General features: G+C 31.0%; 165 protein-coding genes and 1 tRNA gene. 73 read left to right on the top strand and 93 right to left on the bottom strand.

Annotated elements, in window-relative coordinates:
• Positions 1-3 precede the first annotated feature (3 nt).
• Positions 4-777, top strand: a complete 774-nt coding sequence (locus CLV86_RS12935) for an XRE family transcriptional regulator (protein WP_121052921.1) — start codon at positions 4-6, stop codon at positions 775-777.
• Positions 778-879: 102 nt separating this feature from the next.
• Here the strand turns inward: CLV86_RS12935 and CLV86_RS12930 are convergent, their stop codons facing one another.
• From CLV86_RS12930 to CLV86_RS12870, 13 genes are all read right to left on the bottom strand, one after another.
• Positions 880-4,341 carry a DEAD/DEAH box helicase family protein gene (locus CLV86_RS12930; RefSeq protein ID WP_249037482.1) on the bottom strand — a complete coding sequence of 1,154 codons (3,462 nt, stop codon included), beginning with the start codon at positions 4,339-4,341 and terminating at the stop codon, positions 880-882.
• Positions 4,342-4,381: 40 nt separating this feature from the next.
• Positions 4,382-4,909 (bottom strand): hypothetical protein, encoded by a 528-nt coding sequence (locus CLV86_RS12925; protein ID WP_121052917.1) that lies wholly within the window; start codon positions 4,907-4,909, stop codon positions 4,382-4,384.
• A 46-nt stretch (positions 4,910-4,955) separates the two neighbouring features.
• Entirely contained in the window at positions 4,956-6,224 is a 1,269-nt protein-coding gene (locus CLV86_RS12920) for a PDDEXK-like family protein (protein ID WP_121052915.1), read from the bottom strand.
• A 10-nt stretch (positions 6,225-6,234) separates the two neighbouring features.
• Positions 6,235-6,660 (bottom strand): hypothetical protein, encoded by a 426-nt coding sequence (locus CLV86_RS12915; RefSeq protein WP_121052913.1) that lies wholly within the window; start codon positions 6,658-6,660, stop codon positions 6,235-6,237.
• Positions 6,661-6,742: 82 nt separating this feature from the next.
• Entirely contained in the window at positions 6,743-7,552 is an 810-nt protein-coding gene (locus tag CLV86_RS12910) for an EcsC family protein (RefSeq protein WP_121052911.1), read from the bottom strand.
• Positions 7,553-7,574: 22 nt separating this feature from the next.
• Complete coding sequence (locus tag CLV86_RS12905; protein ID WP_121052909.1) at positions 7,575-10,361, bottom strand: hypothetical protein; 2,787 nt, start codon at positions 10,359-10,361, stop codon at positions 7,575-7,577.
• 19 nt (positions 10,362-10,380) lie between these two features.
• Positions 10,381-10,713 (bottom strand): hypothetical protein, encoded by a 333-nt coding sequence (locus CLV86_RS12900; RefSeq protein ID WP_121052907.1) that lies wholly within the window; start codon positions 10,711-10,713, stop codon positions 10,381-10,383.
• A gap of 7 nt (positions 10,714-10,720) precedes the next feature.
• Entirely contained in the window at positions 10,721-11,884 is a 1,164-nt protein-coding gene (locus CLV86_RS12895; protein WP_121052905.1) for a restriction endonuclease subunit S, read from the bottom strand.
• Positions 11,884-13,470, bottom strand: coding sequence for a class I SAM-dependent DNA methyltransferase (locus tag CLV86_RS12890; RefSeq protein WP_121052903.1), 1,587 nt, complete (start codon positions 13,468-13,470; stop codon positions 11,884-11,886). The genes CLV86_RS12895 and CLV86_RS12890 overlap by 1 nt, the downstream gene beginning before the upstream one ends.
• 39 nt (positions 13,471-13,509) lie before the next feature.
• The gene (locus tag CLV86_RS12885; protein ID WP_121052900.1) at positions 13,510-14,787 is read right to left on the bottom strand and encodes a DUF2130 domain-containing protein; all 1,278 of its coding nucleotides are present in this window, start codon (positions 14,785-14,787) and stop codon (positions 13,510-13,512) included.
• 421 nt (positions 14,788-15,208) lie between these two features.
• Positions 15,209-16,366 carry a hypothetical protein gene (locus tag CLV86_RS12880; protein ID WP_121052898.1) on the bottom strand — a complete coding sequence of 386 codons (1,158 nt, stop codon included), beginning with the start codon at positions 16,364-16,366 and terminating at the stop codon, positions 15,209-15,211.
• A 12-nt stretch (positions 16,367-16,378) separates the two neighbouring features.
• Positions 16,379-18,853 (bottom strand): N-6 DNA methylase, encoded by a 2,475-nt coding sequence (locus CLV86_RS12875; protein WP_147427041.1) that lies wholly within the window; start codon positions 18,851-18,853, stop codon positions 16,379-16,381.
• A 72-nt stretch (positions 18,854-18,925) separates the two neighbouring features.
• Positions 18,926-19,936 (bottom strand): helix-turn-helix transcriptional regulator, encoded by a 1,011-nt coding sequence (locus CLV86_RS12870; protein WP_121052895.1) that lies wholly within the window; start codon positions 19,934-19,936, stop codon positions 18,926-18,928.
• A 96-nt stretch (positions 19,937-20,032) separates the two neighbouring features.
• On the opposite strand from CLV86_RS12870, the gene CLV86_RS12865 reads away from it, so the two are divergent.
• Positions 20,033-20,410: a hypothetical protein gene (locus CLV86_RS12865; protein ID WP_121052893.1), complete on the top strand. Its 378-nt coding sequence runs from the start codon at positions 20,033-20,035 to the stop codon at positions 20,408-20,410.
• Positions 20,411-20,548: 138 nt separating this feature from the next.
• Here the strand turns inward: CLV86_RS12865 and CLV86_RS12860 are convergent, their stop codons facing one another.
• The 7 genes from CLV86_RS12860 to CLV86_RS12830 form a co-directional block, all read right to left on the bottom strand.
• Complete coding sequence (locus CLV86_RS12860) at positions 20,549-20,974, bottom strand: hypothetical protein (RefSeq protein WP_121052891.1); 426 nt, start codon at positions 20,972-20,974, stop codon at positions 20,549-20,551.
• A gap of 57 nt (positions 20,975-21,031) precedes the next feature.
• Positions 21,032-21,760, bottom strand: a complete 729-nt coding sequence (locus CLV86_RS12855; protein ID WP_121052889.1) for a P-loop NTPase family protein — start codon at positions 21,758-21,760, stop codon at positions 21,032-21,034.
• 4 nt (positions 21,761-21,764) lie between these two features.
• Entirely contained in the window at positions 21,765-22,403 is a 639-nt protein-coding gene (locus tag CLV86_RS12850; protein ID WP_170148546.1) for a hypothetical protein, read from the bottom strand.
• Between the two features lie 21 nt (positions 22,404-22,424).
• Positions 22,425-22,703, bottom strand: coding sequence for a helix-turn-helix domain-containing protein (locus CLV86_RS12845; RefSeq protein ID WP_121052885.1), 279 nt, complete (start codon positions 22,701-22,703; stop codon positions 22,425-22,427).
• A gap of 100 nt (positions 22,704-22,803) precedes the next feature.
• On the bottom strand, positions 22,804-23,568 hold the full coding sequence (locus CLV86_RS12840) for a hypothetical protein (RefSeq protein ID WP_121052883.1): 765 nt from the start codon (positions 23,566-23,568) through the stop codon (positions 22,804-22,806).
• 20 nt (positions 23,569-23,588) lie between these two features.
• Positions 23,589-24,884 (bottom strand): tyrosine-type recombinase/integrase, encoded by a 1,296-nt coding sequence (locus CLV86_RS12835; RefSeq protein ID WP_121052881.1) that lies wholly within the window; start codon positions 24,882-24,884, stop codon positions 23,589-23,591.
• 220 nt (positions 24,885-25,104) lie between these two features.
• Positions 25,105-26,646, bottom strand: a complete 1,542-nt coding sequence (locus CLV86_RS12830) for a hypothetical protein (RefSeq protein ID WP_121052879.1) — start codon at positions 26,644-26,646, stop codon at positions 25,105-25,107.
• Positions 26,647-26,794: 148 nt separating this feature from the next.
• Between CLV86_RS12830 and CLV86_RS12825 the strand changes: the two genes are divergently transcribed.
• The 5 genes from CLV86_RS12825 (at position 26,795) to CLV86_RS12805 (ending at position 33,862) form a co-directional block, all read left to right on the top strand.
• A complete protein-coding gene (locus CLV86_RS12825) occupies positions 26,795-27,970 on the top strand; it encodes a 2-isopropylmalate synthase (RefSeq protein ID WP_121052877.1) in 1,176 nt (391 codons plus the stop codon).
• Positions 27,971-27,973: 3 nt separating this feature from the next.
• Entirely contained in the window at positions 27,974-29,374 is a 1,401-nt protein-coding gene (gene leuC / locus CLV86_RS12820) for a 3-isopropylmalate dehydratase large subunit (protein WP_121052875.1), read from the top strand.
• 1 nt (position 29,375) lies between these two features.
• Positions 29,376-29,963 carry a 3-isopropylmalate dehydratase small subunit gene (leuD, locus tag CLV86_RS12815; protein ID WP_076734190.1) on the top strand — a complete coding sequence of 196 codons (588 nt, stop codon included), beginning with the start codon at positions 29,376-29,378 and terminating at the stop codon, positions 29,961-29,963.
• Positions 29,964-30,164: 201 nt separating this feature from the next.
• Positions 30,165-31,283: a 3-isopropylmalate dehydrogenase gene (gene leuB / locus CLV86_RS12810; RefSeq protein ID WP_076734191.1), complete on the top strand. Its 1,119-nt coding sequence runs from the start codon at positions 30,165-30,167 to the stop codon at positions 31,281-31,283.
• Entirely contained in the window at positions 31,283-33,862 is a 2,580-nt protein-coding gene (locus CLV86_RS12805) for a phosphoenolpyruvate carboxylase (RefSeq protein ID WP_121052873.1), read from the top strand. The genes leuB and CLV86_RS12805 overlap by 1 nt, the downstream gene beginning before the upstream one ends.
• Positions 33,863-34,027: 165 nt before the next feature.
• On the opposite strand, the gene CLV86_RS12800 is transcribed toward CLV86_RS12805, so the two are convergent.
• Genes CLV86_RS12800 through CLV86_RS12790 form a run of 3 tightly spaced genes read right to left on the bottom strand, consistent with a single transcriptional unit; the run spans position 34,028 to position 36,603 of the window.
• The gene (locus tag CLV86_RS12800) at positions 34,028-35,260 is read right to left on the bottom strand and encodes an ammonium transporter (protein ID WP_121052871.1); all 1,233 of its coding nucleotides are present in this window, start codon (positions 35,258-35,260) and stop codon (positions 34,028-34,030) included.
• Positions 35,261-35,265: 5 nt separating this feature from the next.
• Positions 35,266-35,604 carry a P-II family nitrogen regulator gene (locus tag CLV86_RS12795; RefSeq protein WP_076734194.1) on the bottom strand — a complete coding sequence of 113 codons (339 nt, stop codon included), beginning with the start codon at positions 35,602-35,604 and terminating at the stop codon, positions 35,266-35,268.
• Positions 35,605-35,616: 12 nt separating this feature from the next.
• Entirely contained in the window at positions 35,617-36,603 is a 987-nt protein-coding gene (locus tag CLV86_RS12790; RefSeq protein ID WP_121052869.1) for an outer membrane beta-barrel protein, read from the bottom strand.
• A 442-nt stretch (positions 36,604-37,045) separates the two neighbouring features.
• On the opposite strand from CLV86_RS12790, the gene gltB reads away from it, so the two are divergent.
• Together gltB and CLV86_RS12780 are read left to right on the top strand one after the other, a co-directional pair.
• Entirely contained in the window at positions 37,046-41,542 is a 4,497-nt protein-coding gene (gltB, locus tag CLV86_RS12785) for a glutamate synthase large subunit (RefSeq protein WP_121052867.1), read from the top strand.
• A gap of 3 nt (positions 41,543-41,545) precedes the next feature.
• Positions 41,546-43,012, top strand: coding sequence for a glutamate synthase subunit beta (locus tag CLV86_RS12780; RefSeq protein ID WP_121052865.1), 1,467 nt, complete (start codon positions 41,546-41,548; stop codon positions 43,010-43,012).
• Positions 43,013-43,093: 81 nt separating this feature from the next.
• On the opposite strand, the gene argH is transcribed toward CLV86_RS12780, so the two are convergent.
• The 15 genes from argH to CLV86_RS12705 form a co-directional block, all read right to left on the bottom strand.
• The gene (gene argH / locus CLV86_RS12775) at positions 43,094-44,368 is read right to left on the bottom strand and encodes an argininosuccinate lyase (RefSeq protein ID WP_121052863.1); all 1,275 of its coding nucleotides are present in this window, start codon (positions 44,366-44,368) and stop codon (positions 43,094-43,096) included.
• 86 nt (positions 44,369-44,454) lie between these two features.
• Positions 44,455-45,516, bottom strand: a complete 1,062-nt coding sequence (locus CLV86_RS12770) for a M20 family metallo-hydrolase (protein ID WP_121052861.1) — start codon at positions 45,514-45,516, stop codon at positions 44,455-44,457.
• Complete coding sequence (argB, locus tag CLV86_RS12765; protein WP_121052859.1) at positions 45,513-46,289, bottom strand: acetylglutamate kinase; 777 nt, start codon at positions 46,287-46,289, stop codon at positions 45,513-45,515. Before argB ends, CLV86_RS12770 begins: the two co-directional genes overlap by 4 nt.
• A gap of 91 nt (positions 46,290-46,380) precedes the next feature.
• Positions 46,381-47,316 (bottom strand): N-acetylornithine carbamoyltransferase, encoded by a 936-nt coding sequence (locus CLV86_RS12760; RefSeq protein WP_121052857.1) that lies wholly within the window; start codon positions 47,314-47,316, stop codon positions 46,381-46,383.
• Positions 47,317-47,350: 34 nt separating this feature from the next.
• On the bottom strand, positions 47,351-48,478 hold the full coding sequence (locus CLV86_RS12755) for an aspartate aminotransferase family protein (protein WP_121052855.1): 1,128 nt from the start codon (positions 48,476-48,478) through the stop codon (positions 47,351-47,353).
• A complete protein-coding gene (gene proC / locus CLV86_RS12750) occupies positions 48,475-49,275 on the bottom strand; it encodes a pyrroline-5-carboxylate reductase (protein ID WP_121052853.1) in 801 nt (266 codons plus the stop codon). The genes CLV86_RS12755 and proC overlap by 4 nt, the downstream gene beginning before the upstream one ends.
• Positions 49,276-49,489: 214 nt before the next feature.
• The gene (gene argC, locus CLV86_RS12745) at positions 49,490-50,467 is read right to left on the bottom strand and encodes an N-acetyl-gamma-glutamyl-phosphate reductase (RefSeq protein WP_121052851.1); all 978 of its coding nucleotides are present in this window, start codon (positions 50,465-50,467) and stop codon (positions 49,490-49,492) included.
• On the bottom strand, positions 50,464-51,651 hold the full coding sequence (locus CLV86_RS12740; RefSeq protein ID WP_121052849.1) for an argininosuccinate synthase: 1,188 nt from the start codon (positions 51,649-51,651) through the stop codon (positions 50,464-50,466). The genes argC and CLV86_RS12740 overlap by 4 nt, the downstream gene beginning before the upstream one ends.
• Positions 51,644-52,267 (bottom strand): GNAT family N-acetyltransferase, encoded by a 624-nt coding sequence (locus CLV86_RS12735; protein WP_121052847.1) that lies wholly within the window; start codon positions 52,265-52,267, stop codon positions 51,644-51,646. The genes CLV86_RS12740 and CLV86_RS12735 overlap by 8 nt, the downstream gene beginning before the upstream one ends.
• 420 nt (positions 52,268-52,687) lie before the next feature.
• Entirely contained in the window at positions 52,688-53,953 is a 1,266-nt protein-coding gene (gene ilvA, locus CLV86_RS12730; protein ID WP_121052846.1) for a threonine ammonia-lyase IlvA, read from the bottom strand.
• A 42-nt stretch (positions 53,954-53,995) separates the two neighbouring features.
• Positions 53,996-55,498, bottom strand: coding sequence for a ketol-acid reductoisomerase (gene ilvC, locus CLV86_RS12725; protein WP_121052844.1), 1,503 nt, complete (start codon positions 55,496-55,498; stop codon positions 53,996-53,998).
• Positions 55,499-55,521: 23 nt separating this feature from the next.
• Positions 55,522-56,052 carry an acetolactate synthase small subunit gene (gene ilvN / locus CLV86_RS12720; RefSeq protein WP_121052842.1) on the bottom strand — a complete coding sequence of 177 codons (531 nt, stop codon included), beginning with the start codon at positions 56,050-56,052 and terminating at the stop codon, positions 55,522-55,524.
• A gap of 1 nt (position 56,053) precedes the next feature.
• Positions 56,054-57,787 carry a biosynthetic-type acetolactate synthase large subunit gene (gene ilvB, locus CLV86_RS12715; RefSeq protein ID WP_121052840.1) on the bottom strand — a complete coding sequence of 578 codons (1,734 nt, stop codon included), beginning with the start codon at positions 57,785-57,787 and terminating at the stop codon, positions 56,054-56,056.
• A 146-nt stretch (positions 57,788-57,933) separates the two neighbouring features.
• Positions 57,934-59,610: a dihydroxy-acid dehydratase gene (ilvD, locus tag CLV86_RS12710; protein WP_121052935.1), complete on the bottom strand. Its 1,677-nt coding sequence runs from the start codon at positions 59,608-59,610 to the stop codon at positions 57,934-57,936.
• A 166-nt stretch (positions 59,611-59,776) separates the two neighbouring features.
• Positions 59,777-60,934, bottom strand: a complete 1,158-nt coding sequence (locus tag CLV86_RS12705; protein ID WP_121052933.1) for a DUF3095 family protein — start codon at positions 60,932-60,934, stop codon at positions 59,777-59,779.
• Between the two features lie 141 nt (positions 60,935-61,075).
• Here CLV86_RS12705 and CLV86_RS12700 point away from each other — a divergent pair, with 141 nt between their 5' ends.
• The 16 genes from CLV86_RS12700 to CLV86_RS12625 all read left to right on the top strand — a co-directional run bounded on the left by CLV86_RS12700 (position 61,076) and on the right by CLV86_RS12625 (position 82,427).
• The gene (locus CLV86_RS12700; RefSeq protein ID WP_121052839.1) at positions 61,076-66,169 is read left to right on the top strand and encodes a translocation/assembly module TamB domain-containing protein; all 5,094 of its coding nucleotides are present in this window, start codon (positions 61,076-61,078) and stop codon (positions 66,167-66,169) included.
• 35 nt (positions 66,170-66,204) lie between these two features.
• Complete coding sequence (gene tamL / locus CLV86_RS12695; protein ID WP_249037481.1) at positions 66,205-68,478, top strand: translocation and assembly module lipoprotein TamL; 2,274 nt, start codon at positions 66,205-66,207, stop codon at positions 68,476-68,478.
• Positions 68,479-68,607: 129 nt separating this feature from the next.
• Positions 68,608-68,832 (top strand): hypothetical protein, encoded by a 225-nt coding sequence (locus tag CLV86_RS12690; RefSeq protein ID WP_076734449.1) that lies wholly within the window; start codon positions 68,608-68,610, stop codon positions 68,830-68,832.
• A gap of 108 nt (positions 68,833-68,940) precedes the next feature.
• On the top strand, positions 68,941-69,276 hold the full coding sequence (locus CLV86_RS12685; RefSeq protein WP_076734211.1) for an arsenosugar biosynthesis-associated peroxidase-like protein: 336 nt from the start codon (positions 68,941-68,943) through the stop codon (positions 69,274-69,276).
• A 52-nt stretch (positions 69,277-69,328) separates the two neighbouring features.
• Positions 69,329-70,384 carry an arsenosugar biosynthesis radical SAM (seleno)protein ArsS gene (gene arsS / locus CLV86_RS12680; protein ID WP_121052837.1) on the top strand — a complete coding sequence of 352 codons (1,056 nt, stop codon included), beginning with the start codon at positions 69,329-69,331 and terminating at the stop codon, positions 70,382-70,384.
• Positions 70,385-70,386: 2 nt separating this feature from the next.
• The gene (locus tag CLV86_RS12675) at positions 70,387-71,070 is read left to right on the top strand and encodes a TIGR04282 family arsenosugar biosynthesis glycosyltransferase (RefSeq protein ID WP_121052835.1); all 684 of its coding nucleotides are present in this window, start codon (positions 70,387-70,389) and stop codon (positions 71,068-71,070) included.
• A gap of 66 nt (positions 71,071-71,136) precedes the next feature.
• On the top strand, positions 71,137-74,325 hold the full coding sequence (locus CLV86_RS12670) for a SusC/RagA family TonB-linked outer membrane protein (protein WP_121052833.1): 3,189 nt from the start codon (positions 71,137-71,139) through the stop codon (positions 74,323-74,325).
• 40 nt (positions 74,326-74,365) lie between these two features.
• Complete coding sequence (locus CLV86_RS12665) at positions 74,366-75,811, top strand: SusD/RagB family nutrient-binding outer membrane lipoprotein (RefSeq protein ID WP_121052831.1); 1,446 nt, start codon at positions 74,366-74,368, stop codon at positions 75,809-75,811.
• A gap of 3 nt (positions 75,812-75,814) precedes the next feature.
• The gene (locus tag CLV86_RS12660) at positions 75,815-77,152 is read left to right on the top strand and encodes a sodium:solute symporter family transporter (RefSeq protein ID WP_121052829.1); all 1,338 of its coding nucleotides are present in this window, start codon (positions 75,815-75,817) and stop codon (positions 77,150-77,152) included.
• Between the two features lie 27 nt (positions 77,153-77,179).
• The gene (locus tag CLV86_RS12655; RefSeq protein WP_121052827.1) at positions 77,180-78,007 is read left to right on the top strand and encodes a metallophosphoesterase family protein; all 828 of its coding nucleotides are present in this window, start codon (positions 77,180-77,182) and stop codon (positions 78,005-78,007) included.
• A gap of 15 nt (positions 78,008-78,022) precedes the next feature.
• Positions 78,023-78,553, top strand: coding sequence for a rhodanese-like domain-containing protein (locus CLV86_RS12650; RefSeq protein ID WP_121052825.1), 531 nt, complete (start codon positions 78,023-78,025; stop codon positions 78,551-78,553).
• Between the two features lie 2 nt (positions 78,554-78,555).
• Positions 78,556-79,167 carry a TIGR04282 family arsenosugar biosynthesis glycosyltransferase gene (locus CLV86_RS12645; protein ID WP_121052823.1) on the top strand — a complete coding sequence of 204 codons (612 nt, stop codon included), beginning with the start codon at positions 78,556-78,558 and terminating at the stop codon, positions 79,165-79,167.
• Positions 79,160-79,972, top strand: coding sequence for a purine-nucleoside phosphorylase (locus CLV86_RS12640; RefSeq protein WP_121052821.1), 813 nt, complete (start codon positions 79,160-79,162; stop codon positions 79,970-79,972). Before CLV86_RS12645 ends, CLV86_RS12640 begins: the two co-directional genes overlap by 8 nt.
• Positions 79,973-80,034: 62 nt before the next feature.
• On the top strand, positions 80,035-80,922 hold the full coding sequence (locus tag CLV86_RS12635; protein WP_121052819.1) for a sterol desaturase family protein: 888 nt from the start codon (positions 80,035-80,037) through the stop codon (positions 80,920-80,922).
• A gap of 8 nt (positions 80,923-80,930) precedes the next feature.
• Positions 80,931-81,710, top strand: a complete 780-nt coding sequence (locus CLV86_RS12630; protein ID WP_121052817.1) for a DUF547 domain-containing protein — start codon at positions 80,931-80,933, stop codon at positions 81,708-81,710.
• 27 nt (positions 81,711-81,737) lie between these two features.
• Positions 81,738-82,427 (top strand): TIGR04283 family arsenosugar biosynthesis glycosyltransferase, encoded by a 690-nt coding sequence (locus CLV86_RS12625; RefSeq protein WP_121052815.1) that lies wholly within the window; start codon positions 81,738-81,740, stop codon positions 82,425-82,427.
• Positions 82,428-82,441: 14 nt separating this feature from the next.
• Here CLV86_RS12625 and CLV86_RS12620 read toward each other — a convergent pair whose 3' ends face one another.
• The 5 genes from CLV86_RS12620 to CLV86_RS12600 form a co-directional block, all read right to left on the bottom strand.
• Positions 82,442-83,200: a metallophosphoesterase family protein gene (locus tag CLV86_RS12620; protein WP_121052813.1), complete on the bottom strand. Its 759-nt coding sequence runs from the start codon at positions 83,198-83,200 to the stop codon at positions 82,442-82,444.
• An 89-nt stretch (positions 83,201-83,289) separates the two neighbouring features.
• Positions 83,290-84,549, bottom strand: a complete 1,260-nt coding sequence (locus CLV86_RS12615; protein WP_121052811.1) for a BamA/TamA family outer membrane protein — start codon at positions 84,547-84,549, stop codon at positions 83,290-83,292.
• A complete protein-coding gene (locus CLV86_RS12610) occupies positions 84,546-85,550 on the bottom strand; it encodes a glycoside hydrolase family 113 (RefSeq protein ID WP_121052809.1) in 1,005 nt (334 codons plus the stop codon). Before CLV86_RS12610 ends, CLV86_RS12615 begins: the two co-directional genes overlap by 4 nt.
• A gap of 44 nt (positions 85,551-85,594) precedes the next feature.
• The gene (locus CLV86_RS12605; RefSeq protein ID WP_121052807.1) at positions 85,595-86,506 is read right to left on the bottom strand and encodes a hypothetical protein; all 912 of its coding nucleotides are present in this window, start codon (positions 86,504-86,506) and stop codon (positions 85,595-85,597) included.
• A gap of 53 nt (positions 86,507-86,559) precedes the next feature.
• The gene (locus CLV86_RS12600; RefSeq protein ID WP_170148545.1) at positions 86,560-87,276 is read right to left on the bottom strand and encodes a DUF547 domain-containing protein; all 717 of its coding nucleotides are present in this window, start codon (positions 87,274-87,276) and stop codon (positions 86,560-86,562) included.
• A 181-nt stretch (positions 87,277-87,457) separates the two neighbouring features.
• Here CLV86_RS12600 and CLV86_RS12595 point away from each other — a divergent pair, with 181 nt between their 5' ends.
• From CLV86_RS12595 to CLV86_RS12570, 6 genes are all read left to right on the top strand, one after another.
• Complete coding sequence (locus CLV86_RS12595; RefSeq protein WP_121052805.1) at positions 87,458-88,762, top strand: NAD(P)/FAD-dependent oxidoreductase; 1,305 nt, start codon at positions 87,458-87,460, stop codon at positions 88,760-88,762.
• 9 nt (positions 88,763-88,771) lie between these two features.
• A complete protein-coding gene (locus CLV86_RS12590; RefSeq protein ID WP_121052803.1) occupies positions 88,772-90,364 on the top strand; it encodes a 4Fe-4S binding protein in 1,593 nt (530 codons plus the stop codon).
• Positions 90,365-90,388: 24 nt separating this feature from the next.
• A complete protein-coding gene (locus CLV86_RS12585; protein WP_013869273.1) occupies positions 90,389-90,865 on the top strand; it encodes a toxin-antitoxin system YwqK family antitoxin in 477 nt (158 codons plus the stop codon).
• Positions 90,862-91,554 (top strand): glycosyltransferase family 2 protein, encoded by a 693-nt coding sequence (locus CLV86_RS12580; protein WP_121052801.1) that lies wholly within the window; start codon positions 90,862-90,864, stop codon positions 91,552-91,554. The genes CLV86_RS12585 and CLV86_RS12580 overlap by 4 nt, the downstream gene beginning before the upstream one ends.
• Positions 91,555-91,610: 56 nt before the next feature.
• A complete protein-coding gene (locus tag CLV86_RS12575) occupies positions 91,611-93,044 on the top strand; it encodes a cellulose synthase family protein (RefSeq protein WP_121052799.1) in 1,434 nt (477 codons plus the stop codon).
• A gap of 110 nt (positions 93,045-93,154) precedes the next feature.
• Entirely contained in the window at positions 93,155-94,516 is a 1,362-nt protein-coding gene (locus CLV86_RS12570) for an MptA/MptB family glycosyltransferase (RefSeq protein ID WP_121052797.1), read from the top strand.
• A 36-nt stretch (positions 94,517-94,552) separates the two neighbouring features.
• On the opposite strand, the gene CLV86_RS12565 is transcribed toward CLV86_RS12570, so the two are convergent.
• From CLV86_RS12565 to CLV86_RS12520, 10 genes are all read right to left on the bottom strand, one after another.
• Positions 94,553-94,900, bottom strand: coding sequence for a hypothetical protein (locus tag CLV86_RS12565; RefSeq protein WP_076734235.1), 348 nt, complete (start codon positions 94,898-94,900; stop codon positions 94,553-94,555).
• Positions 94,901-95,044: 144 nt separating this feature from the next.
• The gene (locus CLV86_RS12560; RefSeq protein ID WP_076734236.1) at positions 95,045-95,362 is read right to left on the bottom strand and encodes a hypothetical protein; all 318 of its coding nucleotides are present in this window, start codon (positions 95,360-95,362) and stop codon (positions 95,045-95,047) included.
• A gap of 56 nt (positions 95,363-95,418) precedes the next feature.
• A complete protein-coding gene (locus CLV86_RS12555) occupies positions 95,419-96,957 on the bottom strand; it encodes a bifunctional GNAT family N-acetyltransferase/carbon-nitrogen hydrolase family protein (protein ID WP_076734237.1) in 1,539 nt (512 codons plus the stop codon).
• Complete coding sequence (locus tag CLV86_RS12550; protein WP_121052795.1) at positions 96,957-97,931, bottom strand: deoxyhypusine synthase family protein; 975 nt, start codon at positions 97,929-97,931, stop codon at positions 96,957-96,959. The genes CLV86_RS12555 and CLV86_RS12550 overlap by 1 nt, the downstream gene beginning before the upstream one ends.
• Positions 97,921-98,859, bottom strand: a complete 939-nt coding sequence (speB, locus tag CLV86_RS12545) for an agmatinase (RefSeq protein ID WP_076734239.1) — start codon at positions 98,857-98,859, stop codon at positions 97,921-97,923. Before speB ends, CLV86_RS12550 begins: the two co-directional genes overlap by 11 nt.
• Complete coding sequence (locus CLV86_RS12540; RefSeq protein WP_076734240.1) at positions 98,849-100,246, bottom strand: arginine decarboxylase; 1,398 nt, start codon at positions 100,244-100,246, stop codon at positions 98,849-98,851. The genes speB and CLV86_RS12540 overlap by 11 nt, the downstream gene beginning before the upstream one ends.
• A 432-nt stretch (positions 100,247-100,678) precedes the next feature.
• On the bottom strand, positions 100,679-101,530 hold the full coding sequence (locus CLV86_RS12535; protein ID WP_076734241.1) for a pseudouridine synthase: 852 nt from the start codon (positions 101,528-101,530) through the stop codon (positions 100,679-100,681).
• An 80-nt stretch (positions 101,531-101,610) separates the two neighbouring features.
• Positions 101,611-102,516: a geranylgeranylglycerol-phosphate geranylgeranyltransferase gene (locus CLV86_RS12530; RefSeq protein ID WP_121052793.1), complete on the bottom strand. Its 906-nt coding sequence runs from the start codon at positions 102,514-102,516 to the stop codon at positions 101,611-101,613.
• Positions 102,517-102,572: 56 nt separating this feature from the next.
• Positions 102,573-103,502, bottom strand: coding sequence for a mevalonate kinase family protein (locus CLV86_RS12525; protein ID WP_076734243.1), 930 nt, complete (start codon positions 103,500-103,502; stop codon positions 102,573-102,575).
• Between the two features lie 48 nt (positions 103,503-103,550).
• Positions 103,551-104,633 carry a diphosphomevalonate decarboxylase gene (locus CLV86_RS12520; protein WP_121052791.1) on the bottom strand — a complete coding sequence of 361 codons (1,083 nt, stop codon included), beginning with the start codon at positions 104,631-104,633 and terminating at the stop codon, positions 103,551-103,553.
• A gap of 243 nt (positions 104,634-104,876) precedes the next feature.
• Between CLV86_RS12520 and CLV86_RS12515 the strand changes: the two genes are divergently transcribed.
• Positions 104,877-105,443, top strand: a complete 567-nt coding sequence (locus CLV86_RS12515) for a TetR/AcrR family transcriptional regulator (protein ID WP_076734245.1) — start codon at positions 104,877-104,879, stop codon at positions 105,441-105,443.
• Here the strand turns inward: CLV86_RS12515 and CLV86_RS12510 are convergent.
• From CLV86_RS12510 to CLV86_RS12495, 4 genes are all read right to left on the bottom strand, one after another.
• Complete coding sequence (locus CLV86_RS12510; protein WP_121052790.1) at positions 105,440-105,967, bottom strand: DUF1697 domain-containing protein; 528 nt, start codon at positions 105,965-105,967, stop codon at positions 105,440-105,442. The genes CLV86_RS12515 and CLV86_RS12510 overlap by 4 nt on opposite strands.
• Positions 105,967-107,178: a BaiN/RdsA family NAD(P)/FAD-dependent oxidoreductase gene (locus tag CLV86_RS12505; RefSeq protein ID WP_076734247.1), complete on the bottom strand. Its 1,212-nt coding sequence runs from the start codon at positions 107,176-107,178 to the stop codon at positions 105,967-105,969. The genes CLV86_RS12510 and CLV86_RS12505 overlap by 1 nt, the downstream gene beginning before the upstream one ends.
• The gene (locus tag CLV86_RS12500; RefSeq protein WP_121052788.1) at positions 107,175-107,867 is read right to left on the bottom strand and encodes a glycerophosphodiester phosphodiesterase; all 693 of its coding nucleotides are present in this window, start codon (positions 107,865-107,867) and stop codon (positions 107,175-107,177) included. Before CLV86_RS12500 ends, CLV86_RS12505 begins: the two co-directional genes overlap by 4 nt.
• A 72-nt stretch (positions 107,868-107,939) precedes the next feature.
• On the bottom strand, positions 107,940-111,647 hold the full coding sequence (locus tag CLV86_RS12495) for a metallophosphoesterase (RefSeq protein ID WP_121052927.1): 3,708 nt from the start codon (positions 111,645-111,647) through the stop codon (positions 107,940-107,942).
• 59 nt (positions 111,648-111,706) lie between these two features.
• Here CLV86_RS12495 and CLV86_RS12490 point away from each other — a divergent pair, with 59 nt between their 5' ends.
• Entirely contained in the window at positions 111,707-112,960 is a 1,254-nt protein-coding gene (locus tag CLV86_RS12490; protein WP_076734249.1) for a Pycsar system effector family protein, read from the top strand.
• Here the strand turns inward: CLV86_RS12490 and CLV86_RS12485 are convergent.
• The 10 genes from CLV86_RS12485 to CLV86_RS12440 all read right to left on the bottom strand — a co-directional run bounded on the left by CLV86_RS12485 (position 112,957) and on the right by CLV86_RS12440 (position 132,121).
• Positions 112,957-115,341 carry a GAF domain-containing protein gene (locus CLV86_RS12485; protein WP_121052786.1) on the bottom strand — a complete coding sequence of 795 codons (2,385 nt, stop codon included), beginning with the start codon at positions 115,339-115,341 and terminating at the stop codon, positions 112,957-112,959. The two genes, CLV86_RS12490 and CLV86_RS12485, sit on opposite strands and share 4 nt — an antisense overlap.
• Positions 115,342-115,417: 76 nt before the next feature.
• Positions 115,418-117,739 (bottom strand): beta-glucosidase BglX, encoded by a 2,322-nt coding sequence (gene bglX, locus CLV86_RS12480; protein ID WP_249037480.1) that lies wholly within the window; start codon positions 117,737-117,739, stop codon positions 115,418-115,420.
• A gap of 13 nt (positions 117,740-117,752) precedes the next feature.
• Positions 117,753-118,640: an endonuclease/exonuclease/phosphatase family protein gene (locus CLV86_RS12475; RefSeq protein ID WP_121052784.1), complete on the bottom strand. Its 888-nt coding sequence runs from the start codon at positions 118,638-118,640 to the stop codon at positions 117,753-117,755.
• Complete coding sequence (locus CLV86_RS12470; protein WP_121052782.1) at positions 118,641-120,221, bottom strand: glycerophosphodiester phosphodiesterase family protein; 1,581 nt, start codon at positions 120,219-120,221, stop codon at positions 118,641-118,643. It abuts the gene before it with no gap.
• 148 nt (positions 120,222-120,369) lie between these two features.
• Positions 120,370-121,971: a RagB/SusD family nutrient uptake outer membrane protein gene (locus CLV86_RS12465; protein ID WP_121052780.1), complete on the bottom strand. Its 1,602-nt coding sequence runs from the start codon at positions 121,969-121,971 to the stop codon at positions 120,370-120,372.
• Positions 121,972-121,990: 19 nt separating this feature from the next.
• Positions 121,991-125,029 (bottom strand): SusC/RagA family TonB-linked outer membrane protein, encoded by a 3,039-nt coding sequence (locus CLV86_RS12460; RefSeq protein WP_147427040.1) that lies wholly within the window; start codon positions 125,027-125,029, stop codon positions 121,991-121,993.
• A 302-nt stretch (positions 125,030-125,331) separates the two neighbouring features.
• Complete coding sequence (locus CLV86_RS12455; RefSeq protein ID WP_121052776.1) at positions 125,332-128,109, bottom strand: helix-turn-helix and ligand-binding sensor domain-containing protein; 2,778 nt, start codon at positions 128,107-128,109, stop codon at positions 125,332-125,334.
• Between the two features lie 92 nt (positions 128,110-128,201).
• Positions 128,202-128,930, bottom strand: a complete 729-nt coding sequence (locus tag CLV86_RS12450; RefSeq protein ID WP_121052774.1) for an MIP/aquaporin family protein — start codon at positions 128,928-128,930, stop codon at positions 128,202-128,204.
• 6 nt (positions 128,931-128,936) lie between these two features.
• Positions 128,937-130,439: a glycerol kinase GlpK gene (gene glpK, locus CLV86_RS12445; RefSeq protein WP_121052772.1), complete on the bottom strand. Its 1,503-nt coding sequence runs from the start codon at positions 130,437-130,439 to the stop codon at positions 128,937-128,939.
• A 116-nt stretch (positions 130,440-130,555) separates the two neighbouring features.
• Complete coding sequence (locus tag CLV86_RS12440) at positions 130,556-132,121, bottom strand: glycerol-3-phosphate dehydrogenase/oxidase (protein WP_121052769.1); 1,566 nt, start codon at positions 132,119-132,121, stop codon at positions 130,556-130,558.
• A 143-nt stretch (positions 132,122-132,264) separates the two neighbouring features.
• Between CLV86_RS12440 and CLV86_RS12435 the strand changes: the two genes are divergently transcribed.
• Together CLV86_RS12435 and CLV86_RS12430 are read left to right on the top strand one after the other, a co-directional pair.
• Positions 132,265-133,020, top strand: a complete 756-nt coding sequence (locus tag CLV86_RS12435) for a DeoR/GlpR family DNA-binding transcription regulator (protein WP_121052767.1) — start codon at positions 132,265-132,267, stop codon at positions 133,018-133,020.
• A 21-nt stretch (positions 133,021-133,041) separates the two neighbouring features.
• The gene (locus CLV86_RS12430; RefSeq protein ID WP_121052765.1) at positions 133,042-134,523 is read left to right on the top strand and encodes a sulfatase family protein; all 1,482 of its coding nucleotides are present in this window, start codon (positions 133,042-133,044) and stop codon (positions 134,521-134,523) included.
• A gap of 80 nt (positions 134,524-134,603) precedes the next feature.
• Here CLV86_RS12430 and CLV86_RS12425 read toward each other — a convergent pair whose 3' ends face one another.
• The 8 genes from CLV86_RS12425 to CLV86_RS12390 form a co-directional block, all read right to left on the bottom strand.
• Entirely contained in the window at positions 134,604-136,025 is a 1,422-nt protein-coding gene (locus tag CLV86_RS12425) for an alpha-amylase family glycosyl hydrolase (protein ID WP_121052763.1), read from the bottom strand.
• A gap of 8 nt (positions 136,026-136,033) precedes the next feature.
• Positions 136,034-137,707, bottom strand: a complete 1,674-nt coding sequence (locus tag CLV86_RS12420; RefSeq protein WP_121052923.1) for an alpha-amylase family glycosyl hydrolase — start codon at positions 137,705-137,707, stop codon at positions 136,034-136,036.
• A 7-nt stretch (positions 137,708-137,714) separates the two neighbouring features.
• Positions 137,715-141,191, bottom strand: coding sequence for a TIM-barrel domain-containing protein (locus CLV86_RS14370; protein ID WP_170148544.1), 3,477 nt, complete (start codon positions 141,189-141,191; stop codon positions 137,715-137,717).
• A gap of 48 nt (positions 141,192-141,239) precedes the next feature.
• Complete coding sequence (locus tag CLV86_RS12410) at positions 141,240-143,159, bottom strand: glycoside hydrolase family 13 protein (RefSeq protein ID WP_121052759.1); 1,920 nt, start codon at positions 143,157-143,159, stop codon at positions 141,240-141,242.
• A 20-nt stretch (positions 143,160-143,179) separates the two neighbouring features.
• The gene (locus CLV86_RS12405; protein ID WP_121052757.1) at positions 143,180-145,486 is read right to left on the bottom strand and encodes a glycoside hydrolase family 65 protein; all 2,307 of its coding nucleotides are present in this window, start codon (positions 145,484-145,486) and stop codon (positions 143,180-143,182) included.
• A gap of 60 nt (positions 145,487-145,546) precedes the next feature.
• A complete protein-coding gene (pgmB, locus tag CLV86_RS12400) occupies positions 145,547-146,203 on the bottom strand; it encodes a beta-phosphoglucomutase (RefSeq protein WP_121052755.1) in 657 nt (218 codons plus the stop codon).
• A 3-nt stretch (positions 146,204-146,206) separates the two neighbouring features.
• The gene (locus CLV86_RS12395) at positions 146,207-147,580 is read right to left on the bottom strand and encodes an MFS transporter (RefSeq protein ID WP_076734265.1); all 1,374 of its coding nucleotides are present in this window, start codon (positions 147,578-147,580) and stop codon (positions 146,207-146,209) included.
• 131 nt (positions 147,581-147,711) lie between these two features.
• A complete protein-coding gene (locus CLV86_RS12390; RefSeq protein ID WP_076734266.1) occupies positions 147,712-148,752 on the bottom strand; it encodes a LacI family DNA-binding transcriptional regulator in 1,041 nt (346 codons plus the stop codon).
• A gap of 270 nt (positions 148,753-149,022) precedes the next feature.
• Here CLV86_RS12390 and CLV86_RS12385 point away from each other — a divergent pair, with 270 nt between their 5' ends.
• The 5 genes from CLV86_RS12385 (at position 149,023) to CLV86_RS12365 (ending at position 158,789) form a co-directional block, all read left to right on the top strand.
• Entirely contained in the window at positions 149,023-151,932 is a 2,910-nt protein-coding gene (locus CLV86_RS12385) for a SusC/RagA family TonB-linked outer membrane protein (RefSeq protein WP_121052753.1), read from the top strand.
• A gap of 11 nt (positions 151,933-151,943) precedes the next feature.
• Positions 151,944-153,842, top strand: coding sequence for a RagB/SusD family nutrient uptake outer membrane protein (locus CLV86_RS12380; RefSeq protein WP_147427039.1), 1,899 nt, complete (start codon positions 151,944-151,946; stop codon positions 153,840-153,842).
• Between the two features lie 11 nt (positions 153,843-153,853).
• Entirely contained in the window at positions 153,854-154,885 is a 1,032-nt protein-coding gene (locus tag CLV86_RS12375) for a SusE domain-containing protein (protein ID WP_076734268.1), read from the top strand.
• Positions 154,886-155,001: 116 nt separating this feature from the next.
• Positions 155,002-157,857, top strand: a complete 2,856-nt coding sequence (locus CLV86_RS12370) for an alpha-amylase family glycosyl hydrolase (protein WP_121052749.1) — start codon at positions 155,002-155,004, stop codon at positions 157,855-157,857.
• A gap of 11 nt (positions 157,858-157,868) precedes the next feature.
• A complete protein-coding gene (locus tag CLV86_RS12365) occupies positions 157,869-158,789 on the top strand; it encodes a T9SS type A sorting domain-containing protein (protein WP_121052747.1) in 921 nt (306 codons plus the stop codon).
• A 72-nt stretch (positions 158,790-158,861) separates the two neighbouring features.
• On the opposite strand, the gene CLV86_RS12360 is transcribed toward CLV86_RS12365, so the two are convergent.
• Complete coding sequence (locus CLV86_RS12360; protein WP_076734271.1) at positions 158,862-159,068, bottom strand: hypothetical protein; 207 nt, start codon at positions 159,066-159,068, stop codon at positions 158,862-158,864.
• Between the two features lie 249 nt (positions 159,069-159,317).
• Positions 159,318-159,399: transfer RNA gene (locus CLV86_RS12355), tRNA-Leu, on the bottom strand.
• A 102-nt stretch (positions 159,400-159,501) separates the two neighbouring features.
• On the opposite strand from CLV86_RS12355, the gene CLV86_RS12350 reads away from it, so the two are divergent.
• The 4 genes from CLV86_RS12350 to CLV86_RS12335 all read left to right on the top strand — a co-directional run bounded on the left by CLV86_RS12350 (position 159,502) and on the right by CLV86_RS12335 (position 165,165).
• Complete coding sequence (locus CLV86_RS12350; protein ID WP_121052746.1) at positions 159,502-160,890, top strand: dipeptidase; 1,389 nt, start codon at positions 159,502-159,504, stop codon at positions 160,888-160,890.
• Between the two features lie 237 nt (positions 160,891-161,127).
• Positions 161,128-161,493 (top strand): BlaI/MecI/CopY family transcriptional regulator, encoded by a 366-nt coding sequence (locus CLV86_RS12345; RefSeq protein WP_076734273.1) that lies wholly within the window; start codon positions 161,128-161,130, stop codon positions 161,491-161,493.
• A gap of 2 nt (positions 161,494-161,495) precedes the next feature.
• Positions 161,496-163,925, top strand: coding sequence for a M56 family metallopeptidase (locus CLV86_RS12340; protein WP_121052744.1), 2,430 nt, complete (start codon positions 161,496-161,498; stop codon positions 163,923-163,925).
• Between the two features lie 139 nt (positions 163,926-164,064).
• Positions 164,065-165,165 (top strand): DUF4407 domain-containing protein, encoded by a 1,101-nt coding sequence (locus tag CLV86_RS12335; protein WP_121052742.1) that lies wholly within the window; start codon positions 164,065-164,067, stop codon positions 165,163-165,165.
• A gap of 52 nt (positions 165,166-165,217) precedes the next feature.
• Here CLV86_RS12335 and CLV86_RS12330 read toward each other — a convergent pair whose 3' ends face one another.
• Positions 165,218-165,796, bottom strand: coding sequence for a PhnA domain-containing protein (locus tag CLV86_RS12330; RefSeq protein ID WP_121052740.1), 579 nt, complete (start codon positions 165,794-165,796; stop codon positions 165,218-165,220).
• A gap of 248 nt (positions 165,797-166,044) precedes the next feature.
• Here CLV86_RS12330 and polA point away from each other — a divergent pair, with 248 nt between their 5' ends.
• The 4 genes from polA (at position 166,045) to CLV86_RS14295 (ending at position 172,645) form a co-directional block, all read left to right on the top strand.
• Entirely contained in the window at positions 166,045-168,891 is a 2,847-nt protein-coding gene (gene polA, locus CLV86_RS12325) for a DNA polymerase I (protein ID WP_121052738.1), read from the top strand.
• Position 168,892: 1 nt separating this feature from the next.
• Positions 168,893-169,279, top strand: a complete 387-nt coding sequence (locus CLV86_RS12320) for a (deoxy)nucleoside triphosphate pyrophosphohydrolase (RefSeq protein ID WP_121052736.1) — start codon at positions 168,893-168,895, stop codon at positions 169,277-169,279.
• Entirely contained in the window at positions 169,276-172,410 is a 3,135-nt protein-coding gene (locus CLV86_RS12315; RefSeq protein ID WP_121052734.1) for a DUF3427 domain-containing protein, read from the top strand. The genes CLV86_RS12320 and CLV86_RS12315 overlap by 4 nt, the downstream gene beginning before the upstream one ends.
• A gap of 82 nt (positions 172,411-172,492) precedes the next feature.
• Entirely contained in the window at positions 172,493-172,645 is a 153-nt protein-coding gene (locus CLV86_RS14295; protein ID WP_013869319.1) for a hypothetical protein, read from the top strand.
• 2 nt (positions 172,646-172,647) lie between these two features.
• On the opposite strand, the gene CLV86_RS12310 is transcribed toward CLV86_RS14295, so the two are convergent.
• Together CLV86_RS12310 and CLV86_RS12305 are read right to left on the bottom strand one after the other, a co-directional pair.
• Positions 172,648-173,454: a tryptophan-rich sensory protein gene (locus CLV86_RS12310; RefSeq protein WP_121052732.1), complete on the bottom strand. Its 807-nt coding sequence runs from the start codon at positions 173,452-173,454 to the stop codon at positions 172,648-172,650.
• Between the two features lie 63 nt (positions 173,455-173,517).
• Positions 173,518-175,473 carry a YgiQ family radical SAM protein gene (locus CLV86_RS12305; RefSeq protein ID WP_121052730.1) on the bottom strand — a complete coding sequence of 652 codons (1,956 nt, stop codon included), beginning with the start codon at positions 175,471-175,473 and terminating at the stop codon, positions 173,518-173,520.
• Positions 175,474-175,562: 89 nt separating this feature from the next.
• Between CLV86_RS12305 and CLV86_RS12300 the strand changes: the two genes are divergently transcribed.
• The 19 genes from CLV86_RS12300 to rpoN all read left to right on the top strand — a co-directional run bounded on the left by CLV86_RS12300 (position 175,563) and on the right by rpoN (position 195,884).
• Positions 175,563-176,978, top strand: coding sequence for an MBOAT family O-acyltransferase (locus CLV86_RS12300; RefSeq protein WP_121052728.1), 1,416 nt, complete (start codon positions 175,563-175,565; stop codon positions 176,976-176,978).
• Between the two features lie 3 nt (positions 176,979-176,981).
• Positions 176,982-178,055, top strand: coding sequence for an alginate O-acetyltransferase AlgX-related protein (locus CLV86_RS12295; RefSeq protein ID WP_121052726.1), 1,074 nt, complete (start codon positions 176,982-176,984; stop codon positions 178,053-178,055).
• Between the two features lie 7 nt (positions 178,056-178,062).
• Positions 178,063-179,091 (top strand): glycosyltransferase family 2 protein, encoded by a 1,029-nt coding sequence (locus tag CLV86_RS12290; RefSeq protein ID WP_076734284.1) that lies wholly within the window; start codon positions 178,063-178,065, stop codon positions 179,089-179,091.
• Positions 179,092-179,985 (top strand): glycosyltransferase family 2 protein, encoded by an 894-nt coding sequence (locus CLV86_RS12285; RefSeq protein WP_121052724.1) that lies wholly within the window; start codon positions 179,092-179,094, stop codon positions 179,983-179,985.
• Between the two features lie 2 nt (positions 179,986-179,987).
• Positions 179,988-180,950, top strand: a complete 963-nt coding sequence (locus CLV86_RS12280; RefSeq protein WP_076734286.1) for a WaaS/CpsH family glycosyltransferase — start codon at positions 179,988-179,990, stop codon at positions 180,948-180,950.
• Entirely contained in the window at positions 180,947-181,744 is a 798-nt protein-coding gene (locus CLV86_RS12275) for a glycosyltransferase family 2 protein (RefSeq protein ID WP_076734287.1), read from the top strand. Before CLV86_RS12280 ends, CLV86_RS12275 begins: the two co-directional genes overlap by 4 nt.
• A 1-nt stretch (position 181,745) precedes the next feature.
• Positions 181,746-182,684 carry an acyltransferase gene (locus CLV86_RS12270; protein ID WP_121052722.1) on the top strand — a complete coding sequence of 313 codons (939 nt, stop codon included), beginning with the start codon at positions 181,746-181,748 and terminating at the stop codon, positions 182,682-182,684.
• A gap of 4 nt (positions 182,685-182,688) precedes the next feature.
• Positions 182,689-183,657 (top strand): glycosyltransferase, encoded by a 969-nt coding sequence (locus CLV86_RS12265; protein WP_121052720.1) that lies wholly within the window; start codon positions 182,689-182,691, stop codon positions 183,655-183,657.
• A 256-nt stretch (positions 183,658-183,913) separates the two neighbouring features.
• Positions 183,914-184,369, top strand: a complete 456-nt coding sequence (gene rplM, locus CLV86_RS12260) for a 50S ribosomal protein L13 (protein WP_076734290.1) — start codon at positions 183,914-183,916, stop codon at positions 184,367-184,369.
• Complete coding sequence (gene rpsI, locus CLV86_RS12255; protein ID WP_076734291.1) at positions 184,369-184,755, top strand: 30S ribosomal protein S9; 387 nt, start codon at positions 184,369-184,371, stop codon at positions 184,753-184,755. Before rplM ends, rpsI begins: the two co-directional genes overlap by 1 nt.
• 175 nt (positions 184,756-184,930) lie before the next feature.
• On the top strand, positions 184,931-185,698 hold the full coding sequence (rpsB, locus tag CLV86_RS12250; protein ID WP_076734292.1) for a 30S ribosomal protein S2: 768 nt from the start codon (positions 184,931-184,933) through the stop codon (positions 185,696-185,698).
• An 84-nt stretch (positions 185,699-185,782) separates the two neighbouring features.
• Positions 185,783-186,742, top strand: a complete 960-nt coding sequence (gene tsf, locus CLV86_RS12245; protein WP_121052718.1) for a translation elongation factor Ts — start codon at positions 185,783-185,785, stop codon at positions 186,740-186,742.
• 221 nt (positions 186,743-186,963) lie between these two features.
• On the top strand, positions 186,964-187,671 hold the full coding sequence (pyrH, locus tag CLV86_RS12240) for a UMP kinase (RefSeq protein WP_076734300.1): 708 nt from the start codon (positions 186,964-186,966) through the stop codon (positions 187,669-187,671).
• A gap of 58 nt (positions 187,672-187,729) precedes the next feature.
• Entirely contained in the window at positions 187,730-188,287 is a 558-nt protein-coding gene (gene frr, locus CLV86_RS12235; protein WP_076734301.1) for a ribosome recycling factor, read from the top strand.
• 80 nt (positions 188,288-188,367) lie between these two features.
• Entirely contained in the window at positions 188,368-189,111 is a 744-nt protein-coding gene (locus CLV86_RS12230; RefSeq protein WP_121052716.1) for a peroxiredoxin family protein, read from the top strand.
• Positions 189,112-189,114: 3 nt separating this feature from the next.
• Positions 189,115-190,383 (top strand): DUF5686 family protein, encoded by a 1,269-nt coding sequence (locus tag CLV86_RS12225; protein WP_121052713.1) that lies wholly within the window; start codon positions 189,115-189,117, stop codon positions 190,381-190,383.
• A 52-nt stretch (positions 190,384-190,435) separates the two neighbouring features.
• Positions 190,436-192,856, top strand: a complete 2,421-nt coding sequence (locus CLV86_RS12220; RefSeq protein ID WP_121052711.1) for an efflux RND transporter permease subunit — start codon at positions 190,436-190,438, stop codon at positions 192,854-192,856.
• Between the two features lie 46 nt (positions 192,857-192,902).
• Complete coding sequence (gene asnS, locus CLV86_RS12215; RefSeq protein ID WP_121052708.1) at positions 192,903-194,333, top strand: asparagine--tRNA ligase; 1,431 nt, start codon at positions 192,903-192,905, stop codon at positions 194,331-194,333.
• A gap of 96 nt (positions 194,334-194,429) precedes the next feature.
• Entirely contained in the window at positions 194,430-195,884 is a 1,455-nt protein-coding gene (rpoN, locus tag CLV86_RS12210) for an RNA polymerase factor sigma-54 (RefSeq protein WP_121052706.1), read from the top strand.
• Between the two features lies 1 nt (position 195,885).
• On the opposite strand, the gene CLV86_RS12205 is transcribed toward rpoN, so the two are convergent.
• The 7 genes from CLV86_RS12205 to CLV86_RS12180 all read right to left on the bottom strand — a co-directional run bounded on the left by CLV86_RS12205 (position 195,886) and on the right by CLV86_RS12180 (position 200,062).
• Entirely contained in the window at positions 195,886-196,521 is a 636-nt protein-coding gene (locus CLV86_RS12205; protein WP_121052704.1) for a hypothetical protein, read from the bottom strand.
• A 170-nt stretch (positions 196,522-196,691) separates the two neighbouring features.
• Positions 196,692-197,390, bottom strand: a complete 699-nt coding sequence (gene truB / locus CLV86_RS12200; protein WP_121052702.1) for a tRNA pseudouridine(55) synthase TruB — start codon at positions 197,388-197,390, stop codon at positions 196,692-196,694.
• A gap of 4 nt (positions 197,391-197,394) precedes the next feature.
• A complete protein-coding gene (locus tag CLV86_RS12195) occupies positions 197,395-198,189 on the bottom strand; it encodes an undecaprenyl-diphosphate phosphatase (RefSeq protein WP_076734309.1) in 795 nt (264 codons plus the stop codon).
• A gap of 47 nt (positions 198,190-198,236) precedes the next feature.
• Positions 198,237-198,509, bottom strand: coding sequence for a DUF3098 domain-containing protein (locus CLV86_RS12190; RefSeq protein WP_076734310.1), 273 nt, complete (start codon positions 198,507-198,509; stop codon positions 198,237-198,239).
• A gap of 11 nt (positions 198,510-198,520) precedes the next feature.
• A complete protein-coding gene (locus CLV86_RS12185; protein ID WP_121052700.1) occupies positions 198,521-198,874 on the bottom strand; it encodes a hypothetical protein in 354 nt (117 codons plus the stop codon).
• Positions 198,875-198,878: 4 nt separating this feature from the next.
• On the bottom strand, positions 198,879-199,022 hold the full coding sequence (locus CLV86_RS14290; protein WP_170148543.1) for a hypothetical protein: 144 nt from the start codon (positions 199,020-199,022) through the stop codon (positions 198,879-198,881).
• A gap of 161 nt (positions 199,023-199,183) precedes the next feature.
• Positions 199,184-200,062 carry a cell division protein FtsX gene (locus CLV86_RS12180; RefSeq protein ID WP_076734312.1) on the bottom strand — a complete coding sequence of 293 codons (879 nt, stop codon included), beginning with the start codon at positions 200,060-200,062 and terminating at the stop codon, positions 199,184-199,186.
• Positions 200,063-200,189: 127 nt separating this feature from the next.
• On the opposite strand from CLV86_RS12180, the gene leuS reads away from it, so the two are divergent.
• The 4 genes from leuS to CLV86_RS12160 all read left to right on the top strand — a co-directional run bounded on the left by leuS (position 200,190) and on the right by CLV86_RS12160 (position 204,733).
• Positions 200,190-203,018, top strand: coding sequence for a leucine--tRNA ligase (gene leuS, locus CLV86_RS12175; RefSeq protein WP_121052698.1), 2,829 nt, complete (start codon positions 200,190-200,192; stop codon positions 203,016-203,018).
• Positions 203,011-203,382 carry a hypothetical protein gene (locus CLV86_RS12170; protein WP_121052696.1) on the top strand — a complete coding sequence of 124 codons (372 nt, stop codon included), beginning with the start codon at positions 203,011-203,013 and terminating at the stop codon, positions 203,380-203,382. The genes leuS and CLV86_RS12170 overlap by 8 nt, the downstream gene beginning before the upstream one ends.
• A gap of 44 nt (positions 203,383-203,426) precedes the next feature.
• The gene (locus CLV86_RS12165) at positions 203,427-203,942 is read left to right on the top strand and encodes a hypothetical protein (RefSeq protein ID WP_121052694.1); all 516 of its coding nucleotides are present in this window, start codon (positions 203,427-203,429) and stop codon (positions 203,940-203,942) included.
• A 74-nt stretch (positions 203,943-204,016) separates the two neighbouring features.
• Positions 204,017-204,733 carry a zinc metallopeptidase gene (locus tag CLV86_RS12160; RefSeq protein ID WP_121052692.1) on the top strand — a complete coding sequence of 239 codons (717 nt, stop codon included), beginning with the start codon at positions 204,017-204,019 and terminating at the stop codon, positions 204,731-204,733.
• A 966-nt stretch (positions 204,734-205,699) separates the two neighbouring features.
• Here the strand turns inward: CLV86_RS12160 and CLV86_RS12155 are convergent.
• The 6 genes from CLV86_RS12155 to CLV86_RS12130 form a co-directional block, all read right to left on the bottom strand.
• On the bottom strand, positions 205,700-206,332 hold the full coding sequence (locus CLV86_RS12155; RefSeq protein ID WP_121052690.1) for a response regulator transcription factor: 633 nt from the start codon (positions 206,330-206,332) through the stop codon (positions 205,700-205,702).
• Positions 206,333-206,385: 53 nt separating this feature from the next.
• Positions 206,386-206,832, bottom strand: a complete 447-nt coding sequence (locus tag CLV86_RS12150; RefSeq protein WP_121052688.1) for a retropepsin-like aspartic protease — start codon at positions 206,830-206,832, stop codon at positions 206,386-206,388.
• Complete coding sequence (locus tag CLV86_RS12145; RefSeq protein ID WP_121052686.1) at positions 206,801-209,392, bottom strand: CHAT domain-containing protein; 2,592 nt, start codon at positions 209,390-209,392, stop codon at positions 206,801-206,803. Before CLV86_RS12145 ends, CLV86_RS12150 begins: the two co-directional genes overlap by 32 nt.
• 47 nt (positions 209,393-209,439) lie before the next feature.
• The gene (locus tag CLV86_RS12140) at positions 209,440-211,398 is read right to left on the bottom strand and encodes a DUF7849 domain-containing protein (protein WP_121052684.1); all 1,959 of its coding nucleotides are present in this window, start codon (positions 211,396-211,398) and stop codon (positions 209,440-209,442) included.
• A gap of 326 nt (positions 211,399-211,724) precedes the next feature.
• Positions 211,725-212,708, bottom strand: coding sequence for a hypothetical protein (locus CLV86_RS12135; protein WP_121052682.1), 984 nt, complete (start codon positions 212,706-212,708; stop codon positions 211,725-211,727).
• A gap of 78 nt (positions 212,709-212,786) precedes the next feature.
• Complete coding sequence (locus tag CLV86_RS12130) at positions 212,787-213,278, bottom strand: hypothetical protein (protein ID WP_147427037.1); 492 nt, start codon at positions 213,276-213,278, stop codon at positions 212,787-212,789.
• A 138-nt stretch (positions 213,279-213,416) separates the two neighbouring features.
• Here CLV86_RS12130 and CLV86_RS12125 point away from each other — a divergent pair, with 138 nt between their 5' ends.
• On the top strand, positions 213,417-213,998 hold the full coding sequence (locus CLV86_RS12125) for an RNA polymerase sigma factor (protein ID WP_121052678.1): 582 nt from the start codon (positions 213,417-213,419) through the stop codon (positions 213,996-213,998).
• Positions 213,999-214,003: 5 nt separating this feature from the next.
• On the top strand, positions 214,004-214,753 hold the full coding sequence (locus CLV86_RS12120) for a tetratricopeptide repeat protein (protein ID WP_121052676.1): 750 nt from the start codon (positions 214,004-214,006) through the stop codon (positions 214,751-214,753).
• The last annotated feature ends 197 nt before the right edge of the window (positions 214,754-214,950 follow it).

Genomic DNA, 214,950 nt, shown 5'->3' with positions numbered 1-214,950 from the left:
ATTATGAAATTTATATCAAAAAATATACGTCATTTAAGGAGTTTAAAAGGTGTAACTCAAGAGGTTTTAGCAGAAGATTTGAAGGTAACAAGATCGCGCATAAGTTCTTATGAAGAAGGACGTTCTGCACCATCTATTGAAATACTTATTCTATTGTCTGATTATTTCAAACTTCCTATAGATATTTTGCTTAGAAATGATTTGACTAAGGCTAAGGATTCTTCATTTATAGAATTAGGGAATCAACGAGTTTTATTTCCTATTACTGTAGATGTAGAAAATGATAATTTAATTGAAGTTGTACCTGTAAAAGCATCTGCTGGCTATTTAAATGGATATGATGATCCTGAATATATTGAACAACTTCAAAAAATAAAATTACCTTTTTTACCTACTGGAAAACATCGCGCATTCCCAATTAAAGGCGATTCTATGTTGCCCATGAAAGATGGTTCTTTTGTTATTGGAAAGTTTATAGAGGATAGAAATGACATAAAAACAGGAAAAACCTATGTTTTAATTACTTTAAATGATGGCATGGTTTATAAACGTGTGCATAATAATATTGATTTAAATAACTCTTTATTACTTATGTCTGACAATAAAACTTACAATGATTATATTGTACCTATTGATGAAGTTTTAGAGATTTGGGAATTTACTTGTAGTATAAACACCCAAGAATACTCTGAAGAGGAATTAAAAATCAGTAGTATTCTTGGTATGTTTAATGAGTTGGGTGTGGAGTTGAAGGCACTAGAAAAAACTTTAAAATAGTTTTTATAGCTTTACTTAACCTGTTTACCACTTTTCAATACTAAGAAGTTTAAGCATGTTAAAAAGGCTTAGTGAACTTTTGGCACAAAATAAAGATCAAAATTAACCTGCATTATTATTTACAGTATCAATTAAAGATATAATCTGCCTTACATCACCTTCATCCTTAAACAAACCAAAAATACCTTCGTCATGATTTTCTGTAAACGGAGGTTTAATTAAAAGTGATTTATCTAAAGTGCCATTAACATTTAAAAAATTAATTAAGGTTTGTATAAAGGTAATTTGTTGTGGATTTAAATTTTCTTTTTGAATATAATCTGTAAATAAATCATTTACCACTTTAAGATCTAATCCTACTATACTTCTAACAAATTTACCCAAAGGTAACTCTCCATATTCATTAGTATATGCTTCTCTAGTTCCTAATGACTCGTTAATTAAAAATTGCTCAAGAAGCTCAAGTTCTTTATTCGTTATTGGTATATTTTTATGTAATTTATCAATTACTAAATGTGATTTATTTTTGCGTATAAAACTTTCCACTCGGTCTTTATAACTCTGTAGTTTAGTATATCCCTCTAAAATATCTTTTTCTTCTACACTATCATGATCAAGAATATCTGTAAAATCTGTATAGACAGGTTCTAAGCTTTCTTTTTCTAGAAATTTCACTAAATCTCTTACCTCCGCTCTAACCTCTTCTACAGTTTGAATATTAACGTTAGACCAAAAAGATAAATCTCTAATTTTATTTATAACTCCTAATTTATTTGAAACTGCTGGAATATTTCTTTTTTTATGAAGCTGCACTCCTACATTGTAAATAATAGAAATAAAATTTTCTTGCGATTTGGCATCATTTAATAAAGCTAACTGTAATTTATAAGCTAATAAATCAAACCGCTTTGCAACCTCATCATCTGTTTCACTATAACTAGATAATCCAAATAATTTATCGCATAAAATAGTTTCATCTGTTAATGAGATGCTTTCCCAATTTGATTTTATTTTAAAATGCTTTACATGACGTAATTCTTTTTTTACTTCAAAACGGTTTTCATCTAAAGCATCAATACTTTTATGTAATTTATTAACTAGGCTTTCTGCAAATTCATCTTGCTCTTTTGTAGCTTCTGTTTTATTCCTTATAACTTGTACAATATGCAACATGGTTTCATATATAAGTTGAGATAAACCTTTAGAAACACTCGTTTTAGCTCCTTGTGGGTATTCTTCAAAATATTCAAAATTACCACAAAAGTCAAAAATTATAAATTCAGTTTTATCCTTTCCTGGACCAAAAAGATTTGGTCTTAAACGTGTACCTCTTCCAATCATTTGCCAATACTTAGCAAAAGATTTTACAGGTTTAAAAAATACAAGGTTTACAACTCTTGGCGCATCAACTCCTGTATCCATCATATCTACAGAAACAGCAATTTGAGGGTCTTGTTCCTGTTTATCATCGCAAAAACGCTCTAATAAATCTTGTGCTTTTGATGCATAATTATCTATAACTTCTAAAAAACTTCCTTTAAATTGTGGATAGTTTTTATTGAAACGTTCTTGAATAAATACTGCATGCTTATGGTTTTTAGCAAAAATGATGGTTTTACCTAACTTATCTCCACCATTTACTTTTAGTCCATTAGTAAAAAGATAATCCAATACCATATCTACTGTTTTGGTATTAAATAAATAGGAATTCATTTGACTTGATGAAATACCTAAACTTTCTAAAACCTCATCTTCATCTTCTAAAGCTGGTAAGCCAAATTTCTCTTCGTATTTTGCTTTGTCCTCTTCTGATAAGTCCTTGTATTTAACTCCTTCTCGCATAAACTTTAATGGTACACTAATGCCTTTAGGAGGATTTAAATGCCCATCTTTTACAGCTTGGTCTAACTCATAAACAAAGGTTGGGTTATCATCTTCAATACCAAATAATCCATAGGTATTATGATGAATATCTTTTTTTGGAGTAGCTGTTAACCCAATTAAAATAGCATCAAAATAATCGAATATAGCTCCGTATTTTTGATACACAGATCTATGTGCTTCATCAATAATAATCACATCAAAATGACCTATACCATAAAAACGTTCTTCATTAGATCTAACTTTATCTATTTTATTAAGAATAGTTGGGTAGGTAGAGAATACTACACGAGTTCCTGTGTCTTCTTTTTCTTTAGTTAAATCTATGGTTGATAAATTAGGCAAATGCTCTTTAAACGCATTTTTAGCCTGAGTCACTAAAGCATTTCTATCTGCTAAAAACAAGATACGTTTAGCCCAATGACATTTGGTTAACATATCTACAATAGCTGCAGAAGTTCTTGTTTTACCACTTCCTGTAGCCATTACTAATAAAGCTTCTCTGTTTTTACCAACTAAACCTTTATCTGTTTTTACCATTAAAGCCTCACCAACACGCTTAATAGCTTCTAATTGGTACGGTCTTTTATATCCAGCTATATCTAAATTGACTTTAAATTCAGATAAATCCTTACGTGTTTTACGTTGTTCTATTAAATAGGCTAATTCTTCCTTTGTATAAAAACCATAAATTAAACGCTCGGTATAAAAAGTATCATCCCATATATAAGTATCAAAACCATTAGAGTAAAATATTACAGGTCTTTGTCCTGTCATTTGCTCCAAACAATCTGCATATAGTTTAGCTTGATGCTTACCTTTTGTTGCACTATGTAAAGATTGTTTTGCTTCTATAACCGCTAACGGTAAACCATCACTTCCCCATAAAACATAATCCACAAAACCATTTCCTGATGGATTAGTACTTAAAGGCATACCAACAACTGGAAATTCTATGTCTGTACCTTGTTTTAAATTATTCCAACCTGCTTCTTTTAATAACTCATCAATATATAATTGACGCGTTTCCTGCTCTGGTGTTAACTGCGGAATGTCTTTTTCTGGAATAACTACTTTTTGACGTTCTTCTTTACGCTCTAATAATTGGGTTTGTTGTAATTGAAATTGCTGTTTAAGCAATTCGTTTTCCTTTTGTAATGCGAGTGATTTTTCTTGTGCTTCTCTTAAAGCTTTTAATTGTTTTTCTGAAGCTTTAACTTTTTCATCAATTTCTGCTTTTACATTTTTAGAACTCAAACCAATACCTTGTGGCAGATTCTCTTCACTAAAAACTGGTGTATCTATTAAATCTTCTCCATAATATTTAACTAAATATACGCCAAAACTAAAAATAGATTTTAGAGCAATTAACGCCTTTTTTTGAGACACTAAATTACCATGAGCACCATCGTTACCAAAACGTCTTACAAGGTCTAGGTTATGAAATAAAGAGGGTTTTACACTGCTTTTAAAATCGTAATGAAATAATAATGCTGCTAATTTTGTGTCGTAAGGTTTAGTAAATGTTTCATCATTATCATATAACCAGTTTAAGCCTAATTCTAAAAAAGAACGACAAGATACTGCTGCTAATTTAGGCACAGCAAAAGTAATTTGTTCTGCTATTTTAGCTTCTGCATAAAGTTGCGGAAAGTCTTGTTTTAGAAATTCAAAATTGCTCATAATAATTGGTTAGGTTATAAGCCTTTAAAAGTATTAAAAATTAATCATTACGTCTACTAAATAGATTTAATTCTATTACAGATAATGAATTAGAAAACTCATCTTTAAGATTGATTTTAGTTCTTGCAAAATTTACAATAGACATATATTCTTCTGAAGTTTCAATTTTAGTCCAAGCTATAATTGGTTTAAACTTTAGTTTTTGCTGAATAATTCTATCTACAGGAAAATGTGGTGGTTCTGATATGACACCTAAACACCATAAGTATTTTAGATATAAATTTAGTAGCTTCTGGCTTACCCCAAAATTAAACTGACCATTGGTTAATAGTTTATCAAAATTAGAAGTGTATTGCTGTACACTCTTAATGTTTTCAATATGTATATCATCTGACATGTTAACTTTATTATAGCTGGGCACAATAGTATTATCTATATAGCCTTTAAGCATAAACTTAAAATCTTTTTTATCCTTTTCTAATACGTCTGGGTTATAAACATTGGCTCGTTGAAAAGCACCACCAATTGTTAATGACCAAATTTCTGAATTTATAAATGTGCTTTTCATATCTTTTATTTTTTTCTCAAATGTTTCAGTTTTAATCTAACTACACCTATTTAGTAACAACATGTGTGTTTAAGGTTTCTTCTATAAATTGAAGTATTTGGTCTACTACTTTAGTACTTTGAATATTAGTTGACTCAGTCTGATCTTTATAAATTAATTTCAAAATATCTAATTCTGATAAATTAAATTTTTCATTTTCATTGATATAAACGTATCTGACCACAGACCATACTTCGTTAAACTCAAATGAATTATCAATGGTTGGCAATCCTTTTTTACCTTGATCAAAAACACCTACAAATAATTCTCCTCCAAAATGCCCATTTTTAGAAAATGTTTCTATTCCGTAAAACTGTTTTGAATTATGATTTACTATTGGTCTAATCCATAATTGTGTAATATGATTATAATTAGTATTCCCTTCTTTAATTGTTAATCCTAACTCTAATAATTGAGGTTTGAGCAATATTAAAACCTCTTTTCTAAATTTATCTCTTATTTTATCTAGTATGGTCTCATAATTATCTGCTATAACTTTAGCAGCTCTTAAATTATCATTTTTAAATAATACCTCTTGTAAATCTTGTTCCTCTTGGTTAGTCACAGTATTGGTTATTTTTTTTATTAATATAATATATTGCTTAATTGTTTCTCTAAGTATAGGTTGGTTAACTGTTTCTTTTAAACAATTTTCTAACCAATTTACCATATGTGTTTTATAACTGATATTAAAAAAATGCTCACCTTCAACCAAATCTCGTTTACTAGCTTTACTTGGATTAACACCTGCTTTGGTTAGATATATTACTGTGTTTTTACTTGTGTTATGGTTATAATATCTCTTCACTTGACTATTTTGGTCGTATGCATCAATTTTATTTTCAATAGAGATTGTATTACCTAAGGAATCTTTTAAGTAAATGTCTATTCTACCACCAGAACAAGTACATGGTATTGAACACTTATTTGAAATAATATCATTATGTTTACAGAAAGTGGTATTACCTATTCCTACTTCAATATTTAACTTAGCAGTTTTACTATTGAAAGCTAAAAGTTTATTACTAGCTTCTTGATTAGAAATAAGTTCTAAAATCATACTTATAAATAACTGCAAGAACTTATCTCCCAAATAATGAGTGCCTTCAGGATTTAATAAAGCTCCTAAAAATGCAGAATGCGTATCATTTTCTTTACGCTCCATTTTTAAAATAGAAAACACATTGAAATCTTCACCTCTTGCTTTAGTTAGTTGATTATGATGTTTAACTATAGTAAAAACACTTTCACATATGTAATTAAGTTGATTTTTCATGCTATTTTAATTACTTTTTTAAAAGATTAATGTGTTGTAATGCTACTTGTAATACAGTAATAAAATAACCTGACCTTTGCTCCATACCTAATGGTGTATCTCGAAACTCATCTCTATCAAAAGGATATAATGTGAGTAATTGTAAATTTACATTGTAATTAAATAATGTATTAATTTCTGGTATATTAAAACTTAGATCTTCTTGAAAAACTTTATTTGCTTTTATATAGGCATAACTAAATTTTAAATGTAAACCATGTGTATGAAATTGTACTATTACACCATCTAATTCTCTAGTGCTAAAATGTAACTCATTATTTTCTTCATCAAAAAATTGATTTGGATATTTAGCATATACAAGCTTAATAATTGAGTGAGTAAATTCGGTAATATATTTAAATTCTTTCTTGTTATTCAATTGTGAGTTTTTACCCATATTTAAATTTTCTATTATTATTAACTCCTTATACAATTACATTTTTCACTTAATGTTCCTTACAACACTTTTAAATAAATATTTATTTATCAATTGTATTTATATTTATTGTTTTAAAAACCTTTTCAATTAGTTCCTTTCCATATTTTCTCTCTAATCTTTTTATAGTAAAATGGGCAGTTGCCATATTTTGAAAATGATTAATAAAAATATAGTTAATGGAACCTCCACCAACTGCTCCAAGAACAGGTACTGCTTGAGCAACAAATTTTTCAGTAACTTGAATACTCCATCTAGTTACAATTTTTGAAACAAAACTATTTATTCCTTGAGCAGTCACGTTTTGTATTGCTGAGCTTAATGCTACTCTTGTTGTATAATAACTTGTTTCTAAACCATCATCTTCTTTAGATTCTCCTCCTAAAGCAAAGACTTCCAAACAAGCCATCTGACCTTCTATTGAATAAATATCCTCTCCTTCACTACGTGCAATATCCATTATGGTTCGCATTAAAAATTTGGTAGTTAGTGTTAATTCTGAAGCAAAAATAGCAGTTCCAACGCCTGTAGTGGAACCCAGAAACCCACTTAAAGCGCCTGAACCTGTTACAATAGCTCTATATGTTTTATTTGATGGTTTACTAAACGTTTTGTTTTTCTTTATAGTTTTAAGGTTTACTTTGATGATACCTAACAAAACAGAATGCATAATCTTTTGTAATTTATTAAATACTTTTTCTGGAATAAATGTTGCTCCAGTTTCTACAGTGCTTCCTATTTTATTGGCATTACGCATTGCCCAACTTATATTATTCATAGTCGATTTAGCATTTTTTAATGCTTCTAAATCTTCATGTGAAATATTATTAGATTTTTCTAGCTCTTCACTCATTATTACTTCATTTATAAAACTATTATCTGTTAGCTGGATATATTGTTGTGTGAAAATGTTCTATTGCTTTTTTTCTGGTATAATCAAATATTTCTTTATCAGACAAATCAATTAGGTGTTCACAATTCGGACACTCAAAAACATAATTATCAGCTAAAGGTTCTGCTACAAATTGGATATCATCACCAGAGTCTATATTAGGTACTTGAAATCTATTTTCTTTAAGGGACACTAAAGAATTATAAAATTTTTCAAAAGTTAAATTTCCTCTATACCATCTAAACCACCATTTACCATCCTGACGTTGATTACTATCCACTATACTTTCTGTGCCAACCATACTTTTAAACCATTCTAGTTGTCGAATGTATAATTCTGAATTAAAAGCTTTTCTATTTGTTTCTGTACCACATTCTGTACAACATATAATTCCTAAATTTCTATGTCCTTCTGTATGGCATAAATAATTTTGCCCTACGCTTTCTATTCTATTTTTTCTTGCATTTAATTTTTCAGAATCACAACAAGCATAACAATTATTACAAATGTACCAACCACAATTATCTGGATTTTCCAAAGCTGATGGTGTACATTTCACCGTTTCTCTGCTATCTATTAAATCTACACATTGTCCATTTAAACAATGAGATAAATACACATCTTTATCAGGGTTTTCACAGTCTTTGTTGGTACAAGAAAACATGCTAACACCATAAAACCCATAATTTGCTCTTCCGTTTGGTCTAAGAATATTAGAGCAACTTTTACATTTTAAATGTTCCAAAAAACGATTTACACGATTAACAACACTTAATACTATTTCGTACTGTCTCTCACTAAATTTGATATTTAATATTCTTAAAACATCTTGCAATGTGTAGTTTTCCCAATCACTAGGAGTTATAGGCTTTCTACATGTTTCAAAACAAGGAATGTTTTCACACCACCAAAATTCCATTTGTTCTCTTCTTGATAAAGCAGGTTGTTTTGTAGTTACATCTAATGCCTTTCTGCCATCACAAAATGTGGCAAATCTTGGTGTTTTATCCGTTTTGTCTTTGTAATAACTTAGTTCTGTTTCTCCTTCTTTCCTTACAGTATATTTTTTTGCAATAGTCCTACCTGTACACTTACTAAAAAAACCATTTATTACTAATAAGTCTTGTGGAGTTTTAATTTGATTTGCAATAATGTCAAAAATTGTGTTTCTAGAAGTTATTTCATTAATGCTTAAATCTGATGTAATTTTAAGGATGATGCTTAATGTAAAATCTAAACCTACGCCATCAATTTCTTTTGCATATTCATTATCTACATAATTAAAAGTGGTTATTTTATTTAAATCTTGAAGTGTTAAGTGTAATACATTGGTTTCAATTAACATTAATACTTTTTTGAAAAAGCGTTTTTGATTATAAGATGATAAAATTCCGGTGTATAATACAGCGCTATTATAATCTATAGTATTTGTGTAATTAGATAGAAACAAATGCAGCTTAATAAAATCTGAAGCTTTGTTATATATTGTGTCTAAAAAGGTTTGTTTTAAAGTTTCCTCTTCTGTATAATCTAAATAGAATTTAACCAAATCAAATACTTCAACATCTTTTATCTTATCTTGTTGATAATGTGTTTTTGAAAATAGATTTACCTGTTCTTCTTTAGATGTTTTATTGAAGATTTTATAAACTTCCTCTTCAATTTTACTTATACTATCTTGATTATACGTATTTTCTATTAGGCCTTTTAATTCTATTACATAATTATAAACTGCATCTACTGGAAAAGTATCAAAACTATTTTTAAACCATAATTCTGTGATTTGTTTGGGTTTTAACTTATTATAATCAATATTATAATTATAGCTATTAAGTAATGTAAAAATTGCTTGAAGGTTATCCGATTCTGGGTTTACTATTACTTTATTAAATACTTGCTCTAAAACAATGTTTATATCTGAAGTGTCTAGTTTATTTAAAACACTATTACTTTTTAGAGGATTATTATAAATATATTCTACTAAAGTTGCTTCTATTTCTTGAAACGAAAGTAAATAATTTGTGTCTAGAAACAGTTGAAACTTCTGGTTAGCATCAAAATTTTTATTAATAATTTCAAACTGTCTTTTACTTATATTAATTTTAAGTTTAGGTGCAATTTTTAGAATTGAAATAACTTGATTTACATTTAGTTTTAAAGCATTAAAGTAGGTATTAAATATGTTTAATATTTTAAATTTACTAGACTTACCTAGTTTAAAATCTTCTTTATTTATTATGGATAGTACTTGATCTAAAAGCTTTGCTTGTTGATTAATAATACCAAAATAAATTAAAAAAGCTATATCTGTTTCAAAATCTATTGGATATAAACTAGTTGCACGTATTCTATCCCTATTTATAAAACTCTGCCTAGTAATATTAAATATAACTAGTTCATTATTAATTAATTTGTGAGGGTCTTTACCTTTTACTGCATTACCACGAAAATAAATATCTCCAAGTTTATTATGTTCTACAAAACCATATTCATCATCATTAGTTTTGTTGTAGTACCATTTAATTTCACCAATAAACTTACAAGAGTCTTTACCTAAATACCCATTGTATGCTACAACTTGCTCATTTATTGCTATGTCATCTAATTGGTCTTGAATTTCTTTGTTATTGTATAATGCAATAATTTGTAAGTGTGTATTCTCGTCTAACTCTTGATTTGGGCTTGTAATAGGTGTCTCTAAAAAATTATTATACCTAGTTAATCTCTTATAAGAGATTTTTAATTCTGTAAGTAATTTAGATACACGCATTATTTAGTTTTTTTACATTTTATTCTCTAAGATGATATTGAAAGTTAAAGTAGGTTTCTATGGTGAACGCCCTACCATCTTGTTTCATTCTATCTTCAATATTTAGTAAATTATCTATAACTCTTTTTCTTATTTGCTTATTAACAATATTTAAGTACTCATTATGATATTTTATATAACTTGGACTAGTTGTTTCTAATTTAAACACTTTTCTAACTGCTTCAAACACTTTACTCTTCCTTTTTTCTTTTTTTAAACCAGATCTTCCTTTTTTTATAGATTGTCTAAAACTAGAAGCACTCCAACTTTTACCACCAATAAATTTACTACTTCTAGAACCTCTTTTACTCATAATTCTTTTACTTTACCAACTCCCCTTTAAAAGCCTTTTGCAACAAACTATTAAACAAGTCTTCACTTTTTTGTAAGCTTTGTTGGGCTTGTGCTTTTTGTTGTTGAATAATATTAGCACGTTCAGCAAACTGATTTTGAAGATTAATTGGAGGTAAAGGAACTTTTATTTTTCTCATAATACCAACATTAACAATATCCATTGTTCCTCCTCTAGACTTACTCTTCATTTGTATTAATGCACCAGAACCTTGGAGTAGCATTTTGAAAAAATCTGGTTTAATAATTTTTTGATTTGGACTGATTTTCATTAGACGAGGATTAATAATACCTTCTTCAAATTTTTGAGGTACAATTGCTATTTTCCCATAAGTTCCAACTAGTGAAATTAAAATATCACCGGCTTGAACTTTACAGCTTTTTAAACTCTCATATTTTTCAGTATCTATATAATAATCGCCAAATGATAAATCATCTTTTATAACCTGCTCTTGTCCATATATTTTATATCCTTTTTCAACATAATAATCTTTCTTCAAAGATGAACCGAAAGGTCCAGCTTTTATACTATGCTTTTTATCTAAAGCTAACTCTTCAACTAATTTCATTTCCCATCCTTTAGGATTCAACCAAGTATCCCCAAACATCTCTAAAAACAAGCTTTGTGTTAAGGCATCGTATTTTGTAATGAGTTGTTTGTTTAGTTGGCGTAGTGTATCTGCTTCGTCTAAAATGGAAGCTATTTTCTTTTGGGTTGGTAATGGTGGTAGTGGGATTTTGATTGACTTTAAAGTTTTAATTGTAATAGCTTTGAAAGTACTACCTGTTCCCATATTTGCTATTCTCTCTTCATTTGCTCTCAAATAATGAAGTAGAAATTGTAAATCAATTTCTTTATTACATCTAATAGCTGCGAGTCCTCTACCTATAGAGGCTTCTATATTATTAACATTAGTTGAACCAACAGGTGCTCGAACTGAAAAAAGAATATCATTTATTACTGACATTTTTTTAGGTTCTGTACACCAATATCGTACTGTTGGATTTATTCTCCCAAAATCAGCTTTACCTTGAAAAAAAGGAACTCCAACTTCATCCTGATTGTATGAAGATGATGGTGGTGATTGTCCTGCAATTATTTCACAAACGCTATCTAATTCAACTAACTCCATTACTTCATCATCTTTTCAAGATTCAACATGGCATTTGTTCTTTGTTTATCTAACGCTTTAATATCTGCTAAAATGGTTTCTGGTGCATCATATTCTATTTCTTCGTACACAATTTCTTTGTAACGGTTTATAGACAAGTCGTAATCGTTAGCTGCAATGTCTGCTTTTGGTATTATAAAGCTTGGTTTGGTTTTGTCTGAGAAGTTTTTTTCTATTTGAGACTTCTCGTCTGCGCTCGAAGTGACCGTTGAGTTCATTATAACCTTAGCGTCTAGAAGTATTTGTGCAATATCACATTTGCCTGCTACCTCTTTTACTATGTTTTCTGGTTCTGTAAAACATTGCTCTAAGGCGTCTTCGGTTACTAAAAGGTTACGTTTATCGTCTAGACTTAAACCATCTGCTTTCATATCGTAAAACCACACCTTATCTGTACCACCAGAATTGGTTTTTGTAAAAAACAAAATAGCTGTACTAACTCCTGCATAAGGTTTAAAAACACCACTAGGCATACTAATTACTGCTTGTAATTGTTGGTTTTCTACCAACGCTTTACGTATGCTTTTGTGTGCTGTACTACTACCAAATAATACACCATCTGGTACAATTACTGCTGCACGACCACCAACTTTTAACATACGTAGCATCAAGCTTAAAAATAGTAGCTCGGTTTTTTTGGTTTTTGTAGTTTTAAGTAGGCTGCTTTCTACCTCATCATAATCTAAACTGCCTTTAAATGGTGGATTGGCTAGTATTAGTGAGTAGGCATTTTCAATATCTGCATTAGCTTCACTAAGTGCATCTTTACCAATTAAGGTTGGGTTGTCTAAACCGTGTAATTGCATATTCATGGCACCAATACGTAGCATGGTAGGATCAAACTCGATACCATTAAACATATTGTTATGAAAATGCTCTCTAAACGTGGCGTTATTAAACCAATCTAGGTGTCTACTTTGTATATACTCGCCAGCACTTACTAAAAAACCTGCTGTACCACAAGATGGGTCGCAAATAACATCGTCTTGTTTCGGTTGTGTTAGCTCTACCATCATGCGTATAATGTGGCGTGGTGTTCTAAACTGTCCGTTTGTACCAGCTTCTGCTATTTTAGAAAGCATATACTCGTACAAATCGCCTTTTGCATCTTTATTATCCAGCTCTAAAGTGTCTATTTGTTGTACAACTTTATCTAGTAATTTAGGCGATTGTATCATGAAAATAGCACCTTTCATGTACTGTGCAAAAACTCCACCTTGCTTACCAATACCTTTCATGAAATCGAAAACGGTAAGATCTCCTAATGCTGCTTGTGGTCTTGTAAACAGATCGAACATGGTTTCTGGGTCTTTTTCCTTAAAACTAGACCAACGTAATGGTCGTTGTGCTTCAGTATAAATTGGGTTTTCTGTTGGCACACCTAACAGGTTGGCTTTTTTCTCGATTACAATTTGCTTATCGTCTAATTGCTTGATAAAAATGAGGTAGGTAAACTGCTCTATTACGGTTAATGGGTTAGAGATTCCGCCTGTCCAGAAATCGTTCCAGATTTTATCTATTTTACTTTTAAGTTCTCCTGTGATCATGGTTAGGAATGGGTTGTTTTATTATTAAGTTTTGGTAATTTAATTTTTTAAATCATCAAATTTCTGTTTCATTGTAGGATTACCGTGTGTTAGTTTTTTAATGGTTAAATCCTCTGCTTTATTATTTGCTAAACGCAAATTATTGACCGAAGATAATAAAGCATCTTTAGTTTTTTGAAGATGTGTCATGGTTTTATCTATTTCCTTTATAGCATCCCCAAACTGACGACTTGCTAAATCATAATTACGTGCAAAACCGTTTTTAAAATCTTCTATTTTAGTTTCAAAGTTAGTAATATCTAAATTTTGGTTTCTTACTAGATTAAGCTCTGCTTTATACTCAATAGATTTCATACCAGCATTACGTAACAGTGTGATAATAGGTATGAAAAACTGAGGACGAATTACAAACATTTTTTCGTGTCTGTATGACACATCTACAATACCAGTATTATAAAATTCATTATCGGTTTCTAATAAAGATACTAACACTGCATACTCACAATTTTTAGCAACTCTATCTTTATCTAGTTTTGCAAAAAAGTCTTCATTTTTCTTTTTGGTTGCAGTCTGGTCGTTTTCATTTTTCATTTCAAACATAATAGAAATGATTTCGTCTCCATTGGAATCTACTTCTCTATAAATAAAATCGCCTTTTGTACCACCAGAAGCATCGTTATCTTTTTCAAAATAAGCATTTTGAAACGCTGTAGCCCTAAGCTTATTAAATTCTGCTTCGCAATGTTGCTCTAAGGTCTCACCTATCATTTTTGTAGATAGTTTTTGCTTATAGTCTTTTAAACGCTCTATTTCTTCATCTTTTAACTTTAAAGCTTCATCCTTATGCTCTAACTTATTTTTGAATTGTGCATTTAACGATTTTTCTAAAATTTCTTTTTCAGAATCTTTTAATTTTAAATCGTTTTTAAGTTGATCTCTTTCTTTTTCAACTGAATTTATAGCGCTAGATACTTCTAATTGCTTTTGAATATTAGCATTTTCAATTTTACTTTGTAATGCTTGTATTTGTGCTTCTTTTTTAGAAACCTCTTCTGCTAATTCCGATTTACTTTTAAATTGTAAATCGCTAATCGTTTTATCTTTTTCTGCTAATTGCCTCTGGTATTTATTTTCTAATTCGGAAGCTGTTAGCTTAATTGCAGAGGCTTTATCTTTCTCAGCAACTTCTAGTCTGTTTTTTAAATCGTTTGCAAATTCTTGATCTCTAACCTGTTTTACAATATCAGTGTAAACGGAATCGTCTACTTTAAAAACTTCTTTGCAATTTGGGCATTTTACACTAGTATTCTCACTCATTTTTATTGAATTATAATTAATAACATTACAAATGTAAAATTAATGTGTGCAGTGTATTTGCACAGTTATTTTTTATACTATACTTAAAAAAGAAATCAGCAATGCAAAAGCCTTACTGATTTCTAGTGGAAAATTTTATAACATTTAAAACAATGAAATAAAACAGTTTAAAGATACAATAGTCTTATTGACTTTTGCAAATTTAATCTTCTTGCTCACCCTGATATTCATCATTATTTGGGTTAAGCTGATCTGCACGATTATCTAAATCGTCTTGTGTTGGTGTATAACCATCTTTCCATACAGACATAAAGCTATAATTTAAGTGATACCTACTATTACTAGGATTTCGGCATTTCCTGTTTGTATTTTAATTGTTGTATAAATATCTGGATGATGTGTGCAGTGTATGCGCTTTGGTTTAAGCGATTTTAAAAGTAACAGCAAATTTTGAGTATCTATTTTTAGTTCTACTCGTATTTTCTTTTTCCGTTGTTATTAATATATCTTGACCTATTTGAAGGTTTTGCTGTTGAATATATTTGTATGATAAAATATAATCTCCACAGAAATAGTTATTATCTTCATCTTGATCGATTTTACCTTGGTACAAATTTGTCGCTATTAACTCTTTCCATTTTTGATCTGGAAGTTCTAAATTATCAAACTTTTCAAAGAGAACATTAAACACTGATAATAAGTCCAACACACAATAAAGACATGATCTAAACAAATAATTATTAGCTTGATTGCTTATATAATCTTCAACTTTTAATTCTAAACTTACTTTTTTATGAGAAGCATCTTGAATTATTTTTAAATACAATGAAAACAAATCTGTTACAGCTGAATGAAAATATGGTTCTATCAATTCGTAATTAGTGTTTTTATTACAAAGAAATGCAAACGAAGCATTTAAGTTATTTTTATTAATATTAAACGGTATTAATCCTTTTGAATGTGCAACATCCACAGTTCCTTCTATTAATTTTCTGAGACTTAAAAAATCATTATTTATCTTATTTTCTAATTCTACATCAATTAAAATATTTGATAATGTATCAGCATCTATTTGAGATAAATGCCCATTATTGAATAGAGCAAAAGCATCTGAATATTTTATTTTAAGCTGAGTTTTGGGTATCCTATTTATTTCAGATTTAATATCATTAAAAAGTAGAGCTTCATCAGTTGGCACATTTTTATCATATACTTTTTTAGAACCATAAGAATCCTTTGAAAACAGTTTTAGAAAGGAATTATCATCATTTATAAATCCTGGCTCTCCAGAATATATAAACCAAGGGATAATTTTATTTTGAGCCTTTAAATTACCTAAAAATTTAGCGACTTGACCAAAAGCATCATCATTTACATTATCACCTTCTTTACCATCATCAGTATAAAATAAACCATCTATAATAATAGCATCAAAATCAACATTTGGTTTTTTTAATAATTTTAAACCATCCATAGCATTGGTTACTGCAGTAATATTTATGCTTTGCTGCTTTGCTCTATTTTTAAAAATTTCAAAACGATGATGTACATCATCAAACCAAAGTACTTTAAATTCCATCTTATTATTACATTAAATTACAACTGGTAATTCTATTTGAAAAGTAGTAACATATCTTTCTGAAATGTTAGAATCTTCTATAAGTTTTAGGTTACCGTTATGTGCTTTTACAATTTCGTTAATTAAATAACCTCCATAACCTTTTCCCTCAACCTTTGTTCCTCGACTACCTTTTCTAATAAACTGTTCTATAGAATAACCCTCAGGCATAGGAAAGCCAGAGTTGGAAAAATTAATTATCACTGTATTTCTATCTACTGGTAATTCCAAACTTACTTCAAAAAACCTCTGCTCTAAAGGCAGATTTTTAAATCCGTGTTTAATAGCATTTTCAACAATATTATTAAATGCGTTTTTTATTAATTCTTTATCACAACTAATTAATAAGTTTTGCTTTACATCATTTTCAAATACTGTTTTATCAAATTCAAAATCTACAATAAAATCATTACTCTTCAAAGATTTTAATTCCTTTGTAAAAGATTGAATAAACTTAAATAGTGACACATCTTCTTTCGACATATTAGCCAGTCCTACCTCTAAGCTTGACACATTTACAATCTCTCTAGCTGCATCCAATTCCCTTGATAATATTTCTAGATAAGTTTTTAAAGGCAACGTAGTGTTATTATTTGCTCGTCGCTCTAAAATATTCTTATAATCACTACCTTGAATTTCATTAATTATTTTAGTGATATCTTCTAAAGCATCATAGGCAATTTTCATTGGTGTTGCTAAACTATGACGTATAAAACTATGCTCATCTTCTTTATTAATACCATATTCTTTTTTTAAAGCAACTAATGCATCTTGTTGCTGTTTTAAATGCTCTAATTTAACATCTTGAATTGCACGATTTTGTGTTTTTATATCTGGCAACTTAATTTTTAGCCTTAGTAAATCTCCAAGACGCAAATTTCTTAACCCTAAAATACTTCCTGTAGACAAAGCGTTAAGCTGCTTAGTCACATAATCCTTGTTTAACTCATGAGCAACATACTCTAAGTTAAAATTAGTATTGATAGGTTTTAAAAATTTTACATTCCTATCTAAATAAACACTGTAATCTCTAGTATTTAAGATAGTAGGTTTCAACTTTTCTCCAACTGTGGCCACCAGTAAGCCTTCACCCTCAACTCTAAAAATAGGATAACTAGTTTCCTTAGTATCTAATTGAGAAACGTCCAGTTTTTCAGAAGAATTATTAAGGTTACTAATCTGAACTATTTTAGCAAAGGAGTTTTTGGATAATTTTAATCCTTTCTCTATTTCAAACAACTCCTCTATAGTAACACCATCGATGTCCTCTAAAAAGTATCTAGATAAGCTTAAATTATATCCATTTTTAATAATCTCAGATTTTTCAACTTTTCTATAATCACTAGAGCTTAAATGTTTGGATTTAATACTAAAATGAATATCATCTCTAAATTCAACTTTGTTAGAATTTGCTGTTGTGAATTTGGTTAAGTATTCACCATTATAAAACTGAATTGGGCTTCCTTTTTCTTTTGCTTTATCTATAACAATTATATTCGTATTTACACTTGTATTACTTAAAACACCTGACGGTAAAGAAATTACCATTTCAAGAAGCGAATTATCAATAAGTCGTTTTTTTAAATTCTTAGCTATAATAGTTTCCGCAAATAAAAACGTATTATTAATTAATAACACCATTTTCCCATTATCTTTTAAAGACTCAAGTCCTTTTGAAATAGTCCACTCGATATAGGTTTCAGACTTTTTTAAATCTATATTACTTACAAAACCAGAAAATGGAGGATGCGATATTATTAAATCGTAATCTGTTTTGGATTTATTCCATCGACTAATTGAACTTTCATTTTTTACTATATAATTCTCTGAGAGATTATGAGCGCTAAAGCGTAAAACAGCAATTTCTGAAGTTGTTTTATCCTTCTCTTGCCCATAATATATCCCTTCTGTATTATACTCTAATCCAAAAGAGCATAAGCCAGAAAAAGGGTTATAGATATTTGCATTCCAAGAAGTTTCCACCAAACCACACATAAAAGCAGTTAGGTTTTTTGGTTGAATAAACTCACCAGTGTATTTACTTTCTCGCTTTAAATACTGGTCTAATAAAGCTTCAAATAATTGACTATAATTATCACTTCCTCTATTTTTCCATACCTCCTTAAAAACATTAGTGATTTTTTTAAAATCTCTATAATCAACTTTTTTTACAAAATAACTATACATTAAATTTGAAACTGCATAATGTACTTTTTGCGTATATACTAACTTATTTGTTTCAAAAAAGGAATCAAGAATATCATCTTCATTGATTTCTTTATCTAAATTTCTACTATCTACTTTAGTTATAGGATCTAGTAAATTGTTCTCTTGTAAAAAAAGTAATACAAATAAGTGTTCAAATTCATAACTTACTAATTCTCTATCTATTAATGATAATTCGTTTAAGAGTAACTGAATAAAATTTTCTGCTGATTTACTTACCAAAGTCTTCAATATCTATAACAATTTAATTAATCTTTTTGCAAATATAAAACTAACCTGTGCGCTTAACCCGCACTAGTTATATTTTTCAAAAGTTTTTGCTAACTCTTCTTTAATTGCCTCTCTTATTTTTGTTGGTTCTAAAACCTGAATCCCATTACCAAAAGATAAAATCTTTTTATTTAATTCGTAGTTTGGTATCACTTCAATAGAAAAAGTATAAAAGCTCTCTGTTTCTTCAATATTCTTTTGAGAACCATGTAATGGTTTTGTTATAATATAAGGCGCCAATTGAGGAGTAGCTTTTAAAATAATTTTAGTTAAAACAACATCATCTGGTTTAGTAACACCTATAATATCTTCAAAAAATTCTTCAAAATCTATCATCTGACTTGTGTCAAATTTAATTGAAGAATGATCTATACTCTTGATCCGATCCAGCGCTAGATTAGTGAGATTATCAAACCCATCATTCTTACCAAAAACAAACCATCTATTATTATATTGTTTTAGATGATAAGGATGAAAATTAATCTTCTGTTCATCAATACTTTTAAAGGATTTATAAGTCACAATTAAACTTTGCTTATTTTGAATTGCCTTAAATAAGGTTGAAATATATTCTGCTCCAATAAGAAATTCATTCGTGTCAAAGCTAATAATTTCTTGATTCTGACTAGACAAATTAAAAGTTTGATCAAGCTTAGGAATTAACTCATTTACCCACTCAAACTGAGGCAAACCTTTAAAACGACCTAAAACTAGCATTGCTGATTTTATTTGCTCAGCTTCGTTATCATTTAATGGCTGGTTGTTAATTGAAAAAGAATCATCTTCATAGTGATAATATGCTCTTCTACCATCCTTAACTTTTTCTAAAGGGATAGACCAACCTTGCGAAGACTCCATAAATCTTACATCATCATAGAGTTGTCTCTTTTTTATACCTAATGAATTAGGATCAAAGTCAAATAACGCATTATTACAAGCTTCTAACAAATCTTCAATATAATATCTTTTACCTGTGTTTCTAAAACATTTATCTAATGTTTGGTATCTTATTATAGCGTGTTTGTTGGTTGACATATTTTACGAAATTATTTCTACTCTATAAATGTAAATAAATTATGTGCAGTACAGATGCACTAGTTGTAATTAATATTGTAGAAATTTAAAAAAACTATGCAAACTATTAATGATTTAGGAAAAAACAGAACTAAAGACTATGTTACTGATGTATGGCTAGCTATAATGAAAATGAATACTTATGAGTTAAATTTACTATTAGATAACGATATAGACTATGAAGATTTAGGAAAAGAAAAGTTTATTGATAAGTTAAATGAAACCTTCAACAAACACAAAACATTTGGTGACTCTGAGTTTTATTTAGATTTAGATAATTGCGAAGGTTGTAATTGCAATAAACCTGTTTGTAAATTTATAGGGAATAATTCGAATTTACACTTTGCATTATTCTTTGAAATAAAGAAAAACAAAATTATTGATATATACCATTGTACTTACTATGGTAAAATTGATTTCTCAAATCCAATTTAGAAGTTTATATTTATCAACGCAAATAGAGTGCACTAATAACTCAAATATTTGTAAAGTTCTTGTAAACTCTTTTTATATGCCTTCTTTAAGGTCTCAATACACAACTATAACAAGAGCGAAACAAGATGTTAGTTTTTATTAAAAACCAAAGGGTTTGTTTTGGTGCAACAATAGTTTAATTTCATCTAATTCATTTTTTAAATCAATAATATCTTTTTTTGTTGCTGGAAGCGTATTTGATGCAAACACTTTTTTTAGTCCATAGCTAATTCCATCTGCAGCAACACTGCCCAACATTACATTTTGAACTGAGTCTAAATTTAAACCACTCATTTTCTTTTCGAGTGAGTTTAGTTTTTCCTCAATTAATGATATGCTATTTGTTGAAGTTTTTGCAGGTTTATTTAATGCTACTTTATCTTTTTGGTAATGTCCAGACACGTATTTATAGTTATTCCTTTTATAACTAGCTTTGGTTTTACAGCTATTTGTGCAATAAACATGGTTAGATCTTCTTGCTTCAAATTGAAAATCGCAATGCTTGCAGTTTTTAGTTTTTCTCATCTTTTTATGTGTAATTAGCTCTTTAATCTGTTAAATAAAGTTTTATTTAACGTTTTACTACCTTCTATAACTTACTCCTTCAAATTCAATAATATTAAACATTTCAAATAATCGATCATGCAGTCGACCTCCATATCTTTTTCCTATATCTATCAAAGTTTGCTTTGCACAAAATTCACTATTGGTATAATTACATGACGCATAGGTAACTAATTTTTTATCATAACGATGACTAAGCACCTCGTCTAACACCTCAATTTTACCATAATTACTACCTATTCTTTCCGAACCAATGTCATCTATAAACATCAAGTTCCTTTCAACACTTTTAAAAAAACTCTTTTTATCCATTGGCGTTTGACAAATTTCGTATTTATGGACAAGCTCCTTAGATGTAAAAAATTTGTATTTCAAACTTGGATAATGTTTAAATAATTCTTCAAAAACCTTAAAAAAGTCAGTTTTACCTAGACCATAACCACCTATAATTAATATACCTTTATCGAAAGAGGCAACACTTATGTCTTGTCTAAGATTTTTGCATTTAAAAAACTCCTTGTCTCTTAAAAAAAACAAGAACAAAACTTTTAAATTCGCAATAGTGCACTCGTCCTTCTTTAATTCTTTACCACACATATCTCTAAAAATTTTGCAAAAAAAACTCCATAATTGCTGCTTTTCTAAAGATTTACTTTTTTGGATTATATCACTAGGAGCATGAATTATTTTGCAGTTATTAGAAGATGGAATTAAACTACTCAGTTTTTGAATTTTATTTATTCTCATAATATCACCTATTTGTCAATAATTTATTTTCCTCTGAAGCTTTGTAAGGGCTTTTTCTTTCATTAGAAGCCCACTTTTTTAACCGCTTATCAACTTCAAAAAAACGATCAGCTTCAAAACGCATTTCTAATTTACTATTATCTAACTCACTCCAGTAATTAAAAAAAGATTGTAAAATTTTAGAATTATAATTAGAGTGAGAAAACACCCTCTCTTTAAATATTCTTTTTTTACTTTTTATATTATTAGTATTAGTTGTTGCTAATTGATTGTTATTTAATTGCGAACCGTTTGCTAAATGCTTGCTATTTGGTATGCTAACTCGAGCGTCAATTTGCTCACTAGAATGTTCTGCAACAAAATTTTTAAGATTTAGAATACCAATTTTAGTATAGCTAGTAGTAGTTTTAATTGAAATATCATTGGTTGACTGCAACTTAGACAAAGCTGTTCTTACTTTGCTAATTGTTAGACCAGTTTCAACAGCAAGTCTCTCATAAGACGTTACAAACTCTCCTTTTTGCACTAAAATTCCTTGCCAACGCTTTGCACTATAATTTACTTTCAATAGGCAATGAAAAAAAACCTTACTAGTATTTACATCTGAGTACCATTCCCAATCAATTATATTGCGATAAAGCATTATAAAACCCGACCTTTTCATCTAATCTTGTTTTATTAGTTTAGCAAAAATATCGCTCCTTTTATAATACACACGATTACCCATGCGATAGCTAGGGAGAATCCCATTTTTACGCCAATTCCATAACGCCTGCTTAGAGCATTTAAGAATTGCTAGAGTTTCCTCTACAGTAAGAAGTTCTTCTAACTCTTTCTTTTGGTTGAAGTTTATTAATTTAAGTCTATTGTTAATTGCTTCGATGATTTGAGATTTTAACTCATCGAAAGAAATGTGATCTATTGTTGTTTGATTGTGTTTCATTTGAACTATGCTTATATATTGAAAGCTCAAAAATAACTGAAGGAATTATGAGAATTAAATTTATAAGGTTACTTAAGGTTATAACCTTGTAGCAAACTAATTAGGTAAATTTTGAAGGTGGCAAAAAAAACCCTCTATCTTCAAAAGTTTTTTTTGCAGTTTTATGTTTCTTGTTAGAGGGACTTAAATACATTTTCAATGTAGACCCGCCATCTATAGAAAAAGCTTTGAAGAGTTCTTTTGACAAAGCTTCGTAATTCACTTCTCCTTTTCTTCTTTCAGCTTCCATGTATCCCTTATCGATTAGTTCGCTAACTATAAAACCTAGTTGAGAAGGTCCAGCGATCCATTTTAATGGTTTTGGAATTGAATTATCGACATGTTGCTTTAGAAAAGTATTAATTACCTCAATACGCTTATTACAATCTTGTTGTAGTTTTGACCAAGAAATATGACCACTTATAGAGGAGTAATCATATTTTGAATTATGGACCACTCCTCGACTTTCAATAAATCCATTTTCTAATATTATTTCATTATAGTAACCACCACCTCCTTGTAGATCCAATCGAGCGTTCTCAATTAACTCTCCAATCTTGGGAACAATTTTAAGATCCAATACATTAAATAATAACTCGGGATCATCGCAATAATCATAGTGGTATTCTAAAAATTTATTTAATTCCAAAATATCAACCTCTAAAAGTAATTTTTGGATAAAATACTTCAAATAGAAATCTTTAACCAATTTCGGTTCGTAATGGTCGAAATTATTTAACATAAAATCAGATTCCTTTTCTGTAATGTTTTTTAAACTTTCCCTATAGTGCTTATCGTCTATTGCGAATGCGGCTTTGTAATTCATATACCCTTATTTGATTTGGATTAATTTTTAAAGAATGCTGAATCGGCAATTTTTACTGCCCGCTCTTGTGGTGTTACCTTGATATATTTATAAAATTCTCGTTCTGTAGAATGACCACTAATAGCCATAATATCAATAACAGGCATTTTAGATAAGTAGGCATTAGTACAAAAAGATCTGCGAGCTGAATGACTAACTATAAGTTTATTCTTCTCTACTTCTATAGTTTTTGTTTTACCACCTTTAGTTCTAGTAACAGTTATTGGAGTCAATATTTTTGCTTTACTTCCTGCCTCTTTAATGTATTCATTTATATCTGAATCTGGTAATCTAGGAGGAAATGCACCATTATACCGATTATTCATTATTTGTCGAACACGTTTATGCAATGGCACATAGACCTTTGCTCCTGTCTTTTTTTGAATAATCTCTAAAACTTCTCTACTATTAAAAACTTTTATTTGGCTCATTTTTATTCCGTTATAATCCGAAACTCTTTGACCAATATAATAACCAATAATAAAAATATCTCGTGCCAATTCCCAGTCGGGCGTTTTTGATAAATCTACATTATAGAGCGCATCAATTTCATTTTCCGTTAAATATATAGAAACAGTTTCTTCGTTTACTGTTTTAAACTCTTTCTTTTTAAAAGATAGGTTTTTATTTACTCCATCTTCTGTTGCTCTATTTAATATTGTTCTCAGGTTTTTTATGTGCTTCCCAATAGTATTAGTAGAATAATTGTATTTTTCTAGATAACCAATAAAAGCATAATAGAAGTTTAAATCAATATTTTCAAAATCTAAATCATATTTAACCTGTTTGTTAAAATCTTTTAATCTGCTAACAGTTTGTTTGTATGAACGAACCGTGATGGCACTTAGTTTTACACTTGAAAGATGCTTAGATTGATATTCGCGTTTTTCTATATAATCATCTGCATATTCAAAAAAAGTGGTCAATAATTTTTGCTCCTTTTTTTCTACTTTCCTAATTATTTTAGACAATAAGGATTTTAAGATGTTTTTATTTTGCCTTTCAAGTTCATCTAACTTTGAAATAGCTGAAATAAATTCAGCTTCGTAATTAAGTAAACTTTTGTTTATTTCTTCTCGATTACTAATTGTCGAGACGGCTTTTACTTTTTGCTTAGCATTGTTCCAATATCTAGGCTCAACTTTAAAACCTGTTGCAAATTTAATTCTATTTCCTCTACCAAAATTATAGTCTAAAAGAATAGACGTTTCCTTTTTAGAATTAACTTCTTTCAATCGAAATTTAACTGTTCCTGTAGTTTGATTTATACTATTCATTAATCTACGAAATTTAAAAGGGACAACAATAGGGACAACATTATGTTTAATTATTGTTATTTCAAAAGTAGTGAAATTATTCTAAATTTCTCCTAATCACTATAAATAAAGAAGAAATAAGAATTTGAGTTAAAATAGAATAACATGAGTTAAAGTAAAAAGTGGTACTGGAGGCACCACCACTAAAAACCCGATTCAATTGAATCGGGTTTTTTGGTTTTTATTGTTTAGCTAAGTATTTATTTCTAATAATTTCTCCAACTGGTTTATCCTCTATTTTACTTTCTAACCAAGAAATAATATCTAAATATAAAAAAGCTCTACGCTCAAAAGGATGATTTTCAAATACTTTTAATTTTTTATGCAATTCTTGAAATGCATTTTTTAAATCTTGAGGATAAATATCTTGTAAACCACGTATAAATTTTATCATTTCTTTTTGCACCTCATGCAAATCATTCATCTTAATTAAAAACTTATAAGTACTACGTAATAAAACCTCTAAATGATAGTCTAATCCTGCTTCATAATGAGCTACCAAATTTAAAACTCTTGAAAAACAAAGTAAATCTTCTCGCATAGAAAGCGATTTGTTCGAAATAATAAAATTTAAGTATTTTATACACTCTTTATTATTTCCTGCACCAAAATGCAAGCTCGCAAACTTATAATAAAATACCATTTTATGATGAGCATCTATTCTTGTATCAAACTCAACAAGCTCGTTTTCGATTTCAGGTATTAATTGTAAGCCCTCATTAAAACTTCCATCTATAAAATGAGTATTTATATTATGAAAATTTGTGTACAAAAATACTAACGAAGCAACATTTTCATCTTTGGGAAAACTTGGATTGCCCGTTATTTTAATAAAATTATTTAATTTTTTATCAAATTTCTTTTTATTACTTATAAAGAATAGCGACTCTAATAAATAATTATTTCCTTTTAAATAAAAAACAGGATTTAAATGTACCATATTTGGATACTGATTAAATAAATCGACCCATTTTGAAGCAAATTTGTAACAGTTTAAAAAGTCCTGTAACAAAAAACTATACCACAAATGTGCTTTATAATACCAGAGTTTTTCTCTAAAACCAGATTCTTTTAAGTTAAATTCTGGAAGTCTACTGTTAAAATATTTTGTTACCTTATTACTCTCTGTTTTATTTTTTACATAACCCGTTTTTAGAATCACACTATATAGCTGAAGCGATAAATTAGACAATTTACTTGCAATTACATTTTGCGAACTCAATTCTTTTGCCTGTATGGTCAACTCATCTGCTCGACTACTAATACTTCTGGTAATATATTGAGATTCTATAACCTTCTCTAACTCTACAATTTCGAAAGCCATATTTTTTTCTTCATTAGTAATGGCTAGTTCTTTTGCTTTATCAAGTATTTTTAAACTTTGCTTATAAAGCCCTTTATGATATAGAATAGAAGCAAAATCTAATTGCTCTCTAATTTGAGAGCGAATATTTTGATGCGAAGGATTAAGCTTTAAACTAATAAGCAATTGTTTATACAAATGAGCTTTTACATTAGCTAATTGTTGCTTTTTAATTTTTGTAGACTTTAAAATAAATGTCTCATCATAATTCTTAAGCCTATCTAAAACTGTAAATAAGTTTAAAAATTTTGAATCAGAATTCACTCCCAACCTTCCAACATACAACTTAAATTGTCGTTTTTCCGACTTATTTAAAGATTTTACTAAGGCAAATAAATTATCTTTTTGGTCTTTAGTCATCAACTAATAATTATCTTAAACAACTGTTTATCAGGTTTTTATATTCAACTACAAAGATTGAACATCGTAACACTTTAAATAGTGATAGCTTGTAACAAGTAACCAAAGTATAAATTAGTATTTCAATACAAAAATAAAATACACTTAAATGTCAAACAATAATATACAAATTTTCGACACTACACTACGTGATGGAGAACAAGTACCAGGCTGCAAGTTAAATACCGAACAAAAAGTAATCATTGCTAAACAATTAGATTTATTAGGAGTAGACGTTATAGAAGCTGGATTTCCAGTGTCAAGCCCTGGAGATTTTAACTCTGTTGAAGCTATTTCAAAAATAGTAAAAAATGCAAAAGTTTGCGGTTTAACTAGAGCAGTAGAAAACGACATTAAAGTAGCTGCTGAAGCATTAAAACATGCAGCAAAACCAAGAATACATACTGGCATTGGCACCTCAGACTCACACATTTTACACAAGTTCAAATCTGACAGACAAACAATTATTGAGCGTGCTTACGACGCTGTAAAATACGCAAAATCTTTCGTTGAAGATGTGGAGTTTTATGCAGAAGACGCCGGACGTACAGATAACGAATATCTTGCTAAAGTTTGCGAAGCAGCAATTAAAGCAGGAGCTACTGTTTTAAATATTCCAGACACAACTGGCTATTGCTTACCAAGTGAATATGGCGCAAAAATCAAGTACTTAAAAGAAAACGTAAAAGGCATAGAAAAAGCCATTTTATCTTGCCATTGCCATAACGATTTAGGGTTAGCAACAGCAAACTCTATTGAAGGCGTTATTAATGGAGCAAGACAAATTGAATGTACTATAAATGGCATTGGAGAACGTGCAGGTAATACTGCTTTAGAAGAAGTTGTTATGGTTTTAAAACAACATCCTCACCTTAATTTAGATACTAATATAAAAACTGAAATGCTTTACGGATTAAGCCAACTTGTTTCAGATAGTATGGGAATATACACGCAACCTAACAAAGCAATTGTTGGAGCCAATGCATTTGCTCATAGCTCAGGAATTCATCAAGATGGCGTAATTAAAAACCGTGAAACTTACGAAATTATAGACCCTAAAGATGTTGGTGTTACAGAATCTGCCATTGTTTTAACCGCAAGAAGTGGCCGTGCTGCATTAGCTTATAGAGCAAAAAATGTTGGTTACGAATTAACTAAACTTCAATTAGACGATGTCTATTCAAACTTTTTAAGTTTCGCAGATAAAAAGAAAGAGATAAATGATAACGACATCCACCAAATAATCGAAACAAGTAATGTTTACAGACAAATAATTAGCGCATAAATTATGAGTAAGAAAACCTTATTTGACAAAGTATGGGATGCACATGTGGTAGACAGTATAGAAAACGGTCCACAAATATTATATATAGATAAACATCTAATACATGAGGTAACAAGCCCACAAGCTTTTAATGAATTAAAAGAACGCAACATACCTGTTTTTAGACCAAACCAAATTGTTGCTACCGCAGACCATAATACACCTACGGAAAATCAACATTTACCAGTTAAAGACGAACTATCTAGAAACCAACTCGCACAACTCTCTATTAACTGTAAAAAAAATAACATTACGCTATACGAGTTAGGCCATAAATACAATGGCATTGTACACGTTATGGCACCAGAATTAGGCTTCACACAACCAGGCATGACTATGGTTTGTGGAGACAGCCACACCTCAACGCATGGCGCCTTTGGCACTATTGCTTTTGGTATTGGCACAAGTCAAGTTGCTCAAGTTTTTGCAAGCCAATGTTTATTACTTACAAAACCTAAAAGCTTAAGAGTAACGGTTAATGGCAAGTTAAAAAATGGCGTATTACCCAAAGACGTCATTCTTTACATTATTTCAAAATTAGGCACCAACTCCGGTACTGGTTATTTTTGTGAATATGCCGGAGATGTTTTTGAGAACATGTCTATGGAAGGAAGAATGACAGTTTGTAATATGAGTATAGAAATGGGTGCTCGCGGTGGCATGATTGCTCCAGACCAAACTACTTTTAACTATGTTAAAGGACGTGAATACGCACCAAAAGGAGAGGCTTTTGATAAAAAAGTAGCTTACTGGAAAACATTACCAACTGATGAAGGCGCTACTTTTGATAAAGAGTATTATTTTGATGCCGAAGATATTGAACCAATGATCACCTATGGAACAAATCCTGGAATGGGAATAAAAATATCTGAAAACATTCCAAAACAAAATGATCCTTCATTTAAAAAAGCTTTAGAGTACATGAATTTTGAAGCTGGTAAAACCCTAATAAACAAACAAATAAACTATGTTTTTATTGGTAGCTGTACCAATTCTAGAATCGAAGATTTTAGAGTAGCAGCAAAATATATAAAAGGGAAACAAAAAGCAGACAATGTTACCGCTTGGCTAGTTCCCGGAAGCAAACAAGTAGAAACACAAATTATAGAAGAAGGTTTAAAAGATATTTTTGACGCTGCTGGTTTTAAATTAAGACAGCCAGGTTGTAGCGCCTGTTTAGCAATGAACGACGATAAAATTCCTCAAGGCGAATATTGCGTATCTACATCGAATAGAAATTTTGAAGGAAGACAAGGTCAAGGTTCAAGAACTATTTTAGCAAGCCCTTTAGTTGCTGCTGCAACTGCCGTTGCAGGAAAAATAGTAGACGTTACAAAAAATATTGAAACTTTAGAATTCGCATAATATGGAAAAATTTACAACATTAACATCGAGAGCAATACCTTTAGATATTGCAAATGTAGATACAGACCAAATTATTCCTGCTCGTTTTTTAAAAGCAACAGATAAAAAAGGATTTGGAGACAATGTTTTTAGAGACTGGCGTTTTAATAAAGATGGTTCTACAAATCAAGAATTTGTATTAAACAATAATGTTTTTTCTGGAGAAATATTGGTAGCTGGAGATAATTTTGGCTGCGGTTCTAGTCGTGAGCATGCTGCTTGGGCTTTAACTGGTTATGGCTTTAAGGTTATTGTTTCTAGTTTTTTTGCAGATATTTTTAAAGGAAATGCCCTAAATAACGGTTTACTACCCGTACAAGTATCTGAAGAATTTTTAGCACATTTAATTTCTGAAATTAAAGCAGACCCAAATACAAAATTAAGAGTAGATTTACGTGAACAACAAATTAGCATAAAAAGCAGTAAGCGTTTCGAGAATTTTAAAATAGATCCATACAAAAAAACCTGTATGATTAATGGTTATGACGATATAGATTACTTACTTAGTAAAAAAACAGAAATTGAAGCGTTTGAAAAAACACTTAATTAATAAACGCGTTAGTGATTACTCGTTCATTTTTATTTGATAAATTAGAACTCGTGATTGCTTCGCAGTTGAGGCTTTATTGGAGCTCCTCGCAGAGAGCGACTGCCGAAAGCGCGACCTTTAGGTAACGCAAAAAAATAAAAAATAACAGAAAGCAAATAATCTCGAATGCTTTTCGAGACTGCTTTAGAAGCAAAAATAAATATGAAGTTAAACATTGCAGTTTTACCAGGCGATGGCATTGGACCAGAAGTTACAGAACAAGCCATTAAAGTTTTAAAAGCGATTGCTTTAGAATTTGATCATACATTTTTATTTAAAGAAGCTGCTGTTGGAGCAGTTGCCATAGACAAATACAACAATCCGCTTCCCGACAACACTTTAGACTTATGCAAGTCTAGCGACGCTATATTATTTGGAGCAATTGGCCATCCAAAATACGATAACGATCCTAGTGCTAAAATAAGACCAGAACAAGGTCTATTAAAACTTAGAAAAGAATTAGGCTTATTTGCTAATGTAAGACCAGTTAAAGCTTATGATACATTATTAAACAAATCTCCTTTAAAAAAGAATATTATTGAAGGCACAGATATAAGTATTTATAGAGAATTAACCGGAGGAATATATTTTGGTAAAAAACACTTAAGTGAAGATGGAAATGCAGCTTCAGATTTATGTGAATATTCTCGTGAAGAAATTGAGCGCATTGCACATTTAGCCTTTAAAGCTGCACAAGACAGAAATAAAAAAGTAACTTTAGTAGATAAAGCTAATGTTTTAGAAACCTCTAGATTATGGAGAAAAGTAGTTACCGAGTTAGCATCGCAATATCCAGATGTTTTACTAGACTTCTTATTTGTTGATAATGCAGCCATGCAAATGATTTTAAATCCAAAACAATTTGATGTTATTTTAACAGAAAATTTATTTGGCGACGTTATTAGTGACGAAGCTAGTGTTATTGGCGGCTCTATAGGTTTATTAGCCTCTGCTTCCATTGGCGAAAAACACGCTATGTTTGAGCCTATTCATGGTTCTTATCCGCAAGCCACTGGAAAAGGCATTGCTAATCCAGTAGCCTCTATATTAAGTGCCGCAATGTTATTAGAGCATTTTCACTTACATGAAGAAGCAGATTTAGTAAAGGAAGCCGTAGATAAATCTTTAAAATTAAATGTTACTACTCCAGATTTAAATACTAAATATGATAATATTTCAACTAGTAAGGTAGGAGACTTTATTGCCGATTTTATTAGCAATCCAAAAGATTCAAATTTAAATTTCACAAATATTCACTTAGGACAATCCACCATAATTTAATGCCGACACAACCAAAACTTACGCGATTTAATCAAACAGTATTATCGAAGTACCAAATATACAATAGTATATTTATGACACTTCCTTTTGATACTATAACAAAAACTGGAGCGTTACTTCCGCTCTTTCATGAAACTTGCCAAAAAGGTTTTAGCAAAAAAGACAACCCAACAACTATTGTTGAAACGTTTTTTAAAAAATACCAAGCAAGTCGCTCTAAAGAAAGCCAAACAAATTTACTATTTCAATTTATTCAATATATAGAACGTCAAGTTGTTTTATTTGATGCTATAGAGGATGCCGCATTTCCTGTAGTTAACAACATGGATGGCTTTGGTACTTTGCGTAGTTTAAAAGAAAGTGTTACTGCAGAAAACAAATTAGAAACACTAAAAAAGTATCTTGAAGAATTTAAAGTAAGAATTGTGTTAACCGCGCACCCAACACAATTTTATCCTGGCTCTGTTTTAGGTATCATTACAGATTTAACAGAAGCCATTAGAGAAAACGATTTACTTAAAATAAACGACCTTTTAGCTCAATTAGGTAAAACACCTTTTTTTAAACACGAAAAACCTTCGCCTTACGACGAGGCTGTTAGTTTAATATGGTATCTTGAAAACGTATTTTACAAATCTTTTGGAACTATATACGACTATATACAGCAAAATATTTTTGATGGAGAGCACATAGAAAACGACATAATAAATATTGGTTTTTGGCCTGGAGGAGATAGAGACGGAAATCCATTTGTTACGCCAGAGATAACCTTAAAAGTAGCCAATAGATTGCGAGAAACCGTTATTAAAAATTATTATCGAGACATAAGACGCTTAAAAAGAAAATTAACTTTTAAAGGCGTAGAAGACAGGATTACTATAATAGAACGCGAATTATACAAAATAATCTCGTACCAAGAATCTACATTAACTTTATCTTCTTTTACTAAGGAGTTAAAAGAAATTAAAAATGTTATAATAGAAAAGCACCAATCGCTTTATGTTACCGAAATAAACAGCCTATTAAATAAAATTCACCTATTTGGATTTCATTTTGCAAATTTAGACATACGTCAAGACAGCAGAAAACATGAGCAATATTTTAACGATATGGTGAATACGTTAATTGAAAATGAAAGTAATATTTTTCCAAAAAATTACTTTGATTTATCTGAATCTGAACAAGTAAAACTACTCTCCAATGTTAAAGGCGAAGTAGATTTATCTCTAATTAAAAATGAAGAAACTTTAAAAGCACTCAAAACAATGAAAGTGCTTAAAAGCATACAAAAAACAAATGGAGAAGTTGCTGCTAACAGATACATAATTAGTAACAACCAAACAACATTGCATGTTATGCAATTATTTGCCATGCTTAAATTAGTAGCCTTTCAAGACAAATTAACTGTAGATGTTGGACCTTTATTTGAAACTATTACCGATTTAGAAAATGCTCCAAAAGTTATGGAGGAGCTATACACTAACCCAGAATATGCTGCTCATTTAAAAGCTAGAGGAAACAAACAAACTATAATGCTTGGCTTTAGTGACGGCACAAAAGACGGTGGTTATTTAATGGCTAACTGGGCTATATATAAAGCTAAAGAAAATTTAACCAAAATATCTAGACAGTATGGTATTACTGTTATTTTCTTTGATGGGCGTGGTGGACCTCCAGCTCGAGGTGGTGGAAAAACACACAATTTCTACGCATCTCTAGGTCCAACTATTGAAGACAAAGAAGTACAATTAACCATACAAGGTCAAACCATATCGTCTAATTTTGGAACTTTAGAATCATCACAATACAACTTAGAACAACTAATTAGCTCTGGAATTTACAACAGTTTAAGCGATAAAGATTTAAGTATGGTTCCAGAAAATCGTGAGGTTATGACCGATTTATCTGAACGCAGTTATAAAGCATATTCTGATTTTAAAGCACACCCAAAATTCATCTCGTATTTAGAACATATGAGTACTTTAAAGTATTATGCAAAAACAAACATTGGTAGCCGTCCATCAAAACGAGGAAAAGCAGAAGGTTTAGTTTTTGAAGATTTAAGAGCCATCCCATTTGTAGGATCATGGAGCCAGTTAAAACAAAATGTACCTGGATTTTTTGGTGTTGGTACTGCTTTAAAACATTATGAAGACAATAATGAATTTGAAAAAGTACAACGCTTATTTAAAACATCAGATTTCTTTAAAACATTAATAGAAAACAGCATGATGTCACTATCTAAATCGTTCTTCGATTTAACAAAATACATGAGTGAAGATCCTGAATATGGAGAGTTTTGGAATATAATTTATAATGAATATGAAACTTCAAAACGACTGTTATTAAAACTTACTGGCTACAAAGAATTAATGCAAGAAGAACCTGCCGGAAAAGCTTCTATTGCTGTAAGAGAATCTATTGTTCTTCCTCTATTAACAATACAACAATATGCGCTTAAAAAAATTCAAGAGCTTGAAAAAGCTAATATTAAAGACGAAGCGCAAATAAGAATTTACGAAAAATTAGTTACCAGATCTTTATTTGGAAATATAAACGCAAGTCGTAATTCTGCTTAATACAACACTTTATTATAATTTAATATTACAAAATCTCGAAGCAAAGTTTGTTTCGAGATTTTTTCTTTTATAAATATTTTTTAATTAAAAAAAGCTATAAAATTAGGTATAAAAAAAGCCTCGAAATTTAAATTTCGAGGCTTTACAATATAAACTAACTAAACATTAATGCTCATTCAATCTAAAATCTGGATAGGCATCCATACCATGTTCGTGAGCATCAAGACCTTCTAATTCTTCTTTCTCCGAAACGCGTATTCCAACTGTTTTCTTTAAAACAAATATTATTATAAAAGAAGACACAATACAAATTGCAGCATAAGATAAAACTCCAATAAGCTGACTTATAAATTGCGCTCCACTAGCTAATTCTCCAAAAATACCAACCGCTAGTGTTCCCCAAATACCACAAGCTAAATGCACAGCAATAGCACCAACCGGATCGTCTAACTTTAATTTATCTATTAATGATACAGCAAAAACAATAATTGCTCCTGCTATTGCGCCAATTAATATAGCATCTGTAGGACTCATTTGATCTGCACCAGCAGTTATACCAACTAAACCTCCCAATATTCCATTTAAAAACATTGTTAAATCTAAATTTTTATACATTAAAGTAGATACCAATGCAGAAACTACACCTCCAGCTGCAGCTGCCAAACAAGTAGTTACTAATGTTAACGATGTCAATGAAGGATCTGCAGATAAAACAGAACCACCATTAAAACCAAACCATCCTAACCAAAGTATTAAAACTCCAGCAGTAGCTAACGGCATATTATGTCCTGGGATAGCTTGTGGCTTTCCATCGCTAAATTTCCCAATACGAGAACCTAACAAGAATACAGCAACTAATGCTGCCCAACCACCAACAGAATGCACTAAAGTAGATCCTGCAAAATCATAGAAAGGTGTTTCTAAGGCATCTAAAAAGCCACCTCCCCATTTCCAAGATCCAGCTATTGGATAAACTAACCCAACATAAATAAGTGTAAATACAATAAACGGCCCAATTTTCATACGCTCTGCAACTGCACCTGAAACAATTGTTGCTGCCGTAGCTGCAAACATACCTTGAAATAAGAAGTCTGTCCAATAAGTGTAACCTTCGTTATATGCTAAATCTAGAGCTCCTTCTGCATTTAGTGGCGCATCTAAACCAAATCCTGCGAAGCCAATAAAACCATTAAAATCTCCAGGATACATTAAATTAAAACCAACTAGACAGTATAATAATAGCCCAACTGTAATTATAAAAATATTTTTAAAAAGTATATTAATTGTATTTTTTTGTCTCGTTAATCCTATTTCTAAAAATGCAAAACCTAAGTGCATAAAGAAAACGAGTGCTGTACAGATCATCATCCATACATTATTTGTAGTAAGTAATTCCATGTTTTTTATTTTAAAGTGTTTCCTCCTTTTTCTCCTGTTCTAATTCTATATACCTCATCTATTTTTGAGACGAAAATTTTACCATCTCCAACTTCACCTGTAGATCCTGCTTCTAAAATGGCTTTAATAGTAACCTCTTCAAAATCATCGTTTACAACTATAGACAGATATCGTCTTTGTATATCGCTTGTACTATAAGACACACCTCTATAAACATGCCCTTCTTTTTCGTTACCTAACCCTGTAACATCCCAATAGGAGAAAAAATTTACACCGACTTCGTGTAAAGCTTTTTTTACTGAAGAAAATTTCGATTTTCTGATTATTGCTTCAACTTTTTTCATAATTAGTTTTAGTTAAAATTTATATATTGCTGCTACGATAAATGACGCCAAACTTTCTGTTGGTAAACCATCATTATCTAAAAATGGTTCTGAATCAGACCAAGAATCAAAACGTATTTCTGGTTTTATTGTTAAATCATCCACTGTATAACTTCCTGTTAATGTTACATCGAAAACACTAGGCAAATCGTCTCCATTACCGTGCATAGCAAAATACTCTCCTCTTAATCCAAGAGTAAAAACATCACTTAAACTATACTGTGGATAAAGCGCTGCGCCATAAAATCCTGAGCCATCATTATCTTGATAAGCAGCATTAATTCCGATATAGATATCTTCAGTGGCATCAAAACCACCTGTATAATCAACTTCAAAACCCAAAACCACTCCTGAATCATAATAGAAATTCAAGTATTGTCCCGAATAACCTAATTGAACTCCTAAAGCATAATCTCCCGTTACATTATTGTTAGTATCTGTTGCATTCATTGCAGCTACCATTAACGAAAAATCCTCAGACAAAGAAAAATCAGCTTTTAATCCAACGTGAGAAAATGGACCACTTGCAAATAGATAAGAAGTACTATAATTAAAATTACCAGTAGGCGATATAACTTCATACCCTAGAAATGTATTAAAGCGACCAAGAGTTAATGTTGTTTTCTCTGACACATTCCAATAAGCATATAACTGATTCACATAAAGAACATCTGAACCAACAGCTTGATCTCCTCTTGGCCCAAAAACTAAATCCGCCACAGCTCCAACCTTACCAGACTCATAAGAAGCAATTACATTTGCCATTCCTAAAGCAAATCCTGTTTGATCCGCAAAAGACGCTGGAGATTGCGCTATAGTATCTGACGCTGTTAAATTTGTTCTGTAATACGCATCTACACTGCCCTCAAAAGAAATTTTTTTTTCAGTAATCTCCTCATCAGTTTGAGCAAAAATAAATGTTGATGCAAATAACATAATTAATAGTAAAATAGATCTCATAATTTTAGTTGTTTTAATATTAACTATAAACCAAATCTATATAATTTTAATTTTAACCCTATAAAAAATAGGGACAAAAATTAAACTTTTATCATATTCAATATTTATACCCTATAATTTTTAGGGTTAAAAAAAAATATACTCATTTTTTAATAATTTCACAAATTACAAAATGAGCAATTGTCAATTTTTTAACTATTTAAATACATTATTTTTATTAAAACATGTTTTTCTAAAACGTTTTCGTATATTTTAACATTTTATTAATAAATTATTCTTATTGTATTTTTTTCATTTTTTTTTATAATAATTACTTATTTTTCAATTTCAAGCATTATAACTATTAATATCGAAAAAGTGTTTCCAACTTTTTTTTTATAAAAATATAGCGCATATCTTAGGTAAATAACAAGGTGTAAAATGCCTTTAAATTCTACTTATTATGCTTAAAAAACAAGGACTCTATTTACCAGAATTTGAACACGATAATTGTGGTGCAGGATTTATATGTAGCTTAACCGGAAAACGATCTAACGATATCATCCATAAAGCGCTTGAAATATTAGTAAAATTAGAACATCGCGGTGCAGTAAGTTCTGATGGTGTTACTGGTGATGGAGCAGGAATTCTTATAGACATCCCACATAAATTTTTCAAAATTTTCTGTGAATTTGAACTCCCTGAATCTGGAGACTATGCAGTGAGTAATGTTTTTCTTCCAAGAAAGGAAAATCAACGTCAATTTTGTATTGATGTTTTTGAGAAAGAAATACAAAATCAAGGTCTTAAATTAATAGGCTGGAGAGACGTACCTGTTAATAGTGAAGTTTTAGGTAAAGTAGCTAGAGAAACCGAACCTTTTGTTAAGCAAATATTTATAGGTAAAGCTAATAAAGAACAAACCGAAAGAGAATTTAATATAAAATTATATGCTGCGCGTAAAATTGCAGAACATACTATATACGACTCTAAACTATCAGAATCTAAGTATTTTTATCTTCCTAGTTTATCTACAAAAATCATCATTTTTAAAGGCTTATTAATGCCAGAACATATTAATGAGTACTATTTAGACTTGTTTAATTCGGCATTAGATACGCGTTTAGCATTAGTACATCAGCGCTTTTCTACCAACACATTCCCTACTTGGGACTTAGCACAACCGTTTAGATACATTTGTCATAATGGTGAAATAAATACAGTAAGAGGTAATGTGTCTAGAATGTTTTCTCGCGAGGAAATCATGGAAAGCCCATTGTTTGGTGACGATATTAAAAAGATTATTCCAACCGTTTTAAAAGGAAAGTCAGATTCTGCAACCTTAGATATGGTTGTCGAGTTGTTATTAATGACTGGTCGTTCACTTCCTGAAGCTATGATGATGTTAGTTCCTGAAGCTTGGGAGAAAAACCCAAACATGTCTGACGCTAAAAAAGCATTTTACGAATACAATTCCTGCCTAATGGAACCTTGGGATGGACCAGCTTCCATACCTTTTACAGATGGTAATTTTATTGGTGCAGTTTTAGACCGAAACGGATTGCGTCCTTCACGTTACACAGTAACTAAATTAGGTAATGTTATTATGTCTTCGGAAACTGGAGTAGTAGACATTAAACCTGAAAATGTAGAATATCATGGTCGTTTAGAACCAGGAAAAATGTTTCTGGTAAACATGAATGAAGGCAGAATTGTTAATGACGAAGAAATAAAAGAAGAAATAGCCTCTAAACACCCTTACAGAAAATGGTTAAACGAAAACCTGATTCATTTAAGAGACATTGAAGCCAAACAAGGACCTATTCAGTACGACGAAATAGACCTTAAAAAACGTGAGGTTATTTTTGGATATACACAAGAAGATTTCAACACTATTATTCGTCCTATGGCGCAATTAGCTAAAGAGCCAATTGGTTCTATGGGAAGCGATACGCCTATTGCAATCTTATCAGAAAAACCACAGTTAATCTACAACTATTTTAAGCAAATTTTTGCCCAAGTTACCAATCCACCTTTAGATGGAATTCGTGAAGAGTTAATTACAGACATCAGTTTAACCTTAGGAAGCGATGTTAATATTTTCGATATTAATGCAGACCATTGTAAAAAGCTAAAAATTCAGAATCCAGTAATCTCAAAACATGATTTAGATAAAATTAGAGATTACGATACCAATCCAGATTTCAAAGTCGAATCTATTTCCATGTTATACGAAGTAAATCGTGGACTAAACGAATTAGAAGTCGCTCTTGAAAACTTAGTAAACAAAGCGTCAAAAGCAATTGATAATGGAGCAAATATCATTATTCTTTCAGATAGATTTGTAGACGAAAATCATGCACCAATTCCAGCGCTTTTAGCTTGTTCTTATGTGAATCATGCGCTTCATAAATTAAAAAAACGTTCAAAAATCAGCTTAATTATTGAATCTGCAGAACCTCGTGAAGTTCATCATTTTGCCTTACTATTTGGATATGGAGCAAGTGCTGTAAATCCTTATATAGTTAATGAAATTGTTCAGAAACAAATCGAAAACCAAGACGTCACAGATTTAGAATATTTAACTGCAATTAAAAATTACAACAAAGCAGTTGGAAAAGGCATTTTGAAGGTTATGAACAAAATCGGAATTTCAACCTTAAACTCCTACAGAGGATCTCAACTTTTTGAATGTATCGGAATTAAATCGTCTACAGTCGAAAAATATTTCCCAAACACAACCACTCGTATTCAAGGTATTGGCTTAAGAGAAATTGAACAAGAAATTGTAAAACGTCACAAAAAAGCATTCCATAAAAATATAGAGCCAACTATTGAAGTTGGAGGTGATTATAGATGGCGACGCGGACAAGAAAAACACATGTTTAACCCATTAACAGTTGCTAAACTTCAGGAATCTGTTAGAACCAATAAAGCCTCTACTTTTAAAGAGTATTCAGAATTGGTAAATAACCAATCTAAAAGTTTAATGACCATTAGAGGTTTGTTTGAGTTTGATCAATTTGACCCTATTCCGTTAGAGGAAGTAGAACCTTGGACAGAAATTGTAAAGCGTTTTAAAACAGGAGCCATGTCTTATGGTTCTATTAGTAAAGAAGCGCATGAAAATTTAGCAGTAGCCATGAATAGAATTGGAGGAAAATCTAATTCTGGTGAAGGTGGAGAAGATCAAGAACGTTTTTACAAAAGCTCTCAAGGAGATTGGAGAAACTCTGCTATAAAACAAGTAGCTTCTGGTCGTTTTGGTGTAACTTCAAATTATTTAACTAGCGCCAACGAAATTCAAATTAAAATAGCACAAGGTGCAAAACCTGGTGAAGGCGGACAATTACCTGGACTAAAAGTAAATCGTGAAATTGCAAAAACCAGAAACTCTACGCCTTATGTAGGTTTAATTTCACCTCCACCACATCACGATATTTATTCTATTGAAGATTTATCGCAACTCATTTATGATGTAAAATGTGCCAATCGTGAAGCTAGAATTAACGTAAAACTAGTATCTGAGGTTGGTGTAGGAACCGTAGCTGCTGGTGTTGCTAAAGCTAAAGCAGATGTAATTTTAGTGTCTGGTTTTGATGGTGGTACTGGAGCTTCTCCTTTAACATCCTTACGTCATGCAGGATTACCTTGGGAACTTGGTATTGCAGAAGCACAACAAACTTTAGTAATGAACGACCTTAGAAATCGTGTAGTTTTAGAATGTGATGGACAACTAAAAACAGGTCGTGATGTCGCTATTGCTTGTTTATTAGGAGCAGAAGAATTTGGTTTTGCTACTGCACCTTTAGTCGCTTCTGGCTGTATCATGATGCGTGTTTGTCACTTAAACACCTGTCCTGTTGGAATTGCAACTCAAAATCCAGAACTACGTAAAAAGTTTAAAGGAAAACCAGAACACGTAGTAAACTACATGTATTTTGTAGCGCAAGAATTACGTGAAATTATGGCTAAATTAGGATTTAGAACCATCAATGAAATGGTTGGCCAATCTCAAAAACTAAATAGAAATAAAGCTATAGATCATTATAAATCTTCAGGAATTGACTTAACACCAATTCTTCACAAAGTAAAAGTTGATGAAGATGTACAATTATTTAATACCTACTGTCAAGACCACAATTTAAATGTGCATTTAGACTTCAAAATTGTTAAACAAGCACACCAAGCTTTGTTCAGAAGACAAAAAATACACTTCGAATTACCTATCACCAATATAGACCGTGCAGTTGGAGCCATTGTTAGTAATGAAATCTCAAAAATCTATGGTGCAGATGGTTTACCAGAAGACACTATTGATATTGATTTCCATGGTTCTGCAGGACAAAGTTTTGGAGCATTTGCTACCAAAGGATTAAAATTCACAGTACATGGAAATACAAATGATTACTTAGGAAAAGGTTTATCTGGAGGGAAATTAATTATTAAAGTGCCTGAAAAATGTACGATAACTCCAGAAGATAATATCATTACTGGAAACGTAACGCTTTATGGAGCAACATCTGGTGAAGTATATATAAACGGAAAAGCTGGAGAACGTTTTTGCGTTAGAAACTCTGGTGCAAAAGCAGTTGTAGAAGGTATTGGAGATCATGGTTGTGAATACATGACAGGTGGTGTTGCTGTAATTCTTGGCGCTGTAGGCAGAAACTTCGGAGCAGGAATGAGTGGTGGAGTTGCTTATGTTTTTGATGAAAAAGAAACCTTTAAGCAACACTGTAATTCAGACGATTTAAATATTGATCCAGTTGAAAACGTTGAAGATCAATTACAACTAGAGCAGCTTATTGAAAATCATTTCCTTGCAACTGGAAGTCCTTTAGCAAGACGCATTTTAGATGATTGGAAAAACTACCTTCCAAAATTCAAAAAAGTATTACCAGAAGAATACAGACAGGCCTTATTAATATTAGAACAAGAACAATTAGAATTAGCGTAGATTATGGGAAAGACAACAGGATTTTTAGAGTTTAAGCGCCAAAACGAAAGTTATATTGAGCCAAAAAAACGAATTGAAAACTATAAAGAATTTACGGTTCCACTTAAAGAGGATAAGTTAAAAGACCAAGGTGCACGTTGTATGGATTGCGGAATTCCGTTTTGCCATAGTGGTTGTCCATTAGGTAATTTAATTCCAGATTTTAATGACAAAGTCTACAAAGGAAAATGGAAAGAAGCTGCCGAAATTTTACACAAAACAAATAACTTTCCAGAGTTCACTGGTCGTTTATGTCCTGCACCTTGCGAAGAAGCATGTGTTTTAGGTATAAACGAAGATCCTGTAACTATTGAGAATATTGAAAAAAATATAGTTGAAACTGCCTTTAACGAAGGATGGATTACAGCTCAACCACCAAAATTAAGAACCGATAAAACGGTTGCTGTTATAGGTTCTGGACCTGCTGGTCTAGCAGCTGCACAACAATTAAATCGAGCAGGACATAGCGTTACTGTTTTTGAACGCGATGCAAAAGTTGGTGGTTTATTACGCTACGGTATTCCAGATTTTAAGATGGAGAAAAACGTAATAGATAGACGTGTTGCCGTTTTAGAAGAAGAAGGTATTACTTTTAAAACCAATGCACATGTTGGTGTAAATGTAGATGCAAATCAACTTAAAGACGATTTTGACGCTGTAGTTTTATGTGGTGGCGCAACAGTTAGACGAAACATTCCAATTCCTGGAGCAGACCTAAAAGGCGTTACTCAAGCAATGGATTTCTTAAAACTAAACAATCAATTTGTAGATGGCTTAGTAGAATTTAAAGACATTATTTCTGCAAAAGGAAAAGACGTCATTGTAATTGGTGGTGGAGATACAGGAAGTGATTGTATTGGAACCTCTAATCGTCATGGAGCTACTTCGGTTACCAATTTCGAAATTTTAAGTAAACCTACTGAAGGTCGTCCAGCACACCAACCTTGGCCATATTGGCCAATGAAGCTAAAAACAACCTCATCACACCAAGAAGGTGTAGAACGTTTTTTTAGTATTTCTACAAAAGAGTTTTTAGGAGACAAGGACGGAAATTTAATTGGCCTAAAAACGGTTGAAGTTGAATGGATTTTTAAACCAGGTGAAAGACCTCAATTAAATGAATTACCAAATACAGAAAAAACTTGGGAGTGTAACTTAGCATTATTAGCACTTGGTTTTACAGGAGCTGAAAAAACGCTAGCAGAACAATTTGGATTAAACATGGATTTTAGAACCAATATTGAAGCATCTACCAAAGATTACAAAACGAACATTCCTGGTGTTTTTGCAGCTGGAGATATGCGTCGCGGACAATCTTTAATTGTTTGGGCAATTTCGGAAGGAAGACAAGCAGCGCATCACGTTGACACCTATTTAATGGGAGAATCTAGCTTACCACTAAAAGATGATAGCGATTTACCTAGAGTATAAATAATTCCTGTACAGGCAGGAATCTTATAAAGTAAAAAAGCAGCTTGAGGAAGGTGCTTTTTTTATTTCTTAACTAAATACTTATTCAGGAAACTTTCTTCGTATTTCCTCTAAACACAAATTACCAATACTACCAACATGTGTATGTTTCTTAGAAGTATCTGGCGTATACGTTCCGTTTTCTACTTCTCCTCCAATTTTCTTATAAGCTTCTCTAAAAGGCATGCCTTCTACTACCAACGTATTAATATTATCTACAGTAAACAAGTATTGGTATTTAGCATCGTTTAAGTCTATTTCTTTTACAATAACTTGCTGAATCGCATAATTAAAAATATCTAACAAATCTTTGACATCTTCAATTGCTGCTATGATATTTTCTTTTAACAACTGAAAATCTCTGTGGTAACCACTTGGTAAGTTGTTGGTAATTAATACCATTTCAGTATGCAACGCTTGAATTTTATTTGCTTTACCTCTAATTAATTCAAACACATCCGGATTTTTTTTATGTGGCATAATGCTACTTCCTGTAGTTAACTCGTCTGGAAAGGCAACAAAGCCAAAATTCTGACTATTATACACACAAATATCCATTGCAAAACGCGCTAAGGTATTACACACACTTCCTAAAGCTAAAGCAATGGTACGTTCGCTTTTACCTCTACTCATTTGCGCAGCAACGACGTTATATTTTAAAGTAGAAAACGTTAATTCTTTAGTAGTTAAATCTCTATCAATAGGAAAAGAACTTCCGTAACCTGCTGCAGAACCTAAGGGATTTTGATCTACTGTTTTTAAAGCTGCGTTTAGTAAATAAACATCGTCAATCAACACCTCAGCATAAGCAGAAAACCACAAACCGAAAGAAGAAGGCATTGCGACTTGTAAATGCGTATAACCTGGAAGTAAAGCCTCCTTATGTGTTTCCGCTAAACCTAACAACGTATTGAAAAAGACTTCAGTCTTATCTTTAATCAGCCTTAGGCTGTCTTTATAATATAACTGAAGTGCAACTAAAACCTGATCGTTTCTAGAACGTGCTGTGTGAATTTTTTTTCCAACATCACCTAAAGTTTTTGTTAGTTCGTATTCAATTTTAGAATGTACATCTTCAAAGGAATCCTCAATAACAAACGTTCCGTTTTCAATGGTTTCAGCAATAGCTTGTAATCCGCTTTTTAATTGTTCTAATTCATCGGAAGAAATAATTCCAATAGACGCTAACATAATGGCATGCGCCAAAGATGCTTCTACATCGTATTTTGCAATATGCAAATCAATTTCTCTGTCGTTTCCAACAGTAAATTGTTCTATTTTTTTATCGATACTAATTCCTTTATCCCAGAGTTTCATAATTTTATTTTTTATAGTCATTGCGAATGAAATGAAGCAATCTTATGATGAGATAACTTCGTCATTCTTCCTCGTTATGACGTTTACTAAAGTACTTTTTCTAATAATTCAATATATATTTTAATCCCTTCTTCAATCTCATTCACGTAAATAAACTCGTCAGCGGAATGCGATCGTGTGCTATCTCCTGGACCCAATTTTAACGAAGGGCAACTTAATACTGCTTGATCGGATAATGTTGGCGAACCATAGGTACTTCTGCCAATTTCTATTCCTGCAATAACCAATGGATGATCTATTGGAATGGAAGACGAATTTAATTTTATACTTCTTGGAATAATACTATCACAAGGTGCTTCCTTTTGTAAAATATCCACAATATCTTGATTTGAATATTTATCATTCACACGAACATCTACAACTAACTTTACATCTGCTGGCACTGCATTGTGTTGTTTTCCTGCATTAATTTGTGTCACTGTCATTTTTACTTCCCCTAAAGCATCCGATGTATTAGAAAAGGTATAATTTTTAAACCATTCTAAAACGGAAATACTATTATAAATCGCATTATCATTATTTGGATGTGCAGCATGACTTGGCGTTCCTTTTACCACTGCGTCAAATACTACTAAACCTTTTTCGGCAACTGCTAAATGCATCAACGTTGGCTCTCCTACAATCGCGACATCTACTTTTGGAATAACATTTAGCATGCTATTCAATCCGTTTGGACCACTACTCTCTTCTTCCGCGGAAGCGACAATAACTAAATTAAAATTTAAATCTTCTCTATTGTAAAAATACGCGTAGGTCGCTAATAAACTCACCAAACAACCTCCAGCATCATTACTACCTAAACCATATAATTTTCCGTTTTCAACAATGGCTTTAAAAGGATCTTTGGTATAACCATTATTTGGTTTTACAGTATCATGATGTGAATTTAATAATAAGGTTGGTTTACTTTCATCAAAATGCTTGTTAGTAGACCAAACATTATGTTGTGTACGATGAAACGGAATATCTTGTTGCTTAAACCATTGCTCAATATGCGCAGCAGTAGGCCCTTCTTCTGAAGAAAACGACTGCGTTTCTATTAATTGCTTTAACAATGCAATTGCCCTGGTTGTTAGTTTTTCTATCATTTTGTAATTGTTGTGTGTTTATTGTCTTTTTGAAAAAGCATTTGCGCTTTACCTATACAAACTTTTTGAACTTGATTATTTACAGCATGGAAACAGTTGTTTAATTTTGGCAACATGCCTTCATAAATAATACCATTTTCAATTAACGGTTGGTAGGTTTTAGTGTTTATATTTTGGATAACAGAATCGTCATTATTTACATCTTCTAAAACGCCCTTTTTTTCGAAGCAATAATATAATTCAGTTTTATATTTTGTTGCAAAACCTATTGCTAATTCGGAAGCAATCGTATCTGCATTGGTATTTAATAATTGTCCGTTTCTATCATGAGTAATCGCGCAAAACACAGGTGTAATTGTATTGTTTAAAAGAATTTCTAAGGTTTCTGTATTTACCTTTTTGACGTCTCCAGCAAATCCATAATCGATAGGTTTAGATGGTCTTAAATCCGAAACTACCGTGTTGCCATCTGCTCCTGAAAAACCAATAGCATTACAACTGTTAGCTTGTAATTGTGCGACTATAGTTTTATTGATTTTTCCAGCATAGACCATAGTAATAATATTTAAAGTATCTGCATCTGTAATACGTCTTCCATCAATCATTTTAACCTCAACTTTCATTTGTTGCGCTAATTTAGTTGCTAGTTTTCCGCCTCCATGCACTAGGATTTTAGGTGCTTCTATAGTCGCGAATGCTTTTAGGAATTGCTGTAAAGCGCTATCATCATCGATGATGTTTCCTCCAATTTTTATGATTTTTAGTGTTTTCATAATTTTTAGTTGTCATTACGAGGAATTTATGACGAAGTAATCTTCTTCAATTTAAAAGATTGCTTCAATCGTACCTCTTTCGCAATGACGATTATAATTTTTCCAATATCTGCTTCAACACAATTTGCGCTGAAAATGTCCTGTTATTGGCTTGTTGCATTACAACAGATTGTTCACTATCTAAAACCGCATCTTCAACAATTACATTTCTTCTCACTGGCAAACAATGCATAAATTTAGCGTCTCCAAGTTTTGATTTTGTTATCATCCAATTTTTATCTTGACTTAATACTTTTCCGTAGTCATTATAACTACTCCAGTTTTTTACATAGACAAAATCTGCATCTTTTAATGCGTCTTCTTGGTTATGATTTATGGTTGTGTTTTTCGTGATAACTTCATTTAATTCATAACCTTCTGGATGTGTAATGGTTAAATCTACATCCATATTTTGCATTATTTCTACAAACGAATTTGCAACTGCTTGTGGCAACGCTTTTGGATGTGGAGCCCAAGACAAAACGACTTTAGGTTTTGATTTTTCTGTTAATTCGGTAATGGTAATTGCATCTGCCAATGCTTGTAAAGGATGTGCTGTAGCACTTTCCATATTCACAATTGGAACTGTTGCATATTTTATGAAACTATTCATTACAAATTCAGATTCGTCTTTTTGTTTATCGGTTAAACTAGGAAACGCTCTAACCGCAATCACATCTGCATACTGCGAAATAACTGCTGCAGCTTCTTTTATATGTTCTGAAGTATTTGCATTCATGATGGTACCATCTTCAAACTCTAGATTCCAAGCGTCATTTACGTTTAAAACCATAACGTTCATACCCAGGTTTTTTGCTGCTTTTTCTGTGCTTAGCCTTGTTCTTAAACTGGCATTAAAGAAAAGCATGACTAAGGTTTTATTTTTTCCTAATTCCTGAAACTCAAAAGGATTCATTTTCAATAAAATGGCCTCCTTAATGGTTTCCTGAAGATTAGATATATCTTTTATGTTGGTGTATTTTTTCATGTTTACTTCCTGCGAAAGCAGGAATCTTTTTTAATTAATTTAATTCGCTTTTTAAAGCCTCAAAAAACAAATTCACGTGTTCTTTTTTGATGGTTAAAGGCGGAAGAATCCGTAATAAATTCGGATTTTTAGCACTTCCTGTAAATATCTTATGTTCAAAAATTAACTTTTTACGAAGGTCTGCTATTGGAAAATCAAACTCCAACCCTAACATTAATCCACGACCTTTTATGTTTTTAATTGCCGAAATTTCTTTTGCTTTCTCTAGAAAATAAGCTGAGATGTCTTTAGTATTTTGCATCAAATCCTCTTCTTCAATAACTTCTAATACAGTCGAAGATGCAACACACGCTAAGTGATTCCCACCAAAAGTGGTTCCTAACAAACCAAAAGAGGCTTTAATATTTGGGTGAATTAAAATACCTCCAATTGGAAAACCATTCCCCATGCCTTTGGCAATCGATATAATATCTGGAGTTACATTATATTTCTGAAACGCAAAGAAATCGCCAGTTCTACCAAAACCAGATTGTACCTCATCCGCAATAAAGCACGTGTTATATTTTTTACATAACGCATCTACACCCTCGTAGAAAGTTGCAGTACTTTCATCTAAACCTCCAACGCCTTGAATACATTCTATAATTACTGTACAAACATCGTTATTAGCTAGTGCTTTCTCCACACCTTCTAAGTCACCTAATTCCAGAATCTCAACCTCTTGTTGCGCATTAATTGGTGCAATAATCTTTGCATTATCAGTTGCTGCAACAGCTGCAGATGTACGACCATGAAATCCGTTTTTAAAAGCAATTACCTTTTTCTTTTTAGTATGAAAGGAGGCTAATTTTAAAGCATTCTCATTCGCTTCTGCTCCAGAATTACATAAAAACAATTGGTACTCTTTACAACTAGATAACTCACAAAGTTTTGTTGCTAACTCAACTTGTAGTGGATTTTGAATTGAGTTACTATAAAATCCTATTTTAGAAACTTGCTCTGAGATAGCAGACACATATTTTGGATGCGAATGTCCAATAGAAATCACAGCATGTCCACCATACAAATCTAAATACTTGGAGTTGTTTTCATCAAAAACAAAGACATCTTCTGCCTTTACAGGAGTGATATCAAACAAAGGATAGACGTTAAACAAACTCATATCTGTTCTTTTTTAATATTATTAATTTTATTAAACGATGCAATCATTCCTTGAATTAAAGACGAGCTCAACCCTTTATGTTCCATTTCATTTAAACCTTCAATCGTACAGCCTTTTGGTGTGGTAACTCTGTCAATTTCTTCTTCAGGATGGTTTCCATTGGTAATCAACAAACTTGCAGCTCCTTCACTGGTATACATGGCTAATTCTTGTGCTTCTTTGGCATCAAAACCTAACTGAATTGCTGCTTGTGTTGTTGCTCTAATTAATCGCATCCAAAAGGCAACACCACTTGCGCAAACTACTGTTGCTGCTTGCATTTGACTTTCTGGAATACTTAATGAATGCCCTAATCGATTAAAAATAGCTTCAGCAATTTTAATGCGTTTTTCACCTTGCACATTACTACATAAGCATGTCATAGATTTTCCAACTGCAATAGCAGTATTTGGCATGGCACGAATAATAAATTTATCTGCTCCAACCTGTGCCTCAATCTTAGGAATTAGAAAACCTGTAATAGTCGAAATCAACACGTGTTTCTCTGTTAATTCCGGCTTAATGTCATTCAATATTTGCTCAAAATGCGCTGGTTGCACTGCAAAAATGATAATATCCGACTGCTTAACCGCTTCTGTATTATCTGTTGTAACATACACGTTTTTATATCCATCAAATTCTTGAATCTCATCCAAATTCCGTTTGGTTAAATACAAACTAGTAATCGCATTGTTGGTAATCAAACCTTTTGCGATGGACTTTCCTAAGTTTCCTGTTCCTATAATTGCTATTTTCATCGTAGTGACCGCGAAAGCGGTTATCTTTTTTAATTAAACTATATTTTCACTTAGACCTTTCGACTGCGTTCAAGGTGACATCTTTTTATTATTTGGGCGTTACCACAAGGGTCGCGTTTTCCGTTATATCTTTTTATTTGACAACTTCTCGACTGCGCTCGAAGAGACAAATAAAAAGGATGCCACTTCAACCGCTAACGCAGCTGCAGTACTTTTAAAAATAAGTTGCTTTCAGTTTTAAACCTTCCGTTTCTTCAAAACCATACATTAAATTCATGTTTTGCACCGCTGCTCCAGAAGCTCCTTTTAATAAATTATCAATGGTACTTGTAATTAGTAATTTGTCTCCATGTTTTTCAAGACTTATAATACATTTATTGGTGTTTACCACTTGTTTTAAAAAGATACTTTCATCTGAAACTACTGTAAATACAGCATCTTTATAATACGCTTTGTACATTGCTTTTGCCTCCTCAAGAGAACCTTTATACCTTGTATACGTTGTTGCAAAAATTCCTCTAGAAAAATCACCTCTATTTGGCATAAAGTTGATTTCGGAATTAAAGTCGCTCTGCAACTGTTTTACTGTCTGATTAATTTCACCTAAATGCTGATGATTAAATGCTTTGTAATGCGAAAAATTATTATCTCTCCATGTAAAATGCGTTGTTGTAGATAAAGAAGTTCCTGCTCCAGTTGCACCTGTTACTGCATTTATATGTACATCATTAGTAAGCAAGCCATTTGCAGCTAAAGGCAAAATTGCTAATTGTAATGCTGTTGCAAAACAACCAGGATTTGCAATGTAATTGGCTGTTTTAATCGCTTCTTTATCTAATTCTGCTAAACCATATACAAATTCTTTTCCTTGAAAATTCTTATTTGCAAGCAATCTAAAATCGTTACTTAAATCTATAATTTTAGTAGTATCTGAAAAAGTGTTTTTTTCTAAAAAAGCAGTGGAATTTCCATGACCTAAACACAAGAAAAGCAGATCAACTTCTGAATTAATCCTATTCGAAAATTCTAACTCAGTTGTACCAATTAAATCTTGATGTACTTGGTATACTTTATTTCCTGCATTAGATGTACTATAAATAAAATTAATATTCGCTTTTGGATGATTTAACAACAACCTAATTAATTCTCCTGCTGTGTAACCAGCACCTCCAATGATTCCTACTTGTATCATAATTCTGAATTTATTTGTTGATAAATTTTATTCTGATTTCCAATAATCTTAATAAATCCTTTGGCGTCATCTGCTGTCCAAGCTTTATTTTCTTCACCATAGGTACTAAATGCACTAAACATTAAATCGTGATTGGAAACAATACCATCTAAAGAAAAATGATACGGTTTTAAAGTGACCACCACATTACCAGACACCATTTTTTGTGAGCTTTGTAAAAAAGCTTCCGTATCACGCATTACAGGATCTAAGTACTGTCCTTCATGCAAATGCATTCCGTAAAAACTAGACAGATACTCTTTATGTTGTAATTGCCATTTTGTAAGCGTATGTTTTTCTAATAAATGATGTGCCTTTATGGTGATTAAAGCTGCAGCAGCTTCAAAACCAACTCTTCCTTTGGTACCAACAATAGTATCTCCAACATGAATATCTCTTCCAATAGCATATGCAGAAGCAATAGTGTTTAGGTTTTCAATATTGACTTCTGGCGCATTTTCTTGTCCGTTTAAAGCAACAAACTCCCCGTTTTTAAAGGTTAATGTCACTTTTTCTTCGCCTTCTTTTTCTAATGGTGAAGGATAGGCTTCGCTTGGCAAAGGTTTTTCAGACTTTAAAGTTTCTACACCTCCAACACTTGTTCCCCAAAGTCCTTTGTTTACAGAATATTTTGATTTTTCCCAAGACATATCTACACCTTCCGACTTTAAATATTCTATTTCTTCTTCTCTAGTCAGTTTTTGATCTCTAATTGGTGTTATAATTTTAATACCAGGAGCCAAAGTTTGAAAAATCATATCAAAACGTACTTGATCGTTTCCTGCTCCTGTACTTCCATGCGCGATATATTCTGCATCAATACTTTTAGCATATTCTATAATCTCTATAGCTTGGATAATACGTTCTGCACTTACTGATAAAGGATACGTACTATTTTTCAATACATTCCCGAAGATTAAATACTTGACTACTTTAGTATAAAAAGTAGCAACTGCATCAATGTTTTTACACGTAGAAACTCCCATTTTATAGGCATTACTTTCTATTTTCTTAATCTCTTCCGTAGTGAAACCTCCTGTATTTACACTTACTGCATGTACATCATAATCTTTAGATAAACTTACTGCGCAATACGATGTATCTAAACCTCCACTATATGCTATAACTAATTTTTTATTACTCATTTTTATCTTTTTTTAGAAATCTTGTTTGCTTAATGCTTTTTAATCTGGTCCACACTTTTTTATCGTATTTGTGTTCTTCAACAGGCTTAGCCTCTTTTGATGGGTCATACAACATGCCTGTACATAAGCACATGGTTTGCTCTGTTCTGGTTAAAACGTCAAAATTCTTACAGGTTTGGCAACCGTTCCAAAAGGTTTGATCTTTAGTTAATTCTGAAAATGTAACGGGTTTATAACCTAAGTCGCTATTCATTTTCATAACAGCTAAACCTGTAGTAATACTAAATACTTTGGCATTTGGATACTTGGTTCTAGAATGGTCGAAGATTACTTTCTTTATTTTTTTTGCAAGTCCTAAATTTCTAAAATCAGGATGTACAATTAAGCCCGAGTTAGCAACAAACTTACCATGACTCCATTGTTCGATATAGCAAAAGCCAGCAAACTTATTATCTTCTAGAGCAATGACTGCATTACCATTTTCCATTTTGGTAATGATGTATTCTGGTTTACGTTTTGCAATACCTGTTCCTCTAACTTGAGCAGCGTCTGCAATAGTTTGGCAAATAATATCTGCGTAAACACTATGTGACTTATCAGCAATAACAATTTTCATTGTAATTGATTTATATAATTAAAAAATATTGATTTTGTTTTTTTGAGATTCCTGACTTTGCAGGAATAGAGAACCGGACTCACCTAAGTTCTAAAATAGAAGTACACCCTTAAGGGCGTCGACGTAAAATGGGACGCACAACAATCCTGTTATTATTTCTAATAACTGTATTTGGAAAAGTAAATATTTGTGATGTGTGGTTCACTGTCTGAAAAAAAATAAAAACTATTAACTAAAAGCTTGAAGTATGCATATTAGCGACGTCGTCTGCGTAATAGCAAACTTGTGGGTCTTTCGTTTTTATTTATAATTGTAAACATGATGCAAACGTATAATTTAATTTAATACAAACATTTAATTTTTGTGCTTTTTAATGAATTTTTGCGAATTTGAAAGTTTTTAAGCTCATAATTATCAAAATCATACTAAAAACTGAAACAAATCGGGTTTATCATTTAAATAGTCTCCAAAAAAATTATTCAACTTCATTTTAGTTATTAAAGGTTCTAAATCGCTTGGAGATTTTAATTCTAAACCAACCACAGCAACATCATTTTCGCGGTTTACTTTTTTAGTATATTCAAAGTGTGTAATATCATCTGTTGGACCTAAAATATCTACCACAAATTCGCGTAAAGCACCGGCGCGTTGCGGAAACTTGACAATAAAATAATGTTTTAAATTAGCATGCAACAATGCACGCTCTTTAATCTCTGGAGTACGTGTGATGTCGTTATTGCTTCCGCTAACAACACACACAACATTTTTACCTTTTATTTCTTCTTTATATTGCTCCAAAGCTGCTATGCTTAATGCTCCAGCTGGTTCTACAACTACAGCATCTTTATTGTATAATTCTAATATGGTTTGACAAACTTTACCTTCGTCTACCGTAATCATATCGTTTAAATTTTGCTGACAAATTGCAAAGTTTAAATCACCAACACGTTTTACTGCTGCACCATCAACAAAGTTTTCGATATTTTTTAATTCGGTGTTTTGTTTTCGTCTTAAAGACGTAGACATTGAAGGTGCTCCTGTAGGCTCAACTCCAATTATTTTTGAGTTTGGAGACAATAGTTTAAACACTGAAGACAATCCTGCAGACAAACCTCCACCACCAACAGGAACAAATACATAATGGATTGGATGTTGCACTTGATCTATAATTTCTAGTCCAACGGTTGCTTGGCCTTCAATAACTTTTTCATCATTAAAAGGATGAATAAATGTTTTATTTAATGCTTCACTTTGTTGCATTGCTGCATGATATGAATCATCAAAAGTATCACCAATTAATACGACTTCAATATACTCTTCGCCAAACATTTTTACTTGTTCCACCTTTTGATTAGGTGTTGGAGAAGGCATAAAAATTGTTCCTTTTATTTTTAACAACTTACATGATAACGCCACACCTTGTGCATGATTTCCTGCACTTGCACATACAATTCCGTTTTCGATTTCTGTTTGGCTTAAAGATGACATTTTGTTGTAAGCACCTCTAATTTTATAGGAACGTACTTGTTGTAAATCTTCACGCTTAAACATGATATTAGCGTCGAATTGCTTAGAATAATTTCTGTTAGACATTAAAGGCGTTACAGATGCAACTCCTTTTAATTTTTCTGCAGCAGCTTCAACAGATGCTAATGTAGGCTTGTATGTTGTTGTGGTGTTTTCCATGTTTTATGAGATCGCGAAAATTAAATCGGAATGACAATAGATTTAAGCTAAAACTGATTCTTCTGATTTTACATCAGATTTTATAATTTTCATTGCAGTCATTGCTGCTCTTAATCGTTTACCAACTGTTTCGATTGGATGATTTCTAATGGCATCGTTTACAGCTATTAATTCTACATTATCAACTCCATTTGTAGTTGCAAATGCTTTACCAATAATATCTGTTTCCACTGTTTTCATGAAATCTTTTAATAACGGTTTACATGCGTGATCAAATAAATAACAACCATATTCAGCAGTATCAGAAATCACTCTATTCATTTCAAATAATTTTTTTCTAGCAATTGTATTAGCAATTAATGGTAATTCGTGAAGTGATTCATAATACGCAGAATCTTCAATAATTCCTGCACTTACCATGGTTTCGTAAGCTAACTCAACACCAGATTTCACAAATGCAACTAGTAAAGTTCCATGATCAAAATATTCTTGCTCAGAAATATGATCTGTTGTTAACGTTGTTTTTTCAAAAGCAGTTTCACCTGTTTCTGCTCTCCATTTTAAAAGATTTACATCATCATTTGCCCAATCTTCCATCATGGTTTTTGAGAAGTGACCTGAGATAATATCGTCCATATGTTTCTCGAATAAAGGACGCATGATATCTTTTAATTCTTCTGACAATTGGTATGCTTTTATTTTTGCAGGATTAGACAAACGGTCCATCATGTTTGTAATTCCACCATGTTTTAAAGCTTCAGTAATGGTTTCCCAACCAAACTGAATTAATTTTGCTGCATAACCAGGCTCAATACCTTCGGCTACCATTTTATCGAAAGATAAAATTGCTCCAGTTTGAAGTAAACCACAAAGAATAGTTTGCTCACCCATTAAGTCACTTTTTACCTCAGCAACAAAAGACGATTCTAACACACCTGCACGATGACCACCAGTTGCAGCAGCATAAGCTTTTGCCTGAGCCCAACCTTTGTTTTCTGGATCGTTTTCTGGATGTACAGCAATTAATGTTGGCACACCAAAACCACGTTTATATTCTTCTCTAACCTCTGTTCCTGGACATTTTGGAGCAACCATAATTACAGTAATATCTTCTCTTATTTTAGTGCCTTCTTCTACAATATTAAATCCGTGAGAATAACTTAGCGTAGCGCCCTTTTTCATTAAAGGCATTACTGCTTCTACAACATTTGTGTGTTGTTTGTCTGGTGTTAAGTTTAATACTAAATCTGCAGTAGGAATTAGCTCCTCATAAGTCCCAACATTAAATTCGTTGTCGGTAGCATTTTTGTAAGAAGCACGCTTCTCATCAATAGCTTGTTGCCTTAATGCATACGAAATATCTAAACCTGAATCACGCATATTTAATCCTTGGTTTAAACCTTGTGCGCCACAACCAATAATTACAATTTTTTTTCCTTTTAATGCGTTAACACCATCTTCAAACTCTGAAGTATCCATGAATCTACATTTACCTAATTGATCTAATTGGTTTCTTAATGATAATGTGTTGAAATAATTTGACATTGTCTTTTTATTTTAATTATTGGTTATGCTTGAAAAGCTTCCAGTATTGTTGATATTTTCATTTCGTCTTTTGTAACAGCAATACGTCCTGAACGTGTAAATTGCATGATTCCAAAAGCACTTAATTCTCTATATAATAATTCTATTTCTTCTTTACGTCCTGATTTTTCAATAACAAAAAAGTCACGATTTACAGTTACAATTCTAGCGTTGCTTTCTTTAATTATATTCTGAATTTGTCGCTCTTCAAACAATAAATCAGATTTCATTTTAAAAATGCAAGACTCTTGATAAATGGTGTCTTCATCTGTATGAAAGTAAGCCTTAATAACTTCGACTTGTTTTTCAATTTGACCAATTATTTTTTTCATTTGCTCTTCGGATATATTTACAACAATTGTAAATTTTGAAACACCTTCAATTTCTGAAACTGAAGAATTTATACTTTCAATATTTATATGTCTACGCTGAAATATTGCCGAAATACGATTTAATAATCCTATATTATTTTCGGTGTAAACCGAAACAGTGTATATGTTGTTTTCTGCTTCCATATTATTCTAATCTTACGTCTGAAACTGATGCTCCTGTTGGTATCATTGGAAAAACATTGTCTTCCTTTTCTACACAAACTTCTAAAAAGTATGGTCCATCTGTGTTTATCATTTTAGCAACTGCATCCTTTAAATCTTCACGCTTTGTAACTTTTTCGGCTTCAATAAAATACCCTTTAGCAATAGCTACAAAATCTGGATTTGTCATTTCTGTAGACGCATAACGTTTATCGAAAAACAACTGTTGCCATTGGCGAACCATACCTAAAAACTCATTGTTTAAAACCACAATTTTTACTGGTACTTTTTGCTGAAAAATGGTACCCAATTCTTGAATAGTCATTTGGTAACCACCATCACCAGAAATCGAAATTACTTCACGTTCTGGAGCTGCCATTTTTGCTCCTATTGCAGCAGGTAAACCAAAGCCCATAGTACCTAATCCACCAGAAGTAATATTGCTTCTTGTTTTGTTGAAATTGGCATAACGACAAGCTATCATTTGATGCTGGCCAACATCTGTTACAATTGCTGCATCACCTTTAGTTTGTGAGTTAATTTCTTGTAAAACTTCACCCATTGTTAAACCTTCTTTTGTAGGATGGATGTCGTTTTTTATTACTTTTTCATATTCAATAGCATATAAATCTTTAAACTTTTGATGCCATTCCGGATGTGTTTTTTCTTCTAAAAGCGGAAGTAAGGCAGCTAAACTTTGTTTTGCATCACCTAAAACTGCCACATCTGTTTTAACGTTTTTATCTATTTCGGCTGGATCAATTTCAAAATGAATCACTTTTGCTTGCTTAGCATACGTTGCTAAATTACCAGTAACACGATCGTCGAAACGCATACCAATTGCAATTAAAAGGTCGCACTCATTAGTTAAAACATTTGGCGCATAATTACCATGCATACCAACCATACCAATATTTAAAGGATGAGAGGTTGGAATTGCTCCTGCACCTAAAATAGTCCAAGCAGATGGAATTCCAGCTTTTTCAACAACCGCTTTAAATTCGGCTTCTGCCTGACCTAACGCCACACCTTGTCCCCAAACAATCATTGGTTTTTTTACTGAATTAATAAGTTTTGCAGCAGCTTCAACCTGATTATGATTTAATTTTGGAATCGGAATATAACTTCTTACACCTTTACATTTTTCGTAATTAAAATCGAATTCTTCAAACTGAGCATCTTTTGTAATATCGATTAAAACAGGTCCTGGACGACCACTTTTAGCAATATAAAAGGCTTTAGCTATAACTTCAGGAATATCTGAAGCTTTGGTAATTTGGCAATTCCATTTTGTAACTGGTGTAGAAATACCTACAATATCTGTTTCCTGAAAAGCATCACTACCCAGTAAATGCGAGGCTACTTGACCAGTAATACAAACCATTGGTGTACTATCTATTTGCGCATCTGCAATACCTGTAATCAAGTTAGTTGCTCCTGGTCCAGAAGTTGCAATTGCAACACCAACTTTACCTGAAATACGTGCATATCCTTGAGCAGAATGGGTTGCACCTTGCTCATGACGTGTTAACACGTGATGAATTTTATCTTGGTATTTATAAAGCTCATCATACACTGGCATGATTGCTCCGCCAGGATAACCATAAAGTGTATCTACACCTTCTGCTAACAAACATTTTATTATAGCTTCGCTGCCAGAAATACGCTCTGTAGTTTGCGTTGTGTTTGTTTCTTTTTTTATAGTTTTTGTATCCATAAATTCCTGCGCAGGCAGGAATCTCATCCTACCTTTATATATTTTACATATTGTTCTCGCGCTTTGCTTGAGACTCTTTTTCTTTTATTTAAAATTCATAGCTATTACTGCTACGATTATGAGATTCCTTTTTTACAAAGGAATTTTTAAAACTCGTCCGTTACACATCCTTTTGAGGCAGACGATACGGTTTTAGCATATTTGTATAACACACCTCGTTTAAATTTTAAATCTGGTGCTTTCCAGTACTGTCTTCTTTTTTGCAATTCTTCTTCTGAAACCTCCAAAACAATGGAGTTTGTTTCGGCATCAATGGTTATTATATCTCCATCTTTTACTAAGGCTATATTACCACCTTCTTGAGCTTCTGGAGTAATGTGCCCAACTACAAAACCATGCGTTCCTCCAGAGAAACGTCCATCTGTAATTAATGCCACATCTTTACCTAAACCTGCTCCCATTATTGCAGCAGTTGGCTTTAGCATTTCTGGCATTCCTGGTCCACCTTTTGGTCCTTCGTAACGAATTACGACAACATCTCCTTTTTCTACTAATCCATCACGAATACCATCATTGGCAGCATATTCGCCTTCAAAGACTTTTGCTTTACCAATAAACTTTAAACCTTCTTTTCCTGTGATTTTAGCAACAGAACCTTCGGTAGCGAGATTACCATAAAGCATTCTTAAATGACCTGATATTTTTATTGGCTCTTCAATTGACTTTATTACATCTTGACCTTCAGTTAAATCTGCAACATCCAATAAATTCTCTGCAATTGTTTTTCCTGTAACGGTTAAACAATCACCATGAATTAATCCTTTTTTCAATAGATATTTTAGAACCGCAGGAATTCCGCCAACAGCATGAACATCTTCCATTAGGTATTTTCCGCTAGGTTTTAAGTCGGCTAAAAATGGTGTGTTATCGCTTATATCTTGAAAATCTTTTAATGTAAAATCGATATCTGCTGCTCTTGCAATTGCTAAAAAGTGAAGTACTGCATTTGTAGAACCACCTAAAATAGTGACTAATCTTACAGCATTTTCTAGAGATTTACGCGTAATAATATCTGAAGGTTTAATATCTTTTTCTAATAACACACGTATGGCTTCACCAGCTTTAACAGACTCTTCTTTTTTAGCATCACTTAATGCTGGATTTGACGAGTTAAACGGTAAAGTCATCCCTAGAGCTTCAATAGCTGAAGCCATAGTATTTGCGGTATACATACCACCACAAGCTCCTGCTCCTGGACATGCTTTTTCTACAATGTTTTGATATTCGGTTTCTTCCATGGTTCCAGCAACTTTGCTTCCCCAAGCTTCAAAAGCAGAAACCACGTCTAGTTTTTTTCCGTTATGGCAACCAGAATCAATGGTTCCTCCATACACTAAAATACTTGGACGATTTAACCTAATCATTGCAATTAAAGCTCCTGGCATATTTTTATCGCAACCTACCACTGTTATTAAACCATCATAACTCATGGCTTGTACTACGGTTTCCATAGAATCTGCAATAATATCTCGAGATGGTAATGAGTAACGCATTCCTGGCGTTCCCATAGAAATACCATCACTAACACCTATTGTATTGAAAATAAGACCTACAACATCTTCGTTTTTAGTACCCTTTTTAGCCAATTTAGCTAAATCATTAAGATGCATATTACATGGGTTACCTTCGTATCCTGTACTTGCAATACCAATAATGGGCTTAAAAAAATCTTCTTTAGTTAAACCAATAGCATGCAACATGGCTTGTGCTGCTGGTTGTGTTGGGTCTTGCGTAACTGTTTTACTGTATTTATTTAATTGAATCATATTTATTTTTGCTGAAACTAAATTAATTGTTTCGTTTATTTTGAGTATTACTATAATTAAAATTAAGCTAAACTCAATGCAATTAACAAATATGTATATTGCTGCAAATCAACACTTTAAGCATCAAACGATATGATGTTCAAAAGCTTTTATTTTTTTAAAATTATTTATTATTTAATTTTTTCTTAAATGAAATTGCTGCTGTAGTATAACCTCCTTCGGTTGCATCAACAAAATGAATATGTTTTTCTTTTCGATCTTGAACATAACAAGACATTACCGAAGCATAAGTTGTATGTATGCCAAAAGTTAATTCTCCTTTATTTTCTCGATGCGTTAAATAAGTTTTTAATTTATCAATATCTTTTTCCTTTCCAACCATAACTGTATTTATAGTTCCATCCATCATAATTGTATCTGAGAGTTGACTAAGTTCTTCAAGATATTTTTTGCCTTCTTTAAAAAATTTAAAATATACTTTCCCTAAAACTGTAAGAAACCAATTTTTTGCTAAATAACCGATACTATACTTACCAATTTTGGCGTACATTTCTTTTCTTATTTTTGCTATACTAGAGTTTAATTTTAAGCTAATTGTAGAAATTGGTTGCCTTTTATCTAAGTTCCCAAATATAGAATTGATTTTGGTAATTACTTCTGCATAAACCTTAGCTTGTTGTATTTCGTTTTCACAAAATACCAAAAGGCAAACCACTTTTTTACCTTCATTCTCTGGAACAATTTCGTCCCATCGACATTCCATGCCTTCTAAATTTACTTCTTTTTTAGAGAAACTTTTTTTACTTGGTAACCATGAGGCTTTTATTTCGTCTTCAGCATATTTTAATCCGTTACCAAGAATTACAGGTATTGTTAATAAAGGATTTAATTTAAGTTTAGCTATTTTTAATTTAAAACCTGTATTTAAAATATCTTTTACAGACATTGTCCCTATCCTTAAATTAAGAGATAAATTATTTTGTACATGGACACGATGGACTTCTAAAATATCCATAACATTTTTGCGCACAGTAGCAGGAACAATAAATGTTGCTCCATCACCTCCAAAAAAATAAGGGATTTTAAAATGTCTTTCCTTAAGTTTAAACTCGTTTAACACAGCTACAATACTTCCTGTTGCTGCTAAATTAACTTCGTTATGAAGACCATTTTCTACCGCAATCGTAGAATTTTCTACATCTGCAACTACAACATACCAATTTTCTGGTACTTGAGTAAACAATCTTTCGTCTTCTAATAAACGTTGAAGTGTTATATTGTGCTTAATTAACTTATGGTAAAAAGCATTATTAACTTTCATATTATGCATTATTAATCAACATGATTTAGTTAATTAAACACTAAAGTATCACTAATTTATATAACTTTATCTTAAATATTCTTTTAAAGCACACATCTATAATTATAATATTATAATATTGTATATTAATTCAATCTCAAATTGAAAGAAGAAACAAATAATAAAGAATTTAAAGCTAAAAAGAAGAAATACCGATTCTTAAAAATTATCGGTAAAACAATTCTGTTCTTTTTAATATTATTTCTGTTAATTATATTATTTATAAGAAGTCCTTTTGGCCAAGATATTATTGTAAACAAAGCCACTTCTTATGTTTCTAATAAAACAAATACCAAAGTTGCTATTGAAAAGCTATTTATAACTTTTGATGGCGATATTCAGCTTGATGGCCTTTACCTTGAAGACAAAACAGGCGATACGTTAGTATATTCTAAATCTTTAGAAGCAAATGTACCTTTATGGTCTATGATTCGTGGAGAAAGTGTAGGTGTCGAAGCATTAGACTGGGAAGGATTACGTGCTAATATTATAAGAAAAGATTCTATAAACGGTTTTAATTTTCAGTTTCTAATTGATGCTTTCGCTACACAAACCACAACTCCTGTTGATACTACAACAACAGCGCAACCTCTAAATATTATATTAGGAAATCTTAATTTTAGAGATATTGATGTTGTTTACAACGATGCTATCTCTGGAATAGAAAGCCGATTCGATATAAGCAAACTAAATCTAAATATGGATGAAGTAAATGTTGATTCTATGGAGTTTAAAGCGTCAAGCATTGAACTAGATCAAGCTAATATAAAATTCTTTCAAACTTACGTTCCTGTTAATCCAAACGCAGAACCAACACCATTACCTAAGCTTTCTACAGACGAAATAGCACTAAAAAACGTTACAGCAAATTATAAATCGCAAGCCGATAGAATAGCTGCCAATGTAAATATTACAGATTTTTATGCAGAAATACCAAATGCCGATTTAGCAAATAACGCTATCAATATTAATACTCTCGATTTAAAGAATTCTACAATTGCTATTTACACCGAAACGGAAGACAATGCAATTATTCAAAAAGTTGAAGAAGTTAGTGAGGATATAAAACAAGATATTAAGAATTTTCAGTGGCCAGATTTAAGAGTTTCGGTCGATAATTTAAATTTTGAAAACGACAATATTAGTTATTTCATTGGCAATGCTAAAGCCAGCAAAACTAAATTTAATCCAAACGCATTAGTTTTTAACAACTTAAATTTAAAAGGACACACCATCTTTTTAGAAAATAAAAAAGGAGGCTTAACCATTGACACGTTTAATTTTAAAGAAACCTCTGGATTAAACTTAAAAGATTTTGCACTTGAGTTTAATGTTTCTGATGAAAAATTAACAATTGATAATTTAAAATTCAAGCTAAATAATAATTCAATTAACGGAAACCTAGTATTAAATTACAACACATTAGCATCATTAATCGAAAAACCAGAAAATTCTAAAATCAATTTAAACTTACCTAACTTTAATGTAGATTTAAATGAAATTTTCAAATTTCAACCTAATTTAAAATCTAATAATTATTTAAACACACTTAGCAAGAAACCTTTAAAAGGCACAATTAAAGCTAATGGCTATTTAGCAAATATTAACTTACAAAATGCTTTTATTAATTGGGGAAATACTACAAGAGTTTCTGCTAATGGAAACATTTTAAATGCTACAAATCCAAATGAGTTAAATTTAAATATTCCTAATTTTTCTGCAGAAACTACTAAAACAGATTTAGCCAAGTTTGTTAACGAAACGGAACTTGGTGTTGCGTTACCAGAAAACATTAAAATTACCGGAAATTTAAAAGGTGGACTAAAAAACATTTCTACAAATTCTAAAATTACAACATCACAAGGCATAGCAACTATAGACGGTTCGTTTAAAAACGCGGAGACTATTGCTTTTGATGCTAATGTGAAAATTAATGATTATAAATTAAGCGAGCTACTTCAAAACGAAACTTTAGGCAATTTAAGTTTAACACTAAAGGCTAACGGTAGCGGAAAAACTATAAACACTTTAGATGCTAAAGTAAATGCGGTAATTTCAAATTTTGGTTATAATCAATATGCAATTAAAGACCTTAATTTAAACGGAAATATTAAAGACGGAAAAGGAAAAATACTATCTAATTATAAAGATGATAATCTTAATTTAGATTTAGACGCATTAGTAACCTTAGACTCTATCGCTCCAGAAGCTAAAATTAATTTAAATATTATTGGTGCAAACCTACAAGGATTAGGTTTAATGAACCGAGACATAAGAACAGGCCTTAAATTAAAAGGTGATTTTAAAGGAAATGCTGAAACTTATAATTTTGAAGCAAATATTAAAGACGGTGTAATAGTTTACGATAATAAAACTTATCTATTGGGCAATATAGACGCTACTGGTTTTGTAAAAAGTGATACAACCTCCGTTACATTTAAAAATAAATTAATCGATTTAAACTTACAATCTAATACAGATCCACGATCTTTTGCTACGGCTTTACAAAAACATGTAAACAGTTATTTCTATCGCGATGTAAAAATTTCCGATTCTATAGTAAAACCTGTTCGTTTAAAATTAAATGGATACATTACACAATCTCCATTATTAAACGATGTGCTTTTAGTTAATGTTAAAGACTTAGACACCGTTTCTATAGCTGTAGATTTTGAACAAGAAGAGCGAAAGTTAATAGCAGATATTACTGCACCACATATAAATTATGCCGGTTACGAATTAGATAGCTTAGCGTTTAAAATGAATACCAACAAAACCGATTTAAATTTTGATTTTGGTTTTAAAGCACTCAAAGCAGGAGCAATAGATATTCAAAAAACTAAAATTTCAGCCGATCAAAAAAACAACGAAATGCTGTTAACAATCACAGCATTTAATGAGGAAGAAAAATTAATAAATGTAATTTCTCAAATTACAGGACATCAAGAAAAATTAACACTAAAAGTACTTCAAGACAATTTAACGTTTAATCAAGAACCTTGGAATATTCCATTAAATAATGAAATGATTTATACTGAAAATCATTTAGAATTCAACAACTTTAAAATTAGTAACGGTAACCAAGCTGTAGAGATTACAGATAACTTACAAAATATAACAAAAGAACACGTTGCGATAGATTTTAAAAATTTTAATCTAGCAGATTTTTTAAGTTATTTTAATACCGAAAAAACCTTAGCTTCCGGTATAATAAATGGAGATTTCATTTTAGAAGAACCTTTTAAAGACACAGGTATTCTTGCCGATTTAGAGGTTAATAAACTTGAAGTTTTAAAAGCTAATCTAGGCAAACTAGCCATAACAGGAAGATCGCTTGGCGGAAACAGCTACGCTTTTAACTCAACACTAAAAGGAGGTGATGTAGACTTAGATTTAGTGGGTGATTATACTGCAAATGAAACTGGAGCAAACTTAGATTTGGATTTAGATATTAATGAGTTTAAAATGATAGCTCTAGAAAAATTCTCTCAAGGCTACTTAAAAGAAACAGATGGAAACCTTTCTGGGACATTTAAATTAAGTGGCACAACAACAGAACCTAAATATCAAGGACAATTAAATTTTAATAATGCCGATTTTAATATCGCCATGTTTAATGCAGCATTTACATTAGAAAACGAAGCAATAAGTGTTAATAACGAAGGTTTAAACTTATCTAATTTTACTATAAAAGATAAAGACAGTAATAGCCTTGTCGTTTCTGGAGACATTGGTACAAAATCCTTTATCAATCCTACTTTTAATTTAAATTTAAAAGCAAAAGATTTTCAGTTTTTAAATGCCACAAAAGAGGATAACGATTTCCTCTACGGAAAAGCAAGTTTTGATGCCAATGGAAAATTAACTGGAGATTTACAAATTCCAAAACTTAATGCTAATGCAACTATTGGTTCTAGCACAGACGTAACTTATGTCATGCCTTCTGCAACCGTAAATATAGAGCAACGCGATGGTGTTGTAGTATTTGTTAATCGAGAAAATCCAGATGCTATTTTAACGCAAAGCGAAGAACAAACCGCAACTATAAAAGGATTCGATATTAAAACCTTTTTAAAAGTTGGAGATAAAGCAACGGTTACTATAATTATAGATGAAGATACAGGAGATTATTTTAAAGTATCTGGTCATGGTGATTTTGATTTTACAATGAAACCAAACGGGCGTATGAATTTGGTAGGAACATACAATGTAGATACCGGTTTATACGAAATGAATTTATACAACATTGTTAATCGAAAATTCGAATTAGCTTCTGGCAGTAAAGTCTCTTGGTCTGGAGACCCTTTTGATGCTAAGTTAGACGTTCGTGCTATTTACGATTTAAAAGCATCGGCATCACCATTAATGGCATCACAACTTTCTGGAGCAGATCCTGCAGTAAAAAGTAAGTATAGACAAGTTCTTCCTTTTTATGTTTATTTAAATATTGATGGCGAATTGCTTCAACCTAAAATATCTTTTAAATTAGATATGCCAGAAGACGAGCAAGGCGCTATTAGCGGCCAAGTTTATGGCCGAGTACAACAAGTTAATCAGCAGGAAGGTGAGTTAAACAGGCAAGTATTTTCATTACTAGTTTTAAACCGTTTTTATCCAGAATCTGGCAGCGATGGTAGTACAGGTGGTTTTGCAACTGTTGCTAGAGACAACCTTAACGATGCTGTTTCAGATCAATTAAATGTATTTTCAAATAAACTATTAGGCAATTCTGGTTTCGAACTCGATTTTGGTTTAGACAGTTATACAGATTATCAAGGTACGGCACCACAAGACAGAACACAATTAAATGTGGCAGCACAAAAAAGATTGTTTGATGACCGTTTAGTAGTAAGAGTTGGTAGCGAAGTGGATTTACAAGGAAGTAGTTCTACAGGCGAATCCTCACCATTAATTGGTAATGTAAGTCTAGAATACTTATTAACTAAAAATGGGCGTTATAAACTTAAAGGATTTAGAAGAAATGAATTCGAAAATATTATAGATGGACAAACCATAGTTAGCGGTATAGGACTTATTTTCACTCAAGAATTTAATAAATTTAGTGAACTTTGGGACGCTATACTCTACAACGAAACTAAAGCAGAAAAGCAGGAAAGAGATCGTTTAGAAAAAGAACAAGAGCTTAAAGACGAAGAAAAAATTGATCCTGAAAAAGAAAGCTTAAAAGAGAATTAGTAGTAAAAAAAATAGCACATACAACTATCTTAAATTTGAAAACAAAAACACAAATAATTCTAAGCATTATTATTGTAATAACACAATCATGTGCTGTAAAAAAATACATTCCAGAAGGAGAGTTATTATATACTGGTGCAGAAATAGAAATAAAAGCAGACAGTCTTGTAGAAAACCCTAAAAGCTTAGAACCTATTTTAGAAGCTGTAATAACTCCAGAGCCAAACTCTAAGTTTTTAGGTATGCGACCAGGTTTACATTTTTACTACAAAGTTCAAAAAGAAAAACCTGGATTTATAAACAGATGGTTATTTAAACAATTTGGAGAAGAACCTGTTTACCAAAGCGATGTTGAAGCCTTCGAAGTAGAAGATGTTTTAGTTAATAAATTAGAAAACAATGGGTTCTTTTACAGTCACGCCACTTCAGATTTTATTGAAAACAAAAACACAAAAGAAGCCTCTGTAGTATATTCAATTACAGTTCCTACACCGTATAAAATTGAGACCTATCAAGTAGACTCTTTACCTTCTCCTATTTATGAAGATATTAAATATGCAGTAGAAAAATTAAATTTTAAAAAAGGAACTCGATTTGATTTAGAAGGAATGAAAACCGAGCGCCAGCGTATTGATGCACATTTAAAAAACAAAGGCTATTATAATTTTAATTCAGACTTTTTAATTTTTGAAGCAGACAGTAACCAATACGATAACAAAAGCGTAGACTTATACTTAAAATTAAAAAGTGAAGTTCCCGAAAAAGCAATTGTCCCATATCGTTTAGGAAAAGTAATTATCTATCCTGATTACGAGCTACCTAAAGATTCTAAAGTTTTTGATAGCGAGCGCTACAACGAAAAAACATATGTTCAAGACCCTAAATTTTTCCGTCCAGATCGCTTAGATCCTTTTATTACTTTAAATGAAGGAGAATTATACAACCCTTTAAACTCAAAAAACACTGCTAGACGTTTATCTACAATTGGAGCCTATAAATTTGTTAATATTCAATATAAAGAGACAGATTCTATTGCAAATGATGGCTTAGGACTTTTAGATGCTAATATTTATTTATCTCCATTAAACAAACGCGCTGTTAGAGCAGAAATACAAGCAGTTACAAAGTCTAATAATTTTGCAGGTCCTGCATTAGTATTAACCTACAGTAACCGTAATTTATTTAAAGGCGGAGAAACATTAAACATAAGTACAAAAGCGGCATACGAAACTCAAATTGCAGGAAAAAACCAAGCAGGTTTAAGTAGTTTAGAGTTAGGAGCAGAAGCAGAATTTATTTTTCCACGTGTATTATTTCCAATTAAAATAAGTGATAATTATTTTAAATATGCCATTCCAAAAACAAAAACATCTATAGGTTTCGATTATTTAAACAGAAGCGAACTTTACACATTACTATCTGCAAATGCAAGGTTTGGCTATGTTTGGGATGCAAGTCGTTATGTAACACATACTATAAATCCTATTTCTACAAATTACACAAGATTATCCAATACAACAGAAGAGTTTCAAGCCATTTTAGACGACAATCCATTTTTAAAAAGCAGCTTCGATCAAGAGTTTATTTCTGGGCTAACCTATTCTTTTACTTACAACGAATTAGTGAACTCTAGTAAAACGCATCAATTTTATGCCAATTTTAATTTTGATGTAGCAGGAAATACAATTAGCCTATTAGGTAAAGAAAAGGAGGCTGGAGAACCCAAACAAATTTTTGGACTTGAATACGCACAATATGCAAAAGCAGATATAGATTTACATTATCATTTTAATTTTGGTAAAGATCAAAAAATAGCAACTCGTCTTTTTGCCGGTTATGGTCTAGCCTATGGGAATTCAGAAATATTACCATACACAAAACAGTACTTTTCTGGAGGACCATATAGTGTTCGAGCCTTTAGAATTCGCTCACTTGGTCCAGGCACATATTCCAACTCTGAGACAGAAAACGAAACTTTTTTTGACCAAACTGGTAATATTAGATTAGAAGCAAATATAGAATATCGTTTTCCAATATTTGGTTTCTTTAAAGGAGCCGTTTTTGCCGATGCAGGAAACGTATGGAACTCAAAAGAAAACCCATCGTTACCAGGAGGAGAATTCTCAAGCGATTTTTTAAGCGAATTAGGAATGGGTGCAGGATTTGGTTTACGTGTAGATGTACAAGGTTTTGTAATTCGTTTAGATTTAGCTGCACCATTTCATGATCCTGGAGAAGAAAAAGGAGAACGTTTAGATTTTAAATTAGACGAACCTATTTTAAATTTTGCCATCGGTTATCCTTTTTAATTATTTCTAATTTTTAACCTCTAAATTTAAGAAGTTAATAGTACAATCAATATTTTTTATGATTTCTTTAGGAATTAATTAATAACATTTTTATATTTTAGACCGATTAATACAAAATGAATGAATAATATGGAAACCCTACTGATTGAAGCTCAGGAATTTGAAGATATGAAAATGAGCAATATGTCTACTAGTGATCGTGTTGAAGCTTCTAGAAAAGCAAAAGCTATAATCTTAGGTTTAAACGAATTTTATAAAGAAAGTAAAGACGTTAAAATCATGGATGTTATGAAAAGAATAACAGAAAAAAAACAAAAAATTGAAAAGCGTCTTAAAGGAAGACCATCTGCTTAATAAAACTTTTAAAATCATAATAATGGATTCTATTTTGAAACAAAGTAGAATCCATTTTTTTGTTAGGAACATTACTTAACTTCGACAATATAAATTAATATATCAAAAATGAATAAAACATACTACGACCCAGCAGATTTAAAAAAATTTGGAAAAATTAGCGAATGGAATCAAGAATTAGGCGATAAATTTTTTGATTACTATGGTAAAGTTTTTGAAGAAGGACATTTATCTGCCCGTGAAAAATCACTTATAGCTTTAGCTGTAGCGCATACAGAACAGTGTCCATATTGCATAGACGCCTATACTAAAGATGGTTTACAACGTGGTATTACCAAAGAAGAAATGATGGAAGCATTACATGTTGGAGCTGCCATAAAAAGTGGAGCAACATTAGTACATGGTGTTCAAATGATGAATAAAGTAAATAAATTAGATGGCTAATAAAACCACTTTATAATTTACTACGTAAGAATTTATAAACAGAAAAACATTAATGGCAACAAAGTCCCTTAAAAAACAAGGTAAAGAAATAGCTAATAGTAATAAACAACTAGAAATCTTATCTAACGGAATTTTTAAAAGTGGAGAATTACCAACTTTTAAAAATAAAATTTCTGAAACTAACCAATTTCCCTTAAAAGCAAAAAAACTAGAAATTTTACAAGTAAATGTAGGTTACATGTGTAATCAAGTTTGCGAACATTGCCATGTAGATGCCGGTCCAGATAGAAAAGAAATAATGACGCGTGAAACCATGCAGCAAATAATTGATGTTATTAAAACTACGGGCGCTCATACACTAGACTTAACTGGTGGTGCACCAGAAATGAACCCTAACTTTAGATGGTTTGTTGAAGAAGCTTCAAAAGTAGGTGTTAAAGATTTTATTGTACGCTCCAATTTAACTATAATTAGAGCCAATAAAAAATATTACGATTTACCAGACTTCTTTAAAAAACACAACATTCATGTTGTTTCTTCTATGCCACATTGGACTAGAGGAAAAACCGACAAACAACGTGGTGAAGGTGTTTTTGATATGTCTATAAAAGCCTTACAAGAGTTAAACGATCGTGGTTATGGCATGCCAGAAAGCAATTTAAAATTAGATTTAGTTTACAATCCAAGTGGAGCTTTTTTACCAGGAGATCAAGCTACAATGGAAAAAGATTTTAAAAAAGCTTTAATGGAAGATTTTGGTATTAGTTTTCACAATTTATTTGCTATTACCAACCTACCTATTGCTCGTTTTTTAGATTATCTAATTGCTAGTGAAAACTACGAAGATTATATGTATGCTTTAGTAGAAGCATATAATCCTGCAGCTGTAGAAAACGTTATGTGTACCAACACACTATCCGTTAGTTGGGATGGTTATTTATTTGATTGTGATTTTAACCAAATGTTAGAATTACCAGTAAACAGTAAGTCGAAACACATTAGCGAATACAAAGAAGAGTTATTAGAAGGTAGAAATATTGTTATATCTCAACATTGCTATGGCTGTACTGCAGGCGCAGGAAGTAGCTGTCAAGGTGTTGTAGCATAAATATGAAAAAAAACACAGCAATATTAATTTTTGCAAATTCTGCAGAAAGAGAAGGTTTAAACAAACCTTTCTCACAATCTGCTTATTTATTTAAAGCTCTAAATACCGGAATTCAAGAAAAAACAAAAAAAACAAATCTCCCTTATTATATAATTTCAGAAACCCAACAATTTGGTAATACTTTTGGTGAACGCTTTACAAATGCCATTGAATCAATTTTCAAAAAAGGTTTCGACAATATTATAACTGTTGGTAACGATACTCCACATTTAAACACTAGCCACATATTAGAAGCTCAAAAAAAACTTGAAACCAATTCTTTAGTTTTAGGTCCTTCACAAGATGGCGGTTTTTATCTTATGGGAATTAACAAATCTGTCTTTAACGCAAAGCTATTTGTTAATTTACCATGGCAATCTTCTATTTTAAATCAACATATTTTTAATCTTTTTTCACTTAAAAAAGTTGACATTGCTTGTTTAGAAACACTTATAGACATAGACAATGTTTTAGACATTAAAAAGGTTATAAATAGTTTTAAAAATCTTTCAATAAATATTAGAAAGATATTATTAAAAATTATCACTTCAGCGAAAGCGAAAAGTAAACATATATTACAGTTTTTAAAGCTGAATACAGTCTCCACAAGCCGCAATAAAGGTTCCCCAATTGTATTTTCAATATAAAGCCAAAGAGATGTGCAATTGCACATCAAAACCCTAACTAACTTTTTTTGAAAATATTTTTTTTAAATGAAACACATTTACTTATGTGTAATGCTACTTGTATCAAGTTTTAGCTTTGCACAAATTACAATTACAGGAACTGTTACTAATGCTACAGATGGCGAAACACTACCATTTGTAAATATTACATCAGGAAAGAATGGAACCACTACTAACCAAAATGGAGAATATCTTATTGAAATACCGTCTAAAGACAACCAATTACAATTCTCTTTTTTAGGTTACAAAACACAAACAATAACCGTTGGAAACAAAACAATTATTAATATTGAATTAACCGAAGACACCTCAACTTTAGACGAAGTTGTTATTACAGCATTAGGTCTAGAGCGCGAAAGAAAAGAATTAGGCTACGCAGTACAATCTTTAAAATCTGAAGGTTTAAATGAAGTCAAATCTGTTAATTTTTTAGATAATTTATCCGGCAAATTAGCTGGTGTAACAGTATCTCAAGGAGCAACAGGTGTTGGCTCATCATCTAAAATCACCATTCGTGGTGAAGCCTCATTTTCTAACAATAATCCTTTATTTGTTGTAGATGGAATACCAATAAACAACAATACAGTTTTTAATTTTACTAACGAAGCAGCTGCAGGCTTTCAAGAAATAGATTTTGGAAATGGCGCTATGGAAGTTAACACAGACGATATTAAGGAAGTTTCTGTTTTAAAAGGACCAAGTGCTGCTGCTCTTTATGGTACAAGAGCTTCAAATGGTGTAATTGTAATTACAACTAAAGACGGTAAAAAAACTAAAGGATTAGGTATAAGTATAAATTCATCATTATTTATTGATACAGCATTTAGACTTCCTGATTTTCAAAATTCATACGGTCAAGGAAATTCAGGAATGTTTGAGTTTGTAGACGGTCTTGGTGGTGGGACAAATGATAATATTAGTTATTCTTGGGGACCAAGATTAGATACAGGAATTTTTGCTCCTCAGTTTGATAGTCCTGTGCTTTTAGAAAACGGCAGCATTGTTCGCGGTGGTGATACTTCTCTTTACTCTGGAAATACAATTACACCAACAGAATTAAAATCTAATCCAGATAATCTTAAAGATTTTTACGAAACTGGTATAACTACCATAAATAATATTGCAATTTCAAATGGTTTTGATAATGGTAATTATAGATTATCGTTTACAGATTTAAGAAGCGAATCTATAATTCCAGGTGTTAATTTAGACAGACAAACTGTTGCTTTAAAATTAAATTTTGAACCTACAGAAAAAACAACATTTTCTTCATCTATTGCTTACACAAATTCAAGTAGTGATAACAGACCATCAAACGGTTATGGCAGTGAAAATGTTAACTACTCTCTTGTTGCTTGGGGACCAAGAAGTTTAAACATTAATAATTTAAAAAATTATTGGCAACCTGGACTAGAAAATGTTCAACAATACTCGTTTAATTATACTTTTTTCGATAACCCATATTTTATTTTATACGAAAACCGAAACGCTTTTGAGCGTGATCGCGTATTTGGAAACATTGCTTTAAAACACAACTTTACTAACAATTTAAGCTTGCAAGTTAGAACTGGCATGGACTACTCTAGTGAAAAAAGAGAACTGCGTCGTGCTTTTTCTAGTAACCGCTTTAAAAATGGAGCTTACGCAGAGCATGATGTTACTTATAGAGAAATAAACACCGATTTTTTACTAAACTACAATACGCTTTTTGGCGATTTTAAAGTTGATGTATCTTTAGGAGGAAATCGTTTAGACCAAACAGCATCTACCAAACAAGTGCAAACAGTTAATTTAGCACAACCTGGTATCTTTAGCTTAAACAATGCCGCATCACCAATAGAAGTGTTTCAATACAAATCTAAAAAACGCATTAACTCGTTATACGGTATTGCAAAATTTGGCTACAAAGATTATTTATTTTTAGATATTACTGGTCGTAACGACTGGTCTAGTGCATTGGCAACTCCTTTTTCGGTAGATCAAACTTCTTTTTTCTATCCATCTGCTTCAGCAAGTTTCATTTTATCTAATGTAACTATGTTACCAGAAAGTGTTTCATTTGCAAAAATAAGAGCTAGTGTTGCACAAGTTGGTAACGATACTGGGGCTTACCAAACCTCTGGTGCCTTTGTATCTCAAACACCATTTAATAGCGAACCTACATTTAGCGATCAAAATTTTATACCTAATAGCAATTTAAAACCAGAAAGCACAACGTCTTACGAGTTTGGTGCAGACTTACGCTTTTTAAATGATAGGTTTAGGCTAGACTTTACGTACTATAATGCCATTACTAAAGACCAAATTATTTCTTTACCAATTCCTATTTCTTCTGGTTATAACCAGCAAGTTGTAAACGGTGGTAAAGTAACCTCTAAAGGTGTAGAAATTATTGCTGGATTAACACCAATAAAAACCAATAACTTTACATGGAATACAACGTTTAACTTTGCAACAAATACTGCAACAATTACACAGTTACCTCAAGCAGATGGTCGTTTAACTTTAGCTTATAGCCGTATTTACGACTCTCAAAACCAAACCGTTTGGTTTCAAGTTGAAGAAGGCGGACGTATTGGTGATTTTTATGGTACAGGTTATTTAAAAAATGAAAATGGCGATTTTATAATAGATGATAACGGAAACTATATCGCAGATAACAACTTACAAAAACTAGGCAATTATAATCCAGATTTTACCTTAGGATGGAATAACGATTTTAAATATAAAAACTGGACTGCTAGCTTTTTATTTGATTGGAGACAAGGCGGCGAATTAGTATCTAGAACAAGTGCTTTAGGTAATGTTGGCGGACAATTAGCAGAAACCGAATACAGACCAGAAGAAGGTATTATTGCACAAGGTGTTACACAAACTGGAGCACCTAATACAGTAGCTATTTCTGCCGAAAGTTATTACAGACAATTTTACGATAGAAATCATGAAGAAAACAATGTATATGATGCTTCATACTTAAAATTACGTCAATTTTCAATTGGTTATGGTTTTAAACTAAGCGATGGCTTTTTAGGGTTAAAAGAAGGTGGCACCATAGATTTATCTTTAATAGGAAGAAACCTTTTTGTAATAACAGAAAATCCACATTTTGACCCAGAACAATTGGCTGTACAAGGCAATGGTTTTATTAGTGGTGTTGAAGATATGAGCTATGCAACTTCACGTAGTTTTGGATTAAAAGCTAGTTTAAATTTTTAAAATAATTTTCGGGTAAAACAAAAAAATAAAATTCATAATAATGAAAAATACATTATATATATTCAGTCTTTTTATACTTGCTTTTACAACAAGCTGTACAAAAGATTTCGAAGACATAAATACCAATCCCAACGCTCCAAACACTGTACAACCTAGTTTATTATTACGTCAAGTAATATATAATTTTGGAGATGAAATGAGTTATGAAGGCTTTGTAGCTGGAGACCTATTATCACAACACAGAACCGCTTTAGATTTTAATTTATTTGATCGTCATGCCTTAAAATCACCTCAATTAGGTGGTAATCCTTGGCCAATTTTTTACACTAATTTAAGAGATAATGAGATTATTATAAACCAATCTAGAAGCATTTCTACATTTCAAGTTTACGAAGGTCCTGCCTTAATTTTAAAGGCTTACATGACTGCTGGTTTAACAGATTTGTTTGGAGATGTGCCATATTTTGAAGCATTTAACGGTATTAATGGTACAGTAACACCGGTTTACGATAGTCAAGAATCTATTTACACAGGTGAAAATGGCATTTTAGAAAACTTAGATAATGGTATTGCTGCAATACAAAACTATTCTCAAAATATTCCTTTAGAAGGTGATATTTTATTTAATGGCGATTTAAGTGCTTGGGTAAAATTTGCAAACGCTTTAAAAATTAAAGCTTTGCTTAGAATATCAGATAAAATAGATGTTTCTGCAGATTTACAGGCTATTATTGATCAAGGAGATTACATTACAACTAATACCGAAAATGCTGTATTTAACTTTACAAATTCAGATCCTAACAGCTTCCGTTTAGCACAATTACGAGTTGGTGATTTTAATAATTTTGTATTGTCTCAAACCATGGAAAACATTCTTTTAGATTATAGCGACTCTAGAATTAATACTTTTTTCAGGCCATTTGCAAATTCAAATTCACAAGAATTTAATGGCTTAATTAACGGTATTGATGCCTCTTCAACATCTATTGCTTTAGCCGATTATTCTTTAGCAGGAACTGCTTTTAGAGAAGACACTTCGGTTTTAGACGCCAATTTTATTACAGCTTGGGAAGTACAATTTGCGCTTGCCGAAGCTGCCCAAAAAGGTTTAATTACTGCTAACGCAGAAGAATTATATAATAACGGAGTAACACTAGCTTTTGAGTATTGGCAAACTCCAATGCCAACAGATTACCTAACAGGAAATGCCGATTTTAACGCGCCAGGTACAACACCATTACAACAAATTATTACTCAAAAATGGATTGCTAATTTAATAAATGGTTACGAAGGTTGGATAGAATATCGCCGTACAGGATTTCCAGAACTTAATCCTATTTCGGCAAGTTTAAACAACAATTTAATACCTGTAAGAATGCCGTATCCTGCTGAAGAAGAAGCTTTAAATGCAGAAAACTATCAAGCAGCCGCAAGCGCAACCAACGACAACAGTATTAACTTCCCAGTTTGGTGGGACGAAAATTAAAATATGAGTATAGAAATATGGCAATGGGTTTTAGTAGTAGGATCAAGTTTAATCTTGTTCTTACTCTCGCCATTTGCAAAAACTAGTGACTCTTTTTTTAAAGCAAACCACAATAAAAAATCACCAAATGTATTAGTACTTACTGGAAGTTTAATTATCTCTTGGATTTTTGCAAAAAGTATTACTAATGCAGCAAATTTAGGGCTAGATTTTGGCTTAGTTGGTGGTGTTGCCTATGCTGGTTATTACTTAAGTTTTGCCGTTGCTGGCGTTTTAATTTATAAGCTAAGAACTAAAGGTGGCTTTAATAGTATTCATCAATTTTTAACTAGTAAATATGGTCGTCCTGCAGTAGCTTTATTTTCAATATTAATAATCATTCGTTTATTTAATGAGGTTTGGAGTAATACAATGGTTATTGGCTCTTACTTTGGCGAGCAAGGTTCTAAACCATATTTTACTGCTATTATTATATTTACAATACTAACATTAGCCTACGCTATTAAAGGTGGTTTAAGTAGTTCTATTTTTACAGATGTTATACAAATGGTGCTATTTTCAATTTTGCTAATAGTTATTTTATATAGCATATTTTCTATCGATGATTTTACGGTAAATAAAGTAATCTCATCAGGAACTTGGAGTTTTGAGTTAGGCTTAAATCTCTTTTTTGCAGCTATTTTACAATCGTTTAGCTATCCTTTTCATGATCCTGTTTTAACAGATCGTGCTTTTATAAGCACACCAAAAGTAACTTTAAAAAGTTTTCTTTGGGCAAGCGTTTTAGGTGGTTTATGTATTGTATTATTTAGCATTATTGGTATTTATGCACAAACACAAGGTTTTAAAGGTCAAGCTGCTGTAGAGGTTGGCAAAGCTTTTGGCGTTGTTATTTTATTAGTTATTAATTTTATAATGATAACTTCTGCTGCATCAACATTAGACTCTACCTTTTCTTCATTCTCAAAATTATTAGCAATAGATTTAAAAATGATAGACGATTTAACCTTTGGTAGAGCTGCCATGCTAGCCATTGCTATTTTAGGAACACTACCCGTTTTTTTAGATGCCGAAATACTTTCAGCAACAACAATCTCTGGAACAATGGTTATTGGTTTAACTCCAATATTTCTATTTTGGAATGTAGACGTCCCAAGGTTAAGTTTTTACTTAAGTGTAGTTTGCGGTCTCGTTTTTGGTTTTTTACTAGTTTTTAATGTATTTCCAGAAACTTTAGTATTTACTACAGGTAAATATGCACAGTTATTGTGGGTAAATATTTGGGGTGTTTTAAGTTGTATTGCATTGTACTTTTTACCAAAAGCACTTTTAAAAAATTAAGTTTTCTGCACTATAGCAGAATTAAATATGAATAAAAAAATAAATAATATAGGAACTCTAAAAGGTAAAGCATTACTTTTTGGTGGTGTTTACAGTAATCTTCAAGCACTTGAAGCATTAAAAGCAATTGCCGAAAAAGAAGAAATTCCTGCCGAAAATTGTATTTGCACAGGAGATATAGTTGGCTATTGCGCACAACCTGAAGAAACCGTACAGTTATTTAAGCTTTGGAAAGCTAAAAGTATTTTAGGTAATGTAGAAATACAATTAATTGAAAATGCCGAAGATTGTGGTTGCGATTTTACCGAAGGCTCGCGATGCGATGGTTTTTCAAAATTATGGTATCCTTACGCACAAAGTTTACTTTCTAAAAGTTCTATAAACCACCTTGAAACATTACCAGATCATATTGTTTTTGAGTATGCTGGCAAAAAAGTTACTGTTGTACATGGTGATTATTTTAATGTTTCAGAGTTTATTTTCAAATCTACCTCTTGGCAAAAAAAAGAAGAAACTTTTAATACCACACAAAGCGATGTTATAGTTGCAGGACATTGCGGTCTTCCTTTTCATCATCAAAAAAACAATAAATTATGGCTAAATCCTGGTGTTATTGGTATGCCTGCTAACGATGGTTCGCCTCAAGTTTGGTATGCTATTTTAGATGATACTAACGGAGACTTGAAATTTAAACACCATAACCTCGACTATAATTATAAGCTTACCAATAAACTCATGCAAAATGGTTTATTACCAGAAGAATATGCCCGAACTATCGTTACAGGAATTTGGGATAATACCGAAATTTTACCAGCAGTAGAAAGTGGTTTGCAAGGTTTTGGCATCACACTTTAATTAAATTACACTATTATGAAACATTTTACACTTATACTAATTGCCTTATTTTCTGTAGAATTATCTGCACAAAAAACTATAGACGATTTGTTAAAACAGTACAACGATAATGGTGTACCATATATAAGTGTAGAAGAATTAGCAATGCCTAAAACCAATGCTATTATTTTTGATACTCGCGAGCCAAAAGAATATGAAGTCAGCCATTTAAAAAATGCTGTTTGCGTTGGTTACGATAATTTTGATTTGGCTTCAATTGAAAAAAAACACCCTAATAAATCCGAAAAAATAGTAGTCTATTGTTCGCTTGGTATTCGCTCTGAAACTATAGGCGAAAAACTAAAAAAAGCAGGATACACAAATGTTTATAATTTATACGGTGGTATTTTTGAATGGAAAAATAAAGATTTTACTGTTATAGATTCTCAAAACAACGAAACAGAAAACGTACATACTTTTAGCAAAACGTGGAGTAAATGGCTTAAAAAAGGTAAAAAAGTGTTTAAAAAAGATGAAAAACAACCTAAAAACTCTAAAAAGCAATAAAAATGCACAACAATCTTATTATAACCTTTACTCGTAATCCAGAATTAGGAAAATGTAAAACACGTTTAGCAAAAACTATTGGAGACGAAGCGGCTTTACGAGTGTACAAATACCTTTTACAACATACAGCACAGGTTATAAAACAAGTTGATGCAGATAAAGCAGTATATTATTCTGTAAAAATTAGAGAAAATGACTTGTGGGATGCTTCCGTTTTTCAAAAACACCAACAAATTGGAGCCGATTTAGGTATAAGAATGCAAAATGCATTTAAAAATGGTTTTGACAACAATTATCAAAAAATAGTAATTGTTGGTAGCGATTTATTTCATTTACAACCTCAACATATTGAAGATGCTTTTAAGGCGTTAAATAATAACGATGTTGTTATTGGTCCTGCAGAAGATGGCGGTTATTATTTATTAGGCATGAAAACAATGCACAATTCTGTTTTTAAAAATAAAAATTGGGGAACCGAAACGGTTTTTACCGATACAATTTCTAACTTAACAGACCAAAAAACGCATTTATTAGAAACCTTAAATGACATCGATTTATACGAAGATTTAGAACACATTCAACCACTACAAAATATTATAAAAAACAATGATTAAATACATAAAAAAAACAGTAGAATACTTAAAAGAAAAAGGTTTTAATAAGCCTGAAGTTGGTATTATTTTAGGTACTGGTTTAGGTAAAATTACGCAAGAACTTGAAATTATAGAAGAAGTAAGCTACAACCACATACCACATTTTCCAACTGCGACTGTAGAGTTTCATAAAGGAAAACTTATTTATGGTAAACTAGAAGGTAAAACTGTAATTGTTATGCAAGGTAGGTTTCATATTTACGAAGGTTACACCTTACAAGATGTAACATATCCTGTGCGTGTAATGGAAAAACTTGGTATAAAAACGCTATTAGTTTCAAACGCATCTGGCGCCATAAATTTAGACTTCAAAAAAGGTGAATTAATGTTAATTGACGACCATATTAACTTACAAGGTAGTTCGCCATTAGCATTTAAAGGTGTTGAAAAACTTGGAGAACGTTTTACAGATATGAGTGCGCCTTATGATGCAGAAATAAATTCAAAATTTGAAGCCATTGCAAAAGCCAATAATATTAAACTTCATAAAGGTGTTTATGCTAGTGTTGTTGGACCTCAACTTGAAACCAGAGCAGAATATAGAATGCTAAAAATTATTGGTGCAGATGCTGTGGGCATGAGTACGGTTCCCGAAATTATTGTTGCCAACCATTTAAACTTAAAAGTTGCTGCCGTTTCTGTATTGACAGACGAGTGCGACCCTGAAAATTTAAAGCCAGTAGATATTGAAGAGATTATTGCTATGGCAACAAAGGCAGAACCTAATATGATTACATTATTTAAAGAATTAATTAAAAGCTTGTAAGTAGATAGACCTAAATACGTCGAAACTAACACAGCTTAATTTGCTATGACCTTTAGTGATATATGAAAAGATATATAGATATAATAAAAAATGCGTATTCTGGTTATTGGAATTATCTTAAAAACGAGATTATAACCATTAATCATTGGGATAACTTTTTTTATGGCCTAATTGTAATTTCAATTCTAGTTTGGATATTAGAAATTGCATTTCCATGGCGTAAAGACCAATCTATTTTTAGAAAAGATTTTTGGTTAGATACGTTTTATATGTTCTTTAACTTTTTTCTTTTAAATTTAATAGTACTCATTGCGTTAACAGATACAGCGGCTCATTTTTTTGATGATATTTTAGGCTTAGTAGGTCTCTCTATTGCTAACTTTCAATTGTTTGATGTAGACAATTTACCATTATGGTTAGGCTTACTCATCTTTTTTATTGTTAGCGATTTCACACAATGGAATACGCATAGACTATTGCATCGTGTTCCGTTTTTATGGAACTTTCATAAAGTACACCATAGTGTAAAAGAAATGGGCTTTGCTGCACACTTACGCTACCACTGGATGGAACCTATAGTTTACAAATCTTTACTCTACATACCAATTGCAATAATTGGTGGTTTTGACGCTAAACACGTGGCTATTGTTCACTTTTTTAGCATAACCATTGGACACTTAAACCACGCTAATCTAGGTTGGGATTATGGTGTTTTAAAATACGTATTTAATAACCCAAAAATGCACATTTGGCATCACGCAAGAGAATTGCCTAAAAAAGGAAGTTATGGTGTAAACTTTGGCTTAACTTTAAGTATTTGGGATTACTTATTTAAAACAGATTATGTACCTTATAATGGTAAGGACATCGAATTAGGATTTCATGGCGATGAAGACTTCCCAAAAGATTTTGTAGGCCAAGAAATCTATCCTATAAAACTTAAAAAATAAAATTATTTATGAAAAAGTTACTTTTTTTAGCTTGTACTGCTTTAATCTTAAACAGTTGTTTTTCGGCTAAAGGTTTACCTGTAAAAACAGTTGATAATACTGCCAAAACAACTCAAGCAAAAAACACAACAGCTACACAAACTATAGATCACAGTCAGTTTGATGCTTTGCTAAAAAAATATGTAGCTAAAAATGGAGATGTAGATTATAAAGGTTTTAAAAAAGATAGCGATAAACTAAATAGCTACGTTAGTTATTTAGAACACCAAATACCTTCTAAAAATTGGAGTGTAGAAACGCAATTGGCTTATTTTATTAACGTTTACAATGCCAATACTATTAAACTTATAATAGACAATTATCCTACAGAAAGCATTAAGGATATAAACAAACCTTGGCTTGAAAACAGATTTAAAATTGGTGAAAATGAATTTTCTTTAGCTGGTTTAGAAAATGGTATTTTACGCAAAATGAATGAACCTAGAATACATTTTGCTATTAATTGTGCCTCGGCTTCATGCCCAAAATTATTAGATGTTGCTTATACTGAAGCTAATGTTATGCAATTAATGGAGCGTGCCACAAAAGAATTTATAAACAACAATTCTAAAAACGAAATAGCTTCAGATAAAATTAAAATTTCTGAAATTTTTAAATGGTACAAAGGAGATTTTACCACAAATGGTTCTGTTATAGACTATATCAATAAATACAGTGATACCAAAATAAACGCCAATACTAACCTAGATTATTTAGATTACGATTGGAGTTTAAATGAACAAAACTAAACTGCTAATTATTTCGTAAATGCTTTTATGATTAGCATAGTAATTCCCATTTTAAACGAAGCCGAGAATATTGAAAAGTTACTTTTTCATTTAATTGATAACGCTTCATTACAAAACATTCAAGAAATAATTGTTGTTGATGGTGGCAGTACAGATGGTTCTCAAAATATTATACAAAACCTTGATTTAAAAGTAAAACTTATAAATTCTGAAAAAGGAAGAGCCAAACAAATGAATACTGGAGCAAAAATAGCTTCGGGTGAGATTTTATATTTTTTGCATGCCGATTCTTTTCCGCCAACACATTACGATAAATATATTATAGAAAAAGTAAAACAGAATAACCAAGCTGGATGTTTTCGTTTAACGTTTAACAATAACCATTGGTGGTTGCGTTTGGCAAGTTGGCTTACGCAATTTAAATGGCGTGCTTGTCGTGGTGGCGACCAAAGTCAATTTATTACCAAAGCTTTATTTGAAGATATTGGTGGTTTTGATGAAAGTTATATTATTTATGAAGATAACATCTTAATTAACGAACTCTATAAACGTAATGAGTTTGTTGTTATTAACAAGAAAATTACAACTTCGGATAGGCTATACAAACGTCATGGTATTTGGAAGCTACAATACCATTTTTGGACTATTTATGTGAAAAAATGGTTTGGTGCTAGTGCCGAAGAATTATGCACATATTATAAAAAACATATTGCTTAAATTTATAATTGGCTCTACTTTGTTTCGTTATACAATTTTGGGTTTCTTCCTTTTTCGTTAGCATACAATTGTTGCACCTCATCACTTTGCACCACTGCTTTTGTATCTAAATTTATTGCAGATATTTTTCCTGTAAAAGCAGCACCTGTATCTACATTCCATACATTTATAGCTTGCATTGGTAAAGTAGAACTAAATCGTGTTGTTGGTGTATGGCCAATATAAATTTCGTTGTAATGTTTTAAACGGTTTGGATATAACTCAGAATCTTCCTTTATACGTTTATCCATAGCTAATGCCATTTCCCAAAGTGTACGATCTGTGTAAAAACTTTTTTTAAACACTTCTTTTTCTACACCATGCATAGAAGTAAAACCAGCATGTAAAAATAAACGGTTGTTATGGTCTATAAAATAAATTTTCATGTCTTGAAAAAACTCAAGATGCTTCTGTTTTTCTTGTTCCGAAAAACCATTATAACTCTCCAAAGTATCTTTTCCTCCATGCATTAACCAAGCGTCATTAGTAGCTCCAGATTTTAACCATTTTTCGCACCAAACATCATGATTTCCTTTTATAAAAACACAATTATATTTTTCTGAAAAATTAATTAAATATTGAATAACTTGAGCCGATTCGCTCCAACCATCTACATAGTCACCAAGAAAAATAAAGTGATCGTTCTCTTGTATTTGAATACGCTCTAATACTTGTTCTAAAGCTTTTAAACCGCCATGAATATCTCCAATGGCAAATGTTCTATGTAATTTCATAATTATAATTTATAACAAGTTATAAATATTATCATTCTAATACTAAAAACAAAAAATGAAAGATTAAGAAAATTTATAGAAAAGGTTAATTAAAAATATTGCCCAATGCCAAAAACCAAGCCTTGTGTATCTCCTTTAGTTACGCCATAACCGTAATCTATTCTAAAAATAGCATTAAAAATACGTTTATGTATAAATCGTAATCCAACACCTGGATACACTCTAATATTATCCGCTTGCCCAAAATCACCTAAATCGCCTCCAGGATTTCGCCATGATCCAGCATCTAAAAAAGCATTGCCTTGCAAAGCAAACCAGTTTTTCTCGTATAGCGTGTAACGGTATTCGGTATTTAAAACTATTGCTCCTGTACCTCTATCTATAGTATTACCAACACCACGAATGTTAATATTATTATCTACAGAAAATGGCGCAAATGGTGTGTCGCTATTAGTTGCAAAACCTATACGTAAACGCGTTGCCCAATTGCCTTTATTTAGCACTTTTTTGTAGTAATTAAAATCGTTCCAGCCTATTACAAATTCTGGTAAATCTTCACTTCTTGAGGTTACATATTGAAGGTTTAGTATGCTTTTAAAACCTTCTACATATTGATAATCATAGTCTAAGTTATTAAACTCGTAAATAGCTTTGTAAAGTAACTTTTTTACATTTAAATTTAATGGCACATTAGGATTTGTAGCACCAAATTTATACTCATAATCTTCGGTAAAATAGTTTACACCTATTTCTATTCTGTTATTAAAATTAATCTCATACAATCCTAAAATTTCAAAAGCCTTATTTCTGTATTTATAATCGGCAGTAGTATTATCGAAAAAAACAGGTTCTTGAGTTGTTAAATCTTGATGGTTTATTGCCAGACCAAATTGCCTACTAAATAAGTATGGTGCTCTAAAATTTATACCATAAGAATTGTAAATATCTTTTTGGTAAAAACCACCAAATATCATGTTTCTACCTAATAAATTAAATTCGTACAAACCTATTCTATAGGCAAACTCATCATCATTAGTGGTGTAAAAATTTACAGATGGTATTATTGTAAAATTTTCTTCAATATTATAAAACACATTATACTTTTCATCATGACTTTTAAATACTTGATAATAGGCATGTGCTACTGCTGGAAGCCTTTTTAAGCGTTTAATATCTTCTTCAAGTATTGTAGAATCTAATACTGTTCCTGCTTTTGCTCTAGAAATTTTTACAACAAATGAGCTTTTTATTTTTTTATTGCCTTGCACTTTAAGGTCTAAAATGGTTTGACTTTGAGCTAAAAGTAAACCAGATAAAATAATACTTAATGTTAGTGCAAAGGTTTTCATTTGTGTGATTTAAAATGGTTTTTTATTATGGCTTCTACTGGTTTATTTTGAGGCGTAAATTGGCTGTCGTTTTCACCGCCAACCTCATCATGGGCGTGAAACCATTTCCAAATAAAACCACCAGCAAACCAATCTTCTTTCCAAAAGGTTTCAAACAAAGCTTTAGTAGTATTATTTTGTGCTTCTAAATTTACAGTGTTCATACTACGGTCTGAAATCCAAGGTTGTTTACCTGCATAATCAACACTTCTATAACCATATTCTGTAAACAAAATTGGTTTTTTGTAAGTATCATAAAACGATTTAATTACTGTTATATGTGTTTTCCAGCCTTCTAAACACTCTTCTACTGTTGGTGTTTTACTGTCGCTTATAGGAAAATAAGCATCAATACCAATATAGTCTAACTGTTTCCAAAATGGTGTACGTTTATACTCATCCCAATTTGCGGCATAGGTTAATTTGCCTTTATATATTTTTTTTATTTCGTTAATTAAATTAGTCCAATACTCTGGTCTATTAACCACAAATTGTTCTAATTCTGTACCAATACATAGTATTTCGGCGTTTATTTCTTGGGCAGCTTCAGCGTATTCTAAAATAAAATTAGAATAAGAGGTTTCAAGTGTTTTCCAATCGGCTTCAGTTTTCATTTTTAAATAGCCGGTAAACTCACCATTTCTAATCCAAATCTGCGGTTTTACCATAATTTTTATGCCTTTAGCCTGAAGACTTTCAGCATATTGCTTAACGCCAGCTCTAGTTTCTCCAAACCATTGCCTGCTAGAATTGTGCCTTAATTCTGGATTGTCTAAACTTTGTGTAAAACCAAATGGCATAATTGCCGCATAATTTGCATGTACGGCTACAACAGGATTGGTATGCTCGTCTGTTACCGGTATACCTGAGGCTACAAAACTTACACCATTAATTTTCTCTTGACCGTTACATGATTGTAACAGTACGATTAATGATAAAAAAAGAAGCTTAATATATTTCATTATTTCTACTTATAATTAAACTCCTAATTTACTATTAATTAATTTTAAAATAATGCTCTTAAACCTAAACTGTATGTACTACCTAAACCTTGAAAACTATGACCTCTTACTATTTTACCGTAAGACGCTTCAATGTTTAATGTTTGTGTAAGTTGGTATTTTCCACCAAAACCTAATTGCGTGTAGTTTTGAGAGAAATCGTTGCCTAAATCAATTAAAAAAGCCTGTTGCGCATTTACAAATACTGTAGATTTACCTGATGGAAAATAACTTAAAAAAGCACTTACAGGTAAAAACATACTGTTATTAGCAAAACGCTCTCCAATATTCACTTCGTCTGCATTGGCTTCACTTGCTTTTTCTCCAAAATTAAAACCAAAATCGGCTTCTGTAAATATTTGCCAGTCGCCACCACCAAAGGTTTTATCGTAAAAAAACTTTGTTTCCCAAAATACACTACGTTTATCTAAATATCTAGCACCAGGCTCGTCTTTAAAAACTGGTAAATACACAGAACTTGTAAACGAAAAATTAGGAATATTTGCAAAAGGCTGCACTCTAATTGATGGTGCAATTGTAGTTAATCCACTTCTAGAATCCACACCATTATTCTCGAAACTAAATACGCTAAACGCATCTTGACCGTAAAATGTATTGGCTCTTACTTGAAATATTAAACCTACATTTATTCTTGAATTTTTACTTACTCCTGTATAAATTTCTGTCGTATTAGTAAAAAAGTTTTCTCTTAATATATCTTGAGCATCACTGCCTGCATCTGTTTGCTTGGTTTGCGTGTATAAGCTATTAAAAAACTTAATATCCCATTGTCCTTTATTTAATAATTTAGATGGTGTATACGTTTGTATATTACTTTCTGTTTGTTCTTCTGTTTCTTGAGAAAAGCTCAAAAATCCTATAGCTAAAGCTATAAATAGTAAGGCAGTTTTTTTCATTTAAAATTGATTTTTATTAATTAGTTAGGAAATTTATAAACAAGCAAACCATATTATGGCTTATTAATATTCCAATTATATTCAAAATAAGACAGCTTAAAATCTGTTGGAATTTTAGTTGTTCTAAACCTGTTTAAGTATTCTATTTCTGTTTGGCCGTTTACAACAAAATCCTCTTTGTACCATTCTAATATTTTAGAACCTTTTACCTGTTTCTTTTTGTTATTTACTTTTATAAAATAGTCTCCATTTATGGCTAATGTGGCTTGCTTTTGTAGCTGTGCTTCTAATGTACTAGGCAAGTAAGCTTTATTAATTAATGGCGGACAACCAACTGCACCACATACTAATACAAAATGAAAGCGCGCATCTTTAAACTGGGCTCTTAACAAATCGTTCTCTATGCTATTTAAGGTTAGTTTTTTACCTGCTAGATTGTATTTTGTTTTATCAAAAAAACCTTTATCATTTAAAGGCGAACTTGTTGGGTAATTATCTACTAAACCTTTAATAACCGAAAGATTGTATGCATTAATCCAAAAGGCTTGATAGTTTTTAGCATCGGTTTTTGAAACCGAAATTCCTTCAGCAGTTTTTAAAACTTCATTTAATGTAGAAGGTTCTTTTTTAATTTCAGAATAAGCTACTCTTCCATTTTTTACGTAGGTTTTAAAAAAGGAATCTGCTTGTGTAAAAAAGGTTTCTAACGTTTGCGCTTCCGCAGAAAAACCTCCCAAACACACTAATATTATTACTATTATTTTTTTCATAAAACGAAATGTTAAAATGTTTACAGTTGAAAACTAAGTCTGAAACATTTTTAAAAACTTTCAAAAACTGAAAAAAAAATTCTTTTTAAACACTACTCACAATTTATATTTATTCTAAATACCACTTCGCGATTAAGTTTTTATCTTTAGTCACGACCTAACAAAAAACAAAACTTAAAACATGGAGCATATTGTTATAATTGGCAACGGAATTTCTGGCGTCACTACTGCAAGACATATTCGAAAAAACTCTGATAAAAAAATTACAATTGTTTCTGCGGAGTCTAATCATTTTTTCTCTCGTACTGCACTAATGTATATTTATATGGGTCACATGACTTACGAGAATACTAAGCCTTACGAAGATTGGTTTTGGAAAAAAAACAGAATCGAACTTAAAAATGGCTATGTTAAAAATGTAGATACTGCTGCTAAAACGCTTCATTTTAATAATGGTGACACGCTACAATATGACAAATTGGTTCTTGCTACCGGAAGTAAACCAAATAAGTTTGGTTGGCCAGGACAAGACTTAGATGGTGTACAAGGCTTATATAGTAAACAGGATTTAGAAACTTTAGAAGCAAACGCACCAAATAATGAAGTATGCAATAGAGCAGTAATTGTTGGTGGTGGATTAATTGGTATTGAGTTAGCCGAAATGCTAATGACAAGAAATATTCCTGTTACTTTTTTAGTACGCGAAAGTAGTTTTTGGAACGGTGTTTTACCAAAAGGTGAAAGCGCTATGATTAATAGACATATTGAAAGTCACCACATAGATTTACGCTTATCTACAAATTTAAAAGAAATTAAAGCCGATGAAAATGGCCGTGTAAAATCTATAATTATCGAAGAAACTGGAGAAGAAATCGCTTGTAATGTTGTAGGCTTAACTGCTGGTGTAACACCAAATATAGATTTTTTAAAAACCTCTAATATTGAAACTGATAAAGGTATTTTAGTTAACAAATATTTAGAAACTAATGTACCAGATGTTTATGCTATTGGCGATTGCGCACAACAGCACGAAGCTATTGGGCAACGCAGACCAATTGAAGCAGTTTGGTATACAGGACGTATGATGGGAGAAGTTTTAGCACAAACAATTTGTGGTAATAAAATGGCATATAATCCAGGGCACTGGTTTAATTCTGCAAAATTTTTAGATATCGAATACCAAACTTACGGTTGGGTTTTTAGCGAAAGAAATAAAAAAGATAACGAGTCTCATTTTCACTGGAAACATGAAGACGATACAAAATGTATAACTGTAGCTTATAACAATACTACAAATACATTTTTAGGTATAAATACTTTTGGTATTAGAATGCGACATGAAGTTTTTAACCGTTGGCTTACCGAAGAAAGAGACATTGACTATGTGATTAAAAATTTAGCAACAGCTAATTTCGATCCAGAGTTTTTTAGTCATTTTGAGAAAGACATCATTAAAGCATATAACCAACAATTACAAACAGCCTAACCTAACAAAATGAGTAATAAATTAAATCACAATATGTCTTTAGCAAATGCAAAAGACTTATCTACAAAACAAAAAATAGCTTCTGGAATAGGTGTTCTAGGGCTTTTTATATTGGTTTTAGCCTTTTTAAATGTTGGTTTCACCAACAAAGTTTTATGGCTTTCTTTGTCTCTTGGACTTATAACTGCTGGTACCATTTGGTTTACAAACCTTGCTTATTTAGGTAAAAGTAAAGGCATAAAAAACGATGGTGTTTGGTTTAAATCTATATCGTCTCGAGGCATTATAGGTTGGATAACCGGTGTAGTAATGACTGCTTTTTATATTGTACTATATTTTAAAGCTGGTTGGTTAGGTCTTGGTACAGATGGCGCTCCAAACACTGGTTTGGTTGCACTTTTCGATCCTTTAAGTAAAGTATTAAGTGGTAATCCTGCGAGCCAATGGTTTGTTTATGGTACACTTTATACCGTTGCTATTTTAGTTTTTGGTTATAAATTTTTAATGAAATACCGCCATAATCGTTACGAACAAATTAGAACAGGATCTGTCATGTTTTTTCAGCTTGCATTTGCCTTTTTAATTCCAGAGTTTATGGCGAGATTAAATTCCGATAGTTTTAAACTACCTTACTACGACCTTAAAAATATCTGGCCACTTAATTACTATAATTTTGAGCAATATAGAGTAGACGAGTTTATTAGCGCAGGAACTGTTGGTACCGCGTTACTAATATTTGGTATACTTTCTATATTTGTAATAACTCCTATTTTAACTTTTAAATACGGTAAACGTTGGTATTGTTCATGGGTTTGTGGTTGTGGTGGTTTAGCCGAAACTGCTGGAGATCCTTTTAGACACTTAAGTAACAAAAAACAGTATGCTTGGAAAGTAGAACGTTGGGTAATACATAGTGTTTTAGTATTTGTAGTGTTAATGACAACTGCTGTTGTGTACTCATACTTAGGTGATGATTCTAGCAAATATTGGCTTACAAAAAACGTGTTTTTATTTAGCGTTGCAGGAATACTAACATTAGTATTTGCATTAACCATGATTTTTAAACGCCAAGAACTTGGTAAAGACGCTAAGCTAGGAGCCATAGGTTACTTTGCAATAATTATGGCATTAATTGGTATGCACTTTTTTAGTGGTAACAGTAATGTGTTTTTATTTGAGGCCGAAACACTTCGAAGCACATATGGCTTTTTAATTGGCGCTATATTTTCTGGAGTTATTGGTACAGGCTTCTACCCTATTTTTGGAAACCGTGTGTGGTGTCGTTTTGGATGTCCAATGGCAGCAATACTAGGATTTCAGCAACGCCTTTTTTCAAAATTTAGAATTACAACTAATGGTGGACAATGCATCTCTTGCGGTAATTGTTCTACCTATTGCGAAATGGGAATAGACGTTCGTGCTTATGCACAAAAAGGCGAAAACATTGTACGTTCTAGCTGTGTTGGTTGTGGTGTTTGTAGTGCTGTTTGTCCACGTGGTGTTTTAAAATTAGAAAATGATAGTATGGATGGCAGAATTAACCCTAAAGAAATTCTATTAGGAAACGATGTTAATTTAATGGATTTGTTAAACAACAAATAAAATGAAACGCTAAGCTTTTTAAAAATGAAAGTCGCCATTTACATATTCGTTTTTTTATTCAGTTTTAATGCTTCCGCAGAAAAAATATATAATAAAACTTTTTATGATAACGGAAACATTAAAGCTGAAGGTTGGACAGAAAATAATTTAAAAACAGATTATTGGAAATTTTACCACAGTAATGGTAACCTAGAAAGCGAAGGCCATTTTAAAAACAATAAACCCGTTAAATATTGGTACTTTTACACTTTTAACGGAAAGAAAAAAAGCGAAGGCCATTATTTAAAAGGCATAAAAGTTAATTGGTGGTTGTTTTACGATAAAAACGAAAACATAAACCATAAATGCCAATTAAAAAACAATGTAAAAAATGGCTACTGCTTAATGTACAAAAACAACAAGCTTATTGCTGCTGCAAAGTTTTCCGAAGGAAAAAAAATAAAAGAATGGAGAGACTTTTCATCCTTTAAAAAAGAAAATAAATTGAGCGATCTTAAATGACCAATATAAAAGTCATCATTCCTGCTTATAACGAGCAAGATTCTATTACAAACGTAATAAACGACATCCCTAACATAGTAAACGAAGTTATTGTAGTAAACAATAATTCTACAGACCTAACCGCTGCAAATGCAGAAAAGGCAGGAGCAACAGTACTTACCGAGAATAATCGTGGGTATGGTTATGCCTGTTTAAAAGGTATGGACTATATAGCAAAACTTCAAGTTAAGCCAGATATTATAGTATTTCTAGATGGTGATTATAGTGATTACCCAGAAGAGTTAACCAAAGTTGTTGCACCAATATTAAATGATGATATCGATTTTGTAATAGGATCAAGAGTTAAACGACTTAGAGAAGGTAACTCCATGACACCACAACAAGTATTTGGTAATTGGTTAGCAACCTTTTTAATGGGTTTATTTTTTGGCGCTAAATTCACCGATTTAGGTCCGTTTAGAGCTATAAAGTATAACAAGCTTGTAGCGTTAAATATGGAAGATAAAACCTATGGCTGGACTGTAGAAATGCAATTAAAAGCTTTAAAGCAGAAACTAACTTATGTAGAAGTTCCTGTACGTTACAAACAAAGAATAGGAGTTTCTAAAGTGTCCGGAACCGTAAAAGGTACTATATTTGCAGGTTTTAAGATATTAGGTTGGATTTTTAAATACAGTTTAAAAAAGTGATTTATTTAAATACATTTATTATAATTATTTACTCTATAGCATTGGTGCTTATTTTTATGTACGCACTGGCTCAATTAAATTTATTGTTCAACTACATTTCTGCACAAAAGAAAAAAGTAAAAACACCTTATTTAGATTTTAATGATCCAGAGCAAGTACCGCACGTAACCATACAACTTCCTGTTTTTAACGAAGAATATGTAATGGAACGTTTATTAGAAAACATTGCTTTAATAGACTACCCAAAAAACAAATTAGAAATCCAGGTATTAGACGACTCTACAGACGAGACTGTAGCATCTACAGCAATAAGAGTACAAATGTTAAAAGACCAAGGTTTAGACATTGTACATATTTGCCGTACAAATCGCGAAGGCTTTAAAGCAGGCGCATTAAAGGAAGGTTTAAAAATTGCAAAAGGAGAATTTATTGCCATTTTTGATGCCGATTTTCTACCCAAAAAAGACTGGCTAAAAAAAACCATTCCGTATTTTATAGATCGTAATATAGGTGTTGTACAAACACGTTGGGGACATATAAACCGCAATTATTCTACCCTAACAAAAATACAAGCATTCGCTCTAGATGCGCATTTTACTTTAGAGCAAGTAGGCCGAAACTCTAAAGGACATTTTATTAATTTTAATGGTACCGCAGGCGTTTGGCGAAGACAATGTATTATAGACGCTGGAAATTGGGAAGGCGATACATTAACCGAAGATTTAGATTTAAGTTACCGTGCACAACTAAAAAACTGGAAATTCGAGTACCTTGAAGATGTGGTAACTCCAGCCGAATTACCAGTAGTAATTAGTGCAGCGCGCTCTCAACAATTCCGTTGGAATAAAGGTGGCGCAGAAAACTTTAGAAAAATGATGACTAGAGTTTTAAAAAGCAAAAACATCTCGCCAAAAACAAAACTACACGGTTTACTACACTTACTAAACAGTACCATGTTTTTAAACGTACTAGTAGTAGGTATATTAAGCATACCAATGCTTTATATTAAAAACGAATATGCACACCTAAAACCATACTTTTATGTTATGAGTTTCTTTGTGTTAAGCACCATTATTTTCTTTGTTTGTTATTGGTTTATGTATAAACGATCTTATGGTGGTGGCTTTAAAAACTTTATTCGCTACATAGGTATGTTTTTTACCTTTTTCTCAATAGCCATGGGCTTTAGTTTACACAATTCTATAGCCGTATTAGAAGGTCATTTTGGAAAACGAAGTGAATTTGTACGCACACCAAAATTTAATATAAGTAGTATAAAAGACAGCTGGCAAGGCAATAAATATTTAAGAAAAAACATCTCTAAAAACGTAATTTTCGAAGGGCTTTTAATGCTCTATTTCGCCTTTGGAATGTATAGCGCATTTGTAGTTGGCGATCAAGGTGGCGATTTTGGGTTATTTCCGTTTCACTTAATGTTATTTTTAGGTTTTGGTTTTGTGTTTTTTAAATCGTTAACCTCAAAAGCATAGTATAAAAATATTTTGGGCGTTACCTAAAGGTCGCGCTTTCACTACTCGCTCTTTTTGTAAAAACAACAAAAAGGAGCTTAAACAAACCGTTCAATCGCTAACGCATAGTCATGTTTAATTCTGCAGTATTTAAAGCTAATAAACTCCCAATTTTACTTACTATTATTAGTGCTGTTTTATATTTTACATTTGCGTATAACTTAGAGAGAACTGCACATTTTAAACTCGTTTCTATATATGTTTTATTATTTACAAGCTTTTACTTTTTAATAAAAAACAATAAAGAAAACACCAATTTTCTTACCGCAATAGCCTTTTTATTTCGAGCAATATTTATACTATCTATACCCAATTTATCGCAAGATTTTTATCGTTTTATTTGGGACGGACGCTTGATATTACAAGGTATAAATCCATATTTACACACACCAGAATCTTATATCTCGCAAGCACAATATCCAGTAGCACAAGCACAAGAATTGTATAATGGTATGAGGCAACTTAACGCTAGCCATTTTACAAACTATCCACCAATAAATCAATTATGCTTTATAATAGCAGGCATATTCGCAGGTAAAAGTATTGTTGGTTCTGCTATGGTTTTAAGACTATTAATTATTGCTGCAGATTTTGGAATTCTCTATTACGGAAAAAAGCTTTTAAAACAATTAAAACTACCAACACATAATATATTTTGGTACATACTCAATCCGTTTATAATAATAGAACTTACAGGAAACCTGCATTTTGAAGGTGTAATGATTTTCTTTTTAATATGGAGTTTATACCTTTTACATGTTGGAAAATGGAAATGGGCAGCAGTTGTTTTTGCCTTATCTATAGCCACTAAATTAGTACCATTAATGTTTTTACCACTGTTTTTCTGGTGGTTTTTAAAAGAACAAACAACCAAAAATTTTATAAAACTCATTACATTTTATACTATTGTTTTAGTTACAATACTATTACTATTTGCTCCATTTTTTTCTTCACAATTTATAGATAATTATGCCAAAACTGTTGGACTCTGGTTTAGCAATTTTGAGTTTAATGCAAGCATTTACTATATAGCAAGAGCTATTGGCTATTGGTTTAGAGGCTATAATGAAATTGCTGTAATTGGTAAAATTTTACCAGTTATTACAATACTATTTATTCTCTATTTATCTTTTTTAAAGAAAAACACTAGTTTACAAAAACTAATAACCGCTATGCTTTTTAGTTTTACAATCTATTTGTTTTTAAGTACAACGGTGCATCCTTGGTATATAGTAACCATACTTATGCTAAGTATTTTTACAAATTATAAATTTCCGTTAGTATGGAGTTTTATTGTAATAATAAGTTATCTCGCGTATGCAAATGCAGACAATACCGAAAACCTTTGGGTAATTGCTTTAGAGTATTTAGTTGTGTTTGGCGTGTTTATTTGGGAAACTATCCTTCAAAAAACAAAAAAATCACATGCTTAATACATGTGATTTTTTTTAAATATTGTAAAAAAAATCTTATTTAACCTTTTCTAACTTTGTAATAGTAGACGCTTCTGTTTCAATTTCAAAACCATCTTCGTCTTCTTCTACTAAAATTTCTGTTGTATAAGTTACTTTCATTTTTGTTCCAATTAATGCATCAGAATTTAAATCGAAAGATTTTAAAACGTCATTATTTATATTTTGAAACGTTATTGTTCTTTCATCTTCATCATCGTTTGTAAAAATAAAATTATACCCATAATCTTCTGCACCATCAAAAACGGCAGTGATTGTTTTAGCATTTTGGATATTTTTAAAACTTGATAGCGTTAACATAAAAAAAGCTACCATTACTATTTGTATTATATTTTTTGACTTCATTTTGAATAATTTATTAATGTGAATTTATTTTAAAAAATGTTCGAAGGCTATATTTTATTCTAAATAAAAACACAACAATCTCTTGCCGAAAATAATAGTTATAATATGCTTGCTTTATGTAAGTTTTAAGTTAGAAAAATTTAATTAAAAATCATCATCATTTTCATCCAGTTCTGGAGCTTGTATTGCATCTGGATCATCACTATCGAAATCTTCGTAATCGTCTTCGTCGTAATTTTCCATTGTAACCTCTAGCTTTGTACTTACTTTTACTAAATACTTAGTATCTTCAGTAATAAGCTCTACTGCTTCAATTAATTCGTTTTTTGCATTCTTAAAAGAAACGATATTACGATCATCGTATCCATCAGGAAATTTTTCGACTAACATTGCCAGTATTTCTGGTGTTAATTTTTTGAAGTCAACAATTACTCTTTTTAAGTTGTCTTGCCTATTTTTCATTGCATTATATTTTATTTCTGAAGATGCATTATGGACACCTTGTTAGTTCAAAAATACTATTTTGTATTATTAATTCTTATAACATCGTAAAAATCTTTTCGTCTGTCTTTTAAATTTTTGACAGCTCCAAAAGAATGTAGTTCTCTAAGTAAACTTAAATCTACATCTGCAACTAAAATCATCTCTGTATTAGTGGTTGCTTCAGCTTTAATACCATTACTAGGAAATGAAAAGTCGCATGGTGTAAATACGGCAGATTGTGCGTATTGGATGTCCATGTTATTAACATTTGGTAAATTTCCAACAGATCCAGCAATTGCAACATAACATTCATTTTCTATTGCTCTTGCTTGTGCACATAAGCGTACTCGAGAATATCCATTTTGAGTATCTGTTAAAAATGGTACAAATAATATATCCATTCCTTCATCAGACAATAATCTTGATAATTCTGGAAACTCTGAATCGTAACAAATTAGTATTCCTATTTTTCCTGCATCGGTTTCAAACGTTTGTAATTTATTACCACACTGCATACCCCAAACTTTAGCTTCATCTGGTGTAACGTGTATTTTTTCGTAACGCTCTATACTTCCATCTCTTCTACACAGGTAACCTACATTATACAACTTGTCTTCTATTAATTCTGGCATACTTCCAGTTATAATATTAATGTTGTAAGAAATAGATAATTGTTTCATTTTATCTACAATTACTTTAGTGTATTTTGCTAATTCCCTAATAGCATCTGGCTCATGCAAATGATTGTATTTAGCCATTAATGGTGCATTAAAAAACTCTGGAAACAAAGCAAAATCCGACCTATATGCTGCAACGCTATCTACAAAATATTCTACTTGCTGCATTAACTCTTCTAAAGAGTTATAAGTACGCATTTGCCATTGTATTAATCCTAACCTAACAACTGTTTTTACAGAACTTGCTTTTCGGCTTTTTTTGGTATAATAAATATTATCCCATTCCATTAATACTGCATACTCGTTTGATGCGGTATCACCTTCTAAATAGCCTTTTATTATTCTAAGTGGATGAAAATCGTTAGAGATTTGAAAATTTAAAACAGGATCATGAATCTCTTTTCGTTTTACTTTTTCAATATACTCTTTTGGTGTTAAATCGCTTTGATGCTTATGATAATTTGGCATTCTACCTCCAAAAACAATTCCTTTTAAATTAAGCTCTTCGCATAATTCTTTACGATAATCGTATAAACGTCTTCCTAAACGCAAGCCTCGATATTCTGGTTTTATAAAAACATCGATACCGTATAATACGTCTCCATTTGGATCGTGATTTTTAAACTTATCGCCTTTAATAATATCTGCATAGGTGTGATTATCTTCAATTTTATCGTAATCTACAACAAGAGATAATGCACAACCAGCAATATTGCCATCAATTTTAATAACCACTTGACCTTTAGGAAAAATGGTTGTTAATTGTTGTATGTGGCTTTTTTTCCAATACGAATCTAACACACCGCCGTAAGATTCTAATGTTGCAGATTTTAATTCTGCATAATCCTCTACGGTTAAGTACTTTAATTCGATATTTTCAATTTTCTTGTCGTCCATTATTGGTCTAACAGGTAAGCAAAAATTAATGGAGCTACAATTGTAGCATCACTTTCTATAATAAATTTTGGTGTATCTATATCTAGTTTTCCCCAAGTGATTTTCTCGTTTGGTACGGCACCAGAATACGATCCATAACTTGTTGTCGAGTCACTAATTTGACAGAAATAACTCCAAAACGGTGTTTCTGGTCTTTCCATATCTTGATATAACATCGGTACTACGCATATAGGAAAATCTCCTGCTATTCCACCTCCAATTTGAAAAAAGCCTATTCCATTTTCAGAATTATCTGTGTACCAATCTGCTAAAAAAGTCATGTACTCTATACCAGATTTCATTGTGCTTGCTTTAAGTTCTCCTTTAAGCACGTAGCTTGCAAAAATGTTTCCCATTGTACTGTCTTCCCAACCTGGGCAAACTATTGGCAGGTTTTTTTCGGCAGCTGCATACATCCAAGAGTCTTTTAAATCTATTTCGTAATATTGCTCTAAAACTCCAGATAATAACATTTTATACATGTATTCATGCGGTAAATAACGTTCTCCTTTAGCTTCGGCATCTTTCCAAATTTTTACAATATGTTGTTGCAATCTTCTAAATGCTTCTTCTTCTGGAATACAAGTATCTGTTACACGGTTTAAACCTTTTTCTAGTAAATCCCACTCGTCTTGCGGTGTTAAATCGCGATAGTTAGGCACACGTTTATAATGAGAATGTGCTACTAAATTCATGATATCTTCTTCAAGGTTTGCACCTGTACAAGAGATTATTTGTACTTTATCTTGTCTTATCATTTCGGCAAAACTTTTTCCAAGTTCTGCAGTACTCATTGCACCTGCTAATGCTACTAACATTTTAGCACCACTTTCTAATTGTGCTTCGTAACCTTTTGCTGCATCAACTAAGGCTGCTGCATTAAAATGCAGATAGTGTTTTTCTATAAATTGAGAAATTGGTCCTTTAGTATTCATCGTCTTCGTTGTATTTAGCACTGTTGTTTTTTTGTTTTACATTCTCGTAAGCATTGTCGTAATCTGCCTCAACATCATCATTTTCAAATTTATAGCTTAGCATTTTGTAATATAATTTTGCTGCTAAAAAATCTGAAGATTTATCAATTTTATTTGGGCATAATTCTACTATATCAAAACCTACTACGTTTTTCTCTGCAAATACTTGCTTTAAGAATTCTAGTGTTTCGTACCATAATAATCCGCCAGGTTCTGGTGTTCCTGTACTTGGCATTATTGAAGGATCGAAAGCGTCTAAATCTATTGTAATAAATACATTTTCTGTCATTTGATCTACAGCGCTATCCATCCAAGTATCATCTAAAGCCATTTCATGAGCAAAGTATGTTTTGTCTTTGTCCATTACTGTAGTTTCTATAACGTCCATAGAGCGAATACCAACTTGAATTAAATTTGTTGTTTGGCTAGCTTCGTACACTGCACAAGCATGGTTACAAGTTGAGCCTTCGTATTCTTTACGTAAGTCTGCATGCGCATCAAGTTGTAAAACTGTTAAGCTTGGATACATTTCGTTAAAGGCACGAATAGTACCTATAGAGATTGAGTGTTCGCCTCCAAATATTGTAACAAACTTATTTTTTTTAATATACTTTTTAGTTTCTTTATGTACAGCATCTACCATTGCTTCTGGCGAGCTATTTTCTGTTACAGGATCTGCTAAATAAACACCTTGTCTGTAAACTTCGGTTTCTGTTTCAATATCGTAAAGCTCCATATTTTCTGAAGCATTTAAAAATGCTTCTGGACCTTTATCTGCTCCTTTTTGCCAAGTACTTGTACCATCGTAAGGTACAGGAATTAATACAATTTTTGATGTTTCAAGTTTAGAGAATTCTTCTCCAATACCTGCATAAGTTTTAGTTTGCATAGCCTAAAATTTTAAGTAAGTCTTCACTTTTTTGTTGTTCACTAAATAGTTTTGTTGTTATGTTTCCGTCTTCATCTTTATTAATTAAAACGTGTTTTGGAGACGGTATTAAGCAGTGTTGCAGACCTCCAAAACCACCTATAGTTTCTTGGTATGCACCTGTGTTAAAAAACCCTATATATAAAGGTTTATCTTTATTATATTTTGGTAAATAAATAGCATTCATGTGCTGCTCACTGTTATAGTAATCGTCACTATCGCATGTTAAACCTCCTAGTAAAACACGCTCGTAAGTTGACTCCCAACGGTTAAGTGGCAACATTATAAAACGCTTGTTAATTGCCCAAGTATCTGGTAATGTTGTGATAAATGATGAATTAATCATATTCCATTTCTCACGATCGTTTTGTTGTTTTTGGTATAAGATCTCGTAAATAGCTCCACCGCTTTCTCCTACTGTAAAGCTTCCAAATTCTGTGAAAATGTTTGGCACATCTACACCTTCTTCTTCACAAGTAAGTTTAATTTGGTTTACAATCTCGTCTACCAAATATTCATAATCGAAATCGAATGCTAATGAGTTTTTAATAGGGAATCCACCACCAATATTCAAGCTGTCTAAGCTTGGACATATTTTTTTTAAACTAGTATATACTTTTAAACATTTTTGTAACTCATTCCAATAATATGCATTATCACGAATACCCGTATTTATAAAGAAGTGTAACATTTTAAGGTTGACTTTTTTATTGCCTTGTATTTGATTTTTATAAAAAGGAACAATATTCTTGTAACCAATACCTAGTCGAGAGGTATAAAACTCAAATTTTGGTTCTTCTTCTGAAGCGATACGAATACCAATATTAAATTTACCTTTTACTTCTTGAGATAATAAATCTATTTCCTCATAATTATCAATAATTGGAATGGCGTTTTTTTGGCCGTTATTAATTAATCGAGCAATGTTGGTAATGTATTGCGCACGTTTAAAACCGTTGCTAATTACATAAGTTTCGTTTGTTATTTTACCTTCGGCTTTTAAACTTTCTACAATATCAATATCGAAAGCAGAAGATGTTTCTATATGTATATCATTTTTTAAAGCTTCGTTTAAAACATGTTTAAAGTGTGAGCTTTTAGTACAATAACAATAGTTATATTTTCCTTTATAGTCGTGTTTTTCTATAGCGTTTGCAAACCATTGTTTTGCACGCTGTATGTTATTAGAAATTTGTGGCAAATAGGTAAACTTTAAAGGTGCACCATATTCTTCTTTTAGTTTCATTAAATCTATACCATGAAACTGTAATTGGTTTTTTTCCAGTTTGAATTCATCTTGTGGAAAATCAAAAGTTTGATTTATTAAATCAATATATTTTGTATTCATTTATTTGAAAATAGTGAATTTGAAAATTAAAACAATAACATAGGACTGAAATTTAATTCAGTTTAAGAAATTGTAAAGATATTCAGATTTGAATTTTCAACTCACATGTAGGCACAAAGCCATATTGATGCTGGCTTGCATAGATTGTAGTAAAAGCGGAAGTTAGCTCTAAAATTCGGTTGCTTAATCTAAAAGCTGCTTTTGAAAATGACTTCCTGATGTCCAAAAGCCCGAACGTATAAACACGGTTCAATTTGTTCAGCTATATTATGTACTTATAAAAGTAATAATATTATAATGCTGCAAATGAAATACTTTTTTTTGAATTGCAAATATATTTTGTGTTATTTTTTTTAAAATTTTAAACCTCAGTGTTTTAAACAAAAAAAATCGAGCGTTTGCTCGATTTTTTAATCTATATTTTGTTTTAAATTACATCATCATTAATGTTTGCACTTCTTGTTCTGTTAATATTTTCCAATTTCCTCTTGGAATGTCTTTTTTAGTTAAATGTGCTATTTGCACACAATCTATTTTTATTAACTCGTGCTTAAAATAATCGAAAATAGTGTGTAAAATAGTGTTACCTGTATTTTTGATTTTTATACCTACTTCGTTCTTTTTATCGTTTACGTAATCTATTTCTTCAACGTTAATTTGTTTACCTTCAATACGTAAACCTTCTCTAATTTTCCTTAAGTCTTCTATTTTTAGATTTCTATCTAATTCTAAATGAAATAAACGTTCTACTCCTTTATTAGAACTTGTAAAACGAGATACAATTTTTTCATCGTTGGTAAATAGTAATAAACCTGTAGAGTTACGACCTAAACGACCAATTGGTTTTATTCGTGACGATGTTGCATTAGCTACCAAATCCATTACAGTTTTACCTTTGTGCTCGCTAGTAGTTGTTGCAAAACCTTTAGGTTTGTTTAATAATACGTATGCTTTCTTTTCTGGATTTATTCGTGCACCGTCGTAACGTACTTCGTCTTCTAGTTTAACTTTATAGCCCATTTCTGTAACTATTTTTCCGTTTACACTTACTAAACCTGTTGCAATATGTACATCTGCATCTCTACGAGAACATACTCCAGAATTTGCTATATATTTATTTAAACGTATTTCGCTTGAATTGGTTGATTTCTTAGGTTTTGTTCCTTTTGCTTTAGAACCTGAGTTTTTTCCTCCACCATTACTCTTTACAACATTGTTTTTGTAAGCTTTTCTGCCTCCATCTGGAGCAGATTTTCCTTGTCTTTTTCCGCTTTGTTTACTCATGGTATATTTTTTTGCAAAGATATAGTATAATTTCGATTAGTAAATTTACTTTCATTTTTTTGTTTAAATGAATTACTATATTATAAAATTCTATTTAATACTAAGTCTATATCTATTAATAAGATACTAAAAATTCCTGCTACTATTATAACTTTTAATATGTTATGCAAAATTACATAATGTATTTTTGTTGAGGATTTCCATAGAAATAATAAAAACGTTATTAAAAGAAATATGGCTAGAAAAAAGTAATAAGTCATGTAACCAATTTCAAACTTATAAATTAAAAGATACAGAGGAATACTAGTTAAAAGGATTAATAATGTAATCATTTTTTTTGAAGTTTTGTCTCCATAAACTACAGGAATTGTTCTATAATTTAAAGCTAAATCTCCTTTCATGTTCTCTAAATCTTTAGTGAGTTCTCGAATTGCTATTATTAAAAATAAAAATAATGCATGTGCAAAAATTACACTATCAAAGTTTTTATAATAAATAAATATTGCGAAAAAAGGTGCTATTGTTAATAAAGCTGATACTATATTTCCTATTATTGGTAGCTTTTTTAATTTGTGAGAATAAAACCAAATAGCAAAAATATAAGCCGAAAAGAATAAAACAGGATTAAAAGACACATAACTTGCCATTATAATTGCCGAGAAATTTAACACAAAATAAAATGATAGTTTTGTGTTTTGGCTTACCAATTTATCTAGCATAGATTTATTTGGTCTATTAATTAAATCTTTCTCAGAATCGTAAAAGTTGTTTATTATATAACCTGCGGCAATAACAGCTGCCGATGCCATTACCAACATTAATAAGTTAACATCTAACAATACTTTTTTTGCTGGCATATCGTGCGCAAAAATATAAACCGAGGTTAAATATTGAGCCAATACAATTATAAGAATGTTGTAACCTCGAACAACAGAGAACAAACTAAAAAATTTAATTAGAATGTGTTTCTGTTTTCTGGTAAACATAAAGATTGTTACATTTTTATTGAGAGCTTGAAAATAATATTAAGAGAGTTGCCAATCTAGAAATTATAAACTATTTCTAATTTAAAGTCTTTAAGAGATTTTTCTGCTTTAGCGATGTCTTGTGTAAAGCCTAAAATATAACCACCACCTCCAGAACCACAAAGCTTTAGGTAATATTCGTTAGTTTCTATTCCTTTTTTCCAAAGTTCATGAAACTGCTTAGGTATCATTGGTTTAAAGTTATTAAGTACAACTTTAGATAATTGTTTTGTATTGCTAAATAATGATTTTATATCTCCTTTTAAAAAATCTTCTACACAAGCATCTGTGTGTTTTATAAATTGATTTTTTAACATTTTACGAAACCCTTCCTGTTTCATACTCTCCATAAAGATACTAACCATTGGTGCTGTTTCACCGGTAACGCCACTATCTAACAAAAATACTGCTCCTTTTCCAGAAGTGCTTTGAGTTGGTATTCCTGTTGCTTCAATATTATCTTTAGAATTAATAAGGATTGGTAAACTTAAATAACTATTAAGTGGGTCTAAACCTGAAGATTTACCATGAAAAAAAGATTCCATCTCAGCAAAAATAGCTTTAAGTTGAAGTAATTTTTCTCTTGTTAAGTTCTCTAAAACAGTAATTTTATTTAGTGCGTATTTATCATAAATAGCAGCAACTAATGCTCCACTACTTCCTACTCCATAGCCTTGTGGTATAGACGAATCAAAATACATCCCATTGGCTACATCTGCTTTTAGTTTATTAATTTCAAAAACTACTAAATCTTCGCTTATGTTACTTAAGTATGATGCATATTTTACTAAACTTGCATTAGATTTTTTAGCTTCTTCAGAAAGGTTTTTATCTGTTTTTAATGCTCCATTATAAAAATTATATGGAATAGATAATCCTTTAGAATCTTTAATAATTCCATATTCTCCGAAAAGTAGGATTTTTGAATAGAAGAGTGGACCTTTCATTTATTACAGTGTTGAGTATTTAGCGCTATTTATAATTACTTAATGAAATTAGAGTTTTTTTGCACCAAATCCAATTCTATCACAAATATAGTGACCATTTTGGCAATATGCAACTAACTCTGTCTTAATGAATTCTAGAATTGTTTTAGCTTCTTTCTCAGGATATAGAATATGAACATTAGCTCCTGCATCTAAAGTAAAGCAAATATGTAATCCTGTTTGTTTTCTAAAATTCCATATTTTATTTATAATTTCTAATGTATTAGGTTTCATTAAAATAAAGTATGGCATACTTGTCATCATCATAGCATGCAATGTTAATGCTTCGCTTTCCACAAGTGCTATAAATGCTTTTAAATCTCCAGATTCTAAAATACCTTTAATTTTAGTAATATTTTCTTCTGCTTCTTTAAAACGTTCTTGCGCAAATGGATGACCATGCATTAAATTATGTCCAACTGTGCTGCTTACTTGCTTTTCACCTTTATCTACTAGCAATATAGTATCTTGATAGTTTTTAAAATTATCATGTACTTGGTATGGATATTTAATACCAAACAAATCGCTGCTTCCATCAATATTATTGTGTTTTCCCCAAACCACTAAATCTCCTTCAATACTTCTGCATGCACTTCCTGACCCTAGTCTTGCTAAAAAGGAAGCTTTTTTATTAAAATATTCTTCACTAATTTCAGGATTTAATTCTTTTTCAACACTCATTAAACACAGTGCTAAAGCACTCATACCTGAAGCGGAAGAAGCAATACCAGAACTATGTGGGAATGTGTTTTTTGTTTCAATTTTAAAATGAAAATCTTTTAAAAAAGGCATGTAAACTTCAATGCGTTTAAAAAATGTTTCAATTTTAGGTTCGAAATCTGGCTTAGGAACATTATCTAAAAATACTTTAAACGAAAAATCTTTACTTGAAGATTCGTTTTTAGAATAATATAAATTAGTTATTGTTTTACATGCTTCTAGCGTAAAACTAATAGACTGATTCTCTGGGATTTGATTTTCTTTTTTTCCCCAATATTTTACTAAAGCAATATTACTTGGTGATGACCAAGTAATTTTACCGCTAATATTTTTCTCTAATATATTTGTAGGAATAAACTTATTTTCAAGCATCAAAAAATTAATTTCCACAAATATAGTTTTTAATTCTATTTAAATATTTCTATTTTCGTCAAATATTAAAACGTATATTTCGTTTAATGATGTTTACCACTAGAGTTTATTTACAATACTCTTAAAGGCTTTAATATTAACTATTAATAAAACAAAACTAACTTTAGCTTTTATACGAAGACCCCATAAATCCCTCTTCTTCAAAATATTAAAAGTCTATACCTATTTTAGACACAATATAAAATGGACAAAAAAAAGAGAATTATTCTTACCATGCTAGAGCTTGTGGTAGAACAAGGAGTGCACGCTACTCCAATGTCTCAAGTTGCCAAGGAAGCAGGTGTTGCTGTTGGTACAATATACCATTACTTTAAAAACAAAGAACAAATTATTGAAGAAATATATATAATGATTTGTCAAGATTTTGGAGTTGTAATGATGGCTAATGTACCTGAAAAAAATGTAAAGAAACAGTTTGAAATTATGTGGCTAAATTTGTACAATTATTTTATTGGCAACCCTTTAGCTTTTAAGTTTATAGAATTTGTAGGTGTTCCTCCAATTATTAATTCGGAAATAAGATCTAAAAGCATTCCTCACTTTATAAATATTAGAGATTTCTTTTTAAACGCAATTTTAAGTAAAGACCTTAGAGATGTACATTTAAGACTTATTATGCAAGTAAGTTTTGGTAATGTAATTTCTGCTGCAAGATTAAAATTTAAGAATGAATTAGAAATGAATAGTAAAGAATTAAGTGATGCTATAAACATGTCTTGGGATTGTATTAAAAACCCTAAAAAGCATTAAGCTAACTGTAGTAATTTATTTATTGTATTATAGTTTCTTGAAGTAGCATTTACTTTTAATTTTTTTTCGAACGTAGCCATATTAAATTTTGTACGCCCATATCCAGTTGATGAATAAAAATAAAGGCAGTTATTTATTATAGAAAATTCTTCGTTTTCAAAACTAATAGCCTCCACTTCTTTAACATATTTTGCATTAGGAATACTATCTAATAAAATGAAATAGCTTTTTATTTTTTTTTCGTTTGAAAAAACACAGTTATCAAAAATAGTTTGCAACTCTAGTTTTGTTTTAACTATTATTGAAACGCTAAAACCAAAATGAAAGTCTATAAGTTGCTGGATTTCTTTTTCTATTTTTTTTGTTTGATTTTCTAATGATTGAAAAACAATATTTCCACTTTGAATGTATGTTTTTACGTTAATAAACCCAGCTTTACTTAACAATTCCCTTAATATAGCCATTGGAACTTTTTTATGTCCACCAACATTTATTCCTCTTAATAACGTGATATATGTATTCATTATTTAAAAATACTTTGCGATAGTATATAAGCTCCTGTCCAAGCGTTTTGAAAATTAAATCCGCCTGTAATTGCATCTATATTTAAGACTTCTCCAACAAAATAGAGGTTTTTGTGTAGTTTACTTTCAAAATTTTTAAAATTTACTTCTTTTAAATCTACTCCTCCTGCCGTAACAAATTCTTCTTTAAAAGTACTTTTACCATCTACATTAAATACAGCTTTTGTTAATTGATTTGCTAAATTTTCTATTTGAACTTTTGTACAATCTGCCCAATTAGTTTCTTTATTAATTTTAGATGCTATTACTAATTGATACCATAGCCTTTTTGGTAAATTAAACTGTGAATAATTAATTACCTTTTTCTTATTAAACTCTTTTTTAATAGACTTTAATCGTGATATTGCAATATCAAAATTTAAGTTTATAAAATTAACTTCTATTTTAAACTTATAATCTCTTTTAGCTAATTCTAATGCTCCAAAAGCAGATAATTTTAATATTGAAGGCGCACTCATTCCCCAATGCGTAATTAATAATGGACCGTAGGATTCTAAATCTGAATCGATTACTTTTATTGTTACGTTTTTTGCAACTACGCCCGGAATATCTTCTATACGCTTATCTTTTATATTAAAGGTAAATAAAGATGGAACAGGTGAAGTTACTGAATGCCCTAAATTTTCTATCACTTTCCATATTTTAGGGTTACTTCCTGTAGCAATTATTAACTTTTTACAAGTTAATTTATTTGTTTTAGTATTAACAATCCAATTGTTATCTTGATTTTCTAAATTAATTACTGGTTGATTTTTTAAGACCTCTACATTATATTTTTTTGCTTCTTCTAAAAAACAATCTATAATAGTTTGAGAACTATTAGATATAGGAAACATGCGTCCATCTTCTTCAATTTTTAATTCTACTCCTCGTTCTTCGAACCAAGCAATAGTATCTCCTGTCATAAAAGTATGAAATGGACCTAAAAGTTCTTTTTCTCCTCGTGGATAATTAAGCACTAATTCTTGCGGAATAAATTCTGCATGTGTTACGTTACATCTACCTCCGCCAGAAACTTTTACTTTTGTTAAAACATCTTTACCACGTTCTAAAATTGTGACTTTTATATGTGGATTTTGTTGAGCTATATTTATTGCTGCAAAGAAACCAGAAGCACCTCCTCCAACTATTATTACATCTTTTTCTATCATAATCTATCTGGAAAATCGCTAATTATAGCGTTTACATTATAAGATTTTATTTTCTCTATGTCTTTAATAGTATTAACCGTCCAAGTATTTACTTTAAAACCATTGTTTTGTATTTTTTTTACATTAGATTTTGTTAGCATATTATAATCTGGATGTATTGCAACTGCATTTATAGATTTTGCAAAAGTTATGGCAGACTCTAAGTTAGATTCTATTAAGACACCTAAAGGTATTTTTTTATTAATTTTATAAACTGATAACAACTCTTCAAAATTAAAACTTGATATAATAATATTATTATAATTCCAATTTTTATTTTTTATGTAATCTTCTATTATAGCAACAGTTTTAAAAGCAGTGTTTTTTCCTTTTAGTTCTATATTTACAATGCAGCTATTATTAACTAAATCTAACACTTCGATTAAAGTAGGAATTTTATAAGTATTAGATATTTGTAATTGTTTTAACTCTGTTAAATTGAAGTTTGATATTTCTCCTTTTGCATTTGTTAATCTATCTAAAGTAAAATCATGAAAAACCACTACCTCTTCAGATTTACACTTATGCACATCTATCTCTACACCATCAACACCTAGCTCTAATGCTTTTAAGACAGATTCTAATGTGTTTTCGGCAACATATGCTTTAGCGCCTCTATGCCCGAATTTTAGTATTTTGTTTTGTTTCATTTTAAAAATTAGAAAACCATCAATAATATTAGCAATGTAATAAAATTGATGGTTTTAATATGGTGATTTTATTTAGAATGCGATTCCAAATCCAAAAGTAAACCTTAAACCTTCTTCGCTATTAAAGAAATTAAATGTTCCTTGAACAGAATCTGCTGCAGATACCCAAAAACCACCACCATAATCGTTATGCCATTTTTCTGAAAAATCGTTTTTTAGCCATACTCTACCCACATCTCCTCCTGCAAAAACACCTATTTGAAGTGGTAATATTGCTGTTTTAAAAGATTTAAAACTGTAACGTATGTCTGCACTACCAACTAAAGAGTTTTTTCCTGTAAATCTTTCGTTTCTATAACCTCTTAACCCATTTATTCCTCCAATACTTGCTGCTTGATAAAAAAGCAAATCGTCTCCTACTCTAACCTGTCCTCTTAAATCGGTTTTTAATACTAGTCTTCTATTTGTTATTAAAGCATTGTAGAATCCTAAACTGGAGTTAAGGTAACCATAAGTATTTTTTGTGTCTTCTGGTTCTGTTTTAATTCCTGTTTCAATATTAAAAGTCATCCCTCTTGTTGGTACAATTTTATTATCGAAACTGGCGTAGTTATAATTAGCTTCTAAGGCTGTAAAATACCTTCTAGAATAAAACTCGGTGTTTAATGTTGAAGGTGCAAAATTTTCTATATAACGGTTTGGTGTTTTACCTATTTCTATGCCTTCTGCAAGTAATTTAAAACCATAATCACTACCAAAGTTTCCTTTTTTAAGAATTCCAACACTAGCCATATAAATACTTGTTTTAACTCTATTGTAATTTAAGTCTAAAACGTCGTCATTATTTATTGTTTCGTTTCCATAACCAAAAAAGTTATTAGAGAAGTTTTCACTTGTTAATTTACCTGCAACATGTAAGTTCCAATCTCCAAATAAATTTGCAAATTCTCCATCGTATTCAATACTAAATCCATCGGTTGCAAAAAAATAACCTCCTTTAAAACGGTGTTGTTGAGAATATGGATTACGCTGAAATCCTTTAGTAGTTTTTATAAAAGAAAGACCCAAACTAAAACCATCGTCTGGATTATATGCTATTGCAGGCGTAATGGTAGATAATCGTTTTATATTTTTATTAAAATCGAAAAGATTGTTATTGTAGATATCTGTAAAATTAATTTTTGCTCCATTATTTTCTTTAATTGTATTGGGTTTTGATTTGTGATCGTAAACACGAACACGTCTACCGTTTTTTATAATGTAAGTGTCATTATTTTGACCACCAATAATTCTTGTAAAAATTAAATTGTTAGCTTTTCCTGTTACTTCAAAAACATCGTCATCATCTAAACCGTATATCCAAAGCTCTTTTGTAATATCTTTATTGAAAGTTCTATCTACTATAACCTCTCCTTTTTCACCATCTATAATTCTTGATATTTTAACATTAGTTTCATTATCTCCAATTCGGTTAATTTCGAAATAATCGTCTTTATCTGTTCCTGTTACAATTACCAATTCGTTTAAATAATTATAATAACGCTCTGCTATATCAAGCATATTAGCTCGTCTTCCTTTAAGTAACTCTTGTATTTCTATAAGAGATTCGTTTTTAGTTTCTTCTGGAACTTTTGAAAACGCTTTGGCAATTACCTCATCGGTAATATTATCCATTAAAAATTTGGCTTGTTTAAGCCATGCTTCTTTTCCTGAATTCTGAATTAAAACTTTATCTAGTTTTATTCCTGCACTATTCATCCACTTTATATCTTTTAATTCGGCATCATAAACTTGAAGTTGTTTTGTTGAACCAGATAATACTTTTAAGACATCTAATACAGCTCCATCAAAATTTGAAAATACTTGATCTCTATCTCTTGGGATTGGTTTAAATAATTTGTCTCCATTTTCTTGGTCAAATTGTGCCCAACGCCATTGGTCTTGGTGTCTATCCCAATCGCCAATTAACATATCGAAAAGTCTAGCTCTAATAAATGAGTTCTCATCGATTTTATATTTTTCGTCTTCACGAATTTTCTCAATAATATCGTGAGTGCTTTCTATATCGTCTGCATATCCAAAATTTCTCTCGTTAGAATAATTTTCTTCTGGTCGTTCTTCAATCATATATAATTCTCCACCATAATCTGTATTGTAATCACCAAGATATTTGTGTTTTGGAATAAAATATAATTCTGGATTGGTATGATAAACTTCTCCGGCATCTGCTAAATCTGGCACAACAAAAAAGGCATATGGATGTGCAGCTGTATAAAAATCTAGTACAAAACTTTCTACTTGAGTTTTATCAAATTCATCTTCGATATAAGTTTCTTTAAATAATACTGTTTGCAAGTATTGTGTAGCACTTTTTCTAAGCGCTCTCATATTTAATTCTCTCCCATCTTTTGTTTTTAATCTTAACGATTTTGTTTGGTGCCCACCACCAGCTCTTACTATTTCTAATCCGCCATGAAGCGTATCTAGAGTAGCAACTTTTGCAGTAATTTTAGTACTATATAAATCACGATATCTTTCGCCTAACAACAGTTCGTGAGTTCCAGATTTTTCAGTTTCCTCTTTAGTGTAAACTGACGCTTGTACGGTTTGCGGAAAAGTATCTGGTAATATTTCTACATCAAATACATCTCTTGTTTTTGGCAGTACTTCTTTTGTAAACATTAATTTTGGCTCTCCGTTTTCTGATACGTATATACTTACCCATGTACTTCCATCTTTAAACACTGTTAATTCTGCAAAACCTTGTTGCCCTATGGAAAATAAGCCGTCTTTACTTAAGGCTGCTGCAGATGTTTTAGCTCCAGCACCAGAAACTATTTGTTTAATCCCATTGTTTTCTATGTATTGTAAAGAGTGTTCGTGACCAGATGCAATAACTATATTATCATACTCTAAAGTTAAAGTTTCTATTCGTTTCATTAACTCATTGTATCTTTCGTTAAATCTATCTTGAATAGAAACACCTCCTTGTGTTCTTACCTGTGCTACTAGTGAAGCTAAAATTGGTAATGGTAATTTACTTTGTGTTGGATATAGATGCTTATTTGCGCTAAAAAAACCTCCATGTGTACCATTTGTATACATTGGATGATGCATTGCTAAGATTACACGTTTATTTTGTGCTTTTTTTAAATCTCCTTCTAATTCTTCTAAAAATCGATTACGTGTTTTTATTTCGCAATTATCGTTTATAGTAGGATTTTTATTCCAATCTTCAAGATACCACTGTGTATCTATAACAATTAACTCTATCTCATCGCTTACATTTATACTTTCTAATGGGCAACCATTTTCTGGTTGATATGTATTTTTCCCTAAAGCTTTTTCAATATACTTTTCTTCTCTTTTTACACCCGGAACTCCATCTGCATACCAATCGTGGTTTCCTGGAATCATTATAGAGCTACCTTTAAAAGTTTCAACAGACTTTATTTGAGCATCTAATGCGTTTATAGCATTTTCATGGCCTTCTTCGCCTTCTTTAATTAAACCATCTGGATAAATATTATCGCCCAGAAATATTGCGTAATCTTTATTTGTATCTTTATTAAGAATATGTTTATTAAAAGCTTGTAAGCCTAAAGACATGCCGCCAACAGGAGATTTTCCAGCATCACCAATTAAAAAAAAAGTTCTATCTATCTCTTTCTCTGGTAGTTTATTAACACTCTCTTCTTTATTTTTATACTGTACTTTATAAGTAGCGCAACTTGATAAGGTTAATAATAAAACTGTTAGAATAATGTTATTTTTATTCATAAAGTAACTTTCTGGTTTAATTTTTAGTAATTTAGATTTCTTAAAACCATTTATAAAATATGTCTTCAATTGTTGAAATTTCGGAAAATTATGTTCTAGAACTCTTTAAAGAACATCTTCCAAATACTTTTATATATCATGATTTTACGCACACCAAGCGTGTGTTTAAAAGTACAAAAGAATTAATTGAAAACTCCGAAATAAATGTTAATGAAGAAAAAATATTATTGTTAGCAGCCTTATTTCACGATACTGGCTATATTAAAACAAGAGAAGGACACGAGGAAGAAAGTGTAAAAATTGCAACAAAATTTTTAAATGATAATGATGTTGACAAAGAGACCATAGAAGCAGTTAACAAGTGTATTATGGCGACAAAATTTAAAGATTCGCCAAATGGTAAATTAGAAGAAATTATTCGTGATGCAGACTCTTCTCATTTTGCAAAAAAATATTTTAATGAAGCAAGCGAGTTCTTAAGAAAAGAATACGAACTACAAGGCATTAAAACCTACACAGCTAAAGAATGGCGAAAAGAAAACATTAAGGTTTTAAGTGAAAACCATAGATATTATTCGCCTTACGCTATAAAAAATTGGCAACCAGAAAAAGACAAGAATCTGGTTAAGTTGATGAAAAAAAAGAAAAAAAGTAAAGCTAAAATTGATAAAGAAAAAATAAAAGCTAAATACAAAGCACAATATAAAAACGAAAGCCCAGAAAGAGGTATTCAAACCTTTTATAGAGTTGCCTTAAGAAACCATATTAAGTTAAGTGATATTGCCGATACTAAAGCCAATATTTTATTATCTGTAAACGCAATTATTATATCTGTAGTTTTGGCTAATTTAATTTCTAAACTAGACAATAACGCATACCTTATTTACCCAACTGTAATATTTACTCTTTTTTGTGTTATTTCTATGGTTATGTCTATAATAGCAACTAGACCAAACGTAACAAGTGGAGAGTTTACTAAGGAAGATGTTATAAACAAAAATGTTAACTTAACATTCTTTGGGAATTTTCATAAAATGGAATTAAAGGAATTTGATTGGGCAATTAATGAACTTTTAAAAGATAAAAACTATGTGTATTCTTCTTTAACTAAAGATTTATATTATTTAGGAAAAGTATTAGAACGTAAATACCGAATTCTAAGAATTACTTATACCGTTTTTATGGTTGGAATTATAGTTTCTGTAATATCATTTGCCATAGCCATTAAAAACAATCCTAATGCAGACTTTAATGATGTTATTAATGTAGAAAACACAACAAAAAATTATACTAAAAACTCCTTATTGAGTTAAGATTTAATTGTTTTCATTAAATCATCGTAAGTGTAAAACTCTTTTTTATCTGCTTGTTTTTGATATAGAATATTTACTCTAATAGCTTTTAAGCCCGTTACACCTTGTAAATCTTCTAACTCTAAAATTTCTACATCTTTTCCTAATTTGTTTTTAGACTGTAAGAAATTTACATATTTTAAATATTCGAACTCATCCTCTTGCTGCGAGTAAACAATAGTTAGTTTCCCTTTTGATGTAATACGCTCGTCTGTTCCTTTTATATTTGCCTTATCGACACGTTTTTTTACTACTTCGTATCTTGCATTGTAAGTTCCATCTACATCAAAATGCTTTTCGTCTGTTCTAAATCTTATAGATAATGGCTGGTTAAAAACCAAAATCATAGATGCGACATCTAATGCAATTGGATATTTAAATTGCCTATTGTAAAAGGCTGTTTCCATCTCAATCATAACCTGCATTTGCCATAAGCGTAAGTTGTAAAGATAGAGTTCATTAAATGAATCTTCTTTAGTTATTGCTTCGCCTATGTACATATTATGCTCTACGCCATCTGTTTTAAAACGTTCGAAAAAATGTGGATACATTGCCTGTGCTTCCACCTGCTTTCTATCTAATAACGATGACATGTTTTTATTAATTAAACTAATGGTGTCATCATAATTTTTACGGTAGTAATAAATTACATTTAAGCTAGAATCTATTTTACTAAAATAATCTTCTATATCTTCTTTTAAATATGGCTTTGTTTTAAATTGATATTTAAATAGAGGAGCTATTTCATATAAAAAAAACTGAGTTATCTTTTGCTCGCTATCTACTTTAAAATTACTTTTTAAATCTTTCTCAAAGGTTTTAATTTGAAATATTAACTGTTCGAAAATTGGTAAACGCTCTTTCTCAAAAATGGTTTTAATTATTTTTTCTACCATTTTTAATTGAAGCGCTAAATCTTTTTTAGTAGCATTATTTCTTGCCTCCGACGAGCCTTTAACATCTATTTGCCCAAATAATGGATAAACATTATCAAAACTTATTTTTTTAAAAGCCGGATTTTCATTTCCGTTATACTCCTCTTTAATAAACTGTCTAGCTGCACTTTCAAATTTCCATTTTACACTTGGATGTATAGATGTGCATTCGCGTTGTATTATTGCTTGAATAAGGTTTTCCTCGTCTAATTTAGAACGCTTTATAGCAGATAATAAAAAGGGCATTACATCTGCAAGCTTGTTAGAGTTAATACTATTTAAAGCTCTTGGAATTTTAGATACTAATTCTAACACTGCTAAAAGCTCTCCATTCTCTGCAATTGGAGCAAAAATAGCACTTTTAAAACCTTGATCTTTTAAAACTTTTACTTGAGGCGATTTGTTTTTTGCATTTTCAAAACTTTTATCAACATTAGAAATCGTGAAATTAGTTTTGTTTTTTAAAATCTTGTCATAACTATAATGACAAAATAAATTTTCGCATTTAAACTCCTCTTTTGCTCTTAATAGAAAACTACTTACACTAGAGTCGTGCAACTTCATTAAGGTGTTTTCTTCTTTATTAAACACAGAAAAACCAACTTCTAAATCTTGAATTCCTAAAAGCGATCTAAAAATCTTTTGAAAGTCAACCATAAAACCTTCTGTTTTACGCTTGTTACTTCCTATTAAAGTAGTTTTTATGTTTGAAATAGATTGATCATCTGTAACATCAAAAATATTAGAGATTACAAATCCTTTAGTAATATAACTCTGCGGCGGAAACTTTTCTTTCCAAAGCTCTATATTTTCAAAATTATCTAACAGTTCATCAAAATCGTCTTGTGTTAATTTTGGAGCATTTTCTGTTGGTAAAACCTCCATAAAATCGGCATTGTAAAGTATTTTATAAATTCTAATTATACCGTTTTCATCTGGAATTTCGTAATACAGTGGACGCTTAAAATTAATTTCATATTTATAATAGAAAGCCATTATAATTGTGCAACTTAAAATATACCAGTCGTCTTCTGGCATATTTTTAATTACTAACTCAAAATCTGGACCAGCTGTTTTAATTATTTTTTTAAAACGTTTTGATGCATTAAAAATGAAATTATGATAAGGAACACTTGCTGTTTTAATTTCGTTTAAACTTAATACTTCGCTAAAAGAATCTTGTAATAAAATTTGAATTTCCTTCTCATGTTTTTTTAACACAGAAGTTTTACTAAAACCATCTCTTAGGATAGGATATGGTTCTTGAGTTTTAAGTATACGACGTGCTTTAGCAGCAATAAACTCATCATCGCTTTTTGCCAACTCCTCGTAACGCTCAATAAGCTTGTTGAAACTTATCTCTAACGTAAAAGGTAAATTAATATTGTCGTTTAGGTCTAAAATCATTGTGTTAAATAATGCAAAAATACGAAATTTAACGTTTAGTCGTACTTTATTTAACAAAATGACATTTTAACACGTACTATTCCACAACTTTAAATGACTTTTTTAATTTAGTTGTAGAATCTCCACCAACCCAAAGGTTAAAATCTCCTGGTTCTACTTCCCATTTTTTATTAACACTATAAAACTGAAGTGTTTTATTATTTATAGTAAAACTAATGGTTTTAGACTCTCCAGGCTCTAATACAACTTTTTTGAAACCTTTAAGCTCTTTTATTGGTCTAACTATACTAGCAACAAGGTCTCTAATATAAAGTTGCACAACCTCTTCCCCAACTACTTTTCCTGTGTTTGTGACTGTTACAGATGCTTGTATTTCTTGGTTTAAATTAATTTCTGAAGCGCTAAGTTTTAAATTTGAATAAGAAAAATTAGTATAACTTAACCCAAAACCAAATGGGTACAAAGCTGTTTTAGGTGCATCTTGATAACCTGAATATGTAACATGTTTGTCGTTCCAAGGTCTTCCTGTATTTTTTTGATTATAATATAATGGCTCTTGACCTACGCTGTGAGGAAAAGAAATTGGTAATTTACCAGATGGGTTATAATCTCCAAAAACAACATCTGCTATAGCGTTTCCAGATTGAGATCCTAAATGCCAACATTCTAATATCGAAGGTACCATTTTAGACACACGGCTTAAATCTATTGGTCGTCCATTAGACAATACAATAACAATGTTTTTATTTACTTTATAAATTGCATCTAACAGTTCATTTTGAAGTCCAAAGAAACCAATATTTGTTTGGCTTCTACCTTCTCCTGTTTGGTATGCATCTTCTCCAATTGCTAATAAAACAACCTCTGCCTTTTTTGCTGCTTCTACAGCTTTTTTAATTCCGGCATTATCTTCGGTATTAAATTTTAAAGGATGCAAAAACTGGTTTTTTCCAGCTTCAACTGTTGGTATTGTTAAATCAATACCTTTTTCGTAATATATTTTAGTGTTTTTATTTGCCGCAGCTTTTATACCTTCTAACAAAGAGACTGCACTATTATATTCTCCTTTTCCTCTCCAATTGCCTAAAGGTGAATTTTTATCGTCTGCCATTGGACCAATAACAGCAATACTTTTTATATTTTTAGATAAAGGCAGAACGTTATTATTGTTTTTAAGAAGTACAATAGATTTTTTAGCTACATCACGCGCTATCTCTAAATTTTCTTTTGAGTATACTTCTGTTTTCTCGCGTTCTTCATTACAGTATTTATAAGGATCATCAAACAATCCTAATTCAAATTTAATACGTAAAATGCGCTTTACAGCATCATCTAATTGAGACATTGTAACTTTACCTTCATTTAGCAAATCTTCTAAATAAGCTTCGTAAGCATAAGATTCCATATCCATATCGCTACCCGCATTTAATGCAATTTGAGCAGCATGTTTTTTATCTTTAGCATAACCATGAGCAATCATCTCTCCTATACTTCCCCAATCTGAAACTACAAAACCATTCCAGTTCCATTGCTCTTTTAAAAGATCTCTTTGCAAACCTCTATGTCCTGTTGCAGGAATTCCATCGACATCGTTAAAAGAATTCATAAATGTTGCAACGCCTGCGTCTGCTGCTGCTTTAAATGGTGGCAATATAGTATTATGTAATTCGTATTCTCCAATACTTACCGTATTATAATCTCTTCCAGCTTCACCAAAACCATAACCTGCAAAATGCTTAGCACAAGCGGCAATGGTATTAACACTAGACAAATCTTCTCCTTGAAAACCTTTAATTCTAGCCACTCCAATTTGAGCATTTAAATATGTGTCTTCTCCAGCACCTTCCATTACTCTTCCCCAACGTGCGTCTCTAGAAACATCTATCATTGGAGCAAACGTCCAATTTAATCCGGATGCAGCAGATTCTTTTGCTGCTACTGCTGCAGATTGTTTTATAATATCTAAATCCCAACTTGCGCTTTCACCTAATGGAATTGGAAAAATTGTTTTATAACCATGTATAACATCGAAAGCAAAAATTAAAGGAATTTTTAATCTAGAATGCTCCATAACCAAACGTTGCGTTTCTTTTATTGTGGCTACAGACGAAACGTTTAACATAGAACCAACTTCTCCTTTTTTTAATTTATCTAATTTGTGTTGATCTCCTTTTGATGATGATGGTCCTGTTGCATCCCAACCTCCGCTATATTGTACTAATTGTCCTATTTTTTCATTAACCCTCATTAAAGCTAAAACAGAATCTACTTTAGCTTCGATGTTTTTTTCTTTTTTAGGCGAATTGTTGACAACCGATTCTTTATTTTGATAATTAAATAGCGCTACAGCTATGCATAAAGGAATAATATATTTCATTGAGATGGTTAGAAATTTCATAATTATAGTTAGTTTAATTCAGTTTTAATTCTACTAAAACTGGAAAGTGATCTGAAGGAAATTTAAAATCGATTGCGCTTGACAATACTCCATATTTTTTAACATCAATAATGTTTTTAGAGAGCATAATATAATCTATCCTTCTACTTACAGGCTCATTGTATTTAAAGCCATTAAATGTACCATTAGGCCCAAATTTTATTGAAGCAATTGCCTTAGAATCGTTCATGGTTTTAGTAAGATTAGTAATTAACTGGCTATCTGGCTCTACATTAAAATCTCCCATAATAATTACAGGATAATTATTAGTATTAATTTCTGCTATTTTACTCTGTATTAAATCCATTCCATTTAATTGAGCTTCTTTACCAACATGGTCTAAATGTGTATTAACAACCCACACTTTTTTATTGGTATTTAAAACAGTAAATAATGCATACGAGCAGATTCTTGGATAAGCAGCATCCCAACCTTTAGAAATTTCTGTTGGATTTTCTGACAACCAAAACGTATTTTCCTGTTCTATTTTTAATTTACTCGTATTATAAAACAATGCAGAAAACTCTCCTTTATTCTCTCCATCTCTTCCTGTTCCAGAAGATTTATAACCTTTTAAAGCTGATTTTAAATCTGCCATTTGATTGGGTCTTGCTTCTTGAACACCTAAAATATCTGGTGCATGAAATAAGACTTGAGAGTTTAAAAAGTTTTTTCTATTTGACCATGCATTTTCGCCATCTACAGCAACATCCAAACGGATGTTATACGTCATTACTTTTAAATTCTCGTTTGTTTGTTTAGCTGCTAACTCTTTATTTTTTTCAACTTTAGTTTCTGTTTCGCTTTTACACGCTAAAACAACTATAGCTAATACAAATATTATTATTAAAAAACGTTTCATCTAATTATTTTTTTTCTGAAAAACTCTAACATAATCCACCTCCATTTTTTGAGGAAAAATAGAATTATCTATACCTTGTCTACCTCCCCACATACCGCCTACCGCGATATTTAATATAAGGTAAAAGTCTTTATCGAAAGGCCACTCGGCAGTTGTTTTATGTTCATTCTCTAAATGATTGTAAACAACGCCATCTAATATAAAATCCATTTTTTCTGGAGTCCATTCTAACGCAAAAACATGAAATGTATCGTTTGGATTTTCAATAAAAATTGTTTTTCCTTTTTGAGTTCCTTTTAAGTGGTTATATGCCTTAGTATGTATTGTTCCATGTATTGTATCATTATCGTACCCAACATGTTCCATAATATCTATCTCTCCACTTTCTGGCCAGCCAATAGCTTTTCTATCTTCACTTAACATCCATATTGCAGGCCACATACCTTTACCTTTTGGTAATTTTGCACTTATTTCAAAACGCCCATATTGCCAAGATGCAATACCTTCGGTTTTTATTCTTGCCGAACTATAATTTGCAGAATCTATTTCTGTTTTATATTTAGCCCATCCTTTAATTTCTGGGTTTTTAAAATCTTTATTATTTACCTTCTCTTTATGAGCCTCAATTATTAAACGACCACCTTCTACTCTAGCATTTTTTAAACTGTCTACGTAATATTGCTTTTCTTGATTTGCTAAAAAACCATAATCGTATGTCCATTTTGTAGGATCTGGCTTTCCAGAATAGTTAAATTCGTCACTCCATACTAATTCGTAATCATTATTTGCAGGACTTAATTTTGCTCTTTCTAAAGCCAATTCTGGTTCATCTGTAGTTATATAATTAAAATTATTTGCTAATAACCAATCTATATCTTCTACTTTGTTTGCTGTCCATGCATTTAGCACTAGTCCTTTTTCTTTAGCTTCTTTAATCCATTGAGGACGCTTTTTTAATTTATAAACTAAATAATCTAATCCATCTATGTTTGCTTCTTTTAATGCTTCTGGAGATTTAGAACCATCCAAATACATTGTTTTTGAAGTAGGATTTACTTTTTTAATATGCTTTAGAATTGTTGCACTAAAACTAATGTAATATGAAATATAAGATTCTGCTTTAAGCTCTTTTACTAATTCTAAAACCTGATTGGCTATTTTTATATTTCTCCCTTCTATTTTTGAAGGTTTAATTTCGCATATTAAACCTGTGCCATTATTGTTTTGCATACCAGCCAATAAGTAAGATCTTAATGTTGGTAACTCTTCACCATTAGACAATTTAAATTTTGCTAATTGTGCATATGTAGACTCTTCAATATTTAAATTATTATTTACAGCATCGTGATATACAACAAGTACATTATCTGCAGTCATTCTTACATCAAATTCTGAACCAACGCAGCCTAACTCTATTGCATGTTCAAGGGAAGCAATAGAGTTTTCTGGAAGTCCTTGAGTCTTCCATGCACCACGATGTGCTATAATTTGGTTTTTTGCAGGAACAAAATCTTTTTTAGCTGAGGCAGAGTCGCAAGAATGGAAACAAATGAAAACTAAAACAATAAAAACTAGACGCATAATTTTGACTTTTTAAGCTAATGATGATTTTGTAATGCAGAAATTATAGCTGCTATTAAATAATTATAAAAACTCACCACTAACTATTACTTAATAATAGTTGATGGTGAGCTTGTTATTTTTTTTAAAAAAAATTCAATTTTGAATATTAGTTATATCCATCGTTTTGAGGATAATCTGGCCCTAACAAATCTAAATCTCTTTGGGCAATAGGCCAATTTATATAATGAGACATCCAGTTTGTTCTTGGGTCTTTTACTCCTAAATTTGCAGGAAAATCTTCTCCATCTCCAGCAAAACTAGTGATTTGAGTATCTATTACATTTTGTCCCATACGTTTTAAAGTAAACCAACGCTGACCTTCGAAAGCTAATTCTCTTGCTCTTTCGTCTAATATAGCTTGCTCATCTACACTTGTTAATAATGAAGCATTTGCTCTTTCTCTAATTGCATTAATGTATGGAAGTGGATCTCCCGAAGATCTCATAATTGCTTCTGCTGCTATTAAGTAAGTTTCGGCTAATCTATATACCAAAACATTACCTCTTATAGTATAAGAATCCTCATTACCATCTTCTTGAGCAAACTTTATACAAGATGGATGCATTCTTTGGTAATATTGAGTATAGTTACTTGATGGAAAAGGTGCATAGTCATTTACTTCTTGCCCTATATTATCTCCAGAGGTGTAATACCATTTTAATCTAAAATAAGTATTATCGTCTCTTGTGTCGTTAGGATCTTCTGCTATAAGATCTAAAAGATAGTTGTTTGGTAAAATACGAGAAAAACCTCTACCACCTTGCTCGTTATTAGACTCTATTCCAGAAATTTGAAAATATTGTGTTACGTAGTTTGCATTCATCATTGTTTCATTTCCTCCTCCAAGTACTTCGTCTATTGGAGATTGGATAACAAATAAAGATTCTGAAGTATTTCTATCTCCTGTAAAAACATCGGCAGTAGAACTTACTAAACTATGTGGAGTATCTGGGCCCTCAATAACATCTAAAGCTTGAGTTTTTGCTTCTTCCCAGTCGCCTTGCCACATTGCCACTTTTGCTTTAACATGTTTAGCTGTACCTTTTGTAATACGACCAAAAGTACCTGTCCAGTCTAAATTTTCTATAGCGTAAGTTAAATCGTTATTTATTATTGCGAATATTTCTTCATCAGTAGATCTATCGTTAATTACATTAAAAGCATTATCTACTGTTATAGTTTCTGTTGTTACATATATATTATTATACATTCTATATAAATAGAAATAAGAATGTGCTCTAAAAAAACTAGCTTCAGCAATTACTTGTTTTCTAACATCTTCGTCGATATCCTCAATAACTTCTGCTGCATTAATAATTGCAGTTGCCTTATTAGCAATGTTATAATAATGTCTCCAAAATAATGTAGATGCAAAAGTTGCTCCTAAATCTACAGGAGAAATAGCACGTTGGTATCTTCCCATAAGTCCTGTATAACCACTTCTACTAAAAGCTAAATCGCTTCTAGAAGACATTAAAACAGAACCCATAAAATCTTCTGTACCATTATCGTAACGATCTCTTTCAAATTTATATAAACTTATTACTCCTGTTTTTAATCCTGCTTCTGTAGTGTAAACAAAATCTGCATCGATTACAGTAGTAGGCTGCTCTTCAAGATATTTTTCGCATGAAGAAAAAGTTAATAGTAGTGCTAATATTGACAAGAAACTATACTTTGTATTTTTATAAAAAAGTGTTGTTTTCATAATATTCTTTTTTTTTAAATTAAAATTTTAAACGTACTCCAAAAGTGAAACTTGTAGCATCTGGATAACCTGTGTCCGCATTAGAAAACGTACTTCTAATATTTACTTCTGGACTATACCCAATATAATCTGTATCTGTAAATAAGTTTGTTCCTGTAATATAGAAACGAACTTGATCTAAACCTATTTGAGATGTTGCAACCTCGTTTAGTGTATATCCTAAACTTACTGTTCTTAATCTTACATAAGACGCATCTTTAACAGCTAAAGCATTTAAGTATAATGGTGTTGCATCAAAATTAGGTCTTGGGTACGAATTTGAAGGATTTTCTGGCGTGTAATAATCTACTTTTACACCATTTACTTTTCCTTGTAATGTTCCTCCGTTATTAAAATCTGATAAAAATGGATTTACTTTTGTAGCTCCTTCTACTACATAAAAGTCTACAAATAAATCGAAACCTTTATACTCTAAATTTGTTGAGAAAGAACCAAACCAATCTGGGTTAGGATCTGTAAACACACGATCGTCTTCTGTTATTTTTCCATCTCCGTTTATATCGGCAACTTTTATATCTCCCGCTCTTAAATCTGGTTGTGGAAAAGAAGACTCCTCATTTGCTTGTGGCGAATTTGCAAAATCTTCACCTTCTTGCCAAATACCTTGAAATTGATACTGTCTAATTACGCCTACTGGATGACCTTCGTAATATCCATATGTAGTATCTTCTGTAAGTGGTGTACCATCTCCATCGTTATAAAGTTTTAATAATTTATTTTTATTATTAGACCAGTTTGTAGATACAGACCATTTTAAATCTTCTTTATTAATGATATTAGCTGTTAAAGCTAATTCTACACCTGTATTTTGTAATTCTCCTGCGTTAAAATATGTAAAAGAATAACCTGTTACTGGTGGCACACCTCTTCTTAATAATAAATCCTTAGTTCTCTGGTCGTAATAGTTAAAATTACCTGTTAATATATTATTGAATACAGCGAAATCAAGCCCTAAATTTAAAGTTGTTATCGTTTCAAATTTAAGGTTGTTATTTGGTAATACTTGTGATGGTGAATAACCTGCTCCTGTGTCGCCATCAAAAACATATGGCTGGGCATCTACAGTAAATAGAGACTTTCCTGCAAGACCTAAATCGTTAACTAAAGAACCATAACTTGCTCTAAGTTTTAATTCTCTTATAGACTCTACATTTTTTAAGAAGCTTTCATTATTTAACTTCCAAGCTAAAGAACCACCGAAGTTATTACTCCATTTATTATCTTCTGAATTTAAAGATGCACCATCTCTTCTTGCTGCAAATTCAAATAAATATTTATCCATTAAATTATATCTTGCTCTAGCTAAAAAACCAACATATCTAATAGTGTTGTTTTCTCTAAACACATTTACACTACTAATAGCATCACTAATACCGTTATACCCTAAATCGTCGAAAGCATAACCTTTTCCTTCTGTTAATGTTCTAGTTAACTCGTCTTCTTGAACAGATTGCACTAAAGTAACATCAAACTTATTATTTTGGTTTATTCTTTTATTATAAGTTAAAATATTTTCTACTAAATACGCTTCTCTTAAATTATTATCTATTCTAGCAATACCTCTATCATCATCTCCTGCTGAACTTAAAGATGACTGATATTGCCCTCTTTCTGAAGTTCTTCTAGTAAAGTTTGTTTTTAATTGGTATTTTAAATTATCTGTTATTTGCCATTGAGGTGTAACATTTATAACGAAGTCGTTTCCTTTTTCTTCATTATTTTGTTCTCTAAGATTCCATAATGGATTAACAGCAGAAAGCTCTTCTCCACTTGGGAATTGTGTTAAATTACCAAACTCATCATAAGCTCTACCTAAAGGAGAAAATGTAATTACATTTACATTTGCTGCTCTTTCTGTATCGTCGTTTAATAAGTTTAAATCGAAATTTACAGATACTTTATCGCTTATTTTTTGATCTACATTTAAACGTAATGTTTTTCGAGTATAATTAGAAGTTGGTATTATTCCTTCTTCTTTAAAATAGTTTATACTACCAAAAACTTTAGTATTCTCTGTACCACCACTAATACTAATGGCTTGACTATTAACAATACCACTTTTAACTAATTCTTCTTCCCAATCTACAAAATCGTTATTTGCAATAGATTCTAATTCAATTTCTGAGAATACAACCTCGTCATCTGAATACGAATCATCGGCATTAGTAGCTCTAACTGCCTCTCTTTTTAATTGTGCAAATTCTTGACCGCTATAAACATCGAAGTTTTTTTCAAGCGTTTTAGATGTTAAAAACCCATGGTAGCTTACTTGCATCTTCTTATTTTTACCACGTTTTGTTGTAATTAAAACTACACCGTTAGCTCCACGAGATCCATAAATTGCTTGTGCAGATGCATCTTTTAAGAACTCGATAGATTTAATATCGTCTTGGTCTATATCCTCGATACCACCATCTCTAATAATACCATCTACTACATAAATAGCGCTTAAATTACCTTCTATAGAACCTTGTCCTCTAAAAATAATATCTGATGTTCCACCTGGTCTTAGTGTACCACCACCAACGTTTACTTGTAAACCAGCTATTCTACCTCTAAGCATTTCGTTAACATCGGATGTTGGTGATAAAGTTGCTTTTTCTAAATCTGTAGTTGCTACTGCATTTACTAAGTCGCTTTTACGTTGTGTACCATAACCTACAACTACTACTTCGTCTAAAGAGTTTGCGTCTTCTTCTAAAAGAATAGTTATTTCTCCACCTGCAGTTGTTACTTCTTTAGTTTTAAATCCTAAATAAGAAACTTCTAATTGTGCTTCATTGTTTTGTAATTGTAAGGTAAAGTTTCCATCAAAATCAACAGAAACTCCATTATTTGTTCCTTTCTCTATAACTGAAGCTCCTACTAAAGGCATATTATCTTCTGCAGAGAATACTTTTCCTGTAACAATAGTTTGTGCCATTACAGCAAAAGAACTGAATAATAGCAAAAAACTAAACAGCGTTTTAATTTTTGATTGTCGTAATTTTAAATTCATTTGGTTGTTAGGTTTGTTAAAATTTATATCAAAATTATTTTTTAGCAATACCTGATTCTAATCATCAAATTATGCATTTGTAAATTTAAGAGCTAAGTTTTGTTAAAATGATAATTTACACCTCGATAAAAAACGAACATGACACTTTTTTGCGTAAAAATTGGATTTTTGGGCAGCTTAAACTAACTATAAACACTACGCATTCTTTGCCTATGTTAAATTAGCATTAATAATGAAAATGTAGTGCTTAATAATTGCTTTGTAGTGGTAAAGTAGTGGTAAAAAACAGGGCTGTCGTGGTATTAAAATTTTAAGATATAATTAACTAAGCTCTCATTATGGCTTAAATTTAATCTTTTACGCAATCTATAACGTTTTGTTTCGACACTTTTAGTAGAGATATTAAGTAGTGGAGCAATCTCTTTAGAAGATAAGTTAAGCCTTAAGTATGCACAAAATTTTAAATCGTTTGGTGTTAAGTCTGGATGTGATGCTTTAATTTTATCAAGGAAATCTTTATCTGCATTATTAAATGCTTGCTTAAAAAATTTCCAGTCTTTATTATTATTTAAATTATCGTCTATTAAATTTATAGCGTCACCTAAATCTTTTTTTGTTTTACTTTTCTTTAATTCCTTCTTTATTTTACTTAACAGCTCATTCTTTTTAATTATACTCATTGTAGAGATTACTAATTCTCTATTCTTACTTTCTATATCTTGGTTTAATTTTTCGTTTTGAATTTGTATAATTGTTTTTTCATTATTTATTTGCTCATGCTTTAATATTTTAGCATAATAAAATTTATAGGCTTTATGTACTAAAAAACCAATAAAGATTAATAATATTAAATAACTTAAAATTGCAAGATTAGAAATATACCAAGGCCTGTTTATTTTAAAAGCATAAGAAATTATATTTTGAGTTTCTTGATTACCTACTTTAGCCTTTACTTCAAAAACATAATCACCAAAAGATAAATTTTCAAACTGCATTGAGCTTTTATCGGTCCATTTACTCCACTTATCTACTTGCCCATTTAAACGATATTGATATTTTACATCTAAATATTTATCATATTGTGGTACAGCATAATTAAAAGATAATGTGCTTTTTTTATGTTCAAAAACACCATTTTTTGACGGAGATAAAAACTCAAAAGATTCATCTAAGTTTTTAATTGAAACAGTATTAAAATAAATATAATACTTCTTGTTTTTTTCTGTTTCAAACTCTGGCAAGTCTAGTGTTAAGTAGCCATTCGATGTACCTAAAACATAAATATCGTTTTGAATATGTTGAATATTTTCGAAACCTAAAACACCAGCTCTTAAATGAGAAGGAATAGGAATGTTGGTTATTTCTGGTGTATTTGTTAAATCGTTATTTTTAATAAAACTAATATTACTTTTTGAAAATAACCAAAGCTTACCTGTATTATCTATTTCCATTTTTCCAGATGAATAATCTGAAGGAATTAATAAATTACTAATTAAAGTATCCTTTGTAAAAAGGTTGCTATTTTTATCAAAGCTATAAATACCTTCATTAGCTTCATACAAAATTTTGCTTCTATAAGATATTAAGCTAGTACTCTTGCCTGCCGGAACTTCTTCATGCAATTTCACGTTAGTAACCTTATCATGCAAGTTATTAAGGTCCATACTATACAACCCTTTGTATTCATGATTTACAAAAATTTGATTACTTTGATTTATTTCAAAAAAACGAGCTGAGTTACTAAAACCTGAAATTTTATGACTTAGTTTCCAAGTATTGTTTTCTTTTTTCAAAAGATACAAACCACTGTAATTACCTTGCAATAAAACATTATCTTGATTAGGAATTTTTTTAAAATTCCAAGCTCCTAAAACAGAACTTATTTTAATTGCATTATTATCTTTTATTAAAAAAGTCCCTAAATGATGACCGCAAATTAAATTTTTATTATTGTGGTTATAAAGACTCCAAACTTGTCCTGCGGTGCCATTAATAAAAGAAAAAGTCTCATTTTTAGATGTTAATTTTTTATAAAAAAGACCTTGATTTGTACCAACATATAGATGATTATTAAAAATAACTGTACTATAAACAGTTCCTAAAACACCTTCATAATCAATAAATGTTTTTATAGGCGAAGTAATATTAATACAATTAATTCCATTATCTAAGCCAGCCCAAACATTATAATTATTATCTTCAAAAAGTGTTAAAACGGTATTATTACCAAGTCCCTTTTTTTGATTGATTGAATATTCAATTTCACCTTTAGTATCCATTTTAAAAACACCATTAGAAATGGTGCCAATTAAAAAACTTCCGTCTTTTAATTGAATACTACTAAACACGTTATAACTCTTTAATACATTTTGGTTTTTTATATCCCAAGACATTAATTTTTCATTCTCTAAAAAATAAAAACCAGAACTTCTTGTTAATAATAAAAGACGATTTTCATGCTCGAAAATATTAATAACGCGATCATTTAATACTACAGCATCATTACATATTAATTTTGGAACACCATCTACAATTCTATAAATACCTTTATTTGCAACATGATAGTATATATGATTGCCAACTAAAAACACTTTATAAATTATACTTTTTGAAGTAATAATTTTAAAGGTTTCATTCGTTTTATTATAGAAATAAAGTACATGCCCAGATTGAAATAACACCCACTCATTATAGTCTATAATATTCCAAATTTGATTATCTATAAAACTATTTTTTTCTAAATTTTTGCTTAAAGATTTATATATTAACTCTCCTAAAGTGTCTTTCTCCCAATAGCCAAACTCCTCGTAACAGCCTGTGTAAATTCTATCGCCAATAACTTTAACAGCTCGCATTACAGAGTTATTAGGAGAAGGATAACTAGTCCATATGGAGCCATTAAACTCTAAAAGTCCTTTGTTGTTAGCAACATAAATAAATTTATTTTTAGACTGAGATATCATCCAGTTTTGGTTGTCTCCACCATAATCTGAAGGCGTATAATTCTCTATTGGAGGTAACTCTTGCGCATATAATGGCAAGATAATTAACAATAAAAATGTAATAAAAATATGTTTCATCTGTGTTGTAAAGGTACTTTTAGATAGCGAACAAACAAAATGCCAAATCTAATTGAATTGGCATTTCTAATTTTTTTTATAAAAATAAAATTTTATGAAAGCGCAATCATTAATAAAGCCGCCAATGTACCGCCAATTAAAGGTGCTACTACAGGAATCCAAGCATAAGACCAATCGCTTTTTGCTTTATTTTTAATAGGCAAAATAGCATGCATTATTCTAGGTCCTAAATCTCTTGCAGGATTAATAGCATATCCTGTTGTACCTCCAAGAGACAAACCAATTGACCAAACCAAAAACGCAACAGGAACAGCTCCTAAAGAACCTAAACCTACAACTGTTTCTGTTTCGCTAATAGTTGCATCTGTAAAATAGAATATGGTGAAAAGTAAAACAAATGTACCTACTGCCTCACTAAAAAAATTTGTAAACGTATTTCTAATTGCTGGAGATGTACAAAAGACTGCTTTTTTTGCACCAGCATCTTCTGTTGCTTCAAAATGACTTCTATACATTAACCAAACAGTTAAAGATCCTAACATTGCACCTATAAATTGCGCAAAAACAAATAAAGGTACATTTGCCCAAGGAAATTTACCAGCAACTGCTAAGGCTACAGTAACTGCCGGATTAATATGCGCTCCACTATGTGGTCCCGCAACAACTACTGCAACGTAAACAGCTAAAGCCCATCCTGTTGTAATTACTATCCAACCACTACTATTACCAATTGTTTTATTGAGTGCAACATTAGCAACAACACCTCCACCTAATAAAATTAAAATTGCTGTACCTATTATTTCTGCTATAAATGGTGTCATCTTTTCTTATTTTAAGTTATTTTTTGTCCAATATTCTAATGCCTCAATAGCTTTATACCATCCTTTAATATTTTCTTCAGTTTCTGTTCTATCCTCTATTGGATTAAAAGTTTTATCTGTTTGCCATATATCTTGAATTTCTTCAGCATTTTCCCAATAACCAACAGCCAAACCTGCTAAAAACGCTGCTCCCATTGCTGTTGTTTCTACAATTTTTGGCCTTACAGTTATTGTATTTAAAACATCTGACTGAAATTGCATTAACATATTATTTATTGTAGCTCCACCATCCACTCGTAGTTCTTTTATAGAAATATCTGCATCGGCCTCCATAGCTTTTAAAATATCCATAGTTTGAAAAGCAATAGAATCTAAGGCAGCTCTAGCTATGTGCGCATCTGTTGTTCCTCTTGTTAAACCAAATATAGTCCCTTTTGCATGTTGATTCCAATGCGGTGCTCCAAGACCAGCAAAGGCTGGCACAAAATAAACTCCATCGGAACTTTCTACGGAGCCCGCTAGTTTTTCTATTTCTGAAGAGTTTCTAATAATTTTTAAACCATCTCTTAACCATTGCACTACAGCTCCTGCTATAAATATACTTCCTTCAAGCGCATAAGTAGTTTTTCCTCCTACTTTCCAAGCAACTGTAGTTAAAAGATTATTTTCAGACACAATAGGTTTTTCGCCAATATTCATTAACATAAAACAACCTGTTCCATAAGTGTTTTTTACCATTCCTGGCTTAGTACACATTTGTCCAAACAATGCTGCTTGTTGATCTCCTGCAATACCTGAAATTGGTATTTTAGTATCAAAAAAACTTGATGTTGTTTGCCCATAAACTTCACTCGATTGTTTTACTTTTGGAAGCATGGTTTTTGGAATGGTTAAAAGCTTTAACAACTCGTCATCCCATTCCATTGTGTTTATATTAAACATCATGGTTCTTGAAGCGTTTGTAACATCTGTAATGTGCTGCGCTCCTTTTGTAAAATTCCAAATTAACCATGTGTCTATGGTTCCTAAAATTAAATCGCCAGCCTCTGCTTTTGACCTCGCTCCTTCAACGTTATCTAAAATCCATTTTACTTTTGTTCCTGAAAAATAAGAATCTATAACCAATCCTGTTTTTTGTCGAATTAAATCATTTTTACCTGCTTTTTTTAATTCATCGCAATAATTAGAAGTTCTTTTATCTTGCCAAACAATAGCGTTATAAACAGGTTTACCTGTGTTTTTATCCCAGACAACAACAGTTTCTCTTTGGTTTGTAATACCAATAGCTGCAATGTTTTCTGCATTTAAATTTTTGTTTGCTATTGCTTCTGTAGCAACACCAGCTTGAGTAGACCAAATCTCTGTAGGATCATGTTCTACCCAACCTGGTTTGGGAAAATATTGAGTAAATTCTTTTTGTGCCAAAGACACTACATTTCCTTTTTTATCAAATACAATGGCTCTTGAGCTTGTTGTACCTTGGTCTAATGACAGAATATATTTTCCCATAATTGTTAGTTTATATTAGTTAAACTTCATCAGAAGATATTAACTTAAGAGTAGTGTATACCAGGTAGAATAAAATTATTTAGAGGTTAACTACACTTAATATTAGTTAGTTTATATTATTTTAAGACATATTGGTCTGCAACTTTTATAAAATTTGAAATTTGCTGACTTCTCCAATCTGTTGTTTGGTCTAATTCTTTTCTAATTAATTCTCCAACAATTGGAGCTATTTCTATTGCTGCTTTAGCATTTAAAAACAGAATTCGCACTCTTCTTGCTAAAACATCTTCAATAGTTCTAGCCATTTCGTGTCTTACTGCAAAAACAACTTCTGCTTTAGTAAATTGCAAATCTGGATGCAACCTTTCAGATAAAGTAGCATCCTCCTTTATTAGCTGCTCTACTTTTACTTTATCTGTTCCATAAATATACATGTGATTTGATCGATCTACAGCACCATTTGCTCCATGAATTAATAATTGTTTTGTTTTACATTTAGCATCTGGTAATTTATTTAATTCTATTATTTTATTAACTGTGTCTTGAGCCATGCGCCTGTAAGTAGTCCATTTACCTCCAGTAATGGTAACCAACTCGGACTCCGAAACTATAATTTTATGGCTTCTTGAAATCTCCTTTGTTTTTTCAGACTTATCCTTAGGCGCAGCTAAAGGTCTTAAACCCGCAAATATGCTTAATACATCATCTTTAGTGACATTCTTGTTTAAATATCTATTTGAAGTATTTAAAATAAAATCAATCTCTTTATCTAATGGTTTTGGCTCTAAACTATGGCTATCTAATAAAGTATCTGTTGTACCAACTACCACTTTATCATGCCATGGAACTAAAAACAGTACACGACCGTCATCTGTTTTAGGAATCATAATCGCATCATTTCCAGGTAGAAACGATTTATCGAAAACCAGATGAATACCTTGACTTGGACGAATTGTATTCTTTAATGCAGCATCATCCATTTTTAAAACCTCATCTGTAAATACTCCAGTTGCGTTAATTACAGTTTTAGCATTTAAAGCATATTCTTCATTTGTTTCTACATCAAATGCTACAACACCATTAACTATACCTTTCTCATTTTTTAAAAGGTTTTTAACTTTACAATGGTTAATTACTGTGGCACCATTCTCAATACAAGTTTGCGCAATGTTTACTGCCAATCTAGAATCGTCAAATTGCCCATCATGATAAACTACTCCTCCCTTTAAATTATCTATTTTTAAAGTTGATAATCTAGAAATAGTTTCAGATTTTTTTATTCTTAAAGATTTTCCAAAGCTTAATTTTCCGGAAAGAAAATCGTAAACTTTTAAACCAATAGTATAAAATAAATTATCCCAATAACTATAATTTGGTATAATAAACGATTGATCATTAACTAAATGTGAAGCATTTTTTAACATTAAACCTCTTTCGTACAAAGCCTCTCTAACCAAGCCTATATTGCCTTGAGCCAAATACCTAACACCTCCATGTACTAATTTAGTACTTCTACTAGAAGTTCCTTTTGCAAAATCCACTTGCTCCAAAAGCAATGTTTTATATCCTCTTGTTGTACAATCTAAGGCAACACCTAATCCTGTAGCTCCACCTCCAATGACAATAACATCCCAATTTTTAGTAGCTTTTAACTGATTTATTAAGGTTTCTCTTTTAAACACGCTTTTTTTATTTTGTTACATTTAGCTTCAAATATATTAAATTAAATTTAAAACGAAACAAAACGAAACTTTTTTTAACTAAAATGGAATAATTAATAGTAATAAAATTTTCGTTTTATTTCGTTTTATTATATTTGTTTTATATGAAAAGACATAAAGACATTTTAGAAAGACTTGCAAAAGAGAAGCACTTAGAGGTTTTAGAACTATGTAAAATCCTTGATGTCTCTGCTGTAACTATTAGAAAAGACTTAAAATTTCTAGAACAAAAAGGATTATTATATAGAACTCATGGAGGAGCATCTGTAGAAAATCCTTACATTAATGAACGTACCGTTCTTGATAAAGAAAAAATTTCGGTAGAAGAAAAAAATGGAATTGCGCAACTAGCAGCTTCAAAAATTGTAGAAAATGATACTATAATGATTGCTTCCGGAACCACAGTTCAAGCACTTTCAAAATTTATTAAACCCAAAAATAAACTCACTGTAATTACATCATCCTTAAATGTTGTATTAAACTTAATTAACGATAAAAATATTGAAATTTTACAATTAGGTGGCTATATAAGACACAGTTCGGCATCTGTTATTGGTAATTACGCAGAATATATTTTAAAAAACGTATCGTGCAGTAAGTTATTTCTAGGTGTAGATGGTATTGATTTAGATTACGGTTTATCAACAACAAATTTAGAAGAAGCAGAACTTAATAAAAAAATGTTAAGTGCTGCTCAAAAAGTAATTATTCTAGCTGATTCATCAAAATTTGGAAAGAAAAGCTTTGCAAGAATTTGCAACTTATCTCAAGTTAATGAAATTATTACAGACAAAGGTATTTCGAGCTCTATTAGAAAAAAACTTGAAGAAAAAGATATTAAAGTAACCATAGTAAACTAACACCATAAACAAAATTTTAAAATGAATAAAAATTTGCTATTAATTCTTTTAATTACAATACTAGCTTGCAATTCTAAGAAAAAAGAAATTACCCAAACCATAGAAAAACCTAATATCCTTTTAATTGTTGTTGACGATCAAGGTTATGCAGATTTTTCACCGTTTAAAACTCATGACACAACTGTTTCTACTCCAAATATTACACGACTAGGCCAAACAGGAACCGTATATACTCAAGCCTATGTAACTGCACCTGTTTGTAGTCCTTCTAGAGCTGGAATAATTACTGGTAAAAATCAATTTCGTTGGGACAAACCTGCTAGTTGGGGACCAGGATTACCAGACAGCGTAAAAACCATTGCCGAGTACCTTAAAGAAGCTGGCTATACAACAGCAAGAATAGGAAAGAATGATTTGGGTAGAAATTTTCATAAAAACAATGTTAGAGAATACCCATTAAATCACGGATATGATGAGTTTTTAGGTTTTTCAGCTCACGCTCATGATTATTGGTTAAACTCACAAAATATAAAAGACAGAACTCCCGACCCTTATGGAACTAGTGCTTTATTAGGACCATTAATGCATAATATGAGCGAAAAAAGTTATGATGAAGGTTACTTAACAGATATTTTTACAGACGAATCAATTGCATTTTTAAAGCGCAAACATAATAAACCTTTCTTTTTAACACTATCCTACAATGCTGTACACCATTTAATACATGAGGTTCCTAAAAAGTATTTAGATAAATATAACGTAAAAGAAATTCCAAATTATGACCCAGATAGCCTATTGGCTTATGGCAAACATAAAGCCGGAACCTATTCTGCTTATTACGATAAATACTCTAGAGTTGGTGCCATACAGCATGAAGACCTTAGAAAATATTATTTAGCAAACTTAAACTGTTTAGACGATAATATTGGACGTGTTTTAAATACCTTAAAAGATGAAAAATTAGACAAAAACACATTAATTGTATTTATATCAGACAATGGAGGCTCTCCATTAACTGGCTCTAACAACTCACCTTTAACAGGTGGTAAATATTCATTATGGGAAGGTGGTATTAGAGTTCCAATGGCAATTAGTTGGCCAAATAAAGTAGATGCTGGAAAAATAGAAACTCAATATGTATCGGCTACCGATATACTTCCAACCTTAGCTAAAGCTGGAGGAGTAACTATTACAGATAATGAAATTGATGGTTTAAACTTACTTGAAAACACAAAAAAAGATAGGCTTTTAGTATGGAAATGGCAGAAAACTTGGGCCGCACGAAAAGGAGACTGGAAAATAACCAATGCTAAAGAAAACCACTGGAAAAGCGAGCCATCTGCACAATACATTGCTCCCATTAGAAATGATTTAACTTTAAAATTATTTAATATTGAAAACGATCCAGGAGAAAGAATAGATTTAGCAAGTGAGTATCCTGAAAAAGTTAAAGAATTGGAAACTGATTATAAAAATTGGTGTGAAAAAAACATTAAAAAATAAATTTTGTTTTGAACAATTTTAATATAAAAAAAGCCCTTATTTTCTATTAAAATAAGGGCTTTTTATCAAAATAATAACAATTACTTTTTAACTAAAATCTTATATTCATTTTTAGCTAAAGGAATCGCATCTCCTTTTAATTCCATCGTTTCATTAGTCATAAAATCTAAATAATTTCCTTTTTGAGGTATATTAGCTTTTACGTTTTCTTCTGAAACATTTGCAATAAACACAACTTCATCATTTCCTTTTGATCTTGAAAAAGAAATCACATCTTTTCCATTATCTATTGCATTGTATTTAGCTGAAGCTTTTCCGCCATGTAAAGCAGCATTATTCTGTTTTAAAGTCGCTAATTTTTCTAATACTTTCCATGTTTTTCCTTTAGTATGTGGGAAACTATCTTTTTCAAAAAACAATAATCTATGGTCTAAATCATACTCTTGACCAGAATAAATTAATGGCATTCCTGGAGTTACATAGGCTAAAGCAGTCATCATTTCACTAGCTTCTCCCATGCGTTCTTTAATGGTACCATTCCATGAGTTTTCATCATGATTGGTTACAAAATTCATTAAAATATCATCTGCTTCGTAACGCTCAAAATCGGTTTGTAAAGCTGTTGTAAATTCCGTTGCATCTTTTTCACCTTTTGCAATATGATTCATAGCATGATGTCTATCCCAAGCATAAGCCATATCAAATAAACCGTCTTTTAATAATTCTGGTTCCCAAGCTTCAGCTAGCATAAAAATGTCTTTTTTAGATCGTAATTCAGGTATTGCTTGTTCCCAAAAGTTAGTTGGTACAGATCCTGCAACATCACATCTAAATCCGTCAACACCTTCTTCTGTTAACCAATAACTCATGTCTGCAATCATTGCTTTACGCATCTCTTGATTGTCGTAGTTTAAATCGGCAACATCTGTCCAATCGGTATCTACAGGATGTACAACTTCGCCTTTATCATTTTGCGTGTAATATTCTGGATTGGTTTTTAACCAAGTATGATCCCAACCTGTATGATTAGGAACCCAATCTAAAATTACATAAATTCCGTTTTCATGTGCTGTTTTTACTAAGTCTCTAAAATTTTCAATAGTTCCAAATTCTGGATTGATTTTAGTAAAATCGGAAACCGCATAATAACTTCCTAAGTACTTGTCTTGTTCTGCTTCTGGAAACTCAGATGCAAACTTACTATCTTCTCCTCCTGTAGCTTTACGTTTTGTTTCTGAAATAGGAAACACGGGCATTAACCAAATAACTTTTACGCCTAATTGTTTTAATTGCGGAATGTCTTTTGTGAATGCTTCAAAAGTGCCTTCTGGTGAATATTGTCTGATGTTTGCTTCATAGATAACAGCTGTTTCTAAATCGGAAGCCGAAATAGGTTGTATTGCTACTTCCTCCTTAGTAACAACTTTAGTTTCTTCTTGTTTTTTCTCTTCTTTACAAGCAAAAACACTAAGTATTGCAAGGGATAAAATTAGTTTTTTCATGTGAGTGTTTATTTAATATTTTCTAATAATAGGATGTTAGATTCTGTTTCAATTGTAATGTTTCCGTTTGTAACTTCTAGAATTTCTCCAGAATAGAAGTCTTTAATTTGCGAGGCTTCGTTAAATACTGAAGACACATCGATAGTATGTTTTCCTTTAGGAATATCGATACCAATAACTACTTCATCTTTAAAATCGTCTTTAGCATAACTCCTGCTAAAAAGGTAAGGTGTATTGCTTAGCATGGTATGTTTTCCTGCTCCAACCGAAGGATGATTACGTCTAAACTGACCTAATTTTTGCCAATGGATTAACAAGTCTTGTTGCTGTGCTATTTCATTCCAATTCATAAAACTTCTTAAAGTAGCATCTCCAACAGTGCCTTCTATAGTCAAATCTCTTGCAGATTCGTCTCCATAATATACTTGTGAAGCTCCTGGAGAGAGTAATAATCGTGTTGCTGTTTCGTAGGTTTTTTCTCTGTTTTTATCAAAAGGTTGTCCATCGTCATGAGAGGTCAAATAGTTTAGTACTCCATAATCTTTTAGGTTGGTATGTAATAGACTATCGTATTTTTTGAATTGCTCTTCGTAGGTTTGCTGTGCTGCATTCCATTTAAATTCAAAATTGATTAAGCTATTAAAAGCATCATCAAAATAGTTGACTTTTTTATCGCCAAAATCGAAAGCTTTTCCTGCTGAAATTCCGTAATTATACACTTCCCCAACCAAGTAAAAAGTATTATCATCTAAAACTTTGTTTGGGTTTTGCTGCTTAAATTCCGCGAAAGCGTTATCACAAACGTCTTTAAACTCTTGCCAAACAAAAACTTCTGTGTGTTTAACAGTATCTACTCTGTAACCATCAATACCAAAATCTGTAATGTAGTCGCTCAACCATTTCATGATATAAAAACGAGGAGCACGAGGATGACCTGTGGCTTTAAAAAACGCATCTAGCTCTGCAACTTCTTGGTCATAACGACCTTCGGCTTTCCATTTTTCTACTAATTGTGGTGGTAATTCTACAGCTTCATTACTTTCGGTTTTAATGTCTGGAAGGTTTTTCACCAAAGTACAAGAAACCGTGTTTTCGTAATTATCATAACTACATTGTGGTTCTGTTCTTACCCAATCACTTGGCCAAACAGGATCTTGCTCTGTAACAGGACCTGTGTGATTAATTACTGCATCTAACAATACACGAATACCTTTTTTATGTGCAGCATCAACTAGATTTTGTAGATCTGCTTTAGTTCCTAAATTAGCGTCGATGTTGGTCCAATCTTTAGTCCAATAGCCATGAAAACCATAAGTGTTTCCTGTACCTTCATCGGTTGCACCGTGAATTTGCTCAACAATTGGTGACATCCAAATAGCATTGATTCCTAAATTGGTGAAATAACCAGATTCTATTTTTTGGGTAATTCCTTGTAAATCGCCACCTTCAAAACCACGTAACACAGCAGTTTCTTTGGTTCGGTTATAATTAACATCGTTGGTTTTGTCACCATTATTAAAACGATCGGTTAATAAAAAATAGACATTTGCAGCTTCCCAAACAAAAGGCATTTTAATTTCTTCTTTTTTCTTGTTTTCTGCGATATCTTGATTTGCTTTTTTATCAGTTTTACAACTGAAAGCAAGAATAGCTATTGCAATTAAAAGTATGCTTTTCTTCATTTTAAATTTAATATTTAATTTGTGCTTCAACCTCTTTTGAAGTATTCCAATTCACCTTAAAAGTCAGTGTTTTTGAAACTTCATTATAGTTAAATTCTATTTTTTTTCTGTTGAATTTTATGCGTTTTGGTGCTTTTGGAAAATTGTGAATTATCACATCTATTGTCTTTGTTGATGCAGAGTAATTTGCACCTATTTCTGCTTGAAAATCGAATTCTAAAGATGTATTTGTTGTTTCTGATTTAAATTGAAGAATTTCATAGTTTCCTTTTTCAAAAGCATTATTAGTTACTCCATCATCATTGTATAAAGCTCTTTTACTATTAGTTACAGAAGCATCAAAATAATAATGTAAGTCGAAGGTGTTTCCATTATATTCTGCAGTACTTTGCATTGGTTTTGCTGAAGGAATAAATGCTCCACCACGAACATACGTTGGAATGCTATTTTCTTCTGTTTTAACAGTAAGTGTTTGTCCACCTTCCACTTTTTTATTGGTATAAAAATCAAACCAATTACTGTTTTTAGGAAAGTAAACTTCTACTTCTTTTTGTTCTGGATTTACAATTGGTGTCACTAAAAAGTCATTTCCCCAAAGGTATGTTGAAGCCATAGTTTGCAACTTCGCATTATCTTCTTCTTCAAAAAATAAGGCTCGCATTAAAGGTGCACCTGTTTGGTTATTTTCGAAAACTAAATTGTAGTTATAAGGTAGTAATTTATAACGTAATTCGATAGACGCTTTAGCTAAGGCTTTCGCTTTATCGCTTCTAAAAACAGGTTCTGCAGGTACTTCTTCTTGTGCATGTGGTCTGTAAATAGGTTGAAAAACGCCATATTGCAACCATCGTGCATACAACTCATCATCTAAATTATTACCAGCAAATCCACCTAAATCGCTATGCATATACGCCAGCCCTTGCAGTCCCATTTGCAGCGCAATTTCTGGTTGAGATTGTAATCCTCCCCAAGTTCTATTGACATCACCAGACCAAGGAATCATACCAAAACGTTGTGAACCAGAACTTCCTGCACGCATTAAAATAAACGGTCTTGTGTTTGGAAAGTTTTGTGTGTACATCTCTTGCACAGATTCTGCCCAATGATGCCCATAAATATTATGTACTTCGTCTGCTGTTCCTGTTGCGTGTTGTAATCCTTTAGGATGTACTTCTGGTTCTCCTAAATCTCCCCAAACACCAGAAACACCTAAATTGGCCAAGTCTTTGTAAATGTTTTGAAACCATTTTTTTCCTTTCGGATTATAGATATCAATCAAACCAGTATTACCAAAATAGAAATCGAAAGTAAACGGATTTCCTATAGAATCTTTAGCCAAAACATCTGCTTTTACCGCTTCGTCCCAACGATTAGATGTGGTTAACACAAACGGCTCTGTTACCAATACTGTTTTTACGTTATTGTCTTTTAATCCTTTTAGCATTTGCATCGGATTAGGAAAAGAATCGCGATCAAATGCTAGATTTCCCATAGTACCTTGAATGGTTTTTCCGAACCAAAAAATATCAATAATTATGGCATCTAACGGAATCTCTTCGTCTCTAAACTTTTGAGCTGTTGTTTCTACTTCTTCTTGCGAATGGTACCCAAATCGGCTAGAAAAATTACCCAAAGCCCAACGTGGTGGCATAGGTTGTGTGCCTGTTAGTTTGGTGTAGTTTTTAGTAAGATCTAACCAAGAGTCACCAACTACTACTTGATAGGTTTTCCTTCCAGAAATCGTTTCGTACGTTAGGGTATTATCTGCTTTGCTATCTAAATCTAAAAACCCAATTGGTGCATTATCAAAATGAATTAAATACTTGTTGGAAGACACTACCATTGGCATGGTGTAATTCATTAACTCACTTCTATCTTCGTAACCATAATGCGCTTTGTTGTACAATTCTAAACGAATACCACGTCGATTCATACCTAACGCTCTTGCGCCTCCACCATATAACACTTCATCAGATTTTAAATTAAAGTGAATGGTTTCAAAATCGTCTGTTTTTTGATAGCCATTTTTTACAGAAGTGACTTGTTTACCATCTCTCCAATAGGAAATATGAAAAGGTGATTTTGTGATTTTTACTGTTAATTTTTCAGATTGAAAAGTAATTTCATTTTTTGTTTCATTAAATTTCACATCAGAAAGCACTTGATCTAAAACAACAGCGTGTGACTTTTTATTAAATGTTTCACCTGTTGGTAAAAATGTAGTTTCTATAATTTCAGGATGGTAAAAATGCATTTTATAGCTTCCATCTGAAACCTGAATATGTAATTGATTGTTTTTGAATGCAACAGATTTATATTCTCTTTTTTGAATAGCATCTTCAAACAACCAAGTGATCGCTTCGGCAAAATTATTACTCCAAAGTGCTTCGTTATGCTTTCCTTCAGGAACGACTTTAGATTGTATATTTTTTTCAGGAAAACCGTTATTTTTTAGAATAGAAATAATACTATTCATATCTGTAACGGTTTGGCTAATTTCATCATAACCAGCATGCTCACCTTCTTTTCCACCTGCTAAAAAGTACATTTTAGTATTTTGAAGATTAGCATGAGATACAGTAAAAGGTTTTACTTCTGGAGCAAACCAAAAGGCTGGCGAGTACACACCAACTTTACCAAAAACTGTTGGATGTTTTAAAGCAGCATAATGCGAAATTAAACCTCCCATAGAACTACCAAAAATGGCTGTATTAGCTCTGTCTTTTTTGGTATTGTAGTTAGAATCAATGTACGGTTTTAGTGTATTGACAATAAAATTGACGTATGCGTCACCTTCGCCACCTCCATATTTAGCATTGGTCCATGGAGAATATTCATCTAAACGTTTAGATTCGCCATTATCGACACCAACAACAATAAGTTTTAAGTTATCTTTAAATAGCTTGTCTAAAGTTTCGTCTACATTCCATTCGCCATAACCCGAAGTACTAGCATCAAAAATATTTTGACCATCATGCATATAAACCACAGGATAATCTTGCTTTGAAGTATGATAATCTGGTGGTAAATACATCCAAACACGACGTTCTCTGTTAAGTTGTGGTATATGAAATTTTTCAGAAATAATGGATACGTTTTTTGAAGCGGTTGAAGGTTCTTCATTTTCAAACAAATGACTCCAACCTGCTATGTTAACCTTTAATGTGTCGTTTGGTTTGTCAAATTTATAAATACGGTTATCTATTGCTTCTCCTGTATTGGTACTTTCTGAAGTCTCCCAATTACCCAAAGTGAATTTAAATAAAATACGTTGTTCTGTTTTAGGAAGTGTTATTTGATGCTTACCATTTACAAATTGTAATTGGTAGTCTTTGTGTCCGCCAGACCAACCTTCAAAATCTCCAGAAATAAATAGGGATGCGTCTTTTGGTGTGTCTTCTGGAAGTGCTTCAACTATTATGGTTACCTGAGCAAAGGTGAATTGAACAAGTAAAAGCGATAGTATGTATATTAGTTTTTTCATTTTTGTTTTAGATTGTGGATTCCGCATCTAGTGCGGAATGACAAACAATTATATTTTTGTAGTTAGTAATAAAACACCTCTTTCTTTCAACGTTAATTCGTTATTCCAACCAACAACTTCACCAGTTATTATATTGTTTAATGGTTTTCCATCTAAACCTATTTCTGAATATCTATTTAAGTCAATTGTGATTGGTTTTTCATTTTTATTAATGATTAAAACAACGGTTTCGCCTTCAATAACTCTAAATAAGAAATACGTTCCCATAAATGGTGCAAAATGGATGGTTTTTCCATGGCGGATGGCATCACTAGACTTTCTGTAATTCAATACTTTTTTAAGGAATAGCTGCATGTCTTTTTGCGCATCTGTTAAACCTTCACCAGAAAATGCATTAACAGTATCATCTTGCCAACCTCCAGGAAAATCGGTACGAATTAAACCATGATCACCTGGTTTTTCAAAATCGTTCATTAAGATTTCTGTTCCGTAATATAGTTGCGGAATTCTAGGTAAGGTTAATAGATAACTTAAGGCTATTTTGGTATTAGGCACATCTCCTTTTAATTGTGTAAAAATGCGACTCATATCATGATTGTCTGGAAAAATCATGATGTCTTTTGGTGATGCATAGGCAAAATCGTTAGCTAAACCTTCATACATTTTTACCAATCCTGTGTCCCATTTTTCTGCTTCATTTAAAGCTTCAACTATGTTTCTTTGCATGGCAAAATCCATAGTGGATTTTAGATTAGATTGGTAACCATCCTTATTTTTATGTCCACCTTGCCAATACGCAATAAGTAACGGATTATAACTCCATTCTTCTCCAACTATTGAAAAATTTGGGTACTCGCTCATAATGGCTCCTGCCCAATTAGACATAAATGTTTTGTCTGGATAAGGATAGGTATCTTGACGAATTCCGCTTAGATTTAGTGTTTCAATCCACCAAATACTATTTTGAATAATATAGTTTGCCATAAACGGATTACGTTGATTTAAATCTGGCATTGTTGGTACAAACCAACCTTCTGCCATTTCTTTTTTATCGCGTTTAGAAGCATACAAATCTTGGTTACTTGTACGTCTGTGATTGGAGTTATTTAATGGTTTATTATTCTCAAAACTCTCTTGTTGGTTCACCCAATCTTTAAACGGTAAATCTTGCATCCACCAATGTGCACTTCCGCAATGATTAGCCACTTGGTCCATGATTAAACCGATACCTTTTTCTTTCGCTTTTGTAGCTAATTCTTGGTATTCTTCTAAGCTTCCATAACGTGGATCTACTTGGTAAAAATCGGTCATTGCGTAACCATGATACGAAGACCTTTCCATGTCATTAGTTAATAAAGGACAAGACCAAATTTGAGTAAAACCCATCTCCTCTATATAATCTAAATGCTGAATAATGCCTCGCAGATCACCACCATGACGTGCATAATCGTCTTTTCTATTGATTGTTTTCTCCTTTAAACCTTCCTTTATATCATTAGAAGTATCTCCATTTGCAAAACGATCTGGAGTGATTAAGTAAATAGCATCTGTACTATCAAAACCCTGATAACTAGAAGTATCTTTTAAACGATTTTTAATTTCATAAGTTTGAACGAGTTCTTTTTCTTCATTAAATTTAAAATGAATATTGAATAGTCCTGCTTTTGTACTTTCTAAAATATTAAGATCTAAAAACAAATAATTAGGACTATCTGCTTTATGCACTTTTTCAATAGAAACTCCTGCATAATTTATACTAGGTGTTGCTTCCGAAATATTAGCATGTTTCACCAATAATTGCACTTGAGTATTTTTAAAACCTGTCCACCAATGCGGCGGTTCAATACGTTCAATGTCGTTTTTAACTTTGGGTACAACTTCAGAAGTTTTTGTTTTTTCAGTTTCCTTCTGACAAGAAAAACTAACACTAATTAAAATTATTAATGCTAGATGTATTAATTTTTTCATTTTAATTAGTGTGTTTAGTTTTAAATTTTCACCAAGTTATTTGGTGAAATAGTTAAGGGATTACTATTTATTATTATGTTTAAATCTGTATTACCTTCTAGCTCGAAAGTTGTTTCAGCTTGTGACACATTCACTTTCAAAATTTGATCTCTAAAGTTTACTTTAAACGAATATGCTTTCCATTCTTTAGGAATACGAGGTTCAAAATGTAGCGTATCGTTTTTAACACGCATACCACCAAAACCTTCTACAATACTCATCCAAGTTCCAGCCATACTGGTAATGTGTAAGCCTTCTTCTACCTCTTTATTATAATCGTCTAAATCTAAACGAGAGGTACGTAAATAGAACGTATACGCTTGTTCCATTTGGTCTAATTTAGCAGCTTGAATACTGTGTACACAAGGTGACAATGAGCTTTCATGTACTGTAAATGGCTCGTAAAAATCGAAATGACGTTTTAATTCTTCGGTTGAAAATTGATCTTCAAAGAAGTAAAAACCTTGTAACGTATCTGCTTGTTTGATGTAAGGCGAACGTAAGATTCTGTCCCAACTCCACTTTTGGTTTATTGGTCTATCTTCGTTTGGTAAATCGGCAACCGTAATTAATTCTTTATCTAAAAAACCATCTTGTTGTAAGTATACTTGGTATTTTTCAGAATAAGGAAAAAACATATTATCTGCTACTTTTTTCCAAGCATGTAACTCTTCGTGAGTAATCTTTGTTTTTCCAACAATACGTAAATAATCTTCGTGATGACCTTCTTTTACTTTTTCGATTTGCTCTAATGCATAATCGATACACCATTTTGCTAAATAGTTGGTATACCAGTTATTATTGATGTTGTTTTCGTACTCATTAGGACCAGTAACACCTAAAATAACATACTTGTTTTTATCTGTAGAAAAAGTAGAACGTTGTTGCCAGAATCTAGCGATACCAATAAGCACTTCTAATCCCATTTCTGGAATATAGCTGTAATCTCCTGTGTAACGATAGTAGTTAAAAATAGCAAATGCGATAGCTCCATTTCTGTGGATTTCCTCAAAGGTAATTTCCCATTCGTTATGGCATTCTTCACCATTCATGGTTACCATTGGATATAATGCTGCTCCGTTTTTGAAGCCTAATTTCTCTGCATTTTCAATCGCTTTTTCTAAGTGATTATAACGATATTGCAGTAAGCTTCGAGCTACTTGTTGGTCTTTGGTAGCCATATAAAAAGGAATACAATATGCTTCAGTATCCCAATAGGTACTTCCTCCATACTTTTCACCTGTAAATCCTTTTGGTCCAATGTTTAAGGTAGAATCTTTCCCTAAATAGGTTTGATTTAATTGGAAAATATTAAAACGAATACCTTGTTGTGCTTTTACATCACCATTGATGGTAATGTCTGACATTTCCCAGATTTTTGACCAAGCCTCTTTTTGATTATTTAAAAGTGCATTGAATCCTAAATCTGAAGCAGTATCTAGTGCTTTTTTAGCTGCAGCAACTAACTGATTCTTATCGTGATTTCTATCTACTGTATAACCACCAAACTTTTGGATGCTTGCAGTTTCGCCTGAATTTACAGAAACTGTATACGTAAATGAAACAGTGTTTGCTTGTTTATCTACTTTTGGTGTTTGTTCTTGTTTTGTCTTATTTACAAAAACCGAAGACTGCATAAATGTACAAGTATGAAAAGCTGTTTTCATGGTTTTGGCTTCAATAAATGCTTGCTCGTTTTCTGTACTTACGTTTAAAGTATCCCAAAATTGGTCATCCCAATTGGTATCTTCATTTGTAATACCTGAATCTAAATACGGTTGAAACTTAATAGTCGCTTCTCCATTTAAAGGTTTTACTTGGTAATTTATAGCTCCAACTTCATCTAAATCTAAGCTTAAAAAACGAAGTGCTTTCACTTCAATTTCTAATTTATTTTGAAGCGTTGCAGTAAACGATCTAGACAACCAACCTTCTTGCATGTTAAGTTCTCTTCTAAAATTAGAAACCGAAACACAGCTATTTAAATCGAGTTGTTCTCCATTAATTTCAACATTAATACCTATCCAATTTGGAGCATTTAATACTTTAGCAAAATACTCTGGATAACCATTTTTCCACCAACCCACTCTGGTTTTGTCAGGATAATAAACGCCTGCAATGTAGCTTCCTTGAAATGTTGAACCTGTGTATTGTTCTTCAAAATTAGCACGTTGTCCCATAGCACCATTTCCGATGCTAAATAAACTTTCTGACGACTTTACTCTTTCTTTATCAAAGCCTTCTTCAATTATAGACCAATTGTCTGGTTGTATATAATCTTGATTCATTTTTTATATTTTTTTGATGAAAATCACTTCGGATAAAATAAGCGTGACTTTCAACATTTTTTATCTATTTATTAATTCTTCTATAAAGCTATTTTCAATTTCAGTAAAATCTGAAAAAATGTAATCTGCTTCATGTAATACGTCTTTTTCACCAATTCCAATTGAAATCATATTTGCAGTATTTGCAGCTTGAACACCAGCTACAGAATCTTCAAACACAATACAATCTTCTGGTTTCATGTTTAAATGTTGTGCTGCAATTAAAAATACTTCTGGATCTGGTTTTGCTTTACTAACATCGTTACCATCAACAATAGCGTCAAATTTGGAAAGTAAATTGACTTTCTCTAAAATTGGTCGTGCATTTTTACTTGCAGAACCCAAGGAAATTGGCTGTGCCTTTTCTATTAAATAATCTAATACTCTTGGTACATCTGGTAAAATTTCTTCATCAGTCATTTTTGCAATGAAGCTTAGATACTCTTCATTTTTTTTACCCATTAATGATGTAAACAGTTCTTCTGAAATGGTTTTATTTCCCCAATTCAGTATTTTTTCTAATGATTTTACTCGGCTAACACCTTTAAGTTGTTCGTTTTGCTCGTGTGTAAAATCTATATCTATACTTTTAGCAAGGTTTTGCCAAGCTAAAAAGTGATATTTTGCAGTGTCTACAATAACACCATCTAAATCGAATATGAATCCTTTTTTATTCATTATTTATATTTCTTCAGCTTGATACGTAATTGCGTTTTTGTTTGTGATTAATAAGTTGCAAAGTCCTGCAATTATTAAACTTATTCCTGCAACTGTCATTGCATTAATGGCTTCTTCTCCTAATAAACTAGAGACAAAGTTGATTCCGCCTAAGGCAGCAATAATTTGTGGAATTACTATAAACATGTTGAAAATTCCCATAATAACTCCCATTTTTTTAGGGTCTACAGAACTTGATAACATGGCGTAAGGCATAGATAAAATACTTCCCCAAGCAAAACCTATTAACACAAAGCAATATTTTAGTTGTTCTGGCGAAGCGTAATACATAGCAAGGAAACCAATACCTCCTAAAATTAGAGATCCCATATGCACTAGCTTACGGTTGATGCGCCTTTTTGAAGTGTATACTACTAATAGTAATGCAAAAGCCATAGATGATAAACCGTAAATTCCCATTGCAGAACCTACTAAATTTGATGATTTTTGGAACGCTGTGTTTTGCGTATCAAACGCTGCTTTTTGTACTGTATCTGCCATATCAAAAGCACTTTCTATTGGAGCTGGTGTATTAAATACATGCTCAGTTAGTGCTGGATTAGCCATACTCCACATAGTAAAAAATGCAAACCAAGAAAAGAATTGGATGACTCCTAATTTTTTCATGGTTAGTGGCATATTACCAATGTTGTTTAAAATGTCTGGAATGAAGTTATTCTTTTTAGCTTTTTCACGTTCGAACTCTTCCATGTCTTCTGGAGGATATTCTGTTGTAGTAAACACAGTGTAGAGAATACTTAGCAAAAACACGAATGCACCAATGGCAAATGCAATTTTTACAGAATCTGGAATAACACCTAAATCTGCAGCGTCACTAACTCCAAATTTTGATACCATCCAAGGTAAATTACTTGCTACCCAAGTACCAATACCAATAATTAACGTTTGAACTACAAAGCCATACGAGCGTTGAGATTCGGGAAGTTTATCTGCGACAAGTGCTCTAAACGGCTCCATTGACACATTAATGGAAGCATCTAATATCCATAAAAATCCTGCTGCAACCCAAAGTGCTGGAGAATAAGGCACAAAAAATAGTGCTAAGGAACTTAAGATAGCTCCTATTAAAAAATAAGGACGTCGTCTTCCCCATTTGTTACTCCAAGTACGATCACTCATGTAACCAATAATGGGTTGAACTAGCAAACCTGTTAAAGGTGCTGCAATCCATAGTAATGGGATTTCATCTTTACTTGCTCCTAATGTTTGAAATATTCGAGACATGAAGCCTCCTTGCAGTGCAAAACCAAATTGAATTCCTAAGAAACCAAAACTCATGTTCCAGATTTCCCAAAAACCAAGGGTACGCTTTTTCATAAATAGTAAGTTTAAATTATTACTATTTTGACAAGCATTTACTCATCAAAACTATATTACCTGAGAAGTAAAAATATATGTTTTGAATGCTGTAAAGATATAAAAGATTTTAATTGAGCAAAGATTTTTTTTTATTTTGTCGACTTACGTTCTATTAATTCTGTTTCAATCACAACAGTTTCTGCATAGTCTTCTTCATCTTCTCTTTCTAAATTATTTATTAATAATTCGGCTGCTTTTTCGCCTATTTTCTTACCATGTTGACTGACTGTAGTTAAGGCAGGAACAGCATGTTTAGACAATACTCCATCTGTAAAACCAACAATTTGTAAGTCTTCAGGAATTTTTAACCCAAGCTTTCTAGCAACCTTCATTGCAGTAATTGCATACAGCTCGTTTACAGCAAAAACGCCATCAATATTTTTATTATTTTTAAACAAATTATCAATTTCTATTTCTAAAGAATCGAGATGATCTTCAGATAATAATTGGTCATGCACCTTTAAAATTAAACTAGCTTTTGGATCAATTTTATGATCTTCTAACGCTTCTAAATAGCCTTGTGTTCTTAATTTACCAACACTTACATAATCCTTGGTTGTTACAATTGCTATGTTTTTACAGCCGTTTTCAATTAGCTTATTAACCGCAAGTTTTGCACCTTGAGAATCATCAACTATTACTTTATCACATTTTATATCATTAACAACACGATCAAACATAACAATAGGCATACCTTGATTTATAGTCTCTGTAAAATGATGATAATCTTGTTGCTGTAATGTTTCTTTAGCTATAGATAAAATAAATCCGTCGATACTTCCATTTGCAAGCATCTCCATATTTATAACCTCTTTTGCAAAAGACTCGTTTGATAATCCTACAATAACATTATAACCTCTTTTATTAGCTACAGATTCTATACCACTAATTACTTTAGAGAAAAAATGGTGTACAATTTCTGGAATAATAATTCCAATAGTTTTTGTCTTTCTATTTTTTAAACTCAGTGCAATATTATTAGGTCTATAATTATATAGCTTAGCAAAAGCCTGAACTTTTAAGCGTGTATCTTCACTAATTTCCACACTATTTCTAAGTGCTTTAGATACTGTAGAAATAGACACATCTAATTCCTTTGCTATTTGTTTTAAGGTTACTTTTCGTTTCATAATTATAGTTAAGTCATTTCAATAATCTCAAAAATACGAGGATTAATTGTTCATTTATTAAAATTGTTTGGATAAATACACAAAAAAAAGAAAAAAGGGCTGTTTTTTTGCCAATTTATCATCTTAAAAAAAAAGTTGTCAACACGAAAACGTTTGCGTAGCCCATAAAATATAAGGCTCTCGTAATATTAACATAATATTTACATAGATTTAACCTCGAGAAGTAAAAATATAAGTTAAAATTTAAAATAACTAACTTAATAATATTGTATGAAAACAATTTTTAAAAGTATACTGTTCATTTTATGTGTGTTACCTGCAATCGCATTAGCACAAACTACAATAACGGGAGCAGTTACAGAACAATCATCATCACTTCCTCTACCTGGAGTGAATGTAATTGTTAAAGGTACAAATAGTGGTACGTCAACAGATTTTGATGGTAAATATGAAATATCTGTTAAAAATGGAGATGTTTTAGAATTTTCTTACGTAGGCTATACCGCTCAAGAAATTACATATTCTGGCCAAACTAATTTAAACGTTGCTTTAGCTGAAGACGCTTCTCAGCTAGACGAAGTCGTTTTAATTGGATATGGAGGTGTAAAAAAAGAAGACTTAACTGGAACAACAGATTTGTTAACCAGTGAAGATTTTAACAAAGGACCTATAGTATCTGCTCAAGCTCTTATTAGTGGTAAAGTGGCAGGTGTAAATGTAACAACTGGTAGTGGAGCTCCTGGAGATGGGCAAAGCATTAATATTCGTGGAGCCGGTTCTTTATCTTTAACTACTCAACCACTATTTGTAGTCGATGGAATCCCATTAGATAATGGAGGTGTTGGCGGATCTAGAAACCCATTAAACTTTATTAATCCAAACGATATTGAAACCTTTGTAGTTTTAAAAGACGCATCTTCTACAGCTATTTATGGGTCTAGAGGAGCAAACGGTGTAATTTTAATTACAACCAAGAAAGGAAAAAATAACGATTTTAAATTTAATATTAGTTCTCAAACTACAGTTTATAGTCCTGTAGACGATATTGATGTATTATCTTCTAACCAATTTAGAACGTTAATAAATGACATAGGATCACCATCGGAAATTGCATTATTAGGAAATGCAGATACAAACTGGCAAGACGAAATATATAGAACAGCATTTGGTCAAGATCATAATTTTAGTGCATTAGGTAGCGCTTTTGGTATACCTATGAGAGCTTCAATTGGTTATTCTGAACATGAAGGAATATTAAAAACTGATAATTTACAACGTACTACTGCTTCTTTAAACTTAACTCCTAGCCTATTAGACGACCATTTAAATATTGAGTTAAATGCAAGAGCAATGTATACCGAAAATACTTTTGCAGATAGAGGAGCTATAGGAAGTGCAATAGGTTTTGATCCAACACAATCAATCTACGATCCAAGCTCTGAATATGCAGGTTATTTTGCTTGGTTAGATGCTGGAACAGGTAATCAAAACAGTTTAGCTCCAACTAATCCTATAGCCTTATTAGATTTAAAAGATGACACTGCAGAAGTAAGAAGACTTGTTGGAAACGCTAAGTTTGATTATAAAATACATGGTTTTGAGAATTTCACAGCAACAATAAATGTTGGTTATGATACTTCCAATAGTCATGGCAGAACTATTACTTCAGAATTTATACCCACAGCAGATGATACTTTTAACGGATCAAGATCAAGCTACATTCAAAATTCTGACAATAAGATTTTTGATGCTTACTTAACATATAAAAATACGTTTAAAGATGTTCATAATTTAACAGTTGCAGGTGGTTATGCCTACCAATCTTTTGAATACGACAACTTTAGTTATGATAGTGAAGCAGAAGAAGATGGTAATCAATTTGAATTTATTGACAAATCTAAAAATGTTTTATTATCTTATTTCAGTAGAGCAAATTACGATTACGACAGTAAATACTATATAACTGCTTCTGTAAGAGCAGATGCTTCATCTAAATTAAATCCAAATGATCGTTGGGGAATTTTTCCATCTGTAGCTGCTGCCTGGAGTATTCATAACGAAGATTTTATGCAAGATTCATTCTTTAATGAATTAAAATTACGTGTTGGTTATGGTGAAGTAGGAAATGTTAATGGATTAAGAGACTATCAATTTTTAACTAGATACCTAGGAAGTACAGATACAGCTAACTACCAATTTGGAAGTCAATTTTACCAAACTTATAGACCAGAAGTAATTAATGAAGACTTACGTTGGGAAATTGGTAAAACATTTAACTTAGGGTTAGACTATGCTTTTCTTGATAGACGCATATCAGGTTCTATCAACGCTTATATAAAGGAAACAAATGATCTTATAGCTGATGCTTTGGTGGATCCGTTTACTAATTTTGCAAACAGAGTTGATAAAAATATAGGTAACATGGAAAACAAAGGTTTAGAATTAAATCTAAATGTAGTACCTGTTAGAACTGATGATTTTGAATGGTCGATAAACTATAACATAGCCTTTAACGATAATGAAATTACTAAATTATCAGTTGACCAACCTAAAGGTGGAATATCTACAGGTGTTGGTAATACCGTTCAAATACACAGAGAAAGTGAATCTGCAAATAGTTTTTATGTTTTTGAGCAAGTTTATGATGCTTCAGGAACACCATTAGAAGGTGTATTTGTAGATAGAAACGGAGATAACATTATTAATGATGATGATAAATACATTAAAGAAGACCCATTTGGAGATATTTTAATGGGCTTTAATACTAATGTAAGCTATAAAAATTGGGATTTCTCTTTACAATCAAGAGCAAGTTTAGGAAACTATATGTATAACGATGTTCAAGCAAATAGAGGTGTTTTAGCAAATGCAACTAATAACAGCATTTTATCTAACATACATACAGATTACTACAATACAGGTTTTACTGTAATAGATGGTAACACAGCCGTAAGTGATCATTTTATACAAGAAGCATCTTTCTTTAAAATAGATAATATTACTATTGGTTATACTTTAGATAAATTAAAAAATACAACATTTAGATTCTATGGATCTTTACAAAATGTATTAACAGTAACAGATTACGATGGCTTAGATCCAGAAATCAATCTAGGAATCGATAATAACTTTTATCCAAGACCTAGATCATTTGTAATGGGTGTAAATATTGACTTTTAAAAAAAATGAAAATGAAAAAAGAACTTAAACATTTAATGGCACTCATGGTATTAGCCTTAGGTCTAATAGCATGCCACGACGATTTAGATCAGTCACCTATCGATCCAGATAGTTTTACGGAAGAAGACGTTTTTGCAAATGCAGTTGAAGCTAAAGGAGCATTAGCAAAGTTGTATGCTAGTTTAGCACTTACAGGTCAACAAGGTCCATCTGGGCAGGCAGATATTGCAGATATCGATGAAGGTTTTTCACAATACTCTAGAATGCTTTTTAATTTAAATGAATTAACTACAGATCACGCAGTTGTTGGTTGGGGAGACGCAGGTTTACCAGATTTACACGGGCAATATTGGTCTGGAGGAAACGATTTTACTGAAGCAATGTATTATAGACTTGCACAAGAAGTTTCATTTTGTAACTCGTTTATAGAAAATGCTAGTGCATTATCAGAAATTGAAGTACAAACTTTCATTGCCGAAGCAAGATTTTTAAGAGCCTTTGCTTATTACAATTTAATAGATTTATATGGTAATGTACCACTTGTTACAGAAGTATCAACAGATTTACCACAACAAGCATCAAGACTAGAACTATTTAACTTTGTAGAATCTGAATTATTAGAAATTCAAAACATCTTAAGTCAAAGTGGATCAAACGAATATGGAAGAGTAGACGAGGTTGCTGCCTGGGCATTATTATCTAAATTATACCTAAATGCAGAAGTGTGGACAGGAACATCTCGTTACACAGACTGTGTAACATATTCTAACAATGTTATAAATTCTACTTATAGTATTAATACAAATGACGCTAATGGTAACGGAACTGCTTATGATGAATTATTCTTAGCAGACAACGATACTAACGGTGCTCAAAACGAATTTATATTCACTTTAAATTTCGATGGTCTTAGATCTCAAACCTATGGTGGTTCTACTTTTTTAGTACACGCTGCAATTGGAGGAGCAATGGATGCAACAGAATTTGGTGTAAATGGTGGTTGGGCAGGCCTTAGAACAACTAAAAGCTTAGTAGAAAAATTCCCGCAATTAAGTATCGCAGATTTAAATAATGCATTAGGTACACAGTCAGATTGGGGAATTGTAGGAGACGGAACACCAAACGGATGGACAGGTCCCGATACAGAAATGTACCAAACTGGTACAAATCAATATGCGCTATATACAGAATTAACAGATGGTTTCTTAAAATTCAGATTTAACGAAGATTGGGGAAACAATTATGGTGATAATGGCGCAGATGGTTCACTAGAATCAGGAGGAGAGAATATTGCAGTTACTGCAGGAACATATTATATTACTTTAGATTTAGATGCGCTTACATATTCAATTACTTCATTTACTCCTACTAGCGATCAACGTGCAATGTTTTATGCAGATGGCCAAAATTTAGAAATCGAAGATATTTCAGAGTTTACAGATGGATATGCAGTTACTAAATTTAAAAACATTGACAGTAATGGTGACCAAGGTGTTGATTCTGGTGGAGATTTTGTAGACACAGATCTTCCTTTAATTAGATTAGCAGAAATCTATTTAAACTATGCCGAAGCAACTCTTCGAGGTGGCGGTGGCGGTGATTTAAATTTAGCTACAACAAAAATTAACGAATTAATTGAAAGAGCAAATGGAGGTCCAGGCGCTAACGTATCAAGCGGAGACATTACTTTAGACTTTATACTTGACGAAAGATCAAGAGAATTATATTGGGAAGGACAAAGACGTACAGATTTAATACGTTACAATTATTTTACAACAGACGCATACCTATGGCCATTTAAAGGTAATAGTCCTCAAGGAACTTCTGTTGCAAATTATAGAAACCTATTTCCTTTACCAAACAGTATTATAACAGTTAACCCAAACCTTTCTCAAAATGAAGGGTATTAATAACTATTAAAATGAAAAACATATTTTATAAATTAGTCCTTTCGTTATGCATTGCAACTCTTTTTGTGAGTTGCGATGATACGGAAATAACAGAATTAAACAACAACGGAATACCGTTAGTAACGCTATCTGAAAACGAAGTAGTTTTAACAGAAGCTAACGCAGACCAAGAAGCTTTAACAGTAACTTGGACAGCTCCAGATTTTGGTTTTAATGCTGCGCCAATTGCATATAAAGTTTTAGTAGATACTAATAACGGTGATTTTTCATCTGCGCAAAGTTCTACAGCTACTATGCCTTTAGAAAAAACATTCACTGCTCAAGAATTAAATTCCTTACTAATAGCATTAGAATTACCACCTAATGAAGAATCTCAAGTACAACTTAAACTTGAAGTTCAATTAAGTACAGTAACTAGTGTTTATTCTGAAGCTGTTAATTTAACTGTGACACCTTATCCTGCACTTTCAGACCTAAGTACTAATTGGGGTATTGTTGGTAGTGCAACACCAAACTCATGGGATGGACCAGATGTTCCTTTCTATAAAACAGATACGGAAGGTGTATTTGCAACATATATATATTTAATTGATGGAGAAATTAAATTTAGAGAAAATAATGATTGGACAGTAAATTATGGAGATACTGGTGCAGATGGTACTTTAGAAGGTGGCGGAGATAATATAGCTGTAACTGCTGGAACATATTATGTTACCTTTAATTTAAATGCCCTTACTTATACATTAGAAGATGCTTCTAGTGAAGATATCTGGGGATTAGTAGGAGACTCTACTCCTAATGGATGGGACGGCACAGACTGGCCAATGTATCCAGCTGGAAACGACATTTATATAACCTATGTAACTTTAGTAGATGGAGAGTTAAAGTTTAGATTAAATAATGATTGGGGAAATAACTTTGGAGACACTGGTGTAGATGGCACTTTAGACTCTGGCGGAGATAATATTATTGTCACTGCAGGAAATTACAAAGTTACTATGGACCTGTTTAATCAAACTTATACGCTAGAAGAAGTAGAGTAATCTTATCTATTAAATATTGTATTAAATAAAACCTTTAAAGCCTATTTACTTGTAAAAACTAAATAGGCTTTTTTTATCTCAACTAACATTTATTTTACGTTTTAAAACCTATAAAAATGAAGAAAATATTATCTTTACTGCTATTCCTTTGCGTATTTATTTCATACGCACAGCTATCTTGGCAAGGTAGCACATCTCCAGACGAAACAGATTCCGCAACACTATTGTTCGATAAAACTGGAACTGGTTTAGAAACTTATTCAGGAACAATTTATGCACATACAGGTGTAACTATAGACGATACTTCAAATTGGGAAAACGTAATTGGAGATTGGGGAAACAATACCACTCAACCTACGCTAACATTAGTATCTGGAAATATCTATAAATTAGATTTAACACCAACTATTAAAAATTATTATAACTATACTAACTCTGGGACTATTACAGCTATTAATATTGTTCTTAGAAGTGCAGATGCTTCACAACAAACCACAGACTTACAAATTGCAGTTGGTTCTTTTCAAGTAACAATGATAAATCCAACCGATAATAACGGTACAATTGTAGTTAATTCTGGAAGCGGAACACAAATATTAGCTCAAAACACAAATGGTACTGCCAATTACGAATTTAAGGCAAACGGCACAACTATAAATACGTCTACAACCTCGTTTTATAGTTTTTATTATTCTAATATAACAGAAAATCAAAATTGTGAATTAATTATAACTCAAGGAGGCACTACAATTACTAGAGAATTTGATATTTTAGTAAACAACACTCAAAACCAAGCCATCCCAAGTGGTTTAAAAAATGGTATAAATTATACAAGTAATACTACTGCAACACTAGTTTTAGAAGCTCCAAATAAAGATTTTGTTTATGTAGCAGGAAGTTTTAATAATTGGAATCCAGATGCTACATATGCAATGAAAAAAGATACAGCATCAGATAAGTTTTGGTTAGAACTTACTGGATTAACAGCTAATCAAATTGAAACTTATCAATATTGGGTTGTAGACCAATCGCCTATTACTAATTCTCCGTCCATGGTTAAAACGGCAGATCCTTACTCTACGTTGGTTCTGTCTCCATACGATGATCCATACATATCAAATAATACCTATCCTAATTTACCATCTTACCCAACTGAACAAGAAAGAGAAGTTACTGTTTTACAAACTGGGCAAACTCCGTATGCATGGCAAGTAACAGATTTTCAAAAACCAAAAAAAGAAGACTTAATAATTTACGAAGTATTAATAAGAGATTTTGATGCCGATAGAAACTTTCAAGATTTAATAGATAAGATTGATTATTTTAAAAATCTAAATATTAACGCCATTCAACTTATGCCTGTAATGGAATTTGAAGGCAATGAAAGTTGGGGATACAATACTTCTTTCCATATGGCATTAGATAAATTTTATGGAACAGAAGAAAAATTTAAGGAACTTGTAGACACTTTCCACCAAAATGGTATTGCAGTTATTTTAGATGTTGCCTTAAACCATGCTTTTGGTAGAAATCCAATGGTACGTATGTGGATGAACGATCCAGATAATGATGGTTGGGGAGAACCAAGTAGTGAAAACCCATATTTTAATGAAGAAGCAAAACACAGCTACAGCGTAGGTTCGGATTTTGATCACTCAAATATAAGAACCCAAGAATATGTAAAGCGCGTAATAGAACATTGGATTAACAATTTTAAAATTGATGGTTTTCGTTGGGATTTAACAAAAGGTTTTACACAACAATGTACCGCTAGTGACGAAACTTGCACAAATGGTTATAGATCAGATAGAGTAGCTATCTTAAAAGACTATGCAGACCATTCTTGGCTTCAAGATGAAACACACTATGTTATTTTTGAACATTTAGGAGGTAATCAAGAAGAAAAAGAATGGGCAGACTATAGAGTTAATGAAGATAAAGGCATTATGCTTTGGGGAAAAATGACTGAGAATTTTAATCAATTAACTATGGGTTATAATTCTAATAATGATATTAACGGTGTTGGCCATAACAGTAGAAACTTTAACGCACCAAGATTAGTAGGATATGCAGAAAGTCATGATGAAGAACGATTAATGTATAAAAATCTTCAATTTGGAAACCAAAGTAATAGCTCTCATGATGTAAGAGATTTAAACACTGCATTATCAAGAATGTCTGCTTTAGGAGCAGTAACCTTAACTATTCCAGGACCAAAAATGATTTGGCATTTTGGAGCATTAGGTATGGAAAATTCTATTTTTACTTGCAACAATGGCACGGTAAACGAGCCAGGTGACGCAGACGGTATTGGCGATTGTAAATTAGATACAAAACCTCAACCACAATGGACCAATAACTGGTTGGCCGATGTTAATAGAAATAAAATATACAACGACTGGGCTCTATTAAATATTTTAAAAACACAAGAAGACGTTTTTGAAGGAAACTATTCCATAAACCAAACAGATAACAGTCTAACACCAAAAATTTATATTTGGGACGATACTCTACCTTCTACTGGACTAAAAAACGTTGTTGTATTAGCTAATTTCGATGTCAATAATCAAAACATTGTTCCTAACTTTCCTTATACCGGTACTTGGTACGATTTAATGGATCCTACTGGTAATACTACAATTAATGTAACTAATGTTAACACACCTATACCTGTTGACGCTGGACAGTTTAAAATGTACGGAAATAAAAACTCTCAAACACTATCTACAATAGATAATGAATTAGACAATAAATTAACACTTTATCCAAATCCTACTAAAGATACATTCTCAATTAATAAAGAAATTTCTTCATTAAAGGTTTACGATATTTCTGGAAAACTTATTAAAACATTTAATGGCAATTTTAAAATTGGGCATTCTTTTAACGTTTCAAATATCTCTAAAGGATTATACATTCTAAAAATAGATAATAGTATAAATACAACCTCTAAAAGATTAATTATTAATTAAAATTTTAACCAATGAAAAAATATTATTCACTATTACTATTTATTTGTGCCTTTAGTTTAAATGCTCAAACTACAATTAACTATCCTCAAAGAGTAGCTAACTATAATGCATTTTTTGATGATGGAGGAGGAAAATATGATAATGCTACAGACCAATTAGGAATGTGGGCTAATTTTAATGCTAAGCAATCTGTAGCTTGGAGAAATTTTACTACCGATGGAACAACATCAGGAACTACTACAACTATGCAGGTTGGAGATTCGTTTACAATTACCGTCTCGGCAACACAAGCCTCGTATGGCGTTATTGGGTTAGCATTACTATCTAACCCAACTGCAACAACAAGTTGGGAAGACAGAATAAATAATTATGCTGTTCAAGTTAATTTAAACGGAAATAGTGGTGCTAACGATCCGTGGGAAGTTGTTTCTAATGGAGGTGTTGTAAACGCATCAAGCATAAATGGATCAACAACTTATAACGATTTTAAATTTAAATTCATTTTAAATTCACCTACAACAATGTCTGTAGATATTAACGATGGAGCCGAAATTTTTAATGTAACACTCAATAATCAAAATATTACTGGTTACTCTGTATATCTTGCAGACGATTGGAATGGTAGTAATAATGCAGATATTTTTTGGAAACCTACAACACAATATACTTATGCTCAAACATTAGGCACTAGTAATTTTACTTTTAACGAAGTAAAATTATTTCCTAATCCAATTTCAAATACTTTTACAGTAAACAAAAAAATTAAAAAATTAGATATTTATTCTATTACTGGTAAATTAATTAAAAGCTTTGATGGAGGTTTAGTACAAGGAACTATATTTAATATTGAAAATTTCTCTAAAGGAGTTTATATAGCTCAATTAGAAAACGAGTTTGGAGCTATTTCTTCTACCAAAATTATAAAACTTTAATTATTATAATTACTCATTAAGTCTAGTTTTAAATTTAAATATTTAAAACTAGACATTTAATGATCCATAACACTACACATAAAATGTATTTGCAAAAGTTGCAGTTTCAGTAAAGAAGTTTCTTATTCTTTTAAAAATAGCAGATAATTTATTTTTTTTCATTTTCATCCTTTTCTTTTTATTACATTTTTTATCATTTTTATCCACTTCATAATTAAAAAATGAAATAGGTTCCCAAACTGTAGGATGACCAGGAATATTTTCAATTGGCTTTTTCATAAAATTTATTTAAAATATCCTAAATAACTTTGCTACAAATTTCAATAGAAAAAAGGAACTGTACTACTACATACTTATCATATATATAATCTATTTTAACTCAACAAAAACAACTACATCTTCAAATTGATAAAATAGAATACTTTTGTGTTAAAAAAACAAATAATTATTCTAAAATTAAAAAAGCATAACTCTAAATTAAAGCACAAAAAAAAGCCTCTCTAATTAAGAGAAGCTTTCTATAATTTGTACGGGCGGAGAGACTCGAACTCTCACACCTCGCGGCACTAGATCCTAAGTCTAGCGTGTCTACCAATTCCACCACGCCCGCAAAAGTGAGTGCAAATATACAAATAGTTTCAATATTCAAACAAAACTTTTACATAAAAAGTTTGTCTCTTTTTGTACTTTTACTAAAATTCAATAAAATACTATGCAAAATATTCAATCTTACATTGAAAAAAACAAAGACAGATTCCTATCAGAATTAATAGAATTACTTAAAATTCCATCTATTAGCGCAGACTCTGCATATAAAAAAGATACTATAAAAACTGCAGACGCTGTAGCAAAAAGTTTAGAAGATGCTGGATGCGATGTTGTAGAAATTTGCGAGACAGATGGCTATCCTATTATTTATGCACATAAAATAATAGATAAAAACTTACCAACAGTATTAGTATACGGCCATTACGATGTACAACCACCAGACCCTATAAATTTATGGGATTCTCCACCTTTCGAGCCTGTAATAAAAGAAACTCAATTACATCCAGAAGGTGCCATTTTTGCACGTGGCGCGTGCGACGATAAAGGACAAATGTACATGCATGTAAAAGCTATGGAGTTTATGACTACGCAAAATCAACTCCCTTGTAATGTAAAGTTCATGATAGAAGGCGAAGAAGAAGTTGGTAGTGTAAACCTTGCAAAATTTGTAAAAGAAAACCAGCAAAAACTAAGTAACGACGTTATATTAATTAGCGATACAGGCATGATTGCTAAAGACACACCATCAATTACAACAGGACTTCGTGGTTTAAGCTATGTCGAAGTAGAAGTTACAGGACCAAATCGCGATTTACATTCTGGATTATACGGTGGTGCAGTTGCAAACCCAATTAATGTTTTAACCAAAATGATTGCTTCATTGCACGATGAAAACAACCATATCACTATTCCTGGTTTTTACGATAATGTAGAAGAACTATCTAAAGACGAGCGCGCACAAATGGCAAAAGCACCATTCTCGTTAGAAAATTATAAAAAAGCTTTAGATATCGACGCTGTTTATGGAGAAGAAGGTTACACAACAAACGAGCGTAACAGTATTAGACCAACGTTAGATGTTAATGGTATTTGGGGCGGCTACACTGGTGAAGGCGCAAAAACAGTAATAGCAAGTAAAGCATACGCCAAAATATCTATGCGTTTAGTACCAAATCAAGATTGGGAAAACATAACCAATTTATTTAAAAAACACTTTGAAAGTATTGCGCCAAAAGGAGTAAAAGTAAAAGTAAATCCACATCATGGCGGACAAGGCTACGTAACACCAATAGACAGTATTGGTTACCAAGCCGCTAGTAAAGCCTACCAAGATACCTTTGGAAAAACGCCAATACCACAACGCAGTGGCGGAAGCATTCCTATTGTTTCTCTTTTTGAGCAAGAACTAAAAAGTAAAACCATACTTATGGGCTTTGGCTTAGACAGTGACGCCATACACTCACCAAACGAACACTTTGGCGTATGGAACTACCTAAAAGGTATAGAAACAATACCAGGCTTTTACAAACATTTTGTAGAACTATCTAAATAAAAAACAACAAAATCCGCTTTAAACAATTTAGAGCGGATTTTTTTTATGGCGTTACCAAAACGAGTAAAAAAACTCGTCTTGGTCAGGCTCTCGGCAGTCGCTCTCTGCGAGGAGCTCCAACAATGCCTCCATCCTTAACGCACCAAATCAACACTTTACAAAATAAATATTACTCTACATTTGTAGAATTAAAATATTTGTTCTACGTTTGTAGAGAATAATCTAAAAATGTAGAACATGCAGCTTACAAAAACCGAAGAAGATTTAATGAATTACCTCTGGAAACTTGAAAAAGCTTTCATGAAAGACTTACTTGAAGCCTATCCAGAACCTAAGCCAGCAAACACAACAGTAGCTACACTTTTAAAACGCATGACAGATAAAGGTTTTATAGCCTATAATTTATATGGTAAATCAAGAGAATATTATCCATTAGTAAAGAAAAAAGATTATTTCTCTAAACATGTAAACGGACTTATTAAAAACTTTTTTAATGATAGCAGTTCTCAATTTGCTTCCTTTTTTACAAAAGAAACCAATTTATCTAAAGAAGAATTACAAGAATTACGCGCAATAATCGATACAGAAATTAAAAATAAGTAACCATGGAAATACTAATTTTAAAATCGGCAGCTTGTTTGGCAATTTTATTAGCATTCTATAAACTTTTTTTAGAACGGTTAACCATTCACACCTTTAAACGCTTCTATTTATTAGGCGCTGTAATTGTCTCTGCAGTAATACCTTTTATAACCTTTATAGAATATGTAGAACCACAATTTAATGTTCCTTATTTTCAAGTAGACCATTCTGCACCAATTAATTTAGTAGTAGAAGAAGAACATTTACCAATAGAATCTACTAACTATTTACCAATTATATTATGGAGTATTTACGGTTTGGGCACATTGTTATTTTTAGCAAAATTCTGTATAAATTTAATTGGTATTATTTCAAAAATAAATAAAAACGAAAAACAAAAATCTGGTAATTATATTTCAGTTTTATTACACGATTTTATAGTACCACACACCTTTTTTAGCTACATTTTTTTAAACAAAACAAAGTTTGAAGCAAAAGCAATTCCGCAGGAAGTATTATTACACGAACAAACACACGCTAAACAAAAACATACTTTAGACATTTTATTTATAGAGTTACTACAAGTTGTATTTTGGTTTAATCCACTACTCTATTTTTTAAAAAAAGACATAAAACTTAATCACGAATTTCTAGCAGACGAAGCTGTTTTAAAGCAAGGTATAGACTCATCAACTTACCAAGAAACATTGCTTCAATTCACATCTACTGCAAACGAAATTCCATTGGCACACGCCATCAATTATTCATTAATCAAAAAACGATTTACAATTATGAAAACACAAACCTCAAAAAAAGCTGTATGGCTTAGAAGTTTATTATTGTTTCCTGTTTTAGCTGGATTGCTGTTTAGCTTTAGCGGAAGAGAACAGGTAGAAAAAGAAGTTGTTCCTGCTATGGTTTTTGCTGAAGAAAATCTAGATCAACAAAGTAACCCACTTACAGATGTAAAACAAGAGCTTCAAAAACTAGGCGATTATAAAATTAATTATACTGCCAGAAGTATTACAGTAAAAGTATTAAGCCAAGGCAATTATGAAATTGACGGTATTAAAGCGACCAAAAATACTTTTAAAAATGTAATTAATCAATTACACCAAGACATTACAAAAGAAATAAGAAATAAGATTATAAACATTCACGTAAATAGTCCAAAAGATATTTCAGATAAAGAAGTTTGGTTTATTTTTAATGCCGTTCAAGATTATGGTTACCATCGTATTGTAGCTTACAATCAAGAGATTATACGCTCAAAAAATAACACGCCATTTGCATTAGATAATGTTTCTAATAATAATGCAAACTATTCTGCAAAAAAACCTCAAAAAGAAGCAACTCCAGAACAAGTTGCAGAATACAACAAGTTAGCTAAATATTATAACGCTAAATTAAAAGTAAATAACATAGTTAAATTAAAAGACTTTAATCGTATTAAAGAATTATATAATTTAATGAGTGATGCCCAAAAAAAGAATGCAGAACCTTTTCCTAACTTTCCTCCTCCACCTGCTCCACCAGCACCACCAAAAGTAAAAAAAGGTGAACCTTCAACATTACCTCCTCCACCTGCACCACCAGCAGCGCCAATAGGCAGAGCGCTTGAAAGAAACACTGCTTTTGTAAATGTTAATGGCACCACTTTATTTAAGGTAGACATTAATGGAGATGTTAAATATTATAACCGCAATGGCTATATAGTAGATAGTAATGGTAAAGTATTGTCTAAATCTCAAGTCGATGGTAGCAAAGTAATACCTGGACAAAAAATAACTAAGGTTTACCAAAAAGGGAAAATTGTTGCTGAGTTTAAAAAAACTTGGAAAGACGATGATAAATTCAATATTCCAGAACCTCCAAAACCAATTTCTCCAAAAGAACATATTAAAAATATGGATTCAAAAGAGGCTAGTTTTTTCTATAATGGAGACGCAGTTACAAAAGAACAAGCTTTAGTACTTGTTGAAAACAATAATAAAATTAATATATCAACCCAAACAAACAATGGTGAATCTACAGTGCATCTATCTACTAAACCAATAACAATAGTAAATGGCAAAAGAATAAGCGATAGCCAAAAAAACAGAGATAAAGCAATTGCAAAAAGAAGAGCATTAACCGAAGAAAGAAAAAATGTTATGCGTGAAAAAAGCGAGGCTTTAAGACAAAAAACTATTGCAAGAAGACAACAATTATTAGCTGCAAGAGAAGCCAGACAATCACGACCATTATCTCAACAATTTCAAGGCATGGAAGCTAATGGTGGCGAATTCTTTTATGAAGGCGAAAAAATAACCGAAGCTAAAGCTATAGAGCTTATAGAAGCCAACCCAAAGTTAAATGTCTCAATGCATAACAGTAATGGCAAATCTACTGTACACCTGTCTAAAAAAGGCATAAAAACAGTAAATGGAAAATTGGTTAAAACAGAAAATTAAAAAAATAGAAATAACCATTTTATAAAAAAAACCTCTTCTTTAAGAGGTTTTTTTTATTGTTAAATTTTGTAACAAAACACAACTTTTAACGTTCTAATAATCTAATCATCAATCAAATCAAAAAACAAATCACTCAATCATGTTAAAACAATTCTTCATTATTTGCTCTGGAGCAGACACAGATATTCTAAAAAATAGTGCTATAGGCGAACAAAATAAATATGCTGGTATTGGCGCCACTGTATTTTTTACAGCATTAATGGCATGTATTGCTTCTAGTTACGCACTCTATACTGTGTTCGATAATTTATACGCCGCTATTGGTTTTGGACTTGTTTGGGGTTTGTTAATTTTTAATCTCGACCGTTTTATTGTTTCAACAATAAAAAAAAGAGACAATGTTATGGACGAAATTATACAGGCTTCACCAAGATTGCTTTTAGCAGTAATTATTGCCATTGTAATCTCTAAGCCATTAGAATTAAAGATTTTTGAAAAAGAAATTAATCAAGTTTTACTAGAACAGAAAAATGATTTAACACTTGCTAATCAAGACCAAATAGCACTTCAATTTAATCCAAAAACCGAAGCTTTAAAACAAGATATTTTAGCATTACAAACTGAAATTGACACAAAAGAAGCTCAAGTAAATGCACTTTATGATATTTATATAAATGAAGCTGAAGGCACTGCCGGAACAAACCTTTTAGGCAAAGGTCCTGTTTACAAAGAAAAACGAGAAAAACATGATGTTGCGCTTACCGAATTACAACAATTAAAGGAAGTAAATAATAAAAAAATAACTGCAATAGAAACTGCAATAGCTAAACTTGAAACAGATTATAATACGCAAATAGAAACTACACAACCAATTATTGATGGTTTTGATGGTTTAATGGCTCGTGTTACTGCCTTAAATACATTACCATGGCTACCGTCATTTTTTATTTTCTTATTATTTTTAGCTATAGAAACGTCTCCAATATTCGCTAAATTATTAGCCCAAAAAGGTGAATACGATTTTAAGTTAGAAGACCAAGAAACTGCTATTAAATCTATAGTAGAACAAAAAGTTCAAGAACGTAAATTAGCAATAAAGGCAGATTTTAATATAAACAACAAAGTCTATAAAGACATTACAGAGGAAGAGGAATTGTATGAGTATAAGCGTAAAAAAGCAAGAGAACTTATGCAATTACAAGCAGATGCTTTTTACAATGGACAGAAAAAACTGTTGTAACAAAAAAGGCTTACCTTTAATTTGGTAAGCCTTTTTACTTATATATAATTTGTTATATTTTCTTTACGTATTCAGTAATTATCACAATTTGTGTTGCACCTACTTTACCTTCAATATAAGTTTCATTTTCTCTATCTAAACGTATGTTTCTTACTGCAGTTCCTTGTTTTGCAACCATACTAGAACCTTTCACTTTTAAATCTTTAATTAAAACAACAGAGTCTCCATTCTCTAAAACAACACCATTTACATCTCTATGTATTAATTTATCGTCCTCATCCTCTCCTTCTCCTGTAGATTTTGCAAACTCAAGTACATCTTCTTCTAGATACATCATATCTAGCAAGTCTTGTGGCCAACCTTCTTTTCTTAAACGCGATAACATTCTCCACGCAGCAACTTGTACCGCTTGGTGTTCACTCCACATACTTTCGTTAAGGCAACGCCAATGGTTAGCATCTGTAATTTCCGGGTTTTCTATTTGTTCAACACAAGTTTTACATGCCGTTAAAGTATCTTTAATACTTTGATCTTTTTTAGGCTCTAATGTATATAATTGTAAATGCTCTTCGTTTTTACACAATTCGCACTGTCCATCGGCACGTTTATTTAATTCTCTTTCTAAACTCATAATTGTTATTTGTATGGCAAAAGTAAGGAATATCTTCAAAAAATTATTGGTTAATAGAATTATGAAAATGCATCTGCTTTTATTTATAAATATTTTATGGTTTAAAATTATAAATCAAAACTCAGTTAGCTTAACTTTTTGTAATTTTATACTCTTCAAAAAAACTTATAATATTATTTTTTGTTTAGGTTTATACTTAAACAAAAACAATGCTTTTTTTCGAAGCTCATTAAAATAAAACAAGACAAATGTCAGACAATAAACGCGTTTTTTTAGTAGACGCATACGCCTTAATATTTCGTGGCTATTACGCCTTTATAAAAAACCCAAGAATTAACAGCAAAGGTCAAGACACCTCAGCTATTATGGGTTTTATGAACTCACTTTTAGACGTTATTAAACGTGAACGACCTAACCTTTTAGCAGTTTGTTTCGACAAAGGCGGTAGCACAGATCGCGTAGAAATGTTTGAAGAATATAAAGCCAATAGAGACGAAACGCCCGAAGGCATAAAAACAGCTATCCCGTACATTTGTCAAATTTTAGAAGCCATGCATATTCCTATCATGGTAAAAGAAGGTTTTGAAGCAGATGATGTTATTGGAACTTTAGCAAAACAAGCCGAAAAAGAAGGCTACCAAACTTTTATGGTAACACCAGATAAAGATTTTGCGCAATTAGTAAGCGACAATATTTTTATGTACAGACCTGTTTTTGGTGGTGGCTATGAAACTTGGGGAATACCAGAAGTACAGAAAAAATTCGAAGTAAAAGATCCATTGCAAGTCATCGACTATTTAGGAATGATGGGAGATGCAAGTGATAATATTCCTGGATTACCAGGTGTTGGCGATAAAACAGCAAAAAAGTTTTTAGCGCAATTTGGCAGTATGGAAAACCTACTGGCAAACACAGACCAGTTAAAAGGTAAAATGAAAGAAAAAGTAGAGGCCAATGCAGAGCTTGGTTTACTTTCTAAAAAATTAGCTACAATCATGCTAGATGTACCTGTAGAATTTCATGCTAAAGATTTTGAACTAGATGCACCAGATATAGAAAAGGTAAAAGAAATTTTTCAAGAATTAGAGTTTAGGCGTCTTACAGATAATTTTATAAAAACGTTTGCTGAAGATACGCCTGCAAGTGCAAGTACAAATTCAAATACAGCAGAAAAATCTGTTACAAGTACAACACCAACATATAATGCTGGCGCAGGTCAATTTAATTTATTTGGAGGCGATCCAAATACTACTGAAACAACTTCAGAAAACGCTTTTGAGCGAAAAACGCTTTCAAACACTTCACATTTTTACCAAAGTGTAGCACCAGGAATGGCAACTAAACTATTCATTAAAAATTTAATGAATCAAACCAGTGTGTGTTTTGATACAGAAACTACAGGTTTAAATCCGTTAACAGCAGAGTTAGTTGGTATTGCATTTTCTTGGGAAACAGGAAAAGGATTCTACTTACCATTTCCAGAAGAAAAACAAGAAACACAAGCTATTATCGAAGAATTACGATGTTTTTTTGAAGATAAAAGCATTCAGAAGATTGGTCAGAATTTAAAATACGACATCAAGGTTTTAGCAAAATATAATGTGCAAGTCAAAGGTCCATTGTTTGACACAATGTTAGCGCATTATTTAATAAATCCAGATATGCGCCACAATATGGATGTACTGGCAGAAACCTATTTAAATTATACGCCAATTTCTATTACAGAACTTATTGGTAAAAAAGGCAAGAATCAACTATCAATGCGCGATGTTCCGTTAGACAAACAAACTGAATATGCCGTTGAAGATGCCGATATTACGTTACAATTAAAGGAGCATTTTGAAAAAGAATTAGGCGAAGCCAATACACAAAAATTATTTGATGATATCGAATTGCCATTATTACGCGTTCTAGCAGCAATGGAATTAGAAGGTATCAACCTAGATAAAGACTTTTTAAATAGTTTATCTGGCGATTTAGATAACGAAATAAAAGCCTTAGAAAGTAAAATTTACGAGGTTGCCGGTGAGGAATTTAACATTGCTTCACCAAAACAATTGGGTATTATTTTATTCGAAAAACTAAAGCTAGTCGATAAGCCTAAAAAAACCAAAACAGGCCAATACAAAACAGGCGAAGATATCCTGTCTGTATTAGCAAAAGAGCACGAAATTATTCGTAATATTTTAGAATATCGTGGTCTGGCAAAATTAAAAAGTACCTATGTTGATGCTTTACCTCTACAAGTGGAAGAATCTACAGGTCGCGTACATACAGATTATATGCAAACCGTTGCTGCAACAGGACGTTTAAGTAGTAATAATCCTAACTTACAAAACATTCCAATTCGTACAGAACGTGGCCGCCAAGTACGTAAAGCGTTTATTCCTAGAAATGACGACTACACTTTACTTGCTGCCGATTATAGCCAAATAGAACTGCGTATTATTGCTGCTTTAAGTAAAGAGGAAACCATGATTGAAGCCTTTAAAAATGGTGAAGATATACACGCGTCTACAGCCTCTAAAGTTTTTGGCGTACCAATTGAAGAAGTGACTAGAGCACAACGTAGTAATGCCAAAACCGTAAACTTTGGTATTGTATATGGTGTATCTGCTTTTGGATTAAGTAACCAAACCGATTTATCTCGTGGTGAAGCCAAAGAACTTATTGATACGTATTACGAAACCTACCCAAAGCTTAAAAAATACATGAGCGAACAAGTAGATTTTGCTCGCGATAACGGTTATGTAAAAACCATTTTAGACAGACGTCGTTACCTAAAAGATATTAATAGCCGAAACGCAGTAGTTCGTGGTGCAGCAGAGCGTAATGCTGTAAACGCACCAATACAAGGTAGTGCTGCCGATATTATTAAAATTGCCATGATTAACATTTATAACAAACTAGAAGCTGGTAATTATAAAACTAAAATGCTACTGCAAGTACATGATGAATTGGTGTTTGATGTTTACAAACCAGAACTCGAAGAAATGACTACTTTAATTAAAACCGAAATGGAAAACGCCTTTAAAATGGAAGTCCCTTTAGATGTTGAGGTTGATACTGGTTTGAATTGGCTGGAGGCGCATTAGGATGAAAACTATTCTTGTTACATGTGCAATCATTCAATTTGACGATAAAGTTTTAGCAGTTCAAAGAAGTAAAAACATGAAACTACCTTTAAAATGGGAATTTGCAGGTGGTAAGATTGAAATAGACGAAACTGAAATTGAATGTGTTAAAAGAGAAGTTTTTGAGGAATTAAATATCAAAATTGAAATCAAAAAAAAGTTAACTCCTGTAACTCATGAATATCCTGATTTCAAGATTAAATTAATACCTTTTATAGCTAAATATCTTTCTGGTGAATTAAAATTAAAGGAGCATTGTAGCTTTTTACTTGCTAATAAAGATGAATTGATTACTTTAGATTGGGCAGAAGCTGATTTGCCTATTTTAAAAGAATATTTATCACTATGAATCAAGGAATTTACGAAGAATTAATAACCCAATTAGTATCTGAAAATTTAAACAAACTTGATAAAGATAAGTTCTACTTAAAGAAAACTATAATTGATAAAGAAGAAGCTTCAAATGTTTTGTCTAAACATCTAGCTAAAACTTTAAAACATGCATTTCAACTTATAAAAGGTAAAGCCGAATTACAAATTGAAATAGCTAATAAAATTATTAAATTAATAAAAGAGGAATTAAATAAACAAGAATTTAATGACGATTTGGTTAGTATTGAAGGAGAAGTTTTAAAAGCAGTATTTTCAAAAACTGATGCCCATTTTTCAAATTTAGATTTAAGATTAAAAGAAATCACACCTTACACAAGACTAACACAAAGTGAATTATTCACTGGTGGAAATGGTGGATTGTCACTAGAAAGTGAACTTAAAAAAGAAATCCTTTCTTCAAACGAAATATATCTTCTTGTTTCTTTTATAAAATTTAAAGGCATTATTATTCTTGAAAAAGAGTTACGAGAATTTACACAGCGTGGTGGAAAACTAAAAGTAATTACTACTACTTATATTGGAGCAACTGATTATAAAGCTATTCAACTACTTTCTAATCTTCCAAATACTGAAGTTAAAATATCATACAATACGAGTAACGAAAGGTTGCACGCAAAAGCATATCTATTTTATAGAAATACTGGATTTCATACAGCATATATTGGTTCTTCTAATTTTTCAAGGTCTGCATTAACAGATGGATTAGAGTGGAATTTAAAAATCACAACAAAAGAAGTTAGTCATATTATTGATAAGTTTCAAAAGACATTTGATACATATTGGGAAAGTGATGATTTCGAATTATTTGATGATGCCATACATAAAGAGAAACTTCAAAGCGCTTTAAAACAAAGTAAATTTAGCAAACCTTATGAAAATTCAACTGCAATATTTGATATAAAGCCTTTTCCATATCAAAAAGAAGTATTAGAAAAACTTGAAGTAGAAAGAACCATTCACAAAAGATTTAGAAATCTTGTTGTTGCAGCTACAGGAACAGGTAAAACCGTTATTTCCGCATTTGATTACAAACGTTTCAAACAAAATAACAAGTCTGCAAAGCTTCTATTTCTTGCACATAGAAAAGAAATCATCCAAAAATCATTATCAACTTTTCAGGGTGTTTTAAGGAATAATAATATTGGTGAATTATGGGTTGACGGAATAGTTCCAGATAACTTTGAATTTGTATTTGCTTCTGTACAATCTGTTAAAAACAAATTTAAAGAATACAACTTAACGCCTGAATATTACGATTTCATAATAATAGATGAATGTCATCATCAAACTGCAAATAGCTACAGAGAAATAATAAATTATTTCAAACCAAAAGTTTTACTGGGCTTAACTGCTACACCAGAACGGATGGATGGTGGAGATATTTTAGAAGATTTTGATAATAAAATTGCTGCTGAAATTAGACTACCTGAAGCAATGAATCGAAAATTACTTTGTCCATTTCAATATTTTGGAATAACTGATAGTATTGATTTAACTAATGTAAGCTGGGTAAGAGGAAAATATGCGCCAAGTGAATTAACAGATTTATATACGGAAAGTGACAGAAGAGTTAGGGAAATTATTAACGCGTTAGACAAATACACAAAAAATATTAACGACGTTAGGGCTTTAGGTTATTGTGTTTCTATGGAACATGCTAAATTTATGGCTGAAAAATTTACATTAGCAGGATTAAAAGCTGATTTTCTAACTAGTAAAAACAGTAAGGACAGAGTCCATATTCGTCAGAAATTAGAGAAAAAAGAAATCAACTACCTATTTGTAGTCGATATGTTTAATGAAGGAATTGATATTCCTGAAATTGATACTGTTCTATTTTTAAGGCCAACTGAAAGTTTAACAGTCTTTTTACAACAACTTGGAAGAGGTTTGAGGCTTCACGAAGATAAAGATTGCTTAACCGTTTTAGATTTTGTTGGAAATTCTAAACCAGAATATAATTTTGAAAGTAAGTTTAGGGCTTTAATAGGTAAAACGAATACAACTGTTAAAAAAGAAATTGAAGATGATTTCCCTCACCTTCCTTTGGGTTGCTCCATCATTTTAGAGAAAAAGACAAAAGAAACAATTCTTAAAAATATTTCGGCTGCAACATCATTAAATAAAAACAAATTAATTCTAAAAATACAGCAGTTTCAGAATGACACTAATTTACCATTAACTATAGGTAACTTTTGCTCGTTTTATAATATACCTCTACAATCAATATACAAAAGAGAAAGCTGGAAGCGTTTATGTCAATTAGCAGGAAGAATAGAAAACTTCAATTCTGAAAATGAGAAAGCTATTGTTTCAGCTATTTCAAACAAATGGTTATCTACAAATTCACTCAGTTATTTCTCTTTTATTTTAAAAATTGCAAAACAGAATTTTAAGGTGACAATTTCAGAATTGAATGAAAATGAAAAAACTATGCTTTTAATGCTACATTACGATGTTTGGCAAAAAGAAGCTGGTTTCAATTCTTTAGAAAAAAGTATAAATCAAATTGGAGTTAACCCTATTTTAGTAGAAGAAATAAAAGAGGTTTTAGAGTTATTAATTGACAAAATAGATTTTAAAGAATTACCTATTCGACTTCCTTTCGAACAACCTTTAAAATTACATAGTCGTTACACAAGAGACCAAATATTAACTGCTTTCCAATTTAGTAGTTTCACAAAAAAATCATCTAATAGAGAAGGAACAGCATTAAATAAAAATTTAAAAACAGAATTACTTTTTATAAATCTCATTAAATCAGAAGAAAACTTTTCACCAACTACAATGTATGATGATTATGCTGTAAATGAATTATTGTTTCATTGGCAAACACAAAACGCTGCAAGACCTGATAAAGGAAAAGGATTGTCTTATATAAAACATCAAGAGGAAAATAAACGAATCTTACTTTTTATTCGTGAAAAAGCAAAAGATGAATTTGGCAATACAAAAGGTTACGTTTTTATAGGAGAAGGAAATATAAAAGACCACTACGGTTCTAAACCAATGAGCATTAATTGGGAATTAAATGAACCAATGCCAAATTATTTGTGGAAAGAAGCGGCAAAACTTTCCGTTGGCTAACCTATCAAGTCAAAACATTTTCCATTCAAGTTAAACCATAATTAAGTAAAGTATTAATTTGTATGTACTAAAAATACATACTATGATAATTACAAAAATATTAGGACTTACCAGTACATTAACAAAAAGTAAAAAAGCCAAAATTGCTATTCTGCTTTTAGAAATTGGCATTTTAGCTTATGCTATTGCAACAAGTAACGAAGAGCAATCCAATAATAAAAGATTAGAGAAATAAGCCTAACTAGTTTTTCCTTCAAAAAACTCCATACATTTAATAGCAGGATTCGTTTTTCGGTTTTTAAAAGCATGAATAGAACTGCTAATTATTAGTATTACAGCTAAACCAATTGCAGTGTAAGCAACAACTGTGTTCTCATTTTTATTAGCAACATAAATAGCAATTAAAGCCCAAGCTCCAACAAGAGCAAACTCTCGCATGTTTCTTGACCAAGTGACTATTATATTTATTACTGCAGCTATAATTAACATTAAAACGGTCCATACAGTTGGTGATATACCAAAACCGTCCCAATTGTACTTTACTAAAACTGCTGAGACATTTGCAATACTTGCTACAGTAACCCAACCACTATAAAACACAAACGGCCACCATAAAAAGGCGATAACTGTTATTGGCGCATCAAACAATTCCATTTTATTATTTAATACTATTTTTAGTAATGAAAATAACAGCAAAAAAATAAACACACTAGACAATAATGTGTAATTGTATATCCAAGCCACAATCCATAAACAATTTGCTATACACGATATTACAAACCACCAACCTGTAGTAAGTATAAAACCGTCATCGCGAACATTTACAAACAAACTACGGCTTTGATAAAATATAAACCCAAATACTAATAGATATATAATTCCCCAAATAGAAAATGCATAACCTGCTGGTGTAAATAAAGTATTGTATTGTGCAGAAACTTCGCCAATAGTTGTATTATTTAACAAACCGGTATTGGCTAAAAAGTTCATTATTAATACAAAAACAAATGCAATAGCGTTAAGTATTTGTAGACTTTTTTTCATTGTAGTAATATAATTAAAATATTACGACAAAGAAATACTGTTTAAAAAAATGTAAGACTAAGTTTAACGACGTTTCTTTTTCTTTCCTTTATACTTCACCTTATTCTTTCGCTGATTAAAAGGTACAGCATCGTTAAAGGTATTTTTAGCTTCACCTTTTGGCTTGTTTTTACGCCATTTTTCGGTTTTTTCAGGAAGTAAAACTTTTAACAAATCTTGACGTCCAACTTTATTCAAGGTCTTTTTTATCCACGCTTTGTTTTCATCTTTATACCAAAAGAAAAAACGGTGTTGTTCGTCCTTTTCTTTTCTAGTTTTAGGCGTATTTACTTTTTTAAGCGTATACGGATGGTAACCAGAATAATAAATTACAGTAGCTACCGTCATTGGTGTTGGTGTAAAACCTTGTACTTGCTCTAGCTGAAAGCCCATATCTTTAGTTTCGGCAGCAAGATTCGCCATATCTTCAACTTCGCAAGCAGGATGATTAGATATAAAATAAGGAATTAATTGAAGCTTTAAATTCCTCTTAATATTAATTTTATCAAAACGCTCTTTAAATTTATGGAAGTACGTAAACGATGGTTTACGCATTAATTTTAAAACAGGATCACTGGTATGTTCTGGTGCAACTTTAAGACGTCCAGACACGTGCTTGGTCATTACCTCTTCTGTATAATCATCCAGCTCTTTTGGATCTGCATTTTTATTAAATTCTGGCACTAACATATCATGCCTAATTCCAGAACCAATAAACGATTTTTTAACCTTCGGGTGACTATCAACAGCCTTGTATAAATCGGTTAATGGTTTGTGAGACGTATCTAAATTACTACAAATTACAGGCGAAATACAACTTGGTGCTACACATTTGTCGCAAATAGATTGTACTTTACCTTTCATTTGGTACATATTAGCACTTGGTCCACCAATATCACTTAAATAGCCTTTAAAATCTGGCATATTAGCAACTTTATCAACTTCTTTCAAAATCGATTCTTGACTACGAGATGCGATAAATTTTCCTTGATGTGCCGAAATAGTACAGAAACTACAACCTCCAAAACATCCTCTGTGAATGTTTATAGAGGTCTTAATCATTTCATAAGCTGGAATTGGACCACGCTTATTATATTTTGGGTGTGGTAATCGTGTATAAGGTAAATCGAAAGAAGCATCAATTTCAGCTTCTGTCATGGTTGGATACGGCGGATTTATCATCAAGGTCTTATCGCCCACTTTTTGAAAAATACGTCTTGCTGCTAATTTGTTAGACTCCTGCTCAATAATTTTAAAGTTAGAGGCGTATTTCTTTTTATCCTTTAAACACACTTCATGCGAAGCAATTTCAACATCTATCCAATTGCTATTTTTAGGAATACTTTCATTTTTATCTAAAAGTACAGCTGTTTGTAAAACCGTATTTATACTGTTAAATGGTACGCCTTTTTCTAATAAACGTACTATTTCACGCAATGGTTGTTCTCCCATACCATAAACCAACATATCTGCTTTAGAGGTTTCTAAAATAGTTGGCATTAATTTATCGCTCCAATAATCGTAATGTGTAACACGACGCAAAGAACCTTCAATACCACCAATTAAAACTGGAGTATCCGGCCATTTTTCTTTTAAAATTTTAGAATATACAGACGATGCATAATCTGGTCTAAAACCAATATCACCATTTGGTGTGTAAGCATCTTTATCACGTTTCTTTTTATTAGCATTATAGTTGCTAATCATAGGATCCATACAACCACCAGTAACACCAAAAAACAATTTTGGCTTGCCTAGTTTTACAAAATCCTGCAAGTTATCATTAACATTAGGTTGTGGCACAATTGCAACACGTAAACCCATACTTTCTAACAAACGACCAATTACTGCAGGCCCAAATGTTGGATGATCTACATAAGCATCTCCACTAAAAAGAATCACGTCTAGCTCTTGCCATCCGCGAATTTTCACCTCTTTATTTGTGGTAGGTAACCAACTTGAAAGTTTTAATTCTTGCATATTGCTGCAAAAATAGATAAAAAAACATTGCTTTTACTCTTATTAATAAAGCTTTAGCATATATTTGTAGGCTAAATTTTAATTTTAAAATGCATTTTAGCACATCTACATTTTTATTTCTTTTTTTACCATTAGTATTTTTAATTTATTTTTATTCGAAAAACAAGTACAGAAATGCCGTACTTTTAGTTGCTAGTTTAATATTTTACACCGCTGGAGAAAAAGCACTTGTGCTAATAATGATTGCTTCTACAGTTATTGATTATAAATGTGGGCATTTAATAGAAAGTGGAAAGAAAAAATTAGGTTTATACTTATCTTTATTTAGTAATCTTGGTACATTATTCTTTTTTAAATACTTTAATTTTGGAATTGAAAATTTAACCGCAACATTAAACTCTTTTGGTTTTGACTCTAGTTTTATCAACTCTATTCCAAAAGTTATCCTTCCTATGGGTATTAGTTTTTATGTTTTTCAAACTATGTCTTATAGTATTGATGTATATTATGGCAAAGTTAAAGCAAGTAGAAAGTTTATAAACTTTGCAACCTATGTTACTTTTTTTCCGCAATTAGTTGCTGGACCTATAGTTAGATATCAAGATATTGAACAATATTTAGTTAAAAGAACCATTACAAAAAACGATATTACTATTGGTTTTGAACGCTTTATAATTGGATTGTCTAAAAAAATAATTATTGCAAATCAATGTGGTAAATTAGCAGATTCTATTTTCGACACTAGTAATGTATTAGACCTTTCTACACCTTATGCTTGGCTTGGAATAATAACTTACGGTTTTCAAATTTACTATGATTTTTCTGGCTATTCTGATATGGCTATTGGTTTAGGAAGAATTTTTGGTTTTAGAATATTAGAAAACTTTAATTACCCGTTTATATCTAAGTCTATTCAAGAATTTTGGAAAAGATGGCACATCTCTCTATCCTCATGGTTTAGAGATTATCTATACATTCCTTTAGGAGGTAATAGAAAAGGAGAAGGCAGAACTTATTTAAATTTAATTACTGTATTTTTTGTTACTGGTCTTTGGCATGGAGCCGCATGGAACTTTGTTATTTGGGGACTTTTTCATGGTGTGTTTTTATTACTAGAACGTCTATTTTTAAGCGATTTATTAAAAAAATCATGGGCTCCAATTCAGCATTTTTATACGTTAATGGTTGTTACCTTAGGATGGGTATTATTTAGAGGAAACAACATGAAAGATATTGGCATATATTTTAAAAAACTATTTGTTTATTCTTCTGGAGATTTTAGTAGAGTAGAATTTTTAAACTATTTTGTTTTAAATAGAGAAATAGGATTTTCGTTAATATTAGCTTTAATATTTTCGTTACCAGTTTACAACTATTTCAAAAAGCTACCTTTAAACAAAAACACCTTATTTATTAAGCATAGCTTTTTAGTTGCTATTTTTATTATAAGCTTAAGTTATATCTCTTCTGGGTCTTATAATCCATTTATTTATTTTAGATTTTAAATTATGTTTACTAAAAGAAAAATAAAAATTTCATTCGATTTTAGAACATTAATTTTTGTTCTAATTTTTAGTCCAATGGTATTATCTATAATAAATTTAGGTGTTCAAAAAATTATAAATCCAGGCAAAAAAGTTAAATTAAGTTTTAAAAACAACTACATACCAAAAGACCAATTATTAAGTTTAAATAGAAATATAAAAGAAACATTATTTGGCACACAACTCATTCCAGAGCGTGCAGTAGAACTTAAAAACGGATGGTTTGTAATTGGCGATTTTTTTAGTGATGCTTTATCAGAATCTAAAGGCTTAATTGTATTTTCTAAAGAAGAAATAAACCAGCTTAAAAATATTTTAATAGAGAGAAATTCTTGGTTAGAGAAAAACAATATTAAATTTTACCTAACTGTTCCTCCTAACAAGTTAACAGTTTACGATAGTTTAATACCTATTAGAAAAAGAGATAGAAATACTAAAATGGAACAAATAGACTCTTTATGTCAAGCTATAGGTGTTCCATTTATTAATTTAGGCGAAGATTTTAAAAACCATCCAGACAAAAGATTGTATCATAAAACCGATACGCATTGGAATGATTACGGAGGATTTTATGGTTATTCTACAGCTATAAAAAGGTTTGAAAAAGATTTTCCAAATCAAAAATTTAAACATTTCGATTTTAATAAACTTGAGAAATTTACAACCAATACGCTTCATGGAGATTTAGCAAAAATTACTCAAATTGACAATAAAGAAGAGTATTTACACTTAAAATTAGACACTACTTTTGCCGAAGTAGTTAAAGAAAAAAAATACCCAATACCAGAAGGCTATAATAAAGAACCTTCTAATTTTGAATTACGCTTTAAAAACAACAAAGGAAACCTTAAACTTTTAGCATATAGAGATTCGTTTTTTGGATATTGCAATCCCTTTTTCATTGAAAATTTTGAAGAAACAGTATTGTTTTGGGACCATAATTTCAATAAAGACGTAATTCTTAACGAAAAACCCGATATTGTAATTATAGAAGTTTTAGAAAGAGATTTAGATATATTATTATCGAATAAAAAATAGCAAAAGAATGATAAATACTAATAAAGAACTCCCATTAGTTTCCATTTGTATACCAACTTACAATGGAGCTAATTACATTGAAGAATCTTTAAATAGTGCCTTAAATCAAACTTATAAAAACATAGAGATTATAATTTGTGATGATAAGTCTAGCGATAATACTATTGCCATTTGCGAAGCTTACGCAAAAAAACATCCCAACATAAAAGTTTTTAAAAATCCAGAAAACTTAGGGTTAGTAAAAAATTGGATAAATGTTATAGAAAAAGCATCCTCTAACTGGATTAAATTTTTATTTCAAGATGATATTTTTGAAAATAATTGTGTTGAAATAATGATGAATGCTGCTTTAAAACACAACGTAAATTTTGTGTTTTGTAACAGAGAATATTTCTTTGATGAAAATATAAACCAAAAGCTACAAAGTTTTTATACTAAAATAGAAAAAACAGACTCTATATTTCCTCACAATACCCTAATAACTCCGGAACAAGCACCAAAAATTATTGGAAAAAAATTATTTAACAATTGTATAGGAGAACCACCATGCTATTTATTTAATAAATCTATAATAAATGAAAGCGATTTTCCTTTAAAATATAAACAGATAATAGATTACGTTTTTGTTTTAAATATTATATCGAAAAACAGCTTCGTTTTTATAAAAGATAGTCTAGTTAAATTTAGAGTACATTTATCTTCAGAGTCTATGACTACTACTGTTAATAAAGATGCTTTTGATAAACTTATTTATGTAAAATATTTTGAACGTTTATTATTGTGTTACGATTTAATACACAATCCTACGTTTAAACTTTTTAAAGAAAACACACCTTTAAAAGATATTGAACAAATAAGAGATTGGACCACATTAAAATCTTTTAAAAGATTAGATTACAAAAAAGCAAAAGACTTTTACACTAAACAATCTATAAAAGACTTTATAATAAATAAAAACACAAAAAACTATAATCGCCTTAAATACAAGCTATTTAAATTTAAAACCAAATCTTTACGTCACATATACAAAGTCTAAATGCCTTTAATTTCAATTATATTATGCACTTTTAATGGAGAAGCTTATTTAAAAGCTCAAATAGATTCTATATTAAATCAAACTTATAAATCTATAGAGTTAATAGTATGCGACGATAAATCTACAGACAATACTATTTCTATTTTAAATGCTTATGCTCAAAAAGACTCTAGAATAAAAGTAAACTCTAATTTAAATAATCTTGGTTACATTAAAAATTTTGAAAAAGGAATAGCGCTTGCAAGTGGAGAATACATTGCGCTATCAGACCAAGACGATGTTTGGGCTTTAGATAAAATTGAAAAACTATACAACAATATAAAAGATTACGATTTAATTTATTGCGATTCGTTATTTGTAGATAAAAACTTAAAGAGTTTAAATAAAAAAATGTCGAGCTCTAAAAACATGATTTCTTCCAATAACCCATTACATTTTGCTTTAGACAATTGTGTTTCTGGTCATGCTCTACTTTTTAAAAAACAATTGTGCAATACTATATTTCCATTCCCAAAACTTATTCCGCATGACTGGTGGATTGCTTTTAATGCAACATTAAATGGAGGCATTACTTATTTTAACGAAGCATTGGTAGACTATAGAATTCACGATAATAACACCTTAGTACTAAATAAAAATAGAAAGTCTAAAGAAAATAAAATATATAAGAGACAAGCCAGAGTTTTAGAATTTTATAAAAAATGTCCAGAACATCACTATGCTAAAAAAATACTCTTAAATTTGGAACTTCTTTATAAAAAACCAACCGCAAAAAATAATTTTAAAAAGATAGCTCTCTTTTTAAAACATAAAGAAGAACTATTTATAATTAAGAAGAAAAAATCTTTGGCATTAATATTCTATATATTAAAGCTATACAATAAAATTAAATAACCATGAAAATTACAATTATTAGTTTAGATAATTGGGGATTTAACAGCTATATAGAAAAAAATCTTATTGCTAAAGGTATTGAAACAACTTCAATAAACTTTAACGATTTCACCTATAAATATCCTACTGTTTTTCATAGAATATTTAATTTCTTTTTAAAGAATCTAACAAAAAAGAACTTAAAAGAGATTCATTTAAAAAAACAAATAAATGACCGCATAGAGTCGCTACCAAAACAAGATAAAATTCTAGTTATTAAGTCAGATTTTCTTAACCTAGAAACCTTACTTCAATTAAAAAGTAAAACTAACGAGCTTATAACCTTTATAAACGACAGTATCTCCAGATACCCTAAAATTAAAAAGAATATAAATCTTTTTGATAAAGTATTTTCTTTTGAAAATAAAGATTGTAAAAAACATGGTTTTACTAAAATTAATAATTTTATTTATACCTGTTTAGATACTAAAGAAAACCACCCAATAGAATATCAAGCATTTAATATAAGCTCTATAGACAAAAGAAAAAAAAGCACCTCTTTTTTTGCAGACTACTTTAATACACACAATATCTCTTTTAAAATTATTGTTTTTAGTTTAAAACCAGCCGAAGAACTTAAAAGCAAAGGTATTGTAATAATAAAAAAGCCATACTCAATATCACAAATGCTAGATTACTTAAAAAAATGTAAAGTAGTTTTAGATTTACAGCGTCCCAAACAACAAGGTTTATCGTTTAGAGTATTCGAGTCTTTAGCATTTCAAAAAAAACTAATTACCCTTAATAAAGATATTGTTAAGTACGATTTTTATGATCCTGAAAATATTTTAGTAGTAAAAAACATAAAACACATTTCTATTCCAGATTCTTTTTTAAAAACCGATTATAAACCGTTAGACAAAAAGATTTTAGAAAAATACCATATTTCTAACTGGACTAAACAAGTTTTTAATTTAGATAAATGAAAAACGAAATTAAAATAGCGTTACTTATTTCAACCTACAATTGGCCAAAAGCGCTAAATTTAGTTTTAGAAAGTGTTTTTAAACAAAGTAAATTACCTCACGAAATTGTTATTGCAGACGATGGCTCTTTAGAGAGTACAAAAGAAGTTATAGCCTCTTTTAAACAACAATCTAAAATTCCAATAAAACATATATGGCATGAAGATTTAGGTTTTAGAAAAAGTATTATTCTAAACAAAGCCATTTTAGCTGTTTCTGCAGATTATATTATTCAAATAGATGGAGATATTATATTACATAAACACTTTATAAAAGACCATATTAATAGCAGGCAGGCAAACACATTTTTATTTGGAAGTAGAATTTCCTTAAGTAAAAGCAAAACACAAAGCATACTAAATCAAGGCAATCAAACCATACACTATTTTACAAAAGGATTAAAAAAAAGAAATCGATTACTAAGGCTTCCTTTTTATAAGTACTTTACAAAAAGAGAAAATAAAAATTCGAAAAAAATAAGAGGCTGCAACATATCCTATTGGAAAAAAGATGCAATGGCAATTAATGGTTATAACGAAGCATTTGTTGGTTGGGGATACGAAGATTACGAATTTATACAAAGACTGGTTAATAATGGTGTTTACGGAAAAAGACTAAAACAAGTAGCATTACAATACCATTTATACCATAAAGAAGCAGCAAAAGGAGATACTACAATAGGCGATAAGATTTTAACAAATATTATACAAAACAAAATCTGTTTTATAGATAACGGCATAATAAAACAAGATTAAAATGATTGCAAAAAGAAACAACCTAATAGATATTTCAAAATTTATATTAGCTATAATGGTTGTAGGTGCGCACACCGATTTTTTTATAGATATAAATAAATTAATATGGTATTTATTAAAAAACGGCCTTTTTAGAATAACTGTACCTATTTTTTTAATGATTAATGGTTACTATTTTTTTAATATTAACACTAAGCAACACTACATTAAATGGTTAAAAAGAGTTCTTATACTTTATTTAATATGGATGGCAATCTATTTTAAATACTGGCATAAACAAGACACGATTACATTTTTTGAGCTTTTTACTTTTGGCTGGCATCACTTATGGTATTTAGCAGCTCTACTATGTTCCGGATTGGTGTTATACTTTTTAAAAAAAGCATCTAACAAGCGATTAACAGCAATAATATTAACACTCTTTCTTACGGGTGTTTTTATTCAATACATAAAAGTTTATATAAACGTAGATATAGAATTTTTAAACAATATTATTAAAAAACCATATGTAGTAAGAAATTTTATTTTTTTCGGCCTTCCTTTTATGGCTACAGGTCTTTTAATAAGAAGAAACCAAGAAAAACTAACAAAAAAAACCACTGTAATTACCATAATAGGTTTTATACTATTATTTATTGAAAGCTATATTAATTATAAACTAACTACAAATAAAGGTTTCGATATATTATTCACTCAAATAATAGTGTGTCCAAGTTTATTTATACTAATACTACAAACTAAAATAAATACAAAGTTTAATACTAAAACTATATCGCTTTACTCAAGCGCAATTTACTTTAGTCATACAATTCCGTGGATATATATTGTAATGCATTATCAATTTACTAATACAACAATTAGTATTATCACCGTATTAGCAACTATTGCATTATCTTACATTTTAATACAATTAAACAAGAAAATTAAATACTTGCTATAACATAATGAATAAAACATTAAACATACTTGTTACAAACAACCACTTGGTAAACGTTGGAGGCTCAGAAACATTTACATACGCTTTAATTGATGGTTTAAAAAAGAAAGGACATAATGTAGAATATTTTACTTTTGAAAAAGGATTAGTTTCTACTAAAATTGAAAATGAACTAAAAGTACCTTTTCTATCTAAAAAAGAATACGATATTGTTTTTGCCAACCATAATACAACCATTAGCTATTTAAAAAAGAGCATAAAAAGCAAATTTATTCAAACGTGTCATGGCATTTTTCCTCCTTTAGAGCAACCACATAAATATGCCGACGGTTATATAAGTATTTCTCAAGAAGTACAAATACACCTAAACAATAAAGGCTACAACTCTACACTTATTTTAAACGGTATAGACTGCAAAAGATTTAAAACAACAAAAGCACCACAACCCAAACTAAAATCTGTACTTAGCTTGTGCCAATCTAAAGAAGCTAATACCGCAATACAACAAGCTTGTAATGCATTAAATTTAGATTTCGAATATTTAGACAAAAACATAAATCCTATTTGGGATATAGAAAATACCATTAATAATCACGACTTGGTTATTGGTTTAGGCAGATCTATTTACGAAGCCATGGCATGCGGAAGACCAGTTTTAATTTACGATAATCGATCCTATGCAGATTCTTTTGCCGATGGTTATTTAAATAAAGAAATTTTAAACAACAGCATAAAAAACAATTGCTCGGGTAGATATTACAAATATAAATTCTCTGTAAACGATTTAGTAAACGAAATAAAAAAATACAACTACAAAGACGGACAATTTTTTAGGGAGTTTGCATTAAAAAACCTAAACATCGAACACCAATTAGATACTTATTTAGAAGTTGCTAATAACACCAAAGTAAATAAAATTAAGCAACTACGTTTTAAGTTTAAGCAATTTAGAGAAAGGAATAAACAAGCTAATTAATAATTTTTATATTAAAAACACATTTATTTTAGTTTTTAAGTGGCTTATTAACAAGAATTCGTGGTTATTAAATGGCTGATTTTTAAAAAATAGCAAGGAAATTAACAAATCGCGAAAACATATCAACAAAGTTATTAAATAAAATACCCTATACTATTTGGTAATCAAGAAGATTGTCGTAAATTTGCAAACTCTTTTTGAGAGAGGAATGTTTAATCGACTCGTATAAAATCGGGTCAAAAATTTAATTAATAACGTGGATACATTAAGCTACAAAACCGTTTCGGCAAACAAAGCAACTGCAGATAAGCAGTGGGTTTTAGTTGATGCTGATGGTCAAACCTTAGGGCGTATGTGCACTCAAATCGCAAGATTATTAAGAGGAAAGCACAAGCCAAGCTTCACACCACATGTTGATTGTGGAGATAACGTAATTGTTATCAATGCAGAAAAAATCAACTTAACAGGAAACAAGTGGACAGATAAATCTTATATCCGTCACACAGGTTACCCAGGTGGTCAAAGAAGTTTAACTGCTACTGAATTGTTTGGAAAAGATCCAGCAAGATTAGTAGAGAAATCTGTAAAAGGAATGTTACCTAAAAACAAATTAGGAGCAGCTCTTTTTAGAAACTTAACTGTTGTTACAGGAACAGAGCATGCTCACGAAGCTCAAAAACCTAAAACAATTAACTTAAACGAATTCAAGTAATGGAAGTATTACACAAAATTGGTCGTCGTAAAACGGCTGTTGCTCGTGTTTACCTTAAAGAAGGTAAAGGAAACATCACGATTAACAAAAAAGATTTAAAAGACTACTTCGATACAGCAACGTTACAGTACAAAGTAAACCAACCGTTAGCATTAACTAACAACGAAGGTAACTTTGATATTTCTGTAAATGTATTTGGAGGTGGTATTACTGGTCAAGCAGAAGCTATCCGTTTAGCAATTTCTCGCGCAATGTGTGAGTTAAACGACGAAAACAGAGGTATTCTTAAACCAGAAGGTTTATTAACTAGAGACCCAAGAATGGTAGAGCGTAAAAAATTCGGACAGAAGAAAGCGCGTAAAAAATTCCAATTCTCGAAACGTTAATATTATCCTTCAACAGTATTGTATATTATCAATACTGTTGAGACAAAACAAAAAAATAAAACAGTTATTGTTGTCCTAGCCTAAAAGCAGGATTTAGTTTAGCATCTAAATGAAGCCATAAGCTATAAAGCCCAATGGAACATTGCTAATTCAACAGAACGTAAACTATTACAAAATGGCAGTAGAAGTAAAAGAATTACTTGAAGCAGGTGTACACTTCGGTCACCTTACACGTAAGTGGGATCCAAACATGGCGCCTTACGTATATATGGAGCGTAACGGTATCCATATTATAAACTTATACAAAACAGCAGCTAAGATTGACGAAGCTGGAGAAGCTTTAGCAAAAATTGCAGCCTCTGGTCGTAAAATCTTATTTGTTGCTACAAAAAAACAAGCAAAAGACATCGTTGCTGAAAAAGCAGGTAGCATTAACATGCCTTACATCACAGAAAGATGGCCAGGTGGAATGTTAACTAACTTTGTTACTATTAGAAAAGCTATTAAAAAAATGGCTACTATTGATAGAATGAAGAAAGATGGAACCTTTTTAACTTTATCTAAAAAAGAACGTCTACAAGTAGACCGTTTAAGAGCTAAGTTAGAAAAAAACTTAGGTTCTATTGTAGACATGACGCGTCTTCCAGGAGCTTTGTTTGTTGTAGATATTAAACGTGAGCATATCGCGATTAAAGAAGCACAGAAATTAAACATTCCTATTTTTGCAATGGTAGATACTAACTCAGATCCACGTCAAGTAGATTACGTTATACCAGCAAATGATGATGCTTCTAAATCAATCGATAAAATATTAACGCACGTTACTGAAGCTATTACAGGTGGATTAAACGAGCGTAAAGCTGAAAAAGCTGAAAAAGCTGAAGGTAAAGCAAAGCCTGCACCAGCAAAAAAAGCTAAAGCAGCTAAAGAAGAGGAAGAATAAATAACAATTTCGAAACATTTATAAGTCGTTTAATTCTTTTCTTTACCGAAATAAATTGAACGACTTTTTTAAATTACACACATTATGAGTGAAGTAAAAATTTCAGCAGCAGAAGTAAACAAATTAAGAAAAGCAACTGGTGCAGGTATGATGGATTGTAAAAAAGCCTTAGTAGAAGCTAAAGGAGATTTTGATGCAGCCATTGATGTATTACGTAAAAAAGGACAAAAAGTAGCAGAAAAAAGAGCCGATAGAGAATCTTCTGAAGGTGCTGCCGCTATTAAAATAAACGATGACAATACTGTTGGTGTTGCTATTGTATTAGGATGCGAAACAGATTTTGTTGGTAAAAACGAAAACTTCTTAGCACTTGCTAACGAATTAGCAGAAAAAGCAATCAACTTTGATAGCAAAGAAGATTTCTTAGCATCAGATTTTGGTGGTATGACTGTGTCTGAAAAATTAGTTGAACAAACAGGTGTTATTGGTGAGAAATTAGAAATCAATGCATTCGAGAAATTAGAAGCTCCTTACGTTGGTTCTTACGTTCACATTAATAAAATTGGTGCTTTAGTTGGTTTATCTGAAGCTAACGAAGAAGTAGCTAAAGATGTAGCAATGCAAGTAGCTTCTATGGGAGCAACTTCATTATCTTACAAAGGTTTTGATGCAGAATATGTAGCAAACGAGACTGAAGCAAGAATTGCAGTAATAGAAAAAGATAACGAAGAGTTAGCACGTTTAGGTAAAACACTTAAAAACGTACCTCAATACATTTCTATGGCACAATTAACTCCAGAAGTTATGGCACAAGCCGAAGCTGATGCAAAAGAGCAGTTAAAAGCTGAAGGTAAGCCAGAACAAATCTGGGATAAAATTTTACCAGGTAAAATGGAGCGTTTCGTATCAGACAACACAACTTTAGATCAAGAACAATGTTTACTTGACCAAAAGTTTATTAAAGATGAAAAGCAAACAGTTGAAGCTTATGTAGCGTCTAAAAACGTTGAAGTAACTGCTTTTAAACGCGTTTCTTTAGGATAACAAATTCCTGCAAAAGCAGGAATCTCATCCAATTTATTTAAAAACATATAAAACCACTACTCTATTTTTAGAGCTAGTGGTTTTTTTGTGTTTAAAAACTAAAGCATAAAAAAAGTAGAATTTCTGTAATATTAGCAATTTCAGAAATAAAAAAATTATGTAGCTTTGCTAAACCTTTATTCTCACGAAAGTGGGAATCTTTTAAAGTTTAGAAACTACTCATGAAATACAAAAGAATCCTCCTAAAATTATCTGGTGAAGCCTTAATGGGAAATCGCCAATATGGTATTGATCCAGAACGTCTTGCTGAATATGCACAAGACATTAAAGCCGTAACAGAAAAAGGAATTGAAGTTGCCATAGTTATTGGCGGCGGAAACATTTTTAGAGGTGTTGCAGGTGCCATGAATGGTATGGATCGTGTACAAGGCGACCACATGGGAATGCTTGCAACCGTTATTAACGGTTTAGCATTACAACAAGCTTTAGAAGATGCAGAAGTTAAAACAAGGCTGCAAACAGCTATAAAAATTAATGAAGTAGCAGAACCTTTTATTAGACGTAAAGCAATGAGTCACTTACGTAAAGGGCGTGTTGTTATTTTTGGTGGAGGAACAGGAAACCCATATTTTACTACAGATTCTGCGGCCGTTTTAAGAGCCATAGAAATTGAAGCCGATGTTATTTTAAAAGGTACACGTGTAGATGGGATTTATAATGCAGATCCAGAAAAAGATAAAGAAGCTATTAAATTCGACCATATAACTTTTGATGATGTTTTACGCAAAGGTTTAAAAGTAATGGATACCACAGCTTTTACATTAAGTCAAGAAAACGATTTACCTATAATAGTTTTCGATATGAACACAAGAGGAAATTTAATGAAAGTAGTATCTGGAGAAAATATAGGAACTCAAGTAAGTTTATAAAAAATTAATTTTGGCTTAATTCTTGAATTACCTAAATTAGTAATAAAATTTTTCAATAATGAACGAAGACATTCAATTTATAATAGATGGCGCAAAAGAGTCTATGGACAACGCTATCGAGCATTTAAAAAAACAATTTACTAATATACGTGCTGGAAAAGCAAGTCCTGCTATGTTAGGCAGCGTTATGGTAGATTATTATGGTTCACAAACACCATTAGCACAAGTAGCAAACGTAAACACACCAGATGGTAGAACAATAACAGTACAGCCTTGGGAAAAAGCAATGGTTCAGCCTATAGAAAAAGCTATACAAATTGCAAACTTAGGTTTTAACCCAATGAATAATGGTGAGCAGTTAATTATTAACGTACCACCTTTAACCGAAGAGCGTAGACGCGATCTTGCAAAACAAGCAAAAGCTGAAGCAGAAGACGCTAAAGTAGGTGTACGTAATGCTAGAAAAGATGCTAATAACGATATTAAAAAAGTAGATGATATTTCGGAAGATTTAAAAGGAAATGCAGAAGCAGATATTCAAAATTTAACCGATAAATCTGTTAAACGTATAGACGAGCTTCTTAGTAACAAAGAGGCAGAAATAATGACCGTCTAAAAGTTTATAAAAAGTTAAAAGCGACTTAATTGTCGCTTTTTTTATAGAATAAAAACTACATTGATTTTTTTTATAAAACTATGCATTACGTAAAATTTATAGCGGTAGGCTTTATGCTTTTTTTTTCTGTGTTTATTTACGCGCAGAAAGACTATAAATTTATCCCAAAAAATCAAAAACTTTTAAGTGATAAGCAGGTAAAAACCATGCAAATCATGATTACTCCAGACATTCTTCTATTTAACGAACAAGGTAAAGTTTTACCTTCATCTCAATTAGAATTAATGACTAATCCTGGCTATAAACCATTGTTTTATGCCAATAGCGAAGGCAAAATTAAATCTGTTATTTTTCAGAAAAAAAATAATAATCCTGCATTTGTAGAAAAAAATCCAGAAGCCCAATTTACAAAAGGAGAAAAAGCTTTAGATTTTATTGTTACAGACCTAAATGGAAATAAAATTAAACTTTCAGAATTAAAAGGCAAGGTTGTTGTCTTAAATTTTTGGTTTACAAAATGTGGACCTTGTGTTCAAGAAATACCGAGGTTAAATGAGCTTGTTAATGAATATAAAAATAAAGATGTTGTGTTTTTAGCCATTACTTTTAATAAAAAAGAGATAATAGAAAATTTTTTATTTGATACTCCTTTTAATTACACAATAGCCGCAAATGCAAATCATGTAATTAATACATATGGTGTACAAAGTTACCCAACAAGTATAGTTATAAATAAAAAAGGAGAAATTGTATTAAAAGAAATTGGATATAGAACAAATATAAAAAGTGTGCTTTCTAAAGCTATTAAAAACCAATTAAAATAAATTATGCGCAAGCTTTTGCTATATACACTTTTCTTTTGCTTCACCTTTATAGCTGCAGCTCAAACACCAGAAAAAGAGACTAAAAAGTCTACCGATTCTATAAACTCCGATGCTTTGCTAAAGCAAATTGGAAACGGTTTTTTTCCAACAAAGGTTTGGAATTTTGATTTAAGATATCTTATAAAATTCAATCAATATGAAGGTTTTAGAACAGGTCTTGGAGGAGTAACAAACGAAGGTTTTTCAGAAGATTTTAGAATAGACTCTTATGTTGTTTACGGTTTTAGAGACCATCGGTTTAAATATAAAATTGGAGGTGGTGTGTTATTAAACAAAGACACAAAAAGCTGGTTAAACATATCGTACACAGACGATTTAATGGAAACAGGAAGCTCTAATTTTTTAACAGATGGGCGTACATTTTCATTTTTCGAGCCACGTTTATTAAATATTAGTTTATTTCACAAGCATATTACCTCAGCCATATCTTATGAGCATGAAGTTAACCCAAAACTAATTACAGAAACCGAAGTTGCTGTTAGTAATATAGACCCAACTTACAATTATACGTATGTTCTAGATAATACACCTTATCAATCTTTTGGTACCAGTACAGCAAAAGTTGCTTTACAGTGGAATCCATTTGTAGAATTCGAATCTATTGATGGTAAAAACAAGATTATAAAAGATGGCTATCCAAAATTCACATTGCAATACAGTAAGAGTTTTAAGAACGTTTTTGATGCCGATTTTAATTTTTCGAAGTTAGATTTTAGAGCCATCCATAAAATAAATCATAATAAAGATTCTCACACTATTGCAACATTGTCTGCAGGTTTGGCACATGGCGATACACCTTTAACACATATGTATCACGCATATCCAAACAATATTAATAAAGAAACAATACTAAATCGCTTTTCTGTAGCAGGAATAAATAGTTTTGAAACTATGTTTTTTGATGAGTTTTTTTCAGACAGGTTTGCAACATTAGTAGTAAAACATTACATAAAACCTTTTCGTATAACAAGTTATTTTAAACCACAACTAGTACTAATAACTCGTTATGCAGTAGGAAACATGAATAACATAAACAGACACCAAAATGTTAATTTTGGAACTCTAAAAAATGGTTATACAGAATCTGGTTTCGAAATTAATAAACTTTTATTAGGCTTTGGTTTAAGTTTCACTTACCGTTATGGCGCCTATCATCTACCAAAAGAAGAAGATAATTTAGCATTAAAGTTCACGTTTAATATTACATTATAATTTCGTAAAATCTTTAGCTTTTCCATACCTTTGCGCCTACTTTTAAAGCATCATGGCGAAACAAAAAAAATCTAAATTTTGGGATATTGTAGCTAGACTAATTTTACGTAATAAAATTGGTATTCTTTTAGGTATAATTACCATCACTATTTTACTAAGTACACAGTGGAAATATATGCGCTTTACCTATACTGAAGCAAATTTATTACCAGATGATCACGAAGTAAATATAGAATATAATAACTTTTTAAAAATTTTTGGTGAAGAAGGCAACCTTATTGTTTTAGGTGTTAAAGACTCTACTCTATTTACTGTTGAAAAATTGAACGCGTGGAACTCACTTTCCGATAGTTTTAGAGCATCAAAAGAAGTTGAAAGTGTTGTATCTATAAAAGATTTACAAAAACTTGTAAAAAATACTGAAGCTAAAAAATTTGATTTAGAGCCATTTATTAAAGATTCTGTTAAAACCTCTAAAGACATTGCAATACTCCAAAACGAGCTTTTTAATCAATATCCTTTTTACGATAATTTCTTATTTAACACAGAAACAAAAACAGTAAGAACTGCTATATATCTAAAAAAGGAACTAGTAAATACTGCTGCCAGAAAAGATTTTGTAATAGAAACTTTAATGGAAAAGGTTAAGGTGTTTGAAGACACTTATAATTTAGACGTTCGTGTTTCTGGTATGCCTTACATTAGAACGTTAAATGCCCAAAATATTGTAGACGAAATTGGTATGTTTGTTCTTGCAGCATTAGCAATAACATCTCTTATTTTCTTTTTATTTTTTAGATCGTTTAGAGCTACTTTTATTTCGTTAATTGTGGTTTGTATTGGTGTTATGTGGACTTTGGGAATTCTTGGTCTTTTAAAATACGAAATAACTGTATTAACTGCTTTAATACCACCGCTTATTATTGTAATTGGTATTCCTAATTGTATTTTTTTAATTAATAAATACCAACACGAGGTAAAATTACATGGTAATAAAGTAAAATCTTTACAACGTGTTATTACAAAAGTTGGTAATGCCACATTAATGACGAATGTTACAACAGCCTCTGGTTTTGCCACTTTTATAATTACAGAAAGTAAACTTTTAAAAGAGTTTGGTGTTGTTGCTTCACTTAGTATTTTGGCTATTTTTATATTATGCCTACTTATTATTCCTATTATTTACACCTTTTTACCATATCCTAAAGATCGCCATTTAGAGCATTTAAACAAACGTTGGATTGGCGGTTTTGTAGACTGGACAGTACGTATGGTTAAACAAAAACGCATTGCTATTTATAGTACAACCTTAGGATTAATTATTATTTGTATTATAGGTATCTATAAAATTAAAGTATCTGGAAGCCTTATTGAAGATATGCCTAAAAAGGCTGAATTTTTTAGCGATATTCGTTTCTTTGAAGAAGAGTTTAATGGGATTATGCCAATGGAAGTGATGATTGATACAAAACGCAAAAAAGGCGTTATGAAATCGACTACTTTAAAACGCATGAATGAGCTTGAAGATTTAATAATAGAAACACCAGAACTATCAAGACCAATCTCTGTAGTTAGCCTAGTTAAATACTCAAAACAAGCTTATTACAATGGCAATCCAAAATACTACCAACTGCCAACAAAACAAGAAGAAGCTTTTATTTTACCATATGCCAAAAACTCGACTTCTGGAGAAACCAATCTATTAAACAACTTTGTAGATTCTACTGGTCAATACGCTAGAATAACTACGTTTATGAAAGATATTGGAACAGATAAAATGGAGCGTATAGAGGATAATTTACTAAACAAAATAAACAACGTTTTTCCAGAAGAAAGATATAATGTTTCCATTACAGGTAAAGCATTAGTTTTTCAAAAAGGAACAAAATATTTGGTAAATAATTTAGCACTTTCGTTATCCTTAGCCATTTTCTTAATTTCATTATTTATGGCATACATGTTTCGTTCTTTTAGAATGATCATTGTATCATTAATTCCAAATCTATTACCATTAGTTGTAACTGCTGGATTAATGGGCTACATAGGTGTACCTATTAAACCATCTACAATATTAGTATTTAGTATTGCCTTTGGAATTTCCGTAGACGATACTATTCACTTTTTAGCAAAATATCGTCAAGAATTACAAGCCAATAACTGGAAAATTAAAAAGTCTGTTTACGCCGCATTACGCGAAACTGGAGTAAGTATGTTTTATACTTCTATTGTATTATTCTTTGGCTTTTCGGTATTTACCATTTCTAGTTTTGGTGGTACTGTAGCACTTGGTGCTTTGGTATCGGTAACATTACTATTCGCGATGTTATCAAATTTACTACTATTACCTTCACTTCTATTATCTTTAGAACGTAGTATTGCAAACAAACAAATACTAAAAAAACCTACAATAAATATTATTCCTATAGATAGTGATGATGAAGATGTTTTAGAGGAATCAGAAGAAAAAAAATAATTTAAAAAAAGTAAAATTTTATATTTGCTATTAAAATAAAATTAAAATGACAAAATTAACTATTGCACAATTATTAAAAGAAACAAAACTACAAGAAGTAGAAGTTAAAGGTTGGGTACGCACCTTTAGAGCCAAAAGGTTTATTGCTTTAAACGATGGTTCTACACTTAATAATATACAATGTGTAGTTGATTTCGAAAACACACCAGAAGATACTTTAAAACGTATTACTACAGGAGCTGCTGTTGCCATAAAAGGTGAATTAGTAGAGAGCCAAGGTAAAGGACAAAGTGTTGAAGTAGTAGTATCTTCTATAGAAATTCTTGGAGATAGCGATCCAGAAACATACCCAATTCAACCTAAAAAACACTCTTTTGAGTTTTTAAGAGAAAATGCACATTTACGTACAAGAACTAGTACATTTAGTGCTGTCATGCGTTTACGTTCGGCTTTATCTTTTGCTATACATAAATATTTTAACGATAATGGTTTCTATTACATGCACACTCCTATTATTACAGGAAGTGATGCAGAAGGTGCCGGAGAAATGTTTAAAGTAAGTACTTTAGACCAAAAAAATCCGCCACTTACAGAAGATGGTGAAATAGACCACACAAAAAACTTTTTTGGAAAAGACACAAACCTTACCGTTTCTGGCCAATTAGAAGCAGAAACTTATGCCATGTCACTAGGTAAAGTATATACTTTTGGTCCAACCTTTAGAGCAGAAAACTCTAATACATCTCGTCATTTATCTGAGTTTTGGATGATTGAGCCAGAAGTTGCATTCATGGACCTTGCCGGAAACATGGATTTAGCTGAAGATTTTATGAAATCTGTTATCACTTATATTTTAGAAAATAATGCAGAAGATTTAGAGTTTTTAGACAAGCGTCTAGCCGATGAAGAAAAAACAAAGCCTCAAGCAGAACGTAGCGAGCTTTCTTTAATTGAAAAATTAAAGTTCGTAACCGAAAACAACTTTAAACGTGTTAGCTATACCGAAGCAATAGATATACTTAAAAACTCTAAGCCTAACAAAAAGAAAAAATTCAATTATATAATTGAAGAATGGGGAGCCGACTTGCAGTCTGAACACGAACGTTTCTTAGTAGAAAAACACTTTAAATGTCCAGTAATTTTATTTGATTACCCAGCAAATATAAAAGCATTTTACATGCGTTTAAACGAAGACGGAAAAACTGTACGTGCTATGGATATACTATTTCCAGGCATTGGAGAAATGGTTGGAGGAAGCCAACGTGAAGAACGTTTAGACGTTTTAAAAGAAAAAATGGCTGTTTTAAACATTCCAGAAGAAGAGCTTTGGTGGTACCTAGACTTACGTAAGTATGGTACCGCAGTACACTCTGGTTTTGGTTTAGGTTTCGAGCGTTTAGTAATGTTTGCTACAGGAATGAGTAACATTCGCGATGTTATACCTTATCCAAGAACACCACAAAATGCAGAGTTTTAAACAAATGCAAAAACATAAATAATTATTAAAACAATCTGCTAAAACTAAATATGTAGATTGTTTTTTTTTATATTTATAAATAATCAAAATTAAATCATGCTTAAACAATATTTACAGTTCAAATTATCTCAAAAATTGTCTCCGCAACAAATTCAATTAATGAAATTGATACAGTTGCCTACGCAAGCTTTTGAGCAGCGTTTAAAGCAAGAATTAGAAGAAAATCCTGCATTAGATACTGGAAAAGAAGAAAAAGTAGATGAGTATGAAGACATGGATAATTCTGCAGATGAATATGATGATAATGAAGTAATTGAAACAGAAATAAATGTTGATGATTATTTAAGTGATGATGAAATTCCAGACTATAGAACTAGCGCTAACAATTATAGCGCAGATGATGATGAAAAAAGCATCCCATACGCATCTGGAACCTCATTTACTCAACATTTAAAAACACAGTTAAACACCTATCGTTTAAGTGACGAAGAGCGTGATATTGCAGAATTTTTAGTTGGTAGTGTAGACGAAAGTGGCTATATACGTCGTGAGTTAAGTGATATAATGGACGATTTGGCTTTTACTCAAAACGTATATACTACCGAAGAAAAAATTGAACATGTACTTAAAATAGTACATCAATTAGATCCTGCTGGTGTTGGTGCACGAAACTTACAAGAGTGTTTAAGCATTCAATTAGCTAGAAAAGAGCAATCTCCAGATGTAGAGCTAGCTTCAAAAATTATAAACAATGCTTTTGAACAATTTACAAAAAAGCATTACAAAAAATTGATGGCGAAATTCGACATTAGCGAAATTCAATTAAAAGATGCTATTCATGAAATTGAACGTTTAAATCCGAAACCAGGAGGAAGCTATTCTGGAAACACTAGAATGATTGAACATGTCGTACCAGATTTTGCTATAAAAATTGTTGACGGACAATTAGAGTTAACTTTAAATGGTAGAAATGCACCAGAGTTACACGTTTCGCGAGAGTATAATAACATGCTTAAAGGCTATAAAGAATCTAAAGACAAGTCTAAAGCACAAAAAGATGCTGTACTTTTTATAAAACAAAAATTAGATGCGGCTAAATGGTTTATAGAAGCTATTAAACAACGCCAACAAACGTTATTTGTCACCATGAGTGCAATTATGCATTATCAAAAAGAATACTTTTTAACTGGCGATGAGCGTAATTTAAAACCTATGATATTAAAAGATATCGCAGATGAAATTGAAATGGATGTTTCTACTGTTTCACGTGTAGCAAATAGTAAATATGTAGACACACCATATGGCACAAAATTAATTAAAGAATTCTTTTCTGAATCCATGACAAACGACCAAGGAGAAGAGGTTTCTACTAGAGAAATTAAAAAAATACTTGAAACAGTTGTTGAGGAAGAAGATAAAAAGAAACCTTTAACAGACGAAGCTCTTGCTAAAATTTTAAAAGAAAAAGGCTATCCTATTGCAAGAAGAACTGTTGCTAAATATCGAGAACAATTAGATATTTCTGTAGCAAGACTTCGAAAAGAATTATAAATTATTTTCCTTTAAACACAAAGGTAATTGTACCTATTTGAGCACTTTTATTAGATGTACTAAATCTGGTATCTGCAGCATACTCTAATGCATGTTTTTGTAAACAAGCGTTATTAGAAGTTGATGAAGCGTTAATAGACGATTTAATTACTTCTCCTAAAGCGTTTACAGTAATATTAACAACAATTTTACCATTAGCCTCACACAAATAAACAGGAATAGGTAAAAAAGTGTCTGTTCTACCTAATAAAGAATAAAATACGGAGCTATTTTTATTGGTTAATTCTTTAGAATTAGATTGTTGTGTTGCTTTTAAGCGTTTATTTAAAATGCTATTAACATTATCAAAAGAAGTTAGCTCTTTGTTATTAAAAGAAGAACCAACATCACTATTAGATGCTTCGTTAGTTTCAATTTCTTGCTTAGAAAAATTTCTAAGTTTAGAATTATTATAGTCTTTTGGTGGCGCAATTGGTTTAAAAGCTTGTGCAAAATGCTTATATTTTTTTGTCTCGTTATAAGCTTTATTTGTTTTTGTAGAATTATTTTTTTGCTCAATATTATCCTCTTTTTTTTCTTCAAACAAATCTGGAGGAGTAATATCTATTAATGTTTCGGCCACAGTTTCATGCTCCATAAAAACAGTATAGTTAAATAGAGAAAGTACAAGACTTACTGTTATTAATAGAGTTATGACTAATGCCTTATGTGAGTTTTTAAATTTCAAAAAAAATCGAAATAATTAAAGTTAATGTAGTGGTAATTTATATACGTTTAAACCACAAACTATAGATGTAACCTCAATAATTATTCCGCTTTTGACGGTAAAGCTTTTATAAAAGCTTCTATAGAAAGTGCCTTATCTACATTAAAGTCACCAATTTTTGTGCGTCTTAAAACCGAAAGGTGTCCGCCAGAGTTTAGGGCTTTACCAAAGTCGTTTGCTAAAGATCGAATATAAGTACCTTTACTACAAACTACTCTAAAATTAACCAAATTAGCGTCAATTTTAGTTATTTCGAACTCTTTTATAAATATTTTACGCGATTTTACTTCTACATCCTCTCCTGCTCTAGCATATTCATACAACCGCTTCCCATCTTTTTTAAGTGCAGAAAAAACAGGAGGAAATTGGTCTATTTCACCAATAAACTGTTTAGTTGTTTCGTGTATTAAATCTTCAGTTATATGCTTAGTAGAAAATGTTTCGTTTATTTCGGTTTCCAAGTCAAAAGAAGGAGTTGTACTACCTAAAACAATTGTACCAGTATATTCTTTAATTTGTCCTTGAAAGGTATTAATTTGTTTGGTCATTTTGCCAGTACAAATCACCAATAATCCTGTAGCTAAAGGATCTAAAGTTCCTGCATGACCAACTTTAATTTTTTTTATATTATAAGCTTGACGTATTTCCCAACGCAGTTTATTAACAACTTGAAATGAAGTCCAGTTTAACGGTTTATCTATTAATAAAACTTGTCCGGATTTATAATCTTCAAGCGTCATTTTTTTAATTTAAAAGTGAAAAACCAATAGCTATTAAACCTACAATAACGCAGTAAATTGCAAAATAAGATAGTTTGCTTTTTTTAACTAAAGCAATCATCCAAGTACAAGCAAATAAACCTGAAATAAATGCAGCTAAAAAGCCTGCTCCTAATGCTGTAATATTATGACTTTCAAAAGACAACTCGCCACCCACAATATCTTTAGCAATTTTTCCAAAAATTAATGGCACAACCATTAAAAAAGAAAAACGTGCAGCTTTAGTTTTATCGTTTCCTAATAAAACCGATGTTGATATTGTTGCACCACTTCTAGAAATTCCCGGTAACATAGCAATAGCTTGAGAAATCCCAATAATAAAAGCATCTTTAAAGCCAACTTTTTTATTAGTGTCTTTTGCTTTATCGGCTAAAAATAATAATGCTGCGGTAACCAAAAGCATAAAACCAACCAACATAATATTACCACCAAAAAGTTGCTCTAGTTGTTCTTCAAAAAAAAGACCTACTATAACAGCAGGAATCATAGAAATAATAATTTTTATAGCAAAACGATGGTCGTTATTAACTGCCGGTTTAAACAAACCTTTAATTATTTCAATTATATCTTTTCTAAAAATTACAATGGTACTTAATGCGGTTGCAAAGTGTAGAACTACAGTAAATAATAAACTTTCTTCTGGCACAGAATTATCACCAAGAATAGCTTTTCCAAGTTCTAAATGCCCACTAGAAGATACAGGAAGAAATTCTGTAAGTCCTTGAATTATGCCTAAAATGATTGAGTCTATAATGTCCATTCGGCAAAAATATCAAAATTGAATGACCAATACGTATTTTGAAGATATTATTTAGGGTCAGAATCTTCCTTACGCGTTAAAATAGCATAAATTTGGAATCCAAATCCTATTAAAACAAGAGCTGGAGCCAAACGAATACGTCTCCAACTAAAAATTGCTTCACTAAAAACATTTGGGTCATCGCTACCACCGCCAGACATTAAAATAAAGCCTAATACTATAATTGCTAAACCAATAAACATAAATTTATAATTACGTTTACCAAAAATAAATTCGCCTTTATTTTCAGAACCCACTTCTTTACGTTTTTGCTCTCCCACTTTATGTAGATTTAATTAAACTCTGTAATATAATCGCTAGTAATTTCACTACCGAATAAATTTGGTATTTGCAAAGTAAAGGATTTATTTAAAACTACAGCCTTTAATGCGCTTAAATTTAAGCTCTGCTTAAGAGCATAATTATTATGGCTAAACTCAAAATTACTATTTTTAATAAAAATATTTGAAGCCGTACCATTAAATACTTTAATAGTTTTTCCTGCTTTAGGTTTACCTTTTTTTACAACTGGAGTATTTAATTTAAATGATAAAAAGAGCTGGTAACACAAAAAAGCAACCCAAAAAATAATTATAATTGCACTAATTACAACTATTCTCTTTTTTGTATTTTCATTTAAATTCAAAATTCTAGTCGTATATACCTTTAATATAGTGCTTATTCGTGTTTACTTTTACAATTTTAATAGACTTGTTTTCTATTTTTTTTTTCGACAGCACAGTTAATGCAGTTATCGCAACAATACCTATAAATACAAATGTTATTCGTTTCATAATTTAAGTTTTAATGATGAATAAAAAGTATTGGTATAGTCAGTATCTTGGTTTTTTGATTATGTAAATATAACCTTGAACTTTATTAAATATTGTTAAGGATTAAGTTAAAGAATGTTAAACTTAAAATTATATAAATTGAGTGCTAAGAAAACTATACTTTAATAATATAGCTTATCTGTATTTAAATTTAAAAAACGCTGCGTGGCAAAAAATGTAGAAATCCAAGTAATAAAAATACCAAGTAAAAATATAAAACCAAATAAGCCAATAAGTAAAATAGGCTTATTTAATAAAGCTAATTCAGGGAACGTTTTATCTATATAATATAAAACAGTAGCCATACCTATTAAAGCTAAAATGGCACCTATAATCCCAAGCTTTACACTTCGCCAAATAAATGGTTTTCTAATAAAACGTTTGGTGGCACCAACCATTTGCATGGTTTTTATAGTAAATCGCTTAGAATAAACAGCCAGTCTAATAGAACTATTAATTAAAAGTACAGCAATTAAAGTAAATAAAGCACTTAGTAACAATATCCAGAAACTAATTTTCTTTACATTGTCATTCATTAAGTTTACTAAATCATTATCGTAACTTACTTCTTCTACAAAATTCTTAATTAAAGCTTCTTCAGATATTGCTTCTAATTTCTCAGAGGTTACAAAGTCTGCTTTTAAATTTACATCAATAGAATTTTTTAAAGGATTACTACCTAAAAAATCCATAAAATCTTCACCACTTTCGGCTTTCATAAACTCTGCCGCTTGTTCTTTAGACACAAAATTGGTAGACTTAACATAGTCGGCCATAGCCAAACTTTTTTCAAGTTGCTTAATTTCAACTTCTTTAGCAGTATCTTTTAAAAAGATGGTAACTGTAACTTGTTCTTTAAAATGATCGGCCACTTTTTTAGCATTAAGTACTAAAAGACCCAATAAACCTAGTAAAAATAAAACTAACCCGATACTTAAAACAACTGAAAAGTATGAAGATATTAAACGACGTTTTTGGTATTTATCAAAAGATGAGCTCATAAAAAGACTTTAGTTTACGATGTAAAAATAATAAAGTTATTCATTACCTAAACTTTAGAACGCTTAAACTTTCAACAGTATTATAGAAAGTTTAAATTTGTGCATTAAATAGTGGAAAAATAAGACAATGCAATACGATTTTAATAAAATTGAGAAAAAGTGGCAAAAATATTGGTCAGAAAATCAAACATTTAAAGCCTCTAATACTAGCGATAAACCTAAATACTACGTACTCGATATGTTTCCTTACCCATCTGGCGCAGGCTTACACGTTGGGCATCCGTTAGGTTATATTGCCAGCGATATTTATGCACGTTACAAACGCCATAGAGGTTTTAATGTATTGCATCCGCAAGGTTATGATAGTTTTGGTTTACCTGCAGAACAATACGCTATACAAACTGGGCAACATCCTGCAGTAACTACAAAAACTAATATAAAAACATATCGTCGTCAGCTAGATCAAATAGGCTTTTCTTTTGATTGGTCTAGAGAAGTAAGAACATCTAATCCAGAATATTATAAATGGACACAATGGATATTTATTCAATTATTTGAATCGTATTATTGCAATAATAACAATAAAGCAAAGCATATAAACGAATTAATATATGTTTTTAAAGTTAACGGAAATAAAGATGCTAATGTTGCTTGCGATGATGATGTAGAAGAATTTACAGCTGAAGAATGGAATAGTTTTTCAGAAATAAAACAACAAGAAATACTATTAAAATATAGATTAACATACTTAGCTGAAACCGAAGTAAATTGGTGTCCAGTTTTAGGAACCGTTTTAGCAAACGACGAAATTGTAAACGGCGTTTCAGAACGTGGTGGGCATCCTGTTGTACGTAAAAAAATGACGCAATGGAGCATGCGTATTTCTGCATACGCAGAGCGTTTATTACAAGGCTTAGAAGATATAGATTGGACAGATTCTTTAAAAGAAACACAACGTAACTGGATAGGAAAATCTGTAGGAGCAAGCGTTACATTTAATGTAAATAATCACCAAGAAACAATCGAGGTTTTTACCACAAGACCAGATACTATTTTTGGAGTTAGTTTCATGACGTTGGCACCAGAACACGAACTAGTTTCACAAATTACAACATCAAAACAAAAAGCAGAAGTAGAAGCTTATATAGAAAAAACTGCAAAACGAAGCGAACGCGATCGTATGGCAGATGTAAAAACCATTTCTGGAGTATTTACAGGAGCTTATGCCGAGCATCCATTTTCTAAAGAGCCAATTCCAATCTGGATTGGTGATTATGTGTTAGCAAGTTACGGTACAGGTGCTGTAATGGCAGTTCCTTGTGGAGACCAACGTGATTACGACTTTGCTAAACATTTTAATATAGAAATTCCTAATATTTTTGATAATGTAGATATTAGCGAAGAAGCTTTTACAGGAAAAGATGGCGTTAAAATTGCAAATAGCGATTTTTTAAACGGCATGAATTATAAAAAAGCAAGCAAGCGTGCCATTTATGAGTTAGAACAATTAGGGCAAGGCGAAGGTAAAACCAATTATAGATTGCGCGATGCCGTTTTCTCAAGACAACGTTATTGGGGAGAACCGTTTCCAGTGTATTATGTAAATGGTATGCCGCAAATGATTGATAAAGCACATTTACCAATTACACTGCCAGAAGTAGAAAAATATTTACCAACCGAAGAAGGCGAGCCACCTTTAGGTCGTGCCAATGTTTGGGCTTGGGATACAAATAAAAATCAAGTAGTTGAAAACGATAATATCGATAATGAAACCGTTTTTCCGTTAGAATTAAACACCATGCCAGGTTGGGCAGGAAGCTCTTGGTATTTTTTCCGTTATATGGAAGAAGCCGCAAATAGAGGCGATGTTTTTGCAAGTGAAGACGCACTAAAATATTGGGAAAATGTAGATTTATATATTGGTGGTGCAGAACACGCAACAGGACATTTATTATATTCTCGTTTTTGGGTAAAATTGTTAAAAGATAGAGGCTTTGTAAATGTTGAAGAACCTTTTAAAAAGTTAATAAACCAAGGAATGATTCTTGGTACTAGCGCTTTTGTTTATAGAGAGGAAAATACTAATAACTACTTATCAAAAGGTTTAATTGAAGGAAAAAATGTATTACCAATTCATGTAAAAGTAAAATATATTAACGCATCTGATGAGTTAGATATTGAAAGTTTAAAAAATGATGCAGAATTTGGAGCAGATTATAAAGATGCAGAATTTATTTTAGAAAATGGTGTATATAAAGTTGGAAGAGATGTAGAAAAAATGTCGAAATCTAAATACAATGTGGTTAGTCCTGATGCAATTTGCGAAGATTATGGAGCAGATAGTTTAAGACTTTACGAAATGTTTTTAGGACCATTAGAGCAATACAAACCATGGAATACTGCTGGTATTACTGGAGTGCATAATTTCTTAAAGAAACTATGGAAATTATATGTAGACGATAATGGTTTAAAAGTAAACGATGCAGCGCCAACAAAAGACAACTTAAAAACGCTACATAAAACCATAAAGAAAGTACAGGAAGATATCGAGAATTTCTCTTTTAATACTTCGGTTTCTACTTTTATGATTGCTGTAAACGAACTTGGTGCACAAAAATGTACAAGTAAAGAAATATTAGAACCATTATTGGTTTTAATTTCACCTTACGCGCCACATATTGCTGAAGAATTATATAGCCAATTAGGCTATAATAATTCTATTTCTACAGTTGCTTTTCCAGAGTTTAATGCGAGTCACTTAGTAGAAAGCAGTAAAAACTATCCAATATCTTTTAATGGCAAAATGCGTTTTACGTTAGAGTTGCCTATGGATATGAGTAAAGACGATATTGAAAAAACTGTAATGGCTCACGAAAAAACAATTGCTCAATTAGATGGCCGTGAACCTAAAAAAGTAATTGTTGTGCCAGGAAAAATAGTTAACATTGTTGGGTAAACTAACAAATTTAAAAATTAAACGTGCCGATAAAATTGGCATGGTTTTCTTTTTTTCATTTGTATTAGCTACAACATTAATATGGTTTTTTGAGGAGCGCTTTAATGTCGAGCAATGGAAAACGCAACCAAGAATGCGTTATAAAATGGCTGATGATATTATTGAAAATAAAATACTTATTGGTAAAACAAAACAGGACATTGTTTTATTACTTGGTAAAGCACAATATGAAATAACAGAAGGTAAAGATCACTTTATTTATCGTTTAGGAAAACCTACAAGTTTTTCAGAATTAAAAGAAGCTAAACTTATTATAGTTTTTGAAAACAACATTGCCGTAAAGGTTATGCAAATAGAAGAATAATAAGTTTAGCTCAACTGTTTTTTATATTTTAGTAAACAAAACTCATGAAATTTATTATTCCTATTTTATTTCTAATAATTAGTTTTTCTGCGGAAGCGCAAGAAAAAAATTTTCCTGAAGATTATTTCGGAATTTATAAAGGCGATTTAAATATTACCAATGCAAAAGGTAAACAAAGTATTGGTATGGAATTTCATTTAACAGCAACAGATTCTGCTGAAATTTATAATTACAAAATTGTATATATTTTTAATGGTGAAAGAAACGATAGAAATTATACTTTAAAAACTGTCGACAAAGATAAAGGTGAATATATTATAGATGAAAATAATGGTATAATTTTAGGCGCGAAACTCGTAGACAATGTACTTTATAATGTTTTTGAAGTACAAGGTAATTTACTAATGACTACAGAAGCTTTTTATAACGACTATATGACTTTTGAAATTGTGTTTTCTGGTAAAGATGCAAAAACTACAACAAAAGCAACCGAAGATAACACCGAGGTTATTAGCTATCCTGTTACTGTGACACAAAAAGCAAAGCTTTTAAAACAATAAAACAGACAAATTTTCTTCCATTAAAAATGGCTTACTTTTTGTTATATTTAAACCATATTTAAAATATTAAAATTATGATGGGATCAAGTTATATGGGTTATTATATTATTATCGGATTAATATCGGTAGTAAGTTGGTTAGTTAGTAACCAATTAAAAAGAAAATTTGCTAAATACTCTAAAGTACATTTACGAAATGGAATGAGTGGTGCAGAAATTGCAACTAAAATGTTGGCAGACCATGGTATTAGAGATGTACAAGTAATATCTACACCAGGACAATTAACAGACCACTATAATCCTACAAATAAAACAGTTAATTTAAGTGAAGTTGTTTACAACCAAAGAAACGCATCGGCTGCTGCTGTTGCCGCACACGAAGTTGGCCATGCTGTACAGAATGCCACAGCATATAAATATTTAACTATGCGATCTAAATTAGTACCGGTTGTACAATTTACATCTAGTATTTCTCAATGGGTAATTTTTGGAGGTATAGCATTAATGGCTAGTGAAGCTATGGGAGTAACCGGAAAATATATTGCTATTGCCGGATTAATTATGATGGGTTTTGCAACACTTTTTAGTGTTATTACATTACCTGTAGAGTACGATGCTAGTAATCGTGCATTAGCTTGGTTAAAAAACAAAAACATAGTTACTCCAGATGAATATAAAGGTTCTGAAGATGCTTTAAAATGGGCTGCAAGAACTTATTTAGTTGCAGCACTTGGTGCAATTGCTTCTCTTTTATATTTTGCTTTACGCATATTTGGCGGTAGTAGAGATTAATTAAAAATTAAGAATAATTAAAAAAGCTCCTTATAAAAGGAGCTTTTTTGTTTTAAAACTTTCTTAATAACTTTAATTTATAAAAGCTAAAAACACATTTAGAATAATAACAACTACTGAAAGTATAATAATTCCAGTTATAAAGTTTTTGTTTTCTATCTTTTCCATATACGGTTGATTTTTATTTAAAAACTCTGTACCATTACAATACAGAGTTTTCTTAAAAAATTAATTTTCCCTTAAAAACTAATTAATAGCAATATAAAGATACCTTGAATTAACGATAAATAAAATACGTAGAACTACGTAATTTGTTTGGCTTAAAATAAGTGTTTAAAAACGCTGAAATCGCCTGTTATACATAATACTAATAAATAATATGGAAGCCTTAAAAATTGGATTACCAATTATAAATCTATATTAAAAACGCAGATTTAAGAAAATCTCTTATACAGTTTTAAATTTAGTTTTAGAGAAATGTAATTAAATATCGCTATAAAAAAGAGAAGCTCTACATCCGGTTAAAATGTAGAGCATTTGCTTCTCCTATTGATATGATTGATTAATAGCACTGTAAAGATAACTTGAATATATGATATAAAAAATACGTAGAACTACGTATTTTTTAGTGTAATTTAAATTTACTCAAATAATATAAAAGCTTTGTTTACAATACTATGTGTTATTTTAAGCATTCTTTTAAAAAAAGAGAAGCTCTACATTATAATATAATGTAGAGCTTTTAGGTTCCTCTTTAAATTGATTAATAGCAATATAAAGATAAAGTGAATATATGATATAAAAAATACGTATAACTACGTATTTTTTTAGACACAACATTTAAAACAAAAATCTTGTTATGCCTTACTATTACTATAAAAAATGACCTTTAAGTGCTTTTTAAAATTTATAACTAGACATTTTGAAAACGTAAAAAAACGCTAAATAAGTTATTTTATAATATAACTAAAATAAGTCTTTATTTAAATTTGCCCATAACATAAGTGCATTATGAGATTTTTGAAGCTTTAATTTTTTTACAATATTACTTCTGTGTTTTTCTATAGTCCTAATAGAACTTTGTAAAGTGTTAGCTATTTCTTGATTAGATTTATTTTTAGAAAGTTGTTTAACAATTTTTAATTCTGTTTTAGTTAACAACTCTTTAATATGCGCATTAGAGTATTTAATTTTTGAATTTAAATAAGATGCAATCTCTTCACTAAAATATTTTTCTTTTTTGGTTACGTGATCAATACAAATTTCAATTTCTTCAATAGCAAATTCTTTTAATATATATCCATATACATTAAACTCTTTAGCTTTATCGAAAAGAGCCTCTTCATTATCGAAAGTAATTAAAATTACTTTGGTATCTAATTTATGCTTTTGACACTGCTCTGCAACCTCTAAACCTGTTAGGTATGGCATTCTTATATCTAAGATAGCTATATCTGGTTTGTGTTTAATAATAAGGTTGTATGCAGATTGCCCATCCTCGGCTTTACCTAAAATGCTATATCCCTTAGAGGATAAAAAATCACTTAAACCACGTAACATTAAAGGATGATCGTCTGCAATAACAATGGAAGTACTCATGTAATAAGACGTTTTATAAAATATGTTGCAATAAAAGTAAGAAAATTATAGCTTTATAGTACCTTTAAATAAAGGTATTTCTTATTATAATCTATAATAGCTTTTCCTTTTTTAAGAATATCTGCTCCTATAATTCCATTTACTGGTTTAGCATTATGCATAGTAAGCGCAGTATTTACGTGTGTTAAATCAAAAAGAACCAAAGTAATATTATTACATTTCCAACGTCCAATTTTAATTTTATTTTTAGATGCTGTTTGTGTTAACATATCTATTGCTCCTGCTCCAGCAGCTTTAATACTAGACGCTTTTGCTTTTAAATTAAATAAGTCTGCATCTTTAAAACCAATACAACTATTTGAAGCTCCAGTATCTAATATAAAAAGTCCCTTTACTCCATTAATTGAAGCTTTTACTTCAAAATGATTAGTTTTAGTAAATTTCAATTTTATTTTTTTATACTCTTTTTCAAGTAGAAATTCCCACAGAGCGTTTTCCATTATTTCTTTTATATAAGAAAAGTAAAAATAGGATAATTACTATTGAAATTCCAATTATTAACCACTTATTAAAATAGTTATGCTCTACTTGGTCAAAACCACCATAAAGTGTAAAAGCACTCCAGTAATATGGCGATTTTTTTATATTACTTATGTTTTTATTATTTAAATATTCAATTTTAGACTGGTGATTAGCAAAACTAATAGATGTTGTATTATCTAAATTTCTATAAAACGAAGTCATAATCTTAGACGTAGATAAATCACTAATTTGCCATAACGAATACAACACTTTTTTAGCTCCTGCGTATTGAAAACCTCTTGCTATACTTAAAGCTCCTTCGCCACGCTTAAGCTCTCCCACTCCAGTTTCGCAAGCACTTAAAACTACTAATTCTGGATTAAGGTTTATGTTGTATAACTCGTTAATAGATAGAGGCTCGTCTATAAAAGCTATTTGTGCTGGGTTAAAAAAATCTCCTCCAGTGCCATGAGTGGATAAATGCAAAATAGAATGCTTTTTTGCCTGTTTAAGAAAGTTACTTTTTGTTGCATTTGCGTGCATTAAAAGTGTTGTTTTAATTTCTTTTTTTAAATTTTTAGATTCGTCTAAAGAATAAGACAATTCTTGACTTGTATCTTTAAATACAGGAAATACGCCTAAAACACTATGTTTATTTTTAGGTGAAGAATTAGTTATATACAATAAAACTGAAGCATTAAAAACTGATTGATGAAACTTTACAAAAAACGGCATGCTATCGAATTTTTCAGTTTCACTTTTTGCTGTTAAAAGTGCATCAAAAGGAATAAAATTTATAAAACCATCTGGTATTATAATAAGATTACTTTTATCTTTTATAATATCTAGTTTCAATAATTTGTAAATTGAATATGCATCTTCTGTAAAATTTGAAATATTATTATTAATAGATGATGAACTTTCGAAATAGTTAATAAAATTTTTAATGTTTTTAGTATTTTCCTTACTTAATATAATTCTATTAAATGCTGTTGCTTGTTCTGAAACTATAATTTGATAAATAGCTTTTTTATCATAAAAATAATTTACTAATGTAGCTTGGTCTTCTTTAAGTCTTGAGTTTAGAGCTGATATTGAAAACGAACTTTGTGAACGTTTATATTTTTTTTCTACATCTTTATTTACTTTTTTTAGTTCTATGTTAATAGATGCTAGTTGCTCTCTAATTATAGTTTTTGAGTCTAAAATGTCTTTAAAAGGTGTTTTATATAATCGGTTAGTAAGTTGTTGCTGTTCTTGCAATAATCTTTGTTGTAAGATTAACAAAGAATCCTCCGGATATAATTTTACTAAATTCTTTTTTTCTACTGTTTCTTTTAAAACTTTAGATTTATAACGTTCGGAAAGCTTTAATGCTTGCAAAGTGTAATTTGATTTATTACTACTATTCTGAAGCTTATAAAGTAAATCTAAACATTTTTCGCTACGGCTTCTATATTCGTTTAATAAAATAAATTTCCCTTCTTGAGATGTAGTGTTCATAGCCAACAAATCGATTACATAAAAACTTAAATTGTAATACTCTAAAGCTTTTTCAGGATTAGATTGCAAGGCAGCATATAAATCGAAAATTTCAATAAACGTATTTTCTGGATACAAATTATCTTCGCTTAATATAGATTTAGAATTATAATCTGGGAGTAAATATTTTAAAGCTATTTTAAGAGTGCTTTCTGCTGTATTAAAATCATTTAACAAAAAGTAAAGTTGAGCTTCTTGAAAATATAATTTGGATAATAAACTTGCGGAAGATAGTTGATCTCTTTTTAAGTTTTTTAAACTTTTAAAAACCTTTAAAGCTTTTGCATAATCCTTGTTTTGCATAGCTAACTCGTAACTTAATTCCTTCTCTTGAATGTTACCAAAAGTTTTTAATGGAGAAACTACTTTGTCTATAATAATTACATCTCGGTTCAGTCTAATCTCACTTCTGGACTTTATACCTTTTAATATCCTTTTCTGCTGTGCATTAATTTTTTTTATATTAAGTCCATAGTTTACAAGCTTTATAGATTGTTGGTGTTTTCCTAAAGTTTGATACAGTCTCGATAAATTTATAATACCAGCTACAACCTGGTTGCTATCGTTATTGTTTTTGGCTAAATCAATATAGCTTTTTGTAATGTTCTCGGAACTTAAATAATCTCCAACTCTATTATATAATATTCCTAAAGGTTTTAAACAGTTTTCTATAATATCAAAATCGTAAGAGCTTGCAATATTTTTATCTTTATATAACTTCCAAGCTTTTTCATAAGTAGAAATTGCAGTGCTATTTTTATTGTTTTTATCTAGATAATAAGCTTTATTTACTAAAAGGTAGATAAATGCCATATACTCTTCTATGGAGGTTAACCTACTTTCAAAATTTGCAATGTTTTTATTTAATGCTGCTAGAGCTTCTGGAGATTTTTTAGCATTAAAAGTATCTGTAGCATTATATATAGCATCTTCTATACTTTGGCAAAAAACACTTCCAAAGCTTAATAAAAATAAGATAACTAAGAGGTTTTTCATTATTGACTATTAAAATAATATTTACTTATGCTTGTTTATAAAAACCTTTAGAATTTCCAGATAGCATAAAGCTGCATATAGTTATAATTTTCTTTAGAATTCAATATATAACGAGCGCCAAGACTTGGTCCTATTCTGGCAAAACCAGCTGTAACTTCAAACAGTATACCTGTTCTAAAGTTTGAAAAACTTTCACTTGTTACTATAGTTGTTTCGCTAATGTTTTGATATGGTTCTATATCTAAACCATTTTCAGTTTGAGCGCGATCTATCTTTATACTGTTTGTGCTTTTTTCACTTAACGAAATCATGCCTTGCAGTCCTGCTCCCAAACCAATGTAATTATTTATGTTATATCTAATTAACACAGGTAATTCCCAATCTACATTGTCGAAACTGTTTGCTATAGTGGTACGCTCTCTACCAATAAATGTAGCGGTATCTATATTTTCTTCGGTAATTATTTTATTTCCATTAAACTGGTGAAAGCTGTTTAATAGTTCTACTTGCCAATACCATTTATATGATTTGTAAGGTGAAATTGTTGCTCCTACAAAATAACTTTTAGAGTCATTAAGATTATTAAAAGAGTTGTATCCTGCTTTTGCACCAATAGATATGCCTGGCAAAAAACGAGTGGTCGAGTAATTGGTAATTATAGGTTCGTTTTTATCGAAAATTATAGCCGTTCTAGATTTTGTTTTTTGTTTATGAAAATTTTTTCCAAACTTTAAACTGTATTTTACAAAGCCTTGTGTGGAATCGTAATCCTTAACATTTTTTTGTTCGCTACCTGGTAAATAAATATTTTTAAAGGTAAAAATGGCTTGTTTACTAGTGTAAGTGGTATCTAAACAACTATAACTTACTTCCTGTTTAGGACAAATTTTTACTTTAGGATACATGTCTTCTACGCGAATAGTGCTTTTATCGAACATTTCTGGAATATCTGTTTCTAACCGAATAGTATTTGCTGGTCCTTCTCCATTATTTTGAAAACGAATTTTAAATTTTGGCCTTTTAAAACGTACTAACCTATAATTTAAAAACGTAGCATTAGAAGACATTTTATTAGGATCGTGAGAGGTAACAATTTCCATTTCCATATCTTTTACCTTATGCGTTTTGTAATTATCGTCTGGAATATAAATGCTTCTTACCGAAATTATAGCACTAGTATCCTTTAACATTTCTGGTGTTGTTTTAAAGGTGTAAAAAATGTTTCGTTCTTCGTTTGGCTTCATATTATCGAACTTTACTACGGTCGATTTTTTATATGTGGCTTTGCTTTCGGCCAAGGTTAATTCTAAATTTTCTTTTTCTGTAGAATCTTTAAATTTTGCTCTTAGTAAATTAATATTATTTTTTGCTGAAGCATAAAAAGCTTGCTCATCGTCAATCTCGTGTGAGAAAACATAATCTTCGCTTTCTATTACTTGTTCGTTATTATACACTCTTGTATCTGCTAATTCAAAATTATCTGCTTTATATTTTTGCTCGTTAAAATATAAATGAAGCGTCCCATTGGTAGCATAGTCTTTATAATTTTTATAGCTCATAACTACTACCATTTCTTCATTTGGCCTGGGCTCTCGATTGCGAATAAGAGCAATATCTTCTGTCATAGACTTTGAAGCTTCTGCAGTATCACTTGCGTTATCAATATTTATTTTTTTTGGTCTAGAAGTTGGTGGTTTTCCTGTATCATAAACATTAGTGGCCCAATACTTTACTTCGTAATCACCAGTATTATTATATTTTTTTGTTGGTGTTTCTTCTTTACTATAATCGCCATCTCCAAATTCCCAAAAATGTTTATAAAATGCTTTTGGTGCTCCTGCTATTTGGTTTAAAGGAGGTGTTTTAGGTGTAAATTTCACCTCGTTTCCATTTTTATTATATGTAATATTTGCTACTCTTCGAGTTGTATCTATAACTTGGGAATCTTGACTAAATACAAATTGAAAAAGAAAAGCAAAAACAAGAAAGGAATATAGATTTTTCATAATAGCGATATGGTTAATAGTATTAAATATACAAAAACTGAATTTTTAAAATAAATCCTTCAGCATTTAAAAAAAAGCTAGAAGTAAACTCCTAGCTTTAAAATATAGTTTTATGCAATTGAGGCTAATACACTTAACAAAATAATAAGGCGAATACTAAAATAAAAAACTTGTTCCTGGATTAATTCTGCATTTTTCATAATCATGTGTTTTAATGTTCTACACCTTTATATCAATACAGTAATATATTTGTTACCCTATTTTTAATATTTATTAAAAAAAAGGTCAGATTTTTTTTCTGACCTTTTAAAAGTAGGAATTAAAAATTATGGTAGCGCATTAATAATATTTACAAATTCGGCTTCTGTTGCAAGAGCTGTTTCGTTAAAATTAAATGATATAATATCGTCTGCAACGATAGTTACTGGTTTTACAGCGTATCTCCAAACACCATTGTCTTCGGTTGCAAAAATTACATGACACTCTAAACCTATTGGTATTTGTCCATAATGCTCACTAAACAAGTTTAACGTTCCATCGTAAGTGTCTAAAGAAGCTAATCCTGAATCTTCACCATCATACGATAAGTAAATAGCGCTATTTGTAAAATTATATCCTACAGGAGCTTGTGCCTTAATTAATGTTTTTGGTCTAGGATCGTTATAAAAACGGTCGATATTAGACCACCCAAACTGACCTAAAAAGGCATAATACTCTCCTCCTTCAACAAATACACCTCCTTGTCCTGTAGCATCTTCAACTTCATCCCAAGTTAAATTTTCTTCATTATCTATTGTTCCTTCCCAAAGTGTCATTGCTGGATCTGCACCACCAGTTAAACTATTTGGCACCACTAATTGTATATTACAATTAGTATTTAAGGCTATTCCGCCTTGTGTGGCTTCTAATAAAAATTCACCACCAGAAATTAACAACGCCTTATCTCCATTTGGTAACTCTCCCATTGTAGGTTTATGAGTTGTAAGCATATTTCCTTTTTCAAATAGCTCTACGTATTTAAGATCTACAGTTCCAGAAACTGGATTACCGTTTAGTGTTAAACAATTAGTGTTAATATTAATTTGTACTCCATTGTCTGATGTTAAAGTAATATTGCCATCATTGCCATCGAACTGAAAGGTTTGAGTGTTATTTTCTAAAGCTTGTTCTCTAATATTTTGAAAAGCTTCCATTGTAGGCGGAATTTTTACTTCTTGAGAAATTTCTACACTCTCATTAGGATCGCAACTTGTTAATAGTGCTAATCCTGTAATAAATAAACTTGCAAATACTGTTTTTAAATTTTTCATGATTTCTAATGTTTTATTGGTTTACATCTTTACATAAACTTGATAATTGTTTTGTTACCTAGTTTTTATAATTTTTTTTTATTTAATCTTATTTTCTATTATTCTGTAGGATACAATATCTCCTTTGGCAAGTAAATGGAGCATTCGTTTTGCAGAGAATTCACTAGAGCTAAATCCTTTTGCGTAACCGTGTTCACTTATAACTTCCCAAAAGTAAGTTCGGTTTGTTTTAGAGTGTATTTCACTTCTTAACACATAATAGCTTACTATTTTTTGTTCTAAAACTATTACTCCTTGACCAACCATATTAGCTCTTTTTTTTGCATCGAATAATGTTGAGGCTGTTCCAGAAAATTCTCCTGTGTTAGTTTTAACAGACCAATCGAAAATTTTTATTAAATCGTCTGTTGTAATGTCTAAATTCACTTTAGTATTTATTGATGTTTTTAAATTTGTAGCGTTTACGTTTAAAAAGCTAAATACTATTGTTGCAATAATTAAAATGGAAGTCTTACTTACTCTAATTTTGTTTTTAATTACACGTTTGTAATTTCTATTTAAATAATTCATAATTTCTAAATGTTTAATGTTTAAGTGTTTTGGCACTTTGCCTTTTACAACCTTATATCAAAACCATTTAAAAATTGTTACCTCTGTTTTGCAAAGTTTTTTTAAATTGCTTAGAAACTAACTGATAATTATGGGATTATGAGTGAAAAAAAAATTCACGAAGACCAAAAATATATAGACGGCTTATTAAATAATAATTCCTTTATTATTGAAGCTATTTATCAAAAATTTGTGCCTAAAGTGGTTAATTATATTAAGCAAAATAGTGGAGACGCAGAACAAGCAAAAGACATAATACAAGAAACTATAGTTACAATATATAATCAAGCAAAAGAAAAAGATTTAAAACTCACCTGTCCTTTTGATGCATACTTTTTTCTATTATGTAAACGTAAATGGTTAAACGAACTCAAAAAAAAGAAAAATAAAGAGGTAACAATTAACGAAGAGCTTTTATTTAAAGATGATGGTGCACAAGAATTAGCTTATGAAACATTACTATTTGGAGAAAAACAAGACTTATTTAACGAGATGTTTAATAAACTAGGAAAAGCATGTAAAGATTTAATAAAGGCTACTTTTAAAATAAATTCTATGGAAGAAGTAGCAAAAAGCTTGAATATAAGTTATGCTTATGCTCGAAAAAAGAAATCTTTATGTATTGGACAATTAACAAAATTGGTTCAAGAGTCTCCAAAGTTTAATCAACTTAATTATTAATAAATATGCAAGAGGAAGATTATATTTTATTTGACGCTTATATTAACGGAGAATTATCTGACGATGAAATTTTAAAGTTTCAAGACAAGATGGATTCAGATCTTGAGTTTTCAAGCAATTTTAATTTGTATTTAGATACAACCATTTTTTTACAGAATACTATTAGAAATGAAGATGAAACTAATGCTTTTAAAAACAATTTAAATACAGTATCTGAAAATTACTTTAACAAAGAAAAAACAACTACAAAAATTGTTACACCAAAACGTAAACCGTTTAATATAATAAAATATTTAGCGGCTGCCTGTATTGCATTATTAGTTGGTTTTTTTGTGTTTAATCAATTTTCTGATCCTACTTATTCAGATTTTAATAGTCATGAGCCAATGACTATTGTAAGGAGTGAAAATAATGTAAAAGAATTAATAGAAGCCACAAAAGCTTTTAATAATAAAAACTATGATAAAGCAAATTCATTATTAAAAAAAATATTAGATACCGATCCTAATAATAGCGAATTACAACTGTATTATGCCATTACTAATATTGAATTGGATAACTTTAAAATAGCAGATACACAATTAAACAAAATAGTAGTTGGAAAATCTGTCTATAAAAATAGAGCACTTTGGTATTCGGCCTTAAGTAAACTTAAACAAAAAGATATTGACGCTACAATTGTTTATTTAAAACAAATTCCAGAAGAAGCAGATGACTTTAAAGAAGCTCAGGATTTATTAGATAAGTTAGAGTAATAAATAAAATAAAAAAGCCGCAACTTAGTTGCGGCTTTTTTTGTTGGTTGTATTAGTTGGTTAAACTTTTGTTTAGATGTTTTTTAATTAGCTTTAGGTCCTCCGCTCATGATTCTAAACTGAGAACGTCTGTTCATTTGGTGTTGCTCTTCTGTGCAGTTATTACCACAGTCTATTGCTAATTCTGTTTCTCCTTT

The sequence above is a fragment of the Lacinutrix venerupis genome (assembly GCF_003663945.1).
In the GTDB taxonomy this organism is placed as follows: domain Bacteria; phylum Bacteroidota; class Bacteroidia; order Flavobacteriales; family Flavobacteriaceae; genus Lacinutrix; species Lacinutrix venerupis.
This window is presented reverse-complemented; position numbering and strand designations above follow the sequence as displayed.

Coding starts and splice junctions, on each gene's coding strand:
- CLV86_RS12395 (WP_076734265.1), bottom strand. CDS start 147,580: ATGAAAAAGCGTACCCTTGGTTTTTGGGAAATCTGGAACATGAGTTTT.
- CLV86_RS12265 (WP_121052720.1), top strand. CDS start 182,689: ATGAATAAAACATTAAACATACTTGTTACAAACAACCACTTGGTAAAC.
- CLV86_RS12430 (WP_121052765.1), top strand. CDS start 133,042: ATGAATAAAAATTTGCTATTAATTCTTTTAATTACAATACTAGCTTGC.
- ilvB (WP_121052840.1), bottom strand. CDS start 57,787: ATGGATACAAAAACTATAAAAAAAGAAACAAACACAACGCAAACTACA.
- CLV86_RS12230 (WP_121052716.1), top strand. CDS start 188,368: ATGCATTACGTAAAATTTATAGCGGTAGGCTTTATGCTTTTTTTTTCT.
- CLV86_RS12370 (WP_121052749.1), top strand. CDS start 155,002: ATGAAGAAAATATTATCTTTACTGCTATTCCTTTGCGTATTTATTTCA.
- CLV86_RS12770 (WP_121052861.1), bottom strand. CDS start 45,516: ATGATAGAAAAACTAACAACCAGGGCAATTGCATTGTTAAAGCAATTA.
- CLV86_RS12380 (WP_147427039.1), top strand. CDS start 151,944: ATGAAAAAAGAACTTAAACATTTAATGGCACTCATGGTATTAGCCTTA.
- CLV86_RS12410 (WP_121052759.1), bottom strand. CDS start 143,159: ATGAAAAAATTAATACATCTAGCATTAATAATTTTAATTAGTGTTAGT.
- CLV86_RS12425 (WP_121052763.1), bottom strand. CDS start 136,025: ATGAAAAAACTAATTTTATCCCTTGCAATACTTAGTGTTTTTGCTTGT.
- rpoN (WP_121052706.1), top strand. CDS start 194,430: ATGCTTAAACAATATTTACAGTTCAAATTATCTCAAAAATTGTCTCCG.
- arsS (WP_121052837.1), top strand. CDS start 69,329: ATGGCAACAAAGTCCCTTAAAAAACAAGGTAAAGAAATAGCTAATAGT.
- CLV86_RS12635 (WP_121052819.1), top strand. CDS start 80,035: ATGAAAAGATATATAGATATAATAAAAAATGCGTATTCTGGTTATTGG.
- CLV86_RS12850 (WP_170148546.1), bottom strand. CDS start 22,403: ATGCTTTATCGCAATATAATTGATTGGGAATGGTACTCAGATGTAAAT.
- leuB (WP_076734191.1), top strand. CDS start 30,165: ATGAAGTTAAACATTGCAGTTTTACCAGGCGATGGCATTGGACCAGAA.
- CLV86_RS12690 (WP_076734449.1), top strand. CDS start 68,608: ATGGAAACCCTACTGATTGAAGCTCAGGAATTTGAAGATATGAAAATG.
- CLV86_RS12540 (WP_076734240.1), bottom strand. CDS start 100,246: ATGAATACAAAATATATTGATTTAATAAATCAAACTTTTGATTTTCCA.
- polA (WP_121052738.1), top strand. CDS start 166,045: ATGTCAGACAATAAACGCGTTTTTTTAGTAGACGCATACGCCTTAATA.
- CLV86_RS12585 (WP_013869273.1), top strand. CDS start 90,389: ATGAAAGTCGCCATTTACATATTCGTTTTTTTATTCAGTTTTAATGCT.
- CLV86_RS12780 (WP_121052865.1), top strand. CDS start 41,546: ATGGGAAAGACAACAGGATTTTTAGAGTTTAAGCGCCAAAACGAAAGT.
- CLV86_RS12800 (WP_121052871.1), bottom strand. CDS start 35,260: ATGGAATTACTTACTACAAATAATGTATGGATGATGATCTGTACAGCA.
- ilvA (WP_121052846.1), bottom strand. CDS start 53,953: ATGGAAAACACCACAACAACATACAAGCCTACATTAGCATCTGTTGAA.
- CLV86_RS12150 (WP_121052688.1), bottom strand. CDS start 206,832: ATGGAAAACGCTCTGTGGGAATTTCTACTTGAAAAAGAGTATAAAAAA.
- CLV86_RS12555 (WP_076734237.1), bottom strand. CDS start 96,957: ATGGACGACAAGAAAATTGAAAATATCGAATTAAAGTACTTAACCGTA.
- CLV86_RS12290 (WP_076734284.1), top strand. CDS start 178,063: ATGATAAATACTAATAAAGAACTCCCATTAGTTTCCATTTGTATACCA.
- leuC (WP_121052875.1), top strand. CDS start 27,974: ATGAGTAAGAAAACCTTATTTGACAAAGTATGGGATGCACATGTGGTA.
- CLV86_RS12920 (WP_121052915.1), bottom strand. CDS start 6,224: ATGAAAAATCAACTTAATTACATATGTGAAAGTGTTTTTACTATAGTT.
- CLV86_RS12205 (WP_121052704.1), bottom strand. CDS start 196,521: ATGGAGCATGAAACTGTGGCCGAAACATTAATAGATATTACTCCTCCA.
- ilvC (WP_121052844.1), bottom strand. CDS start 55,498: ATGTCAAATTATTTCAACACATTATCATTAAGAAACCAATTAGATCAA.
- CLV86_RS12685 (WP_076734211.1), top strand. CDS start 68,941: ATGAATAAAACATACTACGACCCAGCAGATTTAAAAAAATTTGGAAAA.
- CLV86_RS12660 (WP_121052829.1), top strand. CDS start 75,815: ATGAGTATAGAAATATGGCAATGGGTTTTAGTAGTAGGATCAAGTTTA.
- CLV86_RS12510 (WP_121052790.1), bottom strand. CDS start 105,967: ATGAATACATATATCACGTTATTAAGAGGAATAAATGTTGGTGGACAT.
- CLV86_RS12650 (WP_121052825.1), top strand. CDS start 78,023: ATGAAACATTTTACACTTATACTAATTGCCTTATTTTCTGTAGAATTA.
- CLV86_RS12460 (WP_147427040.1), bottom strand. CDS start 125,029: ATGAATTTAAAATTACGACAATCAAAAATTAAAACGCTGTTTAGTTTT.
- CLV86_RS12270 (WP_121052722.1), top strand. CDS start 181,746: ATGATTGCAAAAAGAAACAACCTAATAGATATTTCAAAATTTATATTA.
- CLV86_RS12390 (WP_076734266.1), bottom strand. CDS start 148,752: ATGAAACGAAAAGTAACCTTAAAACAAATAGCAAAGGAATTAGATGTG.
- rpsI (WP_076734291.1), top strand. CDS start 184,369: ATGGAAGTATTACACAAAATTGGTCGTCGTAAAACGGCTGTTGCTCGT.
- CLV86_RS12870 (WP_121052895.1), bottom strand. CDS start 19,936: ATGTCAACCAACAAACACGCTATAATAAGATACCAAACATTAGATAAA.
- CLV86_RS12655 (WP_121052827.1), top strand. CDS start 77,180: ATGAATAAAAAAATAAATAATATAGGAACTCTAAAAGGTAAAGCATTA.
- CLV86_RS12305 (WP_121052730.1), bottom strand. CDS start 175,473: ATGCAAGAATTAAAACTTTCAAGTTGGTTACCTACCACAAATAAAGAG.
- CLV86_RS12605 (WP_121052807.1), bottom strand. CDS start 86,506: ATGAAAAAAACTGCCTTACTATTTATAGCTTTAGCTATAGGATTTTTG.
- CLV86_RS12575 (WP_121052799.1), top strand. CDS start 91,611: ATGTACGCACTGGCTCAATTAAATTTATTGTTCAACTACATTTCTGCA.
- CLV86_RS12365 (WP_121052747.1), top strand. CDS start 157,869: ATGAAAAAATATTATTCACTATTACTATTTATTTGTGCCTTTAGTTTA.
- CLV86_RS12930 (WP_249037482.1), bottom strand. CDS start 4,341: ATGAGCAATTTTGAATTTCTAAAACAAGACTTTCCGCAACTTTATGCA.
- CLV86_RS12900 (WP_121052907.1), bottom strand. CDS start 10,713: ATGAGTAAAAGAGGTTCTAGAAGTAGTAAATTTATTGGTGGTAAAAGT.
- frr (WP_076734301.1), top strand. CDS start 187,730: ATGAACGAAGACATTCAATTTATAATAGATGGCGCAAAAGAGTCTATG.
- CLV86_RS12595 (WP_121052805.1), top strand. CDS start 87,458: ATGGAGCATATTGTTATAATTGGCAACGGAATTTCTGGCGTCACTACT.
- CLV86_RS12500 (WP_121052788.1), bottom strand. CDS start 107,867: ATGAAACAAAACAAAATACTAAAATTCGGGCATAGAGGCGCTAAAGCA.
- CLV86_RS12405 (WP_121052757.1), bottom strand. CDS start 145,486: ATGAATCAAGATTATATACAACCAGACAATTGGTCTATAATTGAAGAA.
- CLV86_RS12135 (WP_121052682.1), bottom strand. CDS start 212,708: ATGAAAAATTTAAAAACAGTATTTGCAAGTTTATTTATTACAGGATTA.
- CLV86_RS12315 (WP_121052734.1), top strand. CDS start 169,276: ATGAATCAAGGAATTTACGAAGAATTAATAACCCAATTAGTATCTGAA.
- CLV86_RS12550 (WP_121052795.1), bottom strand. CDS start 97,931: ATGAATACTAAAGGACCAATTTCTCAATTTATAGAAAAACACTATCTG.
- CLV86_RS12470 (WP_121052782.1), bottom strand. CDS start 120,221: ATGCGTCTAGTTTTTATTGTTTTAGTTTTCATTTGTTTCCATTCTTGC.
- CLV86_RS12485 (WP_121052786.1), bottom strand. CDS start 115,341: ATGATTTTAGACCTAAACGACAATATTAATTTACCTTTTACGTTAGAG.
- CLV86_RS12670 (WP_121052833.1), top strand. CDS start 71,137: ATGAAACACATTTACTTATGTGTAATGCTACTTGTATCAAGTTTTAGC.
- CLV86_RS12345 (WP_076734273.1), top strand. CDS start 161,128: ATGCAGCTTACAAAAACCGAAGAAGATTTAATGAATTACCTCTGGAAA.
- CLV86_RS12220 (WP_121052711.1), top strand. CDS start 190,436: ATGGCGAAACAAAAAAAATCTAAATTTTGGGATATTGTAGCTAGACTA.
- pgmB (WP_121052755.1), bottom strand. CDS start 146,203: ATGAATAAAAAAGGATTCATATTCGATTTAGATGGTGTTATTGTAGAC.
- CLV86_RS12125 (WP_121052678.1), top strand. CDS start 213,417: ATGAGTGAAAAAAAAATTCACGAAGACCAAAAATATATAGACGGCTTA.
- CLV86_RS12705 (WP_121052933.1), bottom strand. CDS start 60,934: ATGAAAGTTAATAATGCTTTTTACCATAAGTTAATTAAGCACAATATA.
- CLV86_RS12880 (WP_121052898.1), bottom strand. CDS start 16,366: ATGGAATTTAAAGTACTTTGGTTTGATGATGTACATCATCGTTTTGAA.
- CLV86_RS12890 (WP_121052903.1), bottom strand. CDS start 13,470: ATGATCACAGGAGAACTTAAAAGTAAAATAGATAAAATCTGGAACGAT.
- CLV86_RS12855 (WP_121052889.1), bottom strand. CDS start 21,760: ATGAGAATAAATAAAATTCAAAAACTGAGTAGTTTAATTCCATCTTCT.
- CLV86_RS12760 (WP_121052857.1), bottom strand. CDS start 47,316: ATGAAAAAATACACCAACATAAAAGATATATCTAATCTTCAGGAAACC.
- leuD (WP_076734190.1), top strand. CDS start 29,376: ATGGAAAAATTTACAACATTAACATCGAGAGCAATACCTTTAGATATT.
- gltB (WP_121052867.1), top strand. CDS start 37,046: ATGCTTAAAAAACAAGGACTCTATTTACCAGAATTTGAACACGATAAT.
- CLV86_RS12735 (WP_121052847.1), bottom strand. CDS start 52,267: ATGAAAATTGTTATTGCTGATAAGTCACATAGTGTTTACGCAGATATT.
- CLV86_RS12885 (WP_121052900.1), bottom strand. CDS start 14,787: ATGAGTGAGAATACTAGTGTAAAATGCCCAAATTGCAAAGAAGTTTTT.
- CLV86_RS12475 (WP_121052784.1), bottom strand. CDS start 118,640: ATGAAACGTTTTTTAATAATAATATTTGTATTAGCTATAGTTGTTTTA.
- leuS (WP_121052698.1), top strand. CDS start 200,190: ATGCAATACGATTTTAATAAAATTGAGAAAAAGTGGCAAAAATATTGG.
- CLV86_RS12675 (WP_121052835.1), top strand. CDS start 70,387: ATGAAAAAAAACACAGCAATATTAATTTTTGCAAATTCTGCAGAAAGA.
- CLV86_RS12140 (WP_121052684.1), bottom strand. CDS start 211,398: ATGAAAAATCTATATTCCTTTCTTGTTTTTGCTTTTCTTTTTCAATTT.
- CLV86_RS12375 (WP_076734268.1), top strand. CDS start 153,854: ATGAAAAACATATTTTATAAATTAGTCCTTTCGTTATGCATTGCAACT.
- CLV86_RS12330 (WP_121052740.1), bottom strand. CDS start 165,796: ATGAGTTTAGAAAGAGAATTAAATAAACGTGCCGATGGACAGTGCGAA.
- CLV86_RS12435 (WP_121052767.1), top strand. CDS start 132,265: ATGAAAAGACATAAAGACATTTTAGAAAGACTTGCAAAAGAGAAGCAC.
- CLV86_RS12590 (WP_121052803.1), top strand. CDS start 88,772: ATGAGTAATAAATTAAATCACAATATGTCTTTAGCAAATGCAAAAGAC.
- CLV86_RS12450 (WP_121052774.1), bottom strand. CDS start 128,930: ATGACACCATTTATAGCAGAAATAATAGGTACAGCAATTTTAATTTTA.
- CLV86_RS12790 (WP_121052869.1), bottom strand. CDS start 36,603: ATGAGATCTATTTTACTATTAATTATGTTATTTGCATCAACATTTATT.
- CLV86_RS12155 (WP_121052690.1), bottom strand. CDS start 206,332: ATGAGTACTTCCATTGTTATTGCAGACGATCATCCTTTAATGTTACGT.
- CLV86_RS12280 (WP_076734286.1), top strand. CDS start 179,988: ATGAAAATTACAATTATTAGTTTAGATAATTGGGGATTTAACAGCTAT.
- CLV86_RS12530 (WP_121052793.1), bottom strand. CDS start 102,516: ATGTTTACCAGAAAACAGAAACACATTCTAATTAAATTTTTTAGTTTG.
- CLV86_RS12915 (WP_121052913.1), bottom strand. CDS start 6,660: ATGGGTAAAAACTCACAATTGAATAACAAGAAAGAATTTAAATATATT.
- pyrH (WP_076734300.1), top strand. CDS start 186,964: ATGAAATACAAAAGAATCCTCCTAAAATTATCTGGTGAAGCCTTAATG.
- CLV86_RS12455 (WP_121052776.1), bottom strand. CDS start 128,109: ATGAAACATATTTTTATTACATTTTTATTGTTAATTATCTTGCCATTA.
- CLV86_RS12310 (WP_121052732.1), bottom strand. CDS start 173,454: ATGAAAAAAAGTCTACAAATACTTAACGCTATTGCATTTGTTTTTGTA.
- CLV86_RS12615 (WP_121052811.1), bottom strand. CDS start 84,549: ATGAAAACCTTTGCACTAACATTAAGTATTATTTTATCTGGTTTACTT.
- CLV86_RS12825 (WP_121052877.1), top strand. CDS start 26,795: ATGTCAAACAATAATATACAAATTTTCGACACTACACTACGTGATGGA.
- CLV86_RS12295 (WP_121052726.1), top strand. CDS start 176,982: ATGTTTACTAAAAGAAAAATAAAAATTTCATTCGATTTTAGAACATTA.
- CLV86_RS12805 (WP_121052873.1), top strand. CDS start 31,283: ATGCCGACACAACCAAAACTTACGCGATTTAATCAAACAGTATTATCG.
- argC (WP_121052851.1), bottom strand. CDS start 50,467: ATGATACAAGTAGGAATCATTGGAGGTGCTGGTTACACAGCAGGAGAA.
- CLV86_RS12120 (WP_121052676.1), top strand. CDS start 214,004: ATGCAAGAGGAAGATTATATTTTATTTGACGCTTATATTAACGGAGAA.
- CLV86_RS12505 (WP_076734247.1), bottom strand. CDS start 107,178: ATGATAGAAAAAGATGTAATAATAGTTGGAGGAGGTGCTTCTGGTTTC.
- CLV86_RS12910 (WP_121052911.1), bottom strand. CDS start 7,552: ATGAGTGAAGAGCTAGAAAAATCTAATAATATTTCACATGAAGATTTA.
- CLV86_RS12385 (WP_121052753.1), top strand. CDS start 149,023: ATGAAAACAATTTTTAAAAGTATACTGTTCATTTTATGTGTGTTACCT.
- glpK (WP_121052772.1), bottom strand. CDS start 130,439: ATGGGAAAATATATTCTGTCATTAGACCAAGGTACAACAAGCTCAAGA.
- asnS (WP_121052708.1), top strand. CDS start 192,903: ATGACAAAATTAACTATTGCACAATTATTAAAAGAAACAAAACTACAA.
- CLV86_RS12845 (WP_121052885.1), bottom strand. CDS start 22,703: ATGAAACACAATCAAACAACAATAGATCACATTTCTTTCGATGAGTTA.
- CLV86_RS12520 (WP_121052791.1), bottom strand. CDS start 104,633: ATGCTTGAAAATAAGTTTATTCCTACAAATATATTAGAGAAAAATATT.
- CLV86_RS12630 (WP_121052817.1), top strand. CDS start 80,931: ATGAAAAAGTTACTTTTTTTAGCTTGTACTGCTTTAATCTTAAACAGT.
- CLV86_RS12925 (WP_121052917.1), bottom strand. CDS start 4,909: ATGAAAAGCACATTTATAAATTCAGAAATTTGGTCATTAACAATTGGT.
- CLV86_RS12225 (WP_121052713.1), top strand. CDS start 189,115: ATGCGCAAGCTTTTGCTATATACACTTTTCTTTTGCTTCACCTTTATA.
- CLV86_RS12755 (WP_121052855.1), bottom strand. CDS start 48,478: ATGAGTTTGTTTAACGTCTATCCTTTGTTTGATATCACTCCTGTAAAG.
- CLV86_RS14295 (WP_013869319.1), top strand. CDS start 172,493: ATGATAATTACAAAAATATTAGGACTTACCAGTACATTAACAAAAAGT.
- CLV86_RS12865 (WP_121052893.1), top strand. CDS start 20,033: ATGCAAACTATTAATGATTTAGGAAAAAACAGAACTAAAGACTATGTT.
- CLV86_RS12130 (WP_147427037.1), bottom strand. CDS start 213,278: ATGAATTATTTAAATAGAAATTACAAACGTGTAATTAAAAACAAAATT.
- CLV86_RS12840 (WP_121052883.1), bottom strand. CDS start 23,568: ATGAATTACAAAGCCGCATTCGCAATAGACGATAAGCACTATAGGGAA.
- CLV86_RS12625 (WP_121052815.1), top strand. CDS start 81,738: ATGATTAGCATAGTAATTCCCATTTTAAACGAAGCCGAGAATATTGAA.
- CLV86_RS12935 (WP_121052921.1), top strand. CDS start 4: ATGAAATTTATATCAAAAAATATACGTCATTTAAGGAGTTTAAAAGGT.
- CLV86_RS12570 (WP_121052797.1), top strand. CDS start 93,155: ATGTTTAATTCTGCAGTATTTAAAGCTAATAAACTCCCAATTTTACTT.
- rpsB (WP_076734292.1), top strand. CDS start 184,931: ATGGCAGTAGAAGTAAAAGAATTACTTGAAGCAGGTGTACACTTCGGT.
- CLV86_RS12420 (WP_121052923.1), bottom strand. CDS start 137,707: ATGAAGAAAAGCATACTTTTAATTGCAATAGCTATTCTTGCTTTCAGT.
- CLV86_RS12740 (WP_121052849.1), bottom strand. CDS start 51,651: ATGAGTAATAAAAAATTAGTTATAGCATATAGTGGAGGTTTAGATACA.
- CLV86_RS12335 (WP_121052742.1), top strand. CDS start 164,065: ATGTTAAAACAATTCTTCATTATTTGCTCTGGAGCAGACACAGATATT.
- CLV86_RS12300 (WP_121052728.1), top strand. CDS start 175,563: ATGCATTTTAGCACATCTACATTTTTATTTCTTTTTTTACCATTAGTA.
- CLV86_RS12495 (WP_121052927.1), bottom strand. CDS start 111,647: ATGAATAAAAATAACATTATTCTAACAGTTTTATTATTAACCTTATCA.
- CLV86_RS14370 (WP_170148544.1), bottom strand. CDS start 141,191: ATGAAAAAACTAATATACATACTATCGCTTTTACTTGTTCAATTCACC.
- ilvN (WP_121052842.1), bottom strand. CDS start 56,052: ATGGAAGCAGAAAACAACATATACACTGTTTCGGTTTACACCGAAAAT.
- CLV86_RS12525 (WP_076734243.1), bottom strand. CDS start 103,502: ATGAAAGGTCCACTCTTCTATTCAAAAATCCTACTTTTCGGAGAATAT.
- CLV86_RS12515 (WP_076734245.1), top strand. CDS start 104,877: ATGGACAAAAAAAAGAGAATTATTCTTACCATGCTAGAGCTTGTGGTA.
- CLV86_RS12795 (WP_076734194.1), bottom strand. CDS start 35,604: ATGAAAAAAGTTGAAGCAATAATCAGAAAATCGAAATTTTCTTCAGTA.
- CLV86_RS12180 (WP_076734312.1), bottom strand. CDS start 200,062: ATGAGCTCATCTTTTGATAAATACCAAAAACGTCGTTTAATATCTTCA.
- CLV86_RS12665 (WP_121052831.1), top strand. CDS start 74,366: ATGAAAAATACATTATATATATTCAGTCTTTTTATACTTGCTTTTACA.
- CLV86_RS12620 (WP_121052813.1), bottom strand. CDS start 83,200: ATGAAATTACATAGAACATTTGCCATTGGAGATATTCATGGCGGTTTA.
- CLV86_RS12535 (WP_076734241.1), bottom strand. CDS start 101,530: ATGAGTAAACAAAGCGGAAAAAGACAAGGAAAATCTGCTCCAGATGGA.
- CLV86_RS12565 (WP_076734235.1), bottom strand. CDS start 94,900: ATGAAGTCAAAAAATATAATACAAATAGTAATGGTAGCTTTTTTTATG.
- CLV86_RS12640 (WP_121052821.1), top strand. CDS start 79,160: ATGATTAAATACATAAAAAAAACAGTAGAATACTTAAAAGAAAAAGGT.
- CLV86_RS12895 (WP_121052905.1), bottom strand. CDS start 11,884: ATGGAGTTAGTTGAATTAGATAGCGTTTGTGAAATAATTGCAGGACAA.
- CLV86_RS12160 (WP_121052692.1), top strand. CDS start 204,017: ATGATGGGATCAAGTTATATGGGTTATTATATTATTATCGGATTAATA.
- CLV86_RS12610 (WP_121052809.1), bottom strand. CDS start 85,550: ATGAAATATATTAAGCTTCTTTTTTTATCATTAATCGTACTGTTACAA.
- CLV86_RS12860 (WP_121052891.1), bottom strand. CDS start 20,974: ATGAGAAAAACTAAAAACTGCAAGCATTGCGATTTTCAATTTGAAGCA.
- CLV86_RS12560 (WP_076734236.1), bottom strand. CDS start 95,362: ATGAAAAATAGGCAAGACAACTTAAAAAGAGTAATTGTTGACTTCAAA.
- CLV86_RS12830 (WP_121052879.1), bottom strand. CDS start 26,646: ATGACTAAAGACCAAAAAGATAATTTATTTGCCTTAGTAAAATCTTTA.
- CLV86_RS12165 (WP_121052694.1), top strand. CDS start 203,427: ATGAAATTTATTATTCCTATTTTATTTCTAATAATTAGTTTTTCTGCG.
- speB (WP_076734239.1), bottom strand. CDS start 98,859: ATGCAAACTAAAACTTATGCAGGTATTGGAGAAGAATTCTCTAAACTT.
- CLV86_RS14290 (WP_170148543.1), bottom strand. CDS start 199,022: ATGAAACGAATAACATTTGTATTTATAGGTATTGTTGCGATAACTGCA.
- CLV86_RS12320 (WP_121052736.1), top strand. CDS start 168,893: ATGAAAACTATTCTTGTTACATGTGCAATCATTCAATTTGACGATAAA.
- CLV86_RS12600 (WP_170148545.1), bottom strand. CDS start 87,276: ATGAAAAAAATAATAGTAATAATATTAGTGTGTTTGGGAGGTTTTTCT.
- CLV86_RS12195 (WP_076734309.1), bottom strand. CDS start 198,189: ATGGACATTATAGACTCAATCATTTTAGGCATAATTCAAGGACTTACA.
- CLV86_RS12360 (WP_076734271.1), bottom strand. CDS start 159,068: ATGAAAAAGCCAATTGAAAATATTCCTGGTCATCCTACAGTTTGGGAA.
- CLV86_RS12285 (WP_121052724.1), top strand. CDS start 179,092: ATGCCTTTAATTTCAATTATATTATGCACTTTTAATGGAGAAGCTTAT.
- CLV86_RS12490 (WP_076734249.1), top strand. CDS start 111,707: ATGTCTTCAATTGTTGAAATTTCGGAAAATTATGTTCTAGAACTCTTT.
- CLV86_RS12350 (WP_121052746.1), top strand. CDS start 159,502: ATGCAAAATATTCAATCTTACATTGAAAAAAACAAAGACAGATTCCTA.
- proC (WP_121052853.1), bottom strand. CDS start 49,275: ATGAAAATAGCAATTATAGGAACAGGAAACTTAGGAAAGTCCATCGCA.
- CLV86_RS12835 (WP_121052881.1), bottom strand. CDS start 24,884: ATGAATAGTATAAATCAAACTACAGGAACAGTTAAATTTCGATTGAAA.
- bglX (WP_249037480.1), bottom strand. CDS start 117,739: ATGAAATTTCTAACCATCTCAATGAAATATATTATTCCTTTATGCATA.
- CLV86_RS12645 (WP_121052823.1), top strand. CDS start 78,556: ATGCACAACAATCTTATTATAACCTTTACTCGTAATCCAGAATTAGGA.
- CLV86_RS12340 (WP_121052744.1), top strand. CDS start 161,496: ATGGAAATACTAATTTTAAAATCGGCAGCTTGTTTGGCAATTTTATTA.
- CLV86_RS12145 (WP_121052686.1), bottom strand. CDS start 209,392: ATGAAAAACCTCTTAGTTATCTTATTTTTATTAAGCTTTGGAAGTGTT.
- CLV86_RS12905 (WP_121052909.1), bottom strand. CDS start 10,361: ATGCGTGTATCTAAATTACTTACAGAATTAAAAATCTCTTATAAGAGA.
- argB (WP_121052859.1), bottom strand. CDS start 46,289: ATGAAAACACTAAAAATCATAAAAATTGGAGGAAACATCATCGATGAT.
- truB (WP_121052702.1), bottom strand. CDS start 197,390: ATGACGCTTGAAGATTATAAATCCGGACAAGTTTTATTAATAGATAAA.
- tsf (WP_121052718.1), top strand. CDS start 185,783: ATGAGTGAAGTAAAAATTTCAGCAGCAGAAGTAAACAAATTAAGAAAA.
- CLV86_RS12580 (WP_121052801.1), top strand. CDS start 90,862: ATGACCAATATAAAAGTCATCATTCCTGCTTATAACGAGCAAGATTCT.
- CLV86_RS12465 (WP_121052780.1), bottom strand. CDS start 121,971: ATGAAAACAACACTTTTTTATAAAAATACAAAGTATAGTTTCTTGTCA.
- argH (WP_121052863.1), bottom strand. CDS start 44,368: ATGAAACTCTGGGATAAAGGAATTAGTATCGATAAAAAAATAGAACAA.
- CLV86_RS12275 (WP_076734287.1), top strand. CDS start 180,947: ATGAAAAACGAAATTAAAATAGCGTTACTTATTTCAACCTACAATTGG.